This is a genomic window from Marinicauda pacifica (assembly GCF_004793635.1).
Classification (GTDB): Bacteria; Pseudomonadota; Alphaproteobacteria; order Caulobacterales; family Maricaulaceae; genus Marinicauda; species Marinicauda pacifica.
The window spans coordinates 338,589-566,970 of sequence record NZ_SRXV01000003.1 but is presented as its reverse complement, the minus strand read 5'-3'; the positions used below and the strand labels follow the sequence as shown (position 1 = coordinate 566,970).

Annotated in this window: 202 protein-coding genes, 2 tRNA genes and 2 pseudogenes (1 of these 206 running past the window's edge); 92 read left to right on the top strand and 114 right to left on the bottom strand. The window is 64.7% G+C overall.

What is annotated here, in order from left to right; translation table 11 throughout:
• The 3 genes from dapB to dnaK form a co-directional block, all read right to left on the bottom strand.
• Nucleotides 1-269: the beginning of a 4-hydroxy-tetrahydrodipicolinate reductase gene (dapB, locus tag E5162_RS12585; RefSeq protein WP_135945600.1), read on the bottom strand. The gene continues 559 nt to the left of window position 1, outside the view; only the first 269 of its 828 coding nucleotides appear in the window; it begins with the start codon at nt 267-269; the stop codon falls past the left edge of the window.
• A gap of 90 nt (nt 270-359) precedes the next feature.
• On the bottom strand, nt 360-1,538 hold the full coding sequence (dnaJ, locus tag E5162_RS12580; protein ID WP_135945599.1) for a molecular chaperone DnaJ: 1,179 nt from the start codon (nt 1,536-1,538) through the stop codon (nt 360-362).
• A gap of 152 nt (nt 1,539-1,690) precedes the next feature.
• Nucleotides 1,691-3,622 (bottom strand): molecular chaperone DnaK, encoded by a 1,932-nt coding sequence (dnaK, locus tag E5162_RS12575; RefSeq protein ID WP_135945598.1) that lies wholly within the window; start codon nt 3,620-3,622, stop codon nt 1,691-1,693.
• A 387-nt stretch (nt 3,623-4,009) separates the two neighbouring features.
• Between dnaK and E5162_RS12570 the strand changes: the two genes are divergently transcribed.
• The 4 genes from E5162_RS12570 to E5162_RS12555 all read left to right on the top strand — a co-directional run bounded on the left by E5162_RS12570 (nt 4,010) and on the right by E5162_RS12555 (nt 5,830).
• On the top strand, nt 4,010-4,372 hold the full coding sequence (locus tag E5162_RS12570) for a glycine zipper domain-containing protein (RefSeq protein WP_135945597.1): 363 nt from the start codon (nt 4,010-4,012) through the stop codon (nt 4,370-4,372).
• 89 nt (nt 4,373-4,461) lie between these two features.
• On the top strand, nt 4,462-5,076 hold the full coding sequence (locus E5162_RS12565) for an alpha-ketoglutarate-dependent dioxygenase AlkB (protein ID WP_135945596.1): 615 nt from the start codon (nt 4,462-4,464) through the stop codon (nt 5,074-5,076).
• Between the two features lie 83 nt (nt 5,077-5,159).
• Nucleotides 5,160-5,528 carry a YMGG-like glycine zipper-containing protein gene (locus E5162_RS12560; RefSeq protein ID WP_135945595.1) on the top strand — a complete coding sequence of 123 codons (369 nt, stop codon included), beginning with the start codon at nt 5,160-5,162 and terminating at the stop codon, nt 5,526-5,528.
• A gap of 107 nt (nt 5,529-5,635) precedes the next feature.
• The gene (locus E5162_RS12555; RefSeq protein ID WP_135945594.1) at nt 5,636-5,830 is read left to right on the top strand and encodes a YqaE/Pmp3 family membrane protein; all 195 of its coding nucleotides are present in this window, start codon (nt 5,636-5,638) and stop codon (nt 5,828-5,830) included.
• A gap of 85 nt (nt 5,831-5,915) precedes the next feature.
• Here E5162_RS12555 and grpE read toward each other — a convergent pair whose 3' ends face one another.
• The gene (gene grpE, locus E5162_RS12550) at nt 5,916-6,575 is read right to left on the bottom strand and encodes a nucleotide exchange factor GrpE (RefSeq protein ID WP_135945593.1); all 660 of its coding nucleotides are present in this window, start codon (nt 6,573-6,575) and stop codon (nt 5,916-5,918) included.
• A gap of 46 nt (nt 6,576-6,621) precedes the next feature.
• Nucleotides 6,622-7,689 carry a heat-inducible transcriptional repressor HrcA gene (gene hrcA / locus E5162_RS12545; protein ID WP_135945592.1) on the bottom strand — a complete coding sequence of 356 codons (1,068 nt, stop codon included), beginning with the start codon at nt 7,687-7,689 and terminating at the stop codon, nt 6,622-6,624.
• Between the two features lie 131 nt (nt 7,690-7,820).
• Here hrcA and rph point away from each other — a divergent pair, with 131 nt between their 5' ends.
• Nucleotides 7,821-8,534: a ribonuclease PH gene (rph, locus tag E5162_RS12540; RefSeq protein WP_135945591.1), complete on the top strand. Its 714-nt coding sequence runs from the start codon at nt 7,821-7,823 to the stop codon at nt 8,532-8,534.
• 7 nt (nt 8,535-8,541) lie between these two features.
• Here rph and E5162_RS12535 read toward each other — a convergent pair whose 3' ends face one another.
• The 3 genes from E5162_RS12535 to E5162_RS12525 form a co-directional block, all read right to left on the bottom strand.
• Nucleotides 8,542-9,723, bottom strand: coding sequence for an APC family permease (locus tag E5162_RS12535; protein WP_206751117.1), 1,182 nt, complete (start codon nt 9,721-9,723; stop codon nt 8,542-8,544).
• 106 nt (nt 9,724-9,829) lie between these two features.
• A complete protein-coding gene (locus tag E5162_RS12530; RefSeq protein WP_135945589.1) occupies nt 9,830-10,060 on the bottom strand; it encodes a helix-turn-helix domain-containing protein in 231 nt (76 codons plus the stop codon).
• A gap of 13 nt (nt 10,061-10,073) precedes the next feature.
• Nucleotides 10,074-10,634 (bottom strand): DUF2975 domain-containing protein, encoded by a 561-nt coding sequence (locus tag E5162_RS12525; RefSeq protein WP_233342183.1) that lies wholly within the window; start codon nt 10,632-10,634, stop codon nt 10,074-10,076.
• 450 nt (nt 10,635-11,084) lie between these two features.
• Between E5162_RS12525 and rdgB the strand changes: the two genes are divergently transcribed.
• Both rdgB and hemW read left to right on the top strand, forming a co-directional pair.
• The gene (gene rdgB / locus E5162_RS12520) at nt 11,085-11,708 is read left to right on the top strand and encodes an RdgB/HAM1 family non-canonical purine NTP pyrophosphatase (protein ID WP_135945588.1); all 624 of its coding nucleotides are present in this window, start codon (nt 11,085-11,087) and stop codon (nt 11,706-11,708) included.
• Complete coding sequence (hemW, locus tag E5162_RS12515; RefSeq protein WP_174235007.1) at nt 11,705-12,856, top strand: radical SAM family heme chaperone HemW; 1,152 nt, start codon at nt 11,705-11,707, stop codon at nt 12,854-12,856. Before rdgB ends, hemW begins: the two co-directional genes overlap by 4 nt.
• Here hemW and E5162_RS12510 read toward each other — a convergent pair.
• On the bottom strand, nt 12,853-14,238 hold the full coding sequence (locus E5162_RS12510) for a penicillin-binding protein activator (protein ID WP_135945587.1): 1,386 nt from the start codon (nt 14,236-14,238) through the stop codon (nt 12,853-12,855). The genes hemW and E5162_RS12510 overlap by 4 nt on opposite strands.
• Nucleotides 14,239-14,316: 78 nt before the next feature.
• On the opposite strand from E5162_RS12510, the gene E5162_RS12505 reads away from it, so the two are divergent.
• The 3 genes from E5162_RS12505 to E5162_RS12495 all read left to right on the top strand — a co-directional run bounded on the left by E5162_RS12505 (nt 14,317) and on the right by E5162_RS12495 (nt 17,198).
• Nucleotides 14,317-14,712, top strand: a complete 396-nt coding sequence (locus E5162_RS12505) for a YraN family protein (RefSeq protein WP_135945586.1) — start codon at nt 14,317-14,319, stop codon at nt 14,710-14,712.
• A 136-nt stretch (nt 14,713-14,848) separates the two neighbouring features.
• Entirely contained in the window at nt 14,849-15,448 is a 600-nt protein-coding gene (locus tag E5162_RS12500) for a BON domain-containing protein (RefSeq protein ID WP_233342184.1), read from the top strand.
• 211 nt (nt 15,449-15,659) lie between these two features.
• Nucleotides 15,660-17,198 carry a YifB family Mg chelatase-like AAA ATPase gene (locus E5162_RS12495; RefSeq protein WP_135945585.1) on the top strand — a complete coding sequence of 513 codons (1,539 nt, stop codon included), beginning with the start codon at nt 15,660-15,662 and terminating at the stop codon, nt 17,196-17,198.
• Nucleotides 17,199-17,246: 48 nt separating this feature from the next.
• Here E5162_RS12495 and E5162_RS12490 read toward each other — a convergent pair whose 3' ends face one another.
• Nucleotides 17,247-18,620: a M28 family metallopeptidase gene (locus E5162_RS12490; RefSeq protein ID WP_135945584.1), complete on the bottom strand. Its 1,374-nt coding sequence runs from the start codon at nt 18,618-18,620 to the stop codon at nt 17,247-17,249.
• 144 nt (nt 18,621-18,764) lie between these two features.
• Here E5162_RS12490 and E5162_RS12485 point away from each other — a divergent pair, with 144 nt between their 5' ends.
• Nucleotides 18,765-20,660, top strand: coding sequence for an ATP-binding protein (locus E5162_RS12485; RefSeq protein ID WP_135945583.1), 1,896 nt, complete (start codon nt 18,765-18,767; stop codon nt 20,658-20,660).
• A gap of 38 nt (nt 20,661-20,698) precedes the next feature.
• The gene (locus tag E5162_RS12480) at nt 20,699-22,108 is read left to right on the top strand and encodes an AmpG family muropeptide MFS transporter (RefSeq protein ID WP_135945582.1); all 1,410 of its coding nucleotides are present in this window, start codon (nt 20,699-20,701) and stop codon (nt 22,106-22,108) included.
• A 4-nt stretch (nt 22,109-22,112) separates the two neighbouring features.
• On the opposite strand, the gene E5162_RS12475 is transcribed toward E5162_RS12480, so the two are convergent.
• Nucleotides 22,113-24,425: an NADP-dependent malic enzyme gene (locus E5162_RS12475; protein WP_135945581.1), complete on the bottom strand. Its 2,313-nt coding sequence runs from the start codon at nt 24,423-24,425 to the stop codon at nt 22,113-22,115.
• Nucleotides 24,426-24,576: 151 nt separating this feature from the next.
• Here E5162_RS12475 and mutS point away from each other — a divergent pair, with 151 nt between their 5' ends.
• The 8 genes from mutS to E5162_RS12435 all read left to right on the top strand — a co-directional run bounded on the left by mutS (nt 24,577) and on the right by E5162_RS12435 (nt 34,730).
• Entirely contained in the window at nt 24,577-27,270 is a 2,694-nt protein-coding gene (gene mutS, locus E5162_RS12470) for a DNA mismatch repair protein MutS (protein ID WP_135945580.1), read from the top strand.
• A 33-nt stretch (nt 27,271-27,303) separates the two neighbouring features.
• Nucleotides 27,304-30,132, top strand: coding sequence for a [protein-PII] uridylyltransferase (locus tag E5162_RS12465; protein ID WP_135945579.1), 2,829 nt, complete (start codon nt 27,304-27,306; stop codon nt 30,130-30,132).
• A 3-nt stretch (nt 30,133-30,135) separates the two neighbouring features.
• A complete protein-coding gene (gene murJ / locus E5162_RS12460; RefSeq protein ID WP_135945578.1) occupies nt 30,136-31,728 on the top strand; it encodes a murein biosynthesis integral membrane protein MurJ in 1,593 nt (530 codons plus the stop codon).
• A gap of 78 nt (nt 31,729-31,806) precedes the next feature.
• A complete protein-coding gene (trpS, locus tag E5162_RS12455) occupies nt 31,807-32,844 on the top strand; it encodes a tryptophan--tRNA ligase (protein ID WP_135945577.1) in 1,038 nt (345 codons plus the stop codon).
• Between the two features lie 113 nt (nt 32,845-32,957).
• Complete coding sequence (locus tag E5162_RS12450; RefSeq protein WP_135945576.1) at nt 32,958-33,560, top strand: copper chaperone PCu(A)C; 603 nt, start codon at nt 32,958-32,960, stop codon at nt 33,558-33,560.
• 76 nt (nt 33,561-33,636) lie between these two features.
• Complete coding sequence (locus E5162_RS12445; RefSeq protein WP_135945575.1) at nt 33,637-34,254, top strand: hypothetical protein; 618 nt, start codon at nt 33,637-33,639, stop codon at nt 34,252-34,254.
• A gap of 9 nt (nt 34,255-34,263) precedes the next feature.
• Entirely contained in the window at nt 34,264-34,521 is a 258-nt protein-coding gene (locus E5162_RS15210) for an HNH endonuclease (protein ID WP_135945712.1), read from the top strand.
• A gap of 5 nt (nt 34,522-34,526) precedes the next feature.
• A complete protein-coding gene (locus E5162_RS12435; RefSeq protein WP_135945574.1) occupies nt 34,527-34,730 on the top strand; it encodes a hypothetical protein in 204 nt (67 codons plus the stop codon).
• On the opposite strand, the gene lepA is transcribed toward E5162_RS12435, so the two are convergent.
• Together lepA and E5162_RS12425 are read right to left on the bottom strand one after the other, a co-directional pair.
• Nucleotides 34,721-36,529: a translation elongation factor 4 gene (gene lepA, locus E5162_RS12430; protein ID WP_135945573.1), complete on the bottom strand. Its 1,809-nt coding sequence runs from the start codon at nt 36,527-36,529 to the stop codon at nt 34,721-34,723. The two genes, E5162_RS12435 and lepA, sit on opposite strands and share 10 nt — an antisense overlap.
• A gap of 81 nt (nt 36,530-36,610) precedes the next feature.
• The gene (locus E5162_RS12425) at nt 36,611-38,482 is read right to left on the bottom strand and encodes a monovalent cation:proton antiporter-2 (CPA2) family protein (RefSeq protein WP_135945572.1); all 1,872 of its coding nucleotides are present in this window, start codon (nt 38,480-38,482) and stop codon (nt 36,611-36,613) included.
• Between the two features lie 192 nt (nt 38,483-38,674).
• On the opposite strand from E5162_RS12425, the gene E5162_RS12420 reads away from it, so the two are divergent.
• Nucleotides 38,675-39,289, top strand: coding sequence for a DUF1134 domain-containing protein (locus E5162_RS12420; protein WP_135945571.1), 615 nt, complete (start codon nt 38,675-38,677; stop codon nt 39,287-39,289).
• Here E5162_RS12420 and E5162_RS12415 read toward each other — a convergent pair.
• The 5 genes from E5162_RS12415 to acs all read right to left on the bottom strand — a co-directional run bounded on the left by E5162_RS12415 (nt 39,286) and on the right by acs (nt 47,519).
• Nucleotides 39,286-40,614 carry an MFS transporter gene (locus tag E5162_RS12415; protein WP_135945570.1) on the bottom strand — a complete coding sequence of 443 codons (1,329 nt, stop codon included), beginning with the start codon at nt 40,612-40,614 and terminating at the stop codon, nt 39,286-39,288. The genes E5162_RS12420 and E5162_RS12415 overlap by 4 nt on opposite strands.
• A 33-nt stretch (nt 40,615-40,647) precedes the next feature.
• Entirely contained in the window at nt 40,648-43,044 is a 2,397-nt protein-coding gene (gene pheT / locus E5162_RS12410; protein WP_135945569.1) for a phenylalanine--tRNA ligase subunit beta, read from the bottom strand.
• A gap of 28 nt (nt 43,045-43,072) precedes the next feature.
• Nucleotides 43,073-43,714 (bottom strand): hypothetical protein, encoded by a 642-nt coding sequence (locus E5162_RS12405; protein WP_135945568.1) that lies wholly within the window; start codon nt 43,712-43,714, stop codon nt 43,073-43,075.
• Nucleotides 43,714-44,817, bottom strand: a complete 1,104-nt coding sequence (gene pheS, locus E5162_RS12400; RefSeq protein ID WP_135945567.1) for a phenylalanine--tRNA ligase subunit alpha — start codon at nt 44,815-44,817, stop codon at nt 43,714-43,716. Before pheS ends, E5162_RS12405 begins: the two co-directional genes overlap by 1 nt.
• Before the next feature lie 755 nt (nt 44,818-45,572).
• Complete coding sequence (gene acs / locus E5162_RS12395) at nt 45,573-47,519, bottom strand: acetate--CoA ligase (protein ID WP_135945566.1); 1,947 nt, start codon at nt 47,517-47,519, stop codon at nt 45,573-45,575.
• Between the two features lie 155 nt (nt 47,520-47,674).
• Here acs and E5162_RS12390 point away from each other — a divergent pair, with 155 nt between their 5' ends.
• The 4 genes from E5162_RS12390 to E5162_RS12375 all read left to right on the top strand — a co-directional run bounded on the left by E5162_RS12390 (nt 47,675) and on the right by E5162_RS12375 (nt 50,844).
• Complete coding sequence (locus tag E5162_RS12390) at nt 47,675-48,418, top strand: creatininase family protein (RefSeq protein ID WP_135945565.1); 744 nt, start codon at nt 47,675-47,677, stop codon at nt 48,416-48,418.
• 100 nt (nt 48,419-48,518) lie between these two features.
• The gene (locus tag E5162_RS12385) at nt 48,519-49,058 is read left to right on the top strand and encodes a hypothetical protein (RefSeq protein ID WP_135945564.1); all 540 of its coding nucleotides are present in this window, start codon (nt 48,519-48,521) and stop codon (nt 49,056-49,058) included.
• Nucleotides 49,059-49,142: 84 nt separating this feature from the next.
• A complete protein-coding gene (locus E5162_RS12380) occupies nt 49,143-50,468 on the top strand; it encodes a dicarboxylate/amino acid:cation symporter (RefSeq protein ID WP_135945563.1) in 1,326 nt (441 codons plus the stop codon).
• 58 nt (nt 50,469-50,526) lie between these two features.
• Nucleotides 50,527-50,844, top strand: a complete 318-nt coding sequence (locus tag E5162_RS12375; protein WP_135945562.1) for a hypothetical protein — start codon at nt 50,527-50,529, stop codon at nt 50,842-50,844.
• Nucleotides 50,845-50,874: 30 nt separating this feature from the next.
• Here the strand turns inward: E5162_RS12375 and E5162_RS12370 are convergent, their stop codons facing one another.
• Together E5162_RS12370 and gshB are read right to left on the bottom strand one after the other, a co-directional pair.
• Nucleotides 50,875-51,639 (bottom strand): hypothetical protein, encoded by a 765-nt coding sequence (locus tag E5162_RS12370; protein WP_135945561.1) that lies wholly within the window; start codon nt 51,637-51,639, stop codon nt 50,875-50,877.
• A gap of 5 nt (nt 51,640-51,644) precedes the next feature.
• Nucleotides 51,645-52,592, bottom strand: a complete 948-nt coding sequence (gene gshB / locus E5162_RS12365) for a glutathione synthase (protein WP_135945560.1) — start codon at nt 52,590-52,592, stop codon at nt 51,645-51,647.
• Between the two features lie 242 nt (nt 52,593-52,834).
• On the opposite strand from gshB, the gene E5162_RS12360 reads away from it, so the two are divergent.
• From E5162_RS12360 to E5162_RS12340, 5 genes are all read left to right on the top strand, one after another.
• Nucleotides 52,835-53,278, top strand: a complete 444-nt coding sequence (locus tag E5162_RS12360) for a very short patch repair endonuclease (protein WP_135945559.1) — start codon at nt 52,835-52,837, stop codon at nt 53,276-53,278.
• Between the two features lie 29 nt (nt 53,279-53,307).
• Complete coding sequence (locus E5162_RS12355) at nt 53,308-54,651, top strand: DNA cytosine methyltransferase (RefSeq protein ID WP_135945558.1); 1,344 nt, start codon at nt 53,308-53,310, stop codon at nt 54,649-54,651.
• Nucleotides 54,644-55,435, top strand: coding sequence for an endonuclease (locus E5162_RS12350; RefSeq protein ID WP_135945557.1), 792 nt, complete (start codon nt 54,644-54,646; stop codon nt 55,433-55,435). The genes E5162_RS12355 and E5162_RS12350 overlap by 8 nt, the downstream gene beginning before the upstream one ends.
• A 107-nt stretch (nt 55,436-55,542) precedes the next feature.
• Nucleotides 55,543-56,445 (top strand): SDR family oxidoreductase, encoded by a 903-nt coding sequence (locus tag E5162_RS12345; RefSeq protein WP_135945556.1) that lies wholly within the window; start codon nt 55,543-55,545, stop codon nt 56,443-56,445.
• Nucleotides 56,446-56,453: 8 nt separating this feature from the next.
• On the top strand, nt 56,454-56,702 hold the full coding sequence (locus tag E5162_RS12340; RefSeq protein WP_135945555.1) for a hypothetical protein: 249 nt from the start codon (nt 56,454-56,456) through the stop codon (nt 56,700-56,702).
• A 260-nt stretch (nt 56,703-56,962) separates the two neighbouring features.
• Here E5162_RS12340 and E5162_RS12335 read toward each other — a convergent pair whose 3' ends face one another.
• From E5162_RS12335 to E5162_RS12315, 5 genes are read right to left on the bottom strand one after another with little or no spacing between them, the layout of a single operon-like run.
• A complete protein-coding gene (locus E5162_RS12335) occupies nt 56,963-57,667 on the bottom strand; it encodes a TetR/AcrR family transcriptional regulator (RefSeq protein WP_206751116.1) in 705 nt (234 codons plus the stop codon).
• Between the two features lie 9 nt (nt 57,668-57,676).
• Nucleotides 57,677-58,435, bottom strand: a complete 759-nt coding sequence (fabG, locus tag E5162_RS12330; protein WP_135945553.1) for a 3-oxoacyl-ACP reductase FabG — start codon at nt 58,433-58,435, stop codon at nt 57,677-57,679.
• Nucleotides 58,432-60,120, bottom strand: coding sequence for a class I adenylate-forming enzyme family protein (locus tag E5162_RS12325; RefSeq protein ID WP_135945552.1), 1,689 nt, complete (start codon nt 60,118-60,120; stop codon nt 58,432-58,434). Before E5162_RS12325 ends, fabG begins: the two co-directional genes overlap by 4 nt.
• A gap of 39 nt (nt 60,121-60,159) precedes the next feature.
• Nucleotides 60,160-61,509: a spinster family MFS transporter gene (locus tag E5162_RS12320; RefSeq protein ID WP_135945551.1), complete on the bottom strand. Its 1,350-nt coding sequence runs from the start codon at nt 61,507-61,509 to the stop codon at nt 60,160-60,162.
• A complete protein-coding gene (locus tag E5162_RS12315; RefSeq protein ID WP_206751115.1) occupies nt 61,509-63,929 on the bottom strand; it encodes a TonB-dependent receptor in 2,421 nt (806 codons plus the stop codon). Before E5162_RS12315 ends, E5162_RS12320 begins: the two co-directional genes overlap by 1 nt.
• Before the next feature lie 215 nt (nt 63,930-64,144).
• On the opposite strand from E5162_RS12315, the gene E5162_RS12310 reads away from it, so the two are divergent.
• The 5 genes from E5162_RS12310 to E5162_RS12290 are packed head-to-tail and all read left to right on the top strand — an operon-like array spanning nt 64,145 to nt 67,529.
• Entirely contained in the window at nt 64,145-64,588 is a 444-nt protein-coding gene (locus E5162_RS12310; RefSeq protein ID WP_135945549.1) for a MaoC/PaaZ C-terminal domain-containing protein, read from the top strand.
• Nucleotides 64,585-65,121 carry a MaoC family dehydratase gene (locus E5162_RS12305; RefSeq protein ID WP_135945548.1) on the top strand — a complete coding sequence of 179 codons (537 nt, stop codon included), beginning with the start codon at nt 64,585-64,587 and terminating at the stop codon, nt 65,119-65,121. The genes E5162_RS12310 and E5162_RS12305 overlap by 4 nt, the downstream gene beginning before the upstream one ends.
• Nucleotides 65,122-65,131: 10 nt before the next feature.
• The gene (locus E5162_RS12300) at nt 65,132-65,560 is read left to right on the top strand and encodes a Zn-ribbon domain-containing OB-fold protein (protein ID WP_135945547.1); all 429 of its coding nucleotides are present in this window, start codon (nt 65,132-65,134) and stop codon (nt 65,558-65,560) included.
• The gene (locus E5162_RS12295; protein ID WP_135945546.1) at nt 65,557-66,747 is read left to right on the top strand and encodes a lipid-transfer protein; all 1,191 of its coding nucleotides are present in this window, start codon (nt 65,557-65,559) and stop codon (nt 66,745-66,747) included. The genes E5162_RS12300 and E5162_RS12295 overlap by 4 nt, the downstream gene beginning before the upstream one ends.
• The gene (locus E5162_RS12290; RefSeq protein WP_135945545.1) at nt 66,744-67,529 is read left to right on the top strand and encodes an enoyl-CoA hydratase/isomerase family protein; all 786 of its coding nucleotides are present in this window, start codon (nt 66,744-66,746) and stop codon (nt 67,527-67,529) included. Before E5162_RS12295 ends, E5162_RS12290 begins: the two co-directional genes overlap by 4 nt.
• Nucleotides 67,530-67,531: 2 nt before the next feature.
• On the opposite strand, the gene E5162_RS12285 is transcribed toward E5162_RS12290, so the two are convergent.
• From E5162_RS12285 to E5162_RS12270, 4 genes and pseudogenes are all read right to left on the bottom strand, one after another.
• Complete coding sequence (locus E5162_RS12285) at nt 67,532-68,443, bottom strand: alpha/beta hydrolase (RefSeq protein WP_135945544.1); 912 nt, start codon at nt 68,441-68,443, stop codon at nt 67,532-67,534.
• A complete protein-coding gene (locus E5162_RS12280) occupies nt 68,444-70,051 on the bottom strand; it encodes a flavin-containing monooxygenase (RefSeq protein WP_135945543.1) in 1,608 nt (535 codons plus the stop codon).
• A gap of 235 nt (nt 70,052-70,286) precedes the next feature.
• A pseudogene (locus tag E5162_RS15205) lies at nt 70,287-71,455 on the bottom strand (integrase core domain-containing protein).
• 684 nt (nt 71,456-72,139) lie between these two features.
• Nucleotides 72,140-72,961 (bottom strand): DUF2306 domain-containing protein, encoded by an 822-nt coding sequence (locus E5162_RS12270; RefSeq protein WP_135945542.1) that lies wholly within the window; start codon nt 72,959-72,961, stop codon nt 72,140-72,142.
• A gap of 63 nt (nt 72,962-73,024) precedes the next feature.
• Between E5162_RS12270 and E5162_RS12265 the strand changes: the two genes are divergently transcribed.
• The 3 genes and pseudogenes from E5162_RS12265 (at nt 73,025) to E5162_RS12250 (ending at nt 77,135) form a co-directional block, all read left to right on the top strand.
• Nucleotides 73,025-74,104: an AraC family transcriptional regulator gene (locus E5162_RS12265; protein ID WP_206751112.1), complete on the top strand. Its 1,080-nt coding sequence runs from the start codon at nt 73,025-73,027 to the stop codon at nt 74,102-74,104.
• A 230-nt stretch (nt 74,105-74,334) separates the two neighbouring features.
• Nucleotides 74,335-75,977, top strand: a pseudogene (locus E5162_RS15200) (3'-5' exonuclease); the annotation flags it as partial.
• 552 nt (nt 75,978-76,529) lie between these two features.
• Nucleotides 76,530-77,135 carry a hypothetical protein gene (locus E5162_RS12250; RefSeq protein WP_158291303.1) on the top strand — a complete coding sequence of 202 codons (606 nt, stop codon included), beginning with the start codon at nt 76,530-76,532 and terminating at the stop codon, nt 77,133-77,135.
• A 119-nt stretch (nt 77,136-77,254) separates the two neighbouring features.
• Here E5162_RS12250 and E5162_RS12245 read toward each other — a convergent pair whose 3' ends face one another.
• Entirely contained in the window at nt 77,255-77,791 is a 537-nt protein-coding gene (locus E5162_RS12245; RefSeq protein WP_135945540.1) for a DUF2293 domain-containing protein, read from the bottom strand.
• Between the two features lie 262 nt (nt 77,792-78,053).
• Entirely contained in the window at nt 78,054-78,473 is a 420-nt protein-coding gene (locus E5162_RS12240; protein WP_135945539.1) for a DUF6471 domain-containing protein, read from the bottom strand.
• A 120-nt stretch (nt 78,474-78,593) separates the two neighbouring features.
• On the opposite strand from E5162_RS12240, the gene E5162_RS12235 reads away from it, so the two are divergent.
• The 5 genes from E5162_RS12235 to E5162_RS12215 are packed head-to-tail and all read left to right on the top strand — an operon-like array spanning nt 78,594 to nt 84,770.
• Nucleotides 78,594-79,190 carry a hypothetical protein gene (locus E5162_RS12235; protein WP_135945538.1) on the top strand — a complete coding sequence of 199 codons (597 nt, stop codon included), beginning with the start codon at nt 78,594-78,596 and terminating at the stop codon, nt 79,188-79,190.
• A gap of 1 nt (nt 79,191) precedes the next feature.
• Entirely contained in the window at nt 79,192-79,914 is a 723-nt protein-coding gene (locus E5162_RS12230; RefSeq protein WP_158291302.1) for a TnsA endonuclease N-terminal domain-containing protein, read from the top strand.
• A complete protein-coding gene (locus tag E5162_RS12225) occupies nt 79,904-81,880 on the top strand; it encodes a DDE-type integrase/transposase/recombinase (protein ID WP_135945536.1) in 1,977 nt (658 codons plus the stop codon). Before E5162_RS12230 ends, E5162_RS12225 begins: the two co-directional genes overlap by 11 nt.
• Before the next feature lie 2 nt (nt 81,881-81,882).
• On the top strand, nt 81,883-82,821 hold the full coding sequence (locus E5162_RS12220) for an ATP-binding protein (protein WP_135945535.1): 939 nt from the start codon (nt 81,883-81,885) through the stop codon (nt 82,819-82,821).
• Nucleotides 82,818-84,770, top strand: a complete 1,953-nt coding sequence (locus E5162_RS12215; protein WP_135945534.1) for a hypothetical protein — start codon at nt 82,818-82,820, stop codon at nt 84,768-84,770. The genes E5162_RS12220 and E5162_RS12215 overlap by 4 nt, the downstream gene beginning before the upstream one ends.
• A 355-nt stretch (nt 84,771-85,125) precedes the next feature.
• On the opposite strand, the gene E5162_RS12210 is transcribed toward E5162_RS12215, so the two are convergent.
• Genes E5162_RS12210 through E5162_RS12200 form a run of 3 tightly spaced genes read right to left on the bottom strand, consistent with a single transcriptional unit; the run spans nt 85,126 to nt 89,931 of the window.
• Complete coding sequence (locus tag E5162_RS12210) at nt 85,126-86,355, bottom strand: DUF5677 domain-containing protein (protein ID WP_135945533.1); 1,230 nt, start codon at nt 86,353-86,355, stop codon at nt 85,126-85,128.
• Between the two features lie 46 nt (nt 86,356-86,401).
• Nucleotides 86,402-88,159 carry a UvrD-helicase domain-containing protein gene (locus E5162_RS12205; RefSeq protein WP_135945532.1) on the bottom strand — a complete coding sequence of 586 codons (1,758 nt, stop codon included), beginning with the start codon at nt 88,157-88,159 and terminating at the stop codon, nt 86,402-86,404.
• Nucleotides 88,150-89,931, bottom strand: a complete 1,782-nt coding sequence (locus E5162_RS12200) for an ATP-dependent nuclease (protein WP_135945531.1) — start codon at nt 89,929-89,931, stop codon at nt 88,150-88,152. Before E5162_RS12200 ends, E5162_RS12205 begins: the two co-directional genes overlap by 10 nt.
• A 753-nt stretch (nt 89,932-90,684) precedes the next feature.
• Here E5162_RS12200 and ffh point away from each other — a divergent pair.
• The 5 genes from ffh (at nt 90,685) to rplS (ending at nt 94,495) form a co-directional block, all read left to right on the top strand.
• Complete coding sequence (gene ffh, locus E5162_RS12195) at nt 90,685-92,223, top strand: signal recognition particle protein (RefSeq protein WP_135945530.1); 1,539 nt, start codon at nt 90,685-90,687, stop codon at nt 92,221-92,223.
• A 24-nt stretch (nt 92,224-92,247) separates the two neighbouring features.
• Nucleotides 92,248-92,742, top strand: a complete 495-nt coding sequence (rpsP, locus tag E5162_RS15195) for a 30S ribosomal protein S16 (RefSeq protein WP_135945529.1) — start codon at nt 92,248-92,250, stop codon at nt 92,740-92,742.
• Between the two features lie 120 nt (nt 92,743-92,862).
• The gene (rimM, locus tag E5162_RS12185) at nt 92,863-93,396 is read left to right on the top strand and encodes a ribosome maturation factor RimM (protein WP_135945528.1); all 534 of its coding nucleotides are present in this window, start codon (nt 92,863-92,865) and stop codon (nt 93,394-93,396) included.
• Nucleotides 93,393-94,097 carry a tRNA (guanosine(37)-N1)-methyltransferase TrmD gene (trmD, locus tag E5162_RS12180; RefSeq protein ID WP_135945527.1) on the top strand — a complete coding sequence of 235 codons (705 nt, stop codon included), beginning with the start codon at nt 93,393-93,395 and terminating at the stop codon, nt 94,095-94,097. The genes rimM and trmD overlap by 4 nt, the downstream gene beginning before the upstream one ends.
• On the top strand, nt 94,094-94,495 hold the full coding sequence (gene rplS / locus E5162_RS12175; protein ID WP_135945526.1) for a 50S ribosomal protein L19: 402 nt from the start codon (nt 94,094-94,096) through the stop codon (nt 94,493-94,495). The genes trmD and rplS overlap by 4 nt, the downstream gene beginning before the upstream one ends.
• Nucleotides 94,496-94,776: 281 nt before the next feature.
• On the opposite strand, the gene E5162_RS12170 is transcribed toward rplS, so the two are convergent.
• The 4 genes from E5162_RS12170 to lpdA form a co-directional block, all read right to left on the bottom strand.
• Nucleotides 94,777-95,943, bottom strand: coding sequence for a hypothetical protein (locus E5162_RS12170; RefSeq protein ID WP_135945525.1), 1,167 nt, complete (start codon nt 95,941-95,943; stop codon nt 94,777-94,779).
• An 86-nt stretch (nt 95,944-96,029) separates the two neighbouring features.
• Entirely contained in the window at nt 96,030-97,172 is a 1,143-nt protein-coding gene (locus E5162_RS12165; protein ID WP_135945524.1) for an acyl-CoA dehydrogenase family protein, read from the bottom strand.
• Nucleotides 97,173-97,324: 152 nt separating this feature from the next.
• The gene (locus E5162_RS12160; RefSeq protein WP_135945523.1) at nt 97,325-97,903 is read right to left on the bottom strand and encodes a GNAT family N-acetyltransferase; all 579 of its coding nucleotides are present in this window, start codon (nt 97,901-97,903) and stop codon (nt 97,325-97,327) included.
• Between the two features lie 95 nt (nt 97,904-97,998).
• Complete coding sequence (lpdA, locus tag E5162_RS12155) at nt 97,999-99,402, bottom strand: dihydrolipoyl dehydrogenase (protein WP_135945522.1); 1,404 nt, start codon at nt 99,400-99,402, stop codon at nt 97,999-98,001.
• Nucleotides 99,403-99,600: 198 nt separating this feature from the next.
• Here lpdA and E5162_RS12150 point away from each other — a divergent pair, with 198 nt between their 5' ends.
• Nucleotides 99,601-99,867 carry a hypothetical protein gene (locus tag E5162_RS12150; protein ID WP_135945521.1) on the top strand — a complete coding sequence of 89 codons (267 nt, stop codon included), beginning with the start codon at nt 99,601-99,603 and terminating at the stop codon, nt 99,865-99,867.
• Between the two features lie 15 nt (nt 99,868-99,882).
• On the opposite strand, the gene E5162_RS12145 is transcribed toward E5162_RS12150, so the two are convergent.
• The 10 genes from E5162_RS12145 to E5162_RS12100 all read right to left on the bottom strand — a co-directional run bounded on the left by E5162_RS12145 (nt 99,883) and on the right by E5162_RS12100 (nt 111,769).
• Entirely contained in the window at nt 99,883-100,335 is a 453-nt protein-coding gene (locus tag E5162_RS12145) for a hypothetical protein (RefSeq protein ID WP_135945520.1), read from the bottom strand.
• 118 nt (nt 100,336-100,453) lie between these two features.
• Nucleotides 100,454-102,004 carry a 2-oxoglutarate dehydrogenase complex dihydrolipoyllysine-residue succinyltransferase gene (gene odhB / locus E5162_RS12140; RefSeq protein WP_135945519.1) on the bottom strand — a complete coding sequence of 517 codons (1,551 nt, stop codon included), beginning with the start codon at nt 102,002-102,004 and terminating at the stop codon, nt 100,454-100,456.
• Nucleotides 102,005-102,042: 38 nt separating this feature from the next.
• Nucleotides 102,043-105,030, bottom strand: a complete 2,988-nt coding sequence (locus E5162_RS12135; protein ID WP_135945518.1) for a 2-oxoglutarate dehydrogenase E1 component — start codon at nt 105,028-105,030, stop codon at nt 102,043-102,045.
• Between the two features lie 118 nt (nt 105,031-105,148).
• Nucleotides 105,149-105,682: a GAF domain-containing protein gene (locus tag E5162_RS12130; protein ID WP_135945517.1), complete on the bottom strand. Its 534-nt coding sequence runs from the start codon at nt 105,680-105,682 to the stop codon at nt 105,149-105,151.
• 193 nt (nt 105,683-105,875) lie between these two features.
• On the bottom strand, nt 105,876-106,775 hold the full coding sequence (gene sucD / locus E5162_RS12125; RefSeq protein ID WP_135945516.1) for a succinate--CoA ligase subunit alpha: 900 nt from the start codon (nt 106,773-106,775) through the stop codon (nt 105,876-105,878).
• Nucleotides 106,776-106,780: 5 nt separating this feature from the next.
• A complete protein-coding gene (gene sucC, locus E5162_RS12120; RefSeq protein ID WP_135945515.1) occupies nt 106,781-107,977 on the bottom strand; it encodes an ADP-forming succinate--CoA ligase subunit beta in 1,197 nt (398 codons plus the stop codon).
• Between the two features lie 123 nt (nt 107,978-108,100).
• Nucleotides 108,101-108,421, bottom strand: a complete 321-nt coding sequence (locus tag E5162_RS12115) for a hypothetical protein (protein ID WP_135945514.1) — start codon at nt 108,419-108,421, stop codon at nt 108,101-108,103.
• Nucleotides 108,418-109,674 carry an MFS transporter gene (locus E5162_RS12110; protein ID WP_135945513.1) on the bottom strand — a complete coding sequence of 419 codons (1,257 nt, stop codon included), beginning with the start codon at nt 109,672-109,674 and terminating at the stop codon, nt 108,418-108,420. Before E5162_RS12110 ends, E5162_RS12115 begins: the two co-directional genes overlap by 4 nt.
• Nucleotides 109,675-109,783: 109 nt before the next feature.
• Nucleotides 109,784-110,317, bottom strand: a complete 534-nt coding sequence (locus tag E5162_RS12105; RefSeq protein ID WP_135945512.1) for a hypothetical protein — start codon at nt 110,315-110,317, stop codon at nt 109,784-109,786.
• A gap of 210 nt (nt 110,318-110,527) precedes the next feature.
• Nucleotides 110,528-111,769 (bottom strand): alkaline phosphatase D family protein, encoded by a 1,242-nt coding sequence (locus tag E5162_RS12100; protein ID WP_135945511.1) that lies wholly within the window; start codon nt 111,767-111,769, stop codon nt 110,528-110,530.
• A 341-nt stretch (nt 111,770-112,110) separates the two neighbouring features.
• Here E5162_RS12100 and E5162_RS12095 point away from each other — a divergent pair, with 341 nt between their 5' ends.
• Nucleotides 112,111-112,608, top strand: coding sequence for a TspO/MBR family protein (locus E5162_RS12095; RefSeq protein WP_135945510.1), 498 nt, complete (start codon nt 112,111-112,113; stop codon nt 112,606-112,608).
• On the opposite strand, the gene E5162_RS12090 is transcribed toward E5162_RS12095, so the two are convergent.
• Nucleotides 112,598-112,906 carry a hypothetical protein gene (locus E5162_RS12090; RefSeq protein WP_135945509.1) on the bottom strand — a complete coding sequence of 103 codons (309 nt, stop codon included), beginning with the start codon at nt 112,904-112,906 and terminating at the stop codon, nt 112,598-112,600. The genes E5162_RS12095 and E5162_RS12090 overlap by 11 nt on opposite strands.
• Nucleotides 112,907-113,149: 243 nt before the next feature.
• Here E5162_RS12090 and E5162_RS12085 point away from each other — a divergent pair, with 243 nt between their 5' ends.
• Nucleotides 113,150-113,362: a cold-shock protein gene (locus tag E5162_RS12085; RefSeq protein ID WP_135945508.1), complete on the top strand. Its 213-nt coding sequence runs from the start codon at nt 113,150-113,152 to the stop codon at nt 113,360-113,362.
• A 58-nt stretch (nt 113,363-113,420) separates the two neighbouring features.
• Here E5162_RS12085 and E5162_RS12080 read toward each other — a convergent pair whose 3' ends face one another.
• Both E5162_RS12080 and E5162_RS12075 read right to left on the bottom strand, forming a co-directional pair.
• On the bottom strand, nt 113,421-114,563 hold the full coding sequence (locus E5162_RS12080; RefSeq protein WP_135945507.1) for a serine hydrolase domain-containing protein: 1,143 nt from the start codon (nt 114,561-114,563) through the stop codon (nt 113,421-113,423).
• Between the two features lie 39 nt (nt 114,564-114,602).
• On the bottom strand, nt 114,603-116,180 hold the full coding sequence (locus tag E5162_RS12075; RefSeq protein WP_158291301.1) for a PfkB family carbohydrate kinase: 1,578 nt from the start codon (nt 116,178-116,180) through the stop codon (nt 114,603-114,605).
• Between the two features lie 30 nt (nt 116,181-116,210).
• On the opposite strand from E5162_RS12075, the gene E5162_RS12070 reads away from it, so the two are divergent.
• Nucleotides 116,211-117,095 carry an HpcH/HpaI aldolase/citrate lyase family protein gene (locus E5162_RS12070; protein WP_135945505.1) on the top strand — a complete coding sequence of 295 codons (885 nt, stop codon included), beginning with the start codon at nt 116,211-116,213 and terminating at the stop codon, nt 117,093-117,095.
• Entirely contained in the window at nt 117,092-117,454 is a 363-nt protein-coding gene (gene arsC / locus E5162_RS12065) for an arsenate reductase (glutaredoxin) (RefSeq protein ID WP_135945504.1), read from the top strand. Before E5162_RS12070 ends, arsC begins: the two co-directional genes overlap by 4 nt.
• Here the strand turns inward: arsC and E5162_RS12060 are convergent, their stop codons facing one another.
• The 6 genes from E5162_RS12060 to E5162_RS12035 all read right to left on the bottom strand — a co-directional run bounded on the left by E5162_RS12060 (nt 117,455) and on the right by E5162_RS12035 (nt 123,460).
• Nucleotides 117,455-118,156: an inner membrane-spanning protein YciB gene (locus tag E5162_RS12060; RefSeq protein WP_135945503.1), complete on the bottom strand. Its 702-nt coding sequence runs from the start codon at nt 118,154-118,156 to the stop codon at nt 117,455-117,457.
• 138 nt (nt 118,157-118,294) lie between these two features.
• On the bottom strand, nt 118,295-119,626 hold the full coding sequence (gene ftsY, locus E5162_RS12055) for a signal recognition particle-docking protein FtsY (RefSeq protein WP_135945502.1): 1,332 nt from the start codon (nt 119,624-119,626) through the stop codon (nt 118,295-118,297).
• A 14-nt stretch (nt 119,627-119,640) separates the two neighbouring features.
• Entirely contained in the window at nt 119,641-120,966 is a 1,326-nt protein-coding gene (mtaB, locus tag E5162_RS12050) for a tRNA (N(6)-L-threonylcarbamoyladenosine(37)-C(2))-methylthiotransferase MtaB (RefSeq protein ID WP_135945501.1), read from the bottom strand.
• Between the two features lie 159 nt (nt 120,967-121,125).
• On the bottom strand, nt 121,126-121,719 hold the full coding sequence (locus E5162_RS12045) for a DUF4166 domain-containing protein (RefSeq protein ID WP_135945500.1): 594 nt from the start codon (nt 121,717-121,719) through the stop codon (nt 121,126-121,128).
• Nucleotides 121,716-122,543 carry a diaminopimelate epimerase gene (dapF, locus tag E5162_RS12040; RefSeq protein WP_233342187.1) on the bottom strand — a complete coding sequence of 276 codons (828 nt, stop codon included), beginning with the start codon at nt 122,541-122,543 and terminating at the stop codon, nt 121,716-121,718. Before dapF ends, E5162_RS12045 begins: the two co-directional genes overlap by 4 nt.
• Nucleotides 122,540-123,460: a hydrogen peroxide-inducible genes activator gene (locus E5162_RS12035; RefSeq protein WP_135945499.1), complete on the bottom strand. Its 921-nt coding sequence runs from the start codon at nt 123,458-123,460 to the stop codon at nt 122,540-122,542. The genes dapF and E5162_RS12035 overlap by 4 nt, the downstream gene beginning before the upstream one ends.
• Before the next feature lie 153 nt (nt 123,461-123,613).
• Here E5162_RS12035 and E5162_RS12030 point away from each other — a divergent pair, with 153 nt between their 5' ends.
• The 3 genes from E5162_RS12030 to E5162_RS12020 all read left to right on the top strand — a co-directional run bounded on the left by E5162_RS12030 (nt 123,614) and on the right by E5162_RS12020 (nt 125,293).
• Nucleotides 123,614-124,165, top strand: coding sequence for a peroxiredoxin (locus tag E5162_RS12030; RefSeq protein ID WP_135945498.1), 552 nt, complete (start codon nt 123,614-123,616; stop codon nt 124,163-124,165).
• A 132-nt stretch (nt 124,166-124,297) separates the two neighbouring features.
• A complete protein-coding gene (gene ahpD, locus E5162_RS12025; protein ID WP_135945497.1) occupies nt 124,298-124,828 on the top strand; it encodes an alkylhydroperoxidase, AhpD family in 531 nt (176 codons plus the stop codon).
• Nucleotides 124,829-124,975: 147 nt separating this feature from the next.
• Entirely contained in the window at nt 124,976-125,293 is a 318-nt protein-coding gene (locus tag E5162_RS12020) for a protein kinase family protein (protein WP_158291300.1), read from the top strand.
• Nucleotides 125,294-125,346: 53 nt separating this feature from the next.
• On the opposite strand, the gene E5162_RS12015 is transcribed toward E5162_RS12020, so the two are convergent.
• The 11 genes from E5162_RS12015 to E5162_RS11965 all read right to left on the bottom strand — a co-directional run bounded on the left by E5162_RS12015 (nt 125,347) and on the right by E5162_RS11965 (nt 138,391).
• On the bottom strand, nt 125,347-126,618 hold the full coding sequence (locus tag E5162_RS12015) for an aminotransferase class V-fold PLP-dependent enzyme (protein ID WP_135945495.1): 1,272 nt from the start codon (nt 126,616-126,618) through the stop codon (nt 125,347-125,349).
• Between the two features lie 105 nt (nt 126,619-126,723).
• Nucleotides 126,724-129,132: a TonB-dependent receptor plug domain-containing protein gene (locus E5162_RS12010; protein WP_135945494.1), complete on the bottom strand. Its 2,409-nt coding sequence runs from the start codon at nt 129,130-129,132 to the stop codon at nt 126,724-126,726.
• 300 nt (nt 129,133-129,432) lie between these two features.
• Nucleotides 129,433-130,458: an aspartate-semialdehyde dehydrogenase gene (locus E5162_RS12005; RefSeq protein WP_135945493.1), complete on the bottom strand. Its 1,026-nt coding sequence runs from the start codon at nt 130,456-130,458 to the stop codon at nt 129,433-129,435.
• Between the two features lie 132 nt (nt 130,459-130,590).
• Nucleotides 130,591-131,559, bottom strand: a complete 969-nt coding sequence (gene mdh, locus E5162_RS12000) for a malate dehydrogenase (protein WP_135945492.1) — start codon at nt 131,557-131,559, stop codon at nt 130,591-130,593.
• Nucleotides 131,560-131,700: 141 nt separating this feature from the next.
• A complete protein-coding gene (locus tag E5162_RS11995; protein ID WP_135945491.1) occupies nt 131,701-132,267 on the bottom strand; it encodes a hypothetical protein in 567 nt (188 codons plus the stop codon).
• Between the two features lie 88 nt (nt 132,268-132,355).
• A complete protein-coding gene (locus tag E5162_RS11990; RefSeq protein WP_135945490.1) occupies nt 132,356-132,943 on the bottom strand; it encodes a hypothetical protein in 588 nt (195 codons plus the stop codon).
• A 76-nt stretch (nt 132,944-133,019) separates the two neighbouring features.
• Nucleotides 133,020-134,129 (bottom strand): cell division protein ZapE, encoded by a 1,110-nt coding sequence (gene zapE, locus E5162_RS11985; RefSeq protein WP_135945489.1) that lies wholly within the window; start codon nt 134,127-134,129, stop codon nt 133,020-133,022.
• A 159-nt stretch (nt 134,130-134,288) separates the two neighbouring features.
• Entirely contained in the window at nt 134,289-134,726 is a 438-nt protein-coding gene (locus tag E5162_RS11980; protein WP_135945488.1) for an acyl-CoA thioesterase, read from the bottom strand.
• Complete coding sequence (locus E5162_RS11975) at nt 134,723-135,865, bottom strand: iron-containing alcohol dehydrogenase (RefSeq protein WP_135945487.1); 1,143 nt, start codon at nt 135,863-135,865, stop codon at nt 134,723-134,725. Before E5162_RS11975 ends, E5162_RS11980 begins: the two co-directional genes overlap by 4 nt.
• A gap of 41 nt (nt 135,866-135,906) precedes the next feature.
• A complete protein-coding gene (locus E5162_RS11970; protein ID WP_158291299.1) occupies nt 135,907-136,617 on the bottom strand; it encodes a TetR/AcrR family transcriptional regulator in 711 nt (236 codons plus the stop codon).
• A gap of 274 nt (nt 136,618-136,891) precedes the next feature.
• Nucleotides 136,892-138,391 carry a CoA-acylating methylmalonate-semialdehyde dehydrogenase gene (locus tag E5162_RS11965; RefSeq protein WP_135945485.1) on the bottom strand — a complete coding sequence of 500 codons (1,500 nt, stop codon included), beginning with the start codon at nt 138,389-138,391 and terminating at the stop codon, nt 136,892-136,894.
• Nucleotides 138,392-139,008: 617 nt separating this feature from the next.
• Between E5162_RS11965 and E5162_RS11960 the strand changes: the two genes are divergently transcribed.
• Complete coding sequence (locus E5162_RS11960) at nt 139,009-142,494, top strand: autotransporter outer membrane beta-barrel domain-containing protein (RefSeq protein WP_158291298.1); 3,486 nt, start codon at nt 139,009-139,011, stop codon at nt 142,492-142,494.
• A gap of 122 nt (nt 142,495-142,616) precedes the next feature.
• Here the strand turns inward: E5162_RS11960 and E5162_RS11955 are convergent, their stop codons facing one another.
• The gene (locus tag E5162_RS11955) at nt 142,617-143,003 is read right to left on the bottom strand and encodes a hypothetical protein (RefSeq protein WP_135945483.1); all 387 of its coding nucleotides are present in this window, start codon (nt 143,001-143,003) and stop codon (nt 142,617-142,619) included.
• 92 nt (nt 143,004-143,095) lie between these two features.
• On the opposite strand from E5162_RS11955, the gene E5162_RS11950 reads away from it, so the two are divergent.
• The gene (locus tag E5162_RS11950) at nt 143,096-144,001 is read left to right on the top strand and encodes a 1-acyl-sn-glycerol-3-phosphate acyltransferase (RefSeq protein ID WP_135945482.1); all 906 of its coding nucleotides are present in this window, start codon (nt 143,096-143,098) and stop codon (nt 143,999-144,001) included.
• Nucleotides 144,002-144,048: 47 nt separating this feature from the next.
• Here E5162_RS11950 and E5162_RS11945 read toward each other — a convergent pair whose 3' ends face one another.
• From E5162_RS11945 to sdhC, 5 genes are all read right to left on the bottom strand, one after another.
• Nucleotides 144,049-144,657: a helix-turn-helix domain-containing protein gene (locus E5162_RS11945; RefSeq protein WP_135945481.1), complete on the bottom strand. Its 609-nt coding sequence runs from the start codon at nt 144,655-144,657 to the stop codon at nt 144,049-144,051.
• 229 nt (nt 144,658-144,886) lie between these two features.
• Nucleotides 144,887-145,666, bottom strand: a complete 780-nt coding sequence (locus E5162_RS11940; RefSeq protein WP_135945480.1) for a succinate dehydrogenase iron-sulfur subunit — start codon at nt 145,664-145,666, stop codon at nt 144,887-144,889.
• A gap of 27 nt (nt 145,667-145,693) precedes the next feature.
• On the bottom strand, nt 145,694-147,484 hold the full coding sequence (sdhA, locus tag E5162_RS11935; RefSeq protein ID WP_135945479.1) for a succinate dehydrogenase flavoprotein subunit: 1,791 nt from the start codon (nt 147,482-147,484) through the stop codon (nt 145,694-145,696).
• A 14-nt stretch (nt 147,485-147,498) separates the two neighbouring features.
• Nucleotides 147,499-147,873 (bottom strand): succinate dehydrogenase, hydrophobic membrane anchor protein, encoded by a 375-nt coding sequence (gene sdhD, locus E5162_RS11930; RefSeq protein WP_135945478.1) that lies wholly within the window; start codon nt 147,871-147,873, stop codon nt 147,499-147,501.
• Complete coding sequence (sdhC, locus tag E5162_RS11925) at nt 147,870-148,292, bottom strand: succinate dehydrogenase, cytochrome b556 subunit (RefSeq protein ID WP_135945477.1); 423 nt, start codon at nt 148,290-148,292, stop codon at nt 147,870-147,872. Before sdhC ends, sdhD begins: the two co-directional genes overlap by 4 nt.
• A 229-nt stretch (nt 148,293-148,521) precedes the next feature.
• Here sdhC and E5162_RS11920 point away from each other — a divergent pair, with 229 nt between their 5' ends.
• The gene (locus tag E5162_RS11920) at nt 148,522-149,391 is read left to right on the top strand and encodes an SDR family oxidoreductase (protein WP_135945476.1); all 870 of its coding nucleotides are present in this window, start codon (nt 148,522-148,524) and stop codon (nt 149,389-149,391) included.
• Between the two features lie 63 nt (nt 149,392-149,454).
• On the opposite strand, the gene E5162_RS11915 is transcribed toward E5162_RS11920, so the two are convergent.
• Nucleotides 149,455-150,849: an amidohydrolase family protein gene (locus tag E5162_RS11915; RefSeq protein ID WP_135945475.1), complete on the bottom strand. Its 1,395-nt coding sequence runs from the start codon at nt 150,847-150,849 to the stop codon at nt 149,455-149,457.
• Between the two features lie 166 nt (nt 150,850-151,015).
• On the opposite strand from E5162_RS11915, the gene E5162_RS11910 reads away from it, so the two are divergent.
• Nucleotides 151,016-152,791 (top strand): DUF885 domain-containing protein, encoded by a 1,776-nt coding sequence (locus E5162_RS11910; protein ID WP_135945474.1) that lies wholly within the window; start codon nt 151,016-151,018, stop codon nt 152,789-152,791.
• Between the two features lie 123 nt (nt 152,792-152,914).
• Here E5162_RS11910 and bioB read toward each other — a convergent pair whose 3' ends face one another.
• Nucleotides 152,915-153,928: a biotin synthase BioB gene (gene bioB, locus E5162_RS11905; protein WP_135945473.1), complete on the bottom strand. Its 1,014-nt coding sequence runs from the start codon at nt 153,926-153,928 to the stop codon at nt 152,915-152,917.
• 60 nt (nt 153,929-153,988) lie between these two features.
• Between bioB and E5162_RS11900 the strand changes: the two genes are divergently transcribed.
• Both E5162_RS11900 and E5162_RS11895 read left to right on the top strand, forming a co-directional pair.
• Nucleotides 153,989-154,390, top strand: coding sequence for a VanZ family protein (locus E5162_RS11900; protein WP_206751109.1), 402 nt, complete (start codon nt 153,989-153,991; stop codon nt 154,388-154,390).
• A complete protein-coding gene (locus tag E5162_RS11895) occupies nt 154,387-155,193 on the top strand; it encodes a heme-dependent oxidative N-demethylase subunit alpha family protein (RefSeq protein WP_135945472.1) in 807 nt (268 codons plus the stop codon). The genes E5162_RS11900 and E5162_RS11895 overlap by 4 nt, the downstream gene beginning before the upstream one ends.
• A 90-nt stretch (nt 155,194-155,283) precedes the next feature.
• On the opposite strand, the gene E5162_RS11890 is transcribed toward E5162_RS11895, so the two are convergent.
• The 7 genes from E5162_RS11890 to rpe form a co-directional block, all read right to left on the bottom strand.
• Nucleotides 155,284-156,978, bottom strand: a complete 1,695-nt coding sequence (locus E5162_RS11890; protein WP_135945471.1) for an alanine/glycine:cation symporter family protein — start codon at nt 156,976-156,978, stop codon at nt 155,284-155,286.
• Nucleotides 156,979-157,210: 232 nt separating this feature from the next.
• A complete protein-coding gene (locus E5162_RS11885; RefSeq protein ID WP_135945470.1) occupies nt 157,211-157,813 on the bottom strand; it encodes a molybdopterin-dependent oxidoreductase in 603 nt (200 codons plus the stop codon).
• A 32-nt stretch (nt 157,814-157,845) separates the two neighbouring features.
• A complete protein-coding gene (locus E5162_RS11880; RefSeq protein ID WP_158291297.1) occupies nt 157,846-158,688 on the bottom strand; it encodes a dienelactone hydrolase family protein in 843 nt (280 codons plus the stop codon).
• Nucleotides 158,689-158,711: 23 nt separating this feature from the next.
• Nucleotides 158,712-160,307: a bifunctional phosphoribosylaminoimidazolecarboxamide formyltransferase/IMP cyclohydrolase gene (purH, locus tag E5162_RS11875; RefSeq protein WP_135945468.1), complete on the bottom strand. Its 1,596-nt coding sequence runs from the start codon at nt 160,305-160,307 to the stop codon at nt 158,712-158,714.
• A 55-nt stretch (nt 160,308-160,362) separates the two neighbouring features.
• Nucleotides 160,363-162,297: a nucleoside-diphosphate sugar epimerase/dehydratase gene (locus E5162_RS11870; RefSeq protein ID WP_135945467.1), complete on the bottom strand. Its 1,935-nt coding sequence runs from the start codon at nt 162,295-162,297 to the stop codon at nt 160,363-160,365.
• An 8-nt stretch (nt 162,298-162,305) separates the two neighbouring features.
• Nucleotides 162,306-164,051, bottom strand: a complete 1,746-nt coding sequence (locus E5162_RS11865) for a heparinase II/III family protein (protein WP_135945466.1) — start codon at nt 164,049-164,051, stop codon at nt 162,306-162,308.
• 7 nt (nt 164,052-164,058) lie between these two features.
• Nucleotides 164,059-164,721: a ribulose-phosphate 3-epimerase gene (gene rpe / locus E5162_RS11860; protein WP_135945465.1), complete on the bottom strand. Its 663-nt coding sequence runs from the start codon at nt 164,719-164,721 to the stop codon at nt 164,059-164,061.
• 123 nt (nt 164,722-164,844) lie between these two features.
• On the opposite strand from rpe, the gene E5162_RS11855 reads away from it, so the two are divergent.
• Nucleotides 164,845-165,423, top strand: a complete 579-nt coding sequence (locus E5162_RS11855; RefSeq protein ID WP_135945464.1) for a hypothetical protein — start codon at nt 164,845-164,847, stop codon at nt 165,421-165,423.
• Here the strand turns inward: E5162_RS11855 and E5162_RS11850 are convergent.
• From E5162_RS11850 to rlmN, 3 genes are all read right to left on the bottom strand, one after another.
• Nucleotides 165,420-166,763 carry an RsmB/NOP family class I SAM-dependent RNA methyltransferase gene (locus tag E5162_RS11850; protein ID WP_135945463.1) on the bottom strand — a complete coding sequence of 448 codons (1,344 nt, stop codon included), beginning with the start codon at nt 166,761-166,763 and terminating at the stop codon, nt 165,420-165,422. The genes E5162_RS11855 and E5162_RS11850 overlap by 4 nt on opposite strands.
• An 84-nt stretch (nt 166,764-166,847) precedes the next feature.
• Nucleotides 166,848-167,192, bottom strand: a complete 345-nt coding sequence (locus tag E5162_RS11845) for a hypothetical protein (RefSeq protein WP_135945462.1) — start codon at nt 167,190-167,192, stop codon at nt 166,848-166,850.
• A gap of 91 nt (nt 167,193-167,283) precedes the next feature.
• Nucleotides 167,284-168,501: a dual-specificity RNA methyltransferase RlmN gene (rlmN, locus tag E5162_RS11840; RefSeq protein WP_135945461.1), complete on the bottom strand. Its 1,218-nt coding sequence runs from the start codon at nt 168,499-168,501 to the stop codon at nt 167,284-167,286.
• Nucleotides 168,502-168,538: 37 nt separating this feature from the next.
• Between rlmN and E5162_RS11835 the strand changes: the two genes are divergently transcribed.
• On the top strand, nt 168,539-169,402 hold the full coding sequence (locus E5162_RS11835; RefSeq protein ID WP_233342188.1) for a DUF6065 family protein: 864 nt from the start codon (nt 168,539-168,541) through the stop codon (nt 169,400-169,402).
• A 63-nt stretch (nt 169,403-169,465) separates the two neighbouring features.
• Here E5162_RS11835 and E5162_RS11830 read toward each other — a convergent pair whose 3' ends face one another.
• Nucleotides 169,466-169,969, bottom strand: a complete 504-nt coding sequence (locus tag E5162_RS11830; protein ID WP_135945460.1) for an invasion associated locus B family protein — start codon at nt 169,967-169,969, stop codon at nt 169,466-169,468.
• Between the two features lie 170 nt (nt 169,970-170,139).
• On the opposite strand from E5162_RS11830, the gene E5162_RS11825 reads away from it, so the two are divergent.
• The 3 genes from E5162_RS11825 to E5162_RS11815 all read left to right on the top strand — a co-directional run bounded on the left by E5162_RS11825 (nt 170,140) and on the right by E5162_RS11815 (nt 172,876).
• The gene (locus E5162_RS11825) at nt 170,140-170,721 is read left to right on the top strand and encodes a sigma-70 family RNA polymerase sigma factor (protein ID WP_233342189.1); all 582 of its coding nucleotides are present in this window, start codon (nt 170,140-170,142) and stop codon (nt 170,719-170,721) included.
• A gap of 116 nt (nt 170,722-170,837) precedes the next feature.
• Nucleotides 170,838-171,542 (top strand): ChrR family anti-sigma-E factor, encoded by a 705-nt coding sequence (locus E5162_RS11820; RefSeq protein WP_135945458.1) that lies wholly within the window; start codon nt 170,838-170,840, stop codon nt 171,540-171,542.
• Between the two features lie 65 nt (nt 171,543-171,607).
• Nucleotides 171,608-172,876: a UbiH/UbiF/VisC/COQ6 family ubiquinone biosynthesis hydroxylase gene (locus E5162_RS11815; protein ID WP_135945457.1), complete on the top strand. Its 1,269-nt coding sequence runs from the start codon at nt 171,608-171,610 to the stop codon at nt 172,874-172,876.
• A 114-nt stretch (nt 172,877-172,990) separates the two neighbouring features.
• On the opposite strand, the gene E5162_RS11810 is transcribed toward E5162_RS11815, so the two are convergent.
• The 4 genes from E5162_RS11810 to E5162_RS11795 form a co-directional block, all read right to left on the bottom strand.
• Nucleotides 172,991-173,245, bottom strand: coding sequence for a DUF1150 family protein (locus tag E5162_RS11810; protein ID WP_135945456.1), 255 nt, complete (start codon nt 173,243-173,245; stop codon nt 172,991-172,993).
• A gap of 123 nt (nt 173,246-173,368) precedes the next feature.
• Nucleotides 173,369-174,106, bottom strand: coding sequence for an SDR family oxidoreductase (locus E5162_RS11805; protein WP_135945455.1), 738 nt, complete (start codon nt 174,104-174,106; stop codon nt 173,369-173,371).
• A gap of 252 nt (nt 174,107-174,358) precedes the next feature.
• Nucleotides 174,359-174,434, bottom strand: a tRNA-Ala gene (locus E5162_RS11800).
• Nucleotides 174,435-174,570: 136 nt separating this feature from the next.
• Complete coding sequence (locus E5162_RS11795; protein ID WP_135945454.1) at nt 174,571-175,107, bottom strand: TIGR02300 family protein; 537 nt, start codon at nt 175,105-175,107, stop codon at nt 174,571-174,573.
• A 124-nt stretch (nt 175,108-175,231) separates the two neighbouring features.
• On the opposite strand from E5162_RS11795, the gene aroA reads away from it, so the two are divergent.
• The 3 genes from aroA (at nt 175,232) to E5162_RS11780 (ending at nt 179,058) form a co-directional block, all read left to right on the top strand.
• Complete coding sequence (aroA, locus tag E5162_RS11790; protein ID WP_233342190.1) at nt 175,232-176,557, top strand: 3-phosphoshikimate 1-carboxyvinyltransferase; 1,326 nt, start codon at nt 175,232-175,234, stop codon at nt 176,555-176,557.
• A 358-nt stretch (nt 176,558-176,915) separates the two neighbouring features.
• Nucleotides 176,916-178,616, top strand: coding sequence for a 30S ribosomal protein S1 (gene rpsA, locus E5162_RS11785; RefSeq protein ID WP_135945452.1), 1,701 nt, complete (start codon nt 176,916-176,918; stop codon nt 178,614-178,616).
• A 157-nt stretch (nt 178,617-178,773) separates the two neighbouring features.
• Entirely contained in the window at nt 178,774-179,058 is a 285-nt protein-coding gene (locus E5162_RS11780) for an integration host factor subunit beta (RefSeq protein WP_135945451.1), read from the top strand.
• A gap of 43 nt (nt 179,059-179,101) precedes the next feature.
• Here the strand turns inward: E5162_RS11780 and E5162_RS11775 are convergent, their stop codons facing one another.
• Nucleotides 179,102-179,593, bottom strand: a complete 492-nt coding sequence (locus tag E5162_RS11775) for a GFA family protein (protein ID WP_135945450.1) — start codon at nt 179,591-179,593, stop codon at nt 179,102-179,104.
• Between the two features lie 152 nt (nt 179,594-179,745).
• Here E5162_RS11775 and mscL point away from each other — a divergent pair, with 152 nt between their 5' ends.
• From mscL to E5162_RS11740, 7 genes are all read left to right on the top strand, one after another.
• Complete coding sequence (gene mscL, locus E5162_RS11770; protein WP_135945449.1) at nt 179,746-180,168, top strand: large conductance mechanosensitive channel protein MscL; 423 nt, start codon at nt 179,746-179,748, stop codon at nt 180,166-180,168.
• A gap of 64 nt (nt 180,169-180,232) precedes the next feature.
• Nucleotides 180,233-180,889 (top strand): phosphoribosylanthranilate isomerase, encoded by a 657-nt coding sequence (locus E5162_RS11765; protein ID WP_135945448.1) that lies wholly within the window; start codon nt 180,233-180,235, stop codon nt 180,887-180,889.
• The gene (gene trpB / locus E5162_RS11760) at nt 180,886-182,100 is read left to right on the top strand and encodes a tryptophan synthase subunit beta (RefSeq protein WP_135945447.1); all 1,215 of its coding nucleotides are present in this window, start codon (nt 180,886-180,888) and stop codon (nt 182,098-182,100) included. The genes E5162_RS11765 and trpB overlap by 4 nt, the downstream gene beginning before the upstream one ends.
• 2 nt (nt 182,101-182,102) lie before the next feature.
• A complete protein-coding gene (gene trpA / locus E5162_RS11755) occupies nt 182,103-182,894 on the top strand; it encodes a tryptophan synthase subunit alpha (RefSeq protein WP_135945446.1) in 792 nt (263 codons plus the stop codon).
• Between the two features lie 44 nt (nt 182,895-182,938).
• A complete protein-coding gene (accD, locus tag E5162_RS11750; protein WP_135945445.1) occupies nt 182,939-183,862 on the top strand; it encodes an acetyl-CoA carboxylase, carboxyltransferase subunit beta in 924 nt (307 codons plus the stop codon).
• Nucleotides 183,863-183,870: 8 nt separating this feature from the next.
• Complete coding sequence (locus E5162_RS11745) at nt 183,871-185,211, top strand: bifunctional folylpolyglutamate synthase/dihydrofolate synthase (protein ID WP_135945444.1); 1,341 nt, start codon at nt 183,871-183,873, stop codon at nt 185,209-185,211.
• Nucleotides 185,212-185,268: 57 nt separating this feature from the next.
• Complete coding sequence (locus tag E5162_RS11740; RefSeq protein WP_135945443.1) at nt 185,269-186,123, top strand: DUF305 domain-containing protein; 855 nt, start codon at nt 185,269-185,271, stop codon at nt 186,121-186,123.
• Between the two features lie 58 nt (nt 186,124-186,181).
• On the opposite strand, the gene E5162_RS11735 is transcribed toward E5162_RS11740, so the two are convergent.
• Both E5162_RS11735 and E5162_RS11730 read right to left on the bottom strand, forming a co-directional pair.
• Nucleotides 186,182-187,135 carry a tyrosine recombinase XerC gene (locus tag E5162_RS11735; protein WP_233342191.1) on the bottom strand — a complete coding sequence of 318 codons (954 nt, stop codon included), beginning with the start codon at nt 187,133-187,135 and terminating at the stop codon, nt 186,182-186,184.
• Entirely contained in the window at nt 187,110-187,748 is a 639-nt protein-coding gene (locus E5162_RS11730) for a DUF484 family protein (protein WP_135945441.1), read from the bottom strand. Before E5162_RS11730 ends, E5162_RS11735 begins: the two co-directional genes overlap by 26 nt.
• A gap of 144 nt (nt 187,749-187,892) precedes the next feature.
• On the opposite strand from E5162_RS11730, the gene E5162_RS11725 reads away from it, so the two are divergent.
• Nucleotides 187,893-190,073: a primosomal protein N' gene (locus E5162_RS11725; RefSeq protein WP_233342192.1), complete on the top strand. Its 2,181-nt coding sequence runs from the start codon at nt 187,893-187,895 to the stop codon at nt 190,071-190,073.
• Nucleotides 190,074-190,077: 4 nt separating this feature from the next.
• Here the strand turns inward: E5162_RS11725 and E5162_RS11720 are convergent, their stop codons facing one another.
• On the bottom strand, nt 190,078-191,214 hold the full coding sequence (locus tag E5162_RS11720) for an aspartyl protease family protein (protein ID WP_158291296.1): 1,137 nt from the start codon (nt 191,212-191,214) through the stop codon (nt 190,078-190,080).
• 266 nt (nt 191,215-191,480) lie between these two features.
• Between E5162_RS11720 and E5162_RS11715 the strand changes: the two genes are divergently transcribed.
• The 8 genes from E5162_RS11715 (at nt 191,481) to E5162_RS11685 (ending at nt 197,721) form a co-directional block, all read left to right on the top strand.
• Nucleotides 191,481-192,197: a TerC family protein gene (locus E5162_RS11715; RefSeq protein WP_135945438.1), complete on the top strand. Its 717-nt coding sequence runs from the start codon at nt 191,481-191,483 to the stop codon at nt 192,195-192,197.
• 218 nt (nt 192,198-192,415) lie between these two features.
• Nucleotides 192,416-192,976 carry a F0F1 ATP synthase subunit delta gene (locus tag E5162_RS11710; RefSeq protein WP_135945437.1) on the top strand — a complete coding sequence of 187 codons (561 nt, stop codon included), beginning with the start codon at nt 192,416-192,418 and terminating at the stop codon, nt 192,974-192,976.
• Between the two features lie 4 nt (nt 192,977-192,980).
• Nucleotides 192,981-194,513 carry a F0F1 ATP synthase subunit alpha gene (atpA, locus tag E5162_RS11705; RefSeq protein ID WP_135945436.1) on the top strand — a complete coding sequence of 511 codons (1,533 nt, stop codon included), beginning with the start codon at nt 192,981-192,983 and terminating at the stop codon, nt 194,511-194,513.
• A gap of 21 nt (nt 194,514-194,534) precedes the next feature.
• The gene (locus E5162_RS14770; RefSeq protein WP_158291295.1) at nt 194,535-194,678 is read left to right on the top strand and encodes a hypothetical protein; all 144 of its coding nucleotides are present in this window, start codon (nt 194,535-194,537) and stop codon (nt 194,676-194,678) included.
• 22 nt (nt 194,679-194,700) lie between these two features.
• Nucleotides 194,701-195,585 (top strand): F0F1 ATP synthase subunit gamma, encoded by an 885-nt coding sequence (locus E5162_RS11700; protein ID WP_135945435.1) that lies wholly within the window; start codon nt 194,701-194,703, stop codon nt 195,583-195,585.
• 66 nt (nt 195,586-195,651) lie between these two features.
• Complete coding sequence (gene atpD / locus E5162_RS11695; protein ID WP_135945434.1) at nt 195,652-197,091, top strand: F0F1 ATP synthase subunit beta; 1,440 nt, start codon at nt 195,652-195,654, stop codon at nt 197,089-197,091.
• Entirely contained in the window at nt 197,091-197,315 is a 225-nt protein-coding gene (locus E5162_RS11690; protein WP_135945433.1) for a glutathione S-transferase, read from the top strand. Before atpD ends, E5162_RS11690 begins: the two co-directional genes overlap by 1 nt.
• Nucleotides 197,316-197,319: 4 nt before the next feature.
• Complete coding sequence (locus E5162_RS11685) at nt 197,320-197,721, top strand: F0F1 ATP synthase subunit epsilon (protein ID WP_135945432.1); 402 nt, start codon at nt 197,320-197,322, stop codon at nt 197,719-197,721.
• 744 nt (nt 197,722-198,465) lie between these two features.
• On the opposite strand, the gene E5162_RS11680 is transcribed toward E5162_RS11685, so the two are convergent.
• The 14 genes from E5162_RS11680 to E5162_RS11615 form a co-directional block, all read right to left on the bottom strand.
• Entirely contained in the window at nt 198,466-198,960 is a 495-nt protein-coding gene (locus E5162_RS11680; RefSeq protein WP_135945431.1) for an RNA pyrophosphohydrolase, read from the bottom strand.
• Nucleotides 198,957-200,090 carry a divergent polysaccharide deacetylase family protein gene (locus E5162_RS11675; protein WP_135945430.1) on the bottom strand — a complete coding sequence of 378 codons (1,134 nt, stop codon included), beginning with the start codon at nt 200,088-200,090 and terminating at the stop codon, nt 198,957-198,959. The genes E5162_RS11680 and E5162_RS11675 overlap by 4 nt, the downstream gene beginning before the upstream one ends.
• Before the next feature lie 110 nt (nt 200,091-200,200).
• Nucleotides 200,201-201,502 carry a S41 family peptidase gene (locus E5162_RS11670; RefSeq protein WP_135945429.1) on the bottom strand — a complete coding sequence of 434 codons (1,302 nt, stop codon included), beginning with the start codon at nt 201,500-201,502 and terminating at the stop codon, nt 200,201-200,203.
• A gap of 41 nt (nt 201,503-201,543) precedes the next feature.
• Nucleotides 201,544-202,806: a murein hydrolase activator EnvC family protein gene (locus E5162_RS11665; protein ID WP_135945428.1), complete on the bottom strand. Its 1,263-nt coding sequence runs from the start codon at nt 202,804-202,806 to the stop codon at nt 201,544-201,546.
• Nucleotides 202,807-202,818: 12 nt separating this feature from the next.
• Nucleotides 202,819-203,289 (bottom strand): 23S rRNA (pseudouridine(1915)-N(3))-methyltransferase RlmH, encoded by a 471-nt coding sequence (locus tag E5162_RS11660; RefSeq protein ID WP_135945427.1) that lies wholly within the window; start codon nt 203,287-203,289, stop codon nt 202,819-202,821.
• 6 nt (nt 203,290-203,295) lie between these two features.
• Nucleotides 203,296-203,751 (bottom strand): ribosome silencing factor, encoded by a 456-nt coding sequence (rsfS, locus tag E5162_RS11655; RefSeq protein ID WP_233342194.1) that lies wholly within the window; start codon nt 203,749-203,751, stop codon nt 203,296-203,298.
• On the bottom strand, nt 203,748-204,746 hold the full coding sequence (gene egtD / locus E5162_RS11650) for an L-histidine N(alpha)-methyltransferase (protein WP_135945426.1): 999 nt from the start codon (nt 204,744-204,746) through the stop codon (nt 203,748-203,750). Before egtD ends, rsfS begins: the two co-directional genes overlap by 4 nt.
• 15 nt (nt 204,747-204,761) lie before the next feature.
• Nucleotides 204,762-205,382 carry a nicotinate-nucleotide adenylyltransferase gene (locus E5162_RS11645; protein WP_135945425.1) on the bottom strand — a complete coding sequence of 207 codons (621 nt, stop codon included), beginning with the start codon at nt 205,380-205,382 and terminating at the stop codon, nt 204,762-204,764.
• Nucleotides 205,379-206,620, bottom strand: a complete 1,242-nt coding sequence (locus E5162_RS11640) for a glutamate-5-semialdehyde dehydrogenase (RefSeq protein ID WP_135945706.1) — start codon at nt 206,618-206,620, stop codon at nt 205,379-205,381. The genes E5162_RS11645 and E5162_RS11640 overlap by 4 nt, the downstream gene beginning before the upstream one ends.
• A gap of 17 nt (nt 206,621-206,637) precedes the next feature.
• Nucleotides 206,638-207,804 carry a glutamate 5-kinase gene (gene proB / locus E5162_RS11635; protein ID WP_135945424.1) on the bottom strand — a complete coding sequence of 389 codons (1,167 nt, stop codon included), beginning with the start codon at nt 207,802-207,804 and terminating at the stop codon, nt 206,638-206,640.
• Entirely contained in the window at nt 207,801-208,841 is a 1,041-nt protein-coding gene (gene obgE / locus E5162_RS11630) for a GTPase ObgE (RefSeq protein WP_135945423.1), read from the bottom strand. Before obgE ends, proB begins: the two co-directional genes overlap by 4 nt.
• A gap of 36 nt (nt 208,842-208,877) precedes the next feature.
• A complete protein-coding gene (locus E5162_RS11625) occupies nt 208,878-209,417 on the bottom strand; it encodes a GNAT family N-acetyltransferase (RefSeq protein WP_135945422.1) in 540 nt (179 codons plus the stop codon).
• 139 nt (nt 209,418-209,556) lie between these two features.
• Complete coding sequence (gene rpmA, locus E5162_RS11620; protein ID WP_135945421.1) at nt 209,557-209,826, bottom strand: 50S ribosomal protein L27; 270 nt, start codon at nt 209,824-209,826, stop codon at nt 209,557-209,559.
• A 37-nt stretch (nt 209,827-209,863) separates the two neighbouring features.
• Entirely contained in the window at nt 209,864-210,532 is a 669-nt protein-coding gene (locus E5162_RS11615) for a 50S ribosomal protein L21 (protein WP_135945420.1), read from the bottom strand.
• A gap of 326 nt (nt 210,533-210,858) precedes the next feature.
• Between E5162_RS11615 and E5162_RS11610 the strand changes: the two genes are divergently transcribed.
• Nucleotides 210,859-210,948, top strand: a tRNA-Ser gene (locus tag E5162_RS11610).
• Between the two features lie 405 nt (nt 210,949-211,353).
• Entirely contained in the window at nt 211,354-212,355 is a 1,002-nt protein-coding gene (locus E5162_RS11605; RefSeq protein WP_135945419.1) for a hypothetical protein, read from the top strand.
• 469 nt (nt 212,356-212,824) lie between these two features.
• On the opposite strand, the gene E5162_RS11600 is transcribed toward E5162_RS11605, so the two are convergent.
• The 4 genes from E5162_RS11600 to E5162_RS11585 all read right to left on the bottom strand — a co-directional run bounded on the left by E5162_RS11600 (nt 212,825) and on the right by E5162_RS11585 (nt 219,827).
• Nucleotides 212,825-213,589, bottom strand: coding sequence for an SDR family NAD(P)-dependent oxidoreductase (locus E5162_RS11600; protein ID WP_135945418.1), 765 nt, complete (start codon nt 213,587-213,589; stop codon nt 212,825-212,827).
• Nucleotides 213,590-214,049: 460 nt separating this feature from the next.
• Nucleotides 214,050-216,251 (bottom strand): catalase/peroxidase HPI, encoded by a 2,202-nt coding sequence (gene katG / locus E5162_RS11595; RefSeq protein ID WP_371872251.1) that lies wholly within the window; start codon nt 216,249-216,251, stop codon nt 214,050-214,052.
• A 440-nt stretch (nt 216,252-216,691) separates the two neighbouring features.
• A complete protein-coding gene (locus E5162_RS11590) occupies nt 216,692-219,166 on the bottom strand; it encodes a zinc-dependent metalloprotease (RefSeq protein ID WP_135945416.1) in 2,475 nt (824 codons plus the stop codon).
• A gap of 85 nt (nt 219,167-219,251) precedes the next feature.
• Complete coding sequence (locus tag E5162_RS11585) at nt 219,252-219,827, bottom strand: TetR/AcrR family transcriptional regulator (RefSeq protein WP_135945415.1); 576 nt, start codon at nt 219,825-219,827, stop codon at nt 219,252-219,254.
• A gap of 126 nt (nt 219,828-219,953) precedes the next feature.
• Between E5162_RS11585 and E5162_RS11580 the strand changes: the two genes are divergently transcribed.
• Genes E5162_RS11580 through E5162_RS11570 form a run of 3 tightly spaced genes read left to right on the top strand, consistent with a single transcriptional unit; the run spans nt 219,954 to nt 225,852 of the window.
• A complete protein-coding gene (locus E5162_RS11580; RefSeq protein WP_135945414.1) occupies nt 219,954-221,144 on the top strand; it encodes an efflux RND transporter periplasmic adaptor subunit in 1,191 nt (396 codons plus the stop codon).
• 59 nt (nt 221,145-221,203) lie between these two features.
• Nucleotides 221,204-224,434 (top strand): efflux RND transporter permease subunit, encoded by a 3,231-nt coding sequence (locus E5162_RS11575; protein WP_135945413.1) that lies wholly within the window; start codon nt 221,204-221,206, stop codon nt 224,432-224,434.
• On the top strand, nt 224,431-225,852 hold the full coding sequence (locus tag E5162_RS11570; protein WP_135945412.1) for a TolC family protein: 1,422 nt from the start codon (nt 224,431-224,433) through the stop codon (nt 225,850-225,852). The genes E5162_RS11575 and E5162_RS11570 overlap by 4 nt, the downstream gene beginning before the upstream one ends.
• Nucleotides 225,853-225,933: 81 nt before the next feature.
• Here E5162_RS11570 and E5162_RS11565 read toward each other — a convergent pair whose 3' ends face one another.
• Nucleotides 225,934-227,703 carry a methyl-accepting chemotaxis protein gene (locus tag E5162_RS11565; protein WP_158291294.1) on the bottom strand — a complete coding sequence of 590 codons (1,770 nt, stop codon included), beginning with the start codon at nt 227,701-227,703 and terminating at the stop codon, nt 225,934-225,936.
• Nucleotides 227,704-227,950: 247 nt separating this feature from the next.
• Between E5162_RS11565 and E5162_RS11560 the strand changes: the two genes are divergently transcribed.
• The gene (locus E5162_RS11560; RefSeq protein WP_135945410.1) at nt 227,951-228,346 is read left to right on the top strand and encodes a hypothetical protein; all 396 of its coding nucleotides are present in this window, start codon (nt 227,951-227,953) and stop codon (nt 228,344-228,346) included.
• Nucleotides 228,347-228,382 lie beyond the last annotated feature (36 nt).

The following is a 228,382-nucleotide window of genomic DNA, read 5'->3' as shown; positions in this document are numbered from 1 at the left end:
GCGACGGCCGGCGCGACCCTGGCGGTGGACACGTCGATCACGACGTCAGCGTCCCGGCTGGCCTCCTCGACGCTGACCTGTGTGGCCAGTCCGAGATGGCCCTGGCCGGCAAGCTCTCCGAGATCGGCATCCAGATGGGCCGAGTCATGGCTGACGACGCCGCCTACCAGGGCGAGATCGGACCGCCGGATCACCTCGGCCAGGATCATCCGGCCCATCCGGCCAGACGCGCCGACGACGCAGATCTTCAATGCAGCGGTCTCGGCCATGGTGTCCGGCTCCGGTCAGCGACTCATATCCCGTTCCTGTCTATCGGAGCCTGACAGGTTTGAGAACGCCTCGGGCCGCTCCCGGCCGGATCAGGCGTTCGGGCGCGTGCCCTCGTCCTCGCCGGTGACGTCCTCCCAGAAGCGCCGGACCTTCTTGAAGAAGCCGTCGCTTTCCGGATTGCAGTCATGGCCGGAGAGCGAACAGAATTCCTGCAACAGCTCTTTCTGGCGGTCGGAGAGATTGCGCGGGGTCTCCACATAGAGTTCCACGAACATGTCGCCGCGCGCGCCGCCCGATTTCAGCCGGGCCATGCCCTTGCCGCGCATGCGCATGCGCATGCCGGTCTGAGAGCCGTCGGGGATGCGCATCTCGGTGCGTCCGCCATCGATCGTGGGCACCTCGATCGAGCCGCCCAATGCCGCCGCAGTCATGGGCACGGGCGCCCGGCAATACAGATTGGGTCCGTCGCGCTCGAAAATCTCGTGCGGGGCCACCGAGATAAAGATGTAGAGGTCGCCGCGCGGGCCTCCGCGCGCGCCCGCTTCGCCTTCGCCGGCGAGGCGGATACGCATGCCGTCCTCGACCCCGGCCGGAATTTCGACCTTCAATTCGCGGGTCTGGCGCACGCGCCCGACGCCGTCACATTCGCGGCAGGGCGTTTCGACATACTGACCGCGGCCGCCGCAGGTGGGGCAGGTCTGCTCCATGGTGAAGAAGCCTTGCTGGCGCCGGATACGTCCGGCACCGCCACACGTGTCGCAGCTGCTCACATCGGTGCCTGGCTCCGCGCCGTTGCCGTCGCAATGGCCGCAGGTGACGGTAGTGGGCACCTTGATGGCGGTATCCTTGCCGTGGAAAGCCTCTTCCAGGCTGATCTCCATGTCGTAGCGCAGATCCGACCCGCGCGCCGGGCCGGTGCGCCGCGAGCGGCGCCCGCCAGCGAAGGCGTCGCCGAAGACCTGCTCGAAAATATCGGCGAAATCGGCCGCGCCGGCACCAGCGAACCCGCCCGCGCCGAACGGACCCTGACCGCCGCCGCCATTCTGGAATGCGGCATGCCCCATCCGGTCATAGGCGGCACGCTTGTCCGCGTCGGACAGGATGGCGTAGGCCTCGCCCACTTCCTTGAACCTGGCCTCTGCCTCCTCATCGCCCGGATTGCGGTCCGGGTGGTATTGCATAGCCTGCTTGCGGTAGGCGCTCTTGATCGTCTTTGCGTCCGCGTCCTTCGCGACGCCGAGCACCTCATAATAATCGCGCTTGCTCATGAACCAGTCCGCATATCGTCTTGGTGAGCGGCGCGCCCGCCATCAGCCTTGCGCGCCTTGAAAAAAGGCCCCCGCCGCCTGCCCGGGCCGCCGTGGACGTTGCCGGGAGAAGGATCGGGGGCCCTTTCTGACTAGAAAGAGGGCCTGGGGTCTCAGGCGCTCTTTTTCTCGTCGCCGTCGTCGTCGTCCTTCACCTCGGTGAATTCGGCATCGACGACGTCTTCGCTTTCGCCGTCACCGGCATTCGCGTCTTCGCCCTCGCCGGAGCCACCTTCCTGCTGGGCGTACATCGCTTCGCCCAGCTTCATGGCGGCCTGCATCAGGGCCTGGGTCTTCTGCTGGATCGCCTCGGGCGTCGCGTTCTCGTCGTCCTTGACGTCCTTCAGCTCTTTCAGCGCATCCTCGATCGCCGATTTCTCGGCCGCACCGACCTTGTCGCCATACTCTTCGAGCTGTTTCTCAGTCTGGTGGACCAGCGCTTCGGCATTGTTCTTCGCGTCGACGAGCTCACGGCGCTTCTTGTCGGCCTCGGCATTGGCCTCGGCGTCCTTGACCATGGTCTCGATCTCGTCGTCGGACAGACCGCCAGAGGCCTGGATGCGGATCTGCTGCTCCTTGCCGGTGGCCTGGTCCTTGGCCGAGACATTGACGATGCCGTTGGCGTCGATGTCGAACGTGACCTCGATCTGCGGCATGCCGCGCGGGGCCGGCGGGATGCCCACCAGATCGAACTGGCCGAGCATCTTGTTGTCGGCAGCCATCTCGCGCTCGCCCTGGAAGACCCGGATGGTCACGGCCGTCTGGTTGTCGTCGGCCGTGGAGAAGGTCTGGGACTTCTTGGTCGGGATCGTCGTGTTGCGGTCGATGAGGCGCGTGAACACGCCGCCCAGGGTCTCGATGCCGAGCGAAAGCGGGGTCACGTCGAGCAGGAGGACGTCTTTCACGTCGCCCTGCAGAACGCCGGCCTGGATGGCGGCACCCATGGCGACCACTTCATCCGGGTTCACGCCCTTATGCGGCTCCTTGCCGAAGAAGGACTTCACCGCTTCCTGGACTTTCGGCATGCGGGTCATGCCGCCGACCAGAACGATGTCGTCGATCTCGCTGGCCGAGACGCCGGCATCCTTGAGCGCTGCCTTGCAGGGCTCGATCGTGCGCTTGATCAGGTCTTCGACGAGCGTTTCCAGCTTGGCGCGGCTCAGCTTGATGGCGAGGTGCTTGGGACCGGACGCATCGGCGGTGATGAAGGGCAGGTTCACCTCGTAGGAGGAGGCAGAAGACAATTCCTTCTTGGCCTTCTCCGCCTCTTCCTTGAGACGCTGGAGGGCCAGCTTGTCCTTGCGCAGGTCGATGCCTTGCTCTTTTTTGAACTCGTCCGCGAGATAATCGACGATGCGCAGGTCGAAGTCCTCGCCGCCGAGGAAGGTGTCGCCATTGGTGGCCTTCACCTCGAACACGCCGTCGCCGATCTCCAGGATGGAGACGTCGAACGTGCCGCCACCCAGGTCGTAGACCGCGATCGTCTTGTTGACGTCCTTGTCCAGACCGTAGGCAAGGGCAGCCGCGGTCGGTTCGTTGATGATGCGCAGGACTTCAAGGCCGGCAATCTTGCCGGCATCCTTGGTGGCCTGACGCTGGGCGTCGTTGAAATAGGCCGGCACGGTAATGACGGCTTTCTCGACCTTCTCGCCGAGATAGGCCTCGGCGGTTTCCTTCATCTTCTGCAGGGTGAAGGCGGAAATTTCCGAAGGCGCATATTTCTTGTCGCGGCCCTGGACCCAGGCGTCGCCGTTGGCGCCCTCCACAATGGCGTAAGGCACCATGTCCTTGTCTTTTTTCACCGTGGGGTCGCCCATCGCGCGGCCGATCAGGCGCTTGATGGCGAAGAAGGTGTAGTCCGGGTTGGTCACGGCCTGGCGTTTGGCCGGCTGGCCGATCAGGCGCTCGCCGTCCTCGGTGAAAGCGACGACGGAAGGAGTCGTGCGCATGCCTTCGGCGTTCTCGATCACCTTGGCCTGGCCGCCTTCCATCACGGCCACGCACGAGTTCGTGGTGCCGAGGTCGATGCCGATTACCTTGCTCATGAGTTCTGTTTCTCCCTTTAGCGGCGGGGTGGAGACGTTGGCCTAGCCCGAAGCGCTGAAGCCTGCGCCGACGACCACCCCCCTTGGTTTTGCTGCTCGTCAATTTTCAAAAAAACCGGATCACAGCCTGGGGAGGCCGAAATCCGCATGGCGTCACGCAACCGTGAACGCGGTGCGCTTTGAACAGCGATTTAGGAAGGCCGCGTAATACGTGCAAGGGCGCAGTGGAGAATCATCCCTGATGAAAGCGCGGGTATTGCATAGCGATGGGGCCCAATCGGGCCGGTCAAACGAAGCCTGCCCCAATCATGCCATGGATGATGTGAAGGATCGCAGCCTGCCGTCCGGGCGTTCGTTGCCGCGGATTGCGGTCAAAGGAGAGCTTTCATGCTGAAATATCTGGTAATTGCGGCCAGCGGCCTGGCCCTGACGGCCTGCGCGAACAATTCGGCTGTGCAAGGGGCCGGTCTCGGTGCCGCAGCCGGCGCCGCGGCCGGTGCCGTCATCGGCAATAATGTCGGATCGGGCGACGCGACGACCGGCGCGCTCATCGGTGGCGCGATCGGCGCGGCGGGCGGCGCCTATGCCGGCTGCCAGCGCGATGGCGGTTGCGGCTTCAATCAGAACAACCCCAACCAGTCCCAGCTGGTCTACGATCAGGCGACCGGGCGCTACTATTATACCGATCTCAGGACGGGCGACACCTACTGGGAAAACGGTACCCCGCGCACGCGCTACCGCCCGCGCTGACCCTGCCGATCGAGGGAGCCGCGCATGAATCGGCCCGGTCACAGGCTTCGGCCTTGATCGGGCCTCTTCATGCAGACATCTAGTTTGCCATGCAACGCGATGACGGATTCACGCTTCACAAGACCTATCTCGACCGGGACGCTCAGACCGGCCTGGTCGATGCGGTGCTGAGCCGGGTCGGCCGTTCCCCCCTCTACACGCCCTCCATGCCACGCAGCGGCAAGCCGATGAGCGTGCGGATGACCAATTTCGGCCCGCTGGGCTGGGTCACCGACAAGGCGCAGGGCTATCGCTACCAGACCACCCATCCGGTCACGCACGAGCCCTGGCCGGACATGCCGCAGGTCCTGATCGATATCTGGCAGGCGGTAGCCGGCTGGGAAGCGCTGCCACAGGCGTGCCTGGTCAACTGGTATGGGGAGGGGGCCCGGCTCGGACAGCATGTCGATGCAGACGAGGCGGCGCGCGATGCGCCGGTTGTGTCCATCTCGCTCGGCGATAGTGCGAAATTCCGCCTCGGCGGCCCTGCGCTGAAGGATGCCAGCACGTCCATGCGCCTGGATAGCGGGGATGTGGTGGTTCTGGCCGGCGCTTCGCGCCGCTTCCGGCACGGGGTGGACCGGATTCTCCCGGGCACGTCGAGCCTTCTTCCCGAGGACTGGCGGCCGGGCCGGCTCAACCTGACCCTGCGCCGGGTGAACTAGGTCTCAAAAATCGCGGCCGGGCGGAACGCCCTCTTGCTTCCTGCGTTCTTCTGGAACCAGACACAAGGAAGGGAGATGTTCCCATGCGAATTCTGACCATGACTGCCGTCGCCGTGACGGCCCTTGTCACTGCCGCTGCCTGCCAGACGAGCCAAGGCACGCAGCGCGGTGCGATGCAGGGTGCCCTCGGCGGTGCCGCCGTCGGGGCTGCCGCCGGGGCCATCAGCGGCGATGTCGGTGTTGCCGAAGGTGCCGCGATCGGCGCGGCCACCGGCGCAGCGGCGGGCGCCTATGTCGGCTGCTCGCGCGACAATGCCTGCCCGTGGAGCCGCAGCAACGACCAGCACTCGGAGCTGGTCTACGACCAGCGGTATGACCGGTATTACTACGAGAACTACCGGACCGGCTGCACCTATTGGCGTGACGGCACGGTGCGCTACTGCGACCGGTAACCCCGGCGCGACCCGTAGCGATCGATCCTGAACTGGAGCGCGGGAGGGGATCGGCCCTCTCGCGCTTCATACACCTTCCCCGATCCCATCAAACTGGAACCTGATCCATGGCAGATCCCAATACCGGCGGCGACTCGACCGGCGGCGACATTCTCCGCATCATTGTGGCCGTGCTGCTGCCCCCGCTCGGCGTCCTTCTCCAGGTCGGCCTGACGATGCATTTCTTCATCAATATCGTGCTGACGCTGCTGGGCTATATTCCCGGTATCATCCACGCGGTCTGGATCATCGCCCGGCGCTGACGCCGCGGCCGATCCGACGACACAGAAAAACGCCGCTTCGAGAGTTCGAAGCGGCGTTTTCGTGTCTGAAACTGGGAAAGGCTGTCTAGGCGCTGACGTCCACACCGCCATCGGGCGCTTCCGGTTTGTCGCCATCGGCTTGCGAGGAGGCTCCGCCCTCGGCAGGGCCGGCGCTGACGACGACCATGGCGGCGCGCAGCGTGCGTTCGCCGATGATGTAGCCGGGCTGCATGACGTGCGCGATCTTGCCCTTGGGCTGATCGGCCGGAATCTGGGCTGCGGCCTGGTGCCGGTTGGGATCGAGGGAGTCGCCGGGTTCGGGATCGATCCGCTTCACCCCGTGGCGCTCCAGCGTGGACAGAAGCCGGCGTTCGGTCATCTCCACGCCCTCGATCAGCGTCTTGACCGAGTCCGGCGCATCGGCGCGGGCATCGTCGGGCATGGCGGCGACGGCGCGTGACAGGTTGTCGGCGACGTCGAGCATGTCGCGGGCAAAGCCGGTGATCGCGTAATCGCGGGTATCCTTCACATCACGCTGGGCACGCTTGCGGGTGTTCTCCGCATCGGCGGCAGCGCGCAGGAGGCGGTTGCGCAGATCGTCCAGCTCGGCTTCGAGCTGTTCGACGCTTTTACCCGCGGGGCTGTCGGTCTCTGTCTCTTCAACGGCCTCGGCGGCCTCCGCCTCAAGCGCGTCGTCAGACAGATCCTCGGCCTCGGGTTCGGGTTTTTTGGACTCTTCGCTCATAGGTTCGCTCTTCTACATCAGCATGACTTGGATAAAAGGGTCGGGCTCAGCGGCCCTTGTCGAGAATCCGGCCGACCACGCGCGCTGTATAATCCACGAGCGGGATGACACGGGCATAGTTTAGCCGCGTCGGACCGATAACGCCCAGCGCGCCGAGGATCTTCTGATCCCGGTCGCGATAGGGGGCAACGATGACGCTGGAGCCGGACAGCGAGAACAGGGAGTTCTCCGATCCGATGAAGAGGCGCACGCCCTGGCCGTTGCGCGCCTCGTCCAGCAAGGCAAGCAGGTCTTCCTTGCGTTCGATGTCTTCGAAGAGAATGCGCACGCGCTCGAGGTCCTCGGCCGCGTCGAGATTCTCCAGAAGCCGCGCCTGACCTCGCACGATGAGCGTGCGGTCGGCCGCTCCGCCCCAGTCTGCGATGCCGCTTTCGACCAGGCTGGCGGCCGCGCTGTCGAGCTGGGCGCGCTTCTCGGCAATCTCGGAATTGATCTCGCTCAGCGCCTCGGACAGCGTACGTCCGCGCAGGCGCGCCGAGAGATAATTGCCCGCTTCGATCAAGGCGGCGGGCGGCAGGCCGGCAGGCGCGGTCATCAGCCGGTTCTCGACCGAGCCGTCCTCGTGAACCAGGACAGCGAGAACCTCGGTCGGAGACAGGGAAACAAATTCGACGTGACGCAGCGCCGCGTCCGATTTCGGCGAGGCGACAAGACCGGCCCCGCCTGCGAGGCCCGACAGCAGCGCCGAAGCTTCCGACAACACGTCGCCGGGGCGCCGGCCCGCGCCGCCTACCCGATCGTCTATTTCGCGGCGCTCGTCTTCACCGAGCTCGCCGACCTGCAACAACCCGTCCACGAACAGGCGCAGCCCGGCATGGGTGGGCATGCGCCCCGCCGAGGAATGCGGCGCGGTCAGCAGCCCGGCCGCGGCCAGGTCGGCCATGGTGTTGCGGATCGAGGCCGGAGACAGGGTGAACTGGCCCGTGCGCGAGAGCGTCCGGGAGCCGACCGGCTCGCCGGTATCGAGATACGTCTCGACGATCTCGCGGAAGATCTCGCGCGAGCGTTTGTCCAGTTCACTCAAGGAAGACGCAACGGGTGTGTCGATGCTCATGTCCGGACAGTTAGGAAGGGCAGCGGCCGGATGCAATTTTCCTGACGGCCGGCGCGCTTATCAAGCGGGAAAACTTCAGCTAGGAGTGGGCGTCAGACCCGAGAACCCTGCATATCAGAGAAAGCTGTCCCATGCGCCCTGAAAACCGAGCCGCCGACGCGCTGCGTCCTGTCCGCTTCGAGCTGGGCGCCAGCCCCTACGCGGAAGGGTCCTGCCTGTCCATCTTCGGCAATACGCGTGTCCTGTGCACGGCGAGCGTTGACGAGAGCACGCCGCCCTGGCTGCGCGGCAAGGGACGCGGCTGGGTGACCGCCGAGTACGCCATGCTGCCCCGGGCCACCCACCAGCGTACCCGGCGCGAGGTGACCGCCGGCAAGCCCTCGGGCCGCACCCAGGAAATCCAGCGCCTGATCGGGCGTTCGCTGCGCGCGGTCACCGATCTGTCCGCGCTGGGCGAGCGTCAGATCCTGATCGATTGCGACGTCCTGCAGGCCGATGGCGGAACGCGCACAGCGGCGATCACGGGTGCCTGGCTGGCCCTGAAGCAGGCCACGGCATGGCTCGTGGAAGAAGATGTGCTCAAATCCGACCCGGTCTTCGGCCAGCTTGCCGCGGTTTCGGCCGGTATCGTCGACGGGCAGGCGCGCCTCGATCTTGAATACGAGGAAGACCGCGTGGCCGAAGCGGACGCCAATTTCGTCCTGACCAACGATGGCGGTGTTGTGGAAATCCAGGCCACGGCCGAGGACCGGCCGATCACCAGCGAGCAATTTGCCGATGTCTTCTCTCTGGCCCGCAAGGGAATCGGCGAGTTGTGCCTGTTGCAGAGCCAGGCGCTGGGCTGAGAGCCTTTTAGCTGAACCAGAAGGCGATCTGGGCCAGGATCGCGCCCAGCGTGGAGAGCGCGCCGAGCAGCGGAATCCCGATCCAGATATCCGGGACCTCGTCGGGCTGGGAACGGCGTTTCAAGCCGATCAGGGCGCAATTGACGAGGAAGAAGACCGCGAGAATGATCAGGCTCGTGGCTTCGGCCAGATGCTGAAGGTCTACGAAGGCAGCCAGCAGGGCGACGATGGCAGTCAGGGTGACCGTCGCGATCAGCGGGGTCCGGCTGACCGGGTTCACACGGCCGAAGAAGCCGGGCGCCCCGCGCGCGTCGCGTCCGATATCCATCAGCAATCTGGAGGCGCCGATGATCTGGGTCAGCGCGCCGTTGACGATAACGAACAGGCTCGCGAGGCCGACCGGCCAGGCTGGCCAGCCCTCCCGTTCGACGGCGGCCACCAGAGGGGCGCGGGCCGAGGCGATCTCCTCGACCGGCCCGGCTCCGACAACTGCGATGGACACCAGCAAGTAGAACAGGAAGACGATTGCCAGGGCAATCAAGATGGCGCGCGGGAGCGTGCGTTCAACCTGTTTCACTTCCTCGGCTGTAAGGGCCATGTCCCCAAAGCCGATGAAGGAATAGATGGCCAGGAAAGCGCCGGAAAACAGACCGGTGAGCATGGCCGGGTTCGCGCCTGAGAGTTCACCGCCCAGGCGGGAGGGTATGGCCGTCAGTCCTTCGCGCGTGGCCCATATGACCGCGAGCAGCGTGACGATCCCGATCCCGGTCGTGACGGTCATGAACCAGGTGCTCGACCGCATCCCGGCCGCCCCGATGGCACCGATACCGGTCGCGACCAGCAGGGCGACGAGCCAGCCCGGGACATCCACGAAAATGCTGAGATATCCGACAAAGCCACTGGTGATCGTGGCGGCCGAAACCGTGTTGGCTGTCATCAGGAGCCAGCCGGTCATCGAGCCCAGATGCCGGTGGCGGAACGCGCGCTCGACATAGTCGGTCGGTCCGCCTGCCGTCGGGACACGCGCCGATATCTCGGCATAGGACAGGGCAGTAAGAAAGGCGACAGCGCCCGCGGCGAGGTAAGCCAGCGGGGCTAGTGTGCCGCTTTCACCGATAACCTCGCCGATGACGACGAAAATGCCGGCGCCAAGAATGGTGCCGACCCCGTACAGAACAAGACGGGGCAAGGTGATCGATCGCGAGAGCGACTCTGTCTCAGGTGCCGGTTCGGCCATACCGGGGCAATGCGAGTGGCGGCGAAAAGTTCACCGCACACGCCTGGTCGTGCCCGCGCTAACTTCGCTCTGCGTCCTCGTCCGGATCATCCACGAAGCTGAGAAGATCGCCGGGCTGGCAGTCGAGCTCCCGGCACAGCGCTTCAAGCGTGGAGAAGCGCACGGCCTTCGCCTTGCCGGTCTTGAGGATCGACAGGTTGGCCATGGTAATTCCGACCCGGTCGCACAGCTCTGTCAGCGACATCCGGCGCTCGAGAAGCATGCGGTCGAGGGAGACTTGAATGGGCATGTGCGCGCCTCCCCTAGATCGTCAGCTTCTGTTCTTCGCGAAGGCGGGTGCCTTCGCGGAAGACTTCGGACAGGACGAACAGGGCAAGCACGGCAAACCAGGCGCCCAGATTGACGCTGAATTCCGGCGTGAGACTGACCCCGCTCTCAACGGGCCTGCCGAAGAGCGTCAGGAGCAGTCCCAGAACGCCGTGCGCAGCGTAAGAGGTCAACTGGTAGGCCAGGATCGCCAACGCGATCGAGCGCAGATGGCCGGCGTTTTCCGGCACGAAGGGGTCACCCTGGACCAGCGTGTCCGCCACGTTGCGCAGCTTGTGAACGATGAAGGTGAGGGCAACGAGCCCGAAGATCGCGAACGGCAGGGCGACGACCACGCTCATCTGGAGCAGGTCGCGCAATTCGGGCGGAAGGCTCGGGCCGATGCCGGTCACGCCGTAAATGCCGACGGCAAAGATCAGCAGGGTGACAAGGCTGGCCACGCCCAGCGCCGCCCAGAGCAGATAGTAGAGAATGTCCAGCAGACGCTTGAGTATCGCGGCCAGCGATCCGGGGCCGAGTGTCTTCAGACGTGCCATACTCCCCGCTTCCTCATGTCCGTCCCGCGTGGGGTGGTAGTCTCATTGTGTCATATACGGCAAAAGCCGCGTCAGACCGACATCTTCTGACCTATCCTCCCGGGGAGAAAAGGACAAGCCGAAGACGCCGGTCCTGTGTGGCGCGCATCAGGCAACCATGGACGTCAGCGCAACGGCCATGCCGGCAAAGACGCCGCTCAGCAGCACGATGTTGACGAGCATGGCGGCGGTGTTGAAGCCGTTATTGGAAGAGGACCTGACCATATCTATGTCTCCTGTCTTAAGTTTGACCAACCGTTTGGCGTGTGACCCGGTCTTCGCGCCGGGGCTTTTCGCCGGTGAGCGAGGTGTTCCCCTCGTCTCGAAAACCTGTCTAGCAAACCCGTTATCGGTACGCAACAAAAAATTATCGAAAAACAATATAAATTTTTCGAAAGGTGATAAATCCCCATGACACGACCCTCTGTAAGCCCTTGTTTCGCGACCGCTCACACCTGGGTCATCGCCAGTCATAATGCGGGCAAGATCAAGGAGATAAGCGCGTTGATAGAGCCCTTCGGCCTGACCGCAATCGGCGCGGACGAGGCCGGTCTGCCCGAACCTGAAGAGACCGAAGACAGCTTTGAGGGCAATGCGCTTCTCAAGGCGCGAGCCGCCGCCAGGGTCTCCGGCAAGGTCGCCCTGGCAGACGATTCCGGGCTCGCGGTGGAGGCCCTGGACGGGGCACCAGGCATCTACTCGGCGCGCTGGGCGGGTGAGCCGCGCGATTTCTACCGCGCCATGGAAAAGGTCGAAGCCGAGCTTGAAAAGCGCGGGACGACGAACCGGAATGCGCGTTTCGTGTGCGCGCTCGCGCTCGTTCACCCTGATGGCGAGGAAGCGGTCTTCGTGGGGACGGTGGACGGGGCGCTGGTCTGGCCGCCGCGCGGGGATCGGGGTTTCGGCTATGACCCGGTCTTCGTTCCGGAAGGTCACACCGCCACGTTCGCCGAGATGGAGCCGGCGGCCAAGCATGCCATGTCTCACCGCGCGGATGCCTTCTCCCAGCTCGTCTCGGCGGTGTTCGCAGAGTGACGTCCGGACCCGACATCCCCCTTGGCCTCTACGTGCACTGGCCCTATTGCGCGCGGATCTGCCCGTATTGCGATTTCAATGTGTATCGCGATCGCGATCGCGATACCGCGCCGCTGCTGGACGCGATGCTGGCCGACCTGCAGGCCTGGCGCGAGCGGGTCGGGCCGCGTCCCCTGCGCAGCGTGCACTTCGGCGGGGGAACGCCGTCACTGATGGCGCCGGGCCAGATCGAAGCGATCCTGGAGGCGGCCGCGTCCCTGTGCGGCTTCGAGCCCGGTGCGGAGATCGGCCTGGAAGCGAACCCGGCCGAGATGGAGCGGTTCGAGGGGCTGGCCGGGGCGGGGATCGAGCGCCTCTCGCTCGGCGTGCAGGCGCTGGACGATGAGAGCCTGACGCGGCTCGGGCGCGATCATGGCGCCCGGCGGGCGCTTGAGGCGCTTGAGCGCGCCCAGGCGCTGTTTACCCGGGTCTCGATCGATCTGATCTATGCGCGTCAGGGCCAGTCGCTGGAGGACTGGTCTGCAGAACTGACGCGCGCCCTCGGCTTCGGGCTCGATCATCTCTCGCTCTATCAGCTGACGATCGAGCCGGGCACAGCGTTCGCGCGCAAGGTGGCGCGCGGTCAGCTTGTCCCGGCCGAGGACGATCTCGCAGCGCAGATGTACGAGCTGACGCAGAGCCTGACCGCAGCCCACGGGCTGGACGGATATGAAGTCTCCAATCATGCGCGTACCCAGGCCGACCGGTCGGCGCACAATACTCTGTACTGGACCGGGGCGGACTGGATCGGGATCGGACCGGGCGCGCATTCGCGTTACGGAGCCCCGGCGCTTGGCGGGCGTATCGGAGCGGCTGCAGAGCGCAGGCCGGAGGCCTATATCGCGGGCATCGCCGAAGGGCAGGCTCAGACGTTCGAGGCGCTGAGTGCACTTGAGGACGCGCAGGAACGCGTCCTGATGGGGCTGCGTCTGAAAGAGGGCCTGGACCTGGACCGGTTGCGGGCCCTGACCGGGCACGGGATTGACCGGCGCGCGGCTGAGGGCTTTGCCGAAGACGGCCTGGTCACGCTCGACGCCGGGCGGGTCACCCTGACACCGGCCGGACGGCTCTATGCGGACGGGATCGCGGCGGCGCTGGCGCCGGCCTAGAAGCTCTCGGCGGCGTCGATGTCGGTTGCCGGGCCGGCCGGGTCTTCGAGCACGCGTCCCTCGCCGAAATAGGCCGGAGCCGGTTCGAGGACCTCAAAGCCGCCACTGCGCACGGTGTAGACGGCGAGGCCGCGCTCGATCGTCCCGTCTTCGCGGAAGCGGAACAGCCCGTCGACGCCGAGGAAACCCTCTTCGCTCTCGATGGCGCTGGCCTGGAATCCCTGCGACCCCGAGGCCGCCATCAGGGCCGCGAGCGAGCCGGCATCGTAGCCGAGCCCGGCCAGGCGAGAGGGCGTGTTCTCGAACACGCGTTCAAAGGCGGCTTCAAACCGGGCGCGGGCCTGGGGGTCAGGTCCCGCAAACCAGCCATTGGCCAGTGCCGGTTCGCGCACCGTTGCGCTGTCATGCCACTGACCGGTTCCAACGAACTTGATGAGCAGCGGATCGATGTCCTGATAGACCAGAACCGGGGCGAGCGTACGCAGCCGGTCTCCGCTCTCGGGCAGCAGAATCACCTGGAATGGTGCCGTTTCGTCCGGCTCCCAGTTGCGTCCGCTGCGCTGGGCGGCTTCCTCCGCATCGAGAGGCTCGACCCCCATGCGGGCGAGCCGGGTTGCGGCTTCGTTCATCGCCTGGACGCCGCCGGAATAGACTTCCTCGGCCACCAGGCGCGCCCCGCCCGGCTGTTCGGCGATCGCATCGCGGTAGGCGGCGGCGACCGTCGTTCCGTACTCGTTGGCCGGGCCGATGACCGCATAGCGTGTCGTGCCGAGATCGGCGGTGTAGTTCACGATGCGGCGGACTTCCTCGCCCGGCGGGAAGCTGAGCAGATACACCCCGTCCCCGGCCACGGACAGCTCGGTGGAGAAGGCGATGACGGGCACGCTGCTCTCTCTCGCGACGGAGCCGACAGCCTCGACCGAATGGGAGAAGAGCGGACCCAGGATGAGCTGCGCGCCATCGGACAGGGCCGAACGCGCCGCCTCGCGCGCACCCTGCGCGGTTCCGCCGGTATCCTTGGGCAGGAGGAGCACATTCTCTCCGGCCCGTTCGAACAAAGCGAGCTCGGCGGCGCGCAGAATGCTGGTCGCTTCGCGCCGGGCCGCCTCATTGTCTGCCGAGAAGGGAAGCAGGATCGCAACGCGCGCGATATCGGCCTGCCCGCGCATGTGAACCGGCGTGAAGGCCGGGTCGGCGATCGGCACGGGCAGCGTCGCCGGTGGCGGTGCTTCGCCGATCACGGGGGAAGACGGCTGCGGCGAGACCGGCCCCCGCGGACCTTCCGGCGTGGTGGAGCAGGCGGCTATCGCGAGCAGCGCAACCAGTCCGGCCATCCAGCGGCTTGGCGAGAGGGCGCGCATGCGCGAGACTGTGGCAATCATGGTGACGCTCCGAAACCTTTTCCCCCGACGCCGGCAAGCTAGCCTTGCGCCCGCCCGCCCGCAACCTGTCAGGACGCTATGAGCGCGCGGCCTCGATCGCGCGAACGCGCCGAGCGCCGCGGGCGGAACGCCGAGCGGCTGGCCGCGCTGTGCCTTGTGCTGACGGGATGGAAAATCCTGGCGCGGCGGGCCCGCACGGCGGCCGGAGAAATCGATCTGATCGCACGCCGGGGCGCTGTTCTCGCCTTCATCGAGGTCAAGGCGCGCGCGAACGAACGCACCGCCGCCGAGGCGGTCACGCCGCGCCAGGCGGCGCGCCTGGTCCGGGCGGCGGCGCTCTGGCGTGCGCGCCAGACCGGACTCGCCACGCTGCAACCGCGGTTCGATGTGGTGCTGGTGGTGCCGCGCCGCTGGCCGCGGCACCTGAAGGGCGCGTTTTCAGCGGAGGGCGCGGATGCGATGCGCCTGGCCTGAACCGGGTTTGCACTCACGCGCCGGCGCCTTGCCTTACCTCTGCCCGATTGGACCGGTAGGTGAGGCTCAGTCTACCGGGGACCTGCGCCCAGAGCCGCCCCCGGCCCGCCAGAAGACAGAAGAGAAGAGGCATTAAATGTTGCGTGTCATCGCCGTAACCCTCAGCACCGCAATCCTGCTTGCCGGCTGCGCCGCGCTTCAGCCCGGCCGCTCGGTCGGCCGCAGCATCGACGATTTCAATGCCTCCACGCAGATCAAGTCGACCATGCTGCGCGCCGAGGGCTACGCGCTGAACGGCGTCGATCTCGAGGTAACCGAAGGCGTCGCGCTCCTGTCCGGCCGCGTGCCTCGGCCTGAGGACAAGGTCTATGCCGAATGCGTGACCTGGGCCTCTCCGGGAGTGCGGGACGTCGTCAACGAGGTGGTTGTGGGGACGAGCCAAGGTGCCGGCGCGGTCGCGCGCGACGCCTGGATCACGCAGCAGATTCGTGCACGCCTGGTCTCCGACGCGGATGTGCGCGCCGTGAACATGAATATCGAGACTCAGAACGGCACGGTCTATCTGCTCGGCTTTGCGCGGAGCGAAGGCGAACGCGATCGCGCCTCGCGTCATGCCTCTCTCGTCGACGGGGTGGAGCAGGTCGTCGTGCTGATGCGCGTGCCCGGCGAAGCGCCGGAACTCGGTCCGCGAGGCGCGCGCCGCGCGGAACTCTGCGACCTTGATCCGACAGGTTGACCGCCACTGCGGGCCGCTTTTACGGGCCGCAGTAAGCCTACACTTATCAACACCTTGGCGATTTATTTAAGAAGTTTCTTGACATCGAATCACTCTTCGTTCGTATAATGTTCTTGTTTTGATCGAAAGTTGCCCTCAGCTTGTGGAAAACATTCGACAACTTGGAGACTTTCCGAGCTCGTTCATCAATTGCGTTTAGCGGAGTAGGGTCATGACAGCGCGGACGTCTTCAGCCTCCTTTGAAGGCGCCGAAGCGCGCTGGATCGACGTGCAGGTCCAGATTGCCGGCGGTTTGCCGGCTTTCAACATTGTCGGTCTCGCCGACAAGGCGGTGGCTGAAAGCCGCGAGCGGGTGCGGGCCGCATTCGCCGCGATTGGCCTCGCCCTGCCCAGCCAGCGCGTCATCGTCAATCTGGCGCCTGCCGACCGGCCCAAGGAAGGCGCGCATTACGATCTGCCCGTCGCGATCGGCCTGATGGTCGCCATCGGGGTCCTGCCGCCCGAAGCCGGCCAGGAGTATCTCGCCATGGGCGAGCTCGGGCTGGACGGGTCGATTGCGCCGAGCCCGGGCGCGCTGCCTGCGGCGATGCTCGCCAGCGAACGCGAGTGCGGTTTCATCTGTGCCGAGGCAAGCGGGCCGGAAGCCGCGTGGGCGGGCGGCGATCTGCCCATCCTCGCGCCGCGCTCGCTGATCCAGCTCGTCAATCATTTCAAGGGCAATCAGGTGCTCGCCCGCCCCGCGCCGGGCGATCTGGTCGACGGTCCGGGCGTGAAGGACTTAAGGGATGTGCGCGGACAGGAGACGGCCAAGCGCGCGCTCGAAGTGGCTATGGCCGGAGGGCACAATCTGCTCATGGTCGGCCCGCCCGGCTCCGGCAAGTCGATGCTGGCCTCCCGCGCGCCGGGATTGCTGCCGCCACTGACAGCGGAGGAATTGCTGCAGGTCTCGATGATCCAGTCCGTGGCCGGCATGCTCGATCGCGGGGAGCTCAGCCGGACGCGGCCCTTCCGCAGCCCGCATCACTCCGCCTCGATGGCGGCCATGGTGGGGGGCGGAAGCCGGATCAGGCCTGGCGAAGCGTCGCTGGCCCATCATGGCGTGCTGTTTCTCGACGAGCTTCCCGAATTTCATCCCCAGGTCCTGGACTCGCTCCGGGAGCCGCTGGAAACCGGCGAAATCGCTATTGTGCGTGCCAATTCACGCGTCTGCTTTCCGGCGCGCTTCCAGCTCATCGCCGCGATGAATCCCTGCCGGTGCGGATGGGGCGGGGAGAATGGGCAGGCCTGCGCACGCGGGCCCAAATGCGCGCAATCCTATCAGGCCCGGGTGTCCGGCCCGATGATCGACCGGATCGATCTGCAGATCGATGTTCCACCGGTCACACCAGCCGACCTGGCATTGCCCCGGCCCGCCGAAGGCACGGCGGAATGTGCGGCCCGCGTTGCGCAAGCGCGCGAAACCCAAATGGCGCGCGGAAGCCTGAACGCCCATCTGGGCGGCGAACGCCTGGACCGGGTCTGCGCACCGGACGCACCCGGCGCCGCGCTGCTCGCTCAGGCCGCCGAAGCAATGGGTCTGACGGCGCGCAGCTATCACCGCATTCTGCGGACCGCGCGGACCATTGCCGATCTGGACGGCGCGGACGGCGTACGCCGCATCCATATTGCCGAGGCGCTCAGTGCGCGGCGCGCGAAGCCGGCCGGCCAGGCGATTTCTCGCCCGGCAGCACGGACCTCAGCCGGCTTCTAGGCTACCACCCTCCTGCCCTGCGCCGGCCCGGCGTCGCGGGCGGCCTGTTCAGTAGGCGCCGAAGCTGCCGGCGGCACCGGGGAAGACCACCGGGGTTTGCGATCCGTCCTCGGCGACGGCCGAAACGCCGAAGAAATAATTGTCGATGACGACATTCTCCAGCGTGTAGCTGGAGGTGCGGCCCACCCACCGGCTATGGGTCCATTGCGGCTGGTCGGTCAGGCGCCAGTGTACCCGGTAGCCAGCCAGATTGGCTGCGGCTTCACCCTCTGGCATGTCCCAGCTCAACGTGGTGTCCGGGCTGACCGCGCCTTCGACCTGCACGTTGGCCGGGATGGGCGGCGCCCCGGCGAGCAGGGCGAGCGTGGCCGCGTTGAGCGCCGTGGCCTTGGCGGCATAGTCGAAGTCCACGAAGTCGATCGTATCGCCGTAGTGCCGACCGTCTTCATTGCGCAGGTCCTGATGCTGCCGGTCATAATGTTCGTGGGTCTCCATCAGGCGGACCCCGGGAATGCCAACGGCGTTGAAGGGACGGTGGTGCCCACCGCGGCCAAACCGGTCGAGGCGGTAGACCATCATGACATCGAGATTGCGCACATACTGGTCGGCGACCCGGTCAATATAGCGCGCCAGGTTGCGCGACGCGGAATCCACCTCTCCGCCGGTAAAGCGGCGCCGGCGGGCTTCTTCCTCGGTCTCCGCCGCGCGGGTACCCTCGGAGAATACCCGGATGGTTGAGTTGTCGATCACGCCGTCAATGCCGGCGATATTGCCGATCATGTCGTTGTTGAGCACACCCTTGATGCGCCAGCCCTGCTCAAGCGCCCAGTCGGCAACGATCTCGCCGCCGAACAGACCCTGCTCTTCGCCAGCCAGCGCCGCGTAGACGATGGTGCCGGCAAATTCATGCTGGCTGAGTACGCGCGCGGCCTCGATCGCCCCCGCCACTCCGGACGCATTGTCATTGGCGCCGGGCGAGTCCGACTCGGCGTCCATCACGTCGCTGACGCGGCTGTCGATGTCCCCGCTCATCATGACCACACGGTCCGGATCGAGGGTGCCACGCTGGATGGCGAGAACCGAAACGACCTCGACCGGTTCGGGAAGGCGCGTTTCACCAGAAATCGTGTCGGAGACGTAGACGACCTCCAGGCAGCCGCCGCATTCGGCAGAGATGCGTTCGAACTCGTCATGAATCCAGCGCCGTGCGGCGCCGATGCCGCGTGTTGCGGACTCCGTCTGCGATGCGGTGTGCCGGGTCCCGAAGTCCACAAGCGTGCGGATGTCCGATTCTATGCGCCCGGCCGAAACCGAATCGACGATGTCGTAGACCGCCATCACCTCGCCCGGGGCCGGAGCCTCCTCCTGAGCGAGAGCGGGCATGGCGGCAAGCAAGCCAAGCGAGGCAGCAACGCGAATCATGTGAATCTTCCCCGGATCGTGTGAACGGTCGTCTTTGCGCCGGCATCATGTCGCAGTGACCCGACCCGTCAAGGCGGGTGCGTCCGGGGCCAGTCCCGACCGCATCCAAGATTCCTTAACGCGGCGCGCGCTAGAAGCTAGTCCATGACCCGTGATCGCCCACCCCATTGCGCGCCGGACTCCGAACCGCCCGCCGTGACGGACAGGACGGATCTGCGCGCCATCTTCGATTCGATGGGCGAGCTGGTCATGGTGCGCGACTGCTCGGGCCGGCTGACCGAGGTCAATCAGGCCTTTCTCGACGCCTTCGGCGGGGCGCGGCCGGACTGGACCGGACGCTGGTTCGCATCGGCGCTGGGATCTCAGAAACTCGGTGAATCGCGGCGTTACGATGTCGCGATGGCTACCCGGCGAGGGGAAGCCTGGATCGAATGGACCGAAACGCCCCTGGAGGGGGGTGGTACCGTGTCGGTGGGCCGCGATGTGACGCAGGAGCGCCGCGCCCGCGCTGCGCTAAGCGAAGCGGCCCGCGGAAAGTCGGTTTTCTTTGCAGCGATCACGCATGAATTGCGCACGCCGTTGTCCGGCGCACTCGGTGCAGCGCGCCTGCTACGCGATACCCGTCTCCAGCCGGACCAGGCCGCTTATCTCGATGCGGTGACCTCCAGCGCCGAGCATGCCCTCTCCCTCATCGACGATATCCTCGACCTCTCTAGACTTGAAGCAGGCCGCCTGGAGCTGCGCCAGGAGCCAGTCGATCTTCGTGCCCTGATCGAAGACCTGAGCGAAGTCCTCGCGACCCGCGCTGCCGAGAAAGATCTGAGTCTGGCGCATGCCATCGATCCGGATGTACCTGCGCGCATCACAGCCGACCCCGCCCGTCTCAAGCAGGTCCTGTTCAACCTGGCCGGCAACGCAGTGAAGTTTACCGAGACCGGCGGGGTCCTGATCCGCGCAGAGCGCGCCAACGACATGGTGCGCCTTTCGGTGACCGACACCGGCCCCGGGATTGCGCAGGAAGACCGGAACACCCTGTTCGAGCAGTTCGAACGGGGCGCCGCCGAACGCAGTCATGCGCCCGGGGCGGGCCTGGGCCTGGCCATGGTCAAGCGCCTGTCTGAAGCGATGGGCGGCGAGGTCGGCTTCACGTCCGAGCCCGGAAAGGGCTCTCACTTCTGGTTTGCCTTCCCGATTCTCGAGGAGGTGCCGGCCACGCTCGATCCCTGCCTGACGGGGCGCCACGTCTTCGTGGCGAGCCCATGCGCGATCCAGCGCCAGGCGATCGCCCTGCAGGCCACAGCGCTTGGCGCGCGCACCTCTCCGATTGCCGATCCGGACGCGATTGCAGACTGTCTCTCGCAGGCGAAAGGCGCCGCTGTTCTGGTGCTCGATGAAGCCTGGGCCGCGCACGCAGCAGCCCTGCGCGCCGCGCAGGACCCGATCCGGGTCCTCGCCCTGGCGCGACCGTCCACCAAGGACCAGTTTACGACCGACCAGCGGCCCGAGGGGATTGATGGCTGGCTTGTCGCCCCTGTTCGCGCCCGCTCGCTGGCCGAGTATGCCTGCCGCACGGCACCCTCAGCGCTGACCTCGGGGCGGCCCGGGCCGGTACCGCCCCCGCTTGCCGCGCCCCGACCCGACGGGCGGCTCGCCGGATACACGATCCTGGTTGCCGAGGACGATCCGGTAAACGGGTTGATCGGGGAACGCATCCTGGCGCGCCTGGGCGCTCGCCCGGTGCGGGTCGCAGACGGGCAGGCCGCCGTCGACGCGGTCAGCGAGCAGGTGTTCGACGCCGTCTTGCTGGACTTGCGCATGCCCAGGCTCGACGGCCGGGAGGCGGCACGCCGGATACGCGCGCTTCCCCATGGCCGGACGGTGCCGATCCTCGCTCTGACCGCCAATGCCACCGAAGCAGACCGGGCCGAGTGCCTGGACGCGGGCATGGACGAGTTCCTGTCCAAGCCGCTCGATCAGGAGCGCCTGTGCGATGCGCTTGCGCGCTTGTGCCCGCGGGAAAACCGGGCAAGGGTCGGCTGACCTGAAACCAGACGACACCGATCAGAGCAGGCAGCCGCATGGCCGAGACGCATCTTGACGCGACGGAACGGGACTGGAAGCAGACCGTGCGCGTCTACTTCACGCCAGTCATGCTCTCGATGCTGGTGCTGGGCTTCGCGTCCGGCCTGCCGCTCTACATGGTGTTCCAGAAGCTCAGCTTCTGGCTCCGCGATAGCGGTATCGAGCGCTCGACCATCGGTTTCTTCTACTGGGTCACGCTGTCCTATACGCTGAAATTTCTCTGGGCCCCGGTGATCGACCGCGTCCAGATTCCCGGCCTGCACAAGCTGCTGGGTCCGCGCCGCTCGTGGATCGTCACGGCGATTACCGGCACGGTGATCGCGCTTGTCATCATCTCGCAGACCGATCCGTCCGCCGGCCTCCTCCCGGTCGCCATCGGGGCGATCCTGCTGGCCTATTCGGGCGCGACGCTGGATGTGGCCATCGATGCCTGGCGCATCGAATCGGCGCCCAACGAGATGCAGGCGAACATGGCCGCGGCCTATTCGCTGGGCTACCGCGTTGCCTACATGACGTCCGGGCTGGGGCTTGCCATTGCCGGCTGGACGGACTGGAACTGGTCCTTCCTGGCGATGGCGTCGGCGATGGCGCTGTCGGCGGGGCTGGTCTTCCTCATGAAGGAGCCCGCCACCGGAGAGGCGCGCCGCGCCCTCTCGGGCAATTTCGCGGTGAAGGTGGGCAAGGCCGTCGTCGAGCCCTTCCGCCAAATGCTGGGCCGGCTCGGCCTGTGGTTCATCCCGGTTCTGGCGTTGGTTGCGATCTATCGCCTGTCCGACTTCACGATGGGCGTCATGGCCAGCCCGCTTTATTCCGACATCGGGTTCGCGAAGGAGATTGTCGGCGGGGTTCAGGGCGGACCCGGCCTCGTGGCGACGATTTTCGGCCTGTTCCTGGGGGGTGTGGCCGCGTTCCGCTTTGGCCTGATGAAGGCCTTGATCATCGGACTGGTCATCACCTTCGTGACCAATGGCGCCTATGCCTGGCTGGCGGCGACCGCCAATGCCGAGGATGTGTGGAAGCTCTCTATCGCAATCGTCGGCGATAATCTCGCTGGCGGCTTCGTGACGACCGTCTTCATCGCCTATCTGTCCAGCCTCGTGGACCCGGAGAACGCGGCGACGCAGTACGCGCTGCTCAGCTCCTTCTACGGCTTCTTCGCCAAATTCCTGTCCGGCTTCTCCGGTCTCTTGGCCGATGCGGTCGGCTATGTGGCGTTTTTCGCCATCACCGCCGCCTGGACCCTGCCCGCGGCGGCGCTGCTTGTGTTCGTCGTCACTTTGGGATCCAAAGCGGCGCGCGGTGAGCATCGCTTTGCCGAGCGGCGCACGGGAGACGCCCGCGCCGACAGCCCAGAGGCGGCCACGGGGCCGACCGGCGAACCGGCCGACCCGCCCGAGAAGGGCTAGCGCTTTACTCCGAGCCGGCCTGGCGGCGGGCGGCGGCCTCCTCGGCCGCGGCTTCGGCTGAGAGGTCATGGGCAGCCAGCACCGCCAGGGTGAGCAGGTCGGAAACCCCGGCGCCCAGGCGTGCAATCTGAACCGGCTTTTCCAGACCCAGGAGCATCGGTCCGAGCACGGTCGCGCCGCCTGCGGCCCTGAGCAGCTTGGTCGAGATCGAGGCGGAGTGGATGGCCGGCATAATCAGGATGTTGGCCGGACCGGACAGGCGCGAGAACGGGTAGATGCGCCGGTGGTCGGGGTCGAGGGCCACATCGGCGTTCATCTCGCCCTCGTATTCGAAATCCACCGAGCGCGCATCGAGAAGGCGGACCGCATCCTGGATCTTCTCCGCGCGATCGCCGGCCGGATTGCCGAATGTGGAATAGGACAGCATCGCCACGCGCGGCTCGACGCCGAAGCGGCGCGCGGCCGCCGCGGCTTCGCAGGCCATGTCGGCCAGTGCGTCTGCGGCCGGAAACTCGGTCACGTTGGTGTCGGCGATGAACAGGGTGCGGCCCTGGCTCAGCACAAGGCTCATTCCCATCACCCGCTCGCCGGCGCGCGGATCGAGCGCAAGCTGGACGTCGCTGAGCGCCTGCGCGTAGTTCCGCGTGGTGCCGGTGACCATGCCGTCAGCCTGGCCGCCCGCGACCATGCAGGCGGCAAAGACGTTGCGGTCGTTATTGACCAGGCGTTGCACGTCCCGCTTCAGGTAACCCCGGCGTTGCAGGCGCTTGTGAAGCCAGTCGGCATAGTCAGCATTGCGGTCGGACAGGCGGGCATTGACGATGCGGATCGCGTCCTCGGGTACGCCGACCAGGCGCATATTGGCCTTCGTGGTCTCTTCCCGGCCGATCAGGATGGCCTCGCCCAGCTCCTGGTTCTGGAAGGCGAAGGCGGCGCGGATCACGCTCGGCTCCTCGCCCTCCGCGAAGACGATGGTCTTCTTCGGCCGAGAGCGGACCTCGTCCTGGATCGATTGCAGGATGGCTGCCGTCGGATCGAGCCGGCGGGCCAGCGCGGCCTTGTAACCGGCCATGTCCGAAATCGGCTTGCGCGCCACGCCGCTATCGATTGCGGCCTGGGCGACGAAGGGCGGCACATAGCTGATCAGGCGGGGATCGAACGGGGCGGGGATGATGTAGTCGCGCCCGAAGGTGGGACGCGCGCCGTGATAGGCAGCGGCGACCTCGTCGGGGACGTCTTCGCGGGCGAGGGCGGCGAGCGCGCGGGCCGCGGCGATCTTCATCTCCTCGTTGATGGTGCGCGCGCGCACATCGAGCGCGCCCCGGAAGATATAGGGGAAGCCCAGCACGTTATTGACCTGGTTGGGATAATCGGAACGCCCGGTGGCCATGATGGCATCCGAGCGAGCCTCGCGCACTTCTTCGGGCGTGATCTCCGGATCGGGATTGGCCATGGCGAAGATGATCGGGTCGGCGGCCATGGACTTGACCATCTTCTTGTCCACCGCGCCCTTGACCGACAGGCCGATGAAGCAATCGGCGCCGTCGAGCGCCTCTTCCAGCGTGCGGGCCTGCGTGTCTGCTGCGTGAGCCGACTTCCACTGATTCATGCCGCCTTCGCGGCCTTTGTAGATGACACCCTTGGAGTCGCACAAAATCGCGTTCTGACCGCGCACGCCCATCGCCTTGAGAAGCTCGAGCACGGCGATACCCGCCGCGCCCGCACCGTTCACCACGACTTTGAGGTCTTCCAGATTGCGCCCGGTCAGCTCGCACGCATTGATGATGCCGGCGACCGAGATGATGGCCGTGCCATGCTGGTCATCGTGAAAGACCGGGATGTCGAGGTATTCGCGAAGTTTTTCCTCGATGATGAAGCAATCGGGCCCCTTGATGTCTTCAAGATTGATCCCGCCGAAGGTGCGCCCGAAACGGCGGACGCATTCGATGAAGGCCTCGGGGTCGTTTTCCTCGACCTCGATGTCCATCGCATCGACATCGGCAAAGCGCTTGAACAGGACCGCCTTGCCTTCCATCACCGGCTTGGAGGCCATTGCGCCAAGATCGCCGAGCCCCAGAATGGCGGTGCCGTTCGAGATCACGGCGACGAAATTGCCTTTTGACGTATAGTCGTAGACTGCATCTTCGTTCTCCGCGATGGCCCGGACCGGCGCGGCAACGCCCGGCGAATAGGCCAGGGACAGGTCGCGCTGGGTCGCCATCGGCTTGGTCGCGCGCAGAGCGATCTTCCCCGGTTCCGGATACCGGTGGAAGGACAGGGCTTCGTCGTCGTCGATCTTGGATTTGCGGTCGCTCATAGTGGCGGGCTCTTCTCAATAAAATGGGCGTTCAGATCACAGTTGCGCCGCAGCCTAACGCCTTCACCGGCGCGGGCAATGTGCCATCTCGCATGAAGCTGCGGGCATGCCCCTCTTGCCCGGCTCGCGGGCAGGATTAACGTGCGCGTCCATGAGCACGAGCGCCCCCTCTGATTCCATGATGGACCGCACCTTCCCGGACCCGGAAGGCGCGACGCCAATGATGGCCCAATTTCTCGACCTGCGAGCCCAGGCGCCGATGGATGCGCTGCTCTTCTACCGCATGGGGGATTTTTACGAACTCTTCTTCGACGATGCGGTGCGCGCTGCCGAGGCGCTTGATATCGCCCTGACCAAGCGAGGCGAGCACCAGGGCGAGAAGATCGCCATGTGCGGCGTTCCGGTGCACAACGCGCAGGCCTATCTGTCCCGCCTGATCAAGGCCGGTTTCAAGGTCGCGGTCGGCGAGCAGATGGAGGATCCCGCCGAAGCCAAGAAGCGCGGGTCAAAATCGGTCGTGCGCCGGGCGATCACGCGCATCGTCACGCCGGGCACGCTCACCGAGGACGATCTGCTCGATGCGCGCCAGGCCAACCGGATCGGGGCGCTGGCCCGGCTGGCGAACGGCGATATGGCGCTGGCCTGGGCGGATGTCTCCGAGGGCCTGTTCCAGTCCATCGCCCTGCCGGCCGACGCGCTGGAGGCCGAGCTGGCGGCGCTCAATCCGGCCGAAATCCTGGTCGCGGACGAAGACGCGAAGACGGTGTCTATCCTGTGCCCGGGATCGGCGGTCACTGCGCGGGCGCGCGCCAAGTTCGATCCCGCGTCCGGCGACAGGCGGCTCAGGCAACGCTTCGAGGTCCAGACGCTGGAATCCTTCGGCGATTTCAGCAAGGCGGAGCTCGCCGCGCTGGGCTGCCTGCTCGACTATCTCGAGCTGACCCAGGCCGGTGCGCCGGCCAAGCTGTCCGCGCCGGTTTCCATTGCCGCCGGCGCCGCCATGGCGATCGACCCGGCCGCGCGCGTGAGCCTGGAGATCGAACGCACGATGTCGGGCTCTCGCAAGGGGTCGCTGATCGACGCGATAGACGAGACGGTCACCGCCCCCGGTGCCCGCCTGCTGGCTGAGCGCCTGGCCCGCCCTGCGATGGACTTGAGCAGTATTCATGCGCGTCTTGATGCGGTGCAGTTCTTTCTCGATGCCCGAAATCTGCGCGAGAGCGTGCGGGCCAGGTTGAAGCGCGCGGGCGACCCGGCGCGAGCGCTCTCCCGGCTCTGCCTCGGGCGCGGCGGTCCGCGTGACGCCCTGCAGCTGGCGCGGGCCCTGCGCGAGGGCGAGCGGCTCAATGGCGATTTTTCCCAATCGCCGCTCTCGTCTCCACCCGACGCGGTCGCCCGGGCGCTGGAGGCGGTATCGCTGGCGGCACGCCCCGATCTCGCCGCCCTGGTTCAGGATGTCGAGTGGGCGATGATCGAAGAGCCGCCGCTCCTCGTGCGCGATGGCGGCTTTGTCCAGACGGGTTGGGCGCCGGATCTGGATGAATTGCGCAAGCTGCGCGACGACAGCCGGCGCATCGTGGCCGGCTTGCAGAAAACCTATGCCGACGAAAGCGGCGTCGCGGCCCTGAAAGTCAAGCACAACAACGTGCTGGGCTATTTTATCGAGGTGAGCGCGAAAAATGCCGACGCGCTGATGGGGCGCGAGCCTTTCATCCATCGCCAGACGCTGGCTAATGCGGTTCGCTTCTCCACTCCGGAACTCGGCGAGTTGGAGGCCAAGATCGCGTCGGCCGGCGACCGGGCCGTTGCACTCGAGCTTGAAATCTTCGAAGGGCTGAGAGACCGCCTGGAAGCCCTGAGCGGGCAGGTGCGCGACGCCGCCAGAGCTCTGGCCGAACTCGATCTGGCAAGCGCCAACGCGCAATGGGCCGAGCGGGCTGCTGCCACGCGGCCGGTCGTCGACGACAGCTGCGTCTTCGAGATCGAGGCCGGGCGCCACCCGGTCGTGGAAAATGCGCTGAGGCGCAATTCGGACGGCCGTTTCACGCCCAATACCTGCGCGCTCGACGGGGCGGGCAAGGCCCATGCCCGCTTGCTGCTGGTGACCGGCCCGAACATGGCGGGCAAGTCGACCTTCCTGCGCCAGAATGCGCTGATCGCGATCCTGGCGCAGGCTGGACTCTTCGTGCCGGCCGGTTCGGCCAGGATCGGCCTGGTCGACCGGCTGTTCTCGCGCGTCGGGGCTGCCGACGATCTGGCGCGCGGGCGGTCTACCTTCATGGCGGAGATGATCGAGACGGCCGCCATCCTGAACCAGGCCGGCCCGCGCGCCCTGGTGATCCTGGACGAGATCGGACGCGGAACCTCGACCTATGACGGCCTGTCGATTGCGTGGGCGGCGGTCGAGCATCTGCACGGCGTCAATCGCTGCCGCGCCCTGTTTGCGACGCACTATCACGAACTCACACGCCTGGCCGACGAGCTGGAAGCCTGTGGCAATGTCTCGCTCAAGGCCAAGGAATGGAAGGGCGAGCTCGTGTTTCTACACGAAGTCCAGCCCGGGCCCGCCGACCGATCCTACGGGGTGGAGGTCGCCAAGCGCGCCGGCCTGCCCAGGGCAGCGGTTGCCCGGGCGAAGGAGATCCTGAAGCGGCTGGAATCCGACGATGCGCCTGCTTCGGCGCTGGCCGATCTGCCGCTCTTCTCGGCCGCCGCGCCTGAGCCCGAGGCCCGGCCTAGCGAAGTCGAGGATCGGTTAAGGTCGATCGACCCGGACGGGCTGACGCCGCGCGAGGCGCATGAGCTGCTGTATGCGTTGAAAACACTCGCCGACAAGAGTGGCTGACGCTGCCCGGCAAGTCGCGTATGAGTCGGTGCCATGAGACCCTCTTCCCTGCCGGCCTCCCTTGACGGATTGAGACTGCGCGCCGAGCTCGCGGCGGCGACGCGGTCGGGCTGGGACACGTCCTCGGCCCGCCAGGCGGGCCTGGCCAAGCTGAAGAAATTCGTCGCCCGCGGCGAGGCCCATGCGCGCTCCTGTCTCGATGGCAAGACCGGGGGGCTGGAGGCCGCGCGGGTCCTGTCCAGCGTGATGAACGCCGTGGTCCGGGCTCTGTTCGACTCCATCGCGGTGGAAGTTCTGGCCGAAGGCGAGCCTTGCGAAGGGCTGACCGTGTGCGCTGTCGGCGGTTTCGGGGCGGGCGAGCTGGCGCCTCAATCGGATATCGATCTCCTCTTCCTGCTTGGCGAGCGTCCTCCGGCCGGCTATCAGCTCATCGTCGACCGGGTCGCCTACGCCATGTGGGACAGCGGGCTGACGGTGGGCGGCGGCGCCGTGCGCACGGTTGGCGAGACGATCGAACTGGCGGCCACCAATGTTGCCGAACGCACCGCCCTGCTCGACCTGCGCATTCTGGCTGGCGACGATCAACCCATCTCGGCCTTGAAGCAGCGCTTCGACATCAATGTACGCGGCGAGGAAGCCGCCGGCTTCGTCATGGCCAAGCTGGCCGAGCGCGATGCGCGCGTCGACAAGCAGGGCGATAGCCGCTACGCGGTCGAGCCCAACGTCAAGGACGGCAAGGGCGCGCTGCGCGATCTCCAGACCCTGCGCTGGCTGGCTCAGGTCCTGTACGGCAATGACGCGCTGGAACGCTGGGTGGCCAACGGGCTGCTCTCGGTACAGGACGTGGAGCGCTATCTCAGCGCAGAGGACTTCTTCTGGACGGTCCGCTTCCACATGCACGCCCTGACAGGGCGCAAGGATGACAGGCTGACCTTCGACCTGCAGCCTGAAGTTGCCGCGCGTATGGGATATCAGGATGCCGATCAGGTGCTCGCCGTTGAAAGCTTCATGCGCGACTATTTCCGCGCCGCGATTGATGTCGGTGCGCTGACGCGTCTGGTTTGTGCCAAGCTGGAAGCCGATGAACTCAAAGACCCGCCGGCGGGGATTGGCCGCTTCATGCCGGCCCACGGTGTGCAGGAAGCTGACGATGCGCTGACCGAGGCCGGATTCCGGATCCGGTCGGGACGGCTGGATTTTGCCAATGCGACGGCGATCGAGTCCGATCCGGTATTGATGTTGCGCCTGTTCGAGTTCGCGTCGGCCCGCCATCTCGACCTGCACCCCGACGCGGTCTCGGCGATCAGCCATTCGCTGCGCCATGTCGACGACGCCTTGCGCAATGATAGCCGGGCGGCGCGCGCTTTCTTCGCCGTGCTGCTGGAGGCCGACGACCCGCGCATCACTCTGCGCGCCATGACCGAGGCGGGCCTGCTGGGCGCTTTCATCCCCGAGTTCGGCGATATCGTCGCGCGCACCCAGTTCAACATGTATCATCGCTATACCGTGGACGAGCACACGCTGAATGCGCTGGGCTTCCTGCGCGAGATCGAACAGGGCAAGCATCCGGTCGAACATCCGCTGTCCACGCGCATCCTTCCCGAGATCAGCCACCGGCGCGCCCTGCACCTGGCCGTGCTGCTGCACGATACCGGCAAGGGCGCCGGGGATCAGTGCATCGAGGGCGAGGTGCGTGCCAAGGCGGCCTGTGCCCGCCTCGGCCTCGAGGACAAGGAGTGTGAACTGGTCTCCTGGCTGGTGCGCCACCATCTCGACATGAACGATGTCGCCCAGCGGCGCGACCTGTCCGATCCTCGCACCGTGCTCGATTTTGCCAGCCTGGTGGCGACACCCGAGCGGCTGCGCCTTCTGACAGTGCTGACCGTGGTGGATATTCGCGCGGTCGGACCCGGTGTCTGGAATGGCTGGAAGGCCCAGCTCCTGCGCGATCTGTATTCAGCCACCTCGGCGGTCCTGCGCGAAGGCAAATCGCCCGAAGAGGAAGAGGCGCGAGAGCGTCTGGCCGGGCGCGCCGACCGTGCGCGCCGCCTGTTCCGCGACCGCCTGGACCGGGTGGACCCGGCTTTTGCCGAGCGCTGGACGCAGGACCTGGACGATCCGTACTGGCTCGCCTTCAGCGAGTCCGACCGGCTGCGTCATGCCGCCTTCGTGCGCGCCGCCGCGCGCCGAAAGCAGGAGATTGCCTGCGGGGTGCGGATCGACAAGCGACGCTCCGCTGCCGAAGTGCTTGTGCTGGCTCCCGACCGGGACGGTCTCTTTGCCGACCTTGTCGGCGCGCTCGCGCTGAACGGCGCGAACGTCGTCGGCGCTCAGGTCACCACCACGGCAGGGGGCACTGCTTTCGACGTCTTTTATGTGCAGGAACCGGGCGGCAAACCCTTTGGCTGGTCGGATCATCACAGCCTGGACCGGCTGCGCGAGGCGGTTCGCCGGGCGGCGGGCGAAGGCCTGGACCAGACCGCGACGATCCCCGAACGCGCGGTCAAACGGCGTGAAGCTGCCTTCGCGGTCAGCCCCTATGTCCAGCTCGACACCGATGCTGCCGACAACGCGCTGGTGATCGAAGCGTCTGGCCGTGACCGGCCGCGCCTGCTGCACGATCTGGCGCGGGGACTGGCCGATATGGGCCTGTCGCTGCAGGCGGCCCGCATTGACGGCTATGGCGAGCGTGCCGTCGACAGTTTCTACGTGACCGATGGCGGCGAGAAGGTCACCGATCCCGACCGGCTGAAGGCCATTCGCGAGACCTTGATGGGCATATTGGCGGAGCCGGAGAATGCGGTCGCCGATCGCCATGCCGGGGACGGGCTGTCTCGTGCCCTGGCGAGTCCGGGACGATAATCGATGCGGCTTTTGCGCAATCTGGGCGTGGTGTCCGGTCTCACCCTCGCCTCGCGTCTTCTGGGCATGGTGCGCGAGATCTTCATGGCCGCGCGGCTCGGGGCAGGGCCTGTGGCCGACACCTTCTTTCAGGCGCTGACCATCCCGAACACCTTCCGGCGCGTGCTCGCCGAAGGGGCGTTCAATTCCGCCTTCGTGCCGCTCTACGCGCGCGAGCTTGAGGGTGAGGTTCCCAGCGAAGCCGACCGGTTCGCCTCGCAGGCCCTCTCCGTCCTGTTCACGGTCACCCTCATCCTCGTCATCGGCTTCCAGCTTGCCGCGCCCTGGCTGGCCTACATCTTCTTCCCCGGGCAGATTGGGGACCCGGACGGGCTGGCCTTTGCCGCGTTGCTGCTTCAGATCACCATGCCCTACCTGCTGACCATGTCGGTTACGGCCCTGGTCGGCGGCGCGCTCAATACCCATGGCCGGTTTGCCGCGGCGGCCGGCGCACCGCTCCTGTTCAACCTGGTCCTTATCGTCATTCTCGCGCTCGATTTTACCGAGGGACGCAGGCTGGCGATCTGGCTGTCGGTCGGCGTGACCGCATCTGGCGTCCTGCAGGCCGGCCTGCTCTGGGTTGTCGCACGCACGGCCGGGCTCACGATCACCCTGCGCATGCCAAAACTGACCCCGCAGGTCCGCCGGCTGATCCGCATCGGCATTCCCGGTGCATTTGCGGCCGGGGCGACGCAGATCAACGTCCTCGTGACGTCCTCGATCGCGACGCTGGAGGAAGGCGCGCGCTCCTACCTCAACTATGCAGAGCGTCTCTACCAGCTGCCGCTGGGGGTGATCGGTATCGCCATGGGGGTGGCGCTCCTGCCCAACCTTGCCCGGCGCGTGCGCTCTGGCGACGAGTCCGGCGGCCTGTTCGCGATGAACCGGGCGCTGGAGCTGTCGCTCGCCCTGACGCTTCCTGCCACGGTCGCCTTCCTGATCGTGCCCGGATTTCTCGTGGCGGGCCTGTACGAATGGGACGCGTTCACGCGCGCGGACACCAATGCCACGGCGCTCGCGCTGATGGCCTATGCTGCGGGGCTGCCCGCCTTCGTTCTGATCAAAGTACTCTCGCCGGGCTTCTTCGCGCGCGAGGACACGAAGACACCCATGCGGTTTGCGCTCGCCTCTGTGGCGCTCAACTTCGTGCTGGCGATCGCGCTCTTCTTCGGCGGGATGGGCTTTGTCGGGCTGGCCATCGCATCTAGCCTCGCAGGCTGGCTCAATACCGCGCTTCTTGCGCTGACGCTGCGCCGGCGCAAGCTCTTCCATATCGATGCCCGTCTGAAAGCGCGCCTGCCCCGCCTGCTCGGCGCGTCGCTGATCATGGGCCTTGCCGTCTGGACGCTGGCGACGACCCGGAGCGTCTGGGCTGCACCGGTCATTCAGCTGCTGGGCGCCGATCTGGGCAAGCTCGCCATACTCTTCATCGTGATTGCGGCGGGCGGTGTCGCCTATGCGGGCGCGTGCCTGCTCACCCGGGCGCTGCGCGTGTCGGAGATCAGGGAGGCGTTGCGCCCGCGCGCCGTGCCGGCCGATACCTCGCCGGAGCTGTAAGGCAGTGCGCGCTTGAGAGGCGCGTCCGGGAGGGCTATCACGCAGTCCGAGCCTTCCTCCAGACGAGAGCCAGTTTTCATGAGCGACGCGCCCCAGACCTATTCCGGTCCCGACCGTATCCTGTCCGGCATGCAGCCCACCGGCGGCCTGCATCTCGGCAATTATCTCGGGGCGCTGAAGAACTGGGTTCCAATGCAGGACACGGGCGCGGAGTGCTTTTTCTGCGCGGTCGACATGCACGCCATGACGGTCGAGTACGATCCCGCCGTGCTGCCCGACCGGGTGCGCGGGGTTGCCGCTGCCTATGTCGCGGCCGGGGTCGATCCGGAGCGCAGCGCGATCTTCGCCCAGTCCGCCGTGCCCGAGCATGCGGAGTTGAACTGGATTCTCCAGTGCGTGGCCCGCATGGGCTGGATGGAGCGCATGACCCAGTTCAAGGACAAGGCGGGCAAGGATTCCGAGCGCGCGAGCGTCGGCCTGTTCACCTATCCGGTGCTGATGGCGGCCGATATCCTGGTCTACAAGGCCACGCACGTGCCGGTCGGCGACGACCAGAAGCAGCATCTGGAGCTATCGCGCGACATCGCCGCGCGCTTCAACCGCGACTTCGGTGGCGGGGAGATCGTCTTCCCGCTGCCCGAACCGGTCATCCTGCCCACCGGGGCGCGTGTGATGTCGCTCAAAGACGGCACGAAGAAGATGTCGAAATCCGATCCGAGCGATAATGCGCGCATCAATCTTCACGACGATGCCGACACGATTGCGAAGAAGATCAAGAAGGCCAAGACCGATCCCGAGCCACTGCCCGAAACCGCGCAGGGTCTGGAGACCCGTCCGGAGGCGAAGAATCTGGTCGGGCTCTATGCCGCGCTGACCGGGACCAGCGTCGAGGCTGTGCTGGCCGAGTTCGGCGGCGAAGGCTTTGGCGCGTTCAAGCCGAAGCTGGCCGAGGCGGCGGTGAGCTATATCGCGCCGATCAGCGAGGAGTATGCGCGCCTGATCGGCGACAAGGCCGAGATTGACGCCATCCTGAAACGCGGTGCCGAGCGGGCGCGCGAGGCGGCCGTGCCGGTCGTGGCCGAGATTCGCGACCGGGTCGGCTACTGGCGCCCCTGAGCGTCCCGCGACGCTATGTCCGCGCCTGGCGCGCGGGGCAGGCCTCGCATTCGGTCCGGCCCGGGGCTAAACCGGGATCGCGACATCAATCCAATTTTAGCGGAGCTCTGCCCATGCGCGCCCTTCTCGCTGCTGCCTCCATCCTGGCTCTCCTGACGGCCTGCTCGCCCGAGGACCCCGCGAGCGGGGAGGCCCGGCCCGACGCGTCTGGCGCCGCGTCCGGGGATCATGACGCCATGGATCATGCGGCCATGGATCATGAGGGGGCGGGCGACGCCACCGGCATGGGCGCGTCCGCAGCCGCCGACCTCCTGACCGGCCCCCAATCGGTGACGGTCGAGGCAGACGGCCAGAGCGCCATGTTTGCCGGCACCTGGATTCGCACGCCGCCGCAGGGCCGCGACGTCGCGGCCGGCTATCTGGTCGTGCGCACGCAGAACCCGGACGCGATCGTTGAGGTCACCTCCCCCGATGCCGAGCGGGTTGAGCTTCACACGATGACGATGGACGATAATGTGATGCGCATGCGCCGGATCGACCGGCTCGAGACCGGTCCCGAGCCCGTCCGGCTCGCGCCCGGCAGCGATCACCTGATGATCTTCGGCCTGTCCGAAAGCGCCCGCACCAACGCCGCCGCTCGCCTGACACTCACCTTCGAAAGCGGCCTCGTTGCGGAGGAGCTCGTCTTCCCCATCGAAGACGCGATGCCGGAGTAGGGAGGGGTTTGGGCTTAAGCTCTAGACACCTCTGAAAATCCAGGTGAATTTGGGCCCTCAGGTTTTCGAGGGCGCATTGACTAAGATCGTTTTATCCCAACGTGCCGAGAGCGGCTATGACGACGTCCCCGGGGAACTTTATCATTTCCCACGCACCTATTTGCGTGTCGCACAATCAGCGGAAAGGGACGGTTGCCTCTTTTACGAACCGCGGCGAAGCGGAGGGCGGCTCGTCTATTGGGCTTCCGGCCGGATCGGACGAATTTACCCGGATACGAAAAGACCAGACCACTACTACGCGGAAATCGAAGAATTCCTGCCGTTCCCTGAACCGGTGAGCTTTCGTCGGGCCGATAACAAGTTCTGGGAATCGCGCCTTGCGACCGACGATGGATCACCTAATGCCGGCCTGACGCAACGCTCTGTACGTGAAATTCCGGAGGTAGATTTCGACCTTATCCTGAAAGCGGGGTATGCGCCGATCATCAAGGCCCAAGAGCAAGACCGGATGATACAACCACAATGGGGGGTAGCGGAAGATCAACTCGATTTCGAGCGTCCCGTCTTTGAACAAATTTCACACAGACCGTTCAGGGACCGAGTCTTCGCGTTGCAGGTCCGTGAGGCCTACGACGCACGTTGCGCGGTGACGGGATTGAAGATCATCAATGGCGGTGGGCGAGCTGAGATGTAAGCGGCCCATATCAAGCCGGTAAAAGATCGGGGCCCCGATTCCGTTAGGAATGGAGTTGCGCTATCGCGCACCGTACATTGGATGTTCGATAGAGGCTTGTTGAGTATCGACGACGACTTTCGTTTGCTGCAGGCGAAACCACTCCTTCCAGAAGGAGTTGACCGGCTCTTTCATCCGAGCGGCTATATCCATGTGCCAGACACCGCTCGCGACCAACCCAGTCGCGCGTTCCTGCGCTGGCACCGGGATAATTGCTACAAAGGATAGCTGCTATGGGCGAATCAGAAACTTGGTGCGCCAGCGTCAATCGGCTGTTCGTTCAGAGATACGCCATCGATATTCAAGACATTGGCTTTGACGACGAATATCTAGAGCGGTGCTACTCAAGCGGAGAAGCGGCCTCGGAATTCGTCGAGCGGATTGCTTCAAAATTCGACCTTGATCCGCGGACAGCCGGTTACCGCCCTCAATCCTGATCCATCTTGAGCGCCGCGAGGAAGGCCTCCTGGGGAATCTCCACCTTGCCGAACTGGCGCATCTTCTTCTTGCCGGCTTTCTGCTTGTCGAGAAGCTTGCGCTTGCGCGTGGCGTCGCCGCCATAGCATTTCGCGGTCACGTCCTTGCGCATGGCCGAGAGCGTCTCGCGCGCGATCACGCGGCCCCCGATGGCGGCCTGGATCGGAATCTTGAACATGTGGCGCGGGATGAGGTCCTTCAGCCGTTCGCACATGCCCCGGCCCCGCATCTCCGCGCGGCTGCGGTGGACGATCATGGAGAGGGCGTCGACGGGCTCGTCATTGACCAGAATGCTCATCTTCACCAGGTCGCCGACGCGGTGATCGATGAACTGGTAGTCGAAGCTGGCATAGCCCTTGGTGACCGATTTCAGCCGGTCGTAGAAGTCGAACACGACTTCGTTGAGCGGCAGCTCGTAGACCAGCATGGCGCGCGTGCCGGCATAGGTCAGCTCGCGCTGGATGCCGCGCCGGTCTTCGCACAGCTTCAGCACGCCGCCCAGATACTCGTCGGGCACCAGGATGGTGGCCTTGATCCAGGGCTCGGCAATGCTCTCGATCTTGACAGGATCGGGCATGTCGGCGGGATTGTGCAGGTCCACCTCGCTGCCATCCATCATCTGCATCTTGTAGATGACCGAGGGTGCGGTGGTGATCAGGTCGACATCGTATTCGCGTTCGAGCCGCTCGCGGATGACTTCCAGGTGAAGCAGCCCGAGGAAGCCGCAGCGGAAGCCGAAGCCGAGCGCGGCGCTGGTTTCCATCTCGAAGCTGAAGCTGGCATCGTTCAGGGCGAGGCGCTCGACTGCATCGCGCAGGTCTTCGAAGTCGGCCGCGTCAACCGGGAAGAGGCCGCAGAACACGACCGGGATGGCGGGCTTGAAGCCGGGCAGCATGGAGTCGGTCGGGCGGCGCTCTTCGGTGATCGTGTCACCCACGCGCGCGTCGCGCACCTGCTTGATCGAGGCGTTCAGGAAGCCGATCTCGCCGGGTCCCAGCGTGTCGGTTTCGGTCTTGGCGGGCGTGAACACGCCGACACCGTCCACGTTGTAGCTCGCGCTGGCGCCCATCAGGCGCACGCGCTGGCCCTTCCTCAGCGTCCCTTCGATGATGCGCACGAGGCAGATGACGCCGAGATAGGGGTCGTACCAGGAGTCCACCAGCAACGCCTTGAGCGGGGCGTCCGGATCGCCGGAGACGGGCGGGGGCAGCCGGGTCACGATAGCTTCGAGCACGTCCTCGATGCCGAACCCGGTCTTGGCCGAAATCTCGATCGCGTCATGGGCCTCGATACCGATCACGTCCTCGATCTGCTCCTTCACCCGGTTCGGCTCGGCGGCGGGAAGGTCGATCTTGTTCAGGACAGGCACGATTTCCAGATTGACATCGATCGCCTGATAGACGTTCGCCAGCGTCTGGGCTTCGACGCCCTGGGCGGCATCCACGACGAGCAGCGCGCCCTCGCAGGCATAGAGCGAGCGACTGACCTCGTAGGCGAAATCGACATGGCCCGGAGTGTCGATGAGGTTCAGCGCATAGGTCTCGCCATCCTTGGCGGTGTAGCTCAGGCGCACGGTCTGCGCCTTGATCGTGATGCCGCGCTCGCGCTCGAGATCCATATTGTCGAGCACTTGTTCCTTCATCTCGCGCTCGGTCAGCCCGCCCGTGACCTGGATCAGGCGGTCGGCCAGGGTAGACTTGCCGTGGTCAATGTGCGCGACGATGGAGAAGTTGCGGATGTATTTGGGATCGATGCTCATGGTCGGGCATATAACGATCCTGACGTGCCGCGCAAAGTGGCTTGTGAAGCGCGAGAAGCCAGCCGTGTCCGCGGGCGCAGTCTAGCGGTGCCTTTTGTCCGCCCGGTCAGCGCGGATGGAATCCATGTGCACGCGCAACTCGCCCTCCCACGCGCCCATGATTTCCTGCACGCGGGCGACATAGGCGCCGTTCTCGTGGGACGGCGTGTCCGGGTCGTACACCTCGGCCATGTGCAGCATGGCGCGCCGGTCCATCTCGTCGAAGGCCCGCGCCATCGACCGCGCATGGTCCGGGCCGATCCCCAGCGCCTCGTAGGCGGAGCGCCCCATGCGGATGGAGCTGTCATAGGTCTCGCGAATGATGTCGCGGCACCCGGCATTGTAGAGATCGAAGACGTGATCGCGGTCGAGCGCGCGCGCCATGACATGCACCCCGGGATAGGTCTGTACGACATAACGGACCAGCTGCGTGATCTGCGCCCGCCCGTCGATGGCCACGATCAGCAGCTTGGCCCGCTCGATCCCGGCGGCGGTCAGCAGGTCGGGCCGGGTGGCGTCGCCGAAATAGGCCTTGATGCCGAAGCTGCGCAGCACGTCGAGCTGTTTGGAGCTGTAGTCGACGACCGTGGCCTTGTAACCCGCCGCGCTGAGCATCCGGTCGATAATGCCGCCCATGCGTCCCCGCCCGGCGATGATGATGTCGTTGTCTTCCTCGATGTGGTCCTGTTCCCGCGCCTGAACCTTGGAAAAGCGTGGCGCGATCAGGCGGTCGTGGACGATGAAGAGCAACGGGGTGAGCAGCATGGAGATCGCGACAATGGCCGCAAGCTGGTCGCCGATCGCACCCGGGAAGATCTGGTTAGAACTTGCAAAGGACAGCAGGACAAAGCCGAATTCGCCCGCCTGTGCGAGGCCGAGCGCCATCAGCCAGCGGTCCGACCCTGTGACCTTGAACACGAAGCTGAGGGCCAGAAGGATGGCCGCCTTCAAGGCGATCAGGCCCAGCGCGGACCCGATCAGGATCGCGAATTGATCGGAGACCAGGGCAAAATCGATCCCGGCCCCGACCGTCATGAAGAACAGGCCCAGCAGCAGGCCACGGAACGGGTCGATGTCGGATTCCAGCTCGTGCCGGTATTCGCTGTTGGCCAGCACGACGCCGGCGATGAAGGTGCCGAGCGCGGGCGACAGCCCGACGAGCGACATCAAAAGGGCGATTCCGACCACGATGACGAGGGCGGCCGCGATGAAGAGCTCGCGCAGACGCGGCCGGGCGATGAAGCGGAAAAGCGGCCGGGTCAGCCAGCGCCCGATCAGGATCACCGCGCCGACGGCGGCGATGGTGACGAGGGCGGCCTGCCAGCCGCTGAGATGGTTGACCAGGCTCAGTCCCGACTCGTGGTCGACGCCCGACCCTGAGTCCGGGCCCGGAACCAGGCCGGGGACGGCCAGGAGGGGCATCAGCGCCAGCATCGGGATCACGGCGATGTCCTGGAAGAGCAGAACCGAGAAACTCGACTGGCCGCCCTCGCTTCGCATCAGCCCGCGCTCGTTCAAGGTCTGCAGGACGATCGCCGTCGAGGAGAGGGAGAGCACCAGTCCGGCGGCCAGCGCGATTGTCCAGGATTGCCCGAAGGCCATCACGATAGCGGTGACCGCCGCGGTCGTGAGGACCACCTGCAACCCGCCGAGGCCGAGCACCCGGTCGCGCAGCCGCCAGAGCCGGCGCGGTTCGAGCTCGAGTCCGACGAGGAAAAGCATCATCACGACGCCAAATTCTGCAAAATGCTGGATCGAGACGACGTCGACATGCAGGAGGCCGAGCAGCGGCGAGATCGCGATCCCTGCCAGCAGGTAGCCCAGGACGGACCCCAGACCGAACCGAGCCGCAAGGGGAACGGCGACCACACCCGCGAGCAGGAAGGTGAAGGCCAGCATCAAGAAGTCGGTCATGCCTTCACGTCCTCGCGCCCGGTCACAAGACCCGGTCAGTGTTGTCAGTTTTTCGCGGCGCCGCAATCATCGCCGCGGGGATCGAACAGCCATGACGCCGCGTTCTGCCCCGGTCTGGACAGCTCGCCCCGACACTGCCGCATTCGCGCATCAGTGTTTCCGGGACGATAAAAACAGGGAGTACGCAAAGCCATGGCTGGTTTTGTTAAAAGCATGACGATCGCCCTCGCTCTGGGCCTGCCGCTCAGCTCCGCCGCGTGTGCCTCTCAGCAGGAACGCGATCCCGGCTACGGTCAGCCGAGCGAGTACCAGGCCGAGATCGACACCTATTCGCGCGACGAGATTGTCGAGGCGACCGCGGACTTCTTCGGCGTCACGGCCGAAGCCGCAGCCAGTGCGCTTGAGCGTGTCTTCGTCGATCTCGGGCGTCCGGTCGGCTACATCGCCGGCGAGGAAGTGTCGGGCGCGATCGGTGTCGGCCTTCGCTACGGGGAAGGCTATCTGACCCTGAAGTCGGATGGCGAGCCCCAGAAGGTTTACTGGACGGGCCCGTCGGTCGGTTTCGATGCCGGCGGCAATGCCAGCCGGGTCTTCACCCTCGTCTACGATTTGCGTGATGTGGACCGGCTGTACCAGCGCTTCCCCGGAGTGGACGGTTCGGCCTATTTCGTGGCCGGGCTCGGCGTGAATTACCAGCGCGCCGATGACATCACGCTGGCTCCGATCCGCTCCGGCGTCGGCTTCCGGCTCGGTGCGAATGTGGGCTATCTCGCCTATTCGCGCGAGCGTAACTGGGTGCCGTTCTAACCCGAGACCGGCTTCAGGCGCAGCGACAGCAGGGCGGCAAGCAGGGCGCTGCCGCCCAGCACCCAGACAATGGCCTCGCCAAAGATCTGATAGATCAGCCCTGTCGCCGCCCCTGCTGCCAGCAGCAGCACCCCGATCGTGGTGTTGGAGACGGCGGTATAGGCCGCGCGCGTGTCCGTCGTACCCAGATCCACGATATAGGTCGAACGGCCCTGGCGCACGCCCTGGTGCGCGATCGAGAGAATGAAGACAGCCGCGATGTAGAGTTCGGCCCGGTCCGCCCAGGCCAGATTGAACGCGAGCGGACCCAGGACGATGAGGGCGGCCAGTGCGGCGACCAGGCCGCTGGCGATCATCACCCACCGGCTGGAGCGGTCGGCCAGCCGGCCCCAGACGGCTCCGCCCAGCGCGCTTGCGGCGGCGCTGGCAAAGAGAAATCCGCCCAGACCTGCGAGATCCGCCCCGGTCCGTGACTGGGCGATCGACACGTAGAACGGCGTCGCCAGCGCGGTTGCCAGAAAGGCGGTGCGGGCAATGACGAAGCGGCGAAACGGCGCGTCTGTCTTCAGGATCGACATCTGCCGGATGGCTTCGACCAGGCCATTGCGTCCGCCTTCGGTCGCGCCCGGACTCTCGGAAATCAACGCATAGGCGCCTGCAGCCAGGGCCCAGAGAAGCGCTGCGACTCCCAGAATCGCCGCGAAGAAAAGCGGACCCGGTTCCTCTGTATTCACCGCGATCAACGCGATGCCGAGCAGGCCCGCCGCGATCCCCGAAAGGCTGGATGCATAGCCGGAAACCGCGCCGCGCCGCGTCTTCGAGACGGTCTTGCCCAGCACATCCTTGTGCGTGACCGAGCAGATCGAACGCGAGATTGCGAACAGCGCCAGAAGGGCAAGGATCAGGACGCCGGCCCTGACGCCCTCGGCGCTCACGGCGACAAGCGCCATACCGGCCAGGCACAAGGCCTGGCCCAGTGAGCCTGCAGTCCAGAACAGCTTTCTGACCGGACGCTCGCGAATCCACCGCGCAATGAAGAGTTGCGGCAGCAGCGCAAGCGATTCCCGAATCGGCGCCAGAAAGCCGACGAAGACGGATGGCACGCCCAGAACCGAGAAGAGCCACGCCAGCATGATCTTGGGATCCATCAGCCGGTCGCCGGACTTGGTCAGCGAAAGGGCCAGAGACGCCATGACGAAATTGCGCGGCTGGTGCCGGCATTCGCTCTCGGGAATGTCCTTGCACACACGCGCGTCTTCATCCTCGTAGAGGAGGTTGTAGACAGGTTCTGCGGCCCGGTCGGCGGGGTGGGAGGGCTGGCTCATCGACGCACTCTCGTCCTGATTGCCGCGGCGGCGCTACCCGCGCAGGCGGGCGCCGACCTTCTCGCCTGCCTTGACGATCTTGTCCGCGACAGCGTCTATTTCCTTGTCGGTCAAGGTCTTCTCGCCGGGTTGAAGTACGACCTCCACGGCGAGCGAAACCTCGCCTTCCGGCACGCCCTTGCCGTCATAGCGGTCGAACAGCACGACGTCGCTGATGAGCGCCTTGTCGGCGCCTTTCAGCGCGCGCAACAGATCGGCTGCGGGCGCGTCCTGGTTGAGCAGGAAGGCGAAGTCGCGCCGGACCGGCATCAGACCTGAGGCGGCAAAGGGCGCACGGGCCTTGAGCGCTTTCTTCTTCGGGGACGGAATGGCGCCGAGGAAGACTTCGAACGCCAGGACCCGACCGTCGATATCGAGCGCTTTCAGGACCTTGGGATGGATCTCGCCGAACTCGGCCAGGATGTTCTTCGGCCCCAGGCGCAGCACGCCGGACCGGCCGGGATGCCACCAGTCGCGGGCCTCGGGGGCCGCCTGCAGATTCTCCACCGGCGCCCCGGCCCCTTCGAGCGCGGCAAGCGCGTCCGCCTTGGCGTCGAACACGTCGGGCAATGCGCCTCCGCGCCAGTCCCGCAAGGCGATGACGCGCCTTGCCCCGGCTGCGACCGTCTGCTGACCGGACGGCGTGTCGTCGAGATAGATCGGTCCGGCCTCGAAATAGCGCGGGTCCTCGATGCCCCGGTCCGCGCTCTTCTGAAGCGAGGTCAGGAGATGGACGAGCGCGCTCGGACGCATCACGTCGAGCTCTGAACTAATAGGATTTTCAAGGGTCAGCCCCTCGCCCGCCCCGCCGAACAGACCGGCCTGGCTGTGATGGCAGAAGGACCAGGTGATGGCTTCCTGGTAGCCACGCAGCGCGATCGCCCGGCGGGCATGGCGCACGCGGGTCTGCAGCTCGGTCGCGGGGGCCTCGAAGCGCTCGCCTTCCGGACGGCGGAAGGAGACGGTGGGAAGCGTGTCGTAGCCGGCAATGCGGGCGACTTCCTCGATCAGGTCGGCGGCCTGGGAGCAGTCGCGCCGCCAGCTCGGCGGGGTCACCTGCCAGGGCGTATTGGCCCGGTTCACCGTGAAGCCGAGGCGGTCGAGAATGTCTTCGATTTCAGACGCTTCCAGCTCGATTCCGAGCAGGCGTTTCACCCGCGCCGGGTCGAATTCGATCGCGTCGGGGCTGGCCGGAATATCGCCAGCGAGCACGATGTCGGACGGCTCGCCGCCGCATAGTTGCATGACCAGGCGGGTGGCCAGCTCCAGCCCGTCGACCACGAAGCCGGGATCGACACCGCGCTCGAAGCGGTATTTGGCATCGGACTCGATGCCGGTTTCGCGTGCTGTGACACGGGTAATGGCCGGATCGAACCAGGCGCTCTCGATGAAGACGTCGGTGGTGTCGTTCGTGCAGCCGGAATGCTCGCCGCCCATGATGCCGCCGAGGCCGAGCGCGCGGGTCTCATCGCCAATGACACAATGGTTTTCGGACGGGTCGTAGGTCTTGCCGTCGAGCGCCTCGAAGCGGTCGGCTTCGCCCTGACCGCGGCGGGCATGGATGGTCTGGCCGATCTTCGCGAGGTCGTAGACATGGAGCGGGCGGGCCCGGTCGTAGCTGAGATAATTGGTTATATCGACCAGGGCGTTGATCGGGCGCAATCCGATGGCCAGCAGGCGGTTCTGCAGCCAGGCCGGGGAGGGTCCGTTCTTCACGCCGCGCACCACACGGCCGGCAAAGACCGGGCAGGCTTCCGGCCAGTCGAGCGCAATGCCGACCGGGCTCTCGAACACGCCCTTGACCGGGTCGACCGTGGGGGTCGTCAGCGTGCCCAGACCGGCCGCGGCGAGGTCGCGCGCAATGCCGTGAACGCCAAGCCAGTCAGGGCGATTGGGGGTGACTTCAAAATCGATGACGGGGTCGTCCATGCCCAGCGCCTCGGCCGCCGGAGTGCCGACTTTCCAGTCGCCCTCAAGGTCGGCGATTCCGTCATGATCCTCGCCGGCGCCGAGCTCCTTGGTCGAGCAGAGCATGCCGTAGCTTTCGACTCCGCGGATCTTGCGCGGCTTCTTGTCGAGGGTGAAATCGAGGCCGGGAATATAGGCGCCGAGCGGTGCATAGATCGCTGTCATTCCGGCACGCGCATTGTGCGCGCCGCACACGATTTGCTGCGATCCGTCCACGGTCTCCACGGTGCAAACCCGTAGTTTGTCGGCATCTGGATGCGGCACCGCGGCGGTGACGTGCGCGACCGTGAAATCGGACAGCGCAGCGGCCGGATTGTCGATCTCCTCGATCTCGAGTCCGGCCATCGTCATGGCGTCGGCGAGCGCGTCGAGCGGCAGGTCGGTGTCGAGATGCTCTTTGAGCCAGGAAAGCGTGAATTTCATCGGTCGGGGTCCGCAAGCAGGTCGGGAATTACAGGTCGGTGGCGGGGACGGCGTCGCAGGCCGTCACTTCGGTCGGGGGCGCGGTGCTGGTGTCAGACGTCCAGCACTGGTCGAGGCTGGAGCAGTAGCACACCTCGACCGACCAGGCGTCCGACAGCATGCCGGTCCCGGTCGCGGTATCGAGGACCTCGCCATCCGGGGAGAAGTCCTCCGGCCGCGAGAAATGGAAGACGAAGGGCACGACGTCGTCGCCGGCGGCGAGAATGCGGCCCGCCCCCGTCTCGAACGAGAAGTCGGCTTCGCCGTCAATCCTGGACCGGAGGTCGGCCAGGTCGGGCACGATTTCGCCGCGATGACGCACGGTGATGCGCTCGATCAGGGCCGGGCCGACGCCGGCATTCTGGATGCGCAAACCGATGTCCAGACTGCCCCGGGCTGTATCGTAGAAGCCGTCGACCTGGAGGGCGGGCCAGACGCTGGCGCGCACTTCCTGACGCATCACGCGTCCCTGGTCCCAGCTCACATAGAGCGCCGCGACACCCACGACGATCGCGGTGATCGAGCCGATGGTCTCAAAGCGCAAGGAGCCGAACATGCCGTTGCGCGAGGTTTCGTCCCGCGCTTCGGGTGGCGAGGCGGGCTTTGTCTCAGCTGGGCTCTTCTCGTCCATCAGCTCAGCCCCGTCGCGAGATTGGCCTGCAGGAGCGGCGAGAAGCCGTAATGGGCGAGCCAGCGGCTATCCGGCTCGAAGAAGGGGCGCAGGTCCGGCATGCCGTATTTGAGCATGGCGAGACGGTCCACGCCCATGCCGAAGGCAAAGCCCTGATATTCGTCCGGGTCGAGGCCGCAGGACCTGATCACGTTGGGATGGACCATGCCGCAGCCGAGGATTTCCATCCATTTGTCGCCCGACCCGACCTTGACCGCATCGCCGACGCGCTCATAGCGCACGTCCATCTCTGCGGACGGCTCGGTGAAGGGGAAGTGGTGCGGGCGGAAGCGCGCCTCCACCGCATCGGTCTCGAAGAAGGCGGCGATGAAATCGATCAGGCAGCCTTTCAGGTGACCCATATGGGTCTCCTTGTCGATCACCAGCCCCTCGACCTGGTGGAACATCGGCGTGTGGGTCTGGTCCCAGTCGCAGCGATAGACCCGGCCCGGCGCGATGATGCGCAGCGGCGGCTTCTCGCTCATCATGGTGCGGATCTGGACCGGCGAGGTGTGGGTGCGCAGCACCTTGGGCGTCTCGCCCTCGCCTGCCTTCATGAAGAAGGTGTCGTGAGTGTCGCGCGCCGGGTGATCGGGCGGAAAGTTCAGCGCCGTGAAGTTATGAAAATCGTCCTCGACATCGGGGCCTTCGGCGACCGCGAAGCCCATGTCGGCGAAGATCACAGCGAGCTCTTCCATCACCTGCGCGACCGGGTGCAGCGAGCCTTTGGCCTCGCGCGCGGCCGGCATGGAGATGTCCACGCGCTCGGTGGCGAGCGCGGCGTCGAGCGCGGCGTCCTCCAATGCGGTCTTCCTGGCCTCGATGGCGGTGTTGAGCCGGTCCTTCAGCCCGTTCAGGGCAGGACCCATGACCTGGCGCTCTTCCGGGCTCATCTTGCCCAGCTCGCGCATTTTCAGGCTGACTTCGCCCTTCTTGCCCAGCGCGGAGACGCGGATATCGTCCAGCGTCTTCAGATCGCTAGCCGCCTCGATGTCTTTGGCGATACGCGCTTCGAGGGCGGCCAGGTCGGCCGGGGCCGTGTCGGAGGAAGATGGTGCGGTCATGGCGTGTCTTTCACAGGCAGGTCAGGCGATGACCGGTTCTTAGAGGACGCGGGCCAAGGAGTGAAGCGCCCGCGGCGGCTTTGTGACGGTGAGGGGTGCCACGCAATCCCTGTGCTCGGTGTCATGTCCGTCATCCCATGCGGCACTTGCCCTCCGATGCTTCGAGGCTCGCTGCGCTCGCGCCTCAGCATGAGGGGGAGTGGGTTGGAATCAACAATAGGGATTGAATCTGGATCAGTTCGATCTGGTGTCCCTACCGATGTCACCCTCCCCCTCACCCTGAGGTGCCCGGCTCTTTGCCGGGCCTCGAAGGGTCGGATGACGGGCGTTGGCGCCCTGTCCGCTCTGGATTCTAAGGTCTCGCTTTGCTCGCCCGGCCCGGAATGACGAAGGAGTGGGGTTTTTTGATAATCTCAAGCTTTCGTCATCCTGGACTTGATCCGGGATCCAGAGCGCGTGGAGCGGTGTCATCCGATGACGCCGCCCTGTCCTCCCCTGGGTCCTGACTTTCGTCAGGAAAGAGGGTTTTGGCTATCGGGGAAGCGCGTCATCCGACCCTTCGAGGCTCGCTTCGCTCGCACCTCAGGGTGAGGGGGATGGGCGACATCGGGTGAATGTCTTTATCCAACCCCCTCCCTCATGCTGAGGTGCCCGGCTTGCCGGGCCTCGAAGCATCGGATGGCGGGCGCGCACCGCTACCACGAGGCCCCGGATCGCCTTTGGCGTCCGGGGTTTCAGCATTTTCGATGTCGTCCTCACCCCATCTCGCGGCGGGTTTCGATCAGGCTGTCGACGACGTCGGGATCGGCGAGGGTGGAGGTGTCGCCGAGCTTGTCGAATTCGCCCTCGGCGATCTTGCGCAGGATGCGGCGCATGATCTTGCCCGAGCGGGTCTTGGGCAGAGACGGGGTGAAGTGGATCACGTCGGGCGTGGCGATGGCGCCGATCTCGCTGCGCACCTGGGCCTTGAGCGCGGCTTCGGTCTCCTCGGTGGGGACCAGGCCGGAATTGAGCGTGACGTAGCAATAGATGCCCTGGCCCTTGACCTCGTGCGGGTAGCCGACCACAGCCGCTTCCGCGACGAGGTCGTGGGCGACCAGCGCGCTTTCCACTTCCGCGGTGCCGAGCCGGTGGCCGGAAATATTCAGCACATCATCGACCCGGCCGGTAATCCACCAGTAGCCGTCCGCGTCCCGGCGGGCGCCGTCGCCGGTGAAATAGGTGCCGGGATAGGTGGCAAAATAGGTCTCGTAGAAGCGCTGGTGGTCGCCGTAGACGGTGCGCATCTGGCCCGGCCAGGAGCCGAGCAGGACCAGATTGCCTTCCTGTTCGCCCTCGTCGGGCAGGCGGTTGCCCTCATTGTCGACCAGGGCCGGCTGAATGCCGAACATGGGAAAGCTCGCCGCGCCCGGTTTCAGCGCATGGGCGCCGGGCAGGGCGGTGATGAGATGGCCGCCGGTCTCGGTCTGCCACCAGGTGTCGACGATGGGGCATCGGCCCTCGCCGACCACCTCGTGATACCAGCGCCAGGCCTCGGGATTGATCGGTTCGCCGACACTGCCCAAGAGGCGCAGCGAGGAGCGGTCGTGCTTCTTCACCGGCTCGTCGCCCTCGCGCATCAGGGCGCGGATGGCGGTCGGGGCGGTGTAGAGCGTGGTCACGCGGTGCTTGGCCACGACCCGCCAGAAGCGGTCCGGGCCCGGCCAGGTCGGCACGCCCTCGAACATCAGCGAGGTCGCACCGTTCGCGAGCGGGCCGTAGACGATATAGGTATGCCCGGTGACCCAGCCGACATCGGCGGTGCACCAGAAGACATCCTCCTCGCGATGGTCGAACGTGTAGTCGTGCGTCATCGCGGCCCAGACCATGTAGCCGCCGGTCGTATGCAGCACGCCCTTCGGCTTCCCGGTCGAACCCGAGGTGTAGAGGATGAAGAGCGGATCCTCGGCCTTCATCGGCTCGGCCTCGCAGCGCGCATCGACCTCGAGCGCCAGCTCGTGATGCCAGTGATCGCGCCCGGCAACGAAATCGACCTGCGCGCCGGTATGTTTCACGACCAGCACGCCGCGCACCTCGTGATTGGCCCGTTCGATGGCCCGGTCGACATTGTCCTTGAGGGGGATGCCCTTGCCGCCGCGCACGCCCTGGTCGGCGGTGATAACGAAGTCGGAGCCGCAATCGTCGATCCGCCCGGCAATGGCATCCGGCGAGAAGCCGCCGAACACGACCGAATGGACCGCACCGAGGCGCGCGCACGCCAGCATCGCATAGACCGCTTCGGGGATCATCGGCATGTGGATCGTGACGCGGTCGCCCTTCTTCACGCCGATCAGCTTGAGCTCGTTGGCGAAGCGGCAGACATGGTTGAAGAGCTGACGATAGGTGATGGCGTGGTGATAGGCCGGGTTGTCGCCCTCCCAGATCAGCGCGGTCTTGTTGCCGCGCGTTTCCAGATGCCGGTCGATGCAGTTCACGCAGGCATTGAGCACCCCGTCCTCGAACCAGCGAATGTGCAGATCGTCCTTGTCGAAGGAGACATCGGAGATTTTCGCCGGCGCCGCGATCCAGTCGAGGCGTCTGGCCTCGTCGGCCCAGAAGCCCTGCGGGTCCTGGATCGAGCGCTCATACATCTGCCGGTATGTGTCCGGCGTGATGCGGGCGTCGGAAAAGCTGTCGGGGATCTTCACGGTGTCGTTCGCCATGGCGCGGCTCTCCTGGCTCGGGTCGGTCTTCATCCCTCAGCATGGGTCAGGACAGGGGGCGCGCACAAGCGCCGGGCCGCTGAAAAGCCATCTTGCGCGGCGCGCCCGGCTGGTGTCCTGTCCGCCTTTCACGTGCACGGCATGAAAGGCAGATCATGCAACTTCACCAAGCCTCCTGGCCCGAAGTCGAGGCCTATCTCAAACGCTCCAAGGGTATCGTAATCCCCATCGGCTCGACCGAGCAGCACGGGCCGAACGGTCTGCTGGGCACCGATGCGATCTGTCCTGAAGTGATCGCGAAAGAGGCCGGCGACGAGGCGGGCTTCCTGGTCGGACCGACCTTCAATGTCGGGTCCGCCCAGCACCATTTGGCCTTTCCCGGCTCCATCACGCTGCGCCCGACCACGATGATCGCGGCGGTCAATGACTGGATCGATTCCCTGGTGCGCCACGGCTTTACCCGGATCTATTTCTTCAACGGGCATGGCGGCAATATCGCGCCGGTCAATGCCGCGTTTTCCGAAAGCTATTCGGCCTATTCGCTGGACGGGGAGGCCTGCCCCTATCAGCTGAAGCTGGAAAACTGGTTCACCCTGCCCGGCGTGCAGCCCCTGGTGCGCGAGCTGTTTCCCGAAGGCGAGGGCGGCCATGCCACGGCCTCGGAAGTCTCGGTGACCTATTACGCCTATCCCGAGGCGCAAAAGCAGGTGGAAATGAGCCCCAAGATCGCCCCGACCGGGCCGATCCGCGATGCCGCCGATTACCGGCGCCGCTTCCCGGACGGACGCATCGGCTCCGACCCCTCCCAGGCGACCCCGGAAAAGGGCGCAAAGCTGGTGGCGCAAGCGAAGCGGGCGATGATTGCCGACGTGAAGGCCTTTTTCGAAGGTCAGGCGTGACGTTTCCGCGACGCGGGGCGCTAGCGCTTGGCCCGGCGGTCCATCCTGTCGTAGAACCGGGCTGGACGTGTGCGGGCCACGAGATTCGGGAGTGAGTGCGATGAAGGCAGTTGGATTTTTGGTGACCGGCGTGGCGGCTCTGGCGCTCGCGGCGTGCGGCGGACAGGACGAGGCCACCCCGGCGGATACGCAGCCGGCCGGGGCGGGGACCGAAACCGCAGGCGAGGCGGAGAGCCCGACGCAGGCCCTGGTCGGCAATGGCGAGCTGGACCACGCCGCCGAGGATGCCTGCCGCGGCGAGGATGACGCGGCGGTGCTGGCCGCATTGCCGGACGGCGCGGCCTTCTCCAGCCGCGGACCGGACGGCATGGTGGTCGTGGCCTGCAAGCTGGACGGAGACGGGTCGGTCTACCGCGTCGACAGCACGGCGCTGGAGGGCGACATGCGCAGCACGTTCGACCTGGCAGCCGCCGAACACATGCGATTCGGCCTGCGCCCGAACGACGATCGCTCGGGCACCGGCGTCTACCGGATGCGCGACGGGCGCTTCTGCGCCATCCAGACCGAGCGCGAGATCAGCGAGCGCGTCTGCGAGGCCGCCGAGCAAGCCGCCGCTGGCGAGCCCACTGCGAACAACTAGGCGCGCCGTTTCACCGGCGATTGATTTTGGCCGCGCGGCGCTTAGGCTGCGCGGTCAAATCATGCGCGCGGGGAGGTGTGTCAGATGAAATGGTGGTTCGGAACCCAGCTCTGGAAGCGGGTGCTCGGCGCGCTGGTCCTGGGCGTGATCTTCGGTGCGGTCCTGGCCCAGATCATGGGCGGAACCGACGCGGCAGCCTGGCTTGAATCCTATGTGAAGCCGGTCGGCGATTTGTTCATCCGCCTGATCCGGATGCTGATCGTGCCGCTTATCCTGACCACGCTGGTGTCCGGTGTGGTCGCGCTCGGCGATCCGAAAAAGCTCGGCTCGATCGGGCTTAAGACGATCGCGCTCTATTTCACCACCACCATCTTCGCCAATGTCATCGGGATCCTCTACGGCATCGCCTTCCGGCCCGGCGCGGGCGTGGATCTGGGCAATGCCGAGGCGGTGCCGGTCTCGACCGAAGCGCCCTCGCTGACCGAACGCCTGCTCGCCATCGTGCCGGAAAATCCCGTCGCCTCGCTGGCCGACGGCGATGTGCTGGCCATCATCTTCTTTGCCATCCTGCTGGGCGTCGGCATCCTGCTGGCCGGGCGCGAAGGCAAGCTTATGGGCGATTTCTTCGGCAGCGCCGCCGACGTCATTCTGAAAGTCACCCACCTGGTCATGGAAATCGCGCCCTTCGGCGTCTTCGCGCTGGTCGCCCACACCGTGGCGCAGCAGGGGCTGGAGGCGCTGGCCGCCATCGCGATCCTGATCGCGGCGGTCTATCTGGGCCTCATCACCCATGCGGTCGTGGTCTATGGCGGGATCATCCGCTTCGTGCTGAACCTGCCGGTGATGAATTTCGTGCGCGGCATGATCGACGCCATCGCGGTCGCCTATTCCACCGCCAGCTCCAGCGCGACCCTGCCGGTGACGATCGCCAATGCGAGCGAAAACCTGGGCGTGAAGCGCTCCATCGCCGGCTCGGTCCTGCCCCTGGGCGCAACGATCAACATGGACGGCACCGCGCTGTACCTGGGCATACTGGCGCTGTTTACCGCGCAGGCCTTCGGCTACGACCTGACCTTCATGAACTATGTGATGATCGCGTTTACCGCGGCCATCGTGTCCATCGGGGCGGCCGGCATTCCCTCGGCCTCGATCTTCCTGCTGGCCATCGTGCTGGAGACATTCGGCGTCACGCCCGAACAGACGGCGATCATTGTCGGCTTCATCCTGCCGGTGGACCGGATCATGGACATGGCGCGCACCGCGCTGAACGTGACCGGGGACGCGACCGTGGCGACCGTGGTGGCCAAGTGGGAGGGCGAGCTGGACGAGGAGCTCTACCGCCATCCCGCCGACGTGCCCTACAAGCCGGAACCCGCGCCGCCGGAGGTCGCCAACGCCGACCGCGACTGATCCGGCGGGACCGGGCGCGCGTAGGACAGGGCAGTCAGAACCCCTGCCGGAGCGCCCCATGCCCCTTCTTCGTCTTCTGTCCGCTGCGGGCGGACTTCTTCTCGCCGGCCTGATCGTCTGGGCCATGATGACGGCGGGCCAGAGCCTGTCGGAAGCCATTGCCTGGCTGGTGTCCGGGCCGTGGGGCGTGGTGACGCTGGCCGACCTCTATCTCGGCTTTGCGCTTCTGGCCGTGCTGATCTGGATGCTGGAGCCGGACAAGCGCATCGCCCTGCTCTTCATCCTGCCGCTGCCGCTGCTCGGCAATGTGTGGGCAGCCGTGTGGGTCGCGCTGCGGCTGAAGGCCGTGGCGGGGCGGTTGCGGGGTGCTGACTGAGGCGCGCGCGTTAGCGCCAAAGCCGCGCGATCAGGCGAAGCCTGAGAACGCGGCGAGGCGGCGGTCGCGTTCCTTGGCCATTTCCGGATCGGCGACATTTTCGGCCAGGAACTGATCGACGCTCATGTGCAGGCCGAGCGCGTCGATGGCCATTTGCTGGGCTTCCCACTGACCGCCATAGGGGTGAGGGCCGTTCTCGTGCTCGAAGCCCTCGACCAGAAGCGGCATATGCCCGGCAAGCGAGCGGTAGGCGACCATCCCGGCGGGCACGCAGGCGGGCGCATCGGCCACGGTGACGTCGTGGTGGTCATAGGTCTCGCCCAGATTCTCCGTCCCGTTCATCACCTCGAACTCGTCCGGGCCGAGCAGGGTGGCATAGGCCTTCACCGAGGCGCCTTCATGCTCGGCAATCGTCGCGCCGATCGAGCCATAGGCGGCAAGATGCTTGCCGAAGGCGATGATGTGATCCGGCAGGGTCACGCGCAGCACCGGCACCACGACATTGTCCAGACGGCTCTGATACTTGCGGCGCAGCTGCACCGGCGCGGCATTGGACCCGACGGCGACGACGGCGTGGTAGTCGCCGCGCTCGAACACCTTGGCGCGCTCCTCCCCGATCAGGTCGCGCACCTTGGCCTCCTGATTGCGGTAATGCGCGCGCCAGTCGCCGAAGCGCTCCGCGCTTGTGTCGGTCAGGAGCAGGGTGTGGCCGTCCACGAAGAGGAAAGAGGATTGCGGACGGGCGAACGGATAGGCGAGCGCCCACTGCATGCGCAGATTCTGGTCCGAGATCATGAAGTCTACCCCGCGCGCTTGGTTTCGATCCAGTCGGCCAGCATGGCACTGACATCGATTCCCGAAAAGCGCCTGAGCTCCTGAATGCCAGTCGGCGAGGTCACGTTGATCTCGGTCAGGTAATTGCCGATCACGTCGATGCCCACGAAGACCAGGCCGCGCCGCTTCAGCTCCGGGCCGATCGCCGCGCAGATCTCCAGATCGCGCGGGGAGAGCTCGCTCGCCATCGCCTGCCCGCCGACATGCATGTTGGCGCGCACCTCGCCCTTGGCCGGGACGCGGTTGATCGCGCCGGCCGGCTCGCCATCGACCAGGATGACGCGCTTGTCGCCATTGGTGACGTCCGGCACGAAGGCCTGGGCCATCAGCGGATCGCGGCTGATCTGGGCGAACAGCTCCACCAGGGAGGCCAGATTCTCCGTACTCTCGCGCACGCGGAACACGCCCGCCCCGCCATTGCCGAAGAGCGGCTTGACCACGATGTCGCGCCCGTGCGCCTCGAAGAAGGCGCGGATGCGCTTTTCGCTGGAGGTGATGAGCGTCGGCGGCATCAGCCCCTCGAAATGGGTGACGAAGAGCTTTTCCGGCGCGTCGCGCACATGGCGCGGATCGTTGACCACCAGAACCTCGGGCTGGAGATGCTCCAGGATATGGGTCGAGGTGATGTAGCTCATGTCGAACGGCGGATCCTGGCGCAGGAAGACCACATCCATCGTGTGCAGGTCCAGCTCCTGTGGCGCTTCAAGCTCCACATGCTCGCCCTGCACGCGCTGGAGCCTTTTCACCTTCTGCGCCGAGGCGCTGACGCGCTGCCCGTTCAGCGCCAGGTCGCCCGGCCCGTAAACCCAGATCGCATGGCCGCGGGTAAAGCATTCGAGCGCAATGTCGAACGTGGAGTCGGCATTCACATTGACCCCGGTAATCGGGTCCATCTGGAAGGCAATGTTCAGCATGGGGCGGGTGTCTTTCGCGAGGCAGGGGTCACAAGGCGGTTGTGTGAGAGGTAGGCGATGATGACGCGCGAGGGAAGGTGGGGACGAAAAACGTCATGAGTACATAACAAGAACATATTGTTGACATGGGATATGCATGCGCCGATAAAGTCAGCGAGACTCCGTCAATGACCTTTCTGCTTAGCCGTGGTTGTGCGAGGGCTGAGGAAGCAGGAAAAGCCACAACCTGAAAGGACGGAGATTTGGTCGATACCCGGACGCCTGCACAGCGTCGCCGAATAATGCAGTCCGTTGCTAGCCAAAATACCGGCCCGGAGATGGTGGTTCGGCGCCTTCTTCATAGCCTCGGCTATCGGTACCGCCTTCATGATCGCCGGTTGCCTGGAACACCGGACATAGTCTTCAGGAAGAAAAAGAAGGCGATCTTTGTCCACGGATGTTTCTGGCACGCGCACGACTGCCCAAAGGGTAGGCCGCCACGTAGCCGAGAGGAATTCTGGCAAGAAAAGCGGAAGAAGAATACTGAGCGCGACGCTCGAAATATTGCAGAACTGGAAGTCGAGGGCTGGTCGGTTCTAGTGGTTTGGCAGTGCGAGACAAAAGATCGGCAAACGCTTTCGTCAAGGCTGACCGCCTTTGTGGATAACGCAGAAAATCCGATCGACGAGAGCGACTCGAGTCACTAGTGTCTGCACAGGAACGGAGGTGAAGTCTCGTGACAAATCGCAGACCAATCGGAATCGATCTGTTCGCCGGCGTGGGCGGATTGAGTTTGGGGTTTGAGCAGGCAGGTTTCGATGTCGCTGCCGCCGTCGAAATCGATCCCGTGCATTGTGCTGCGCACAAGTTCAACTTTCCCGACACGGCTGTCATTCCGCATTCGGTCCAAAACATCTCGGGCGCGGATATCCGTAAGGCAGCCGGGCTCGGAGAGCGCCGGGTGGATTGTGTTTTTGGCGGTGCGCCGTGCCAAGGATTCTCTCTCATCGGACATCGTGCCATCGACGATCCAAGAAATAGCTTGGTGAAAGATTTTGTCCGGATTGTCTCTGAGCTAGACGCTCGAAGCTTCGTTTTTGAAAATGTGAAAGGACTTACTGTCGGAAAGCACAAGCATTTCCTTGCAGAAGTCGTAGCCGAGTTCGAGGCGGCGGGGTATCGAGTCGTGACGCCGTGGAAGGTGCTCAATGCTGCGCACTACGGTACGCCGCAAAGCCGCGAACGCCTTATTCTCATGGGCGTAAAAAATGGGGAGAAACTCCCTGCCTACCCGGCGCCGAGCACCAACGTTGCTGGAAAAAAGAAGACCTTTGCCGACCTGCATTTCGGCCCTACGTGCCAAGATGCATTGGATGATCTTCCTGACGCGGATCAGTTCGCAGGATTGCTTTCGAGCGATTCCATTCGCGCGAACCTTCGAGACAATCCGAGCGAATATGCAGCGCAAATGCGATGCCTTTCCAACGACGCTTGGCAGCTTGGACGACCTCGCAATTGGGATCCGGCGACGTTGACTTCGAGCGCGCGAACGGGACACACCGAAATTTCTCGCCGCCGCTTCGAAGAGACTGGGGAAGGTAAGGTCGAGCCGGTAAGTCGCTTTTTCAAGCTCTCACGTTCTGGCGTCTCGAATACGCTAAGGGCCGGGACCGATGGGGCGAGAGGTGCCTTCACCAGCCCTCGTCCAATTCATTACGAGCATCCAAGATGCGTCACGGTCCGCGAGATGGCCCGTCTTCATGGGTTCCCCGATTGGTTCAGATTCAATGTCACGAAGTGGCACGGCGCCAGGCAAATCGGAAACGCGGTACCTCCCCCTCTTGCGCGAGCAGTCGCTGAGCAGGTCCGCATCGCTCTCGGCGAGGAGGTCGATGCCCCGACCGCCGCTCTGAATCTCGGCGATGAAGCATTGCTTTGGATGGACTTGACTCAGGCCGCGGCTCACTTCGGCGTGAAGGCGCCGCCCAGCCGCCGGAACATGAAGAGCGGTGCGAAAAAGCGGAAACAGGCCGATATCGAACGCGAGCGGCTCGAAGCGCAGAGAGCGGCTCATGGCTAAACGTAGGCAGAATCGATACGCACAGCTGATCGAACAAATATTCTTCGACCATTATGAGGATGGGCTGACGGATTTCGAGTTTGCACGCGAAGAGCTTGAAGAAGCCGCTCCCGCGCTTGGCTTCCAGTCGGTGAAAAATATCGGCGACGTCCCGTATTCCTTCCGCTACCGCCGCGCTCTCCCCGATACGATCCTTACTACCCAGCCGGAGGGACAAGAATGGATTATCGAGGGCGCCGGCCGAAGCCGTTACCGGTTCCGTCTGGTTAAAGAGACGCGGATCGTTCCACGTTCGGAATTGGTCAAAATCGACATCCCCGATTCAACGCCGGAAATGATCCGAGCTTATGCGCTGGACGATGAACAGGCACTGCTGGCGATCGTGCGATATAACCGTCTGATTGACACGTTCTTGGGCCTAACTACCTACAGTCTGCAAAACCACCTTCGCACCACAGTGAAGGATATCGGTCAAATCGAAATAGATGAACTTTACATAGGCCTGGACAAACGTGGATGCCATTACGTCATTCCGGTTCAGGCGAAGGGTGGGAAGGACCAGATTGGGGTCGTGCAAACGACCCAGGATATTCGTTTTGTCGAAGAGAAATTCAACGGCCTACGTTGCCGAGCGATCGCTGCTCAGTTTATGGAGGATGGTAACGTCGCGCTGTTCGAACTCACGCTGTCGGGCGATGAGATACAGGTCGTGGACGAGCGGCACTATAGACTTGTTCCGGCATCGGACCTCGACCAGAAAATGCTGCGGAACTACCAAGACTAGAGGCGGGCTTTCTCCGCCTCCCCATCTGCCACACCGCCCCCCCGGAACTCTCCCGGCTCTCGCCGGTTATCGCCATGTCCCCGACCGCGATGTGAAGAGAGACCGACATGGCCGATGACCGCTTTGATGCGAGCCTGCGCGATCCGCGTACGATGTATCCCGCGCCGCCGTTTCCGCGCCAGCCGCAGGACAAGCCGGGCTTTACCGAGGAGATGGAGCCGCGCCCCGACCATGGCGAGGAGAGCTATGTGGGCAACGGTCGGCTGAAAGGGCGCAAGGCGCTGATTACCGGCGGGGATTCCGGGATCGGGCGGGCCGTGGCCATTGCCTATGCGCGCGAGGGGGCCGAGGTCGCGATCAATTATCTCGACGCCGAGGAGGAGGATGCCGCCTCGCTCGCCCGCCTGATCGAGGACGAGGGCGGGACGATCCACCGCCTGCCGGGCGACCTGAAGGACAAGGCGTTCTGCCGCGCGCTGATCGAGCAGGCGCGCGAGGCGATGGGCGGGCTGGACATTCTGGTCGCCAATGCCGGCAAGCAGGTGCGTCAGCCGGGCATCGAAGAGATTTCCGACGAGCAGTTCGACGAGACGGTGCAGACGAATATCTATGCCCTGTTCTGGCTGACCAAGGCGGCCCTGAAGGTGATGCCGGCGGGCTCGGCCATCATTACCGTGACGTCCAACCAGGGCTTTTCGCCCGCCCCCTACCTGCTGGACTACGCCACCACCAAGTTTGCCATTCGCGGCTTCACCGAGGCGCTGGCCCAGGGCGCGATCGAACAGGGCGTCCGCGTGAACGGCATTGCGCCCGGCCCGTTCTGGACCCCGCTCCAGCCCTCGGGCGGGCAGACGCAGGACAAGGTGGAGGAATTCGGCAAGGGCACGCCGATGGGCCGGCCCGGCCAGCCGGCCGAGCTGGCGCCCGCCTTCGTCTATCTCGCTTCGCCGGAATCCAGCTATGTGTGCGGCGAGATCATCGGCATTACCGGCGGCAAGCCGATCAGCTGAGGCGCGCCATGCCCGTGATGGACGAACCGGCCTGCCTCTATCTCGTGCACTGGCACGGCACCAACTGCGAGCGGCCGCCGGGCGATGACGTGTTCGCGCTCGGCCCCGGCCTGTTCCTGATCCAGACCGGCGCGACGAGGTCGCAGGTCTATCACGCCATCAAGCGCGCCTGCGCGCCCGAGGCCCTGCTGGTCGCGCCGCTGGACGCCGCACCGAAATTCAAGGGCTATGAGAGCGGGGCGCTGACCTGGCTGTGAGATTTCAGAGCCTTTGATTCATTTTTTTCAGAAGGCGTGATTCACCCTTCCTAGACTGGGTTCCAGCAGCCGTGGTTTAATGCGCAAAGCGATGTGCTCCGAAGGCAGAGGTCGCAGGTCCGAATCCTGATGTAGGCGCGTCTCCGGTGCGCGACCTGCTAAGGCGTTGGATTAATTTGTTCCGGCTGAGAGCGTGTTGAACAGGGATGAGGACCCGGTCGGACAGACCGGTCAGCTTGGCTCAAGCGTTGAAGCGTCAATCAGTTCGCGCGCATCCCCGATATCATCATCTCGGCGTAGGTCTCCCCGATCTCCCTGGCGGAATGCTCGGCGGTGGCGGGGCGGAACCAACGATGGGTCCAGCCCACGACTCCCAGCATGCCGAACGCGATCACTTTCGGCGGACCGATATCGCGCAGACTGCCGTCGGCGTAGCCTTGCTCGATGATGTGGATGAAGGCGTTCTCGATCGTCCGGTTGATGTCGCGCATGTCCTTCGACCAGCCGGTCCGGCGATCGGAGACCTGGCTCAGATTTTCTCGTATATAGATGTAAAGCAGGGGGTAGTGTTCGCCGTAGGAGACCATGATCTCCACGATGAGCTTGCGCAGCTTGTCGGGCGGCGGCAGGTCGCTGGCGGCGATCTCCGCGGCCATGATCCTGTTGCGCTCGGCGACCGCGCGCAGGACCTCGTCGAACAGCTCCTCCTTGGAAGAAATGTAATAATAGATAGAGGCGCGATTGATCCCCAGCTCGGCCGCGACCGCGCTGATGCTCGCGCCCTGCAGCCCCAGCCGGTCGAACACGCGCACCGCCGCTTCGGCGATTTCCCGCCGACGCCGCTGATAGGTCGCGGAGCTTTCTTCGCGGGCGTTGCCGCGGCGCCTGCCCAGTCCGCTGGTTTCGTTGGTGTCGGGATCGGCCTTCATGGCGTCGTGCTTACCAAGCGTTGCGACAATCGCCAACTCCGCGGTTCAACCGCGGGGGCCGCCCGCCACGTAGAGCACTTGGCCGTTCACGAAGCCCGCGCGCGCGTCGGCGAAGAAGGACACCGCGTTCGCGATGTCCTCGGGCTCGCCCGGCCGACCCGCGGGAATGTCCTTGACCGCTTCGGCCACCATAGCGTCAAAGTCCATGCCCATGCGCTCGGCCACCCCTTCGGTCATGGCGGTCGCCACGAAGCCGGGCGCGACCGCGTTCGCGGTGATCCCGTTCCGGCCCAGCTCCAGAGCGAGCGCTCTGGTGAAGCCGATCAGACCGGCCTTCGCTGCGGCGTAATTGGCCTGGCCGAACGCGCCCAGCGCCGCGATGCTCGACAGGTTCACGATGCGGCCGTGTCCGGCCTGCTTCATCGCGCCCTGCACGGCCCGACACATCAGAAAGGCGCCGCACAAATTGACGTCCTGAACCAGCTGCCAGTCCTCAAGCGTCATTTTCGACAGTGTTTTCTCGCGGAGCACGCCGGCATTGTTCACCAGCACCGCGGGCGGGCCGAGCGCGTCTTGAACCTCGGCGGCCGCGCGCGCCACCGAGGCTTCGTCGGCGACGTTCACGGTGATCGCCTCGGCCCGCCGTCCGGCGGCCCGAACCGCCGCCGCGGTCTGCGCGCAGGCCTGCGAGTCGAGGTCCAGCAATGCGAGATCGCAGCCGTCCCGCGCGAGTCGTTCGGCGATGGCCGCGCCGATGCCGCGGGCGGCTCCGGTCACGATGGCGACGCGAGCGCGGGTGGTCATGACAGGTCCAGCCTTTCACAGGCTAGTTCGCTCAGCAGGAATTTGCGCGGCCGCCCCGAGGCGGTCAGCGGCACCTCCTCGGCTTTGATACTCAATATGTGGCGGGGCACTTTGAACCGGGCGAGGCGCTGTGCGCACCATTCGGTCAGGTCCGGCGCGTCCGGCGCCGCGCCGTGATTGGGAACGATGAAGGCAACGCCGACCTCGCCCATCCGGTCGTCGGGCACCGGTGCCACATGGGCCTGAGCGACGCCGGGGTGGGTCATCAGCACGTCTTCGATCTCCGAAGGGGTCACCTGTTCGCCGCCGCAGCGATAAGATTCCTTCACCCGGCCCACCAGCGTCAGATAGCCGTCCGCGTCAATCCGCCCCAGATCGCCGGTGTGGAGCCAGCCCTGCGCGTCGAACGCTTCAGCGGTGACTTCCGGCTTGTCGTAATAGCCGCTCGTGACGCCGGGCCCCTTGGCCATCAGCTCGCCGACCTCCCCCGCGGGAAGGACCGCGCCGGTGGACGGATCGACCACGCGGTAATCGACCAGGCGGCCGACGATCGAAGGGTCGCCCGCCGGACCGACGTCGCGCAGGCGGCCGTTGGTGGTCTTCAGCCTTTCCGTCGGATCATCGGGCCGCGTCACGGTGGTCGAGGCGGTGCACTCGCTCATGCCGTACCCGGTGGTGATCTCGATTCCGGCGAAGGCGTTCAGGATCCGGTCCCACAGACCCGGCGGCGTGCGACCGCCCGAAGACAGCATCGCGCGCAGCGAAGAGGTGTCGGTTTTCAGTTCGTCCAGCGCGTCGAGCACCGCCATGGTCATGGTCGGGATCAGCAGAAGGTCGCTGACCTTGTGCTGCTCGACCGCGCGCAGCGTCGCGGCGGCGTCGAATTTCAGATGGGGCACGATGGCCCCGCCAACGAAAATCGCGGCGAGCAGGCCTTCGACATACCCGTAGACATGGTTCATCGGCAGCGAGAACTGGATCCGCCGCCCGTCCTCGAAGGCGCGGGCGTAAGCGCTGCCGAACGCGGCTCGATTGAGCATGTCGTGGGTGAGCAGCACGCCCTTGGGAGGCCCGGTGGTGCCGGAAGTGTAAACAATGTCGGCCGGTCCGTGCGGGTCGACGGCGGGCAGGGCGCCGGGCTCGGCGTCCAGCTCGTCGAAGCGCGCCGCGCCGGGACGGCCTTCGCCTTCGCCGCGGAACACGGCGACCGAGCGCAGGTCGGGCAACGCTTCGCCGCCGCCGCCGGTTTCCCAGCCCGGCGCGAGTTCGTCGAGCATGGCGAGGTAGTCTAGGTCGCGGAACCGATCCATCGTCACCAGCATCGCAGCCCGGGACTGACGCAGGACATAGCCCAGCTCGTCGCGGCGGTTGAGAATGTTGACGGGGACCGCCACCGCGCCGACCGCGGACACCGCGTACTTCAGCGCGGCGAACGTCGGATAGTTGGCCATGACCAGCGCGACATGCTCGCCGGGCCGCACGCCCGCCTCGATCAGGCCGCCGGCGATGCGCCGGGCCCAATCGAGAACCTCGGCGTAGCTCCATGTACGCTCATCGGCGATCAGATAGGGCCGATCGGGAAATTCTTTCGCGATCCGCTCCAGCATTCCAAACAGGGTTCGCGCTTCCCATTGCGGGAAACGGGCGGTGAGAGCGGCTTGGCGGTCTGCGACGGTGGAGGCCATGGGCGGTGCGGTGTCTCGTGTTCTGCGTCCGGCGCTGGTTCAGGGATTGAGCGCTTCGTGATGGCGGCGATATTCGCTCCGGCCCCAACCGAAAGACAGCGCCGCGAACAATGTCGAGCCCGAAAGCGTAAGGCCCAGCGATAGTCCGAGAGCGGATTCGGAGCCGAACACGAAATCGTTCAGCAGGCCTGGCAGGAGCGGGCCGAGCGTCAGGCCGCCCAGATTGGCGATAAACAGGATCAGAGCCAAGGCCTGGCCCCGTACCTGGTTGGGCAGCACCATCTGCGAGGCCGCATAGCAGCTCCCAGCCGGCATCGCGAGCAGGAACACGCCCACCGCGAACGCGGCCACGGTGGCGGACGCGGACTCGCCCTGCGCCCAGACAAGGCCGACGAAGGCGGCGGTGCCGACCACCGAGCTGTAGCACGCCACGCGCAAGGCGCCGTCGCGATGGCCCCCGATCAGGCCCTGGTCGCTCAGTCGGCCGCCTGCGAGCATCCCCAAGCTGCCGCAAGTCAGCACGAGCACGCCCATGACCAGACCGGTCTGCTGAGGCGCCCAGTCGAAGGACCGCTGCAGGACCCCCGGCGACCAAAGCATGAAGGCGTAAAGGGCGATCGCCTGAAACATCAGTCCCAGAGCGATGGAGCCAACCGGCACCCAGCGCCTGCGCACCTCCACGATTGTGTCCGCGATGTTCAGGCGCGCCGCCGCGCCGTCCTGCGCCAGAAGCGCGCGCTTTCGAGGCGGCTCTTTCAGTGTCAGCACCCAAAGCGCCATCAAGAGGCCGGGAACGCCCACGATCAGGAAGGTCGCGCGCCATGACGCGATCTCGCCGAAGACGGGCAGGGTCAGCGTGGGGACTTGGGTGACGAGCTCGACGACCAGGCCGCCCACGAGCAGGGCTAGGCCCGACCCCAGATAGATGCCGACCCCATAAAAGCTCATCGCGCCGCCCAGCTTTTCATTGGGAAAGCTGTCGGAGATCATCGAAACGGCCGCGGGCGCCAGCGTGGCTTCGCCCACACCGACCCCCATGCGCGCCATGAACAGGCCGGGATAGCCACGCACCACCGCGCACAACGCGGTCATCAGCGACCAGAAAAACACGCCCGCCGCGATGATGTTGCGGCGGTTGAAACGGTCCACCAGCCGTCCCGCGGGCAGGCTGAGCACGCTGTAAAACAGCGCGAACGCCAGACCGCCCAGAAGTCCGACCTGGGTATCGGAGACGTTGAACTCCGCCTTGATGGGGCCGACGAGCAGGCTGAGGATCTGCCGATCGATGAAGGACAGCGTATAGCAGACCGTCAGCACGCCGGTGGTATACCAGGCGTAGCCCAGCCCGGGCCGAGCGGCGGGGGCGATGTCGGCGGCGCGCGCTGTCATCAGAACGTCTTGGTGAACTGCAGCGCCACTTCGCGGCCGCGCGACACGACGGCTCGCTGTTCGCCGATGGCGCCGGGCACGCTCGCGCCCCCGGTCCGGTCGGCGGCGTACTGAAGGTAGTACTCGTCGGTCAAATTTCGGCCGATCAGCTGAACCGTCCAGTCGCCGTCGCGCGGACTGAGATTCAGGCCCGCGTTCAATCGCCAGAAGCTCTCTTGCAGCGAGCTGGGCGCCATCGCCTCCGATGCGAAGTACTCGCCGCTGTAGAACGCGTCGCCGTTGATCGCCAGATCGAACGCGCCCACCGGCATATCGTAGGTGAACCCCGCGTTGCCAGCCCATTCCGGGGCGCGTGCGGGCGCGCGACCGTCGAAATCTTGCTGCAAGGTCAGCGCGGAGTCGTTCACGAATGAGCAGTTGGGCGGCGGAACGGCGGTGTCGCGCGTCGTGCCGGTGGGGAAGGCATAGCTGTAGCACTGCCCGGTGAAGTTCTGGAATTCGGCGTTCACGTAAGCGATCGCGCCGCGCAGACTCAGATTTTCTGTCGGGTTCCAGACGCCGTCGATCTCGATACCGCGCTGCCGCACGCTGCCTGCGTTGTTGATCGTGTAGGCCACGCGCGCGGGGTCATAAGTGTTCACCTGCAGATCGTCGAAATCATAGGCGAACACCGCCGCGTTCAGTTGAACGGTTCCGTCCAGGAAAACGCCCTTGGCGCCGGCTTCGAAGCCTTCGGCGGTTTCGGGACCGAACGCGACGTCCGTGAGCCGGGTGCCGGTCTGCATCGGGCTGGTCAGTCCGAAGCCGCCCGATTTGTAGCCGGTCTTGTAACCCACGAAGAAGGTGCGGTTCGAATCGGGCCGCCAGGTCAGCGTGATTTCAGGAGAGACGTTGTCGTCCTCGAACCGCCCCTGCAGCTCTCCCGGCGTGTCCGATCCGGGAAATTCGGTGTCCTGAGTGGCGAAACCGCCGACGCCGTACAGGTTCTCCTTGACGAAATCCTTGGTTTCGTGAGTCCAGCGGAGGCCGCCAGACAATTCGACCGTGTCGGTTATGTCCCAGATGCCCTGGGCGAAGACCGAGGCGGTGTCGCCTTCCTGCACGGCCAGGTCCTGGTAGGTGACGAAGCGCCCCGAAGCGGCGTTGTAGAAACCGTCGTTGAGCTTGGTGTCGTTGGTGGTGAACAGCTCGGTCGCCTGGAAATACGCGCCGACCATGAAGTTGAGCGGCCCCGCGAAATCCGAACTCAGTCGGAATTCCTGACTGACCTCTTCATTGGTCTGCAGGTTGTAGAAGGCGAGCTGGGAATATGTGGTCTGATCGAGCCCGGAAAGGAATTCATATTCGGAACGGTTGTAACCGGTCGTCGAAGCGAGCGTCAGATCGCCGAAACGCCAATTCAGGTCGAGAGCTCCGGTGACGATGTCGAGCTCGTCGTAGGGCGCGCCGTCGCCCCTGTAACCGCCCATGGTGCTGGCGACCGCGTCGGGAAGGTCGCCGATCGTGGTGTTGCGGTCCGCGCTGCACTCTCCGAACGGATCGGCGACACCGTAAACGCGCGGATTGGGGCCGGTGCACGGACCGATGTTCTGCGTGCCCACGCCAGGACCGCTGCCCTCGCCGGAACTGGCGAAAATTTTGAAATTCGCGTCGAAATTCTCGGTGAAGTCCGCGGTCACGGTCAATCGTCCCAGCAACTCCTCTTCGCCGGGACGGGAATTGGAAGCGCCGGGCAGTTGCGCCGCGCCGGCCGGTGCGCCTGAGGCGGGACTATAGAACGGATTACCTATCGGCTGCGCGGTGTTGCGGAGCCAGCCTTCCAGGTGGCGGTAGCGGACGGCCACACGCGCGGCGAAGATGTCGTTCAGCGGACCTGAGACCACGCCGTCCAGCGTCGCTTCGTCGCCGACGAATTCGTAGGAGCCACCGGCCTGGGCGTAAAACTCTTCGGTCGGGCCGGCCGATTGAATGGAAATCACGCCGGCAGGGCTGTTCTTGCCGAAGAACAGCGCCTGCGGGCCCTTCATGACCTCGACTTGCTGGAGATCGAAAAAGCCCGCCTGGGTGATGCGGCCGTCGCTGGTCTGGACGCCGTCGATCGCGACCGAGACCGCTTGCTCGAAACCGGTCTGGTTGGCGGGCGAGCTTATGCCGCGGATGGCGATCGAGCCGCCGCCGTTCGATTTGTAGGCGCCGACCACGACTGTGGGCGTCAGTTCGCCGATGGCCGACAGATCGTCGGCCCTGTTGCGGTCGAGCGCATCCTGATCAAGCACGCTGACCACGACGGGGACGCTGACCAGCGTCTCGGCGCGGCGGCGCGCGGTGACCGTGATGGTTTCGATCGGCGCCGCGGTGGTCTCTGGTCCTTGCTCGGACTCGGTCTCCTGCGCGGGCGCGGATGCTGCGGCGATCATCATGGCGCTGCCCGCGCTCGAGATCAGAAGCAGTGATTTGAAGACTGTCATATGGCCCTCCCCGACCTTCATGGGTCTCGCCGGCGGGGCCCGTCTGTGCGCGGGCCTCCGCAACGTTCTCAGGGGAGCGCCGACTCTGATTGATTGTCAATAGGGGTGTTGACAAAAATCAACATATTCGTTGATGTTTACGGCAAGGACTATGCGAGGGGACCCAAATGGACGCATCACTGGCGATCACGCCGGACACGCCGGTCGGCTTCCGGCTCGAAAGCCTGAAAAAGAAGGCCGCGATCCAGCTGATGGGTTCGCGCTTGTGGGGACGTTTCAACCCTAATCACTGGGATCCCGAATATGCGCGGAGCACGGGGTTGGAGGCGCCGATCCAGACCGGGGAGATGTCCTCCGCCTACATCGCGGAGATGTGCGTGAACCATTTCGGGGCGGACTTCTTCCGCGGGTCTCGCGTCGTATGCAAATACGTCGCCTCCACCTACGCCGGCGAAGTGATCACGACCCACGGCGAGGTGCGGGAGAAACAGCCCAAGGGCGCGGGTTTCCGCTTTATCGTGGATGTCTGGGCGGAAAACGAAACGAACGATAAGAAGACCGTCGGCTGGGTCGAAGTCGATGTCGGCGTCGAACGAAAGGCCCAGTCATGACCGGATCGGCGGACCAGCGTTCCGAGCTTAAGCCCATGAGCGGGCTGCAGCGGCGGCAAACCCGTGAATTCATCGAAGGACTGGCGTCTGAATCGCGTCCTTACTGGGACATGGTGGAAATCGGCGACGAACTCGCGCGCGAGCTTCACATCACGCCCGAGCTGGTGATCCTGTACGCGGACGGCGTGGAGGACTTCAATTGCTGGTACGAAGGCTGGCGCATGAATTCCTGGCGCGTCGAGGGCGAGAGCCCGTTCGGCGGGGCTATCGTTCCCCCGCTGCTGGTGTCGCACTTCGTGCTGTCGGTTCAGTTCGACGCGACGCGGCCGTTTTCGATCGGTTCGATCCACACCTTCCACGATTCACGGATCCTCGCGCCGATCCCGGTCGGCGCCACGGTGCGCATCGCGACCCGGGCGGTCGACAAGTTCGAAAAGCGCGGGCGCCGCTATGTGCGCCACGAGTGCGACGTGACCGATGTGAACGACGGCACGCAATATTTCCAAGAAATCCGGGACATTCTCTCGCTGTGAGGACGGCTTCATGACCGATACCGCCAAACCAGTCGTGCCGGAGGTTCTCGACCTCTCCGGGGACGCGGCGGCCTTGACCGGCTCGCGCTGCACCGCCTGCGGCGCGGTGTACTATCCGCGGGCCGCCGGCTGCCGCAATCCCGAGTGCGGTTCTGGCGCGCTGGAGCCCGAACCCATTGTGGGCTACGGCGTGCTTCACAGCTTCACGGTTCAGCGTTACCAGCCGCCTTCGTTGTTCGGCATGGATCCGTGGTCGCCCTACGCGATCGCCCTTGTCGATATGCCTCAAGGCGTCAGAGTGATGGGAATCGTCGCGGGCCGACACATGCAGGATCTCCAGATCGGCATGCGTCTGTCCCTGGCCAGCCAGGTGATCGCGCAGGACGGCGAGCAGCCGGTGGCCACCCACATGTTCGTCCCGGCGGACGATCGGTCATGAGGCCGGTCTACGTTCTTGGGGTCGGCGCCCACCCGTGGGGCAAATGGCCGGAAACCAGCCAGACCGCGCTCGCGCTGCACGCGATGGATCAAGCGTTCAAGACCTCCGATCTGGGCTGGCGAAACCTGCAGGGGCTCGTCGCGGCCAGTTCCCGGTTCGAAGGTGGCATGGGCTGGGGCCTTCACGCCAACGAAGTGGTTCAGGCCGCGTCCGAGCACGGGCTGGCCTGCGTGAATGTCGGGGGGGCCTGCGCGGCCGGCGCTGTGGCGTTCCACACCGCCCACATGATGATCGCAAGTGGCCAATACGATACCGTAGCGGCGCTGGGCGCGGAAAAAATGCCCAAGGGCTTCATCGCCCGCCCGCCCGGCGCGCCGGACGACCCTTCGGACGGCGATTACCTGCGTTGGACGACGATGGGAGCCACCAACCCAGCGTACTGGGCGATGGAGGCGCAGCGCCGGCTGCACGACTTCGGCGGCTCGCCGGACGCATACGCCGCCGCCGCCGCCCTGATGCGCGCGAACGGCGCGCGCAACCGGTATGCGCGGTTTCAGAAGGAGGTCACGCCCGACGAGGTCCAGGCCTCGGCCATGGTCAGCGATCCGCTCCATCTGTTCGAGATCTGCGCGGTCAGCGACGGCGCGGCGGCGGTCATTTTAGGGACCGAAGAGCAGGCGCGGCGCGCAGGCGGCCCCATGATCAAAATCGCGTCCAGCGCGGTCGCCACCGGCCAGTTCGGCGATCCCGCAGCGCGCATACCCGCGGTCGCCTCCACGCCGCGCGAGGGCGTGCCCCACACCAGCGAGGTCGTCGGCGCGGCGTGGCGCGCCTGGGACCTCGCCGGGATCGGGCCTGAGGACATCGACCTGATCGAACTCGCCGACAACACCGCTTGGCACGTCTTGGCCTGGCCTGAAATGCTTGGATTCCACCCGCCCGGCGAGAGCGACCGGCGGCTGGCCGAGGGCGCGTTCGCGATCGACGGCGCGCTGCCGGTCAATCCCAGCGGCGGCTTTCTGTCCTTCGGCGAAGCGACCACCGCCCAGGCTCTGATGCAGATCTGCGAGCTAAACTGGCAGCTGAAAGGCGAGGCCGGCCCGCGGCAGGTCCCTGATCCTAAGGTTGCGATGAGCGCGGTTCTGGGACTGGGCGCGAACGGTGCTTCGGTGGTGCTGCAGCGATGAGCGGCGCCGTCCGGATCGACGCACGCGGACCGGTCGCGATCTTGACGCTGGATCGGCCCGCGCGCGGCAACGCGATCGACGCCGAGATGGCGGACGCGATTCTGGACGCCGCGCTGACGGTGGGGTCCGACGACGCGGTTCGCGCGGTGGTTCTGACCGGCGCTGGCAAGGTGTTCTGCGTGGGCGGCGACGTGACCGCGTTCGGCGAGGCGGCTGACCGGTCGCCCGCGCTCGTGCGCCGTCTCACAGCGTCGCTGCACATGGCCGTCGCGCGGCTGGCGCGCATGGACAAACCCCTCGTAACCGCGATCAACGGCGCGGCGGCGGGGGCCGGGTTCGGTCTTTCGCTGTGGGGCGACGCGGCGCTGGCTGCGCGGTCGGCCCAATTCACCACCGCCTACGGCGCGATCGGCCTGACCCCGGACGCGGGCGCGAGCTGGCTGCTGCCGCGACTGGTCGGCCTGCGGCAGGCGCAGCGCCTAGCGCTCATGAATGAACGCATCACTGCGGGCCAAGCCGAGGCGATCGGCCTGGTGACGCGGGTGGTCGAGGACGCGGCGCTGATGGATGAAGCCCTCGCTGCGGCCGATCAGCTGGCCCGCGGCCCACGTCAGGCGTTCGCGGCCACGCGGGACCTGCTGCTGCAAGCGTCGGCGTCGACTTTGGAAAGCCATCTGGAAGCCGAGGCCCGCTTCATCGCCCGCGCCGCGGGTTCAGCCGAAGGCCTCGAAGGCGTCCGGGCCTTCATCGAACGCCGCGAGGCCGATTTCGCCGGGCTCTGATCTCAGCCGGAGAGTCTGTCGCGCAGATGGGAGGCCATCGCCGAGACGGCGTCTTGAGCCCGTGCCGCGCCGCCGGGCAAAGCGGCGAAGCCATGGATCATGTCGGGATAGTGCCGCGCGGCGACCGTCACGCCCGCCGCTTTCATCCGCTCGATCAGCTCAAGACCCTCATCGCGCAGCGGATCATGCCCGGCGGTGACGATCAGGCTGGGGGGCAGCTTCGACAGATCGGCGGACCGGAGATCGAAGCGTGGGTCCCTGTCGACGGCTTGATCGCCGCGATACGCCGACCAACACCAGTCCAGAAATTCGCCCGTCAGCATGCGCCCTTCGCCGAACGTGGCGTGAGATGCGCCGCCGCGCGAAGGGTCGACGAGGGGGTATAGAAGGGCCAGCCCGCGCAAGCCGTGATCGCCGGTCAGCGCGCTGGCGAGCGCCAGCTGCGCGCCGGCGCTGTCGCCGGCGAGCGCGACCGGCGCGCCGGGTCTTTCGCGGCAGAGCCAGTCGAGCGCGGCGAGACAATCGAGCAACGCGGCGGGGAAAGGCGCATCCGGCGCCAGGCGGTAATCGAGCGCAGCGACCCGACCTCCGCTCTCGATCGCCAATCTGCGGCAAAGCGCATCGTGGCTGTCCAGGCCACCGAATACGAAACCGCCGCCGTGCGCGAACAGTATGGTTCCCCGCGGAAGATTCCGGGTCGGGGTATATTCGCGAATAGCCAGCGCGCCGCCGGGGCCGTCGATGATGCGGTTCTCCACCAGGGGAAGCTCCGGGCGCGTCGCGCTCGCCAGGAAGCGGTTCGCCATGGCGCGCCACTCGTCCAGATCCGCCCGGCTGGACGGCGGCCGCAAATGAACGCGCCGGTCGGATAGCAAGCGGGCGAGCGCGGGGTCGAGCGGCGCGTCAGGCGGCATTCACCGCTCCCCCGCGCCCGTCATTTCAAATCCGTCATAGCCGCGCTCGGCGGTCTTTTCCAGAAGGCGGCGATAACCGCGCACGCCGCCGGAATAGGGCATGAAGACCTGAGGCTTTCCGGGCATCTCCGCCCCGACATAATAGGATGGGGTCTTCAGATAGAGGGTTTCGCGCGCGCGTTCATTCACATGCGCCACCCAGTCGGCCTGCGCCTGCTTAGTGGCTTCGATCCGGTCCAGGTCGTGGTCGCGCGCGTAGGTCAGCAGCGCTTCAAGCCAGTCGATCTGCTCCTCGCTGGACACGATGACGTTGCTCAGAAGCGACGGACTGCCTGGTCCGCCGATGAAGAACAGGTTGGGGAAGCCGTGAACGGCAATCCCCAGGTGGCTCGCCGGACCGCCGGCCCAGGCTTCAGAAAGCGTCCGCCCGCCGGTCCCGACCAGATCGATCTTCAGGATGGACCCGGTGAACACGTCAAAGCCGGTCGCATAGATCACGACGTCGAAGTCCATCGATTCCGCGGTCGTTTCGATGCCGGTTTCGGTGAAGCGCTCGATCGGCGTTTCGCGAATGTCGACCAGGCGGACATTGTCCCGGTTGAAGGTCTTGAAATATCCGCTGTCCACCGAAGGCCGCCGCGTGCCGAACGGAAAACCTTTGGGCAGCAGCTTGTCTCGCGTGCGGGGGTCCTCGACCTGCTCGGCGATTTTCCGGCATACGAATTCCGAAGCGATGGCGTTGGCGTCTTCGTCGAGCAGTATGTCTTTGTAAGTGAGCGAAAAGCCGAAACCCAGCCGGTTCCAGGCGGCCTCGAACGCACGTTCGCGTTCGTCGGCGTCGACCTCGGTCGCCGAGCGGGGATCGGGGATGAAGCCCAGACCGCTGGGGGAATTGCGCGCCTTTTCCCGCCGTTCGCGATAGGCGGCCTTCACCGCGCGGTCTTCTTCGTCGGAAACCGGCGCGTTCGCGGCGGGGACGGAATAATTGGCGGTGCGCTGGAACACGGCGAGATGGGCCGCTTGCTCGGCGATCACCGGCGTCATCTGCACCCCCGACGAGCCGGTGCCGATGATCGCCACGCGCTTGCCGTCCAGGTCCACTGGCTCTCGCGGCCAGCGTGCGCTGTAGATGACGCGGCCCTGATAATCGTCCTGGCCGGGATAGACCGTGTCCTTGGGGGTGGAGAGCTGGCCGACGGCCATGACCAGTCGGCGGGCGATCCAGCGTCGCCCGTCCTCGGCGTCGATCCGCCACGCGCACAACGCCTCCTCCCACTGGGCCTGTCGCACCCGGGTGTTCAGCTTAACATCGCGGCGAAGGTCGAACCGGTCGGCCACATGATTGATGTACCGCAGAATCTCGGGCTGCGTCGCATAGCGCTCGCTCCAGCGCCATTCCTGCTCCAGCTCTTCGGAAAACCGGTAGGAATAATCGAAGCTCTCAACGTCGCATCGCGCGCCGGGATACCGATTGAAATTCCAGACTCCGCCGATCTCGTCGGACGCTTCGAGCACGATGGTCGAATGCCCCTCGCAACGAAATCCATATAGCGCGCGAAGCCCTGCAAGGCCCGCTCCGATGACGATCACATCGACGTCTACGCTCATCACAAATCCTCCCGCGTCATGGTTTGCCACGAGGGCCGGAGAATCGTCAACACATACGTTGATAATTTGTGTGGGTTGCCATTATCGAGTGTGCCGCTGATTATGGATGCAGCATAATCTGGCTCGCCCAGCAACGGCCCCTCCCGAAAGGAACGGTTTTGAAGGGAGTGGCTTTTATGACAAAGTTCTCACCTTCTTCTTTCCCTGCGCGCCATTATTGGTGTGTCCAGCCCGGCTACATGGGTGACAACCTCGTGCCGAACTGGTTGTCGATGGTTTGCAACGTTTTTTGTTCCAGGTCGATATATCCCAGATCGTAGTGCATGAAGCTGACGAGCCAGATTGCCTCGTCGACTTCCTTGAGTCCCAGGCGCTGGCTGGCGAGCACGGTTGAGATGTTGATCTTCTTTCGCTGCATGCAGATTCGCCCGCAAGCGGTGACCAGCACGTCGCGATCGTGGAAGGGATAGTCGAGGTCCACGAGACCGCGATAGGGCCGGGTCGAGGGAGAATAGACCTCAACGGGCGTTTTCATGTCGAGCGCTTCGTGCGGGTGTTCGGTGTTGAACTCCTCGATGAAGGCGTCGAAGCGCGCTTGCTGCTGCAGCATGTTGGCGCCAACCGGGCGGGTGGCCTCCTTCTTCAGCGTCAGATACAGGCGTTCATGCCGGCCGTTCTGCTGGGGATGACCGGGCTTGATGCGTTCGACCGCGATGCCCAGGCGCAGCCACCAGACCGACAGGCGCGAGAGCCCGTAGAGTCCGTTGGGGCTGGCGAAGGGCACGCCATTGTCCGACCGGATGGCGGCGAGCAGGCCGCGTTCGTGGAAGAGGCGTTCGAAGGCGGGCAGGACCCTAGCCTCCTTGATGCTCTCCATGGCCTCGCAGGCCAGCACGAAGCGCGACGCATGATCGCTCACCGTCAGGGGATAACAATAGCGCCTGTCGGCGAGCTTGAACTCTCCCTTGAAGTCGACGGCCCACAGATCGTTGGGGGCGGCCCCGGCGCAGAGCGGCGCGCCCTAGGCCCTGGGGCGGCGCTTGCGGGCCTGCTTGACCAGGCCGTGGCGGTCGAGCACGGCGTGCACCGTGCTCCTGGCGGGGATGCGCACATCCCCGCCAGGAGCCGCGCCAGAAGCTCGCGTATCTTGCGCGCGCCCCACAGTGGGCTTCTCGCGCTTGGCGGCCACGATCATGCGCTCGACCGGCTCGGGCAGCTGGTTGGCATAGCGCACCGGCCGCACAGACCGTAAGCGCCTTCCTGCCTGTAACGCTCGTAGATCTTGTAGCCGGTCTTGCGCGAGATCCCGAAAGACCGGCAGACATCGCTCATGCGCTCGCCTTCGAGCAGACGGGCGACAAAACGCAGACGTTCGTCCATCACCGAACACTCCTTCCACGGCATCCACACCTCCAGCCCAAAAGCCGAAAGTGTTACCCATGTGTCCGGTACGTGGCGTCACCTATGTCTCGGGTCGGGCATTGGATGTCACAGAACGTTGGACAAAATCCAATATATTTGGATAGGGCTTACATTCCGACAGGCTCGGGGCTTCAGGCCGCGATCCATTGGCTTAAGGAATCTTCCTCTGCCCTATGCGCCCTGAAAAAGTAAGGGCGGCGTCGGGCTCAGGTCACGCCAAATTCGGCTGCTGAATCCCGGGAGCGGACTTTCGACAATCGGTCTCGCCGCAGGTCGAGCTCCCAATTCGAATGAGGGCATTCCGAGGCTCAGGTCAGCAGCCAGAGTAGGGCGCGCCGGGCGCGCCCGGTTAGCTTTAGCTTGCGCCGACAGCGCGCAGGTCTTGGTCTGCGCCTCACTCAGCGCTGACCATTTCCAGTGTTACGCCGAACACGAGCAGCCAGAACGCCAGCCACATTTCGCCCACCAAAGGTATCCGCGGACCACGACTTCGCTCAACAGCGCCGTCGCCGCGATGACCAGATAGGCGGCGCCGGCGAACCGGGCCCATAAAGAGTCGACATCTGGCAAACGCTTCTTCGACGCGCCAGCAACCCAAGAGAGGCGCCGGAAACGGTCCGCACCGTCGCACTTCCCGGAGATGATGGGGCATCCGGCGCAGGTCTATCACGCCGGCCGGGGCGCCCTTCGTTTCGGTATCCGGATCAGGACCTGCCAGACCACCAGAGCGATCAGCGGGAAGAGGACGGGGCCGTACTGCCACGGTGTGCCGATCATGAAGTCCGGCAGGAATTGCTGTTGGCCGAAGAAGAAGGAGGCGGCGGCGATGAAGAGCGATGTGCACATGCGCCAGAGATGGCGCGCGATCCGGGCGGTTCGGGACAGTTGCCGGCGCAGGATCAGGTGAACATCGCCCAGAACCGCAAAGCCGCCCACCACCATGAACAGGATGAAAGCCTGGGGCGGCGAGCCGTCGACCGTGCCGGAGGGATGGTTTGCGCCCTGGTAGGAGAAAAGAACGCCGGCCGCGACGATCAGCGCCGCAGCGACAAGCCCGGCGTACTCCGCTGCGCCGGCCGTCAGGTCGCTGCGCCTGGCGGCGCGCCAAGCGGTCAGGAGCAGATAGAGGGCGACGATGCCGGCGATGAAATTCGGTCGCTGCCCGCTCTCCAGAAACGGCGCGACGCCGGCTCCGATGGCGTAGGACACGAACATCGACAAGAAAAAGACCCGTCCGGCCAAGCGGTGGGTCGGCGCGCCCTTGCGCGACAGGATGGCGATTGTTCCGGAGGTCAGCCCGAGAGCGCCGCCGCCGATGTGAAGATAGAGCAGCGCATCGACGGCCAGTCTGGCGAGCAACGGAGCGTCGGCAGGCGCTTCCAGCCTGTCCGCCCACGCCGGCGCGCCAATACCGACCGACACGACCAGCAAGGCGATTAGGCCGAGCCCTGCAAAAACTTGCCCCCGCGCAAGCGAAATACTATTCATATTCGGCAGAACTCCCGTCACCCGCAACAGCGGGAAATCTAGGATGGCGATGCGGAATGCGCCATGACACGGCAGTCGGAAAACATGATCGAACGTAACGTCGCACCGCCGCCGGCCGGCGCGACGGTTGCGGCGGGCCTCGCCGCTTCGCTGGTCGATTTCGCCACCGGTCGTGGCGCCCAGCACACGGACCTTCTCGCCCGGGCGGAGCTCGACGAAACGCGTCTCGCCGATATCGACGGACGCGTGGATCTGGGCCGCTATCTCGTGCTGATCGACGCAGCTAGGCAGGTAACGGGCGATCCGGCGCTTGTGCTGCGCTGGGCCGAGGCGGTGGGGATGGCCGAAGTGTCGATCGTCGGTCTGATCATGGAAGCCTCCGCGACGATGGGAGAGGCCTTTGTCCAGATGCAGCGCTATGGCGGCCTCGCCATGGAGATCGACGCCCCGGCAAGCGGGCCGCGCTACGATCTGGTCCGGCGCGGCGGCGAATTGCGCATGGTCGAGCGCCCGATGCCCTTAGGAATCGTTCCCGCCCTGACGGAAAGCGCGTTCGCGCGACTGGTCTGTGGCCCGCGACGCTTCCTGGAACAGCCGCACGTGCTGGCCGTGCATCTGGCCTACGCGCCGCCCTCCTATCGCAGCGAGTACGACCGCATTTTCCGCTGCCCGGTTCACTTCAATGCGAGCTGCAACGCAATGACCCTCCATCCGGAGATACTCGGCTGGCGCGTGGCGCAATATCCGCACTACGCCTTCGGTGTACTGGCCGCGAAAGCCGATATCCTGCTCGCCGAACTGGAGGCATCGAAAACGGTGCGTGGGCAGGTCGAGGCGGCCCTGCTGCCAATTCTGCACGAAGGCGAGGCTGGCGCCGATCGGATCGCCGCGCAGCTGGGAATCAGCCGTCAGACCCTATTCCGGCGGCTGCAGCGCGAGGACACGAGTTTTCGCCAGGTGCTCGGCGATCTGCGGCAGCGGTTGGCGAGCGACTATCTGCGGGGCGGAAAAGTCTCGGTGAACGAGACGGCCTATCTGGTCGGCTTCTCAGATCCCGCCGCCTTCTCCCGGGCTTTCAAGCGCTGGACGGGACAGGGTCCGAAAGCCTTTCGGCGGCAGAACAAGGGCGGCAGCGCGGTCTAATCAGAAGTCATGACGCCGGGAGTGACCCAGCCCCTTGGTCCGGACCGATGACTTCTTGGTCCCCTCCTGCGCCAAATCAGACGTATACAAGGCAAGCGCATCCAACCCCTATCTGCGAAAATTCGCCATACTTCGGGCTGCTGCCAAGGCGGCACGTATGTGCCCTGACCTGAGCTCCTACAGCCCCGTTACCTACTCGTCTGAGCGCCAATCACAGCGCATAACCTGGTTATGAGGAAGCGCTGGAGCGACCGGGTATTCCGGTTGCCACGCAGGCGGGCAAAGGCTTTTTCCGTCAGCAAGAAGTGCAGGACCTGATCGCGCTGACCCGTGTTCTCGCTGATCGCCGCGACACGCTGGCACTCGGCGCGCTGCTGCGCGGCCCCCTCATTGGTGTCACCGAGGAGGAACTGGCTGACGTCGTGTGGCAGCTTCCGCACTCCGACGAGGAGTCCACACGAATTCCACGTCTCGACCTAGGTGCTGACCCCGCCACCATCGCAAATCCCCTCGTGCGCGAGACCTTGGATAAATTGCAGTCGCTTTATCGTAAAAGTAACAGCACAACGCCGCATGAATTACTCTCCCAAGCGGTAGATGTGCTGCGCGTCCGCCCACTCCTGCTCCAGCGTCATGGTCAGGCCGAGCGCTCGCTCGTCAATGTCGATCTATATCTCAGCCTGTCGATAGGGTACGCGGTGCGTGGCCTTCGCATCTTCGCCGAAACAATGACTGCTGCCTGGAACCAGGAGGAACGCGCAGTTGGAGGCCGTCCCGATGCACAGGAGGAAGCTGTTGCACTTTATACGATGCATGCAGCCAAGGGGCTCGAATGGCCGATCGTTATACCCGTGAATACGATGACCGGTGCTTTGGGACCGGACAATGCGATTGTCGGCCGCAAGACCGATACCTTCTATTGCAAGATCTTCGGCGTCGCCCCTGACGGTTATGAGACCGCCCGTAAAGCGGAGATTGACGAACTGGATCACGAGCGCGTCCGGCTCTGGTATGTCGCCGCCACGCGCGCTCGCGAACTTCTCGTCCTGCCTCGCCTCGATGCCAAGCCGTCGAAGTCCGCTTGGATTAGCCTCGTTGATCTGTCGCTCGCTGCGCTACCCAACCTGGATATCTCCCATCTGCCTGACGACATCGCGACGCCAGACACTGGAGGTGAAAATCTCCAAACTCGCACGGCTTTCGCCGCAGAAGCCGAAGCGATTGCTGCTCGGCAGACTCACCTGACCTAGCTTGCGCCCAGCCGCGATGAGAGTACCGCCGAGATGGTCCTGCAGGAGGAAGAGCCGAGCATCTGGGCAGGATCGTCCGACGAGCAGCTAGACGAATTGGAAGCCCCGGCCCCGGTTCAGGGGGGCGTGAGCGCGGGCTCATTCTGCACAAGCTCATGGAAGAGATACTGACCGGCGAAATCGACGAGGCGGAAGCGAGTCTCACCGAACGGGCAGCCGAACTAATCCACGCGGCCGGCCATTCCCCAGTCGCCGACCCATCGACTGGCTTATCTGCCGAGGAACTCGCGAGCTGCGTTCTCCGAACTTTGTCGCTGCCGGAGATCAAAGCCCTTCGGCCAGAGCTCTTGGCGGAGTTTCCGGTCTACACCGCCCGCACCGTTGACGGGAAAGAGAGCGTAACGGCCAGCGTCGCAGATGCTTTGACGCTGACGAAGGAGGGTCAGCCTCAGGCTGTCGTTGACTGGAAAAGCGATGTAGCTGCTGATGCTCAAACCATCGATCACTACCGCGCCCAGGTTCAAGCCAATATCGATACGACCGGTGCCGAGCGCGGATTAATTGTGATGATGGGCCAAGGTTCGGTGATCCATGTCCAACCGACGCACCTATCGCACGCTTAATATTGAGATTTCAAAATTGAGCTGCTGCCGGTTCAGTGGACAGCATTTTGAGCTTCCATGGCTCTCCTTTCGTACTTGATGGGGCTGAGATAGCCTAGCGTCGAGTGGCGGCGGCCCGGATTGTAAGAGCGCAGACGGGTTGGGTCAGCGGCGGCTCAGCCTCAGGCTCGCGGATTGGACCCCCAGCTCTCATTGCGGGTCTCAACGATGCCGTAATGATTGGTGAGCCAGTCGAGTAGCGCGGTCGTCATCTTGGCATCGCCGGAACACGCTGGGCAGTTTCTGGCCGCGTTCGCGGGCCCCAGAAGGGGCCGGAGCCGACATCGCATGGCGTTTGGGCCCCCAGACTCCAAGTCTGGTGCTCTATCCCCGGACCTCCAAACTCCAAGTCTGTGGGTTAGATAAGCGCGCGACGCGGCCCATCTACATTAGAGGCGATGAAATCACATATATGATTTTCTTGACAAAAAGGGGGATTCTTGATATATAGAAAGAATAATATCTCCGTGAAAATTTGTTTCACTTTAGCGCGCTCGTGGCGAAGCCTTGCGCGTGCTCCTTCTCAAGGATCTACAGCCGATGCTTTTGACTAATCTCACCTTCCCGGACGAAGGCGAAGCGACCGAACGTGTGAACGCGGCGCTGTTCAAGCCGATGCCAATGCGCCGTACCGACGGCTGGACGGCTGGCAAGCCGGTTCCCGTCGATGGGCTGGTCCCCGTAATCGCAGTGCAACCGGGTGGCATCTATCGCAATCTCGTTACTCTGCGGGGGCTGGGCAATCTCGACGGCGCCCATCATCTGGCGACCGAAGATCCGGCGCGGGAAAACCGGGCCATTATGCCGGTGAGGGGCTTCGAGGCGGAGGTGTCGACGCACCGGCACCCGGAAGCGCGCATCCGTGTCGAGGCGGCCAATGGCGAGATGATGTTTGTGACGGGAACTTTCTCTTACGCCCCGGGGGGAACTCGGCCGGAGCACTTCTTTCCTACTCTCGTCAAACCGGGAGATGACCTGGCGAGCTTCTCGACATGGGCTCCATTCCTCCTCGACCTCCATGAAGCGCAGGAGTGGCTGCGCCCCTCCCAGGAGCGGCGCACGCTCGTGCGTAGAGCACCATACGGGACGTTGAAGGTGAAGCTTCTTGAGACGGCCTGAGTGCAGGCCACAGGCAACGCCAAGGTTTGTCAGCGCGGTCAGCGAGTCTCGTCGACGTCGATAGTCCGACCCCGGTGATCAGGATCGAGGCGGCGGTTGTCAGATATCGTAGAGAGGTCTCAACCCTCTTCCATCTCCATAACCGGTAGATGGAGAAACTCGGCATCGTCGGGGTATCTGAAGATCGCGCTCGCTGACGTATCGTAGAGGTAGCGCTCTGCTTCCCTGAGTATCAGGTATACGATCGGCGGCAGAGACGGGTCTGCGTCGTCTATTGAGGCTGTAAGGGCATACAGGCCGCGATACTCTGCGAGATTGCGCGCGGTTTCCTCCTCCTGGAGCGCCAGAGGTAAGGGGCGATTATTTATTGTCGCCCAGCGCTTCAAACCGCCGTGGCGCCACCTCTGCTCAATATCACGCACCTCGGCGCCAATTGTCAGACGGGCTTCCTCCCACAAGAGGCCCAGCCCCATGAGCTTGTCGTAATCGGTGAGTTTGTGACGAATGCCATTGGTGACGGCTGTGACGCCTGCACAGTCGAGAGATTTCCAAGCACGTCCGGCCATGCGCTCCGCGGTCTTTATCCGACGCCCAAGAGGCGCGGCCGGATACATCAGTGCAAGATAGGTCAGCGATTGGAAATATGTCGGTCGCATGTCCACATGCTTCTCGAATTACGATTGAAGTCCAATTCGGAACAACGGTTGGTTCGCTTCTGTCATAGTCGAATCTCCGACGGCTAAGGATTGAGCCGCCGTGGCGTGACGCCATGTCCTTGGCTTCATGCGTCCCGGCTGCTCACTCGCTTGCGCTGAAGACCCATTTTTTTAGCCAATACCGAACTGCTAAGCGCGCAAAAGCACTGCGTCAGCGTTGTCCACCTGGAGCGCTCTATCACGTGCAGAAAATACCCTCGTGTTATTTCTTCCCAAGAAGAGGCCCAAACTCGGATTTCAAAAAATCCTTCGTCGTCTCTTGAACAATGTGACGCATCTCATCTTCATCCAAGTAGGCCTGATCTGCCCGTGGCTTACCGAGGGGCTCGATCCCGCGCTCCTTAAGTTTGTGGCGGTACAATTCTTGGGAGATGTAGTCGGGATACACCGCTTTGACCTCCATCGCCTCAAGGAGATAAACGAAAAAAGCCGCACTAAATGTGCCCCGGGCTACCTTGTTGCGTAGCGCGTGCTCATTGATGTCCACATTCAAAACACTCAGCCGCTCGCACAGCTCTTTATAGCTGATCTCTCGTGCGCCCATCTCGCGTCGGATGAGCTGCTTGACCCATTCCTGCGCGTACTCCTCAGCACTCTTCTCCGTAGCGCGTGCATCGGTCATTAACCGTATTTGCCCTCATTTTTGAGACTTATTGCCTCTTGACCCATCATTATCGATGCATCTATATAGCCAATAATGAGGCTAAGCATCGTTTTTGGCGGCAACCCGCAGGAGGAGATAATGGGCATCAAAATCGGGAATATCAACTCGTTTGCTGCCGAGCGTACGGCAGTGACACGCTCGCAGGAAAATGGCCGCGAGTTCGTCGAAACGCGGCGGGCATCCATCCCATTCGCGGAAGAAGGTCTTCTCCGGCCGTTCTGCGGATTGGCGGGCTACCAACCTCATCTGTTTCCTACACTCATCGTTGATGACGTCGATATTGATGGCTTTGTACGCGTCCAAGCAGCACTGGGACTTTGCGAGTTGTACGGTTGGGGCTTCGCTCTCAGCGGACAGACGTTGATTGCCCCGGGAAGGCGCGAGCTTCCTAGCATTGCTCGAACGGAACGCTCCCGGATCGAAGGGACTATCCGGTCTGTCTTCGCGGAAAAATCCAAACCTGTCGCCGACGACTTCGTCTGGGCCTTTTGTGACCCTTCGTTCGGCGCGTGGAACCTGGCGCGCCTCATCTTGTCCGGTGATCTCGCCCTTGAGACTTCGACTGGGTTCCACGAGCTCAGTCGGATCTATCCGCTCAGCCCTCGCTTTGAGCGCGCGCGCGTCGAAAAACCACTGCCGACTAAGGCTGGGTCGGTTGTTGTTGAGGCAGCCTGATTTGGAGCTCCTCGCGCGCCATATCGAATCCCGCGATCCCGCGATTCCGCCTGCGATCATGTCGCACTATCCCGATTACGCGCCGGTGCGGAAGCTCGTGACCGGGCGTCGGGCACAGCCCACTGGGCTCTTCCCCAGCGTCAAGAACGGGCGTGGGATGGAATACGAAAGTAGTGGTGAGCGCTTCGGCTTTTGGCAGGCGGAGGTGGAAACGCGCGTTCGCCACTATTTCGAGCAGCCTTTCACGCTCAAATGGATCGAAGCAGGTAAGCGGCGGGAGTACACGCCCGACCGCCTTGAAGAGCGCACGTCCGGCTGGACTGTCATCGAGATGAAGTATTCCGCGGAGAAAAAATTTGATGCGGATTACACCCAGAAGCTTGAAGTGGCCTCCGCGCTTCTTGCCAAAATTGGCATGAGGTTCGAGGTCGACACCGCCGAGCGCTTAAAAACTTCACCGGAGTTTCCTGCGATCGAAGAGATCGTTTACTCGGCCTCATTCGTCGTCGACCAGTTTGAGCGCGTCGAAGTCGCGGAATATCTGAAGCGCAGGGAAACGTCCTCTGTCGGCGAACTCGCCGAGCTTCTCGGTGGAGGCGTAGACGGACGCGCCCGGCTTCTCTCGTTGGTCCCCCGCCGGGTGATCGCACTCGAGCTCGACGGCGAGGTGAAGATTGACACCCCGGTTTCACTCGCGGAAGTGGGGCTTGGCTATGTGTCTTGAGCTGGGCCTTTCCGACGGCGGGAGTGTCTTCCTCGACGGGGCTGCCTTCTCGCTTCGCATCCTGGCAGACGAAGGCGAGGAAATGCGCTTCGAGCTGTCCAATGACAATGATGCAGCGATCCTCTCGAGCGCGCAGCTGAGACACGCGTATGCGGCGAGTGAGCTGAGCCTTTTCGATCCGCTCGCCCATCCGGCAGACCTCCAGCCGATCCATGCAAGCGTCAGCGTCGAGTCCGCGGACACGAACGCGATGATCCGGCTCTATTACTGCCAGGCATTCGACCGCAATCCGGTCAACCTCAGCGACAAAAAGCTCAAGAAGTTCATCGCGGACGTGGCTCCGGACTGTCCGATCCCCCACAAGCCGCGCTCTCCCGGGACGGTCCGGCGCTGGATCAGGACGCGCGGAGAGGCAGACAACCGCCAGCTTCGCTACATGCGGGACCGGCAGATGAAGGGGCCGCAAGGCCCGCGGCTTGATCCCGAAGTGGAAGCCCTGATCCAGGAGGGGGTGAGTGCTCACTACAAGGCGATGAAGCGCAAGATTTCGACTAGCGTGGAGCTCATTACGGCGCGAGTGATTGACCTCAATCGCAAGCGGATCGAAGCTGGCCTCTCCCCGCTTCCGATCCCCTCTGGAACCACCATCTGGCGTCGGATCACAGAGTCCCGCTCTCCGGAGAACGCCGCGACCAAGTGGGGGCGCCATATTTCTGAGGCCTCCTTCGATCCGCTTCTCGGCCGCCTCACGGCGACGAGACCTCTCGAAACGGTCGTCATCGATCATACGCAGCTCGACCTCCACCTGGTCGATGAGAAGACAGGGTGTGTTTGGGGCAGGCCGACTCTCTGTATCGCGATCGATGTCGCGACGCGCGCCATTCTCGGCTTCTGGCTCAGCGTGCGGGCACCGTCGATCGAGACCCTCACCGGTCTCTTGCGCGCCTGCGTTCGCCCGAAGGGCCACCTGCTCGAGCGTCATGGCGTGCACGGAGACTGGCCGATGTACGGTCTTCCCCTGACGCTTGTGATCGACAACGGCAAAGAGGGCGTCGGCCCCTCTTTCCGGACGTCATGCAAGCAACAGGCGATCGAGCCGAAAATCGCTCCCGTACGCAAGCCTGAGTACAAAGGTATCGTCGAGCGGCTTTTCCGAACGATCAATGAATTTGTCAGCGAACTCGCCGGCGGCGTCCCTGGAGGCCCCGAGCTTTCGCGCCGCCTGCGCTTCGATCCTTCAGGCGATGCAATTCTGACGCTGGACGATGCCGATGCAATTCTGACCGACTGGATCACGAACTACTACCATCACAGCCCTCATGCCGGCTTGGACAATGAGACACCGTATGCAGCATGGAAACGGCTGAGCTCAGAGTACGCTCTGCGTCGCGTCTACGATCTGGACCAGTTCGACAGCAGCTTCGGACGGCTGGTGCAGCGCAGACTCAGCCGCAAAGGCGTCGTGATAGAGGGTTTGATCTATACCGGCCTCGGCATTGACGGATTGCTCCGCGATCTTCTGCCCGAGCAGACAACAAAGAACCAGGTCGCCAATGCGGTCCGTGTCGCGGTCCGCGTAATGGACGACGATGTGGGCACCGTCCACGTATTCAATCCGAAGCGCCAGAAGTATGTGCCGCTGGAGTGCGAGGAGCGCTCATATAGCCGCTTCATGAACCGCGCTCTTCACAAAGAAATCCAGGCAGAACGCCGGATCGAGATGGACGTGTCAGGCAAGAAACTGGGGCTCGCGGAGGCCAAAGCGCGGATTCTTTCGAATGTCGAAGAGCGCCAGAAGTCAAACAAGCGGACCTTACGTCGTCAGGCAAGGGGCCTTCGGCCTCAGACTGAAATGCGGAGCGAGGACCGCAAGGCAAAGGGCCGCTCGTCTGCGAGTTCAAAAGCTGCGCCGGAGACCGAGCAGAAAAAACATAAGGTAGCGCTCAATTTCTTGGAGGATGGATAGCAATGAATGAGCTTGCAGTTTGCAAGGCGCGCGCCCTTCGGCAGCTGAGAGAGATCTTCGTAAACAATCCGAGGACTGACCGTGTTTGTACTGCGATTGACGATCTGATTGCGCGCAAGCAGGTAGGAGTCCCCGGGGATCACGGAAGCGTCCTGATCGTTGGACCCTCCCACTCCGGGAAGTCCAGAAGCATCAGCTATGCCATCAGGCGCTACAGTTCAGAGGGGGCGGAGCATCCGCCGATCCTTCACGTGACCCTTCCCGAGGACGTAAACCGGAAATCCCTCATTCTTGCGATGTTCGATGCAGCCGAAGACAGGGGATACTTTCGCGGTGACCGCCTTTCAGGGACTCACCACGATTTGCAAACCCGGATTCTCAGATTGCTCAAGCACGCGGGCATTCTCGCCGTTGTGCTCGATGAGTGCCATCACATTCGTTATGAGAAGAAAAACGATGCCGGACATACCGTCGGCGAAATGATCAAGCGCTTTCTGATCGAAGGTCCTTGCCCCATTATTCTCGCCGGCGTGGGCAATGACGCGAAGAAGCCTTACACGGAAAATCAACAGCTCATGAATCGGTCTTTGCCGTTCGTCGAGCTTGACCCCCTTGATTGGGAGGTGAGCGCGGACCGCGATTTCTACCAGGATTTTTTTGTCTCGTATCTCAAACAGGTGCACGCGCTCAACTTAACTGGCAACCTGGCCCTTTTGCAGAGTGAGGAGTTCGCGGAGGCTCTTTTTAGTGCCTGCGGAGGGATTATCGGTGTCGCGATCATTCTCTTCCAGAACGCAGTCATGAGAATGATTGAAGACGGGCGGCGGGACCTCAGCCTCCTCGATTTCAGTCGCGCGCATTCAGCGCTGGCTGTCACCGACGACCTCGATACCGAAAACAAGTTCCGGGAGCTCGTCGATGGCGGACTGGAATTCGCATGAGTGAAGTCGCGTTCAAGGAAAGCCTTGGTCGCTTGGCAGGCCAGCTTCAGATTTATCCCGACGAAGGCTTGCAGTCGTTTCTTTTCCGGTCGGGACTTCACAACGAGTTCCGTCAGATCGGATCCTTACGGAACGTCCTTGAAATTCAGGGCAAGACACTTCCGGCGAAGGAAGTCCTGGAAAGGGCCGCTTACGTGTTGGGCGTCTCTTCGCACGATCTTCGTCGTTGCGGACAATGGCGTAGTCAGGAAGAGGGTCGCAACGGATGGTATAATTGGTTCGGCACGCGCCTTCCCGAGACGATGGTGCGCACGCACTTTCGTCGGTTCTTGGTTGGGGCCGATGCTCCCGATTACACGCCTGCGACGTGGATGCTGGTGCCAGCCAGCCATTGTCCTCTGACATTCCAGAAGCTCTACTCAGCATGCCCGTCCTGTGGCCGCGAACTCCTCTGGAGCAACGCGCACGAATTGGATGAATGCCCCAGCTGCGAGACACAGTTTTCCTCGCTCGCGCCTGAGGTGCTTGAAGAAGATTTTCGTAGCCAGTATGCGGCCTCGTTCAGGATCGTTGATCCGGTTGAAAGTGTTAGGGCTGAAGCCCTTGAAAAACTGCCGAAACCGTTCTGCTCATGGGAAGCTGGCGATACCTTCTGTTCGCTCCTGAACTTCGCAGGCGCCGTAAGAGGTTTGGAGCGTGCCCAGGCGGGGACCGAGTACCCCTTTGCCGGCAGCCGGAGGTACACTTTTCTGGAAGCGCGCCATGTTGCGGCAGGATACGCCATCCTGTCCGATTGGGAGAGCAAGATATTCGATTTCTGCCTTGAATATCATCGCACCGTAGGGTCTCCGACCTACTGCCGCGGACTGAAACATCTGGAGAAGTATTTCAAAACCCCGCTCGCGACCGATGATCTCTGGTCGGTTATCGAGGATCAGTTTTCCCAGGCGATCAAGCAAAGCAAGATCGCACTCTATGCGCTGAAGGCATCTCCTGTGCCCTCGAAGGCGCGGGGTGACCTCATCTCATTAGGAGAGGCGCGGGAGGTCTTTCAGATCGACGACCGAACTCTGCAGCGCCTAGTGCCGAACGGAGGGTCCTTCCACGCGAAGAGCGACCCGACGGCTGGTCCGGTTCTTTTCAATGAAGCGCGGCTGACTAAGTCCGTTGCTGCCTACAAGGATTCGCAGACTTACGCTGTAGCCGCGCAAGGGCTGGGCATCCCGAGCTACGCAATATCCGCGTTGATCGTTGAGGGCCTGCTTGCACCCGAGCTCGATAGGGATGCGCTCCTCCTCGCGAATGAAGAGCCTCTCGTATGCGCTCGGTCCATGGAAGACCTGAAGAAATCGATTGCAGGGTCGAATGGACGCGGCGGGCGTTCGCTGGTGCCGCTCAAGGAGCTAATGACCTGGGTTGCCGATCCGCGCGCTTGGGCAGCTTTGACAGCCGCTCTGGTGGGGAATGAGCTCCGCGCAAAAGTCATCGACCCGGATCGCAAAACGCCGACTTTCCAGCGGCTCGGCCTCCCCAGACAGGAGTTTCTCGATTGGCTGGGGCAGAAAAAGAGCGTTTGGAGCGATCCGCCGCACGACTCTTTCGCACCCGCGACAAAATCAGACGCGGCTTATGTTCTTGATACGAATTCGAATGCGATCCGGGCCGCGATTATTCAGGGCGTGCTGTCGAATTCAGAGGGTGACCCCACCAAGATCGCCGTTTCGAGTCTCGTGAGCCTTGCAGCGTCTTGGGTGTCCACCAAAGTCGTCGCAGCCCTCTTGGAGCGCTCGTCACGAGAGTGGTTCGAGAGCTTCAGCTTAGAGGGTGTCACAGCATTGCCGCTTGCTGACCAGAGCGGCACGACTTTCACCACCTTGTTTGATCGCAACGAAGTCATCACCTACTGCGAGAGCCGCTGGCCTCGGAGGTGTCCGCTTCGGCTGATCTGAGGAAGCTAGGATCGAAAAGGGCTTCATTTTCGAATGACAGCCTGCACTGCTGCCGGTTTTGAGGACACCGAGTACGAGGTTCCTATAGTAGGCGGTGTAGATCGACACGTATTGCACGCCCGCAGCCTAAGCGACCCGACCTTCTTGTCTTCATCACACTGGAGATTATGCGCGTTCGTCAGGCGATCCGACCTGAAGACTGTAGGTTCAAATTTCACCTTTGGTCTCGAAAAGAACCTACTATGCCAAGGGCTCCGGCGGCTCATTCTTCGGTATCTTCAGAACCGTGACGGATTTGGATGCATTTTAATACCAATCCACCTACCCGCCAATGATCCTGATCGCATACACCTTCTCATCTAAAGTCTCTTCGCACTTTTTTTGCAGATCTTTCAAATTCTTGCTGACAATTTTTGTTCAGTTCCAGAATTGTCTTCATGATAACGAGAGCGTCTAGCGTCGGCGGCTTTGGTAGAAGCGTTAGCAGGATCTGGCCGTAGGCGATTGAGGTATCGATGCCAGGCTCCTCAAATCCGATGATGCTTGAGCCCATCACCAATCTTCCATCACCTCCATAAAGCCCGAGCGTCTGGCTAATCCCGCGAGCGCCCGCATGAACGTTCGCGGATGCCTGTTTGTAGAATGGTAGGCGAAAGTCCTGTTCTACAGCACGCTCCAGATCTGGAAAAATTGGCTTCTTTTTCCCAAGGTGTTCGCACGCCCAGCCATAAGGAGAAGCGAAGTCATTCCCAAACTCCGCAATGACTGTATCGAAGGCTTGTGACACGTTTTTCTGTTCGCGCTTACTAGGCGGCTTATACCCCATCTTTTCGTAAGACCTAATGTAGGCATCAAGGGCTCGCTTCGACTCAACAATGTCATGCGCCAGGTATCGCCTAGCGAGCTCGTTGTCGGCATCTTCGATCAAATTCGCAACGACCGCGATTTCATGAAGAGTTCGCCATCGCGCATTCGCACCGTCAGGAAACCCTGCCCAAATCAATGCGATCACCTCTTGGGTCACATTGGTCGCACGTACGGCTAGTTTATGTTGGACCTCGCACTTTTCTAAGTTGCGCTTTGCTCTAGAGCGCTGCGCGTTCTCTTGAGCCTCGCAGATCATCTCTTCACCGATACAGACCAGCATCTCAAGGTGAGCCAGGGCGTCGCCCCAATACGCCGCAGTATATTCCGCGTGTACGCTTTGCCGGGCTTGAATGTGGCTATCCTGGTCTGGCCAACGCTTCTTCAGCTCCCTGTAAAGTGAGCGCCCTGCCCGGTCGCTTTGCTCATCCATTAACTCGGGCAGCTGAGCTGCAAACTTGGAAGCTCTGTTGCTGATATCGTCAATATCGGCCTGGTTGATGGCGATGATCTTCGCGTCATCATTGCCGTCTGAAGGTTGGTTGGCGGTCTCTTTGCGATCTTCACCAGATAAAATTTTATCGCATAGAGATGCAATTGTCTCCGGGTCAGCTTCTTCTCCGATCTCTTCGAGCTTGCGCTCAATAAGCCCCTCAAGAAGGGTGCGAGGCACTTCCTGAATCAGCTCATCCACCTTCTTTTGAAGGTCATTCCCAAACATTATCCGGCCTCAGAACAATGAAAATTAGAAGAGCCGGTCATCTGAACTAGCACTTCTTCAAAATGAAAGTGATCTCAAGGCGGCGCGTTATCGCGACCAGCCGCTCGCTAATCACTTCGGGCACAGCAAGAGCGGCGATACGCTGACCTCGTGTAAGGCCGACATACAGGACGCGCTCAGGCTCTCCGATCTGCCCTCGCTCCAATCGCTCCACTAGCTCCTCGGCATTTCGTGGTGGAATGACGACACAGACAGCGGCAAACTGCTGGCCTTTGACACTGTGGATCGTGCTGACTGGGCATGAGGCGTTGTCTCGAATAATAAGCGCGCTCTTAAGATCAGATATGCCGTTCTCGCGCGGACGGTTGAGCAGTCTACTTCGTCCGCCATCAATTCGCGCCTCGAACACGGCTTTAACCCGAGCCAGCCACGCGCTTGGGTCTTCTGCCTCTTCCTCCTGCGGGCTGATCTCAGCGATAAGATCGACAACCGCGCCACGGTAATCAGAAAGCTCTACTTCATGCCGGACGAGGGCTTGATGAAAGCTCTCGTCCTCGTCAATCAAATCGAGGTACTCGAATAGCTGCCCGATGACCGCATCGATCGCGCTTACCTTGGTACGCCAATGGCGTTCAGCGGCGTTGTAAGCGGCGACATTGCTAGCCAGACGAACAGCAAAGCTTTTCTGCCTAGATCGGTCTATCGACCTCAAACCTACAGCCCGCCGCGCGGCGTTTTCTCGGTGCGCCAATACGGGCGCATCGAACGGCGAAAGGTCGGCAGCCTCCAGAATTTCAATGAACTTCTGACCAACTGAGGCCGGCACGGTATTGCGATATGGTCGGTAGCTGAGCACGTAGCCGCCGTCTACCTCGGCTTCTTTGGCGCAGAGTGCACCGATCTCATCATTCGGGGTGGGCTCTCGAAACAGGGAAGCCAAGCCGCTCACCCCGCTGACTGAGCGGAAATTGCCGGTCATCCTATGCCGGTCGCCTTCTCCGAAACGCTCTGCAAATCGGCGCAGCTCCGGCGCTGAACCATGGCGGAATCCGTAGATCGCTTGGTCGGAATCACCGATCACGGAAACTGGAAGGCCACGTTCACGCAACGATTGGATCACTCGCAGATCGGACGGATTACAGTCCTGCGCTTCATCGACGATCAACTCCGCAAACCGAGCAACCAACGCGCTTAGGATCGGGCGGAATGCGTCTGCCTCAATCCTTGCCTGCGCAAGCGACCTGGCGTCTTCGTAGTCGAGGTAGCCTGCTTGCTTGCGATTTCTCCAAACCGCAGAAGCGAACCCTTCATACTGAGCGGCATTTTGCACCTGAGCGACAAGTAGACGGTCATCTCCTAAAAGATCTGTTCGAAGGCGACCGGTATGGCGGTCAAAGAGCCGCAATGGGAAAGCCCGCATCGGCTTTCCCCCTCGCCGCCCCATCGTCGGCGAAATCAACTGATCACCAAGGTCAGGAACCAATCGGGCAGCGACACCCTGGTCTGTGCCGAAGGGCGCGATCAAGAACCGCCACAGAAAGCTGTCAAAGGTTCCAAGGAAGCTCGGAAATGGCGGGTAGTCGTGGCCGAAACGCTTTTCGATCTCGTCGACCGCCGCGTTGCTGAACGTAAGGATCGCCACGCCCCGGCGGGATGAAAGGTCGCTTAAGATGCGCTGCGCACGCTCGACCAGAACTCTTGTCTTCCCCGCCCCAGGACAAGCAGCTACGTAGACGGCGTTCGGACTCTGCACGATCCGGCGCTGGATCGCTGCAGCCTCTTCACGCTTATCGTCTAGCGACATGCCGCCTCAATAGCGCGGGTGAGATATTCAGGCGGCGCAAATGGATGCTCCTCAGCCCGATCCTCAATGAGAGCAGCAAGCTCCTGAGCGAAGTCGCCCTTTCTCGTGGATTTGAAGATCTCTCTGATCCTGGCCTTGTGGGCATCACTTTCGAGCGCAGCCATTTCATCCCATTTGACCTCGGAACGCTCGTGGAGTTTCAAATAGGCAGCTTTCATGATCGCTGCGTTTCCCGCCTCAAATAGATCAACCTCCAGCGTATCGGCGCTAAGCACCACTTCAAGCTGGTCGGCCGCATTCAGGTCATCCGCGAGCTTTTCATAGCTTGCTTTGCGTGTCGTCCCGGCTCCGGCATCTTCATCTGTGATCAAGATGACCTGATCGGCCAGTCGGACACCATCCGATCCTGAGAGCATCATTTTGATGTACGGCTCGAAATCGACCCCATCAATCGGCACAAAGGTCGAGCCTCGAAATTTTTTCTTCCGTATCTGCTCGGCTCTTATCCGGTCGGTTTTTTCCGGCTCGTCTACCTCAGACTCTTTTATCCGGGCGATGGCCTCTTCAAACATCCGATTGGCGATGACCGGTAGAAGTATGGCCTCGGCAATGCCTTCGACCAAGAGGCAGCGCCCCCCAAACAGAAGTGCGGCGCGTGTCACATCTAGGTAGCGATCAATCTTGCGGCGTTCTTTGGGGGTAAGATCGATCTTCGAAAGCGGCAGCGGTTTCGACTGTTTCCCTTGGCCAGCCTGCACTGTCCTCAACGCAATCAGGTTTGAAGAGGATGCCCATGACGTGAGGTTGGGCGAATGCGAAGCGACAATGACTTGAATCTTGCCGGCCGGCATGCCGGGAACCGTCTCAGCCGGCTTCTGCGCACGTTCCTGGAGGAAATCCAAGACCGACATCTGGAGATGCGGGTGAAGGTGCGCCTCAGGCTCTTCGACAAGGAATAGCGTGAGATCAGATTCCTGTGCCCGTTCAAGCTCGACTATGATTGTCGCCATGTACAGAAGGTTCGCGAAGCCTAAGCCAGAAAGAGCGATTTCACTCGCATCACCGTCAGCATCGCCAAGCCTGAATCGGAGATCGCGCGCAATATCGATTAATTGCTCGTTCTCGGAGAACCCAAGTTCCGCAGCCTGCTCCCTTACGCCGGAGGTGAGATCAGCAAGCTCCTTCGATACGGCCTCCTTGACTTGCCCCAAACCGGCATGGGTACCCGTCCGCTGCAGCGCACCTCGGAAAGCGTCATGGTCTGCGCTCGGGATGACATGGCGCAGCAACGCAAGCTTCCGCGTCGGATTCCCTGATGAGAGCGCGAACTGGGCGTCCCGCAGAGCTGGCAGGTAGACATGCCTGATCCGCTCGCGCGCGCCCTGCTCCGGCTGAGTATCATGAGCACCGCCGGTAAACCTGGGGCGTTTAGCGACACCCTCTTCGACCGTACATGTAAGCTTCAACTGAGCACTTGTTGCCGCCGGGTCAGAGAGTAGACTGATCAGGTCGCCCTGCTGCGCCGCAGAGAGGCCTGAAAATCTCCCTGCGATTGAGAAGCTCTTTTGATCAGTAAATCGATGGAGGTCTTCAAGCTCGCAATAGCGATCTACCCGGCCAGAGGCTGGAGGCGTTAGAAGGCGGATCGCCTCAATGACATTGCTCTTCCCGCCATTGTTTTCTCCGACCAAGACTGTGAGGTTTTCGTTCAGCGGAATTGTCGCTTTCGCAAACGACCGAAAATTCTCAATCTCTAATTTTTCCAGATACATACTGCGCCCCCACAATCTATTATTGCAATAATTGTCGTTTGAGAGCAACCAGCTCTATTTTGTAAACTGGCGACCGTGATTGGTGAAAAGCACAAATCCACATGAAGAACTCAGGGTAGTGACCAGAGCCCCGCGCCGCCCTCACTCATCATGATATTGCACGGCTAGGCAGCGGCGTGCATCGATCCAAGCTTTTTGGATTTTGTCCAATGTTCTCTGAGGTTCAACAAATCGATAGGGCCCCAGGGAGAGTCAAACCTCTGACCTCTGACCTCTGCCCTCGAAGGCACCGCTTTGCGCGTTGAACTACGGCTGCTCCAACCCAGCTTAGGAAGGGTGAATCACACTTTCTGAAAAATTTGAATCAAAGGCTCTGAAAACGCACACTGGCTGCGCGAACGGGGATGGGCGTAGATCCGCCCCGTGGAAAACTTGACTCGGCGGCGTGCCTCCCATATAGCCACCCGCTCACATCTGCAGGCGTATTGCGCTTGCCTTACCGGCACACGGAGCCCACCTGGCGGTGGGAGCACACTCCTGGAGGTCGGCGAGGTCCCCCGCTCGGCGAAGGCTCGCTCAGCGGGGCTCTTGGCGCGTGGGTTTTTGGATGGGCTGCCTCCGATCCTTCGAGGCCGGGCTGACGCCCGGCACCTCAGGATGAGGGAAGAGGATGGCAGAAACGGTAAGCCCTCATGCTGAGGTGCCCGCATAGCGGGCCTCGAAGCACGAGGGCGGGCAGAAGAGGCGGACTTTATGTTCGACGCGTTAAGCGAGAGGCTGACAGGGGTATTCGACCAGATTACCGGTCGCGGCTCGTTGTCTGAAAAGGATGTCGATGCGGCCCTGCGCGAAATCCGCGTGGCGCTGCTCGAGGCCGATGTCGCCCTGCCTGCGGTCAAGGATTTCGTCAAGCGCGTGCGCGAGAAGGCGGTCGGCGAGGATGTGATCCGCGCCGTGGCGCCCGGTCAGCAAGTCGTCAAGATCGTCCATGACGAGCTGGTTCACCTGCTCGGCGGCGAGGGCGAGCCGGAAGGCCTGCACCTGGAGGGCGAGCCCCCGGTCGCGATCCTGATGGCCGGCCTGCAGGGCTCGGGCAAGACGACGACGTCCGCCAAGCTCGCCAAGCGCATCACCGAGACCCAGCGCAAGAAGGTGCTGGTTGCCTCGCTCGACACCCGCCGCCCGGCGGCGATGGAGCAGCTCGCCCAGATGGCCGAGCGCGCCGGCGTCGCCTCCCTGCCCATCGTGAAGGGCCAGTCGGCGGTCGAGATCGCCAAGCGCGCGATGAGCGCGGGCCGGCTGCAGGGCTATGACGTGGTCATCCTGGATACGGCGGGGCGCACCTCGATCGACGAGGAGATGATGGGCGAGGCGGCCAAGATCGCCGAGATTGCCCGTCCGCGCGAAACCCTGCTGGTCGCCGACGCGCTGACCGGCCAGGACGCGGTGGAGACCGCGCGCCGCTTTGACGAGCGCCTGAAGCTGACCGGCCTGGTGCTGACACGGATGGACGGGGACGGGCGCGGCGGTGCCGCGCTGTCCATGCGCTGGGTCACCGGCCTGCCGATCAAGTTTCTCGGCACGTCTGAGAAGATTGACGGGCTGGACGCGTTCGACGCGAAACGCCTGGCGGGCCGGATTCTGGGGCGCGGCGACATCGTCTCGCTGGTGGAAAAAGCCTCCGCCGACGTTGACCAGGACAAGGCCGAAAAGCTCGCCAGGAAGATGGCGAAGGGCAAGTTCGACCTGGAAGACATGCGCGACCAGCTCAAACAGCTTCAGAAGATGGGCGGCCTGTCCGGGATCATGGGATTCCTGCCCGGCATGAACAAGGCGATGAAGGGCCAGATGGCCAGCGCCGGGTTCGACGACACGATGCTGAAACGCCAGGAGGCGATCATCCTGTCGATGACGCCGGCCGAGCGCGCCAAGCCGGACCTGATGAAGGCCAGCCGCAAGCGCCGCATCGCCAAGGGCGCGGGCGTCGAGGTGCCGGACGTCAACAAGCTTTTGAAAATGCACCGCCAGATGGCGGACATGATGAAGAAGATGGGCAAGAAGGGCGCCAAGGGCGGCATGCCGGGAATGCCGGGCATGCCCGGTGGCGGCAAGATGCCCCCCGGCTTCGACGATGCCACGGCCGATCTTCTGCAAGGACAAGCGCCGAAGGGCGCGAAAGGACTCCCCGGTCTGCCGGGCGGCGGGAGTTCAGGCAGTCTGCCCCCCGGATTCGGGGCAGGCGGGCCACTCGGGCCGGATGGCCTTCCGCTCGGCATGCCGAAAAAGAAATGATCTGACCTTAAAAGGACTTGAACTATGGCTGTTAAAATCCGTCTTTCCCGCGGTGGCGCGAAGAAGCGCCCCTACTACCGCATCGTCGTGGCCGATGCCCGCGATCCGCGCGATGGCCGCTTCATCGAGAAAATCGGCTCCTACAATCCGATGCTCCCCAAGGACAGCGAAGAGCGCGTCAAGATCGACACCGAGCGTGCGGCCGAATGGCTGAAGCACGGCGCGGTGCCGACCGATCGCGTGGCGCGCTTCCTGGCCGATGCCGGCCTGGTCGAGTGGAAGCACGGCGACAACCCGAAGAAGGGCACGCCGGGCGAGAAGGCCAAGGAGCGCGAAGCCGAGCGCGCCGAGAAGGAAGCGGCCAAGAAGGAAGCCGAGGAAGAAGCCAAGGCCGCGGCCGCAGCTCCGGCTGCCGAAGACGCGCCTGCCGAAGAGGCCGCTGCCGAAGCCCCGGCCGAAGAGGCCAAGGCTGACGAAGCGCCGGCCGAAGCCGAAACGTCCGAAGAGACCAAGTCGTAAGGCTTTTCGCCTTCGACCTGGCCGCCCTGCCCGCGACAGCGTGTGCGGGACGCGTGAATCGTGACCTCCCGGAGCCCTTCAAGGCTCCGGGATTTCGCCGTTAGAGGCTAGACTGTCTGCATGGCTGCCAAACCCGACCTCGTCGTTATCGGTGCCATCGCCGGCGCGCATGGCGTGCAGGGCGAGGCGAAAGTGCGCGCGTTCGGCGATCCGGCCATGCTGGCGAGCTACGGCCCCTTCCTGGACGAGACGGGCGAGGTCGTGTTCACGCCCCGGCGCGCGCGCCATTCGGGCGGGGAGACGGTGATCGTCGTGTTCGAGGAGGATACGACGCGCGAAGCCCTGCTGGCGATGAAGGGCACGCTGCTCTACGTGCCGCGCGCCGCGCTGCCCGAGCCGGACGAGGACGAGTTCTACTATTCCGACCTGGTCGGGCTGGCGGTGGAAGATGCCGGCGGCGCGCCGCTGGGTCAGGTCAAGGCGGTGCAGAATTTCGGCGCGGGCGATCTTCTGGAAATTACCGGGCCGGACGGCGTCTGGTATCTGCCCTTCACCAAGGAGGCGGTGCCCCATCTGGACCTGAAAGCCGGCAAGCTGGTCGCCAACCCGCCAGAGGCGGAGGCGGCGGAGGAGGCAGGGGACGGGGACGCATGACCTTCACTGCGACATGCCTGACCCTGTATCCGGAGGCCTTTCCCGGGGCGCTGGGAGTTTCACTGCTGGAAACTGCCAGAAAGAACGGCATTTGGGCGCTGGAGACGGTGGACATCCGGTCGTTTTCCCGTCATAAGCACGCCTCCGTTGACGACACGCCTGCTGGCGGCGGCCCTGGTATGGTGCTGCGCCCCGACGTGGCGGCGGCGGCGATCGACAGCGTCGAGCTCGGCTCGCGCCCGTTGATCTACATGACACCGCGCGGAAAACCGCTGACCCAGGCCCGGGTTCGGGAATGGGCGGGCGGTCCGGGCGTTGTCGTGTTCTGCGGACGTTTCGAAGGCCTCGACGAACGGGTCATCGAAGCCAGGCAGATGGAAGAGGTGAGTATCGGCGACGCCGTGCTGGCCGGCGGTGAAATTCCCGCGCAATACCTCATCGAGGCTTGCGTGAGACTGATCCCCGGCGTGCTCGGCAAGCTGGCCTCGACCGAAGACGAGAGTTTCGAGGGCGATTGTCTCGAATATCCTCACTACACCCGTCCGCGGGTCTGGGAGGGCCGGGACATCCCCGACGTGCTGCTTTCGGGCGACCACGCAAAGGTCGAACGCTGGCGGCGTGAGAAGAGTGAAGAGATAACGCAACGGCGCCGGCCGGATCTCTGGTCGAGATATCAGCGGCGTGATGGAGAAGAGCGATGAACCTGATCCAACAGCTCGAGCAGGAAGAAGCCTCCCGCGTGATGGGCGAAAAGACCCATCCCGATTTTTCCGCAGGCGATACCCTGTCGGTCAATGTGTGGATTCGTGAAGGCGAGCGCCAGCGTGTTCAGCGCTTCGACGGCGTGTGCATCGCCCGGTCCGGCTCCGGCCTGAACCAGAGCTTCACGGTCCGCAAGATTTCCTTCGGCGAAGGCGTCGAGCGGGTCTTCCAGCTCTACTCCCCGCTGATCGAGTCCATCGAGATCAAGAAAAAAGGCCATGTGCGCCGCGCCAAGCTGTACTATCTGCGCGATCGCCGCGGCAAGTCGGCCCGGATTTCCGAGCGTACGACCGGTCACGGTATCGAAGCGCGCCCGCCCAAGGGCAGCAAGTCCTAAGGCATTTGCGCGACCGACCCGATCAAGACGCCCGCCGGTTTTCCGGCGGGCGTTTTTCGTTGTGCCGGGGTGGCGTTCGGTAGAGGCGGTGAAGCCTTCCTCCTGCTCTTTCCCAGCGAATGCTGGGATCCCGGGATCGTGGGACACGACCGGGGATGGCGTCCGGGTCTCCGCACAGACGGACTCACACGCTGGAGGCGATGGCGCCCCACGCTCTCTGGGTCCTGACTTGCGTCAGGAAAGAGGAAGAGTCGGGAAAAGCGGGATCGGGGTGACGAGTGTCAGCCGGTGCGCAGGCGCTGGAAGGTGGCAAATTCGGCCCAGTCGACGCTGGCCGCGTCGTCCTCGCGCGCGATGGCGCTCGACAGGCTGGGGAGGAGCTGGCAGGCATCCTCGTGGGTGACCCGGCCCAGCCGGTTCTGGCGCTTCCAGTAGGTCCAGTAGGTGGTCAGGTGGGTCAGCGCGGCAACGTGATCGCCGATCGAGCGGAACAGGTCCGGTGCGCGCAGCAGCAGCGTGCACATCGATTGCGGCTCACCATCGCGCACGAAGCGCGCGACCGTTTCCAGATAGGTCATGCGCGCCTGTTTCAGCTCGTCCCAGCGCACGCGGATACAGTCGCGCATATTGATGATCGGCCGCTGGAGCGGGCGGTGGCGATAGACCCGGTCCTCGCGTTCCAGGGTCGCCAGGTCGGTCAGGAGCTGGGTCAGGCTGCGGGCGAGCGTGTCGGTCGACCACATGTAGTATAAAATGCCCTTCCAGCCGTAGACGCCCTCGTTGAACTCGGACTCCACCATGTGCAGCGCATAGCGCAACTGGTCGCGGGCCTGGCTCTCGGCTTCCTCGAACAGGACTTTCGCCAGGCGTTCTGACTTTTTCTGCGAGGTCTTGCCGCTCGTCGCCAGCTGGCCGATCTCGGCCATGTGGTCGAACACGAAGGCGCGCAGTTGCGGTTCGTCGTGGTGGTTGAGCGTCAGGAAGCGCGGGTCGATCTCGCGGCTGCCGAACTGGACCTTCAGCAGATAGGGGTCGAAGGAGGGGCTGCGCGACAGGATCTGCAGCGTCTCCATGTCGTCGATGAATTGTTCGTTCAGGGTCGGGTCGTCTTCCGGACCGTCGAGACGGCCCATGAACTCGACCAGCCGGGTTTCGAAATTGCCCGATTCCAGGAACATCCAGAACGCGCCGAGATTGAGGTCGTGGCGGTCGATCGGCAGGACCAGCTTGGTCACGATGGACCGGCGCGAATAGACGAAGCTTGCCTCGTGCCGGCGCAGATTGTGCTTGATGAGGAAGCAGCGATTGAGCCGGTCGTTGTGAAACAACGGCTTGGGTGACTCCTTCAGATCGGGAAAGCGCTGGTGCAAGCCGTACAGATCCAGCACCCGCGGCGAGCAGCCTCCGCGCACCAGGCGCTTGAGGTCATTGGGTTTCTGGATGAGCACGTGCGCCGCCCCGCTAGCCTGCCAAGGAGATCCAACCCTGTCAGAGAAGGGCTAAGGACGGCTTAGCAAAGGCGGTTAACGTGGCGCTAAAGGCTCATCTGCCGGAAGGCGAGGTCCTTCATGATCTCTTCGGAGCCCCCGCCGATCGCCATGACCTTGACCTCGCGATAGATGCGCTCGACCGCCTGGCCGCGCAGATAGCCCGCCCCGCCGAGAATCTGCATCGCCTGGCTGGCGCAGTATTCTGCGGTCTGGCTGGCGGTGAATTTCACCTTGGCGAGCTCGGCGGCCGGGATCTCGCCCTCGTTCAGAGTCCACGCGATGTGCAGGAGATAGGCATGGAGCGCGTCGATGCGCGCGCTCATATCCGCGATCTTGTGGCGGATGACCTGGTGGGAGATGAGGGGCTTGCCGAAGGTCTCGCGCTGTTTTGCCCATGCGACCGCGTCGTCAAAGCAGCGCCGCGCCATGCCGAGGCAGCCGGCCGCGAGGGCGAGACGCTCATAGTTGAAGTTATTCATGATGGCGAGCAGGCAGACACCCTCCTCGCCAAGCTGGCGGTGGGCGGGCACCTGCACGGCGTCAAAATGCAGGCTGGCCGTGTCCGAACTCCACCATCCCATTTTCCGGTCGAGCGCGGTTCGCGTGAAGCCGGGCGTGCCGGCCTCGACCAGAAAAAGCGAGATGCCGCCAAACCCCTCCCCGCCCGTGCGCGCGCCGACCACGAACCAGCGCGCCTTCATGCCGCCGGTGATGAAGGTCTTCTCCCCGTCCAGGATAAACGTGTCCCCGTCGCGCCGGGCGCTGGCCGTCAGGCGGGAGAGGTCCGATCCGCCTGAGGGCTCGGTCATCGCCAGCGCGCCGCCCTCGCGTCCGCTGACGATGCCGGGCAGGACTTCGGCCTTGATGGCGTCGCTCGCCAGCGCCGCGATCGGCCCGGTCATGATGTTGCGGGCGCCCAGAGAGGCATTCACGCCGCCCGGCGCGCCGTAGGCGAGCGCAATCCCGCTCTCGAGACGCATGAAGGCGTCATCGAATCCCAGGCCGCCATAGGCCTCGTCGATCCCGAAGCCGAACAGGCCCAGGGCGCCGGCTTTCTCATGCAGCTCCCAGGGAAAATCGCCGGCCTCGTCCCAGTCTTCGCCATGCGGCGCGATCTCGCGTTTCACGAAGCGTTCGACGCTATCGCGAAAGGCGGCGCGCTCGGGCGTCTCGAACGGGTTCTTCATCGGCGCTCCTCCTGATTTGCGAGGAGGTTAACCTCTCCGTTCGCGCCGTGTCAGCGCGAAATGCGCCGGTGCAACCGGGGCGCGCGTCCGCATGGCATCAAGGCATATGCACTCGGCGCGCGCGCCGCAGGCCGGTTCTAGCGCTGCGCGCGTCAGCCGGCTGACGCAGGAAGATCGAGGGCAAAGTCGCTGACGCGGCCCTCGCCGGTTTCACGCTCGCCCACAAGCGAGAAGCCGGCCTTTTCCAGCACGCGGCGGGCGGCATAGAGGTGGGTGAGGGTGGAGGCGGTCACCTTGCTCACACCGGGCTGAGCCTCCGCCCAGCTGAGCAGGCCCAGGACTGCCTCGGTGGCCAGGCCCTGCTCGCGGAAGCTGGGCAGCATGGAATAGCTGATCTCGATGCAGCCGTCCGCGCCGGGCGGACCGTGAAACCCGCCAATGCCGACCAGGCGCGGCTCCTGTCCGGGGCCCACATCCATGGTGAAGACCCAGCTATACCAGCCGGCAGTGTCCGGCCGGGATTCCAGATGCCCCGCCATCCAGTCCATGGTCTCGGCGGTCGTCAGCTCGGGCGGCCAGGAAGGCTCGTACTTCACGCCGAGCGCGGCGAAGAAGCCTTCGCGATCCTCGCTCTGAAGCCGGGCCAGATGGGGATCGAAGGCAATCAGGGTCAGCCGCCCGGTTTCGACAACCGGACCTGAAAACTGCGTCCCTGACGGGGAAACACCCATCGATGTCAGCCTTCCTCGCTGCCTCGCTCACCCGCCCGATCTAGGCGGATTTGCGTGCCCTGTAATCTAAAACTTATGTGTCGGCCGTGCAGGGCCTACATCTGCATGGCCCAGCCTTCGACCGCCATGGCCGCCTGACGCACCGCTTCCGACAGGGTCGGGTGGGCGTGACAGGTGCGCGCCACATCCTCGGATGCGGCCTTGAATTCCATCGCCAGGGCCAGCTCGGCGATCAGCTCGCCGCCATTCGGCCCGATGATATGGGCGCCCAGGATCTCGTCGGTCTTCGCGTCGGCGAGCACTTTCACGAACCCGTCCGTGGTGTGGTTGGTGCGCCCGCGCGAATTGGCCTGGAAGGGGAATTTGCCCACCTTGTAGTCGCGCCCGGCTTCCTTGAGCTGCTCCTCCGTCGCGCCCACACCGGCGATCTCGGGATAGGTGTAGACCACGGTCGGGATCGCATCGTAATTGACGTGCCCGGCCTTGCCCGCGATGAGCTCGGCGCAGGCCGTGCCCTCATCTTCGGCCTTGTGCGCCAGCATCGGCCCGGTCGTGGTGTCCCCGACGACCCAGATGTTGTCGACGCTGGTCCTGAAATGATCGTTGGCGATCACGCCGCGCTTGTCCGGCTCGATGCCGACATTCTCCAGGCCGAGGCCCTGGGTGTAGGGCCGCCGCCCGATGCAGACGATGACGATGTCGGCATCCATCGTCTGGGCATCGCCGCCATCGGCGGCCTCGGTGGACACTTTCAGCTTGGTCTTGAGCTTTTCGACGCCGGTGACCTTGCGGCTGAAGTGGAATTTCAGGCCCTGCTTCTCGAACAGCTTGCGCGCGGCCTTGGAGACTTCCTTGTCGAGACCGGGCAGGCAGTGATCGAGGAATTCGACGACCTCAACCTCGGCGCCGAGGCGCCGCCAGACCGAGCCGAGTTCCAGACCGATCACGCCGGCGCCGACCAGGACCAGCTTCTTGGGCACTTCCTTGAGTTCCAGCGCGCCGGTGGAGGAGACGATACGCTCCTCATCGATCTCGACACCCGGCAGGGGCGTCACTTCGGAGCCGGTCGCGATGACGATATTCTTCGTCTTCAGGATCTGGGTCTTGCCGTCGGCATCGGTCACCTCGACCTCGGTCTTCGACTTGATTTTGCCAGTGCCGGTAATGTGGTCGACCTTGTTCTTCTTCAGCAGGAACTTGACGCCGTCGGTGAGACCTTTCACCGCGTCGTCCTTCTGGGCCATCATCTGCTCGAGATTGAGCTTGAGCGCCTCGAATTCGATGCCATAGCCGGCAAAGTCCTTCTTCGCGCCCTCGTAGAGCTCGCTGGCGTGCAGGAGCGCCTTGGAGGGGATGCAGCCGACGTTCAGACAGGTTCCGCCCAGCGTTTCGCGCTTCTCGATGCAGGCCGTCTTCAGACCGAGCTGACCGGCGCGAATGGCGCAGTTATAGCCGCCGGGGCCGCCCCCGATGATCACGACGTCGTATTGATCGGCCATGAGTGAGATCCTTTGTCTGAGTGCGCGCTGGCGAGGAGCAGACCCTTCCGGAGACGCGCGAAATTGGCGTGTTGCAGCGCACCCTACTCCCGGCCTCGCGCGCGTCAACTCACCTGCGTGTCCAAGCGCGGGCGGAACGCAAGGCTGGTCCGGCGAGTTGTCAGATAGAAGGCCAAACCAGCAACAGGAGGCCTGCTCATGAGCCAACCCGTATCGCAAGCCCGCAAGAGCCTCTGGCGCGCCATTCTCATCGGCGGCGCAGGCGGGCTGGTCCTCGGCGCAATCGTGGGGGTCCTGATGGCCCTGATCCTGGGGCCCGTGTCGCTGACCGGCGCGATGGGTTCGCGCGCCATCCTCTTTCTCGCCTTCGAGGCCGGATTTGCCGGCGCGATCGTCGGTTCGCTCGTGGCGGCAATGTTCGAGCTCAGGTCCCGCTCACAGAAGCGTCCGCCGGCCGGGTCCTGACTGAAGGCGCGGGCGCTAGCGCAGTATCTTCTTCTGGCCGGCCCAGCGCGAGAACCACAACAGCCCCAGCAGCGACACGCCGATGAAAAGCGAGACGCCGAGCCCGGCCGCCCCCATCATCGCGTAGGCGCCGGTGAAGGCGTATTGGTAGATCAGATTCAGCAGGAAGAGGAAAAAGGCGAGACCGAAGAGCGGTTCCGCCCAGCGCTTGCGCACCAGGAGCCCGATGGAGGCGATGAAGGCGCTGAAAACGGCGATTGCCCAGATCGCCACGAACCAGCTCGGGAAACCGTAGAAATAGGCGAGCTGTTCCTCGCTGAAGCTGGACATATACGCGTCGACGCGAAACTGCGTCATCACATAGTCGACCACGCCCACTGCGTTCCAGAGCGCGGCCAGAATGGCGATGACCCAGAACCAGACCGGGGCCCTCGTGCGGCCTCCCGTATCGGTCGCTGCAAGTGACATGACGCGTCCTCCCCTGACGTTTTTTTATATTACGCGCAAAAAGGCTGTCGATTGGCAACAAAAAACGCGCCCGGCGAACCGGGCGCGTCTTTGATTGCGGGAAAGGGGCCTGCCCGGCCTAGATGTCGAGGATGAGCCGTTCGGGCTTCTCCAGGCTTTCCTTGACGCGGACCAGGAAGGTCACCGCTTCCTTGCCGTCCACGATGCGGTGATCGTAGGAGAGCGCCAGATACATCATCGGACGGATCTTCACCTCGCCATTGATGGCCATGGGGCGTTCCTGGATCTTGTGCATGCCCAGAATGCCGGACTGGGGCGCGTTCAGGATGGGCGAGCTCATCAGGGAGCCGTAGACCCCGCCATTGGAGATGGTGAAGGTCGCGCCCTGCATGTCGTCGATGGACAGCTTGCCGTCGCGCGCGCGCTTGCCGAGATCGATGATGTCCTTCTCGATCTGCGCGAGCGATTTGGTGTCGCAATCGCGCACGACCGGAACGACGAGGCCCTTGTCGGTGCCCACTGCGACGCCGACATCGTAATGGTTCTTGTAGATGATGTCGGTGCCGTCGATCTCGGCGTTGACGGCCGGGATGTCCTGCAGCGCGGTCACGCAGGCCTTCACGAAGAAGCTCATGAAGCCGAGCTTCACGCCGTGCTTGCTGGTGAAATCGTCCTGGACCTGTTTGCGCAGGGACATGATCGCGCTCATGTCCGCCTCGTTATAGGTCGTCAGCATCGCCGCGCTGTTCTGGGCTTCCTTAAGGCGCCGGGCGATGGTCTGGCGCAGGCGCGTCATCTTCACGCGCTCTTCGCGCTCACCGAGCTCGCGCGGCGCGGACGGCTTGCTTTCGCTCTTGGCCGGGGCGCTCGCGCCGCTTTCCAGCGCCTTGAGGGCGTCGCCCTTGGTCACGCGGCCATCCTTGCCCGAGCCTTCGACTTTGGAGAGGTCGAGATCGTTTTCCCGCGCGACGCGCTGGGCGGACGGCATCGCCTTGGCGTCGTCACCTGAAGGTTTCAACTTGGCCCTGGCCGGTTCCTTGTCCGCGGATTTGGCCTCGTCCTTCGATTTGGACTTCGATGCGCTACCGCCCGAGGCGCCGGCGCGGATCTTGGCGATCACCTGACCGGGCTCGACCGAATCGCCCTCGGAGACGAGGAGTTCCTCGATCTCGCCGGCTTCGGGAGACGGGACCTCGACGGCAACCTTGTCGGTCTCGATCTCGAGCAGGGTCTGGTCTTTCTCGACGGTGTCGCCGACCTTGACCGCCCATTCGCCGGCCGTCCCCTCGGAGACGCTTTCGCCCATCACCGGCACCTTGGCGTCGATCAGTTCGCCGGAGCCGGAAGCGCCGCCCTCGTCACCGGACGCCTTGGAGGCGCTGGCCTCCTTCTTGTCGTTGCCCTTGTCGCCTTTCGGCTGGGAGGCCTTGGCCTCGCCTGAGCCCAGTTCGCCGAGCTTGGCCCCGATCTCGACCGTCTCGCCTTCCTTGGCGGCGATGCTCGTCAGAGTGCCGTCGGCTTCGGCGCGCACTTCCACGGAGACCTTGTCGGTTTCGAGTTCGACGAGAATGTCGTCCTTCTTCACCGCATCGCCTTCGGAAATCTGCCACTCACCGACGGTGGCTTCGGATACGGATTCGCCAAGCTGGGGGACGGTAATATCGCTCATGGGCTTCTAGCTCGTCTTTCTTTCGCTATCGCGCGGGGCTATTTGCCAAGCGCGTCGTCGATGAGGGCTTTTTGCTGGGCCTGGTGTTTGGACAGGACGCCGGTGGCTGTCGAGGCGCTCGCCGCACGGCCAACATAGCGCGGACGCGACACCTTGTTGCCCGCCTTTTCCAGGCAGAACTCGATATAGGGTTCGACAAACGTCCAGGCGCCCATATTGCGCGGCTCTTCCTGGCACCAGACGATGTCGGCATTCTTGAACCGCTTCAGCTCGTCGATCAGCGACTTGGCCGGGAAGGGATAGAATTGCTCGACGCGCAACAGGTAGACATCGTCGATGTCGGTCTGTTCGCGCGCTTCGAGCAGATCGTAATAGACCTTGCCGGAGCACATCACGACGCGGCGGATCTTCTTGTCCTCGACCAGCCGGGTCTCGGTCCGCCCGGTCGCGACATCGTCGCGGCCCTCGCGCACCGCCGTGTCGGCATCGTCCCACAGCACGCGGTGGAAGGAGGAGCCCGGCCCGAACTCGAAGAGCGGGCTGACGCAGCGCTTGTGACGCAGAAGGCTCTTCGGCGTCATCATGACCAGCGGCTTGCGGAAGCCGCGGTGAATCTGGCGGCGCAGGATGTGGAAGTAGTTCGCCGGCGTGGAGCAGTTGGCAACCTGCATGTTGTCTTCGGCGCATTGCTGGAGGAAGCGCTCCAGGCGGGCCGAGGAGTGCTCGGGGCCCTGGCCTTCATACCCGTGCGGCAGCAGCATCACGAGGCCGGACATGCGCAGCCATTTGCGCTCACCCGAGGAGATGAACTGGTCGATGATGACCTGGGCGCCGTTGGTGAAGTCGCCGAACTGGGCTTCCCACATCACCAGCGTGTTCGGGGCCGACAGCGAGTAGCCGTATTCGAAGCCGAGCACGGCTTCTTCCGACAGCATGGTGTCGATCACCTCGTAGCGCGCCTGCTCTTCCTGCAGGTGGTTGAGCGGGGTGTATTTGGCTTCGGTGTCCTGGTCGATGACATGGGAATGGCGCTGGGAAAACGTCCCGCGTCCTGAATCCTGACCCGACAGGCGGACCGGGAAGCCCTCGGTGAGAAGCGTCCCGAAGGCGAGATGCTCGGCGGTCGCCCAGTCCAGGCCTTCGCCGGACTCGATCATCTTGCTGCGATTGTCGAGAACGCGCTTGAGCGTCTTGTGCACATTCACGTCGTCGGGGATCGTCGTCATGGACTTCCCGACCGACTTCAGCGTCTCGGTATCGACAGCCGTCTGACCGCGGCGCTCATCGTCCTCGGGCAGACCCAGACCGGACCAGACACCGTCCAGCCAGTCGGCCTTGGACGGGGTGTAATCCTTGCCCTTCTCGAACTCGGCATCGAGGAAATCCTCGAACTCCGAAATCCAGGCATCGATCTGGTCGGCCGAGATCAGGTCTTCCTTGACCAGGCGCTCGGCATATTGCTCGCGCGCGGACGGGTGGTCCTTGATCGCGTTGTACATCAGCGGCTGGGTAAAGGAGGGGTCGTCGCCCTCGTTGTGACCGAAGCGCCGGTAGCAGAACATGTCGATGACCACGTCCTTGCCGAAGAGCTGGCGATACTCGGTCGCGACCTTGGCGGCAAAGACCACCGCTTCGGGATCGTCTCCGTTGACGTGGAAGATCGGCGCCTGAACCATCAGGGCGACGTCGGACGGATAGGGCGAGGAGCGCGAATCCTTCGGGTCGGTGGTAAACCCGATCTGGTTGTTCACGATGAAGTGGATGGAACCGCCGGTGCGATGCCCCTTCAGGCCGGACAGGCCGAGGCATTCGGCCACGATGCCCTGGCCGGCAAAGGCCGCATCGCCGTGCAGCAGCAAGGGGAGAACGCGGCTGGCGGTATTGGAATCGTCCTCGGACTGACGCCGGTACTTGGCCTGCTTGGCGCGGACCTTGCCGAGCACGACCGGGTCGACCGCCTCAAGGTGGGAGGGGTTGGCCGTCAGCGAGAGGTGGACGGTATTGCCGTCAAACTCGCGGTCGGACGAGGAGCCGAGGTGATATTTCACGTCGCCGGAGGAATACTCCGCGCCGAGCGTATCGCCGCCCTGAAACTCGTTGAAAATGACGTGGTAGGGCTTGGCCATCACCGCGCCGAGCACGTTCAGGCGCCCGCGGTGCGGCATGCCGAGCACCATGTCGGTGACGCCGAGCGCGCCGCCGCGCTTGATGATCTGCTCCAGCGCCGGGACCATGGCCTCGCCGCCATCGATGCCGAAGCGCTTGGTGCCCGGATAGCGCTTGTGCAGGAAACGTTCGAAGGTTTCCGCCTCGACCAGCTTTCTGAGAATCGCGCGCTTGCCGTTCTTGGAGAAGGCGATCTCCTTGTCCGGCCCTTCGATGCGTTCCTGCAGCCAGGATTTCTCGTCCGGGTTGGAGATGTGCATGTACTCGACGGCGAACGTCCCGCAATAGGTGCGCTTGAGTACTTTGAGGATCTGCTTGACCGTCGCGCTTTCCAGGCCGAGATAGCCGGAGATGTAGATTTCGCGGTCCAGGTCGCCGGATTCGAATCCGTAAGTCTTCGGGTCGAGCTCGGGCTGGGTGCCGAAATTCGACAGGCGCAGCGGGTCGAGATCGGCCGCCAGATGTCCGCGCATCCGGTAGGCGCGGATCAGCATGATCGCGGAAATGGAATCCTTGACCGCCTGGCGGATCTGTTCGGGAGAGGCTTCGCCGCCGAGGCGCTCGCTGACCGCGTCGGGCAGGGCAGCCATCTCCGGTCCGATATCGCCCAGCGCGGAGACGAGCTCGCCATTGGCGGGACGCGGCCAGTCGCTGCGGCGCCATTTCGGCCCGGCCGCGGCGTGTCGCTGGTCCTCGCCATCGTCACCGACTTCTTCAAAGAAGGCGCGCCAGGAGTCCGGCACGGAGCCGGGGTCTTCGGCATGGCGTGCGGCCATCTGTTCGATGTAGGCGGCGTTTCCGCCGAATAGAAAGGAAGTTTCCAGGAAGGTCTGGTTCGTCACTGAACGTTCGTCTGGCATGGCGGCCCTTCAGGGCAATTGTAACCGCGCGGAGAGTGCGCCTTTGGTGGGTTTACCATCATCTATGCCGCATGCAACGCCGAGGGAAGACCATGATGTTCCAAAAGGTGTGCGATCTTCAGGCGAAGAGGGGTTCGCGGTCGCAATATAGGGTCAGTTCGCGCGCCGCTTCGCGCAGGAGATGGCCCTGGTGGTGAGCGGTGATCGCGGTCATGGCGTTCACCGCCAGGCATTCGAGCAGGGCGATTTCGCGCGCCTCGAACACCCGCGGCTGCGTGTCCATGACACACATCGCACCCAGTGCCAGACCCTCGTGATCGATGATGGGCGCGCCCGCATAGAAGCGCACGTTGGGGCTGCCCGTCACCAGCGGATGGTGCTTGAGCTTTGCGTGCTCGCGTAGGTCCGGCACCACCATTGTCTCCGCCGTGCTCACCGGAGTTTCGCACATCGCATGGGCGCGTGCCGTCTCCGTGACGTCGAGCCCTCGGATCGACTTGAACCATTGCCGGTCCTCGTCGAGCAGGGAAATGAACGCGATCGGCGCACCGAAGGCCAGCCGGGCCGTTTCGGTGAGGGTGTCGAACGAGGGATGCGGATCTGTGTCGAGAATACGGTAGGACCGCAATGCCTCCAGCCTCATCTTCTCCATGGAGACACTCCTTCACTGAACAAGTTCAATTTTGGCGGTCTAAGGCCTCCTGGCTTTCCAGTTTCTTAAGATAAAGCTTTGGTTTCCAGGCGAAGGTCAGTTGCGCGCAAAACGCCCCGGGCGCGAACGAAAAGGCCCCGGAGCCAGTGGGGCTCCGGGGCTTGATCCGATTTTCGAGTCGAGGCCCGGGAGCCTAGCCCTTCAGCAGCTCGCTCAGCGTCGTGCCGAGGCGTGCGGGGCTGTCGGCCACGGTGATTCCGGCCGACTTCATGGCCTCGATCTTGTCGTCGGCGCCGCCCTTGCCGCCGGCGACGATGGCGCCGGCATGGCCCATCGTGCGGCCCGGAGGCGCGGTGCGGCCGGCGATGAAGCCGACGGTCGGCTTCTTGCGGCCGCGCTTGGCCTCGTCTTTCAGGAATTGCGCGGCCTGCTCTTCGGCCGTGCCGCCGATCTCGCCGATCATGATGAGCGACTTGGTCTCGTCGTCGGCCAGGAACATCTCCAGCACGTCGATGAATTCGGTTCCCTTAACCGGGTCGCCGCCAATGCCCACGGCCGTGGTCTGGCCCAGGCCCTCATTGGTGGTCTGGAACACCGCTTCATAGGTCAGCGTGCCCGAGCGCGAGACGACGCCGACCGAGCCCTTCTTGAAGATGGACCCCGGCATGATGCCGATCTTGCACTCGTCCGGCGTCAGGACGCCGGGGCAGTTCGGGCCGAGAAGGCGCGAGCCGGAACCCTCGAGCTTGGCTTTCACGCGCACCATGTCGAGCACGGGAATGCCCTCGGTGATGCACACAATCAGGCCGATCTGCGCATCGATCGCCTCGATGATGGCGTCGGCGGCCCCGGCCGGCGGAACGTAGATCACGGACGCATCTGCGCCGGTCTTGTCCTTGCCTTCGGCGACGCTGGCAAAGATGGGCAGGTCGTGGCCCGCGCCGCTCCAGGTTTCGCCGCCCTTCTTCGGGTGCACGCCGCCCACCATCTTGGTGCCGGCATATTGCAGGGCCTGTTCGGTGTGGAAGGTGCCGGTCTTGCCGGTCAGACCCTGAACCAGGATCTTGGTGTCTTTGTTGACGAGTACGGACATGGCAATCAGCCCTTCTTCACAGCGTCGGTGATTTTCTTCGCGGCGTCGTCGAGATCGTCGGCGGACGTGATGTCCAGACCGCTCTCGTTCAGGATCTTCTTGCCCTTGTCGACATTGGTGCCTTCCAGGCGCACGACCAGGGGAACCTTCAGCCCGACTTCCTTCACCGCGGCGACCACGCCCTCGGCGATCACGTCGCAGCGCATGATGCCGCCGAAGATGTTGACCAGGATGCCCTGCACGTTCTTGTCGGCCGTGATGATCTTGAAGGCCGCGGTGACCTTCTCCTTGCTGGCGCCGCCGCCGACATCGAGGAAGTTGGCCGGCTCGCCGCCATACAGCTTGATGATGTCCATGGTCGCCATGGCAAGGCCCGCGCCGTTGACCATGCAGCCGATATTGCCGTCGAGGGCGATGTAGGCGAGGTCGTACTTGGACGCCTCGATCTCCTTGTCGTCCTCTTCGCTCATGTCGCGCAGCTCGCGCACGTCCTCGTGACGGAAGAGCGCATTGCCGTCGAAGCTGAGCTTGGCGTCGAGCACCCGCAGGCGGCCATTGTCCATGACGATCAGCGGGTTGATCTCCAGCATGCTCATATCCTTGGCCGTGAAGGCCTCGTAGAGCGAGCGGGCCAGATCGAGCATGTCGACGCGAGCCTGTTCGCCGAGCTCCAGCGCGTCGGCAATGGCGTTGGCGTCGTCATCGGTCACGCCGGTCAGCGGATCGATATCGATGGTGTGGATCTTTTCAGGGGTCTCGTCGGCGACCGACTCGATATCCATGCCGCCCTCGGTGGAGACGACGAAGGAGACCTGGCCGCTTTCGCGGTTGACCAGCAGGGACAGGTAAAGTTCGCGAGAAATGTCCGCGCCGTCCTCGATGTAGAGGCGGTTGACCTGCTTGCCGTCGGGGCCGGTCTGGTGCGTGACCAGCGTGTTGCCCAGCATCTCCTTGGCGTGGGCGACGACTTCGTCGACCGACTTGGCCAGGCGGACGCCGCCCTTGGCGTCCGGGCCGAGTTCCTTGAACTTGCCCTTGCCGCGGCCGCCGGCGTGAATCTGGGATTTGACGACCCAGAGCGGGCCGGGCAGTTGCTCCGCGGCCTTGCGGGCTTCGTCGACGGTGAAGGCGGGATGACCCTGGGCCACCGGCGCGCCGAAGCGAACCAGCAGAGCCTTGGCCTGATGCTCGTGAATATTCATGGAGTTCAATCTCTCGCAGTCGGTGAAGGCGAAAACGCGAGGGCCGGGATTTCCGGCCGGTGGGGGAGGCGATCGGGGGCGGTTATAACACCCGGCTTCGCAGGTGCAACGCGTGAGGCGCGGCTAAGGGCGAGATAACAGGGCGGTGACTGCGCCGGCGAGCCAGCCGAGCCCGGCTGACAGGCCCGCGACGAGCGGCAGGACCATGATCATCGTCGCCTGACCGCAATCGGCTCCGCCGGCGAGCTGGCACTCGGTCATGCGTGCGTCTGCCGTGCCGCTCAGCGCCAGGCTGATCAGCTGACCGGCCAGCAGCGGCAGGCCGGTCCCGATCAGGGCTGCCCCCATCCAGGTCAGCAGGCGCAGGCGCGCCAGACGGGCGCGGATGGCGATCGCGAGGCCTGCGCCGATCAGCGCAGGCAGGGCAATGTAGAGGGCGATCACGCCGCGCTCTCGCGTGAGGCGTCATGGGCATCGGGATGGGCATCGATCTCGGCCAGCTCGGCCGAGGTGGCCAGCAGGTTGATGAAGGGCTCGCGTTCGGCCTCCCTGACCGGCTTGCGTGCCCGGCTGCGCCAGAGCAGGACGGCGGTCAGCACGAAGCTGGCCCCGGCGGCAAACAGGAAGAGGCCGCGCCCTTCCAGCACGCTGCCATAGGCAAGCCCGGCCAGGATCGGGCCGACGATCGAGCCGAGCGCCCAGGTCACCAGAATGCCGGACGCGATGGCGGGAAGTTCCTCGGCGCGCGACCGGTCGGCCGCATGGGCGATGGAGATGCCGTAATAGGAGAGGCTGGCCCCGCCCCACAGTCCGGCCAGAGCGGCGCCGAGCCACAGTCCGGGGGTCACGAACACGGCCAGGATGGCGGCAAACAGGCCGGCGGTCGCGGCGGCCCCGGCCATGACCAGACGCCGGTCGACATGGTCGGAGAGCTTGCCTGCCGGCCACTGGACCAGAATCGACACGCCGTAGATGACAGCCATGACGAGCGCGGCCGACCCCGTGGTCGTGGTCGACAGGGTCTCGGCCCAGATCGGCACGAAACCCAGCACGCCGGTATTGATCACCCCGGCCCCGAACGCGGCAACGGCTGCGGCCGGTGCGATCGTGAGCAGGCGGAAGGGCGACACGCGGTTGCCGGCCGGCAGGGCCGGCTGGCCGCGGCGGGTCGCGGTGATCGGAATGAGCGCCAGCGCGAGAAAGATGCCGCCGAGCACGAAGCTCTCCAGCAGCTCGATCCCCGGCAGGGCGATCAGGAACGGTCCGAGGATGAGCCCCGCCCGGCCCAGGATCTGGTAGATCGAGATGACTCCGCCGCGCGCTTCGGAGGGCGTGGCGTCGGCCAGCCAGCTTTCGGCCACCGCGAAGATGCCCGCGGCACAGAAGCCGAAGCCGATACGTGCGATCAGCCACCAGATCATATCGCTGTTCAGGGCCAGCATCAGGGTGAGTGCGGCCGCGCCTCCGGCAAAGGCCGCGTAGGCGCGGATATGCCCGATCGACTGGATGACCAGCGGTGCAAGCAGGCCGCCGAACAGGAAGCCGATCGCGTAGCCGGCCACGACAAAACCGATCGAGAGCCCGCTCCAGCCCGCCGCGGCCATCGCCAGCGGCAGGGCCACGCCCAGCACGCCGACCGAAATCTGCAGCAGGACGGTCGCTCCCATGACTGTCGCGACATTGCGGTAAATTGTCATGGGTGCTCACCTCTCCCGGTTCGGATCTGCCGTTCGATCTTGCGGCATTCAGACCACGGTGTTGTGGCACACGCAAGGCAGGGCTGCCACGCCCGGCGATCCTTGCCGGTCAGTGAAACCGCGTCAGGCGCAGCGTCGCAAAGTCGATCGAGAGCGGCCCGCCGCCGCGTAGCAGCAGATAGAGGCCCAGAGCGGCAAGGATGAAGGCGCTGGTCCATGCCTCCGGCAGGATGAAGACCGCATACCAGAGCGCGCCGGCCAGCGTCAGAAATCCGGCAATGCGTGTCAGCAGGCCCGCAGCAAGCGCGAGCGCCACGAGAGAGACGGCTGCAAGGATCGCCGCGGCGGCAAATGCCTGGTCCCCGCCCCCCGGCAGCCAGTAGGACACGGCCGCGACGAAGCCCGGCTCCGGCAAGGCCCACGCCATGAGGTCGGTCCAGTCGCGCGGGGTCTGCGCGTTCGACCTTGCCCACCGCCATAGCAGCGCTGCCAGGGACAGGCGGATGGCAAGTCCTGTGATGGCATCGATGAGCGTGCCGCCCGGACGCGGCGGTGGCGGGCATGCCGGACCGTCCAGCGCAAACGCATCGCGTTCACCAGCATCTGTACGGAACAGGCGGTCGAAGCGTGTCTCGGTCTGCAAGAGTCCCCCACCCCCGTGGTTCATGCCGTCAGGCGTAATGCGGCCTCGACCGGAGTGACCTAAACGCCTGCGTTGTGCCGGCGCAATCTGAATCCGGTGCCGGGCCGGTCTTTCAGGTCCCGGGCGTGGCCGCCCGGTCACCATCCTGGTTGTGATTGCCGGTCCGTGTTCGGGGCCCGGCCGCGAGGCGGGGCAGCTTTTTGCGAAGTCCTAGTCGATGGCGAGTTCGCCGAGCGGGACGCTGACCGTGCGCACGGTCTCGCCATCGCTGCCGCGAATGTCCAGGCTCAGCGATCCGGCCTGCCAGTCGATCTCGATCATGCCGTAATTTTCCGGCGCGTACATGTCGCCGATACGGTGCGGGCCGGGCTCGTCATTCTCCGCGGCGAAGGCCAGGTTGAGCGAGGAGGAGGTGATTTCGTAGAGCGGGTAGGGCGCCACATCGTCCCGCACATAGAGACCGGAGGAATGGCGGTCGCCGGAGAGGATCACCACGCCGTTCGCGCCGGTCTCCCCGATCAGCGCGTACAGACGCTCGCGCTCGTGGGGCAGGGTGCGCCAGGCTTCCCAGCCATGCCCGTCGGCATGGACCTGAATGGAGGAGACCAGCAGACGCAGGTCGGCCGGCTTGCGCAATTCGGTTTCCAACCAGGCCCACTGGGTTTCGCCCAGCATGGTCTGGCTTTCGTCCTCGCTGGGGATGTAGCGTTCGCGGCCCGGCGCGCCGCGCTCGTCGGTCGGAGTCAGCTCGCCGCGGAAATAGCGCGTGTCGAGAAGGATGATCTGGACGCGCTGTCCCTCCGGTCCGAAGGTCTGCGCCGTGTAGATGCCCTCGCGCTGGCGCCGCGCATCGTCCTGCGGCACGCGCCAGAAGTCCTCGAACAGGGTTTCGGCAAAGCCTTTGTAGGGAAAGACCGCGCCGGCATCGTTGAGCCCGTAATCGTGATCGTCCCAGGTGGCCATCATGGGCACCGAGCTGCGCAGGCGCTGGAATTCGGGGCGGTTGGCGAGCATGTGATACGCCTCGCGCAGCTCCACCAGATCCGGGTTCCAGCTGTACGCGTCGCCGTAGACGTTGTCGCCGATATACATGAACAGCTCCGTGTCCTCGGCCGCGATCGTGTCCAGGATCGGAATTTCGCGCTCGGAGGTATTGCACGAGCCGAAGGCGATGCGGGTCAACGCCTGGTCCTGCGACGGGAGGGGCGGGCCTTCCGGCGCGATCGGGGCGATGTATTCAAGCTGGGCGTAATAGGGGGCAAGCGCCTCCACGACGGTGCGCGGGGGTGCGGCAGGTTCCGCGATGGCAGCGGCATCGAGATCGGCTCCGCCCTGGCTGGCGGGGGCCGCACTCCCGGCCTCGGCCTGACTGGCCTCCCTGGCGGCCGGATCGGCGCAGGCGGCAAGGCCGAGCGCAAGGGCGCAGGCGGAAAGGCTGAGGGTCAGGCGCATGATTTACTCCCCGGTACACGGTTCTGGCGGATATGTAGCCTTGATAACCAATCGATGCGACAGGCACGTGAAGAGCGCATGGCCCGATGATGACCCGTCCCTCAGCCGGTCACGTCTTCCTCGATATTGCGCGAGGCCGGCTGTTTCTAGCCGAAGCGCCGGACCTTGCTGGAAGCGCCGTATCGTCCGGCGCTGAGCCACGCAGGCTGCGGCCATCTGCGTCAAGTTTGCCGGACTGCCGTAACCTTGTCACACTTGCGGCGTTTAGTTTCACCTGTGGCGTCCGGCGGGCCGCCATATAGCCGAATGGCGGCAAACCGAACTGATCGAGAGGGCGTGTCTTGGCTGACATTTTCCACAAGCCGCGAGCCGGGGTGGCCCGGCTCATCGTCTATCTGGTGGTCTTTGTCGGTATTGCGCTCGCGCTGAATGCCTGGATTTTCTCCACGGGTGCGGCGCAGTGGTCGTCCACGCTGGAAAACCCGTCTTGGTCGCCGCCCGGCTATGCGGTCGGCGCTGTCTGGACGATTCTGTTTGCTCTCATGGCGCTCAGCCTCTGGCTGGTCGACCGCGCGGGCCAGCTCGAGGCGCGCGGTCCGGCCCGCGCCCTCGTCGTGCTGCAATACCTGATCAATATCAGCTGGACCTGGCTCTATTTCGGCCTGGAAAACGTGGCCAACGGCTTCTACGTCACCGTAATCGCCTTCTTCGTGGCGATCGGGGCGCTGATCGCGATCGGGCGGGCCAATCTCGTGGCGGCGCTGGTCTGGCTGCCGCTCAATCTCTGGCTCGGCTTTGCCCTCGCGCTGAGCTACGCAACCTGGCAGCTCAACGTCTGAGTCCGCGCCACAGTGCGGCGGCCAGGAAGACGCCGGCCAGAAGCCCGGCGATCCATTCCAGCAATGTCACGCCGAACAGGCCAGGCTCCAGCAGCCATGCGGTGCGCTCCGCGCCGGCCTCCCGCGAGGCCAGCTGCTGCAGGGTCTCGCTGCGAAACCCGACGGCGACGGCCAGGAAGACCAGCAAGGCGGCGCCGAAGCCGGCAAACTTGATCGAGGAGATCGCGCCATCGGCGTCGTTCCGTCGCATGCGCTGTTCGCGCATGCGTCTGAGCCGGTCGCGGCGTCTCTCGCTCATCGTGCTCTCCAGCGCGCGAAAACGCGCGCATTTCGCTTGTGAGGCCCCCGATTTTGGGGCATATTTGTCTCCGTACGGGCGGCCGATTGACTAAGGCCCGGCGGAAATACTGGACTACCGAAGTGGCAGGATGCCAGAGACTTCAGCTTTCCCCGACATGCAAGTCCGTTCTCCGCAACCGGGACGCCGGGCGGTGCATTTACTGTTTACCGGACGCGGTGTGACTGGGGAAAGGTTCCCGAAATGACCACTGGCACTGTGAAGTTCTTCAACACCCAGAAGGGCTTCGGCTTCATCACGCCGGACGATGGCGGCAAAGACGTGTTCGTTCACATAACTGCGGTGCAAGCCGCGGGCCTCGCCGGCCTGGATGACGGTCAGCGCGTGTCCTTCGAAACCGAGCCGGATCAGCGCGGCAAGGGGCCGAAGGCCGTGGACCTGCAGCTGGCCGACTAGGCACGCGTTCGCAGAGCTTCGCAAAAGGGCAGGACAGACATGTCCTGCCCTTTTCATGTCATTTGGCGTCGAGACAGCGATAGGCCGCGTCGATGAGGCGGATGGCGCGTTCGTCACCGACCAGGACCTCGCGCTGGCGATTCATGACATAGCTGCCCGAGACACCCCGGACCGGATCGGCGAAGGCGCACGATCCGCCAAAGCCGTAATGGCCCACCGCGCGTGGTTCGGGGCCGAAATGCCCGCTATCGCGGTTGATCATCACCCCGCTCGCAAATGACAGGTCGAAGGGCAGGACGCGGTCTTGACCCGAAGTCTGCTCGCGCAGGGCCTGAGCAATCGTTTCAGCCCCGACGAAGGCCTCGCCCAGCAGCTGCCCCTGGCAGGCGAAGGGACCCATCAGCGCGGCAAGCGCTCCGGCCGTGCCGTGCCCGTTGGCCGCAGGAAGTTCGGCCGACCGCCACACGGCGGTGCCGCGCCGGCCCGGCGAGGACCAGGGTTTGAGAAAGGCGGCCGCCTTGGCCGGGTTGGCGGCGCCCAGGAATGGCGGCTTGGGCGGCAGCATGTGTTCGGCGGCACGGCGATGCTCGCTTTCGGGCACGCCGATCATGAAGTCGAGACCGCGCGGGCCCGCAATCTCCTCCTTGAGAATGGCGCCGACGGTGCGGCCCTTCTCGTCGACCCGGCGCGCAATGGCATCGGCAATGACGCCAAAGGTGATCGGATGATAGCCCGACCCGTCGCCGGGCGCCCAGAGCGGCTCTGCCTCGGCGACGCGGCGCTCCATGGTCTCGCGGTCGAACCACTCGGAGGGATCCATCTCCTCGCTGATGCCCGGCACGCCGGACTGGTGCGACAGGGCTTCGGCCAGCGTCAGGCGGTCCTTGCCGTTCGCGCCGAAAGCCTCCCAGACCGCACTGACGCGCGTGGCGTAGTCGATCCGGCCCCGGTCGACGAGCCAGGCCATGACCAGGGCGGTGATCGCCTTGCCGGTGGAAAAGACCGGCACGATCGTGTCCGCGGTCCAGGGGCTGGATTTCTTGCGGTCCGCCCAGCCGGCATGAATGTCGACCAGGCTCTGCCCGTCACGCACGAGTGCGAACCCGGCGCCGAGCTCGTCGGTGGTCTCGAAGTTTTCTGCGAAAGCGTCGGCAACAGCTTCGAAGCCGCGCTCGACATGGCCTTTGATCTCGATGCTCATGAGAGCGAGTTAACCGCGCCGGGACCTCTGTTCAAGCGCTCAGGCGAAGATCGCCATGCGCAGGCCCGTGTCGTCGCGCGGCGGATCGGCCGGCAGGCAGAGTGCATTGCCTTCCGCGAGACGCACCGCCGCGAGGGCGCAGGCGGCCGCATCGAGCACGTCATCGGGGGCGGCGACCTTGTGCTTGAACGGGTGCGGCTCGAACAGGGCCGGGTCGAGCCCCTGATCGACCAGCACGTCCAACCGTTCGGCCCGGCCGCCCGGTGTGCGCTTGGCGTGAGCCATGGGCCGGCCGGCAAGCGTGGCGAAGATCAGCTCGGGATGGCTCTCGTGCAGACAGCCCTCCAGCGCCGGGCTCATGACGGCGTCGATCTCGCGCATCTTCGCAAACAGGTTGAAGCTCTGGCGTGACAGGCCCGGCCCGCCCGCCGCGCGGTTGAGGCGACTGGCCTCCTCGTGGCTTCGCGCGGGAAGAGCTGTGCGCAGGGGTGCGGCGAAGATCGAGCTGCGCCGTTGGCCCAAACGGGCGCGGGCCTCGCGCTCGCAGGCCCGGCCTCCCGGTCCGCTCGGCGCAGTTTCGAACCCGATCGGCATGTCCACCGCGATCACGTGCGCGTGCTCCGGCGCATTCAGGGCATCGGTAATCCCGGCATAGACGGACAGACGCGGCGCCTCGAGCCCGTTCAGGTCGATCATGACACCGACCCAGCCGGCCGGACAGCCGTCCAAACCCATGACCCAGGCGGGGCTCCGCGCGCCGAGGCGCGTCATGCGCACCGGTTCGAGGGACTGCGCGCCGGCCTCGCTGGCGGCCAGCACAAGATCGCTCGCGCCGGCCTGTACCGTGGCCTGTATGGCCGCGCGCGTGCGCTGCGTCGCGATGCGGGCGAGGGTTTTCAGCGGCGCACCATCCAGACGGGCACACAGCGCCTGAACCGCAAACAGGTCTCCCGTGCCATAAGGCACACGGTCGAGACGCCCGGTTTCGGCCAGCCAGGCGGCACCTGAAGAGCCGGCTTCGACCGCCAGCACGCCGAGCGCACCCGGCGAGCCAGGAACCGATGTCACCAGCGTATCGCGGCCGAGAGTTTGCGCGGCCTGCGCTGCATCCTCCGGCGAGGCGATGGGCGTGCCGGTCAGCCAGGCCAGCTCGAACGCATTGGGCGTGATCAGGTCGGCCAGCGGAAGGAGACGGTCGCGCAGCGCGCGTGCGGTAGCAGCCTCCACATAGAGTCCGCCGGCGGTGCCGTCCGGCGTTCCGTCGCCGCAGATCGGGTCCACCAGGACGAAGAGATGCGGGTTGTGCGCGCGCGCCTCCTCGATGAAGCGCGCCGAAGCCTCCACCTGGCCGGGGCTGGCAAAATAGCCGGTGAGTATCGCCTGCGCCGCGCGGTCGTGTCGCTCCGCCTTCAGCCCGTCCAGCGCGCCGGAAAACAGTGCGTCGGGGACGGCTCCTCCGCCCGGCGCGCCGCGCCCCGGGTGGCGTCCGAACACCACAGTGGGAACCAGTTCGGGCGTATGGCCGCGCCGCAGCAGGATTTCGCTCGTGACCGAGCCGCCCACACGGCTTCCGGCCACGTGGGAGGTGAGCAAAATCACCGGGGGGTTGCTGTCCAAGTCCATGATTGTCCTATAAACCTTCGACTCATGACTGACGAGACACCGGTTCTGAAACCTCACCGTTCCGTTCTGTTCGTGCCAGCCGACAAGCCGCGGGCCATCGAGAAGGCGTGCGGGCTGGATGCCGACGCCCTGATCCTCGATCTCGAGGACGCCGTGGGCGAAGAAGGCAAGGCCGGCGCGGCACGCAGCGCCCCGGCCTCGATCGCGCGCTGGCGCGAGGCGGGCAAGCGTGCGCTGCTGCGCGTGAACACGATCAATAATGCCGCCTTTGCCTGTGACACGGCCGCCGCCGCCGAGGCGCGGCCCGATGCGGTGGTCCTGCCCAAGGTCAATCGCGCCGAGACTCTCCTGAAGGCCCGGGCCGGCCTGCAGGCGGCCGGCTATGACGGGCCGGTCTGGGCGATGATCGAGGCGCCGGCCGCGCTGCTGAACATGCGCCTGATCGGGGAGACGGCGCAGGAAACGCGCCTGGAGGCGCTGCTGGCGGGCACCAACGACCTCACCGCCATCCTGCGCTGCAAGCTCGATCAGGAACGAAGCGCGATCCAGGCGCACCTGACCCAGATCGTGCTGGCCGCCCGGGCCTACGGCCTTCTGGCCATAGACGGTGTGTTCAACAATTTTCAGGACCGGGCCGGGTTCGAGTTCGAGGCGCGCGCCGGGCGCACGCTGGGCTTTGACGGCAAATCGCTGATCCATCCCTCGCAGATCGACGCGGCCAACCGGGCCTTTTCGCCGAGCGCGCAGGAACGCGAGTGGGCCCGCCGCGTTGTGGCGCTGTTCGACGAACCGGAGAATGCAGGAAGCGGCGCTATCGCGATGGACGGCCAGATGGTCGAGCGGCTGCATCTCGATGCAGCGCGCGCCATCCTCGCCGCCGCAACGGAAGATACGGGAGAGACCGGATGAGCATGCTGACCTACTGGCACAATCCCCGATGCACGAAGTCGCGCGAGGGTCTGGCGGTTCTGCGCGAAAAGGGTATCGAGCCGGATGTGCGCGAATACCTCAAGGACGTGCCGCACGCGGAGGAGCTGAAGGCGGTGGCGTCAAAGCTGGGCGTCGACAGCGCGCGCGAGATGATGCGCACCAAGGAAGACGCCTACAAGGCGAACAATCTCGCAGACGAGACCGATGAGGACCACCTGTTCGAAGCCATGGCCGACCATCCCAAGCTGATCGAGCGCCCGGTGCTGATCGGCGACGAGAAAGCCGCGATCGGCCGGCCGACAGAAAACCTGTTCGCGGCGCTGCCCTCGGGCCGCTAGCTAGGTCTCGCGCTCGCCGGCTTCGCCCGAGCCTTCGTCATCGTCGCCTTCGCCGGCCGGCTGGGCATATTTCAGCGTCAGCGGGACATTGGCCAGGACGAAGAGGAAGAAGAGCGGGTAGGTCCCCCAGAAGCGGAAATTGGCCCAGAAGGCTTCGGAAATTTCGAGGCCGTCGAACCAGCGGGCCTGCTCGCTGACCACGGTGTCGGTGATATGGCGCCACAGCACTTCGTTGAGCAGTGCCAGGAGCATGAAGAAGAGCGCCCAGCGCACGCCCAGAATGAACCAGGCGCGTTCCGGCATTTCGAAGATGGAGCCGAACAGCGCCTTCCAGACATTAAAGCCGAATGCGAAACTGCCCAGGATCGCGAACGCGAAGATCAGGTTGATAATGGTCGGCTTGATGTAGGCGAAGATCGGATCCTGGAGATAGATCGTCATGCCGCCGAACAGCGTCACGATGACGAAGGTGACGATCAGCATGGGCGGTGTGCGCTTCTGCACGACGATGGCCCAGGCCAGCGCGACGGCCGTCGCGAGCATGAACACGCCGGTGGCCCAGTAGATCGCGGCGTCCGTCAGACGGCCGGCGACATTGTAGGTGATCATGAAGATCGCAGCCGGGCCGACATCGACCAGAAGCTTGGAGCCCTGCCCCAGAGTCTTGGCGGAGTCCTTGGTCACGGTTTCGGCGTCGCTCATGCGGGAATGGCCTTTCGGGTCAGCTCGGTTGAAGCCTGCTTGCAACAATACGCGCCGAAAGGCCAGACGGATCGAACACGAGGCTCTGCCGCCTGTGTCCTGCGCAGCCGCTCTGGAGCTGCTTCGTCTCGCGCGTACTCAGCTTTCCAGCCCGGCCAGGGCCCGGGCGAAGGCGCGGGCATCGAAGGGCTGCAGATCGCTCTCGCCCTCGCCCACGCCGATATAGTGGATGGGTAGCTTGAAGCGCTCAGCCACCTGAACCAGGGCGCCCCCCTTCGCGGTGCCGTCCAGCTTGGTCATGATGACGCCGGTGATATTGGCCGCTTCCAGGAAGGCTTCGGCCTGGCTGATCGCGTTCGAGCCGACCGTGCCATCCAGCACCAGGATGACGTGATGGGGCGCGGTCTCGTCGACCTTGCGGATCACGCGCAGAACCTTGCGCAGCTCGTCCATCAGCTCGGTCTTGTTCTGCAGCCGGCCGGCCGTATCGATCAACACGCCGTCAAAGCCTTCGCGCCGGCCCTTCTCGACCGCATCGTAGGTGAGGCCGGCCGCATCCGCGCCGATTTCGCGCGACATGAAGTGCGCATTGGCGCCGCCGCGCTCGCTCCAGACCTGAAGCTGTTCGACAGCTGCCGCGCGGAAGGTGTCGCCTGCCACGTTGAGCACCTTGCCGCCCTCGCGCGTCATCTTCACGGCGATCTTGCCCAGCGTGGTTGTCTTGCCCGAGCCGTTCACGCCGACGAAGACGACCACACGCGGCGGCTCTCCGGACATGTCCAGTGGCTGTTCGTAGGGTTTGAGCGTCTCGGCCACGGTTTCGGCCAGGGCCTCGCGGACCTCAATATCGGTGACATCCTTGTCGAACTTGTCGCGGGCGAGGCGTGCGGTCACCCGGGCAGCCGTCACCGCGCCCAGATCGGCCGCGATCAGCAGGTCTTCCAGCTCCTCCAGCGCCTCGTCGTCCAGCTTGCGCCGGGTGAAGACGGAGGAGACAGACTCGCTCAGGCGGGAGGAGGACCGCTTCAGGCCGGAGGCCAGGCGCGAAAACAGGCCTTGGGAGGGCGCGCCGTCTGCGGTTTCCGGCGAACCAGGCTGGCTGGCGGTGTCCGGTAGGGGAGCCGCTTCCGGCAAGTCGGCGGTCTCGGGGGTGTCAGTGTTCTGTGCGGCGCCGTCCCTGGCGGCGTCGCCAGTGTTGGGCGGGGCACCGGCTTCAGGGTCGACCAGGCCGGCGGCTTCCGCCTCGATTTCCACCGGTTCTGCATCCCCGGCAGGGGCAGGCGGACTGCTCACCGGCTCCACGCCGGGCGCGTCGTCCGGTTCGCGCACGCTCTCTGATTCAGGGATGGCCTCCTGCGAGGCCACGTCTTCGGGCGGGGGGGCTGCGTTATCATCGGGCGGGGAGGAGTCGCTCCTGCCCGCCTCATCGTCCTTTTTCTTCTTGCCGAAGCCGAAGGAAAACCAGCTCATCGAGCCCTCTTTTCTTATGCGCTGACGCCGAGCGGATCGGCGGTCAGCGTATCGCCGGCCACGCCGGTCACACGCGCGCGCACCAGTGCGCCGGGACGCGCCGGGGTCTCGATCCGGGCCGGGGCGAAGTTCGCCGCCCGGCCCTGCTGGCCCCGTTCCATCACGAAGTCGAACTCGCGCCCGACCATGGCCTGAAGATGCCGGCCCAGCGCCTCCTCGCCCTTCGCGCGCAGGCGGGCAGCGCGATCCTTGATCGCGAGACCGTCAACCTGGGGCATGCGCGCCGCCGGCGTGCCGGGCCGCGGCGAGTAGGGGAAGACGTGCAGATAGGCCAGGTCGCATTCATCCACGAGACGGAGTGAGTTTTCGAACATGTCCTCGGTCTCGGTCGGGAAACCGGCAATGAGGTCCGCCCCGAACGCGATGCCGGGCCGCACGGCGCGCAGGCGGCGGGTGAGCGCAATCGCGTCCTCGCGCATGTGGCGGCGCTTCATGCGCTTCAGGATCATGTTGTCGCCGGCCTGGAGGGACAGGTGAAGATAGGGGCAGAGCCGCTCGTCCTCGGCGATCACCCGGAACAGGTCGTCGTCGATCTCGATGGCGTCGATGGAGGACAGGCGCAGGCGCTGCAGGTCCGGAACCTGCTTCAGGATGGCGCGCACCAGGCGGCCGAGCTTGGGGGCTCCGGGCAGGTCCTGACCCCAGCTGGTGACGTCCACCCCGGTCAGGACAATCTCGTTATGCCCTGTCTCCACGAGCCGGCGCACCTGTTCGACCACGTCTCCGGCCGGTGCCGAGCGCGCATTGCCGCGGCCATAAGGGATGACGCAGAAGGTGCAGCGGTGGTCGCACCCGGTCTGGACCTGGACGAAGGCGCGCGCGCGTCCCTCCAGCCCGTCGACCAGATGGTCGGCGACCTCGCGCACGGACATGATGTCCTCGACGCTGACGCGGTCGCCGGCACCGGAAACCTGGGCCTTGAAAGTTTCCGGGCGCAGCTTCTCGGCGTTACCGATGATGCGGTCGACCTCGGCCATCCGGCCGAACTGCGCGGGATCGATCTGGGCCGCACAGCCGGTGACGATCAACGTGGCGTCCGGGCGTTCGCGCTTCAGCTTGCGGATAGACTGGCGCGCCTGGCGCACGGCGTTGGAGGTAACCGCGCACGTGTTCACGATCACCGTGTCGGTCATCCCGGCTGCGCGCGCATGATCGCGCATGACTTCGCTCTCCCAGCTATTGAGCCGGCAGCCGAACGTCACGATCTCCACGCCATCTTCGCGCGGGGCCGTATCGGCACCGGGAGTGGCAGGGGACAGGTTTTCCACAGGGGTGGTCATGCGCGCGGAAAGTGGGGGAGCCAGCAGCAAGGGTCAAGCCAGGCTGTGCGTGTGCCGGCCCAGCGTGGCCTAACGGCCCCAGAAGCGCAGCGTGGATAGAAGCAGGATCACGATGATTTCCAGCCGGCGCGAGGGGCTTATACGCCTGCCCAGCGGCGATTACACCGGGCTTTTCATCTCGTCAGAGCGCGGCAGAACCGGGCCGGTGCCGGAAGGGCGCAAGCGGCCGCGATAACGCACCAGGCGGCCGAGACCAGGTAGGGCGACTTCCACCTCGAACAGGTGCTCGCCCGCGTCGGCACGCTCGCGCGCGTGCAGTATGGGGCGCAGGAATCCCGGCAGGGGGACGCCCATCACGGTCGCGTTTTCCTGATGGAAATCGAGCCCGTGCGGCCCGGCCTCAAGCCGCAGGGTGAAGACGACCGATCCCACCTGTTCGCGCAGCCGCATGCCGCGCGGTGTCGAGACCGCGCTTTGCCGGGTCTCGAAGACCGTGCCGCCATAGTCGCGAGTGATGATTTCGGTGTCGCCGTCCATGGAGACGCGGATCAGAGCCGGGACGCCCGCCCCGGACTGAGGCAGGCCCGCCCGGCCGGCGATCAGGGTGGCAAGCGGGTGCTCGGCACCCTCGATATCGGCCGTGCCTTCAAACACGGATACCGGGGCAGGGCTGTGAAGCTGGCGGGTCACTTCGGGAAGGCGCAGCCAGTCCTCGCCCAGCACGCGCTGGTATACCGGGGTGTGTCCGGTCATGACAGCAGGCCGCCAAGATCGACTTCGCCTTCCAGCTCGACCGGACCGGTCAGGTAGACATCGTCGTCCTCGGCCCAGCGTACGCCGAGCCGTCCGCCATCGACCTCCACCTCGGCGGCGCGGCCCAGTTTTCCCTGCCGATGCAGGGCCACCACCGCGGCGCACGCGCCGGTTCCACAGGCCTGTGTGAGACCGGCACCGCGCTCCCAGACGCGCAGACGAATCCGGTCGCTCCCGCGAATCTCGGCAAACCCGGCATTCACGCGCTGGGGAAACAGGATGTCGTGCTCGATCATCGGTCCGATCTGCGCGATCGGAATGGCCGAGACATCGCTGACGGTGAAGGTCACGTGGGGGTTGCCCATGGAGACCGCGCCGGGCCGGGTGAGGCGTCCGCCCCCGGGCAGGTGAACTTCGTAGTCCAGCGCTTCGGTATCCATATCCCGGGATAGCGGAATATTGCGCCAGGACAGGCGGGGGCGGCCCAGATTGACTTCGGCGCGCCCGTCTTCAAGGCGGCGCGCGGTCAGACGCCCGCCGCGCGACGACATCGAGAGTGTCTCGCCGCCATCCTGCTCGAAAAGGAGCCAGGCGGCGGCGCGGGCGCCATTGCCGCAGGCGCCGACCTCGCCGCCATCGGAGTTCCAGACCCTGAGCAAAGCCGTTTCGACCGGATGGGTCTCCAACGTCAGCAACTGGTCGAAAGCGTGGCGCGCATGGATCGCGGCGACCCGCTCGGCCGGCAGGCTGAGCGGAGCCGAGCGGCCGCGCGCGTCGATCAGAACAAAGGCGTTTCCGGCGCCGTTCATGGCATAGGATTTCATGCGGACAACGCCCTCTTGATCGCCTCGGCGAGCTGGCGCGCCTCTTCGGCGCGGGCGCTGCCCTTGCGCCAGGCCAGCCCGATGGCGCGCCCGGCGACGGGCGGGTCGAACGGACGCACGGCCAGGCCGAGATGGTCGGTCAGGCCAGCATCGATCGCCAGCCTGGGAAGCAGGGTCGCGCCGAGACCACTTTTGACCATCTGGACCAGCGTGTGAAGGCTGGTGGCGGCGAAGTCGGACCGCGAGACCTCGGCAGAGGGCCCGCCGGGCGTGGCCGCACAGATCGACAAGGCATGATCGCGCAGGCAATGGCCGTCTTCGAGAAGCAGCAGGGGCTCGTTGGCGAGCATGCTCGTCTTCAGCTTGTCATGCCGGGCCAGGGGATGGTCTGGATGGGCGGCGAACAGAAACTCGTCCTCCATCAGCGACATCGTCTCCACGCCCGCATCCTCGTAGGGCAGCGCGATCAGCGCAACGTCGAGACGGCGCTCCTTGACCGCATCCAGCAACCGGTGAGTGAGATCCTCGCGCAGGAAGAGCTCGAGCTTGGGAAACTGCATTCTCAGTGCGGGCAGGATTTTAGGCAGCAGGAAGGGCGCGATGGTGGGAATGACACCGAGCCGGAACGCGCCGCTCAAGGGTTCGCCGGCCGCACGCGTGGCGTGGACCAGGTCTTCGGCCTCGGTCAGCACGACGCGCGCGCGCTCGACCGCGGCTTCACCGGCCGGTGTCAGGGTTGCGCCCCGCGCTCCGCGCTCGACCAGAATGGCGCCCAGCGCCGATTCCAGCTCCTTGATGCCGGCCGACAATGTGGGCTGTGTCACGAAGGCGGCTTCCGCGGCCCGCGAGAAGCTGCCCTGGTCCGCCAAGCATACGAGAAAGCGGAGCTGGCGAAGGGTCGGAAGAATTGTACTCATGCGTATTGAGATAAACTATGGCTCATTAAGAAACAATCCATTGGATTAATAGCACGCAAGGCGCGATATATCTCGTTCAGCGGCTGGGGAACTCCCGGCTGGCCGTACATGTTGCGGTAGAGACCCCCGAACCGAGAAACAGGAGAGCATTCCATGCTGGGTATTGGCGACAAACTCCCCGAATTTGAAATCGTCGGCGTGAAGCCGAAGTTCAATCAACACGAAGAGAACGGCGAAAGCGCGTTCGAACCGATCACGCAGGACAGCTTTGAGGGCAAGTGGAAGATCATCTTCTTCTACCCGAAAGACTTTACCTTCGTCTGCCCGACCGAGATCGTGGCCTTTGCCAATCTCGCTGACGAGTTCGCCGACCGCGACGCGGTCGTGCTGGGCGGCTCCACCGATAACGAGTTCTGCAAACTCGCCTGGCGCCGTGAGCACCCGGATCTGAAATCGCTGGACATGTGGCAGTTCGCCGACACGACCGGCTCGCTGGTCGACAGCCTGGGCATCCGCTCGCCTGAAGGCGTGGCCTATCGCTACACCTACGTGGTCGACCCGCACGGCGAGATCCAGCACGTCTACGCGAACAACCTGAATGTCGGCCGGAATCCGGAAGACACGCTGCGCGTTCTCGACGCCCTGCAGACCGACGAACTCTGCCCGTGCAACCGCGCGGTCGGCGGCGACACGCTCGCAGCCTGACGCCAGCTTTGTTTTGTCCGGGACGGGGGCTCCCCCCTGGGTTCGCCCCAGGCCCCTGTCCCGGGCATCTTTCTCCGGCGGTACCGCGTCGGCACTCAACAATATTATCCCGAACCAGGGAGGACTCCCGTCATGAGCCTCGACGCTCTCAAATCGCGCCTGCCCGAGCACGCCAAGGACCTGAAACTGAACCTGTCCTCGCTCGCGCGCGAGACCCTTCTCGACGATCAGAAAAAATTCGGCACCTTCCTGGCCGCGGCCTATGCGGTGGGAGAGCCCGAAACCCTCAAGGCGATCGCGGCCGAGGTGGAGGACAAGCTGTCCGATGACGCGCGCACCGGCGCCAAGGCGGCCGCGTCCATCATGGGCATGAACAATGTCTATTACCGCTTCACCCACCTGGCCTCGACCAAGGAATACCGCACGCTGCCGGCCAAGCTGCGCATGAACGTGATCGCCAATCCCGGTGTGGACAAGGCCGATTTCGAGCTGTGGTCGCTGGCGGTGTCCGCCATCAATGGCTGCGGCATGTGCGTGGACAGCCACGAAGCCGAGCTGCGCAAGGCGGGCCTGACCTCCGAGCAGATCCAGGCGAGCGTGCGTATCGCGGCGGTCGTGAACGCGGTGGCTGCCGTCGTGCGTGCAGAAGACGCCTTGAACTAACTCTTTGTCTCACGCCCGCCGGAGTCCTGTCCCCATACCCCTCCGCGGACGTCCAGCGCCCGTCCGGCCCGTGTCCCCTCAGAGCGCGCCGGGCGGGCGTTTTTGACTTAACCTCTTTTTGTCCGTATCCTGAGGGCTATGGAAGAGGTGACCCCAATCAATAACGACAGGCACGGACCCCGACAACGTCAGGACGCCGGACGCGTCGCGCGCGCCTGGCGCTGGTTCTCCGGGCGGACCATCCGGAGGGCGGAGCGTTACCGCGACCTCGAATGGAGCGCGATCGTGCGCCATGGCGGCGCCGCGCTCGCGTTGATCCTCGTCTCGCGTCTGTTCCCGGCAGAAGGCTTCGCGCCGTTTGCCCTTGTCGCCGGAGCGATCTGGGCCGCGTTTCTTGTGCGTATCGTGCTGATCAAATGGGTCGACAAGGCGGTCAGAAACCGCCGCGCCCGGCGCGAAGGCTAGGTATCCTGCCTGCGGGCGCTGCGAACTTGTCCGCACCTCCATCATCGACATTGCTACGGAACCAGGCGCGGCAGGGCTTCGGCCAGTGCGCGCACATCGTCCGGAGATGTGAAAACGCCCGGCGTGACCCGCACGCAGGCGCCTGACGCGATCCCCGTGCGGTGGACCGTGAAGATGTTGTGCTCGTTCAGCAGACGCGCCGCCAGCGCGGCGTTCTCCTGTGCGCCCGTCTGCCCGGCCGCCCGGAAGGATGTGATGCCGGCGTGCAGCGACGTCTCTTCGGGGGTCAACACCTCGAAGCCTGCCTCGCGTGCCGGGCCTGTCCACAGGCTGCGCAGATAGCGCAGGCGCGCCGCCTTGCGCGCCGGGCCGATGGCCTCATGGACGTCGAGCGCGGCAGGGACGGACAGGATGGCGGCAAAATCGGTCGTGCCGGTATGGACGCGCGCGCCAATGTCCTGCGGACCGCGCGAGGGCTCGCCCATGAAGGGGTCGATGTCGGCAATGCGCGGCTTTCGCACATACATGAGGCCGACGCCCAGCGGCGCGCCGATCCATTTGTGAAGATTGAATCCGACGAAATCGGCATTGAGTTCCGCCACGGTGAAGTCGATCTGACCCCAGGAATGGGCGGCATCCACGATCACGTCGACACTGCGGCCCCGCGCCATTTCGCAGATCTCGGCGACCGGCAGCACCAGCCCGGTACGGTGGCTGAGATGGGTCACCAGCATCAGGCGGACATGCGGATTGGCGATCAGCGCCTGTTCATACGCATCGATCAGGCTCTGCCGCGTGGCCGGCTCGGGCAGCGCCATCGTCACCAGATCGGCCCCCCGGCGCTCGCGCAGCCAGGCCATCGCGGTCTGCATCGAGCCATAGTCGAGATCGGCGTAAAGCACGCCATCGCCTGGCGAGAGCCGGTTATATCCCCCGATCAGAGCCTGCAGCGCCTCGGTCGCATTGCGCGTGAGGACGATCTCGTCCGGCTCGCAGCCCAGCACGGCCGCGATCCTGGCCTGGACCGCCTGGGCGTCGGGCCAGAACTCGCGCCGGGCATAATAGGAATTGCGCCGGTTGACGGCCTCGACATGGGCGATGTGCGCCTCCAGCACCGGGCGCGCCATCATTCCCCAATTGCCGTGCTCGAGATGGATGACCTCGCCGGTCACATCGTAGAGCCCGGCGACCGCGCTCCAGAACGCTTCGTCCTGCGCGGCACGTTGGGCATCCTCGAAGGTGGAGGGAAGGGCACGGGCCGAGGCACCCAGGGCTACGCTGCCCGCGGCGGCGGTCAGCATGGAACGGCGGGTCAGGGATGGCATCGCGATCCGTCCTCTCATTCATAGAAAACCCGGCAGGGTAAGACCGGGCGGTTGGCGCGGGCGGGCCGTGCGAAAGGCATCGGCCCGCCCGAACCGGAGGCTGGCCTAGAAGCTCGCTTCCAGGCGCAGATAGTATTTGCCGCCATCGGTATCGTACGGGGCGTTGCGCGAATAGATCAGGCCGCGATTGGCCTGACGGCGCGATTCGTCGGGATAGGTGTCGAAGATATTCTCCGCCCCGACCCGGACCGCGAAGTTCTCGTTGATATCGGCGCGAAGGCCGAGATCGACGAAGACCTCGGAGCCGAAGGTCTGGAAGATCACGTCGGCGCTGTCGTCGGTATCTGTCCATTCGCCGTAGTAGCGCGCGCGGGCATTCAGCGTGAAACGCCCGAACATGTAGTCCGCCGTCAGCACGACATTGTGCTGGGGCAGGCCTTCCTCGAACACGGTGCGCGAGACGTCGTTGAACACGCCGCTGGCCGCTTCCCCGGTCACCTCGGTCTCGTTGTAGCTGTACGCCCCGGTCAGGCTCATCGCGCCCTGGCCGAGATCGAAGCCGTAGGTGGCGACCACGTCGATGCCGCGTGTGCGGGTGTCGAACTGGTTCTGGAAGAAGGAGACCTGGGTGATGCTCTCGCCGCCCGGGACGTTGAGCGCCGCCAGCTGCGCCCGCTCGGCATCGGTGAGGGTAAAGCTGCCCAGGGTCGAGAAGCGGTCGTCGACGTCGATCTGGTAGACGTCGACCGTCGCGGTCAGCCCGCTATCGTGCGAATAGGTCATCCCCAGCGAGTAGTTCTGGGAGGTCTCCGCGTCGAGCGGCCGGATCTGCGGGCCGTCCGCGCGCGCATTGATGATGTCGGCCACCGGGCCGGTCGGGCTGAACCGCCCGGACGTCACCAGGACGAGCGTGGTGGAGTTCAGGCCCTGAGAGGTACGTTCGGACTCGATCTGGCCCGGCGTCGGCGCCCGGAAGCCGGTCGAGACCGTGCCCCGGAAGGCGAGCGCGTCGGTAATAGCGAAACGGCCCGAAAGCTTGTAGTCCGTCGTCGAGCCGAACTCGGAGAAGTCCTCGTAGCGCAGGGCGCCGGCGACCGTCAGCCGTTCGGTGACCGGCAGCTCGACATCGACATAGCCGGCATAGCTGTCCTGGGAGAAGCTGCCCGCCTGCAGGTCCGAATAGCCGGGGAAGCCGTTCGAGCCGGACGGCAGGCCTTCGACGGCGAGCGGCCCGACCGCGTAGGAGGCTTCGTCACCAGCCTCGATTCCATAGGTCTCTTCGCGCGCCTCCAGGCCGAAGGCGATGCTGACCGGTGCTTCGAACCGGCCGGTATCCCAGCCGTAGACGAAGTCCAGATTGAAGTTGGTCTCTTCCTGGGCCAGGACGCCGGCATTGAAGCTGGTCGGGCTGTTCGAACCCAGCGAGGCGTTGATCGTGTTGTAGATGAAGTAGTCGATCTCGTTGCGGCCGCGGCCCGCGCTCAGATCCCACTCCAGACCGTCCAGCACTTCGCCGCGCAGGCCGGCCACGACTTCGTAGTCCTGGTCTTCCTGACCGAATTGCGGGCTGAAACCGGCCGGGAAAATCTGCGACAGGTCATAGTCCGGGTCGAGCGGCGTGGTCTGGTACGCGGTCGTGAAGGCCGGGTTGCGCCAGTTGAAGTCGCTTACGCCCTGGCCCTGGGCATAGGTTGCGTGGCTGTAGAATTCGATGGCGCTGGTGATCGGCGCGGCGGCGTTGAAGGCGAACTTGACGGCCTCGCGTTCGGGCTGGCCCCAGTTCTGAACCGGGTCGTCGACCTGGATGCCGGTTGCCTCTTCGAACGCGATGGCGTCAGGCCGCTGACGGCTGCGCGAGGTCGGCTCGGCAGTGGTGTATTCCAGCGTGGCGGTGGCAAAGCCGCCATCACCGAGCTCAAAGCCGAGCTGGGCGCCGAGCTGGTCCTGCTGTCCGTCGCCTTCGAAGTATTGCGAGGTCTGGGCGAAGGCCCGCAGACCCTCGGTCTCGTCCAGGATGATGTTGATGACACCGGCGATCGCGTCCGAGCCGTACTGGGCCGAGGCCCCGTCGCGAAGCACTTCGACACGGCTGATCGCGAAAGACGGCACCGTGGCCAGGTCTGCCGACTGCGCCCCGCGTCCGCCCAGCAGCGCGGCGCGGTGGCGGCGCTTGCCGTTGACCAGCACCAGCGTCTGATCCGGCGACAGGCTGCGCAGGCGCGCCGGGCGCACATAGATCGCACCGTCGGCCATGGGAAGACGCTGGACGGAGAAGGCCGGGTTCAACGCGGCAAGCGAATCCACCAGCTCGTCGGACACGACCGTGTCGATCGCGTCGGCCGTGATGACATCGACCGGCGCCAGGGACTCGATCGCGGTACGGCTCTGGCCGCGTGTCCCGGTGACGATGATCGTGTCCTCGACCGGACGGGTCTGGATTTCGGTATCCGTCTGGCCAAGTGCAGGTTGGGCCAGCGCGGCAAACGCCGTGCCGGCGAGAAGAATCGTGCGCATTGAGAATATCCCTCCTTAGACGCCGAACCGGTGCCGCCAGCGCGCGCCGAATGCGCGCGCCGTACATGTCCGTCCCCCGGATGCAGGGTTCGACACAGAGGGCCTTTAGGCAGCAGTGATGACGGTGAGCCGGCATTTCGAAGACGTCGCGATGAATAATTCATCACAGTGCGATGACGAAAAGCGCGGGAGGGGAAATTGTCGATTTATGATTGAAAAATATGTATTTATGTGAATTTTACATGATAGTTTCGATGGGTCCGGAGCTCATATAACTGCTCCGGACCCACCGCAGGTCGGTCAGGCTTTCAGGATGCCCTTGTTGAGGAGAACCTCCGCGATCTGCACGGCATTGAGTGCCGCGCCCTTGCGCAGATTGTCCGACACGATCCACATCGCCAGACCGTTCTCGACCGTGGGGTCGCTGCGAACCCGGCTGACGAAGGTGGCGAATTCGCCGACGCATTCGATCGGCGTGACGTACATCGGGTCGTCCTCGTCGGTGCGGTCGATCAGCATCAGGCCGGGCGCCTCGCGCAGGATGTCCCGGGCTTCTTCCGGAGAGAGTTCCTCCTCCAGCTCCAGGTGCGCTGCGACGCAGTGACCCACGAAAACGGGGACCCGCACGCAGGTGGAAAACAGCTTGATGGACGGATCGAGGATCTTCTTCGTCTCCACCGTCATTTTCCATTCTTCCTTCGTCGCGCCATCTTCCATGAAGACATCGATCTTCGGGATGACGTTGAAGGCGATCTGCTTGGGCAGGGCGTCCGGTTCGATAGGATCATTGACGTAGATGGCGCGCGTCTGGTGCCAGAGCTCGTCCATTGCCGCCTGACCGCCGCCCGACACCGCCTGATAGGTCGCGCAGGAGACACGCTTGATCCTCGCGCGGTCATGTATGGGCTTGAGCGCGACGACGGTCTGAATGGTCGAGCAATTCGGATTGGCGATGATTCCCTTCTTCGGCCGGGACTCGAGTGCGTCGGCATTCACCTCCGGCACGATCAGCGGCACGTCGGGGTCCATCCGCCAGGCGGAGCTGTTGTCGATCACGATGGCCCCGGCTTTGGCAATCTTTTGCGCTTCGGCGCGCGACACATCTCCGCCCGCGCTCATCAGGACAAGGTCGACCTTGGAGAAATCGAAGGTCGCGGCGTCTTTCACCTTGAGCGTCCGGTCGCCGTAGGACAGTTCGCGGCCGATCGACTTGCGCGTGGCCAGGGCGAAGACTTCCTCGGCCGGGAAGAGGCGCTCTTCCAGGATGGTCAGCATCTCCTTGCCGACCGCGCCGGTGGCGCCGTAAACCGCAATTTTCAAACCCATATCGTGTCTCCAATCCGCGCGCTTTGACCCGCTGCCGGGCGCGCGCTCTACCATGCAGGGACAACGTCCCATGAAAAACCCCCGGGGCGCCGGCCCCGGGGGTTGCAGCTGTAATGCTGTCAGCCAGAGGCGTTACGCGAGCGAGGAGTCGAGCTTCTTGCAGGCGGCCACGAGTTCCTTCACCGCGTCGACGGAGTGATCGAACATCTCCTGCTCGTCGCTGTTGAGCGAAATCTCGACAATCTTCTCCACGCCCTTCTCGCCGATGACGATCGGCACGCCGACATACATGTCGTTGACGCCGAACTGGCCGGTCAGATGGGCAGCGCACGGGAAGACGCGCTTCTTGTCGTGGAGGTAGGATTTGGCCATGGCGATGGCGCTCTCGGCCGGCGCGTAGAAGGCCGAACCGTTGCCGAGAAGCTTGACGATCTCGCCGCCGCCCTGACGGGTACGCTGAACGATCTCGTCGATCTTGGCCTGTGTCGACCAGCCCATCTTGATCAGATCGGGAACGGGAATGCCCGCAACGGTCGAATAGCGCGTCAGCGGCACCATCGTATCGCCGTGGCCGCCCATGACGAAGGCGGTCACGTCCTCGACCGACACACCGAACTCTTCGGCCAGGAACCAGCGGAAGCGCGCAGAATCCAGAACGCCGGCCATGCCGACGACTTTCTCCTGCGGCAGGCCGGAGAATTCGCGCAGAGCCCAGACCATGGCGTCCAGCGGGTTGGTGATACAGATCACGAACGCATTCGGCGCATGCTTGGCGATGCCTTCACCGACGGCCTTCATGACCTTCAGGTTGATCTCCACCAGGTCGTCGCGGCTCATGCCCGGCTTGCGCGGCACACCGGCGGTGACGATGCAGACGTCCGCGCCGGCAATCGGGGTGTAATCCTCGACCGAACCGCCGGTCAGGTGCGAGTCCATGCCGAAGACCGGGCTGGCCTGGCACAAGTCCAGTGCCTTGCCCTTGGCCGTTCCCTCGGCCAGGTCCATCAGGACGACATCGCCCAGTTCTTCGCGCGCCGCGATATGGGCGAGCGTGCCGCCGATCATGCCGGCGCCGATAAGGGCAATCTTCTTGCGAGCCATGGGGTTCTCCGTCTTGGGTTCTGCCGCGCGCACGCGCCATGCTGCACGCGCGAAGCTGTTCTGAGCGAAGGGATAAACCTCTCGCGCTCGAAGAGCAATCCGCTGCGCGCCGCTTTGGCGGGCTCGGGTTTTTGTCGTCGCCTAGTGGCCGAGCCAGTGCATGAACGAGACATTGCGCAGGCGCTCGCCGCCGATCTCCGCGCCGCCGATCAGCGCCGGCTCGTCGGCCTGCGGCTCCATGGAGTCGCCCTGGAGATGCTCCGCCTGGATTTGCCCGGACACCAACACCGAGCCCATCGGCGACTCGGCCGCGTAGAATTCGAAGCGGCCGTCTTCCATAATCAGCCGGTCGGGGCGGACCCGGATGCTGTCAGGGTAGTATTCCTGCCCCATGGCATTGATCTGCGGCTCGGCATCGTTGGGATAGGCTTCGATCCAGAGGGCGATATTCTCATAATCGCTATCGCCCGCGCGCCAGGCCTCGAACTCGAATTCGCGCGGCAGGACGAGCATATCGACAGTCCAGCCATTGGCAGAGAGCGTGGTCGAGGGCAGGTAGAAGCCGCTGGGATCCACGCTGATGGTCCAGACATAGTCGGCTTCGGCCTGTGCCTCGGCCGTATCGGCCTGCGCCGGCGGCGAATTGTCCTCTGCCTGCGAACAGGCGGCGGCAAAGGCCAGAATCGCCATCGTGGTCAGTATCTGCATGATTGTATCCTCCCTGCCGGTCCTTATAGGGCGGCCTGGGCGTGGCGTTAACCTTAAACCGGTCCGCGGGCCCGGGCTTCTGGCCCGCCTATTCGCCCGGGATTTGAACAAAGACGATTTCGCCGACGCGTTCGTTGCCGATCGATGTGTCTGCCCTCAGGGCTGCCGGGTCGTCCGTGGCCCGGCCCCGGCGCCCCGGCGTGTGGGCGTCGATCCGGCCGGACAGGACGACCTCTCCAATCGTGCCGTTGGCGCCGCGAAAGGCAAAACGGCCGGGGGCCAGGGTGAAGCTCTGAGCGTGGACACGGGTGCGCTCGCCCGCCATCTCCCGACCCGCCTCCCGACCCTGGGCGTTGGTGCGCGCGGGCCCGTCAGTGGCATGAAACTCGATCCAGAGCGGCACGGCGTACGGCTCGCTGCCCTGTGCGCGCCAGGCGTCGAACTCCTCGGGCATGCCGACGAAGACGTGGTCGATCCGCCAGCTCGCATTGTCGATTTCGATTGCGGGTCTGTAGAAGCCCGAGACGTCATAGCCCGGGGCCCAGCGGGCCGCGCCCGCGCTGTTCGTGCTGCCGGAGGATGCGGCAAATCCGGACGGCTGGACGGCGTGCGGATATTGCTGCGCGCAGGCTGAAAGCGTGACCGCCAGGCCGGCCGCGAGCCAGAGTCGTGTCATGGATGAGCCCCCCTCGTGCGACTGCGGAGCCCATGATGCCATTCGCCGGCTGGCCGCGCATCCCAAATCGCGCCCTTCAGGCGGTGCCGCTGTCGCTGCCCTCATCCTGACCCGGGTGACGGGCGGCAAGATAATCCTGGCTGCGCATCTCCATCAGGCGCGAGGCGGTGCGCTGGAATTCGAACGCACCATCGCCGGCGGGGTAAAGCGCGTCAGGCTCGGCCTCCGCGCTCATCACCAGCTTGGTCTTCATCTCGTAAAGCGCGTCGATCAGGGTCACGAAGCGGGCCGCCGCATCGCGCCCGCCGGCATCCAGCCGGGGCACGTGATCGATCATGATCGTGTCGAACGTCTCGGCAAGGCGAAGATAGTCTGCGGCCCCGAGCGGCTTCTCGCACAGCGTCGCGAAATCGAACCGGGCAACGCCGGCAGCTTCGGCTGGCACGTGCAGCTCGCGGCCCTGGATCGTCAGCGTGCAGCTCCTCGGCTCGGCCCCCATCGTCAGCCGGTCGAAGGCGGCATCCATCGCCGCATCGGCCTCCGGGCCCAGCGGCGCGTAATAGACCGGCGCGGCGCTCAACCGTTCGAGCCGGTAATCGCGCCCGGCATCGAGGCGCATCACGTCGAGTGTGTCCTTGATCATGCCGATGAAGGGCAGGAAGAGCTGGCGGTTGATCCCGTTCTTGTAGAGCTCGTCCGGGTGGCGGTTCGAGGTGGCCACGATCACCACGCCGGCTTCGAACAGGCCCTTGAACAGCCGGCCGAGGATCATCGCGTCGGCCACGTTGGTGACCTGGAACTCGTCGAAGCACAATAGCCGCGTCTCGTCGCCGACGGCTGCGGCGACGCGCGGCAGAGGATCGCGGTCGCGCCGCTCGCGTTCGGAGGCCAGCCGGGCATGGATGTCCTGCATGAAGGCATGAAAATGGACCCGCTTTTTCTTCTCCAAGGGTGCGGCCCGGAAGAAGAGATCCATCATCAGCGACTTGCCGGTCCCGACGCCGCCCCACAGATAAATCCCCCGCGGCGCCGGGTGGCTCTTGCGGAACAGGCTCTTGCGGGACTCGCGCCAGGTTTCGATCTCATCGGCGAGACCGGTCAACCGGCGAGCCACCTCGCGCTGGGCCGGATCGGCCTCGAGCCGGCCCTCCTCGATCGCGGTATCGAGTGCAGCGATGGGCGTCATGCGCCCGCCCCTTTCAGCACCCAGCCCAGCGCGGCGACCAGCAGCAGGCCGAAGGCGAGGGCCGCAGCCAGACTCAGGAGGACGGGGCGTTCGATGCGTCTCATGGGCGCAGCCATAGAGGCGGCACCGTCCGCAGCGCAAGAGGTGAGGTCCGCCGCCTCAAGCTGTCAGGCTCGCAAGGGTCTCGCGCCACGCTTCGGGGAGGGGTTTGGGACGGCGCGTGCCGCGATCGACGTAGACGTGGACGAAGAAGCCTTCGGCGATGGCCAAATCCTCTCCCGCCCTGAACAGCGCGATCTCATAACGCACTGAGCTGGTCCCGAGGCGCGCGACACGCAGGCCCGCCTCGAGCCGGTCGGGAAACGCAGCCGACGCGTGATAGCGGCACCCGGTTTCGACGACCAGGCCGATAGGATCGCCCGCCTCCACATCCAGCAAGCCCGCCGCAATCAGCCAGCGGTTTACGGCTGTATCGAAGAAGGCGTAATAGCTCACATTGTTTATGTGTCCGTATACGTCATTATCAGCCCATCGTGTCGCGATAGGCTCGAACGCGCGATAGGCCTCGCGCCGGGAGGGCGCGGCGCGTTCACTCACAGAATTTCCTCGTACATGGCGACAATGTCGTCATAGGTCATCTCGCGCGGATTGTTCGGCAGCAGGCGGTCGTTCGCCGCAACGTCCTCGGCCATGCGCGGCACATCGTTATGGCTGATGCCAAGCTGGGAGAGACGGCGCTCAATGCCCACGGCTTCGGCGATGCGTTCCATCTCGTCGATCAGGCCCGCCGATCCCGGCTTCAGACCAAGTTTCGCCGATATTTCCGTGTACTGATCTTCTGCCGCCGACGCATTGAATCGCAGGACCGGCGGCAGCACCACCGAGTTGGAGAGGCCGTGCGGAACATGAAAGATACCGCCAAGCGGATAGGCCATCGCGTGCACGCCGGCACACGGGGAATTGGAGAAGGCCTGGCCGGCCAGCATGGCGCCCAGCAGCATGTCGCCGCGCGCCTCGGTGTCGTTTCCGTCCGCGCACGCCCGCTCCAGTCCACGATGCAGGCGGTCCAGCGCGGTCAGCGCAAGCGCATCGGAGACCGGATTCTTGCTGCGCCGGTTGGTGAAGGCTTCGATCGCGTGGACCATGGCATCGATGCCGGTCGCCGCGGTGACGTGGCGCGGCAGGCCCCGCGTCAGCTCAGGGTCCAGGATCGCCATGTCCGCATAAAGCGCGCCCGACGCGATGCCGCGCTTGGAGGTCTCGCCCGTCGTGACCACGGCCACATTCGTGACTTCGGACCCGGTCCCGGCGGTCGTCGGGATGAGGATGAGCGGCGGACGCGTGGCGCTCACCTGCTCCACGCCGTACATGGTGGACAAGTCCTGCGCGCCGCGCAGCAGGACGGCGACGACTTTCGCGGTGTCCATCGGGCTGCCGCCGCCAAAGCCGATCACGGCCTCGGCGCCGAACCGGCGCCCGGCCTCCACCGCTTCGAGGATGACGGACTCCGGCGGGTCTGCGACCACGGAATCGAAGATTTCCACCTCGTAGCCGGCCGCCTTCAGCGCCTCGACCGGGCCATCGAGCAGGCCGGTCTTGCGCAACCCGGCATCGGTCAGCAGGAACAGCTTGCGTGCGGGCCCGGCAGCGGAGCCGATCAGGGCGTCAAGCCGCTTCGCAGCGCCAGCCTCGAACACGATGTGAGGCACGGTGCGGAAGGAAAAGGCTTTCGTCATGACAATCTACCCTGGCGCGTCGGGCGCGGTTTGCAATTGCGTCACGCGGTGCGCGCGAGGCGCTCACGCTTGGCATGGAGGGCCTCGCGGGTGACCGGTTCCTGCGCGTCCCAGCTCTCGTGAATGGCGCAAATCTCCGGCCGCGCCCCCGTGCACCAGACGCGCGCCAGCTGATCCATGGCCTTGGTTCGGTCCTGCGCGGTCTGGATCCGATAGACTAAGTCGCGCATGGCCACGCACACAAGCTTTCCGTAGAGGACCATGGCCAGATCGAACTCGGCGGCGCACAGCGGCCGGCTGGACAAGGGCTCCAGCCCGCAATCCAGGCGCAGGGCGGCGATGATGGGCTCAAGGAGCTCCGATCTCAGCTGGACCGGGCCGAAGAAGAAGGGTGCGCGGATACCGGCAAGTCCGGCGAACAGGGACAGACGCAGCCGCTCCTCGTCATAGCCGTTCAGAATCGCGGTCGAGACTTCGGTCAACCGATCCTCGAGCGAGCGGCTCGTATCCTCAAGGGTCTCGCGCGCGGGGAGGGTCACCACATCCGGCTCCTGCGCCAGAATAGCCTCGATGAGCGCGTCCTTGCTCTCGAAATACTTATAGAGAAGAGCTTGCGTGACGCCGAGTTCCGCGGCGATGTCGCGCGTACTCGCCGACAGGCCCTGCTGGGCGAAGATGCGGCGTGCGCCTTCAATAATGAGCGCGCGGCGCTGGCCGCGCTTGACCCGTTTTCGAGGTTTGTCGTCGTTCAAGGGAATAAAGACCTGCTCAAAACCGCTGCGCTTGAGGGTGCGCGTGCGACACACTAACAATAAAAGCAAGGCCGCCGGGCGCGTGGCCGATCTACCCGCAATGGTGCGGCGCCCGCACGTTTGCCGACTGGTTATAAAACTTTCTCACCTTTCGATGTGAAACGCAAAGCCCGCCGGGAGAATCTGCAAATCAACTGCAGATGGGCTGACGCAAAAGCGCCGGGGCCATGGGCGCCCGGCGCTTTGTCTCGTCTATGTCTGCAGGCGGGAAGCCCTACTGCATGGTCGGAATAATGAAGGCCTGGTCGGAGACTTCACCGCTCGGCCAGCGCTGGGTCACGGTCTTCACCTTGGTGAAGAATTTCACGCCTTCCGGTCCGTGCTGGTTGGTGTCGCCGAACGCCGAGCGCTTCCATCCGCCGAAGGTGTGATAGGCTACCGGTACCGGGATCGGCACGTTGATGCCGACCATGCCGACATTGACCTTGGAAGCGAATTCGCGCGCCGCCAGACCATTGCGGGTGAAGATTGCGACGCCATTGCCGTACTGGTGGTCGCTCGCGAGTTGCGCTGCTTCCTCGAGATCCTTCGAGCGCACGATCTGAAGGACCGGTCCAAAGATTTCTTCCTGATAGGTCTTCATCGTCGGGGTCACATGATCGAACAGGGACGGGCCGATGAAGAACCCGTTCTCGTGTCCTTGCAGCTCGAAGCCGCGACCGTCGATCAGAAGCTCGGCGCCTTCGTCAACGCCCATCTGGATGTAGTTCTCCACCTTCGTTCGATGAGCCGCGCTGACGACAGGCCCGTAGGCGGCGTCGGGGTCGGTGGACGTTCCCGGCTTCAGCTTCTCGATCTCGGGGATCAGCTTTTGCAGCAGGCGGTCGGCCGTGTCGTCACCGACCGGGACCGCCACGGGCAGCGCCATGCAGCGCTCCCCGGCCGAGCCGTAGGCGGATCCGACGAGATCCTGGACGACCTGGTCGAGGTCGGCGTCCGGCATGATGATGCCGTGGTTCTTCGCGCCGCCCATCGCCTGCACGCGCTTCCCGTTGGCGGTGCCGGTCGAGTAGACGTGATGGGCGATGTCGGAAGACCCCACGAAGCTGACGGCCTTGATGTCGGGGTGAGTCAGGATCGCGTCCACCGCGACCTTGTCGCCATGCACCACGTTCAATACCCCGTCGGGCAGGCCGGCTTCCTGCATCAATTCGGCCAGGCGCATCGGCACGCTCGGGTCTTTCTCGGAGGGTTTCAGGATGAAGGCGTTGCCGCACGCGATCGCCACGCCGAACATCCACATCGGAATCATGGCCGGGAAGTTGAACGGCGTGATGCCGGCCACCACGCCCAGCGGCTGGCGCATGGAATAGACATCGATGCCCGGACCGGCGCCTTCGGTGAATTCACCCTTGAGCACGTGCGGAATGCCGCAGGCAAACTCGATCACTTCCAGACCGCGCTGGACGTCGCCGCGCGCATCGGCGACGACCTTGCCATGCTCGCTGGCCAGAAGGCGTGCCAGCTCGTCCATGTTGTCCTCAAGCAGTTGCTTGAACTTGAACATGACCCGCGCGCGGCGCTGCGGATTGACCGCAGCCCAGGCCGGTTGCGCGGCTTCTGCCGCCTCGACCGCCTTGGCCAGCTCGGCTTCGGTAGCCAGCTGGACGCGGGCCTGCACCTCGCCGGAGTTGGGGTCGAAAATATCGCCCCAGCGTCCCGAATTGCCCTTGTAGGTCTGGCCATTGATGAAGTGATGGATCTCGCGGGTCATGGGGATCTCCTGGACAGGAATGCGGGGTTCGGGCGACATGCCCGGCAGAATATGGCGCGAGGGATAACCCCGGGCAGGCGGCTTGTCGAGGTGAAGGCTTTTGGGCGCAGACCGGCCTGCGGCACCGTCTCCGCCGTCTATTCCGGAACTGACATGAAGATTGGCCGAAGCGGTTGCACTCAACAGTTGCGATGAAATCGGAGCGCTCGTTGCGCTGGATGCGACATGTCCGGCGGGGGTGTGCGGGCGCCCGGGAAACGGCGTTTGCGGCCAGGCCGCGGGCCTACCTATCGAGGAGCCGACCCCTCGGTGAATCGCGCTCGGAAGAACCCGCTTCCGCTTGGCCAAAGGCGCCGGAATGCTCAATTATAACGGGGCTTCTCGCCTCTTTGTCGGCCCAGGCGCTGAGAACTCGAACAAGGCTATCCGCCGACGGCGATATGAGGCAAATCGGCAACATTTATTCACGTTCGAGACGAATACGCGTTTCCGCAGTCTGTCTAATTGCGAACTTGCCGATTTTCGGGATAGGTTACCTTTCTGTAACGCGAGATCGCCGAGGGGATAATCGCGTCGAGCGAGAAATAAGTCAGATCAATGACTGCCAGGGGAACATCATGAGCAAGACCTTTCGACTGAAGTCGTCGCTGTTCGCGGCCGCGTCTGCGGCTGCCGTCGCTGCGGCTATGACCGGCAGCGCGAACGCACTTCCTGTCCGTGACGATGTGGGCGTTGACGGTGCGGTGGATACCGACAACGTCTGGGGCGGCGTTGGCATGATGTGGAACCGCACGCCCAGCGGCACCTTCGTGTGTACCGGCCAGCTCATCAACCCGCGCACCGTCGTGTGGGCCGCCCACTGCGTGGACGGTATCGATCAGAGCCAGTTCGGCGGCAACCAGGCCGGCGGCGTGCCGATCGGCTTCGGCTTCCAGACCGACTCCCTGCCCGGCTATTTCGACTGGCGCGATCGCGGTCTCGCATCTGGCAACTGGTCGAGCAATACCGATCTCTCCTTCTTCAACGTGCTGCAGGTCCAGGCGCCATTCGACCTCGATGGCGAGTTCGAATTCCCGGGTGGCGACGTATCGCTGGCCACGCTGGACACTCCGGCAATCGGCCTGCCGACCTACGGCATGCTCTTCTCCCCGATCACGGAGTCGACCGCGGTCAGCATGGTCGGCTATGGTGGCACGGGCATCGGTTCGGGTGCCAACCAGGGCATTGACGGCAAACGCCGCGCCGGCACGAACATGCTGGACGGCCTGTTCAGCCAGACCGATTTTCTCGGCGCCGCCTTCGGCGTTGCCGGCTTCCGCGGCGGGTTCGGCCCGGTCGGCGATCAGTTGCTCTACAATCTCGATTTCGACCGCCCTGACCGTGACGGCACCTGTGCGCGCGGCGGCGCTGTCGGCGCCGAAGCGATCGTCGGGCCGAACGGCATCATCTGCGACACGACCGGCGACCTTGGCGACGGCTACACGCTCGATGGCACCTCGGTGATCCTGCCGAGCAACTCGATCGACTGGTATCCGGGCGAAGCTACCGAGCGCGAAGCCGGTACGCTGGGCGGCGATTCCGGCGGCGGCCTGTTTGTCGAGATTGGCGGCCGTCAGCTCGTGACCGGCGTGCTTTCGGGTGGCTGGGTCGCGGGCCTGGCCTCGCCGTCGAGCTCGATCTACGGCGATGTCTCCTATTACAATCCGCTCTTCCTGTTCCAGAACTGGATTGCCGAGCAGAACCCGTATGTCTACGTGACCGCGGCGGCCGGCGATGGCAACTGGTCGGACGGGTCTCACTGGACGCGGGCCCTTGATCCCAACTACCTCATCGTCAACGAAGACGGTGAGCTGGTGAATGGCATGCTCGAAAGCGCGCCGGAGACGCCGACCGACGCTGTGACTGCGGAAGGCCCGTATTTCGGGACGATCTTCGATACGACCGTCGACGGGTATCGCAATGACGAGCTGTTCGACGCTGCGGGCGACGCGTCCGCTTCGGCAGCGGCGCCGACCGGCGGTCGGTCCGTCTCGGGCTCGATCATGAATTTCGGCCCGGCTCAGGTCTCGTTCGACGATAACGGCAACGTTGTCGCGGCGCAGGCCGATGCTCCGGCGGCCGGCGATCTCTCCGTGTCTCGTGAAGCGATGGATACGGCCGCGGCCGCGCCCGCTTCGCCGCAAGCCTCCGCGCCGTCCTCGGGCTTTGCCATCGGCAGTTCCAACTTCGTGCCGAACAATGATTATGGCCTGTTCGGCGACTTTGATGGTGCCCTGAGCGGTGATATCGCGCGCTTCTACGACGTGACTCTTGCCGCGTCGGGCACGACGACGGTCGACATGAATGTCGAGATCGATCGTCTGAATATCGCCGGGGCGGGTGCCGACTTCCACCTGCAGAGCGGCTACTTCTTCTCCACGCTGATCGCGACCGATCACAGCGCGGGCCGTGCCCGGATCGATGGCGTGCTGATGGCCCGCGAATACATGAATACGGGCGGTGTGACCTACGGCAGCGGCCTGATCTCTACCCAGACCTACTGGAACGTGGCCGGGATGGTCACCGGCGGCGACCTGAACGCGATCGGCACGCTGGGTATCAGCGGCGACTATGTTCAGACCGCAGCCGGCATGGCTCTGTTCGATTGGGATGGAGAGCTTAGCGACACGCTCCTGATCAATGGCGATGCGTCTCTGGGCGGTCTTGCCGGCATCAACCCGCTGGCCGGGTATATCCCGACCTTCGGTGACCGCCAGACGGTGATCACCCATAGCGGTGAGCGTGTGGGCGAGTTCGACGGTACGGTCGAACTGCCGGGCGTTCTCTATCTCGCCCCGATCTACGGGGCCGGGTCGATCGACCTGGAAATCCGCGCGCAGAGCTTCTCGGCCGCGGCTGACCTGGAAGGATTTTCCGCCGGCGTCGGTGCCGCGCTCGATGCCTCGCGGGGCAGCAGCTACAATGCGCTTTCCGGCGTGTACCAGCCCATCGACCTTCTGGGCGGCGAGACGCTGTCGGCGGCACTCACCTCGCTGGCTCCGTCCGCATCGATCGTCTCGGCGCGCAGTGCAACGGCGCACGTCGACGCATTCCAGGGCGTGATCTCGTCGCGGTTCGCCGCCGAGAACGACACCCCGGGCTCGTCCATGGGCAGCAATGCGATGATGAACTTCAATGCGATGGGCCGCACCGGCGCCTCGCTTGATGCCGCGACGCTGGCCCTGCAGAACGCCCAGACGGGTGCTGCCGGCCCGCAATTCACCCAGCAGGGACGCACCAGCGTCTATGTCGGTGGCGGTACGATGAATGGCGATCTGCAAGCGAGCGTCGACAGCGAAGGTGGCTATGAAGGCGGCTTCGCGCTCGCCGGTGTCGACTACGCCGTGACGCCGCAATGGCGTGTTGGCGGTGCGGTCGGCATGGCCGACACCGAGGCCAGCCAGCAGTTCAGCGCTGCCCGGGCGACCACGGCGACGGAAACCACACAAGGCACGCTCTACGCGGCCTACGACTATCGCGTGTTCAGCTTTGCGGGCTATGCCGGATACGCCAATTCGGACATCGACCTGAACCGGTCGGCCCTGGTGGGCGGCGGTGCATCCGCCTCCTTCTCGGCCGAAACGATGACGGCCGGGCTGGAAGCGGCGGCGGATATCACCGGCCCGCATTCAGTCTTGCTGCGTCCGGCTGCTTCGCTGCGCTACGCCTCGACCGACGTGGATGGCTACACCGAGACCGGTGGGCCGGCTGCGCTGACCGTGGGTGACTACACCCAGGACAGCCTGGTGGGCCGCGTGGGCTTCAATCTTTCCGACGAGTTCGAGATCAAGGGCGCGATCTTCGAGCCTGCGATCTATGTCGGTCTGGCCCATGAGTTCAACGACGACGCCGAAGCCCTGACGGCCGGCTTCAACACCACGCCGGGCTCGGTCTTCGCCGTCAACAGCGGCATCGAACGCCAGGGCGGCTGGGGCGAAATCGCGGGCAGCCTGTTCGTCCACCTCTCCTCCAACTTCTCGGTCGGGGCGCTCTACGAGAAGACGTCCGGGCGCGATTATCTGGAGAGCGAAGTGATCGCCGGGTCCATCCGGGTCAGCTTCTAAGCTCCAGGCTTAATGTCTGAAACAAAGGCGCCGCCTGCATCCCGCAGGCGGCGCTTTTCTTTTGTGGCTGGCAAGGCTCGAAGCTCACGAGCTGCATCCGCTCGCACGCCCAGGGGGAGGCTTTAGCCGGGATGCAGGGCGATGCGCTCCCCGTCCGGCGTGACGCCTGCCCAGCTGCCGCCTTCCCCGCTCTCGCCGCTCCAGAGCGCCGCTCCGCCAAAGCCGGACAGCGTCAATCGCGTGCCCTCCTCCGACAGCGTCCACAAGCCGGTCTCGCTGAGCGGGAGCGCGCAGCCCGGCTGTGCCGCAGCAAGCCCGGACACCCTGTCCGGGCTGAGCCGGCTATCCTCCGGCCGCCGGGCCGGAGCCATCAGCACCAGGCGGCATTGCTCGGTTCCGCTCGACGCGACATAGCGCCCTTCGATCGCCGAGCCGGGCAGCTGAGACGAGAGCGAGACCAGGACGGAGGCGGTGGTGGAAACAAGCAGGTCGAGACTGAGATTTATCATGGCCGCGACAGTCACAGCCCGTGTCCGCCCTGGCAAGCACCGATCTTACCCCGCCTCTTGCACCGGCCGCAGTTTCGCGCACGATACAGGGCATGACAGTCGAATCCGGCGAGCCCTCCGCCGCTCCTCAAGCGGCCCCTCATATTGTCGACCAGCTTATCGAGGAACGCGCAGTCCGCCTGCGCAGGAGCCCTCTCTGGCCAATTGTGCGCTCCGCCTTCTATCCCGTTCTGGGCTATCGCCGCGCTGTTGAGGTGGCCGACGCGATTGCCGGTCTGAGCGGACCAGATGCCATGAACTGGGCACAGGATTTCCTGTCGATGCGGGTCGACCTGGACGGTCTGTCCCACGTGCCCGAGCACGGGGCGTGCGTGATCCTGGCCAACCACCCGGGCGGCATCGCCGATGGCATCGCGCTCTGGCAGGGCCTGCGCGCGCGCCGGCCGGACATGGCCTTTTTCGCCAATCTGGATGCGATCCGCGTCTGTCCGGGCCTGAGTGATCTGATTATTCCGGTCGAGTGGCGGGCGGGAGCCCGGTCGAGGGAGAAGACACGCGAGACGCTGCGCCAGGCCGTTACGGCCTTTCGCCAGGACCGCTGTATCGTGGTCTTCCCGGCCGGGCAGATGTCGCAATGGGACTGGCGGGCCCGCCGGCTCAAGGAGGCCGAATGGATGCCCACCGCGGTCGGCCTTGCAAAGAAATTCAATGCGCCGATCCTGCCGCTCGGCGTCGATCAGCGCATGAGCTGGATGTTCTACGGGCTGGGCCAGGTCAATGAGGAGCTCAAACACATGACCGTGTTTCACGAACTCCTGGCGAAGAAGCGCGCTCAATACAGGCTCGCCTTCGGACCGCCGCTCGATCCCAATGCGGATCTGCCGCGCGAGGAAGACGCGGCCACCGCGGCCATGCGTGCCCGCTCCGAACATCTGGCCGGTTGGGTGCCGCGGTCACCGGCCCGGGAGGGGGCCGAGACCCGTCCGGGCGACGAGTAACACCGCGCCGCGTCCGGCCTTATCGCCTTCAGGGTGCGCGAGCCGCGTCAGGCGATGACCACGTCCGCACCGGCATTCGACTGCAGCCAGCGTTTATAGTCGGTGCGGCTGACCTTGGTATGGGTGCTGTGGATATACCAGCGTCCCATATCGTCCCTGACGGGAAGATTGATCGCCTCGAAGCAAGCCTCCGCGTCCAGATCGCCCGCCGACCAGAGTATTCTGGCCCGGGCGATCGTTCCGTCGAACGCTCCCTCCGCATCGAGCTCCTCGACGAGCTTGTGTGAATCCGGAGCCAGCAGCGTCGTGACTGAAGTGCCTTCGGTGACGTGCTTGAATGCAGAGCTGGCCGCGCGAAGGGCGTCCGAGATCTCGACCACACGGATGTCGCCCTCATCCTTGCGAATGAGGCTCATCAGAGCCGTTGAATGCCGCACCGTAGCCCGCCAGTCGTCGAACAGGGGACGATTCTTGCGTTGGCGCAGAAGCGTCTTGATCCGGTCGGTCAGTTCATCGGAGGGGATCACGGCTCCGGCCTCGAGCCGGGAGACATAAGCCTGGCTGATATCGAGCAACCGGGCCAGGGCTTCCTGCTTGATCTGGGAGCGCATTCTGAATGCGCGCAGACGAAGTCCCCACTTTTCGCTGCTGGTCATGTATGTCCTTCGCGTAGCTAACGCGATTGAACTAGCGCGATAGGCTGGCAAAGTAAGAATTTTCGTATTCAGAATGCGGTTTAAGGCTGAAAACTGCGGAAAAACAATCTGCGTTTGTGGCGCCGACTTGCGCTGAGCGAATGCGGTCAGTGATGCAAGTGCATGAAAGAGCCCCCGCCGGACTCCGGCGGGGGCTCCAAATGCTTCCCAGGCTTCACGTCCTTGCGCTTCAGGCCTGGCGTTCGACCATCAATTCCTTGATCTTGCCGATCGCCTTGGCCGGGTTCAGGCCCTTCGGGCAGACCTGAGCGCAATTCATGATGGTGTGGCAGCGATACAGCTTGAACGGGTCTTCCAGATCATCCAGGCGCTCTCCGGTGGCTTCATCGCGGCTATCCGCGATCCAGCGATAGGCCTGCAGAAGCGCGGCCGGTCCCAGATACTTGTCCGAATTCCACCAGTAGGACGGACAGGAGGTCGAGCAGCAGGCGCACAGGATGCACTCGTAGAGACCGTCCAGCTGCTCGCGGTCTTCCTGGGATTGGCGCCATTCGCGCTCGGGACGCGGGGTTTCGGTCTGCAGGTAGGGCTTGATGCTGGCAAGCTGGGCGTAGAACTGCGTCAGGTCCGGGATGAGGTCCTTCACCACCGGCTGGTGGGGCAGGGGCGCGATCGTGATCTTGCCCTTGTACTCGTCGATGCCGGATGTGCACGCAATCGTGTTGCGCCCGCCGATATTCATCGAGCAGGAGCCGCAAATCCCTTCGCGGCAGGAACGGCGGAATGCCAGCGTCGCGTCAATCTTGTTCTTGATGTAGAACAGCGCGTCCAGGATCATCGGCCCGCAATCGTCCAGATCGACGTAATACGTGTCCCAGCGCGGCGGGCCGCCCGCATCGGGGTCGTAGCGGTAGACCTTGAACTCGCGCAGCTTGCCGGAGGTTTCCGGCTTCGGCCAGGTCTTGCCCGACTTGATCTGCGAGTTCTTGGGAAGGGTCAGTGCAACCATCGTGTCGTTCTTTCTTTTCCGCGCCGTCTAGTACACGCGCTTCTTCGGCTCGATGTAGTCGATCTCGTTCGACAGCGTGTAGGTGTGAACCGGCCGGTCATCCAGCTTGACCGTACCGTTCTCTCCGTCGAACCAGGCGAGCGTGTGCTTCATCCAGGTCTGGTCGTCGCGATCGGGATAGTCCTCGCGCGCATGTGCGCCCCGGCTCTCGGTGCGGTTGGCGGCCGAGTTCACGGTCACGGCGGCTTGCGCGATCAGATTGTCGAACTCCAGCGTCTCGACCAGATCGGTATTCCAGATCATGGACCGGTCGCTGACCTTCACGTCGGCCAGCGTCTTGTAGACGCCGGCGATCTTGTTCACGCCCTCGTCGAGCACGTCCTGGGTCCGGAACACCGCGCAGTTTTCCTGCATGGCGCGCTGCATGTTGTTGCGCAGCTCGGCGGTCGGCGTGCCTCCGTCGGCATGACGGAACTTGTCCAGGCGGTCGAGCGAGATCTGGCCGGCCTTGGTCGGAAGATTGGGCTGGCTTGCGCCCGCCTCGATCGTTTCGGCGCAGCGCAGGCCCGCGGCCCGGCCGAAGACCACGAGGTCGATCAGCGAGTTGGAGCCGAGACGATTGGCCCCGTGAACCGAGGCGCAGGCCGCCTCGCCGACAGCCATCAGGCCCGGCACAACCTGATCGGGGTCGCCCTTGGCCTTGGTCATCACCTCGCCGTGATAATTGGTCGGGATGCCGCCCATATTGTAGTGCACGGTGGGCAGGACCGGGATCGGTTCCTTCGTGACATCGACACCGGCGAAGATCTTCGCGCTTTCCGAAATGCCCGGCAGGCGCTGGTGCAGGATATCGGGATCCAGGTGCTCGAGGTGCAGGTGGATATGGTCGGAATTCTTGCCGACGCCGCGCCCTTCGCGGATCTCCACCGTCATCGCCCGGCTCACCACGTCGCGTGAGGCCAGATCCTTGGCGCTGGGCGCATAGCGCTCCATGAAGCGGTCGCCTTGCGAGTTGGTCAGATAGCCGCCTTCGCCCCGGGCGCCTTCGGTGATGAGGCAGCCCGCGCCATAGATGCCGGTCGGGTGGAACTGGACGAACTCCATGTCCTGGAGCGGCAGGCCGGCGCGCAGGACCATCGCATTGCCGTCACCGGTGCAGGTGTGGGCGGAGGTGGCCGAGAAATAGGCCCGGCCATAGCCGCCGGTCGCCAGGATGGTCTTCTGCGCGCGGAAGCGGTGCAGCGTGCCGTCATCCAGCTTCCACGCGGTAACACCGCGGCAATGACCCTCATCGTCCATGATGAGGTCCATCACGAAATACTCGATGAAGAACTCGGCCGATTGCTTCAAGGATTCCCCGTACAGGGTGTGCAGCATGGCGTGGCCGGTCCGGTCCGCCGCCGCGCAGGTGCGCTGAACCGGGCCTTCGCCGAAATTCTTGGTCATGCCGCCGAAAGCGCGCTGATAGATCTTGCCGTCTTCGGTGCGCGAGAAGGGGACGCCCCAGTGTTCCAGCTCGTAGACCGCACGCGGCGCATTCTTGGTCAGGTATTCGATCGCGTCCTGATCGCCCAGCCAGTCCGACCCCTTCACCGTGTCGTACATGTGCCAGCGCCAGTTATCCTCGCCCATATTGCCAAGCGAGGCGGCGATGCCGCCCTGTGCGGCGACAGTGTGAGAGCGCGTGGGGAAAACCTTGCTCAGGCAGGCCGTGCGAAGGCCCGCTTCGGCCGCGCCCAGCGTGGCGCGCAGGCCCGCGCCGCCGGCGCCGACAACAACGACGTCATACGTGTGATCGGTCCATTCGTAAGTGGCCATCGGCGTCGTAACTCCTATGCGGCGATCCGCAAAATTGAATACAGGGCGGCGATCCAGAGTGCGGCGCACAGCAGCGTGTTAAGCGCGAGCAGCGTCAGCTTGGAGGCCGGCTTATGGATGTAGTCCTCGATCACGACCTGGAGACCCAGGCGCATGTGATAGATTGCCGCAGTCAGGGTCGCGAGCGTCAGGATCGCGCCAAGCGGGCTGGAAAACAGCGCATAAATCGCGTCCAGACTGCCCGAGTTCAGCGCGACGGCGACCAGGAAGACCGGCAGAAGCAGGAAGAGTGCGATGGCCGACAGGCGTTGCCCGATGAAATGGCCGACGCCGGACTTGGCCGCGCCCAGACCGCGGACCTTGGAAATCGGGGTGCGGTAATCGGTCATTGTGCCACTCCCAGGGCGAGAACCCAGATCACGATGGCCGGGATGGGTGTGGCGATCATGACAAGCCAGGACACCCGATTGGCGACTTTCGGGTCGAAGCCGGCCCCGGCGTCCCACACCAGGTGACGCAGCCCGTTCAGCCAGTGATAGCTGTAGGAGAGGGTCAGCAGGAACATGACGATGCGCGTCACCCATCCCAGCGCGCCCTCGAACAGGAAGGCGATCGAGGCATAGCTCTCCGGTCCGCCCGACAGCACGATCAGGAACAAGGTGAGCGCGATCGCGCCGATATAGTTTCCGACCCCGCTGGCGCGGTGGAAGATCGAGGTCGCCATGGTGGCGTGCCAGCGCCAGATCTGAAGGTGCGGGGAGAGCGGCCTTTGGCCCTCCAGCGATGTATCGGAAGCTCTCGTGGACATGGGCAGTCGCCTTGCAATCTACACAGGCGGAAGCGCGCCTGGTCCGCGTTCCGCCGAAATACCGGAGCAGACAATAATCCGGACGAGTCGCAGGTCAACGCAAGCTCTAAGCCCTTGCGCAGCCTAGATTTGAGAATGCTTCGCGTTTGCTAGATCATGGAGCGACCTGGTGTTTGACGGAGGTCGCGGGCCACGCCACGCTCGCAAAAAAATCGGGGAGGAGCTTAACATGACAGAGTCTCGCAGCGTGGTGATTACCGGCGCATCGACCGGCATCGGCTACGCGACGGCCGCCGACCTTGCCGGCCGCGGCTGGCAGGTGTTTGCCGGAGTGCGCAAGCAGGAGGACGCCACGCGCCTCGCCGAAGCGCTGGGCGAGCGGATTGTCCCGCTGATCCTGGATGTCACCGATGCCGGCACGCTTCGCGACGGCGCGCGGGAGGTGGCGCAGCGCCTGGAGGGCCGCCCTCTGTCCGGCCTGGTCAACAATGCCGGGATTGCGGTCGCCGGGCCGATCCTGCATCTGCCCGAGGAGGAGATGACCCGCCAGCTCGACGTCAATGTGACCGGACCGTTGCGCACCGTGCAGGCTTTCGCCCCGCTTCTGGGCGCCAAGCGCGATCACGACGGGCCGGCCGGGCGGATCGTCAATATCTCATCGGTCGCGGGGTTCAGTGCCGCCCCGCTGATGGCGCCTTATTCCTGCTCCAAGCACGCGCTGGAGGCGTTTACCGAGAGTCTGCGGCGCGAGATGCTGATGTATGGCATCGAGGTGGTGGCCATCAATCCCGGGCCTATCGCCACGCCGATCTGGGACAAGGCCGAGCAGCTCGATCGCGAGCGCTATGCCGGAACCGACTATGTCGAGGCCATCGACCGGATTCTCAAATACATGCTCAAGCGGGGCCGGGACGGGCTTCCGCCCGAGCGGGTCGCCCGCGCGATCCACAAGGCGCTGACCGATCCGAAGCCGAAGCTGAATACCGTGATCACGCCGGAGCCCTTCACCCAGTGGCTGACCGGCCATTTGCCGCGCCGCAAGGTCGACCGGATGATCGCCAAGGGGCTCGGCCTGACGCCGCAAGTCCTCAAGCGCTAGCCATAAAAAGGGGCAGGCCGCATCGGCCTGCCCCTCCTGATAGGCTATCAACCAAGCAATCGCCTAGTCTTCGGCGAGCGGTCCGAGCGCGGCCTCGTTCACCTGGCCGCCTTCGACATACACCGTGCCGCCCTTCATCACGAGATCGACGTCCTGCAGCAGGCTGGGATAGGTCAGCAAGTCACCGTCCACCGCGATGATATCGGCGTACTGGCCTTCCTGAACGCGGCCCCACTGATCCTCCACGCCCATGAAGACGGACGGCCAGTAGCTTCCGGCGCGAATGGCATCCATCACCGGCACGCCGAGTTCGCGGGTCCAGATGTCGAACTCGTTCCAGGTCGACTGGCAGTGGAATTTCGTCGGGATGCCGGAATCGGTGCCGATCATCATGACCACGCCGGCCTCGCGCAGCTGCTCGAACTTGCGCTGCAGGGTCGGGCGGCGCAGCGGCGTGAGCTGCATATAGGTCAGCTGGTCGACATTCTGCAGCGAGGCCTCGATGTCCGCGATCGTGTCGTCTTCCAGGCCGCGATGCCAGCACGTGTCATCGAGCCGTTCCGGGTTGTCGCGCGTGCGCTCGTAATTCCACAGGCCTTCGATCGTGGGGGTCCAGAAAAGCGGACCGCCGCTGACCCGGCCCCGGGCGGTGCGTGCGACGAGCGCGTCCATCACATGGTCAGGATATTCCGGCGCGGTCGTCAGGCCGGTATGCTCGAAATTGTCCACGCCGATTTCGAGACCCAGAATGATCTCCTCGGGACGGTGGGAGTGACCGACCACGCGCAGTCCCCGGCTATGGGCCTCGTCCACGACGGCGCGCGCTTCCTCGCGCGTCATCTGGTCCTGGTCGACCATCTTGATCACATCGACCCCAGCATCGGCGAGGGTGCGCACATGGCGGCGCGCCTCGGCCACGCTGTCCACGCCCCAGCGATAATTGTCGGTGCCGGGATAGGGCTCGTGCTGGATGAAGGGGCCGGACACGAAGAGGCGCGGACCGGGCAGCTCGCCCGAATTGATGCGCTCGCGGATCGAGATGCTCTCTTCCAGTGGCGCGCCCAGATCGCGCGCCGTGGTGACCCCGGCCAGCAGGAGCTGGACCGCGGAGGCCGGCATGATCTCGTCTTCCATCCGGTCGGCATAGGTCGGGTGCCAGTGATCGTAGTCGGCATGGCCGTTCAGCATCAGGTGGGCATGCATCTCCCACATTCCGGGCAGGACGGTCATGGCCTCGGTGGAGATGACGTCGTAGCCGTCCGGCACGGCCAGCGTGTCCACCGTCCCGACTGCGGTAATGCGCTCGCCCTCGACCAGGATGACGCTGTTGTAAATGGGCGGCCCGCCATTTCCGTCGATCAGCGTTCCGCCGACAAGGGCCTGGCGCTCCTGGGCGGCCGCACCGGCCGCGCACAGGGCAGCGGTGCAGACCGCCACCAAAAATGCTTTAAGTTGCATAGATTTAGTCTCCCCGATATATCTTCGTGGAGCATAGACGTCATCGTGTGGTGACGTCAAAACCGGGCAGGTCTGGCCGCCGCGCCCGATTGCGTTAGAGTACCCCTCGAACAGACCCGGACATGGCCGCAGAGCGGTGTCTTGGGCCAGATCGGGGAGACGACACATGACGCACCGCCCATCTTTGTTGGCCGGCGTGCTGAGCGGGACGCTCGGCGCACTCTGTCTCGGCGGCCTGGCGCTGGCCCAGCCGGCCCAGGACTTCGAGCAGCTGGTTGAAGACTACGAAGCCTATAACGACAGCCGCGACATCATCGGCCGGGGCCGCAAGGGCGATCTGGAGGCTGCCGCCATGTGGCCGGACAGGTCCTTCGAGGCCATCACCGCGGACGATGAGCAGATGGAGGCGTTCCACGACCGCCTCGAGGACATCGACGAAACCGCGCTGGAAGGTCAGGACCGCGCCAGCTATGCGGTGCTCGACTATATCCTGTCCAACGCGGTCGCCCTGCCCGACGCCACCAGCGCGATGATGCCCTTCACCAATGATAGCGGCTTCCAGTCGATGGCGAGCTTCATTGCCATGTCGGAACGTCCGCGCACCGTCGAGCAGGCCGAGGCCTGGATTGCCCGTATCGAGGCCTTGCCGGCCCATCTTGCCCAGTACCGGGCCTGGCTCGAACGCGGCATGGAGCTCGGCTGGACACAACCCAGGGACATCCTGCCCGGCGTGGCCGATCAGCTGGATGCCCAGATCGCAGACGATCCAGCCGAAAGCGTCCTGTTCCAGCCGATCGCAAATCTGCCGGAGACGATTGGCGAGGAAGAGCGCGCGCGCCTGCGAGAGGCGGCTCTTGCCGCCATCGAAGAGGAGGCCATGCCCGCCTATCGCCAGCTGTCCGAATTCTTCCGCGAGGAATACATGCCCGCCGGGCGTGAGGAACTCGGGATCTCGAGCGTGCCGGGAGGACGCGAGTGGTACGAGAAGCTGGTGCGCTACCACACCACGCTCGACCAGACGCCTGAAGAGGTCCACCAGCGCGGCCAGGCCGAAGTCGCCCGCATCCGCGCCGAAATGGAAGAGGTGATTGCGGAGTCCGGGTTTGAGGGCAGCTTCGAGGAATTCCTCGATTTCCTGCGCACCGACGAGCAATTCTATGCCGAGACCGAGGAAGAGCTGCTGATGCACGCCGCTTGGCTGGCCAAGCAGGCGGACGATCAGATGCCGGCTTTCTTCAATCACCTGCCGCGCCTGCCCTATGGCGTGCGCCCGGTGCCGGCCTCCATCGCCCCGTCCTACACCACGGCGCGTTACTGGGGCGGCAGCCTGGAAGAGGGCCGCGCCGGCGGCTACATGGTCAACACCTACCAGCTCGACCAGCGCCCGCTCTACGAGCTGCCCGCGCTGACCCTGCACGAGGCCGTTCCGGGCCACCACCATCAGGTCGCGATCGCGCAGGAGCTGGACAACGTCCCCGAGTTCCGCCGTGAGAACTACATCACCGCCTTCGGTGAGGGCTGGGGGCTGTATTCCGAGCGCATCGGGCTCGACATGGGGATTTACGACACCCCGTACGAGCATTTCGGTCGCCTGACCTACGAGATGTGGCGTGCCTGCCGCCTGGTCGCGGACACCGGCATCCACTGGTATGGCTGGAGCCGGGATGAGGCCGAGGCCTGCTTCCTGGAAAACTCGGCCCTGTCGGAGCTGAATATCCGCAACGAGGTCAGCCGCTACATCTCCTGGCCCGGCCAGGCCCTGGCCTACAAGACGGGCGAATTGCTGATCCGCGAACTGCGCACCGACGCCGAGGAGGCGCTGGGCGAGAATTTCGATCTGGCCGAATTCCACGATGCCGTGCTGGAAGACGGCGCGCTGCCGCTGGCTTATCTTGAAGACAAGATGCGCACCTGGATCGAGGAACAGGCCCAGGAAGGCTAACCGCTGTTCATGGAGACCCCGGCCGGCCGGAAGGAGGGCCAGGGTCTCCTCGCGATGAGGCTCAGGAAATCCCGGATCGCGCGTGGCGCGTCCGGGATTTCAATGTGTGGCGGTGAGTGGCGTCTACTCCGCCGCGCGCGCCTTGGGCGCGCTCGGTGCGGCCTTGGGCTGAAGCCCCAGATCGCCGAACAGCGCATTGTCGAAGGCGGTGTCCGGGTTCGGGGTGGTCAGCAATTCCTCGCCGACGAAGATCGAGCCGGCCCCGGCCAGGAAGCAGAGCGCCTGCAATTCCTTGCTCATGCCTTCACGCCCGGCCGACAGGCGCACGACGGACCGCGGCATGACGATGCGGGAAGTCGCGATGGCGCGCACGAAGTCGATCCCGTCCAGAGGCTTCGAACCGGAGAGGGGCGTATTGTCGACATCGACGAGATGATTGATCGGCACGCTTTCAGGATGAGGGTCGAGCGCGGCAAGCTCGGCGATGAGCCCGATCCGGTCGCTCTTGTCTTCACCCATGCCCAGAATGCCGCCGCAGCACACGCTGATACCGGCCTTTCGCACGTAGGATAGTGTCTCGATCCGGTCATCCCACGTCCGGGTGGTGATGATTTTCTGATAGTATTCCGGCGAGGTATCCAGATTGTGGTTGTAGTAGTCGAGCCCGGCCTCGGCGAGCCTGTGGGCCTGGCGCTCTTCCAGCATACCCAGCGTCATGCAGGTCTCCAGACCCATTGCCTTCACGCCGGAAATCATGGCGCAGATCTTGTCCTCGTCGCGCGCCTTCAGCGAGCGCCAGGCCGCACCCATGCAGAAGCGCGTGGCGCCGCCCTGCCTTGCCCGTTCGGCCTTCTCGAGCACCGCATCGACCTCCATCAGCTTGGAGGCCTTCAGCCCGGTGTCGAAATGGGCCGATTGATTGCAATAGCCGCAATCCTCCGCGCAGCCGCCGGTCTTGATCGACAGAAGCTGGGATTTCTGCACCTCGTTGGCGCCGTGTCCCGCCTTGCGGTGAACGCTTTGTGCCGCGAATACCAGATCGTTGAAGGGAGCGTCGTGAACCGCTGAAACCTGGTCGCGGCTCCAGTCGAAGCGGGGCTCACAAAGCGTTTCGATATCGTCTAGAAGGGCGGTCATCTAACAAACTCTCCCCGAGGGCCGCGATCAAAGAGCGGCCAAACTAGAAAGGCCTGGCGGGTGTCACAAGACGGCGGCTCATCGAAAAACGCGCTGAGTGGGCTGAACCATCGCCGCGAATTGCGCCTCGCCTTCCTGCTTGTGCTGGTTCTCGTCACCGCGTTGGCGTTACGGCCGGGCGCGCCGGGGCACACCAGTATTCTTGGATGGGACAAGCTGGACCATATCAGCGCCTTTGGCGCGCTTGCCCTGCTCGCGCGCATGGGATGGCCCAAATGGCGCTGGGTCTACCCGGCGATCGCGCTTGCAGGCTACGGCCTCTTGATCGAACTGGTGCAGGCCAGCCCGCTGATTCATCGCACGGCTTCTGTCGCGGATCTGGTGGCCGATGCGATCGGCATCGCGCTGGGAATGGCCCTGGCGTTCGGGATCGAGCGCGTGCTGAGGCTGTTCAACCGATGAGGGCTGCGCCCTACGCGCCCTATCGTTCCGGGCCGCCCCGCTTTCAGGTGGCCCTGGCGCCGATTGCGCTGGACGACTGGCTGCAGCCGGATATCGAGGCTGCGACGCTGGACGCGCGCAGGCACTGGCTGAACCGGCCGGAGACCTGCTACCGCCGCGATGCGAACGCGGCGCAGAGCGAGACCGAAGCAGCCCGGCTGGTCATGGGCGCATCGGGTAGTCCGCCCCCTCACCGGAAGCTCTGCCTGATCGACGCCGCACGCCAGGTCAGCGACGATCTCGTGGTTCTGGACCGGGTGGACGAAGTCTGGACCGTGACATCACTCATTCTGACCAGCCCGACTTTCTTTTCCGTCGACCAGGCCTTTGGTGCGGGCCTTGGCGTCCTGCACGGCCCCGTCCCGGGCGGAGACAAGCTCTCGCACCGCATTGCGCGCATCTTCGACCATCTCCAGCCCGACACGGTGCTGGAGCGCTTTAACTGGACGCTTCAGCCGGGCGCCGACCGGTTCACACCCGACAGCGCGCCGCTGATCGAGCGGGCGAAATGCGCCGGGCCGGCCGATGCCGCGCGCCTGCTTCATTTGCGCGTCGAGCGCCAGACGATCCGGCGATTGCCCGACAGCGGAGGTGTCCTCTTCACGATCCGCGTGTCCATCGACCCGGTCGCCGCCATCGCATCCAGCGACCGGGCCGCCCTGGCTTCCGCCTGGCGCGGTATCAGTGAGCAGGGCCACCGCTACAAGCGGTGGGACGCGATCGATCCGCTGGCCAATACCCTGTTCGCGGAATGGGGTGTCTAGCGCGCCTCCTGTGTACCACACACCGATCGTCGCAAGAAAAAGCCCCGGCGGTTGCGCCGGGGCTTTTCAGACAGGTCCAGGCCGAAGCGATCAGGACTTCGGGTCGGGCGTGTCGTCGCTGGCGCTCGGCGCCGGAATGGGCGTTTCGCTCTCTCCCAGCTTGTGATCGCCCTTGTCGCCGGGGCGGGCTCCGTGCTGCTTGGCGATCGCGAAGATGGTGCCGGACAGCGCGAGGAGCGCAATCAGGTTGGGCGCGGCCATCATTCCGTTACCGATGGAGGCCACCGTCCAGGCGAGGTCGTTGGTCCAGACCGCCCCGATGAACACGACCACGCACCACATGATGCGGTAGGGGAAGATGAACTTCGTTCCGACCATGAATTCCAGCGCGCGCTCGCCGTAGAGCGCCCAGCCGAGAATGGTGGTGAAGGCGAAGACCATCAGACCGATGGTGACGATCCATTCCCCGCCCGGAAGCGCAGCTCCGAACGACTGTGCCGTCACGTCGGCGGCCGAGGCGATGCCCGATTGCCAGACCCGGTCGGTGTCGCCGAGAACGGTCGCGTCGGTCGCGGCCGCGATAGCCAGAGGATCGAGATCCACACCTGCCGCTTCGCAGGCCCGCAATGCGGCGGCGACCTGGGCGCCACCGTCTGCGATCGTCGCTTCGCGGCCCGACAGGTCCGATTGCGGAGCGGCGAGATAAAGCCCCGTGATCGTTCCGCCCTCGGGCGCCTGAAGCAGGCCCTGCGCTTCGCACTGGCCCAATGCGGCCCGGGCCGGATTGTACTGGAAATTGCCTGTTGCGGTGAGGATGACCAGCGCGGTCATCGTGCACACGACAATGGTGTCGATGAAGGGGCTCAGCATGGCAATCGAGCCCTGCCGGTGGGGATTTCGGGTCTGCGCGCTGGCGTGGGCAATCGCGGCCGAACCCAGACCGGCCTCGTTGGAGAAGCTGCCGCGATTGGCCCCTTCCCGGATCGCCGCGGCAAAGGCGGCGCCGATGAAGCCGCCGGCTGCGGCAGTGCCGGAGAAGGCTTCGGTGAAGATCGAGGCAAAGGCCGCAGGCACGGCCCCGAAATTGGTCGCCAGCACGGCGATGGAGCCCACGATGTAGGCCAGCGCCATGAAGGGGACCAGCACAGAGGCGACCCGGGCGATCGATTTCACCCCGCCCACGATGACGAAGAAGACCAGCAGCGCCAGGATGGCGCCGGTGACGACGACCGGAATGCCGATATTGGACTCAAACAGCGCGGCTACCGAATTGGATTGGACCAGGTTGCCGGTGCCGAACGCCGCGATGGCCGTGAACAGGGCAAAGAGCCAGGCCAGCCAGAGCCACTTCTTGCCGAGCCCGTTCTTGATGTAATACATCGGGCCGCCGACATGCTCGCCACGGTCGTCGACTTCGCGGTATTTCACCGCCAGGACGGCCTCGGAGTATTTCGTCGCCGATCCGACCAGCGCCGTCATCCACATCCAGAAGACGGCGCCAGGGCCGCCCAGGGTGATTGCCGTGGCGACGCCGGCGATGTTGCCGGTGCCGATCGTGGCTGAAAGCGCGGTGAACAATGCGGCCAGCGGGCTGATCTCGCCTTCGCTCTCATCCTCCTTGTTCGGCTTGGAGAACATCATCATGAACGCCGCCGGGAGGCGGTAGACCGGCATGAATTTCAGGCCGATCGTCAGGTACAGGCCCGTACCGAAAAGAAGCGCCACGAGGACCGGGCTCCAGACCCAGCCATCGACCGCTTCCAGAATCGATTGAAGTTTTTCCATCCGTTTCACGGACCCCCTTATGAACCCTTCAAGACACTAGGCGGGGGGTCTTCGGCACGGCAAGCGCTTTCTGGCTGCCAGGGATCGCGGATCGGGCGAGGCTTGGCCTCGCTCCGCGTCACGCCTGGCCGGCCCGTCTTGCGTGCGCCGCGCTCCCCCGCGTGCAACACATCCGGTGCGGACCTTAGCGCGATCGCGCCAGATTCAAAGCGTTCGCCTGCACCGGAATCTGTCAGTTGTCCGGGCCGGCAGTTCCGCTGGCGGCATCCGGAGCGACCGGGGTGATGGCAAAAACACCCCATGCCCACAAATCATCTTCCATATCGGCCAGCTCGCCGCGGTTCGACCGGGGCCAGACGAGCATGAGCGGGCCGAGCCCGCCTGTTGCCAGGGCGCGGCCGTCCGCCCTCATCGCCAGAATAGGCTCGTGCCGGTCGATCATGCGCGCATCGATCTCGGCCTCGTACCCGTCAAATCCGGTCAGGCGCACGCTTGTATCCGGCCGCACGCCAGCCTCGGCCAGGACGGCGGACAGGCGCGGTCCCTCGAACACCCGCGCCCGGCTGCCGGCTGGAAAGTCACTCTCGATCTGGCGCCAGCGCAGGCTGGCCAGGTCCTGCCGGGTGAAGGTGCGGGCGTCCTGGGTGGGAATCGAATAGGTGACATACAGCCCCTCCGCGTCCGGGGCCTCTTCGCCCGGTTCGGGCGCCTGGGCCACGATCAGCAGGACCGGGCCGTTCAGCTCGGGCGCCGGATCGCCCGGCCCGCATGCCGTCACGCTGCCCAGGGTCAGGGCCGACAGCAGGAGTGGTAGTAGTGGTAGTAGGAAGCGCATGGACGATTTTCCTTCACGAACCACGCCGCAGGCTAGCGCGGGGAGGCGTCTCCCGCCAAGGATTCGTTGAGCCAGGCCGCAAAGCGGGCATGGGCCTGCCGCGTCGCGTCCTCATCATACTCCATGCGCGGGTCGAAAGGCTGGTCGGGCGCGTCGAACGCATGGGTCAGGCCCTCATACAGCGTCCAGTCGATCGCCGCGCCGTGCTGGCCCTGACGCTCGAACACCTGTGCGCACGCATTCGGGTTCGCGATGCGGTCCTTCTCCACCAGCCAGGCCGTGACCGGAATGTCCGCCACGATCGGCTCGCGGTCTGCGCGTATGATCCAGCCACAATACGGGTAGACCAGCAGCACCCCGCGCACCCCCTCCAGAGGTACTGCCGGCAGGCGTTCCAGTCCGGGCGGCGCCGCTGCGTCCCGCGCGTAGCTCAGCGCATCGAGCAGGGTCCAGCCGCCATGGCTCCAGCCGGCGAGCGCGATCCGCTCGCCATCGATCCGCGGATCATTGCGGGCGATCTGGAGCGCGGAGAATACATCGCCGGCCCGCGCCTGACCGCGCATGCGCAATCCGGTGCAAACCAGCAGGCGCCCGGCCAGGCGTCCGATTCCGCGTGCGGCGTGCGAATCGACCACCAGCGCGGCCACGCCGGCCCGGTTGGCCGCATCCGCGTACTCGCTTTGCTGTTGGCGCACTCCGCCGCAGCCGGAGAACAGGATCACCGCGGGAACCGGTTCCTCCCCCTCCTCGGGCCAATAGAATTCGATATGAGGTTCCAGCCAGCCGGCCCGCTCCGCCCCGCTTTCGGGTGCGCGCATCAGGGCGCTGGCCAGCAGACCGGCGAGGCAGGCAAGGACTAACCGCGTACTCTGCAAGCGCCCCTGCATCCTCCCTCGACCTAATGGCGGAAGTGGCGCATGCCGGTGAAGACCATCGCCAGCCCGGCCTCGTTCGCCGCTGCGATGACTTCCTCGTCCCGGATCGATCCGCCCGGCTGGATGATTGCCGTGGCACCGGCTTCGATGGCGGTCTTCACCCCGTCTGCGAACGGGAAGAACGCATCCGACGCGCAGACAGAGCCTTCGGTCATCGGGGCCACCCAGTCATTCTCGCGTGCCGATTCCTCGGCCTTGCGCAAAGCCAGCCGCGCGGCTTCCAGTCGGCTGGTCTGGCCCATGCCGATCCCGGCGGTCGTGAGATCCTTGGCATAGACGATTGCATTCGATTTCACGTGCTTGACCACCGTCCAGGCAAACATCAGATCGGCGAGCTCGTCCTCGCTCGGAGCCCGTTCGGTTACCGTCTTGAGCGCGCTCTGCGCGATGCGGCCGCGGTCGCGCTCCTGAACGAGGAGCCCGCCGGCCACCGACTTGACCATCCAGCCCGGCTGGGTTGGGTCGGCCAGCTTTCCGGTCAGCATGACGCGGACATTCTTCTTGCCCGACAGGATATCGAGGGCGGCGTCCTCGGCAGCCGGGGCAATGACGACTTCACAGAAGATCTTCGCGATCCGGTCGGCGGTCTCGGCATCGATCCGGCGGTTGAGCGCGATGATGCCGCCGAACGCGCTGACGGGGTCGGCTGAGAACGCCTTCTCATATGCGTCGGCCAGCGTCTCGGCGGTCGCGACGCCACATGGATTGGCATGCTTGACGATAACCGCCGCGGCGCGCTCTTCGGGATTGAACTCGCTGACCAGCTCGAAGGCCGCGTCGGCATCGGCGAGATTGTTATAGGACAGTTCCTTGCCCTGGGCCTGGCGGGCGGATGCAACGCCGGGGCGCTTTTCCGGCGTGGCGTAGAGGGCCGCTTTCTGGTGGGGATTTTCCCCGTAGCGCAGGCTTTTCAGCAGAGGGCCGCCCTGGGTGAAGCAGGCTTGACTGGGCTCCTCCACCTCTTCGGCGAGACGCTGGGCGATCGCTGCGTCGTAGGCTGCGGTACGCGCAAACGCCTTGGCCGCCAGCTTGCGGCGCAAGTTCAAAGGAGTCTGCCCGTCATTGGCGTCCATGGCGGCAAGCACGCTGTCGAGATCTTCGCCGTCCACACAGACGCAGACATGGGCCTGGTTCTTGGCCGCGGCCCGGATCATCGCTGGGCCGCCGACATCGATCTTGGCGATGCACCCGGCCAGGTCGGTGCCGGAGGCGACGGCTTCCTCGAACGGATAGAGATTGACCATCAACAGATCGATCTGGGGAATGCCGTGTTCCTCCATCGAGGCGAGGTCGCCCTCCTGATCGCGCCGGGCCAGCAGCCCGCCGTGAATTCGCGGATGCAGGGTTTTTACCCTGCCGTCCATCATCTCCGGGTATTGCGTGATCTCAGAGGCGTCGCGCGCCTTCAGACCAGCTTCGGTCAGCGCCTTGAGCGTTCCTCCGGTGGAAATAAGTTCCACCCCGGCTTTGGACAGGCGCCGCGCGCGTTCGACCAGTCCGCTCTTGTCAGAGACAGAAATCAGGGCGCGCTTGACGGGGTAGAGATCGGTATCAGCCATGACGAGGGGCTCCGGGCCTTCAAGGACTGTTGGGGAAGCGCGCCTGATACCACTTCTAGCCGCGCGCCGAAAGCCGCCCGGCCAGCGACATCACGCCCTCCGGCAACCCCATTGCGACAATATCGTCGAGCGCCTTCAGAAGTACCGTGCGGTCACGTGAATCGGCCGCCTCGCTCAACGCCTCCAGGCTCTTGTTCAGAATCGCCATGTCGGTAATCGGGCCGCTGGCGCGCAAGACACCGGCCGTGGGTGAGGGCTCGAGCGTCTCGAAGGCATGGGCGAGATCCTCGTGCATTTTCTCGCCCGGACGCATTCCGATGAACTTTATCTCGATGTCCCGGCCGGGCTCCTTGCCTCTCAGCCGTATCAGCTGGCGGGCCAGACGCGCGATCGGCACGGGATCGCCCATGTCCAGCACGAAGAGCGAGCCCTGCGGGGCGAGCCCGTTGGCACATTGTGCCGCCGCATCGAGCACCAGCGAGGCCGCCTCCTCCACCGTCATGAAATAGCGCGTCATCTTTTCGTGGGTGACCGTGACCGGGCCGCCGCGTTCGATCTGGCGTTCGAACAGCGGAACGACGGAGCCGTTAGACGCCAGAACATTGCCGAAGCGGACCGCGCACAGGCGCGTCTCCGGGTTCTGTGCCGCGCGCGAGGCGATATAGATTTCGGCGCACCGCTTGCTGGCTCCCATGACCGAGAGCGGATCGACGGCCTTGTCGGTCGAGATCAGGACCAGGGCTTCGGCCTTCGCGTTGATCGCCGCCTCGGTCAGGGTCTGGGTGCCAATCACGTTGGTGCGGGCGGCTTCAAACGGATTGCTTTCGCTCAAAGGAACATGCTTGAGCGCCGCGGCGTGCAGCACGATCTGCGGACGTGTGGTTTCGAAGACATGGCGCATGGACGCCTTGTTGCGCACATCGACCAGCAGGCTCTGCCAGGGGAAATCGCGCGGCTCGGCGCGCAGCTCCATGTCGATTTCGTAAAGGTGGGATTCGGCACAGTCGACCAGGATCAGCTCAGCCGGCTCGGACTTGATGACGTGGCGCACCAACTCTCCGCCAATCGTTCCGCCTGCCCCGGTAACGAGCACGCGCTTGCCTGCCACGAGAGCCTGCGCGCCGGCTCGCGCGAGGGAGCGCGGCGGGCGCGAGAGCAGGTCGGCGGCTTCCACCTGAGTGAACGCCGCTGCGCCTTCTCCCCGGCGCGCACGCGTCAGGCTGGCGCCGGTCTTGCCGGCCACCTTGGCACACAGATTGACCAGGGCCGGATCAGCTTCGGGATCCGCGATCACGATACGCACGCTGGCAGCCGAGCCCTTGGCGAGCGTGACCGCGCGCTCCAGCTGATCGGTTCCGCCCAGGACCGGCACGCCTTGAAGGGCGCGCCCGGCCGTGTCGCCGCCGGTATCGATCACGGCGCGAAAGCGGAAGACCGGTCCCCCGGTGCGCCGGTATTGTTCGCGCAACACCTCGGCGACACGCTGAGTATTGCCGACCAGGACCGCAGGCGGCTGGTCCCGGCGTTCGAACCGGACGAGGGAGCGCAGATCGCCCGATGTCCAGGCGGCAACGAAGAGGCGCGGCAGGATCTGGGCCGCGGCCATCACCGGGACGGAGATCAGCAGGCTGGAGCGTGGGAAGTCATCCAGGCGCGTGGAGAGGAAGAAGATGGGCAGAAAGATAAGATGGGCTAGCAGGACGCCCTGCAGGACACGAACCACGTCGTTGACCGCGGTATAGCGCCAGATCGCCCGGTGCGCGCGCAGGCTCCAGAACACGGCCGCGCACACACCTGCGAAGATAATGCTGGCATACCACTCTATCGGACCGGGCGGCGTGCGGCCCGGCTCGAGCAGGTATCGCAGGGAAATACTGGCATACATGGCCGCGCCGCCGGCCAGCGTATCGAAGACCAGCACCAGCCAGGGCGTTGCGAGCCCGGCGGTCAGCCTTGCGCGGTCATTGGATGCCGATCGCCGTCTCCCCATGAATCCCCTCAACCTGCACTTCCCATCCGGCCAAGGCGCTGGAACGCCCAACGCACTCGGTTCGGAGGCCTGTCTCCGCCACCATAGGGCTCTGCGTCACCGGATACCACCAGTTGTGTGGTCCGTTCCGGCGGTGCGCCCGCAGCCAGGTAGACCGATCGCTCCAGACGGACCGTGCCGCCATCGGTGCGAAAGCGCCAGCCTTCCCCATTGGGCTGCACGAGAAGGGCGCTCAGCGCATCGCGCGAGAGCGAGGCGCGCACATCGGGATGCAGGTGAAAGCGGATCGCGAACGTATATCGTTCCTCCGGATTGTCAGGAGGACCGTCCCCGACCGGCCGGAAGAGCCCGTCCTCGCCGCGCAGATCGCCCCCGTCCGCAGCCAGGAATATCCGCCGGCGCAGGGACAGGCCGAAGCGCTTGCGATAGCCGTCATGGGTCGCTTCCAGCCAGATACCGAGGTCTTCCTCATTGCGCCGCGCCTTGACCGGGTCGGGCCCGTGAACCAGGCGCGGCCCGAGCAGGGCGCGTTTCCAGCCGGGTTGAAGCAGGCGGGCAGAGGAAGTTTCTTCCAGCGTTAGCACCGAATGGGCCGCTGTGGCGCGTACAGGCTCGCGCCACGAGCCTGGCTGCGCGTTCGACCAGCCGCAATTGACCACCAGCTTGCCGCCCGGGCTAGCCATCTCGAAGGCGAGCGCACTGGCGTGGCTTTCTGCGGCGTTGACTCCGCGCGGCGGGCTGGCCCCGTCCAGAATGATCTCGATGCCGCCGGCGCTTGCCTTGTGGTAGCCCGAATGCGGCGCGACATTGAAGCCGCGCTTGTCCAGCTTGACCAATGCCTTGGCCGCGTCCAGCGCGCGCAGATCGCCTTCCCCGCCACCGTGAAAGGCGGCCAGACCACCTTCCAGACGACAGAATGAGAGGAAAGGAGCGATCCGGTCGAGGGCTCGGCGTACCTCGTCGTCCAGCGTCACCCCTCGCCGGTCGGCCGCCTGGTCCAGACGGGCGAGAGCGATGAAGATCTCGCTCGCCGTTTCCGGATTGCGGCTGACATGCCCGCCATCTGGCAGAATCTGGGTCTTCAAGGCTGCCGCCAGCAGCGTGTCGGCCTCGCGCAGGATGCTGTCGCCGGGCTCAAGGCAAATCGCGGCAAGGCACAAGGTGATTGCGCCCTGCAGGCGTTCGCGGTCGCGCGCCATGAGGGGAAGGGCCCGGCGCAGTCTCCTGGCCATGCGCGAGGCGGCACTCAACCGGGCAGTAATCAGCGAGGGCTCGTCGCTCTCGAAAAGCAAATTGCCTGCCCATAGCCAGGCGTCCAGGCGCCGGGCGGTCACGGACGGGCTCCAGGCAAACCAGTTCCACTGACCGAACTGCTCAAGCCAGTCGTCCGTCAGGGTTCGTGCCATCAGTCCGGCTTCGGGATCTTCGACGCTGGACAGGTCCTTCAGCCAGTCGAACCCGTGCAGGCCGGCGGCGAAGCGGCGCGATGGCGCGGGACGCGCCCAGATGCTGTCGCCGGGCGCGACCTGCAACGTGTCGCCTGCCAGGGTAAATCGCCCCGCCAGGATCGCGGCACCGGCCGCCTTATTGCCGGAGGACAGGCGCTTGGGTTCGATGAGCAGCCGGTCCGGACTTTGACCCGACAGCACGGCCATGCGGTAAAGTGGCACCGCATTGGCAAAATCGGAGGCTTCGCGCCGGACGAGCCGGACCACGGCCCCTGCCATTTCGCCCGTCGTAATCTGTTCGCCCATAGCCGGGTTATTTGCCTCGCAGCGCGTCGATATTCGACTTGTAGCGGTCCGGTCCGTCCTTGAATACCGCTGATCCGGCCACCAGCGCATCCGCGCCCGCGGCCACGCAGCGTTTCGCCGTCTCTGGGTTCACCCCGCCATCGACTTCGATCAACGTCGCAAGGCCCCGCTTGTCGATGCGCGCTCTCAGGGTCTCGATCTTGCGCAGCTGATCGTCGATGAAGCTTTGCCCGCCAAAGCCGGGATTGACGCTCATGACCAGAACGAGGTCGAGCGAGTCCAGCACATAATCGATGATGTCCGGGCTGGTCGACGGGTTCAGGGCAGCCCCCGCCTTTGCGCCGGCGGCCTTGATGGTCTGGACCGTGCGGTGAAAATGCGGCCCTGCCTCGGGATGCGCCGTGATCTGGTTTGCGCCCGCGTCCACGAAGGCCTCGATGTAGGGATCGATGGGTGCGATCATGAGATGCACGTCGAAGGGCTTGTCCGACCAGGCCCGGATCGCCTTCACGACCGCCGGCCCGATGGTCAGGTTCGGCACAAAGTGACCGTCCATCACATCCACGTGAATCCAGTCGGCTCCCGCCTCGTCGATGGCTTTCACCTCTTCGCCCAGTCGGGCGAAGTCGGCGGACAGGATGGAGGGCGAAATCAGGGGGGTGTGGCTCATGAACGTCGAATATCAGCGCCCCCCGGGCAGGGCAAGCCGGTGCGCAGCCGATGCAGCGCTCTTACGTTTGTTAAACAGGTTCAGGTCTAGAGTGAGGGCTCTCTCTGTGCGCCGTGAGCCCGAATGCAAAAAGCGATTTCAAAATGGATCCGGGAGGTCCGTCAGGGCAACAGCACCCCTCAGGGCCTCCCCGAGGAAGTCGTCTTCCGTCAGAAGATCGGCCGCTGGGTCGAATTCAAGCGTCAGCATCTCTACTTTGCCCAAACGCTCAACAGTCTGATCAACGGGCATTCCAGCCAGCTCAATCTCATCAAGCATGCGATGCTGTGCCAGGCTGAAATCGAGGAGATGCGTCCAGCCGGGGCAGAGGCGCCGCAGGGTGATCTGAGCCTGGAGACCGTGTTCTGGCGCTTGCCCCTGCCGACCTTCAGTACGCTTTACCGGCTTGTAAACTCGCGCGCCTTCAGCGAGGAGGCCCTCGACATCCTGATCGAGGGACGCAACATCAAGATTACCGAGACGATTCTCGTGGCGGCTTCAGTTCGCATCGCCCCTTGCGATCACCTGTTTGCGCGTATCGCCGAGGACCGCAAGTTCGAGGGCGCCGACCGCGCCGGTCGTCATACGTCGGAAATCACCGGCCTGCACAACGACATCCTCAAATTCTACCGCTCTGCGCTGCGTGCCAACGGCGTGGTCTAGCCGGTCGGACGTAGCAGGCGCGCGATGTAGAACCCGTCGATGCCACCGACCTCGCGCCACATGTCAGGCCGGGTGCGAAGCGCCCCTTCCGCGTCGATTGCGTCTTCCAGGCCAGGGACTTCTTCCGGCCGGATGGGGTCAAGTCGTGCTTCGGGGTTGCGCTTCAGAAAACCGGCGATCTGCTTCTCGCCTTCCTGGGGTTCAAGCGAGCAGGTGCAATAGACCAGACGGCCTCCGGGACGGATCAGCTTGTAGGCTGCGGTCAGAAGGCTCGCCTGCACGGAAGCCAGGCTGGCAATGTCGGCCTGTGTCTTGGCCCAGGCTGCATCAGGGCGGCGCCGCAGCGTGCCGGTTGCACTGCATGGTGCGTCCAGCAGGGCACCGTCGAGGGGTTCGTCCGGCTGCCACTGGGCCGCATCGGCCGCCTCGACCGTCGCCGAAAGCCGGGTCCGTTCCAGATTGTCGTAGAGGGCCTTGAGCCGTTTCGGGGCGCGGTCGACCGCGAATGTCTGCGCGCCGCTGGCAGCAATCTGCAGGGTCTTTCCGCCCGGTGCGGCGCAAAGGTCCGCAATACGTTCGCCCGGTTGAGGCGCCAGAATTCGAACCGGCAAGGTCGCAGCTGCGTCCTGGATCCACCACCGGCCCTCTTCAAACCCCGGGATGCCGGTCGGGTCGCGCGTTTCGGACAGGCGGACCGTCCCGTTGGGCAGGCAGATCCCGTCAAGCTCGTCGGCCAGGGCTTCGGCCTCGCCCGGCACTTTGAGCGTCAGGTCCAGCGGCGGGTGAACCGATCGGGCCCGGGCCATCGCGCGCGCCGTCTTGACGCCATAGGCCTTTGACCAGGCGTCGGAGAGCCAGTCGGGCAGGTCGTGCAGCGGGTCCGCCGCCTCGAACGCCCCGCGGCCGCGCTCGGAAATCCGGCGCAGCACGGCATTGGCAAGCCCGGCAAAGCGTTCGCATTCCGCGTCGGCGCGCATCACGGTGACCCAGGCATCAACGACGGCATGGGGCGCGTTGTTGAGGACCATCAACTCCCCGGCGCCGCACACCAGCACGAGATGCGCGCGCAGCGCGCTGTCGGGCAGGGGCTTGTCCAGGAATGCGTTGAGGGCTGCCTCCAGCGCTCCCTTGCGCCGGACCGCAGCCGCGGCAATCGCACGGGCGAAGGCGCGATCGCGCGGTTCCAGCCGCTTGTGGTCCGGGTGACTCGCCAAGGCGTGATCCATGGGCGCGCCCTTGGTGAAGACGCCCATGACAGCATCCAGCGCGATGGCGCGCGGGCCCAGATTTCGAGTGTCGGGTTTGGTCTTGCCGCCGTCCGGCTTCGTCGTCTTGCTCATGACAGCGCCCTTACACGCAAACACCCGGCCTGTGAAAGCCGGGTGTCAGTTTTTCCGTCTGCGGGACGGATCACAAGGCTGGCGCTAAGTGCCGCGTTCGGCGGCACTGCGCTGGCCGCGCTTCTCGTCCGGGTTACGGTACTCGCCGCGCTGACCATCGTCGTTCTCGTCTTTCTTGGGCGTGTGCTGCTCTTCGCTCGCATGCACGCGTGTCTTCTGGCCCTCGACGCCGAGCTGTTGCTTGAGCTCGTCCTTGGTGCCGATACCCCGGGCAATGTCGCCGCCGGACCGGGATACGTCCGGGTTGCCGGCAGGGCGATCGCCGCGGGTTTCAGAGGTCTCGAGCTGCTCCTGGCGCGTTGTTGCGCCGGTGGTCTGGCGTGCCGTCTTTTCTTTGTCGAGGTCGGGTTTGGGGGTCGGACCGCTCATCGCTCGTCCTTTCCGTTTGCCTGTAGGGAGTGTCCCTGAAACAACGGAAATCGGGGAGGTCAGGTTCCGGCCGCCTGTGCGTTCGGCCCGATCAGGCCAGATTGGTACCTTCGCCATAGAGGTGCGTGTTGGCGGTAGAGTCCGGGCTGGCCTCCTGCGCGGCGCGCTCCAGCTTGAGGCGCTCGCTGGCACGCATCTTTTCAGAGTCGCTCTTCAGCTGGCCGCAGGCCGCCAGGATGTCCCGGCCGCGCGGCGTACGGATCGGGCTGGCATAGCCGGCCCGGTTCACGATCTCGGCGAAGGTCTCGATCTGGTCCCAGTCCGAGCACTCGTATCCGCTGCCCGGCCAGGGATTGAACGGGATCAGGTTGATCTTGGACGGAATACCCTTGAGCAGGCGCACGAGCTCGCGCGCCTCGGCCGGGGAATCATTGACCCCTTTCAGCATCACGTACTCGAAAGTCACGCGCTTCGAGTTTGACAGATCGGGATAGGCCCGGATCGCGTCCATCAGCTCGGCAAGGGGATAGCGCTTGTTGATCGGCACCAGCTCATCGCGCAAGGCATCGTTGGTCGCGTGCAGGCTGATGGCCAGCATGGCGCGGGTACGTTCGCCCAACTCGACGATCTTCGGGACGACCCCCGAGGTGGAGACCGTCATCCGGCGGCGTCCGATCGAGATGCCGTGGCTGTCCGCGATCACTTCGATCGCGTCGGAGACATGGTCGAGATTGTAGAGCGGCTCGCCCATGCCCATGAAGACGATATTGGTGATTTGCCGGTCCTCGTTGGAGGTCGGCCATTCGCCCAGATCGTCGCGCGCGATCATGACCTGGGTGATGATCTCGGCCGCGGTCAGATTGCGCACCAGCTTCTGGGTGCCGGTATGACAGAAGGTGCAGTTGAGTGTGCAGCCGACCTGACTGGATACGCACAGCGCACCGGAGCGGCCCACACCGGGGATGAATACGGTTTCCGCTTCCACGCCCGGGGCGAAGCGGATCAGGTATTTGCGCGTACCGTCATTGCTGAGCTGGCGCTCCACGATCTGCGGACGCGCCATCGTGAAACGCTCTTCCAGAGCGTTGCGCAGTGCCTTGGACACATTCGTCATCTCGTCGAACGACGTGACGCCGTAGTGATACACCCACCGCCACAATTGCTCGGCGCGCATCTTCGCCTTCCGCTCATCGACCAGACCGGTCTCGACAAGGGCGGCTTTGAGCTGCTCGAACGTCAGGCCGGCAAGGCTGGGCAGGCTGGCCGGGGCGGGACGTGCGGCGGCGGAGAGATCAAGGGTCGTCGTCATGGGGCGCGCATATAGGTGAAAAGCGGCAGGATTGCGAGTGGGCGTTGCGCAAGCCTGGTCGGCCAGGGTGCCGGACAGCGCTGCGCAGTGGCGCAGTCAGGGCTTGAAAAGCGTGGCGCAGCGGCTTCTTCTTCTCGACATGAAGCTGATCTGTCATCCCCTCACCGCCGAAGACCCGCCCATCCGGCCTGCCGACACGCGCCGGCAATGGATGGACGACACCCCGGAGAGTTTTGCCTACCGGTGTCTGCCGCTGGCTGTCGCTAACCAGCATGGCTGGGAAGTCTTCTCGACGACCGGCCTGACCGCGCGCTGGAATGGCGGAAACCGTGTCGAGGATGTCGAGATCACGCTCGATGACCCGATGCGGATGAACTATCCCGGCGTTGCCATGACCAATTTCGGTTCCGGCATCCTGACGTTCGAGATGGGCTTCCTGCTGCGTACCCCGCCGGGGTGGAATATCTGGGTGTCTGGGCCGGTCAATGCGCCCAAGGATGGCATTTGCGGCCTGTCCGGCGTCATCGAGACCGACTGGAGTCCGTACTCCTTCACCATGAATTGGCGGTTTACCCGGCCCGGCGAGGTCCGGTTCGAGAAGGACGAGGCGATCGCGCATCTCTTCCCGGTACGCCGGGACCTGTTCGAGCGTATCCAGACTGAGATCCGGCCGCTGCATACCGACAAGAAGACGGCAGACCAGATGGAGATCTGGCGCCAGAGCCGGTCCGATTTCTCCGGCCGGCTGAAAACCGGCGACAAGGCGGCGGCCGACGAAAAATGGCAGAAAGGCTATTATCGCGGCCTGATGCCGGACGGATCGAAAGGCCCGCCCGATCACAAGACGAAGGTCCGGCCAAAGCCGTTTGGACCCCCGACGTCCAAGCCCCCAAGGCGCTAGACGCGGCAAGTCTACGTCGGCCTGCCCGTTCCCGGACGTCCTGATCGCAGCGTTCGACGATCTCTAGTCGCAGAGAGCCTCGACCTGATCGAGCGCAGCAGTCACGCCGGACAGGGAGAATTCATAGGCCGTGGCCGTGCCGCGGGCCGACATGGCTTCGACCCGCATGGTGGCGCCGCGGCGCATGGCGTCGACCAGGCGCTGCTCGTCCCGCAAGTCCTCGATGAAGCCTTCGCGCTCGGAGACATACATCGTGAAGCTCGAGGAGCCGACACGCGCCAGAGGCGGCGTGTTGGGCTGCAGCGCGTAGCCGGCCAGGAAACTCGGCTGCTCTTCGGCCGCGTCCGAAGCCCAGGTCGACACAAGAAAATAGACATCGCCGTGATCCACGCTTCCCGGGCGGGAATCGGTCGGACGGCTCGTCGCATAACAAATCTGTGCATCGCCCTCGCCGCGCGTGAAGACGCGCCAGTCATTATGCTCGCCCTGGAAGGCCGGCTCCTGGGCTGCGGCGCCAGCGCTGCAAAGGAGGCTGATGAAGAGGGCGGACAAGGCGGTTCGACGCATGGGAGACTCCGTCTGGCGCAAGCAGGCTGGCGGGGCCGGCTGACGATCAGTGACGCCGGCATTCAAGTCGGTTAAACCGGTCGAGAGAGGCGAATTCAAGGCGTTCGTATTTGATTTTCCGGGCATAACCCGGTCTCATGATATTATCGCAAGATCGTACGGACCTGTCAGTGTCAGACGCAGCACCCAACCCGGCACCCGCGCCCGACCGCGCCCGGCTCAATTTCCTGGTCGAGGCGACTGCGCGTCAGGACCGCGACGCGTTCGCGGAGTTGTTTCAATTCTACGCGCCGCGGGTCAAGGGCTACCTGCTCAGGCTGAACGCCTCCGATGCCCTTGCCGAGGAACTGGCCCAGGAAGTCATGCTCACAGTCTGGCGCAAGGCGGGTCAGTTTGATCCCTCCCAGGCCTCGGCCTCGACCTGGATATTCCGGATCGCCCGCAATCGGCGCATCGATGCCGTGCGCCGCGCCGACAAGCCGGACCTGGACGGCGAGGATCCGCTGCTCGCGCCCTCCCAGCCGGAGAGCCCCGATGCGGCCGTCATTTCCAGCCAGTCCTCCAGCCGCGTTGCGCAGGCGATGGCCGGCCTGCCGGAAGAACAGATCGCACTGTTGCGGCTCGCCTTCTTTGAAGGCTTGTCCCACCGCGACATCGCGGAACGCGAGGGCGTGCCGCTGGGAACGGTCAAATCGCGTCTGCGGCTCGCCTTCGACAAGATGCGCAATATCCTTCAATCCAGCGAGCTTTGAGAGCCAGAGATGCGCGCCATGAATATTATTTGCAGCCGCGACTTGAAGCCTTGGCGCTGCGCACAATATCCGACGCCTTCGGATGCGTCCCTTTTCGGACAGACGGGCAAGACCTCATGACGAACCACCCGCTCGGTGATGAAATCTACATTGCGTACGCGGCCGGCGCCCTGTCCGCGCCGATGCGTCTGCTCGTCGAAACCCAGGCTGCCGTGCGCAACGAGGTACGCGAGGAATGCGAGCTTGCCGAGGCGGCCGCTGGCGCGCTTCTGGAGCAGATCCCGCCCGCCGGCCTGGAGCCGGGTGCGCTCGACCAGGTCTTTGCGGCGATCGACGCGGAGCGCGCCAGCCTGGGCGAGGCCGGTGCGATGCGGGCCGTCGGCAGCTCGGACGAACGCCGCGATGTGTCGGCCGCGAGCGCAGCCGGCCGCGCTATTGAAGAATTGCTGAGCCTTCCCGGAAGCGTGCGCGATCACGCGCTGGAGGTGGGCCAGTGGAACTTTGCCGGACCCGGCGTGCGCCGCATGGAGTTGATGCGCGACGGGTCTGCGAAGGCCGAGCTGATCCGGTTGGAGCCGGGGCGCGGCGTGCCCCGTCACGGACATGACTGCCGCGAATTCACCCTGGTCCTCACCGGGGCCTTTCATGACGGGTTGAACCGCTATGGTGCGGGGGAGCTGTGCACTGCCGATCCGAGCCTGGAGCACAAGCCGGTGGCTGAAGAAGGCGAAGTCTGCATCGCGCTGGCCGTTACCGATGGACCGCTCGCCTTTACCGGTCCGCTCGGCTGGGTGCAGCGCGCCATCGGGGCGCTGAGCTAGGCCGCTCGGACGCTTGCGGCATCGCGTCCCTTTTCTTGACCGGTGAACCGGCTAGGCTGGCAGCCATGAGCACTGAAGCGAAATTTTCCGGCGACAGCGTGATCGTGGGCGGTGGTATGGCCGGCCTCTCGCTGGCGATTGCCCTGCACAAGGCCGGGTTGAGGGTTGCCGTGGTCGACGCGGCGCCGCTCGACAGCGCGATGACCTCCGAGTTTGACGGGCGCGCCAGCGCTTTGGCCTATACCTCCTGGCGCATGCTGGACTCGATCGGCGTGGCCGAGCATCTGGCCCCTCATGCGCAGCGCATTGAGGATATCCTCGTGGTTGACGGGCGCCCGAATGACGGGCTCCGCCCCGGCGGTCCGGGCCGCGACAGCCTGCACTTTGATCGCCGCGAGATTCATTCCGGCGAGGATGGGGAGCCCCTCGGCTGGATGGCCGAGAACCGCTGGACTCGGGTCGCGCTTGCCCGGACTGCCGAAGCGTGCGGCCTGAGTGTGTTCGCGCCGGCGAAAGTCGACTCAATGAGCCGCCAAGGCGCCCGCGCTCGCGTCCATCTCGACGACGGATCCTGGCTGGAAGGCGCGGTCGTGATCGCGTGCGACGGAAAGTTTTCCCGCCTGCGCGAACAGGCCGGCATTCGTACCACGGGGCGCGAGTACGGCCAGAAGGCCCTTGTCGCAACGGTGGCGCACGCTTTGCCTCATGAGGGTGTGGCATACGAGTTCTTCATGCCCGCCGGCCCGTTTGCGATACTGCCGCTCCCGGACAACCGTTCCAGCCTGGTCTGGACCGAGAAGGCCGCCGCTGCCGATGCGCTCAGGGACATGGGCCCGGCCGGATTTCAGGAGGCGCTCGAAGCGCGTTTCGGCGATTTTCTGGGCGCGCTGACGCCGGAAGGTCCGCGCTGGACCTATCCGCTGGGCCTGAAGATGTCGGAGCGTTTCATTGATGACCGCCTGGCGCTGGTCGGCGACGCGGCCCGCGCCATCCATCCGATTGCCGGACAGGGCTTCAATCTTGGCCTGCGCGATGCGGCGGCGCTCGCCGACTGCCTTGTCGAGGCCAAGAGGGCCGGACTCGATCTCGGCTCACCTGCGGTGCTGGAAGGCTATGAGCGCTGGCGTAAGGGCGATTCGGCGCTGCTCGGGATCGGCACCGATTTCTTCAATCTGCTCTTTTCCAACGACCACGCCAGCGTCCGCGCCATGCGCGGCTTTGGCCTGGGGCTGGTCGACAAGATCGCGCCGGCCCGCCGGTTCTTCATGCGTCAGGCGGGCGGAGAGACCGGCGATTTGCCGGGCCTGCTCAAGGGCGAAGCGCTCAGCCTTTAGGTTCTGGCGGCGTTGCGCCTCCAGAAACGAAGACGCCCCCGGTCATTTCTGACCGGGGGCGCATTATCACGTTCTGCGGGGGGAGGGGTCGAACGTGATAAGATCGTCAAAGCCCTAGTGAACGCTGACAGGCTCCGCACCATGGTAGCGCGCGGCTGCGAACGCGTGGCTGCGGTCGGAGAACACGGCCATGCGCGTCCCGTCCTCGGTATGAACAGCGTACAGCGTATCGCTTTCGCCGATGCTGATCCCGTGCTCACGGATTTCCGTTTCATCAATGCCGGCGAGCACATCGGCGCCCGCGACCTCGCGCACGTAAACCAGCGGCGTCGTGTCTGTTTCGTTCAGAGCTTCCATTGTTTCGGCCATACTCAAGCAGCCTCTTCTTCGTCTTGACTGAACTATGAAGTGGGAAGCCTTTCCAACTCGTTCAAGAAGTTGCCCGCAGGAAACTGCACATGGACGCGGCTCTGCCCGGGATTCGCGCCGGCCCTACATTTCCTGGGCTGTCGGGCGGAACAGGATTTCATTGATGTCCACGTCGTCGGGCTGGCTGATCGCGAAAACCACAGCACGCGCGAAGCTCGATGCCGGGATTGCGGTATTCTCGTAGAGATCGTTCACGAAGCCTTTGACCCGGTCGGATTTGACCGACTGGGGCAGTTCACTTTCCACCGCGCCAGGCGAGAGGATGGTCGTGCGCAGCTTGTTGCCCTTCACTTCCTTGCGCAGGGATTCAGCGATGGCGCGCACGCCGAACTTGGTGGCGCAGTAGACCGCACCGGCCGGATTGACGACATGGCCGGCGACCGAGGACACAAACAGATTCTGTCCGCTCTGACGCTCGTTCATGTGCGGCAGGACCGCGCCGACGCCGTAGAGCACGCCCTTCAGGTTGACGTCGATGCACTGGTCCCATTCCTCGTGACGGTTTTCCGCCAGGGGCGCCAGTGGCATCACACCGGCATTGTGCAGCATGGCGTCGATCTGTCCGAATTGCTCGATCGCGCCCTTCACGAAGGCATCGACTTCCTCGCGCTTCGTGACGTCGACCTTGAATGCCGCCGCCTGATCGTCGCCCAGTTCTTCGACCAGGGCATCCAGACGGTCCTTGCGCCGGGCGCCCAGAGCGACCTTTGCGCCGGCCTTGACCAGGTGGCGGGCGGTCTCTGCGCCGAGGCCCGAGCTGGCGCCGGTTATGACGACGACTTTTCCTGCAACGTTTTCCATGGCGGTCGGGGTCCTTTATTCGCTTGAGACCGGGAGATTTGGCTGGCCAAAGGCACAACGCAAGAGAGCCGGTCAAATGTCCCCGGGCACGCGCATCGAATGCAGCGCGCAGCATGGCGAACAGAAGGAGGCGGAGAAGAAGCGAAGGACGATCAGAGCGCGGCCGCCGGGGGGGGGGGCTGGGGCGCGGCGGGCGCATATGCCCGGGCGCAGGGGCGACCGCGTCACGATGCTGCGATGTCAGAAAGACGGTGGTGGAGCCAGGCGGAATCGAACCGCCGACCTCTTGAATGCCATTCAAGCGCTCTCCCAACTGAGCTATGGCCCCTCACCGTATGGACAGAAGGGCTTGGGGGCCCGTCCGTCTGAGGAGCGCGGAAAATAGTCAGGGTCCGCGCCCGGATCAAGTGCGCAATGCGGCAGGTGGCAGTTGATCCACACCCGGCCGCATTGCGCGTTGATTCTTAAAGATGATCGTCGTCGTCATCGTCGTCGTCGTCGACGTCCAGGCCGATGTCGTCATCGTCCTCGTCGTCGAGCAGAATGTCGGCCGCCTCGTCGTCATCTTCTTCGAGATCGGCTTCTTCTTCAGAGAAGCTCTCGGCCAGCTCGTCGTCGGGCGACTTGGCCGCCTTGGCCGGCTTGGGCTCATCTTCCTCGTCGTCGTCGGCGATCTCGAGCGGTTCTTCATCCAGTTCGATCTCGTCGTCGTCATCCTCGTCGTCGTCTTCAAGATCGATTTCATCCTCGATCTCGTCGTCGTCTTCGTCCTCGTCGAGCTTGCGCTTTTTCTTCTTCTTCGCCTTGATCTCTTCGAGATCGTCTTCCTCGACCGCACGCTTGGCGGCCGCACGGCGCGGCTTTTTAGTCGCCGCAGCCGCAAGCTCGGGATCGTAGACTGCGCCGCATTTCGGGCAGACGATCGGGTCTTTCTTCAGGTCGTAGAACTTCGCGCCGCATTCGCCGCAGGCGCGCTTTTCACCAAGATCAGCTTTGGGCACGTGTTACCTCGTACTCTGGAAGTCGGCGCGCCTGTTGCCACGTTGTCCGCGCCCTGTCAAAACCCCTTTTCCACCTTATTCCGGCGGTTCACCATATCCCGTCATGACATCAGTGAATAATCCCTTGCCCCGACAAGAAATTTCCGGCCCCGCCACGGCGCGGCACAGTTCCCGACTCGCTGGCAGGCTCGACGCCGCTGCCGACAAGTCCTGTTCCCATCGTGCTGCGATCCTGGCCGGTCTGGCCGGGGGCGTCAGCCATATTGAGGGCATGCTGGAGAGCGAAGATGTGCTGGCCGCCCTGCGCGCGGTCGAGGCTCTTGGCGCCAGGGTAGAGCGCACCGGCCCGGGGCAGTGGACGATCGAGGGCGGGAAATGGCGCGATCCGGACGAGCCTCTGGACATGGGCAATTCAGGAACGGCTGCGCGTCTTCTGCTGGGCGCGGCCTCTCGCTTCTCCCTGACGGCGGTCTTCGTTGGCGATGCCAGCCTGTCGCGCCGGCCTATGGAGCGCGTGCTCGCTCCGCTGAAAGCCATGGGCGCCATGACCGGGGCGGCCCAGGGCGGCCGCTTGCCCGTACGGCTGACCGGCGGCAACCTCATCGCGATCGACTACACGCCGCCGGTCGCGTCCGCACAGGTGAAGAGCGCAGTCATGTTTGCCGCGCTCGGCGCGCGCGGGCAGACGGTGGTGCGTGAGCCGGTGCCCACGCGCAACCATACCGAAAACATGCTCCCGCTGTTTGGCGGCAATGTGAGTGTCGAGGCCGATCCGGCCGGACATGTGATCACGGTGCCGGGCGGCCAGTCCCTGACGGCCTGCGACCTGGCCATACCCGGCGACCCGTCATCGGCGGCGTTTGCCGTCGCGGCCGGACTGATCGCGCCGGAAAGCGAGCTGACCGTGGCGGGCGTGATGACCAATCCGGCCCGCTTCGGGCTGTACGACGTGCTGAAGGAAATGGGCGCCCACCTCGAATTCACCCCGGCCGGGTCACGCTGTGGCGAAACGCTGTGCGACATCACGGTGCGCACTTCGCAGCTGAAAGGTGTCGACGTCACCGCGCTACGCGCACCGTCCATGATCGACGAGTACCCGATCCTGGCCGTGCTGGCCGCCTTTGCCGAGGGCGAGACCCGCATGCGCGGGCTGGGCGAGCTGCGGGCCAAGGAAAGCGATCGCCTCAGCTCCACGGCTGCGCTGCTTGATGCCAATGGCGTGAAGGTGGAGATCGAGGGCGACGATCTGATCGTGACCGGGGTGGGCCTTGCCGGCGTGCCCGGGGGCGGCCGGGTGGAAACCCGCGACGATCACCGCCTGGCCATGGCCGGGCTGGTGCTGGGCCTGGGGGCCCAGGCTCCGGTGAGCGTGGACGAGACTGCGATGATCGCAACCAGCTATCCCGGCTTCTTTGACGATTTTTCCGCCATCGGCGCGAATATCGACTGACTCCGCGAGGCACGCATCTGGCTCTCGCCCCTTGTGCTGAAAGGCCATTTGGAGTAAGGACGCGCGCGCTTCGTCGTGCTGGCCCTGTCTGTCAGGTCCGGCAAGGACGAGCGCATCGCCGGGCACGGAGCCAGATCTTCCGCACTGCCCTCGCTGTTCAACCCCTTGACCCTCGACTTGTCAGGACCGGACGGCGAGCATGCCGGAGCCGGTTTGTCGTCGTGTCCATTGTGAGTTGAACCGTTCCGGCCGCGACACGGCCCACAAGTCCACTGCTTCGCGGGCCACCGCGGCAAGACCGCCGGATCCAACCGGCCGGCCGGAATAGAACGACCTTTAACGGAGCCATCTAGCCAATATGTCCGATACCCAGACGTCCAACCCGAGCCGCGGCGATTTCGCCGACATGCTCGAAGCCTCCCTTGCCAGCCGCGACCTCATGGAAGGTTCGGTTATCAAGGGCACCGTCACCGCCGTCGAAAACGATTTCGTGATCATCGATGTCGGTCTGAAAACCGAAGGCCGCGTGCAGCTGCGCGAATTTGCCGGCCCCGGCGCCGTCCTGCCCAAGACCGGCGACCAGGTCGACATCTATCTCGAGCGCATCGAAAACGCGATGGGCGAAGCGGTTCTCTCGCGCGACAAGGCACGCCGCGAGGAAGCCTGGGACCGTCTGGAAACGCAATACGAAACCAAAGAGCCCGTCGCCGGCGCCATCGTGGGCCGCGTCAAGGGCGGCTTCACCGTCGATCTCGGCGGTGCCTCGGCCTTCCTGCCGGGCAGCCAGGTCGACATCCGCCCCGTGCGCGATGTGACCCCGCTGATGAACAAGGAACAGCCGTTCGCGATTCTGAAAATGGACCGCCCGCGGGGCAATATCGTTGTCTCGCGCCGCGCCGTGCTTGAAGAGAGCCGCGCCGAACAGCGCGCCGAGCTCGTCGGCCAGCTGGCCGAGGGCGAAGTGCGCGAAGGCGTCGTGAAGAACATCACCGATTACGGTGCGTTCGTGGATCTCGGCGGCATTGATGGCCTGCTGCACGTCACCGACATGAGCTGGAGCCGCGTTGGCCATCCGAGCGAAGTCGTTGAAGTCGGCCAGACGGTCAACGTCCAGATCATCAAGATCAACAAGGAAACACAGCGTATCTCGCTCGGCATGAAGCAGCTTCAGGCCGATCCTTGGGAAGGCGTCGATGCCAAATATCCGGTGGGTGCCACCTTCACCGGCCGCGTCACGAACATCGCCGAATACGGTGCGTTCGTGGAGCTGGAACCCGGCGTCGAGGGCCTGGTTCACGTCTCCGAGATGTCCTGGACCAAGAAGAACATCCACCCGGGCAAGATCGTCTCCACTTCCCAGGAAGTCGAAGTCATGGTGCTCGACGTCGATGCGGACAAGCGCCGCATCTCGCTCGGCATCAAGCAGGTCCAGCGCAATCCCTGGGAAATCTTCGCTGAAACCCACCCGGCCGGCTCCGAAGTCGAGGGCGAGGTCAAGAACATCACCGAATTCGGTCTGTTCATCGGCGTCGACGAAGAGCTTGACGGCATGGTCCACCTGTCCGACCTGGACTGGGATCGCTCCGGCGAGGAAGCCATCCAGGACTACTCCAAGGGCGACATGGTTCGCGCCAAGATCCTCGACGTGGACGTCGAGAAAGAGCGCATCTCGCTCGGCATCAAGCAGCTGGCTGGCGATCCGCTGGAAGACGCCGGTGGCGTAGCCCGCGGTGCGACCGTGACCTGCACGGTGACCGAAGTGACCTCGGGCGGAATCGAAGTGACCTTCGGTGACGAGAACCCGGTCAAGGCCTTCATCCGCAAGTCCGACCTGTCGCGTGACCGCGCCGAGCAGCGCCCCGAGCGCTTCTCTGTCGGTGACAAGGTTGACGCTCGCGTCACCAATATCGACAAGGCAAGCCGCCGCATCTCCCTCTCGATCAAGGCGCTGGAAGTCGCCGAAGAGAAAGAGGCGGTCCAGCAATACGGTTCGGCAGACTCCGGGGCGTCGCTTGGCGATATCCTGGGCGCCGCGCTCAAGGATCAGACCAAGGAGTAATTCCGGGTCGAAATCTGCAAACAGGGCCCGCCTGTTTGAAATGGATGGCCGGAGCGTCGCGCTCCGGCCATTTTTTTAGCGATTCAGGCGGGTTACCGATTGACGGGCATTGCCCGTATTACCTAAGGTCAAAAGACTTTCAGCGGGGTATTTGAGAATGATCAAGTCCGAGCTCATCGCGAAATTGGCCGAAGCAAACCCGCATCTGTTCCAGCGAGACGTCGAGCGCGTCGTCAACACCGTGCTCGAGGAGATCACCCAGGCGCTTGAGAATGGCGACCGGGTGGAGCTGCGCGGCTTCGGGGCTTTCTCGGTGCGCAACCGCCCGCCTCGCCTCGGTCGCAATCCGCGCACCGGCGAAAGTGTCGAGGTCAAGGAAAAGCACGTGCCCTTCTTCAAAACGGGCAAGGAATTGCGCGAACGCGTCGACGGCAAGAAGTAGGGCGTTGCCGCGCAACCTCTCGCGCGGCCGCTAATCGAACCCGCTACTCGATCCAAAGCCCGCGCGATTTGTGCCAGTCCTCGATGGATTCCTGAGGAAAGCCCTCAAAGCAGTCATCGCCTTCGCCCTCTTGCGGGACGACCCAGCTCGCCTTGTATTTCAGCAATAGATGCACGCTCTCCGAAGGTTCGGGCAGGTCGGTGTCGATGGCCGATGCCATCGGATGGACCAGCTCCGGCCAGTTCGGGTCGGTCAGGTAGAGCGCGCTGGCGCATTTCGAGCAAAAATGACGCCGGCCGGAGCTGATCTCGCACGTGCCGTCCCGGTCGATCTCGGCGCGATAGATCGAGATATCGTTTTCGCCCTCGACCTTCAGCGTATCGGCGCGCCCCATGATGTTGATGGCGTAGCCTCCGCCTCCTGCTGTCTTGCGGCAGATCCGGCAATAGCAGCGCTGGTAGGGATAAGGCGTGTGGCTCTCCACGCTGAAACTCACCGCGCCGCAGCGGCAGCTGCCTTCAAGCGTCATCGTCATGGCCGTGCTCCTCTTTGCCTGGCGTCCGCCTCTTCAATGAGGCGCGCCGCGACCGCGTTCCGGAACCGGGCGGAAGCGGCCGGGAAATTTCAAGTGCGGGGCGGGGCGCCCGGGCCTATCCTGGTTGTGTCAAAGCTCGAAGGGATGCGCTGATGTTCAATGAATTCAAGAAGTTCGCGATGCGGGGGAATGTGGTCGATCTCGCGGTCGGCTTCGTTCTCGGCGGTGCATTCTCCACCATCGTGAAGTCCTTCGTGGATGACATCCTGATGCCGCCTCTGGGGCTTCTCCTCGGCGGCGTGGACTTTACCAATCTCTACGTCTCCCTCGACGGAGTGCGCTACGACTCCCTTGCGGCTGCACAGGAGGCCGGCGCCGCAACGCTCAATTACGGGCTCTTCATCAACGCGATCATCAGCTTTCTCCTGCTCGCCTTCGCGCTCTTCCTCCTGATCAAGGGGATGAACCGCATGACCGACAAGAAGAAGGACGATACGCCCGAGCAACCCCCGGCCAAGCCGCGCAACGAGGAATTGCTTGAGGAAATCCGCGATCTGCTCAAGGCCCGCAATTAATTAATCGGCCGGTCTGCCGCCGGGTAGTGGCCGAGCGCCTTCCTGGCGGCTATATCCCGGCCTCATGAGCATCGGTGTCAAAATCTGCGGGTTGAACTCGCCCGAGGCCGTCGTGGCCAGCGTGGATGCGGGCGCGGACTATCTCGGCTTCATCGTGTTCGAGAAAAGTCCGCGAGCCGTGACCGCCGCCGAGGCCGGCACGTATGCAAAGGGCAAGGGCTCGGCCAGCTCCGTCGCCGTGCTGGTCGACCCCGACGACGCGATGCTGGCGCGCGTGCTGACCGGCATGGCACCCGACTATATCCAGCTTCACGGTCAGGAGAGCCCGCAGCGCTGCCAGGATGCGCGGCACTATGCGCGGCGCGGCGTGTGGAAGGCCTTCGGCATAGCCTCCGCTGCCGATCTCCAGGCTGCCCGGCGCTATGAGGGCTATGTCGACGGCTTCGTCTTCGACGCCAAGCCTCCTGCAGGGGCCGACCGGCCCGGCGGCTGGGGCGCGGCCTATGACTGGTCGCTTCTGCACGATTTTGAAAGCGAGACGCCCTGGCTCCTGTCCGGCGGGCTGACGCCGGAAAATGTCGCCGAGGCCCTCGCACGCTCTGGCGCGCGCGGTGTCGATGTGGCATCCGGCGTTGAATCGGCGCCCGGGGTGAAGGACCTTGACGCCATACCGGCCTTTATCGGCGCGGCTCGCGCTGCATCAGGAACATCACGATCATGACCACCGCGCCCAACGCGTTTTCCAGCTATCCCGACGCTCGCGGCATGTTTGGCGAGTATGGCGGCCGCTTCGTCGCCGAAACCTTGATGCCGAACATCCTCGCGCTGGAGAAGGCCTATGCCGCCTATCGCGACAAGCCGGAATTCACCGAACCGTTCGAGGAGCTGTCGCGCGATTTCATCGGACGTCCGAGCCCGCTCTACTTTGCCGAGCGGCTGACAGAAGAGTTCGGCGGCGCGAAGATCTGGTTCAAGCGCGACGAGCTCAACCATACCGGCGCGCACAAGATCAATAACTGCCTGGGCCAGGTTCTTCTGGCCCGGCTCATGGGCAAGACGCGCATCATCGCCGAGACCGGGGCGGGCCAGCATGGCGTCGCGACCGCCACCGTGGCCGCGCGCTTCGGCATTCCGTGCGAGGTCTTCATGGGCGCGCACGACGTGGAGCGCCAGTCGCCGAACGTGTTCCGCATGAAGCTGCTGGGTGCCAAGGTCCACGCGGTGACCAGCGGCCGCGGCACGCTGAAAGATGCGATGAACGAGGCCCTACGCGACTGGGTGACCAACCCGGACGATACCTTCTACGTCATCGGGACGGTTGCCGGCCCGCATCCCTACCCGGCCATGGTGCGCGACTTCCAGAGCGTCATCGGACGCGAGGCGCGCGCCCAGATGCTCGGCCGGATCGGCCGGTTGCCCGACGCGGCGGTCGCCTGCATTGGCGGCGGCTCGAACGCGATGGGCCTGTTTCATCCCTTCCTGGAGGATGAGAGCGTGCGCCTGATCGGGGTCGAAGCCGCCGGCAAGGGCGTCGACACACCCGACCACGCAGCCAGCCTGAATGGCGGCAAGCCGGGCATCCTGCACGGCAACAAGACCTATCTCCTGCAGGACGATGACGGCCAGATCGTCGAGGGGCACTCTATCTCGGCGGGGCTGGACTATCCCGGCATCGGCCCCGAGCACGCCTTCCTTCATGACGTTGGCCGGGCCGAGTACCGTCATGCGACCGATGCCGAGGCGCTGGAAATGTTCCAGATCTGCTCCAAGCTCGAGGGCATTATCCCGGCACTCGAACCCGCCCATGCGCTGGCCCGGGTGCGAGACCTCGCCAAGGAGCTGGGCAAGGACGGCGTCATCCTGATGAATATGTGCGGCCGCGGCGACAAGGACGTCTTCTCCGTCGCCAAGGCGCTGGGTGTGGAGCTGTAGTCATGACCCGCCTCACTCCCACTTTCGATCGTCTGAAATCGGACGGCAAAGCCGGCTTCGTCGCCTATGTCATGGCCGGCGACCCGGATGCGGACACGACACTTGCCATGATGACGGGGCTTGCCGAAGCAGGCGCCGACGTCATCGAGCTGGGCGTGCCCTTCACCGATCCGATGGCCGACGGCCCGCCGATCCAGCGCGCGGCCCTGCGTGCGCTCGATGGCGGCATGACGCTGCGCGGCACGCTCGATCTGGTCCGGCGCTTTCGCGAAACCGATACCGGGACCCCCGTTGTGCTGATGGGATATGCGAACCCGTTCTACGCCTATGGCTTTGGCGCGTTTGCCGAAGCGGCATCGCAGGCGGGCGCGGATGGCGTGATCTGTGTCGACCTGCCGCCGGAAGAAGACACCGAGCTGCGTGAAGGCCTGAAGGCGCAGGGCCTGTCCCTGATCCGTCTGGCCACGCCCACTACCGACGATGCGCGCCTGCCGCGGGTGGTCGAGGATACGTCCGGCTTTGTCTATTACGTTTCCACGACCGGCGTGACGGGCAGCGGCGTTGGCGAGACCGCCGTGGTGTCCGGCGCGGTCGATCGCGTGCGAAAGGCAGCCAATTTGCCCGTCGCGGTCGGTTTTGGTGTAAAAACGCCGGAACGCGCCGCCGAAATCGCCCGGGTCGCCGATGCGGTCGTGGTCGGTTCGGCCATTGTCGATGCGCTCAACGCCTCGGGTGTGGACGGCGCGCTGAAGCTGGCGAAGACACTGGCTGACGCGGCCCACTCGGCGCGTTAGAAGTGAGGTTCGGTCCTCAAGGGCCGGCAGAACAAGGATCTGACATGAACTGGCTTTCCCGGATCACTCCGCCCGGCGTCTCCAAGATGTTCTCCAAGCGCGATACGCCGGAGAATCTGTGGATCAAATGCCCGGTCTCCGGTGAGATGGTCTTCCACAAGGATCTGGAATCCAGCTTCTACGTCACCCCGGCCGGCCACCACATGCGTATCGGCCCGGACCTGCGCTTCAAATACACGTTCGACGGTGACTGGGAGACGGTGGAATCGCCCCAGGTGGCGCGCGATCCGCTGAAGTTTCGCGATGACAAGCCCTATACCAGCCGTCTGACCGCCGCGCGCAAGAAGACCGGGCGCGACGACGCCATGGTGATCGGCGTGGGACGCGTGGACGGGGTGGATACCACCATCCTGGTTCAGGACTTCTCCTTCATGGGCGGCTCGCTCGGCATGGCGGCCGGGGAGGGCTTTCTGAAGGCGTGTGAAGTCGCGGTCGCGAAACGCACCCCGCTCATCGTGTTTACCGCCGCTGGCGGCGCGCGCATGCAGGAAGGCGCCTTGTCGCTGATGCAGATGCCGCGCACCACGCTGGGCGTGCAGATGCTCAAGGACGCGAAACTACCCTATATCGTCGTGCTGACCGACCCGACCACGGGCGGGGTCACGGCCTCCTACGCCATGCTCGGCGATATTCATATTGCCGAGCCGGGCGCGCTCATCGGCTTTGCCGGGCCGCGCGTCATCGAGCAGACGATCCGCGAGAAACTGCCGCCCGGCTTCCAGCGGGCCGAATACCTGCTGGAAAAGGGCATGGTGGACAAGGTGGTCGACCGCCGCGATCTTCCGCGCACGCTGGGCAATATCCTTCGCACCCTGCTCAAGCGTCCCGAACATCGCCCCGCCACTGGCGGCGTTCCCGCGGCGCGCGCGCCTGAAGCCCAGACGCAGCCAGCCCCCTCGCAGGGCTAGGCTCCACCGTGAACGATCAGGTCAGTCCCGGCGCGCCGGAAAGCATCGAGAACGCGCTTGAGCGCCTGGGCCGCCTGCATCCCAAGAAGATCGATCTCTCGCTCGACCGGATCGAGCGGTTGCTGCATGCGCTCGGCGATCCCCATCTCAGCCTGCCGCCCGTCATCCATATTGCCGGGACCAACGGGAAGGGCAGCACGGCCGCCTTCCTCAAGGCCATGTTCGAGGCCGCGGGCGAGCGTGTTCACGTCTACACCTCCCCGCACCTGGTACGCTTCAACGAGCGCATCACCCTGGCGGGCCAGGTCGTGGACGATGCGCGTCTGGCCGACGCCTTTGCCCGGTGCGAAGCGGCCAATGGCGATGCGCCCATCACCTTTTTCGAAGTGACGACGGCCGCCGCTTTCCTGTTGTTTTCCGAGACTCCGGCCGAGCGCCTGATCCTGGAAACCGGGCTCGGGGGGCGGGTGGATGCAACCAATGTGCTCATCGCGCCCGATGTGACCGTGCTGACCCCGGTCAGCCTCGATCACCGCGAATTTCTCGGGGACACGATCGAGGCGATCGCCGCGGAGAAGGCCGGCATCGTCAAGCGCAATCGTCCGGTCGTTGTCGGCCCGCAAATGCTCGAGGCCGAGCATGTCATCGTGTCTGTGGCCAACGCGATGGGCGCGCCCCTCTATCTGTGGGGGCAGGATTTCCGCGCCTATCCCGAACATGGCCGGCTGGTCTATGAGGAAGAGGAGCTGCTCTGGGATCTGCCCGCCCCTGGGCTGATCGGGTCCCACCAGATTGCCAATGCGGCCGTGGCGATCCGGGCCGCGCGCCTCGCCGGGCTCGACGAGGAAGCCGCGCGCGAAGGTCTGCCGAAAGCCCGCTGGCCGGCCCGGCTCCAACGCCTGACCGGCGGTCCGCTGCACCAGATTGCCGCGCGCCATGGCGCGGTCCTCTGGCTTGATGGCGGGCACAACCCGGCGGCTGCAGAAGTGCTGGCGGCAAGCCTTGGCGAACTGGAATCCGGCGAGGAGCGTCCGCTCGTGCTCATCTCGGCTTTCTCGATCAACAAGGATGCCGCGGCCTTCTTTGCCTATTTCGAGGGTCTGGCCAGCCGGGTGATCGCGGTCACCTTTGCCGGCGGGCGCGAGGGCGCCCAGAGCGCTCAATCGACCGCCGACGCTGCGCGGACAGCCGGCATTCCCGCCCAGACCGCGGCGGGCCTTGCCGAGGCGGTCCGCGATGCGTGCGAGGACTATGACCATCCGCGCATCCTGATCTGCGGCTCGCTCTACCTCGCCGGGGAAGTGCTCGCGCTTGGCACCGGCGAGACCGCGGTCCGCACGCCCGGCTAGGAACCGCAACGGCCTCCTCGCGTTTGTCGCTTCAGTTCAAGCGATGAGGGCTGGCTCATGTCGTACTGGCGTTTTGCCGCGATGATCGCGACCTCGACGGTCACGATGTTCGTGCTGATGTATCTCAATACCTTCGCGCTGGGTCATGTCGATTTCAGCGAAACGCGCGTCTACATGGCGATCGTGATGGGAGCGGCCATGGCCGCCATCATGCTCGGCTTCATGTGGAGCATGTACAAGAAGACCTCGCTCAATCTGGTAATCTTCGCCGGGTCGGCCGTGGTGTTCGCGCTGGCGCTTTTTCTCGTGCGCAGCCAGGTCACTGTCGGCCAGGTCAGCTATATGCGCGCAATGATCCCGCACCACTCGATCGCGATCATGACCAGTTCGCGCGCGGCGATTGCCGATCCGCGCGTTCGTGAGCTGGCCGACGGCATCATCGCCGCCCAGGAGCGCGAGATCGCGGAAATGTATTACCTGATCGATGACCTGGAAGGCGAGCGCGCCGGTTCCACGCAAGCCCCGCCCGAGGAGGCTGCGCCGATGGGCAGCTGGGCCGAGGCGCTGGAACGCCCGATGCTGCACAAGACCGATCCCGAAGGCCTGTCCGAACGCGATATCGCTGCGGCACTGCCCGGCGAAGCGGGCTGCCGCTTTTTCTATACGGCCACCGGCGAGCCGGTTCTCGTTACCCGGCCGGGCACCCCGGCCCGGGGCATCATCAAGCTGCGCGGCATGATCGTGCCCCTCTCCGCACAGGCCGGCGGCGACCTGGCTGACGGCGCGGTGATGAATGCCGACGGCGTGCAGGTCACCGTCACGCCGGTCGGCGGCCAGTCGGCCACGTTGATGCTGGAGCTCGAACAGGGTCGCACGATCGGCTATCGCGGCATCTACCGCTGCACCGGCTAGACCGGAAGCGGTCCGGTCCGGACTGGTAGTAGTCGTAGTAGGAGCCCGGTCCGGACTCTCACTGCCGGCCTTTTCTCGCCCTCGGGTGTGTCGCGGCATGGACCCGCATCAGGCCCTCCGCCTCGATCTCGGCGTAGACCTGCGTCGTGGACAGCGACGCATGGCCGAGCAATTCCTGGATCGCCCTGAGGTCACCTCCGCCCGCCAGCAAATGGGTCGCAAAGGCATGGCGCAACGCATGGGGCGTCGCGGTCGCAGCCAACCCCAGCCGGCTTCTCAGCGCCTGCATCATCGATTGGGCCGCGCGCGGCGTCATCGGTCCGCCGCGCACCGCGCGGAACAGTGCGTCATCCCGCTCCAGCTCGAACGGGCAAGCCTCGACATAGGCTTCCACCGCGTCGCGTACGGCCGGCAGGACTGGCACGATCCGCGTCTTTCCGCCCTTGCCTGTCATGCGCAGCACGTCGGGCAGGGGCGTGTCCGCTCCGGTCAGGGACAGCGCTTCAGATATGCGCAGGCCGGCCCCGTAGAGCAGGGTCAGCAGCGCGCTGTCGCGCCGTCGCACCCAGTCCGGCAGGTCGATGTTAGCTGCCGCGTCCGTGATCAGGTCGAGTGCGGCTGTCCGGCTGACCGGCCGGGGTGTGCGCCTCGGCGCCTTGGGCGCGTCGATCAGGGCAAGGCTCGCATTCTCTATGCCCCACCGGCGCCTCGCATAACCCAGGAAGGCGCGGACCGCCGAGAGCTGGCGCTGCAAGGTTCGCGGCCCGACGCCCTCGCCGCGGCGCGCCGCCAGAAAGGCGCGCCAGTCCCCCGGGCTCAGCCCGGCCAGTACTCTCAGGTCCGGCCGTTTGCCCAGATGACCGGTCAGGAAGCTGTCGAGCTGTTCCAGATCGCGGCCATAGGCCTCGACCGTGCGCGGGCTCAGCCGCCGCTCGCCGGACAGATGGTCGGCAAAGGCGCGCATTGCCTCGAAGAGGAGAACCCGGTCAGCCATCGCGCAAGAAAGAAACAAGCCGGCGTTCTATCACGCGGGCGAGGAAATGAAGCAGGTCGCTGCCCTGGTCCGGCGTGAAGGCCTGGTGGTCTCGCGCCGCCAGGCAGAGCACGCCTGTGCGTCCGCCAATGCTCAGCCGCACCATGGCCTCGGCCTGCTGACGGTTGGCTTGGGGGCCATAGAGTGCATCGGCAAATCGCCGGTCGACCGGGCCGAGACGTTCGCTGGATTCCCCCAGCAGAGAGCCGGCCAGGTCGGGCGCGGCGCCCAGGATGGACTCAGCGCTTTTCAGCGGAGCGTGGCCTTCGATGAAGACGCGGATCAGGTCGACATTCAGTGCCGCGGCCACCCGGCCGGCCAGCTTGCGATCGAGCGCAGCCAGGCTCTCCGCTTCCAGCAGGGCCAGCACGGCCGAATGGGTCTGGGCCTGGACGGCCAGATTGGCCTTGGCCAGAGAGATCAGCGCGTCGTTGGTGGCTTTCAGGCGGCGGATTTCGGCCTGCAGCTTGGCGCGCGCAGCCGCGTTGATGTCCACGACGCTCTCGGCTTTGAGCGCGTCGATGTCGGCCGGGTGCGGGCTGCTCGGCACAACGCGAAGATGGGACGGTTTGGAGGAATCAGTGTCAGACATCGTCACGCTCTTGGCTGGAAGCAAATCTGTCTCCTACATGTCAGCGCTCGCTTTTCGAATGCGTTAACTCTGGCGCATTGGATGCAGGGCTCTGATAGGCTCCCGGCCTGCCCTTCAACACTCTACTCCGGTTCACGGCACGTTTTGAGCGATCTATTCGGACCCAGGCCCTGTGCGGCCATTCTCTTTCCCCTCCCGCTCCCTGAGGCGTTCGACTACGCGATCCCGGAGGGCATGGAGCTGGAGCCGGGCGACCATGTTGCTGCCCCGCTGGGCGGGCGGATGGCGCAGGGCGTGGTCTGGGAGGTGAAGCCGGAATCCGGCGGACGCGCGTTGAAATCAATCGAGCACGCCATAGGCGGCCCGCGCCTGGGTGAAGGCACGAGGCGTTTCGTCGACTGGGCCGCGGGCTATCTTGTCGAACCGCCGGGTGTGATTCTGCGCCAGGTGCTGCGCAGCACCTCCGCGCTCAGGCCCTCGCCAGTGGAAACGGTCTACCGGCTGTCCGGCGCACAGCCCCAACGCCAGACCCCGGCCCGGCAAGCGGTGTTGGAGGCGGCGGCCGGGGAGGCGATGAGCGCTGCCGATCTGGCCCGCGCCGCGGGAGTGTCCGGATCGGTGGTCAAAGGCCTGGTCGACCTTGGAGTTCTGATCGGAGAGGACCGGCCGACCGATCCGCCTTTCGACGACCCGGATCCCTATCGCGAAGGCGTGGCTCTCAACCAGATCCAGGCCGACGCTGCCATTACCCTGCGCCGCCTCGTGTCAGCGGGTGGATTTCAATGCGCGTTGATCGACGGGGTGACGGGGTCGGGCAAGACCGAAGTCTATTTCGAGGCGATCGCCGAGCTTGTGCGCCGCGAACCGGAAGCCCAGATTCTCGTACTTCTGCCCGAGATCGCGCTGACGCAGTCGGTCATGGATCGCTTCGAGGCACGCTTCGGTGCGCGCCCTGCGCTGTGGCATTCCGACATCGGCCAGAAGGAACGACGCCGCGTCTGGCGCGAAGTGGCCAGCGGCCGGGCCCGGATCGTTGCCGGTGCGCGCTCAGCGCTCTTCCTGCCGTTCACGCGGCTGCGCTGCACGATCGTGGATGAGGAGCACGACCCGACCTACAAGCAGGACGAGGGCCTGACCTACCACGCACGCGACCTGGCGGTGGCGCGCGGCAAGCTGGAGGGCGCGCTGACCATACTGGCAAGCGCCACACCGTCCCTGGAAAGCCTCGTCAACGCTGAAGCAGGCCGCTACGTCCATATCCGCCTGCCGGGCCGGGCCGGTACCGCCCAGCTGCCCGAGATCGACACGATCGATCTGCGCGACTTCCCGCCTGAAAAGGGCAACTGGCTGTCGGAGCCGCTGATCGCCGAGATGGACCAGGTCTATGAAAAGGGTGAGCAGAGCCTGCTCTACCTCAACCGGCGCGGCTTTGCTCCGCTGGTTTTGTGCCGGGCGTGTGGTCACAAGATGAAGAGCCCGGAAACCGATCGCTGGCTCGTCGAGCACCGCTATACCGGCCGGCTGATCTGTCACACGACCGGATTTTCCATGCCCAAGCCCAAGGCGTGTCCCGAATGCGGTGCGCAGGACAGCCTGACCGGAGTCGGCCCCGGTGTGGAGCGGGTCGCCGAGGAGGCGCGCCACCGCTTCCCGGACGCCGTCGTGGAGGTCTTCTCGTCCGACACGACCCAGGGCGCCGACGCCGTACGCGCGCTTGTGGGACGGATGGAGCGCGGGGAGATCGACATCCTGGTGGGCACCCAGATTGCCGCGAAGGGGCACAACTTTCCCCGGCTGACGCTGGTCGGGGTGGTCGATGCCGATCTGGGCCTCGCCGGTGGAGATTTGCGCGCCGGGGAACGCACCTATCAGATGCTCGTCCAGGCCGCCGGCCGTGCAGGCCGCGCCGACCGGCCGGGCCGCGCCCTGTTGCAGACGCACCAGCCCGATCACGAGGCGATCCAGGCGCTCGTGGCGGGCGACCGCACGGCCTTCCTGGACGCCGAGCGGATGATGCGCGAAATGCTGAAACTGCCGCCCTATGGCCGGCTCGCGGCACTCATCCTGTCCGGCCCGGAGCCGGAGAGGCTGGAGAATTGCGCGCGCGAAGTTGCGGCTGCGGCGCCGCATGCGGAGGGGGTGGAGGTCTTCGGGCCTGCGGACGCTCCGCTGGCGGTTGTTCGCGGGCGCTGGCGCAAGCGCTTCCTGGTTCAGGCCGAACGCCGGGTGGACGTCTCGGCCTATATGCGCGCCTGGATGGCCCGCGTGAAAATCCCTGCGGCCATTCGCTCAAGCGTCGATATCGAGCCATACTCCTTCCTCTAGCCTGTCAACCTTCCACAGGCGGGATGGTGAGGGTCAGTCGCTCTCCATCGCGAAGGATCACGAACTCGCCGCCCTCGGCGCCGGAGAAGGACTGCGCCAGCCACAAGGCCTGGTCGCAGCGTTGCTCTGCGTCCGCGCCATCAAGCAGACGACCGTTGATCTCGATGACACGGTCGTGCAGCTGCAAGCCCGCCGCCTGCGCCGGGCTGGGTGTGAAAAGCTGCAATACGCGTCCGGCTCCCTCCTCATAGCCGACGGCGAAGCCTGCGTGCGCCCTGGGTGCTTCGGGGGCTTCGCGTGGCTCAAGCCGGAATTCACCGCCTGGATAGTCCAGCACCACGTGATACCGGTTCAGCATCCCGGCTCCGATCAGGCTGGGGGGTACGCTGCGGGTCGTCGCCGTGACCTCGCCGAGGCGCGTGCCTCCGATCTCGAAGCCCGTCAGGTCGAAGCGCGATAGCGCCTGCACCTCGCCGCGACCGCCGGCCGAGACTCCTTCGGAGCCTTGCCCCGTCATGCGGCTGCCGTCGACCATGAGTGCGCGCACCGGTCCGCTCTCGGCGACCGGGCGGAAGAGGGCGACCTCTTCAGCGCTTCCGGTATCGAACGGCGCGCGGTCGGTAACATCGCCCACCGCGTAATCTACGATCGGCATATGCGGATAGCCGAAATCGTGAAGCGGGGCGCTTACCGCCGTCTCACGCGTGCCGAGGGCCTCACCGTCCTCAGCCAGCGTAAGTTCGCCCTGCTCCACATCAATCCGCCAGGCGCTTCCCGGCAGGATTTCGGAGCCGATGACTCCGTCGCGCATGAAGCATGTGCCCATCTCCAGCGACCCGAAATCGAAGACCAGAACCGGCACGCCATGGAAGACTGTGTCGCCCAGCGCGAGCGTCTCAACCCGGGCCACGTCCATCGTCACGGCATTGCCATTCGCGTCGACACCGGTGTTTTGCCCGAGAACCTCCAGCTCAAGCGTGTCGGCAAAGCGGCGCGAAAGGATGGTGGGCGAGCCGGTGTCGAAGAGAAAGGTGCCGGACCTCCCGTCGACCGAGGCTTCGATAAAGAGTTTCTGCATGCGCCAGTCGAGCGGTATGCGCGTCGGCCCGCTTTCGCGCTCAATGTAGATTGGAGCGGACATTGCCGCCCGTAAATCCTCCGACTGGGCTGACGCGGCAGGCAGGCCTGACAAGAGAAAGACGAATACGAGACTCAGATTCGTGGCCATGGCGCATACCCGTGTTGGAAATGGTCTGCGCTCCAGGCTATCGCTAGGGAGCGCAATCTCTGAGTGAATAATCGTTAAATCTCCGGGAAAACTGCGCGTGCCCGACAACTCGATGGCCCTTGACCGAGTTAGGATAGGCAGACACCGTCCCCGCTCCTCAGATCGAAGTTCCTTTTTGCATGTTTGAACTCCTCTCCGATCCGGCCATCTGGGCCTCCTTCGTCACGCTGGCCTTTCTCGAGATCGTGCTGGGGATCGACAACATCATCTTCGTCGCAGTGATGGCTGACCGCCTACCGGAGAGTCAGCGCGCAATGGCTCGCCGGCTCGGCCTGCTGCTCGCGCTCGGCTTGCGCGTCGTGATGCTGATCGGCCTGGTGTGGATCGCCCAGCTGGAGCAGCTGGCCTTTACCCTGTTCGAGCTGGAGTTCAGCTGGCGCGATCTGGTGCTGCTGGCCGGGGGCGGCTTCCTGCTCGCCAAGGCCACAATAGAGATTCACCATGCGGTGGAGGGCGATGATGCCCAGGACACAGGGACCGTCGAGGCGGGCTTCACCATGACGGTGATGCAGATCGGGTTGATCGATATCGTTTTCTCGCTCGACAGCGTCATCACGGCAGTGGGCATGACTGACGTGATTGCGGTCATGATCGCAGCCGTGGTTCTCGCCATCGGGGTCATGATCCTGGCTGCGGAGACCGTGGCTGGCTTCATCAACCGTCACCCGACGACGAAGATGCTCGCGCTGTCCTTCCTCATTCTGGTCGGGGTGGCATTGATTGCCGACGGGCTCGGCTCTCACATTCCGCGCGGCTACCTCTATTTCGCGATCGCCTTCTCCCTGCTTGTGGAGACGCTCAACATTTTCGCGAAGAAGGCGCGCAAAAAGGCCTAGAACTCGGCGCGCAACGCAGAGATATGCACGCGGTATGGCTGGATATGGTTGCCGGGCAGGGACCCCTGTGCTAACTGAGCGCCGGACTGATCCGGGCACGGCGTGCAACGCCTGAATTTGGCTCAAAAAAGTTCAAAACATTCAGATGCTTGGTCGCGGTCCAATGCGACACCTTCAAAGCAAGCGTCAATCATGAGAAGCGAGCGGACCTGAAAACGGTGACCACCGGCGAGAACGCGATTACGGGCGAGGCGGGCAAGCGCTATGCGAAGGCCTTGTTCGAGCTGGCCCTCGAAGCCAAGTCGCTTGACGCGACCGAAGCGGACCTGACGACGCTCGGCGAGGCGTTTGCGCAGTCGTCCGAGCTGCGTCTTGTGGCCGCGAGCCCGCTCTACGGGCGCGATGACAAGGTGAACGCATTTTCGGCTCTGGCCGACAAGCTTGGTCTTGGCGATCTGACGAAGAATTTTGTGGCAGTCATGGCGCGCAATGCACGCGCCGGCGATCTGCCTGATGCGGTGCGGGCCTTCAAGCAGATGGCTGCCGAGCGCCGTGGTGCGACGACGGCTGATGTCGAAAGCGCTGACAAACTCACTGCCGCCCAGCTAAAAGAGCTGCAGGCGGCGTTGAAATCCGCCCTCGGTCGCGATGTCGAGGTGCGCGCGGAAGTGAACCCAGAACTGATTGGCGGGCTGGTCGTGAAGGTCGGCTCGCGCATGTTCGACTCCTCCCTTCGTACGAAGTTGGAGGGGATGCGAAACGCGATGAAAGAGGCTTGAGGCCATGGATATCCGGGCGGCGGAAATTTCCGCGATCCTCAAAGATCAAATCAAGAATTTCGGTGCCGAAGCGGAAGTCTCCGACGTCGGGACCGTTCTGTCGGTGGGTGACGGCATTGCCCGCATCCACGGCCTGGACGATGTGCGGGCCGGTGAACTCGTCGAGTTTCCGGGCGGCATCAAGGGCATGGCTCTGAACCTTGAGCGTGACAATGTCGGCGTCGTGATTTTCGGCGACGACCGCGGCATCAAGGAAGGCGACACCGTCAAGCGTCTGGGCTCCATCGTGGATGCCCCGGTCGGCAAGGGCCTGCTGGGCCGTGTCGTGAACGCGCTGGGCGAGTCGATCGACGGCAAGGGTCCGCTCAAGGACGTGGCGGAAAACCGCCGTGTCGACGTGAAGGCCCCGGGCATTCTGCCGCGTAAATCGGTGCACGAGCCGATGGCGACGGGCATCAAGGCGATCGACTCGATGATCCCCGTCGGCCGCGGCCAGCGCGAGCTGATCATTGGCGACCGCCAGACCGGCAAGTCGGCGATCTGTATCGACACGATCCTGAACCAGAAGCAGGTTCACGAAACCGGTGAAGAGAACGAGAAACTCTTCTGCATCTACGTCGCAATCGGTCAGAAGCGCTCGACCGTGGCCCAGGTCGTCAAGGCGCTGGAAGAAAACGGTGCGCTGGATTACACGATCGTCGTGGCCGCCACGGCGTCCGATCCGGCCCCGATGCAGTATCTCGCCCCTTTCACCGCATGTGCGATGGGCGAGTATTTCCGCGATAACGGCATGCACGCCCTGATCGTGTACGATGACCTGTCCAAGCAGGCTGTTGCGTATCGCCAGATGTCCCTGCTTCTGCGCCGCCCGCCGGGTCGCGAAGCCTATCCCGGCGACGTGTTCTACCTCCACTCCCGCCTGCTGGAGCGCGCTGCGAAGCTGAATGACGATCATGGTTCGGGTTCGCTGACGGCTCTGCCGATCATCGAGACCCAGGCCAATGACGTGTCGGCTTACATTCCGACCAACGTGATCTCGATCACCGACGGTCAGATCTTCCTGGAAACCGACCTGTTCTACCAGGGCATCCGCCCGGCCGTGAACGTCGGCCTCTCGGTCAGCCGCGTGGGGTCTGCGGCGCAGACCAAGGCGACCAAGGAAGCAGCCGGCAAGATCAAGGGTGAGTTGGCCCAGTATCGCGAGATGGCGGCCTTTGCCCAGTTCGGTTCCGATCTGGACGCGGCCACCCAGCGCCTGCTGGCTCGCGGCGAGCGCCTGACCGAGCTCCTCAAGCAGCCGCAATTCTCGCCGCTGTCTATGGAAGAGCAGGTCTGCGTGATGTACGCAGGCACGCGCGGCTTCCTGGACAAGCTGCCGGTCAAGGAGATCGGCCGCTACGAGGAAGAATTGCTGCGCCATCTTCATGCGGAAAAGGGCTCCCTGCTCGAGACCATCCGCAAGGAGAAGAAGCTCAGCGACGACACCCAGGCCGAACTGAAGGCGACGCTCGAAGCCTTCACCACTCACTTCGCGTAGACAAGACGGGAGACCGATCCCATGACCGGCGGCTTGAAGGGCTGGTTCGAAGACTTGAATGCCAAGGAGCGCTCCGCAGTGCTGACACTGGGAGCCTTCCTGTCCGCGGTACTTCTGTTCGCCGCCGGGATTCAGTTCGGACGCGCCCTCTCGGTCCTGGTCTAGGGATTGGCAGCAAGGAAAGCCCATGGCCTCCCTTAAGGAACTCAAAAACCGGATCACCTCGGTCAACTCGACCAAGAAGATCACCAAGGCCATGCAGATGGTCGCCGCAGCGAAGCTTCGCCGCGCGCAGGAGGCTGCCGAACTCGCGCGTCCCTACGCCGAGAAGATGAATGCGGTCGTTGCCAACCTGTCCAATTCGATGACCGGGCCGGATGCGCCGCGCATGCTGATCGGTACCGGCAAGTCGGAACGCTATCTGCTGGTCGTCGCCACCGCCGACCGCGGCCTGTGCGGCGGTTTCAACACGAATATCGTGCGGCGCGCGCGCGAGCGGATTTCCGAGCTCCTGCGCGAGGGCAAGTCGGTCGAGATCATCACGGTCGGCAAGAAGGGCTACGAGCAGCTCAAGCGCCTGTATGCGGACAAGATCGTGGAGCGGATCGAGCTGCGCGACGTCAAGAAGATCGACTCGGCCACAGCGGGTCGCATCGGAACGTCCATCCGCACGCGGTTCGAAGCCGGCGAATTCGACGTCTGCCAGATCATCAGCGCCGAGTTCGTCAACGTCATGACGCAGAAGCCGCAGACGCAGACGATCATTCCTGCGCGTGAAGCGATCGATGACAGCGTTCCGCGTCCCGACCTGAAGGGTGCGCTGTACGAGTATGAGCCGGACGAAGAAAGCATCCTCGAAGCCCTGCTGCCGCGCTATGTCGACACCGTCATCTTGAGCTCCCTGCTCGAGAACGCGGCCGGCGAGATGGGCGCGCGCATGGCCGCGATGGACAGCGCGACGCGCAATGCCGGCGAGCTGATCGACAAGCTGAATCTGGAATACAACCGCACCCGCCAGGCGAAGATCACGACCGAGCTGATCGAGATCATCGCGGGCGCCGAGGCGGTCTAGGACGAGTTACGAAGGTTTTTCCGGCGGACCCCGCCGGACAAGAGTTACGAGAGAGAGGCTAGGACGATGAGCAATCTCAAGGGCCGTATCGTGCAGGTGACCGGCGCCGTTGTGGACGTGGAGTTCGACGGAGGTCTTCCCGCGATCCTGAACGCGCTCGAGACCATGAACGGCGACCAGAAGCTGGTGCTGGAAGTGGCACAGCACCTCGGTCAGAACGCGGTCCGCACGATCGCGATGGATGCGACTGAAGGTCTGCAACGCGGCAGCGAAGTGATCGATAGCGGTACGCCGATCATGGTTCCGGTGGGTCCGGGCACGCTGGGCCGCATCATGAACGTGACCGGCCAGCCGATCGACGAGGCCGGCGCCATCAGCGCAAGCTCGACCGCGCCGATCCACCGCCCGGCTCCGGCCTTCGACGAACAGGCCACCGAGGCGGAGATCCTGCCGACCGGCATCAAGGTGGTCGACCTGCTCTGCCCCTACGCCAAGGGCGGCAAGATCGGCCTGTTCGGCGGCGCCGGCGTGGGCAAGACCGTGCTCATCCAGGAGCTGATCAACAATATCGCGAAGCTGTTCGGCGGCTATTCGGTGTTTGCCGGCGTCGGCGAGCGCACCCGGGAAGGTAACGACCTCTACTGGGAAATGATCGAATCCGGCGTGAACGTGAACCCGGCCGAAAATAACGGCTCGGCGGAAGGCTCGCGCTGCGCCCTGGTCTTCGGGCAGATGAACGAACCGCCGGGCGCGCGTGCTCGCGTCGCCCTGTCCGGCCTCGCCCAGGCGGAATATTTCCGCGACGAGGAAGGCAAGGACGTTCTGTTCTTCGTCGACAACATCTTCCGCTTCACGCAGGCCGGCGCCGAAGTGTCCGCGCTTCTCGGCCGCATCCCGTCCGCCGTGGGTTACCAGCCGACGCTGGCGACCGACATGGGCGCGCTGCAGGAACGCATCACTTCGACCAAGAAGGGTTCGATCACGTCCGTGCAGGCCGTGTACGTGCCGGCCGACGACCTGACCGACCCGGCCCCGGCCACCACCTTTGCCCACCTCGACGCGACGACGGTTCTGAACCGCTCCATCGCCGAAAAGGGCATCTATCCGGCCGTGGACCCGCTGGACTCCACCTCGCGCATTCTCGAGCCGCGCATCGTGGGCGAGGAGCACTACCGCACCGCGCGCCGCGTGCAGGAAATCCTTCAGCGCTACAAGGCGCTTCAGGACATCATCGCGATCCTGGGCATGGACGAGCTGTCCGAAGAGGACAAGATGGTCGTAGCCCGTGCCCGCAAGATCGAGCGCTTCCTGTCCCAGCCGTTCGACGTCGCCGAGGTGTTCACCGGTTCTCCGGGCATCCAGGTGCCGGTCGAAGACACGGTGAAGGGCTTCAAGGCGATCTGCGACGGCGAGTACGATCACCTTCCCGAACCGGCCTTCTACATGGTGGGTACTATCGAGGATGCGGTGAAGAAAGCCGAGCAACTCGCAGCGGACGCGGCGTAATGGCGGCGGGCGCTGGCGGATCTTCCGCGGCGCCCTCGCTCGCGGACTGCGTCAACGACGTGTGTCCGTGGTCCGGCGACAAGGTGAGCGCGGAGGCGCTCACCGTCTATCGCGGGACCGATGGAAAGACCCATGTCGTCGGGTTCTGCAATCCCGGCTGCAGGGACAAGTTCGAGGCGGCGGCGCGCTCATTCGACGCCGCGATCGCCGCTCAAAGGGACTAGAGCCATGGCTGACAAGCTTCAATTCGATCTGGTCGCGCCCGAGCAGCGCCTGTTCTCGGGTAAGGTCGAGATGGTGGTGGTGCCCGGCACCGAGGGCGATTTCGGCGTCCTGCCCGACCACGCGCCCTTCATGTCGACGATCCGTCCCGGTGCCATCTCGGTGCACGACGAGAATTCCGTGACGCGCACCTTCATCTATGGCGGCTTTGCCGAAGTCACTCCAGACGGGCTGACCATCCTGGCCGAGGAAGCCATCGCGCTGGCCGATGTCGACGCGACGCAGATCGAGAAGAAGCTCGGTGAAGCGCGCGAAGACCTCAAGGACTCCAGCGAGGAGGCCGAGCAGGCCGATGCGCAGGAACGCATCGACAAGTACGAATCCCTGCTGGCGGCGCTGGCGAACTAGCCGCCTCAGGCCCCTTGCTCAGATTCAAAACCCCGGCCTCGCGCCGGGGTTTTTCGTGCGTCACGCGTTTTTTGTTTGGAATGAACACAAAAAAGGTGCATCCAAAGCATGTATTGCTAGAAGGATAGCCGATGTTTGCTCCCCGGATTTTCGCCTTGGTCATCGCTCTTTATCTGACCGGTTGCAGCGCGACGACCGCCGGGGCCGCGCGGTCGGCCTATATATCGCCTGATCGTGGTGTGTCGGTTCAGGCCGTCATGCAAGGCTTGGTCGACGCGGTAAATTCATACTGTGCGCAATATGTTCTACTCGATCAGCCGATTGAGGCGACACAGCGGTCCCGGCGCTCCCTGTCGAGGCTCAGCCAGATTGAAAGCACGCCGCAGCGTCCCACACTGGTGGGAGGCCCTGGTCCTGTCTGGTCACTTAATGCGACCGGTGGAGCGGTTCAGATGGGCACGACAGAGAGCTCCTGTCAGGTGCAGGCCTATGGTCCGCCAGCCCGGCCGACGACCGAGGCGCTGACGCGCGTGCTTGCGATGTCGTGGGAGGGCGAGGTTTTCGCCGGAGAGCGGGACACCGAGCCTCGCGAGGCCCATCAGCGCGTTTTGATTTCCCACCACGAGAACCGTGCAGTCGTTACGATTCAGGCGAATGACCCTGGCGCAGCGGGGATGCTCTCCCGGTTCAGCACGATCTCGGTGTCAGTCGTGCGCAGTGAGGCAGCAGCCTTGGGGGCGGGCCTTAAGTCGGCACCTCAAACGCCCTGAACGTCTCCGCCACAGCGCGGTAAACGCCCCGTTTCCAGGGGATGACGCTGTCGACCGCCTCATCGAGGCCGGCCCAGCGGAAAGCGTCGAACTCCTGCGGTGGAACGGCGGTCAGGTCGAAATCGGCGTCGGTGCCCAGGAAGCGATAGCCGAACCAGAGCTGCTTCTGGCCGGCCCAGTTCTTCTTCTGCCGGGCCAGAACCTCAGGCGGGAAGTCGTAAGTCAGCCAATCCGGCGTCGAGCCAAGCAGCTCCACCTGTGCGGGCTGAATCCCCGTTTCTTCATACAGCTCACGCAGCGCTGCCGTCTCGCCGTCCTCGCCCTCGTCCATGCCCCCTTGGGGCCATTGCCAGACCCAGGGCGGCTCGGCGCCCTTGCGCCGGCCGAGCCAGCACAGCCCCTGCGTATTGAAGAGCACGACCCCGGCATTGGGCCGGTAGAGCTCGAGATCGACAGAGGGCGGCGTCACGATTCCGGATCGGCTTGCGCAGCCAGGCGCTGGCGCGCCACGAAGCTGGCCGGGGCCAGCTGGTATCCGCGCGCCGGCAGGCTGTTCGCCCACGCGGCAAGGTTCTCGATGGTCGACGGGTAGGGCGAGCCGAGACCCAGTGCGGTCCCGTTCTGAAGGCTCAGCGCCTCCAGTTCCAGCAGCCGGTTGTCGATCGCGCTCGCCTCCGGATTGGCATCGACCAGGCGGTCGACCAGGGCCAGCTGCGCTCCGCTCATCTCCTGCGCCGAAGCCAGCGCCGGGCGACGGCCGGATCCATCGTGAAACACGGTCAGTCCGCGTGTCTCAAGGACGGAAAAGACATGGCCCAGAGCCTCTGCATCGGCGCCGAGGCGCGCTCCGAGATAGTTGATGACGCCGGTATATCCGGCCGCTCGTGAGAGAAGCCAGTCCAGGCGCCGCGTATTCTCTGCCTCACTGGCGTCAGACAGCAAAGTATGCGGACCCGGGTCGTTGTTGGGATAGTCGAACGGCTCCATCGGCAGCTCGATCAGAACCTCGTGGCCGTCAGCACGGGCCCGGTCGACCCAGGCCTGAAGATCGCGCGCATAGGGCACGAAGGACAGCGTGACCTCACCCGGCAACGTCTCGATAGCCTCCAGCGTCAGAGCGCGGTTCAGGCCCAGCCCTCCGATGACGACCGCGATGGTCGGGGCGTCGAGATCGCCGTCGAACGCTTTGGCGTACGCTTGGTCCGGGCGTTGACCACTTGAGGCGATAATCGGCAGGGGCCCGCCGGGCCCCGGTTCGAACAGTCCGGCCAGCGGCGCCTCCGGGGTGACCGGCGCCGGTACCGGCGCGGCCTCCGGGGAGGGGTTCAGCGCGGCTTCGGCGTCCTCGACGCCCGGCAGCGCAACGTCCTCGTCCATGCCTTCTGAAAAAGCCGGTTCCTGCGGTTCGTCGGAGGGGATCTCTGCGCGCGCCAGTTCCACCGGGGCTTCTGGCAAGGGCGCGCGTGCGCCGATCGTCCGTGCCGGCTGCGTCCCCAGCAGCGCCAGCCCCCCGGCGAGCAGGGCGCAGACCAGCGCCGCACCGGCTCCGGCAAGGAGCGGCATACGCAAGGGAGAGGTGCGTTGAGGAAGCCTCGACATGTCGCGTGACCCGAACGGTAGCAGGAACTGGCGTTCAAAAGCAGCCGCGAGTGTGTCCCGGTCAGGGTAAAGAAACGTTAACGAAGCCGCCGGAACGGCTTCGTTTTCGCCTACTGCAACTGAGCCGACTGACGTTCCATCATCGAGATCAGGACCTCCTTGGCGCGATGGAGCTGGTAGTCCTCCTCCTCGGGCCAGTCTTCGGGCGGTTGCTCGATGTCCTCGAAGGCGATCTCCTCGCGCTCGGTGCCGTTTTCATTGATCAGCGCATTGCGCAGCGCGTCTTCGGTGAAGCGCAGCGGCGCATCGGGGTCCAGCTGCCGGGCGGACACAGGAATGTCCGGCTGGATGCCCGTGGCCTGGATGGACCGGCCCGCCGGCGTGTAGTAGCGAGCCGTGGTCAGACGCAGGGCTCCGTCACGCCCTCCGCGCAGCGGCACAATGGTCTGCATCGAGCCCTTGCCGAAGCTGGTCAGGCCCAGAACGGTCGCGCGCTCGCGGTCCTGCAGCGCGCCGGTCACGATTTCGGAGGCGCTGGCAGAGCCGTTATTGATGAGGACGACGATCGGCGCACCGTCGAGGATGTCGCCCGGCCGCGCATTGTAGCGCTGCGTGCTGCGCGGGTCTCGGCCGCGCGTGGACACGACCTCGCCGCCGTCCAGGAACAGGTCGGACAGGGTGACGGACTGGTCCAGAAGCCCACCGGGATTGGAGCGCATGTCCAGGATCAGGCCGGGCAGCGGACCGCCCATGGCATTCTCCATGTCTTCCAGCGCCTCCACGGCCCGCTCGGTCGTGTGCTCGTTGAAACCGGTCACGCGCAGATACGGGATCGTATCCTCTTCCTCGAGCCGGTAGCTGATGGGATTGATCTCGATGATCTCGCGCACCAGCGTCACATCGAAGGCGTCTTCGCCGTCGCGTCCGATCGTGATCGTGACGGGCTCGCCCTGCGGCCCGCGAATGCGTTCCACCGCCTCGGTCGGCGTCGCGCCGACCAGGGAATCGCCTTCGACCGCCAGGATCCGGTCACCCGTGACCAGTCCGGCCCGGTCGGCGGGCGTGTCGGCAAAGGGGGCGACGATGGTGATCAGATTGTCGCGCTGAGTGATTTCCATCCCCAACCCGCCATATTCGCCGGTCGTGGAGACCTGCATGTCTTCGAAATCGTCGGGGTTGAGATAGCTGGAATGCGGGTCGAGCGACGACAGCATGCCATTGATCGCGGACTCGATCAGTTCGGCCTTGTCCGGATCGACCACGTAATCGGACTCGATGCGGCTGAGCACGTCGCCGAACAGCTCGAGCTGGCGGAAGGTCTCTTCCCGGCGGTCTTCCCCTTCGGCGGAAACGGCAAGGGCCGCGGCACCGATGCCAAAGATGACGGCGGAGGCGAGAATGTGCAAACGCATGCGTCGTGTCCTGTGTCCTGCCGGGAAGACCGGTATCGGGTCTAACCCCTGCGAAATTCGGGCCGCAGCCAGTTTTCCGGATCCTCCGGCTGGTCTGTGCTGCGCAAGATACCAAAATAGACCCGCGGTGCGGGATTTTCACGGTCCGGTGTGGTTCCGATCGGCTCACCGGCAAGCACGGATTGTCCCTCTCTGGCATATAGGGCGGCCATGCCGCCAATTACCAGGGTGTACCCATCGGCGGTATTGATCAGCAGAACGCCTTCTAGCGCCTGGAAGTCTCCAGCGAAAACCACCACTCCGTCAAATGGCGCGACCACCTGAGCGCGAGGCCGGGTTTCGAACCAGATTCCGTCGCGGGCCTGTCCGTCGCGCCCCTCGGTACGAAAGCCTGTGACCAGCGGTCCGAAGGCGGGCGGGCGAAGCTGCCCGCGCGCGTCGCTGAACCGCATCCCCTCCACCTCGCCGCGCAGGGGACGCGCGGCGACCAGACTGCCAGCATCCATCGGTTCGGGGCGCAGGCGGGGCACCGGAATGCCCGTGTCGCTCCCGCCTGCAATCGGCGGGTCGGTTCGGCGAGGACTGAGGCGCGGTTCGGCCGCCGCGAAGCGCCTTATCTCCGAAAGCAGGTCTTCAAGTGTCTGTGCGCGCCCGGCGATCTCGGCAGCGCGGCGCGACAAATCCTCGGACTCGGCGCGCAGCCGCCGCTCCGCGTCGCGCCGTTCGGCGATCAGGGCCTCGACTTCCGCCCGCGTTTCGTCCAGCGCCTCGACCGCATCGTCCACCTGCGCACCTTGTGCAAGCAGGCGTTCGCGCAGGGTCTCCAGCTCGCGCAGACGGGTCCGCACCGCCTCGGCGCGCGCTTCCAGCTGCGGCGCGATATTGGCCAGTAATCCAGCGGCCCGCGCGGCCTCCGCGGCATCTTCGGGGTTCACGGCGAGGGCCGGGGGGGAGCCGGTTTCCATGCGCTGAAGGGCGCCCAGAACGCGAGAGAGGCTGGCGCGCTCCTGAACCAGCGCCGTTCTCAGCTCTGCCTCCTCCATTTCCAGCTCGGCCAGGCGGGCATCGGCCTCGCTTGCCGCGGCTTCGCGCACGCGCACCCGTTCGGCAGCGTCGATCAAGCGTTGCTGGAGCGTCGCGATCTCCTGGGCGATCGCATCGGCACGCGCCGCACGCTCGGCCGCGACCTCCTCGGCCTCGCGTGCCTCGCGTTGCAGGGCCTCGACCTCGGCCGGGTCGGGCAAGGCGGGCGACGTTCCGGCATCCTGGAGTATCAGGGCAAAGAATAGGGCGGCCAAGGTCACGCCGGTCAGGTCCTAGTCGCGATGGTAGGGCGTCCCGGCGAGAAGCGAGAAAGCCCGGAAAATCTGTTCGGCTACCATGACCCTGACCAGCTTGTGAGGCCAGACCATGGCACCAAACGACATCAGCTTTACGCCAGCCGGAAGCGTCTGCCGGTCCATCCCGTCCGCACCGCCGATCAGAAACACTCCATCGCGCACGCCATCGTCTCTGGCACGCTCGAGCTGGCTCGCAAACTGACGGGAGGTGAAGCCCTGTCCACGCTCGTCGAGCGCGATGACCAGGCAGCCGGGCGGTAAAGCGTCGACAAGAGCCGCGGTTTCCGCGGCCTTGCCGGAGAGCGCCCGGTTGTCGATTTCGCGCTCTTCCACGCTGCCGAAGCCGATCGGGCGGCCCACGCTATTGGCGCGGGCGATATAGTCATTGACGAGCGTGCGTTCAGGTCCCGCCTTGATGCGGGATATGGCTCGGATTTCCAGGCGCAAGAGGGTCTAGCTGAGGCTGTCGGGCGAGACCGACCACATCTTCTCAAGGTCGTAGAAGTCACGCACTTCCGGACGGAAGAGATGCACCACGACGTCGCCGGCATCGATCAGGACCCAGTCGCAGGTCTTCAGACCCTCGACCTTGGCCGAGCCGTGGCCTTCTTCCTTGAGCTTGCGGATGACATGATCGGCAATTGCACCCACGTGACGGTTCGACCGTCCGCTGGCGATGATCATGGTGTCGGTGACGGAGGATTTGCCGCTCAGGTCGATGGCCACGATATCTTCGGCCTTGTCGTCCTCGAGGGCGGCGACGATCAGCTCTTCAAGAGCCTCCGTGCTGGCATGGCCAGGTTGGGAGGATTCGACCGGGCTTTGACCGGGCGTGTCGGCCTTGCGGCCTTCGGTGTTGATGGACAGCGTGCGCTCCCTTGGGCAATTCAACAAAGGTGACTGTATCACGCTTTGCGCGATCGTTCGAGCCAGTGGATGGAAAAGGGCATGTCCTCGTGCACCCAGGCTTTCGCAGGCGCGAATCCGGCTTTTGCCGCCAGGTCCTGGAAGCCGGCAACCGTGAACTTGTGCGAGTTCTCGGTGTGAATGGTCTCGGTCTCGCGAATATTGAATCGCGACCCCGATACGCTGAACTCCATGTCCCGCCGGGCTTGAAGATACATTTCCACACGTGAGCGGAACGGGTTCCAGAAGGCGCGGTACTCGAACCCCTCCGGCTCCAGACTGCCCTCCAGCTCGCGATTGATGCGCGCCAGGAGATTATAGTTGAAGTCCGCCGTCGCCCCGCCCGCATCGTCGTAGGCGGCCTCCAGAACCGGCCCGGGTTTGCGAAGATCGACGCCGATGATCAGGATATCGCCGTCCCGCAGCCAGCTGCGCAGCGTCCTGAGCAGCTCCAGCGCGTCGGCGAGTTCGAAGTTTCCGATGGTCGAGCCGGGAAAGAAGACCAGCCGGCGGCCGGGCGGGACCGGCAGCGCGTCCAGGTCGATGTCCCGGGTAAAGTCGTGGCACACCGCCCCGATGGTCAGGTCTTCGTGATCGACGGCGACGGCCTCGCAGGCCGCGCGCACATGCTCGCCGGAAATGTCCATTCCGACATAGCCGGCCGGGCGGTCGAGCGCGTCTATCAGTTTGCGGATCTTCACGCTTGACCCGGCGCCCGGCTCCAGAATGACGGCGCCCGGGCCGGCCCGCTCGCTCAATTGCGGACCGATCCGGTCGAGCAGCTCCAGCTCGGTGCGCGTGACGTAATACTCGGGTGCCTCGGTGATGCGGTCGAAGATCGCGGAGCCGGTCTGATCGTAGAAGTATTTTGGCGGAATCGCCTTTTGCGGACGCGATAACCCTTCCAGGACATCCGAGCGGAAATCGGAGGCTGAGGGTTTCAGGTCGGCGAAGAAGGCGAGCGCGCCGCCCTCACCGGAAGGAGAAGTCTCGCTCATCGGGGCGGCTCGATCTCAGTTGCGGGTCGTCGCGCGCCTTGAAGAGACGCGAAGCGTGCTGGATGCGACGTCATATAAGGGAGCTGTCAGGTATGTCCAGCGGGGGGCTGACGAACTGGGGAGCGCATGGGCCTGGTGCTGGGAAAGCCTGTAGCGCGACAAGGCGACGGCCGCGCGCGACAGGCGCGCACGAAGCGCGTCAGGGGGGCGCGAGACCACGGCAATTGGCATCTTGTGCGCAATCGTCTGCCAGTCCTGCCAGCGGTGAAAGCTCCGCAGCGCATCGGCGCCCATGATCCAGACGAAGTTCACTCCGGGGTGGCGGCGCGTCAGATAGGTCGCCAGCTGGGCAGTCCGGTTGATTCCCAGCCGCGCCTCGATGTCGCTGACGACCATCCGCGGTGCGTTCGCCGCGGACCGGACCGCTTGCAAGCGGTCGCGGAAGTCGCCGGGTGCATGCGCCTTGTGCGGGTTCTGAGGTGAGACGATCCACCAGATCCGGTCGAGCCCGAGCCGGGTCAGGGCGGTGTCTGCGACATGAAGGTGGCCCTCATGGACGGGGTCAAACGACCCGCCGTAAAGGCCGACCTTCATGCCGGGCTTGAGAAGCTCGGAGCGCAGCGCGCCGAAACTCATCCGCGGATCTGACCTTGTCCGTACACGATGTACTTCATGGTGGTCAGCTGGGCTGCGCCCACCGGACCGCGCGCATGGAGACGTCCGGTGGCGATGCCGATCTCGCCGCCATAGCCGAATTCACCGCCATCGGAGAAGGCCGAGGAGGCATTGTGCATGATGACTGCCGCGTCGATCGCGGACGTCATCCGGTCAGCCGTCGCCTGGTCCTCGGTGACCACGACTTCGGTATGCCCGGAGCTGTGCTTGGCAATGTGCTTCAGCGCCGCCTCGGGGCCGTCGACCACGCGGATCGACAGGATCGCATCAAGATACTCGGTGTCCCAGTCTTCCTCGCTGGCCGGATTCATGCCGGGCACGATCTTGCGGGACGCTTCGTCTCCGCGCAGCTCGCAGCCCTTCTCCTTCAGCGCCTCGGCGATGCCGGGCAGCAGATCGCTGGCGCAGGCCTTGTCGATCAGCAGCGTCTCGGCCGCGTTGCATACGCCCGTGCGCCGCATCTTGGAGTCCAGAACGATATCCTTGGCCTTCTTCGGATCGGCCTTGGCGTCGACATAGACGTGGCAGACACCGTCCAGGTGGCTGAGGACCGGCACGTTCGCATGCTCGCGCACGTGGGAGATGAGCGGCTTGCCGCCGCGCGGAATGACCAGATCGGCCCCGCCTTCGTCCAGCGACAGGAGGGCGGTCACCCATTCACGGTTTGCGTCCGGCGGCGTCTGCACCGTGCCTTCGGGAAGGCCGGCCTCGACGAGCCCCGCCTTGACCGCCTTGATGATTTCGGTGGTGGTCCCGGAGGCTTCGCTGCCGCCGCGCAGGATCACGCCATTGCCGGCCCGCACGCACAGGGCGGCGGCGTCGGCAGCCACGTTCGGCCGGCTTTCGAAGATCACGCCGATGACGCCGAGGGGAATGGCGACCTCGGCGATCTCGATCCCGTTCGGACGGCTCCAGCGGCGTTTCTCAACGCCGACCGGATCGTCCTGCTCGGCAATCGCGGCCACGCCGTCAGCCACGCCGTTCAAACGGTCCTGGTCGAGTGTGAGGCGGTCAAGGAACGCCTTGTCGGCGCCCTTGGACCGGGCGGTTTCGACTTCCTTGGCGTTGGCTGCCAGAATGGCACCGGATGCACCCCGGATCGCCTCAGCCATGGCCTTCAGCGCGCGGGTGCGCCCGTCGGCGCCGGCAGCCTGGAGCGCGGCGGCTCCGGCGCGGGCCTCGGCGCACATCGCCGCCATTTCGGACATGAAATCGGTCAAGAGGAAGCTCCTTCAGATTGCTTGATTTTCGGCTCGTCCAGAACAAGGTCGGCCGCATGGACCAGCGCATAGCCGCGCTTGTAGCCCAGCGTCGCCTCGATTTCGTCGGATTGGATGCCGACCAGAGCCCGGCACTCGTCGCTGTCATAGCCGGGCAGGGCGGTCGCGAACTCGGTGCCGTCATGGCCCACGAGCCGGATCGCGTGCCCGCGTCCGAACCGGCCTTCGACATCGGTCAGTCCCGCGGCCAGCAACGAATGGCCCTGCTTGACGGCATCGGTCGCCCCCTCGTCGAGGAAGAGCTTGCCTTCATGGGCCAGCGAATTGGCGATCCAGACGCGTTTCGCGCTTTCCGGAGAGACCTCGGCCTGGAACCAGGTCGCCCGCCCGCCATTGAGCAGGTCGGTGATGGGCTGCTCGCAGTCGCCGCGTGCGATGACCGTCGAGCAGCCGGCCGCCATGGCCATTTCGGCTGCGGCGATCTTGGTGGCCATGCCGCCCGTGCCCGCCGTTTCGGCGCGCGTCGGCCCGGCCAGGTCGGAAATCTCCGCGGTCACTTCTTCGACGTAGGGAATATGCTCCGCATCCGGATTCGACGTCGGGTCCGCATCGTAGAGCCCGTCGACATCGGACAGGATGACCAGCAGATCGGCCGAGACGAGCTGTGCGACGCGGGCCGCAAGCCGGTCATTATCGCCATAGCGCAGCTTCTCGGTCGCGACGGTGTCGTTCTCGTTAACGACGGGCACCGCGCCAAGCGACAGGAGCGTCTCGAGCGTGTTGCGCGAGTTCAGCCAGCGCCGGCGGCTTTCCGTGTCGGAGGGCGAGAGCAGGGCTTGCGCGGCGTGGAAGCCGTGCTTGGAAAACTCCTGGTCCCACGCCTGGATGATGACCGGTTGCCCGGCCGCGGCGGCGGCCTGCTTCTCGTCGAGGCGCAGCTTCTGACCGGCGGGAAGATTCAGGCGCGGGCGGCCCAGCGCGACGGCGCCGGAGGAGACGAGCACGACCTCGACGCCGCGCTTGCGCAGTTCCGCGATTTCGCACCCCAGAGCATAGAAGCGGCCCACATGGGCCTGTCCGGTGCGCCAATCGATGAGTTGTGCGGAGCCAATCTTGATAACGATGCGGCGCGCGTCCCTCAGGATCGAGGCGTGATCGGTCATGGAGTCCAGCTGTCCTTGTCGGCTTCGGTTTCAGTATTCGAACGGCGGTTGGCTTCGACCGCCCTCCAGATTTCACCCAGGAGGGGCCGCACATTCTGTCCGGTCACGCCGGATACTGTATGTATAGGCGTTCCAATCTCAGATTCGAGGGTCTCGACGTGCGCTTTCAGCGTTTCTTCATCGACCGCATCGATCTTGTTGAGGACCACGATCTCCGGTTTTTCGCTCAGACCCGCGCCGTAGGCGTCGAGTTCGACGCGCACCGTACGGTAGGCGTCGAGCGGACTTTCCTCTGTCGCGTCAAGGAGATGGACAAGAGTCGCGCAGCGCTCGATATGGCCAAGGAAGCGATCGCCGATCCCGGCGCCTTCATGGGCCCCTTCAATGAGCCCCGGGATGTCGGCCAGCACGTAGCGTGAGCCCGCGCCCAGATCGACGACACCCAGATTGGGATGAAGCGTGGTGAACGGATAGGCGGCGATCTTGGGATTGGCCCGGCTGGCCGCGGCCAGGAAGGTCGACTTGCCCGCATTGGGCAGGCCCACCAGGCCGGCATCGGCAATCACCTTCAGACGCAGCCAGATCCAGCGTTCCTCGCCATCCTCGCCTGGCTGCGCGATGCGCGGCGCCTGGTGGGTGGAAGACTTGAAGAAGGCATTGCCCTTGCCGCCCCGGCCGCCGCGCGCCAGCAGGACGCGCTGACCGATCTCGGTGAGATCGGCGAGCACATGCTCGTTGTCCTCGTCCAAGATCTGAGTCCCGACCGGCAGCTTGAGCACCACGTCCTCGCCGGCCGCGCCACTGCGGTCCCGGCCCGCGCCGCCTTCGCCGCGCGGTGCCTTGTAGTGTTGCTGATAGCGGTAGTCGATCAGGGTGTTGAGCCCCTCGACCGCTTCGGCCCAGACATCGCCGCCCTTGCCGCCATCGCCACCATTGGGCCCGCCGTATTCGACGAAGGCCTCGCGCCGGAAGGAGACGGAGCCCGCTCCGCCATGGCCCGATTGCACGAAGACTTTTGCCTGATCGAGAAACTTCATTGAAAGCGTCCAATAGACCTCAGGGCGTCCCGGAGGTCAGAGAGTTAATACCAATCGCCGGTTCCAGGCCTTGCCCAGCCGGCCCATCGACCAGGCCAGATTGCGTTCGCCCGTCGGCGTGAAACCAAGTTTTTCCAGCACCCGGCCGGAGGCCGGATTGTCTTCGAGATAGTTCGCGACCAGCCGGGACACGCCCATCGTCCGGGCCTCCTCCAGCATCAATTGCGCGGCCCGCGTGGCGTGACCCTGGCGCCAATGGCTGCGGGCGAGCCAGTATCCCAGTTCCCAGGCGCCATCGGATCTCGGGTGAAGTCCGATTATGCCCGCCGGAGCCGCATCGCCGTCGAGTATCACCTTCAGGCGGTCGCCGCGGACCCGGGCTCTCGCTCGCATGCACAGGATATAGCCCTCGGCCGACAGCGCATGAAAAGGGGTCGGGATCGAGCCGCACATGCGCGCGACATCACAATGTCCGGCCTCTTTCGACAGAAATGCCGCGTCCTCCAGACGCACCTCACGTAAGTGCGTGCTCGGCCCTGTCAACGCCTGCGGCGTCAGAATCGTTTCGTCCGCCATTGTTTTCCCCGTGGCGGCGGGGGAGATCCGCGCTTAAGCAAAAGGGGAGACGGGCGACCCGTCTCCCCTTCGAAATCTGCTAACGGCTGATTTCCGGATCGCCCCCGTTTTGAAGCGGGCGATCGGTCATCCGTCGCCCTTATTCGGCCGCTTCGGCAAGCGACGCGACCGACACATATGTGCGGTTGTTCTTCTTCTTGGCGAAGGTCACGCGGCCTTCGCTCAGAGCGAAAAGCGTGTGGTCCTTGCCAATGCCGACATTGTCGCCGGGATAATACTTGGTCCCGCGCTGGCGCACGATGATGTTGCCCGGAATGACTTCCTGGCCGCCGAATTTCTTGACGCCGAGGCGCCGGCCTTCACTGTCGCGGCCGTTACGCGACGAACCGCCTGCCTTTTTGTGAGCCATGAGATGGCCTCCTTAAGTTTGCGTACGTGCCTGCAGCTTATTTGCCGGCGCGCTGTTTCGCCTCGTTGATCCAATCGCCCTTCTCGGCTTTCGCCTTCAGGCCGGGAATTTCGCCGTCCAGCTTGTCGAGGTCGGCTTCGGTCCAGTCCGCAACCTGCGCGTAGGACGTGATGCCGGCTTCGATCAGCTTGGTTTCCAGCGCCGGACCCACACCGGTCAGCGCCTTCAGGTCGTCGCCGGCGGCCGCCTTCTTGGAGTCGGCGGGAACCGGAGCGGATTTCTCGGCGGTCTTGGCCGATGCGCTCGGCTTGGCGGACTTTTCAGCCTTGGCCGGCTTGTCATCGGTCTTGGCCGTTTTGGGCTTCGCGCTCGCCTTGGTCTTGGGGGTGTCGCCCGGCGCCACGATCTCGGAGATCGAGACCACGGCATGCCACTGGCGGTGACCCTTGGTGCGGCGGTAATTCTGGCGGCGGCGCTTCTTGAAGATGATGATCTTCTTGCCGCGCTTGAGCTCTACCAGCTCGCCCATGACCTGGGCGCCCTCGACGAGCGGGCTGCCCACCGTGACGCCCTTGTCGCCGGCCAGCATCAGAACTTCGCCGAAGGACACGATGTCGCCAGCTTCGCCGTCGAGCTTCTCAATGACCAGCTGATCGCCTTCCGCGACCTTGTATTGTTTGCCGCCGGTTTTGATGACCGCGTACATGATTTCTACCTTTCTGAACGATCCCGTCGGAGGCAGAATAGGCTGCGCCCGCGAGGTCCTTTTTCTTCGCCGCTTGTTGATCAAGGCCGGCGTTGTCAAACACGACGCGGCCCGTACCTGTCCGGCACGGGCGCGTGAGAGCGGGCATATAGACTCATCGGCCCGGCCGCGTCAATCGCTCATGACCTGTCCTGACAGGCGCGGGCGGTAGCGCCGGACACGGGTGCGGGTGACGTCACTGACAATTGTCTGACTCGTGCTGACCTGTTTGCGGCGCTTCACTCTTGATTTTAACGCGAGCCTCAGCCAAAACGCCCGCTCCCCGCGGAGAGGTGCCGGAGTGGTCGAACGGGGCGGTCTCGAAAACCGTTGAGCGCGCAAGCGTTCCGAGGGTTCGAATCCCTCCCTCTCCGCCATTGCTTTTTATTTTAACAATAAAAAACAATAAACTAACGCCACCAGAGGGGCGTGCGCCCTAATACTTGCCCTAATTTCTGCCATCCTTAGGGTGCATGATTATGGTCGGCTTGATTGATCCGGGGACATGATTGTGGTCGGCTTGATTGATCCGGGGAACGGATTAGGCCTCACGGCTTGTTAATGCTACGGCGGCAGGCTAAGAAAAGTAGGCAAAAGGGAGACTGCGATGACGGCCCTTACGAAACTGCACCAAGGTACTTCCTTTAAGCGCGGTCGGCGCTCGACGGGCTCCGTGGTTAAACAGGTGAAATCTTACAAGGTAATCACCCGGACCATGAAGGATGGTGCAGTCCGCTTTGTGGTGAAGCAGGCCCGTAAAAAAGAAACCGCTAAGTAGAAAAATGGAAATAACCGCGTCGTTATTTGCATTTATTTTGTTGATAGTGCCTGGAATTGCTGCAGTTCAAGTATTTTTTACGGCCCAACGTCTATCTGTCGTATACTCAGATACGGCATTCGAAAAGACCATTGCCGCAGTTCTCGTGGCGCCGGTGTTTCATGGCGCCTCTTTGGGCCTGCTCGTCGCCATCCAAAATATTTTCTGGTGGAATTTGCCAAATGACTATGTTTTCCGTCTTGTAACCGGAGCCTACGCAAACGTATCTGGATTCTTTTTCGTGGATGGCCGCGGTTTCGGAATGTCCGATGCTGCGTGGTTTCTTTCATATTTTGTATTTTCCATCGCAACCGCTTCCCTCCTGTCATTTATCGTTACAAAGCTATCAATCCATCAAGGGGGCGCACCGGGTTTCCGCCAAGGAATCTACAAAATAGTAAACCATTTCCTCAAAACGGGTGTGGTGGCCTCTGTAATTACAGAACTGTCTTCAAACGGCGAATATCTGCTTCTATACAAAGGCACTGTCGACAAGGTGGCTTTCACCAAGAACGGGGATATTCGGTTTATTTATCTTGCCGAGCCCAGCCGCTCGAAACTGAAATTAGGGCATTCTACTCCGAACGCCGGTGCCGGTGATAGAAAAGCGGAGACTTCAAGAGAATTTTTCGACGAGCATCTGATTGGCGAGTCGATGCAAATTAAGGTAGAGGATTTGGCCTCTCAAGGTGACGTCTCATTTCCCGAAGATCTAGATGTGTTCGTCCAAGGATTGAATGAGGGACTGTTCACCGGACGGCTCTTAATTGATGGGGCACATGTGAAGAATATATACTTTCATCGCGGTTTGACCCCAAGTCAGCCGCTAAAGGAAAAAATTGTAAGAGCGCTGCCCTTCCTGTTTCCAGATTCGCGCTTACGGCTAGGTGCTAGCACTTATACCTATTCAGAAGTATCGGAAGGCCCATCCGATTCGCGTTCCTCGGCTCCGGTTCTGAGACATTAGGGGCACCCCTCCCGGAAAGCTCTTTTCAGTCCGTTTATGGGGGGTCACGTCTAGGGGAACGAATTCGCTTGGTTAGCGCGCTGCCTAGCTCCATATTCATCCTCAGGAAGCTCCGCTCATCCGGGGCCAAGTTATTTTCTGATTGGTGGATCGGAAAAATTCATCCCAGCGCCGATACCCGATCGGGGGCGCGCCAGATAATGGGATTGCCCTCCCGCCTACGCCTTCTCCCAGAAACGGGGACACACACGTGTATTCCACGCCGCGCGGGAGGTACCCGAAAGGTGCCGGAGTGGTCGAACCCTCCCTCTCCGCCATGGTCTTTGGACCGGGCAGGTCTCCCTCGGGGCTTCGATTTCCTGAACAGTGCGGTCTTTGCTCCAGACCTGGTCCGGAAAATGCCCGTTCAGTTCGATACGCGCCGGTCTCTGCCGCTCGCGCGGGAGGATGCGCTGCGTGTTGCGGAATTCTACAGAATCTGGCCGTCGTCGATCGAGAAAGCCGAGCCCGTGATCTGCCGCGCCGGATCTCCGGCCAGCATCATCAACACGGCGTCCAGCGCGTCAGCATCGATCAGCCGGCGCCGGGGCAGACGGCTGATCTGCTTCTGGCCGCCTTCGGTCTTGAACCAGGCCGAATTAATCTCGGTTTCGATATAGCCCGGGCAGATCGCGTTGACCGCGATGAGGTCGCGCGCCCATTCGCGCGCGAGACTCTTGGTGAGCGAGACGACGGCGGCCTTGAACGCGCAGTAGACCGACAGGGCGGGAAGCTGGGTGAATGCGGCAATCGAGGCGATATTGATGATGCGCGCTTGGCCGGCCTTGGCCGATCCGTTCGCAAGCATCAGGCGGGCGGCCTCTCGCGCACCGAAGAAGACGCCGCGCACATTGACCGCGAAGGTCTGATCGAACTGCTCGCTCGTCATGTCCAGCGCCATGCCGTCGCCGCTGACGCCTGCATTGTTGATCATGATGGAGAGCGGACCGAGCCGGGCTTCAGCCTTCTCAAGTGCCGGCCGGATGGAGTCCGTGTCCGCGACATCCAGCGGGCAGGCCATGGCCCGGCCCCCGCGCGATTCAATGTCCTCGACCAGCTTGTCCAGCCGGTCGGTTCGCCGGGCCAGCAGAGCGACCGAGACCCCCGCTTCGCTGAGCTTCAGCGCAAAGCGGTGGCCCAGCCCGCTCGATGCGCCGGTGATCGCGGCCACGCGTCCGTTCAAACTGGCATCCATGTCGTTCAACTTCCCCGTTTTTTATCTATAGCCGGGCCGAGCCCGTATCATTGCGGCAATATATTCTGAATCGTATGGATACCGGCCTGCCGGCGTCAATCGTGGCTGGGCGGGTTTTCCCCGATGATCGGGCGGTGTTGAAAGTTCCGGCGCCGCTTGACCGCGCTCTTCCCGAGCTTGGGGCTCCGGCCACCGCGCCGCTCATATAATCCCCGCTGGCCTCTCGCGCCCTCACACTGCGCGGGCTCTTTCTCAATTGTTCGGATCCTGGCGCATCCCTCGGCAGAATGAGAGGCGTGGTAGTAGTAGGAGTCGCTCTTTCGGCGTTCTCGATTCTCACGGCCCGTCCCGAAATCCGCGAGGCACGGACCGCAGCCTTCGCCAGAAGATGACTATGCCAAAAGAAAAGGGCCGCGCCGAAGCGCAGCCCTTTTCTTCCCATCCTTGACGGGTCGGGCGCCTAGCTCCGGTCGATGTCGAAGCGGTCGGCGTTCATGACCTGCGTCCAGGCCTCGACGAAGTCGTTCACGAAACGCTCTTCGCCGTCTTCATAGGCGTAGACTTCGGCCACGGCCCGCAATTCCGCGTTCGATCCGTAGACCAGGTCGACCTCGGTTGCGGTCCACTTTACCTCGCCGGTATCCCGGTCGATGCCCTCGAACACGTACTCGGCATCGGTCGGGCGCCACTGGGTGGACAGGTCGAGCAGGTTGACGAAGAAGTCGTTCGTCAGCTGGCCAGGCGTATCGGTGAACACGCCGTGCGCGGCTCCGTCCGTGTTCGCGTCGAGCGCCCGCATCCCGCCGACGAGGACCGTCATTTCCGGCACGGTCAGCGACAGCGTGTCGGCGCGTTCCACCATCAGCTCGGACGGGCTGCGCGGCGCGTCCTCGCTGTAATAGTTGCGGAACGGATCGGCGGCCGGTTCCAGATACTCGAAGGAGTCCGGATCGGTCTGCTCCTGGCTGGCATCGGTCCGGCCCGGCGTGAACGGAACCTCGATGTCGTGACCGGCATCGGCGGCGGCCTTCTCGATGGCGGCCGCGCCGCCCAGGACGATCAGGTCGGCCAGCGAGACGCGGACATCGCCGGATTGGCTGTCGTTGAAGTCGCTTTGAATGCCTTCCAGCGTGGAGAGGACCTGTTCGAGTTCGTCCGGATCGTTGACCTCCCAGCTATTCTGGGGATCGAGACGGATGCGCGCGCCGTTCGCGCCGCCGCGCATGTCGGTATCGCGGAAGCTCGACGCCGAGGCCCAGGCGGTCCGCACCAGCTGCGGCACGGTCAGGCCGGAATCGAGGATTTCAGCCTTGAGCGCGTCGATCTCGCTCTCGCCGATCATCGCATAGTCAGCTTGCGGCACCGGATCCTGCCAGATCAGGGACACATCCGGCACGTCGCTGCCGAGATAGCGCGCCTGCGGGCCCATATCGCGGTGGGTCAGCTTGAACCAGGCGCGCGCGAAGGCGTCCTCGAATTGCTCCGGGTTGTCGCGGAAGCGCATGGCGATCTCGCGGAAGCCGGGGTCTTCCTTCAGCGACAGGTCGGTCGTGAACATGATCGGCTGGTGGAAGACGCCCTCCTCGTGCGCATCGGGCACGAATTGCGTGTTCTCACGGTCGGCCGGCACCCATTGCACCGCGCCGGCCGGGCTTTCTTCCTGCACCCATTCGAAGCGGAACAGATTGTCGAGATACTGGTGGGTCCATTGCGCCGGGCTGGAGGTCCACGCGCCTTCAAGGCCGCTGGTCACGGTATCGGCGCCATTGCCGGTGCCGCACTCATTATTCCAGCCGAGGCCCTGGTCCTCGACGCCGTTTGCCGCCGGCTCCGCGCCGACGCACTCATTGGGATCGTGCGCGCCATGGGCCTTGCCGAAGGTGTGGCCGCCGGCGATCAGCGCGACGATTTCCTCGTCATTCATCGCCATGTTGCCGAAGGTTTCGCGAATGCGCGCCGCGGCCGAAACCGGATCGTGGTTCGCGTTCGGTCCTTCCGGGTTGACGTAGATCAGGCCCATCTGCGAGGCCGCGAGCGGGCGTTCGAGCTCGCCGTCGCCGTGGAAGCGCTGGGATGCCATCATCTCCGCTTCCGGACCCCAGTAGACCAGCTCGGCCTGCCAGTCGTCCTCGCGTCCGCCGGCGAAGCCGAGCGTTTCGAAGCCCATGTCCTCCATGGCGACCGTACCGGCCAGCACCATCAGGTCGGCCCAGGAGATCGACGCGCCGTATTTCTGCTTGATCGGCCAGAGCAGGCGGCGTGCCTTGTCCAGATTGGCATTGTCCGGCCAGCTGTTCAGGGGCTCGAAGCGCTGCTGGCCGCCACCGGCCCCGCCGCGCCCGTCATGGGTGCGGTACGTGCCCGCGCTATGCCAGGCCATGCGGATGAAGAAGGGGCCGTAGTGGCCGTAGTCGGCCGGCCACCAGTCCTGCGAGGTCGTCATCGCCTCGCGCAGATCGGCCTTCACCGCCTGCAGGTCCAGGCTTTCGAAGGCCTCGGCATAGTCAAAGTCCGCGCCCAGTGGATTTGAGCGCGTGGTCTCGTTCTGGCGAAGCTGGGTGAGGTCGAGCTGGTCGGGCCACCAGAAGCTGTTCGGGCGGGCTTCGCCCTGGGCCAGCTCCTGATTCATCGACTGGCTGGCGCCGGAGTCGACTTCGGTCATTTCGGCGACTTCAGCCTCGCCGTTGCGTTCCTGAGCCGACGCGCGGGCGCTGCTTGCGCCCGGATCGGAACATCCGGCGGCCGTCAGCGCGAAGCCCGCGACCGACGCGAAAAGAAGGGATTTATGATCGATTTTCATGGGTGTTTTCCTCATCAGACGAGTGGAATGCGCGTCTCGCGCAGGCCAGACATGGTCCGGTACGCCGGACCCGTTAGGCGACTTGCCGAAGCTCAAGGCCTGAAGCACTCGGAGGGGGATCGACCAAACCGGAATTTTATTTTTTACAGCCCTGAGTTTAAGTTAGCGCGCGTTATAGCTATCGGTCAAAGCAATTGGTTCTATGAGAGTGATAGGCGGTGTCTATGGCTGCTCTTGTCCCAGACAAAAGGCGGGCGCCGCGTTCGCGGGCCCGCCTTTCTCGTCCAGCCTGACGGCCAGTGTCAGTGCTGCAGGATGTCCGCGCTGTCGCAGTGGAAGCAGGACTGGGCACCGATCGGGCTTCCCGGAGGAATATCCGTGGCCGGCACGGTGACGGTCCGGCCTTCGTCGATGGCGGTCAGGCCGGACTCGATCATCGCGGTCAGCGCCAGGCGCTGGGAGGACCGGCCCGGGCCGCGCCGGTCCAGCGTGTCTTCCAGACGGGTGAGCCGGCTGCGCGCCAGTGCGGCTGCCATCGGCGTGTCGGAGGCTGCGGTGCGAAGAAGCCCGGCGACGTATTCGCGCTGCACCGCCTCGCGCACGGGGACGAGCCGGCCGGCTTCTCCGCGCGGGACTTCGAACAGGACCGCTTCGACGTCATCGAACACATCTTCTGCAGAAAGCTGGCCCGGATCGCGGGCCGCTTGCCCATCCATGCGCGCAATCCGCGCCGGGTCGAGCATGGCCGTCAGGGTGATCCGCGCCGCCGCGGCCGCAGCGTCTGCCCGGCTGAAGGCCGGATACTGCCCGCTCTCGAACTGCTCGCGCCGCTCGATCGGATCGTAGTCGGCGAAGGGGGAGGGTACGAGCAGGCCGAGCGTGTCATCGGAAATATCCAGCCGCGCCGGGTCAAGGGTCAGCAGAAGGGCGTCGAGCGCCTCGCGCTGGGCCTCGGCCGGAAACGGTGTCATCGCTCCGGCGCCGGAACCGGCCAGCGCATAGGCGAAATTCACTCCGCCCAGAGCCTTGGCCACTGCCTCCACCTGGTAGCGGTGGTAGAGATAGATGGGCGGAAACACGTCTCGCAGCGCACTCAGCGGCTGACCTGCGTCGATCCGGTCGCGTCCGAACCGGGCGAGGGCGGCTTCGCGCACGCGCAGCGTCTCACGCAGCATGGCGGCCGGGTCGGAACCGTTGTCCCACAGATTGGCATAAGGGTGGCCGGTGCTGTTACTGCGCGCATGCGCGTCCGAGATGAATAGAAGCCCGGCCTCGTGGGCGCGGTCCAGCGCGTCCTGCGGCCTCCGGGCACTTTGCGGATCGGCATAGAGCCAGGTGATCGCCAGCCTGTCCCATTCGCCGATGCCGGTATCGTAGGCCTGGCTCGTATCGAACCGGCCCGTCTCGTGGAGCGTGATCAGCGGAGCGGGATAATCCATCACCGAGGCCCGGTCGTTCACGCTGGCAGCAAAATTGTGCATCAGCCCGAGCGTATGGCCGATTTCGTGCGCGGAAAGCTGGCGCACTCGGTCCAGGGCCAGCTCCAGCGGGTCGTCGGCCTGGCCGGTGCCGGTCGCGGCGCGGCCCAGCAGGCCTTCGAAGATCATCCGGTCCTGGCGCACGCGCTGGCTGCCCAGAATGACATGGCCCTTCAGGATCTCGCCGGTCCTGGGGTCGTAGACCGAGGCGCCGTAGGACCAGCCGCGCGTCTGGCGGTGAACCCACTGGATCACGTTGTATCGCGCGTCGAGCGGATGGACCCCCTCGGGCAGAAGCTCGACCCGGAATGCGTCCTCGAATCCGGCATCGGCGAACGCATCCGCCCACCAGTTGCCACCCTCGATCAGCGCGTCGCGGATAATGGGCGGCGCGCCCCGGTCGACATAATAGACAATCGGCTCCGTCACCGGGCCCGACGATGCGTTCGGATCAGCACGATCGAGCCGGTGGCGCATCGCGAAGCCCTGCCGGATCGGCGCGTCGAGCGGGGCCGCCATGTCGTAAACCGCCATTTCGAACGCGCCCGAACGCGGATCGGCCAGGCGCGGCGTATAGCCAGGCTCGGGCAGGGCGAGGAAGGAATGGTGCACGGTCAAGGTTACGTCGTGCGGGGAGGGGGCGGTCGCCGCCACCTCGGGTCCCGGTTCGCCGGCGCTCAGTGTCAGCAGGGCGTCGATCTCGATATTGCGCGGGAAGGCAAGGGCGCTTTCGAACAGCGCCGTACTCCGGGCGGCATCGATCGAAAATTCGCCCTGACCGGTGTCAGACAGCTGTTGCGCCGCACCGATCGGGTCGCGTTCGAGAAACCCGGACAGGTCGATCAAGACCTGTCCGTCGCGCTCGGCCACGATGTCGGTCTGCCAGATGATGGAGCGGGCGAACGAATCGCGCGTCGCCGCAGCTTCGTCCGGACCCGCGCCGATCGCGCGGTAGAGCGTGTTCTCGAACTCGGCAAAGATCGCGTCGCCGACGCGGGTAAAAGCAAGGATGGACGAACCGGTCCCCAGGCCTCGGTCCAGGCCGACCGGATTGGACCCCAGCCCGGAGGTCAGGCGCGCCGTGTAGATGACACGGTCCAGCGTGCCGTCTTCGCCCTCGCTCAGCTCGGCCAGGATGCGCCCCTCGTCGGCATCGACATAGAGCGGGATCAACCCGTCTTGGCGCTCGAGTCCGGCAATCTCGTCTTCGAAGCTCGTAGCCGTGTCATCCTGGGCCCGGGCCGCGGATACTGCGAACGCGATCCAGAATCCGGCCAATATCAATGCGATGCGTGCCATGCCGCTCCCCCTCGCCTGCAAGTCTCAGACTTGTTTAATCACACCACGCTAGCGGCGGCTCGCGGCCGGGAAAAGGCCTGCCGGATTAAAAAGGCTTCAGGCTGTCTTCCAGCATGGCGGCGATACGCTCGATCAGCGCTTCGCGCGGCACCGCGGAAAGGCGGTCGTCCCCGTTCAGCGTCCGGCTGACCGCCAGCCCGAGGCAGGTGGTGCCGAACAGCTGGGCGCGCAGTTCGGCATGGGGCCCGCCGATCAGTTCGGCGACCGGATCGTGAAAGCGCTTCTTGATCGAGGCGCGCACCATATCCCCGGCCGTGGTGGACGAGGCGGAATTCAGCATGATCATCAGATCAAGGATTTTGGAGTCTTTCTTCGCGTTATCCAGCAACATCTCGGCGGCACGGCGCGCCAGGCCCTCGCGCCCGGCCTCGAACATGTCCATCTTGCTTTCGGCCGATCCCAGAACGGTCGCGAACAATTCTTCCTTCGAGCCGAAATAGCGGCAGATCAACGCGGAATCGACGCCGGCGCTCGCCGCGATGTCCCGGATTCCGACATTATCGTAGTTGTCGCGCGCGAATTTCGCGCGTGCGCTTTCCAGAATCCGCGTCCTCGTCGCAGTCGAATTACGGGTCCGAGTGGTCTGGCTTTCGGCGTTCATCACAAAATGTCCATTATCTTGTCATCAGCCGTTGACAACGCTGTGTCAGAGGAGCAGATGTGTCATCCGCCGATGACATTCACAAAAAAACACTAAACGGTTTTCATTTGAAAGGTAGTCCTCCCCATGCCTTTTCGTACAGTTGCGATGTTCGCGCTCCTCGCCGTGAGCGCGCTGATTTCCGCGTGCACACAGGGAAATGCTGCGTCTGAACAGGCGCCTCCCGCACCGACCGTCCAGGTCTCGGAGCCCGTTCAACGCGAGATCGCGGACTGGGACGAGTTCACCGGGCGCTTCGAGTCGCCTCAGCAAGTGGGCATCCGCGCTCGCGTGAGCGGGTATCTGGAAGAGGTCCATGTCGAGGATGGAGCGACCGTTGAAGCCGGTCAGCTCCTCTTCACGCTCGACCAGCGGCCCTATGAGGCGGCCTATGCGGCCGCTCAGGGCCGCGCCGAGCAAGCCCGCGCCCAGCTTCAACAGGCGCGCGCGGACCTCGGCCGTGCAGAGCAATTGCGGGACGCCGATGCCATTTCGCAGGAAGAGCTCGAGCAGGCCCGTACCGCTTCGATTACGGCCCGTGCGGCGCTGGCCGCGGCACAGGCCGACGCCGATGCTGCCGCACTGGATCTGGAGTATACGCAGATCCGCTCGCCGATCGCCGGCCAGCTGTCTGCGCGTCAAGCCGATCCCGGCGACCTGGTTCAGGGCGGATTGGCGTCCGGCGAGCCCCTGATAACGGTCGTTCAGACCGACCCGCTCCATTTCCCGTTCTATGCCTCGGAATCGATCTTCCTGCGCTACCAGCGCCAGGAGGGCACGGGTCTGGGTGCGCCGGTCGAGGTTCGGCTGCAGGACGAGTCCGAATTCAGCCTGTCAGGCGAGATCGGCTTCGTGGACAACGCCGTCCAACCGGGCACAGGCGCGATCTTGATGCGGGCCGAGTTCGATAACGAGAACGGTCTGATCCGGCCCGGAATGCTGGGCACAATACGAGTACGCGGCTCCAGTCCGTACCAGGCCATGCTCGTGCCGCGCACCGCGATCTCCAGCGATGCGACCCGCCGCTTCGTCTTCGTGGTGGATTCAGAAGGGGTGGCCAATTCCAAGCCCGTGACCCTGGGTGCGGTGGTCTCCAATCTTCAGGTGGTCCACGGCCTCTCCCCGGACGACCGTGTGGTCGTCGGCGGGCTTCAGGGGCTAAGGCCCGGCACGCCGGTCCAAGTCCAGCCCGGCGAGATCGCCCTGCAATCTGCGTCCACCGCAGAGCGTTCGAACCTTCAGCCGCGACCGGCAGGAAGTGCCCGCGTCGTCGACTGACGGCACGCCGCCTGCCTGCTTTCGCCGTTTTCATGATTTCATGACCGGAAAGACCGCTCATGCGCTTTACGCATTTCTTTATCGAACGGCCGATCTTCTCCCTGGTGATCGCCGTCTTCATCACGCTGATGGGCGCGTTCGCCTACCCCTCGCTCCCTCTGTCGCAATACCCCGAGATCGCGCCGCCGACCATTTCGGTCCAGGCGAGCTATCCCGGCGCGACCGCTGAGGACCTCGCCGAGCAGGTTGCCGCCCCGCTCGAACAGGAAATCAATGGCGTGGAGGGGATGATCTATCTGACCTCCTCGGCCACCGAGTCCGGCCAGGTCGCCATCACCGTGACGTTCGCGCCGGGCACCGATCTGGATACCGCCCAGGTGCTGGTCCAGAACCGGGTCAATCGCGCCGAGCCGCGCCTGCCTGAACAGGTCCGCCAGCGCGGCGTTCAGGTAAACCAGGAATCCGGCGGCTTCCTGCTCATCGTCGCCCTGACCTCGACGGACGGCTCGCTGGATACCGCCTTCCTCGGCAATTACGCCAGCTCGACCATGCGCGATCAGCTGCTGCGCATCGAGGGCGTCGGCAACGTGCAGGTCTTTGGCGGCGGCAATTATTCGATGCGCGTCTGGATCGATCCGGACCGGGCCGCGGCCAACGACATGACCGCCGGCGACGTGATTGCCGCCTTGCGCAGCCAGAACATCCAGGCGGCGGCCGGCAGTATCGGCCAGCCGCCCTTCGACCAGGCCGATGCGCCCGAGTTCCAGCAGGCCATCCAGGTGCAGGGCCGCCTGATCGAGCCCGACGAATTCGGCGATGTCGTCGTGAAGCGCGGCGAGGACGGCCAGATTACCCGCCTGCGCGATGTCGCCCGGATCGAGCTGGGCGCCGAGGATCACACGATCAGCGGCTATTTCGGTGGCGAGCCCGGGGTTGGCATGGCGATCATCCAGCAACCCGGCGCCAACGCCCTGAATGCGGCAAGTGCAGTGCTCGATGAGGTCGAACGCGCCTCGGCCGATTTCCCCGCCGGCATGGGCTACATGATCCCCTACAATCCGACGGAGTTCGTCGCGGCCTCGGTGGAATCCGTCCAGCGCACGCTGATCGAGGCGGTTTTCCTCGTGGTGCTCGTGATCGTCATCTTCCTGCAGAACTGGCGCGCGGCTTTCATCCCGATCATCGCCATTCCGGTGTCGATCGTCGGCGTGTTCGCGGTCCAGCTCGCGCTTGGATTCTCCATCAATTCGCTGTCTCTCTTCGCCCTTGTTCTGGCCGTCGGCATCGTCGTCGACGACGCCATCATCGTGGTGGAAAACGCCGAGCGCCTGATCCGTGAGGGCCATTCGCCCCGCAAAGCCGCTCACAAATCGATGAGCGAGGTCAGCGGTGCGCTGGTAGCCATGACGCTCGTGCTGGTGTCGGTCTTCGTGCCGACTGCCTTCGTGGCCGGCATTCCGGGCATTTTCTACCGTCAGTTTGCCGTGGCGATCTCAACCGCCGCGATCATCTCGCTCGTGATCTCGCTGACCCTCTCGCCGGCCCTGTGCGCCCTTCTGCTCAAGCCGCACACGCAAAGCTCGACCGGGCCGCGGTGGCTCGCGCCGCTCCGTTTCGGGGCGCGCAAGTTCAACGAGGGGTTCGACTGGCTGTCCAATGCCTATGGCCTGCTTACCGCGCGCCTGGTGCGCATGGTCGTGATCATGCTCGTGGCCTATGCCGGCCTTCTGGCCATCACCGGCTGGCGCCTGACCGACACGCCGACCGGCTTCATTCCCGAGCAGGATCAGGGCTTCCTGATCGGCGTGATCCAGCTGCCGCCCGGTGCGTCCCTCGACCGGACGGACACTGTCATTCGTGCCGCCCAGGACACCCTGCTCCAGACCGAAGGCGTGAGCACGACGGCGGCCTTTGCTGGACTGGACGGGGCCAGCTTCTCGCCGGCGTCGAACGCGGGCACGATCTTCATTCGTCTCGATCCGTTCGAGGAGCGGGAAGGCAATCACGCCCTGTCGGCCACGGCCCTGAGCGGTCAGCTGACCGGCACGATCAACCAGGCGATCCCCGAAGGCGGAGCCTTCATCATCGCGCCCCCGCCCGTCCAGGGCCTGGGCAATGGCGGCGGCTTCAAGATGATGATCCAGGGCCTGGAGGGGCAGAGCTTTGCCGAGCTTCAGGGCGCCGCCTACGCGATGATGGGCGCGGCCGGGCAGAATCCGAACGTGACCCAGGTCTTCACCACCTTCAACACCAACTCTCCGCGCATTCGCGTCGATGTCGACCGCAACCGGGCCTTCCAGCTCGGCGTGGAGCCGGCCGATGTCTACGAGACGCTGGGCGCGTATATGGGCTCGTCCTACGTCAACGACTTCAACTATCAGGGCCGGACCTCGCGCGTCATCGCCCAGGCCGACGCGGAATACCGCGACGATGCGGAGGACATCGCCCAGCTTCGCGTGCGGTCGGCGACCGGCGCCATGGTTCCGATTTCCGCCATTGCCGACATCGTCCAGGATTCCGGGCCGATCCGGGTTGTGCGCCACAACCTCTTCCCCGCGATCGAGCTTCAGGGCTCGACCCCGGCAGGGGTTTCGACAGGCCAGGCTCTGGCCGCGATGGAGGCGATGGCCGATCAGGTCCTGCCACCGGGCATCGGCTATGAATGGACCGAGATCGCCTATCAGCAGAAGGCAGCCGGCAATTCGGGCCTGCTCATCTTTGCCATGGCCGTTGTCTTCGTCTTCCTGGTCCTGGCCGCCCAGTACGAGGCCTTCACCCTGCCGTGGGCGGTGATCTTCATCGTGCCCATGTGCGTTCTCGCCGCGATGCTCGGGATCAACCTTCTCGGGCTGGACAACAACATCCTGACCCAGGTCGGCCTCGTCGTGCTGATCGCGCTTGCCGCAAAGAACGCCATCCTTCTGGTGGAGTTTGCCAAGCAGGCCGAGGAGCGCAACCGACAAGGCCCGCATCAGGCGGCCGTGGAAGGGGCCCGCATCCGCTTGCGGCCCATCCTGATGACCTCGTTCGCCTTCATCCTGGGTGTCACGCCGCTCGCCTTCGCCCACGGGGCGGGCGCGGAAATGCGCGAGGCAATCGGTGTCGCGGTCTTCTCCGGCATGCTCGGCGTGACCTTCTTCGGCCTCATCTTCACCCCGGTATTCTACGTGATCGGGCGCTGGATCTCCGACCGTCTTCCCCGGCCCGCCGAGGCGCCGGGCGAGGATCATGAGGACGAAACCGGCGCACCCTTGAACCCGTCCGCGTCCACGCAAGGAGGACAGTCATGATCCTGCGTTCAATCCTCCTCGCCGCCGCATCGGCGGTCACGCTTTCGGGCTGCCTGACCGCGCCCGAGCCGCCGCAGAGCGAGCTTTCCCTGGCGGAGCGTGCACCCCTGGTCAGCGCGGGCGGGTCGCGCTTTGTCGAGGCCGAACCGGTCGAGCTGTGGTGGCAGCTTTATGAGAGCGAGGCGCTCGACACGCTGGTACGCACTGCGCTGGAGCGCAACCGCACGCTGGCCGAGGTCTCTGCCGAACTCGAACAGGTTCGCGCCAGCCTGGGCGAAGCGCGATCGGCCCGTCTGCCGTCGACGACGACCAGTGCCGAGGCCGGGTATGCGCGGCAGCCGGTGGAGCCTTCAGGCTATGTGGAGGGCGACCGGTACAGCGTCGGCTTCGACACACGCTGGCAGCTCGATCTGTTCGGACGCGTGCGCAACGCCGTCGCCGCCGCGCGCCAGGACGTGCTTGCCGCCGAGGCCGCCTATGATGCGGCCGCCATCCTGGTCGCTGGCGAGACCGCACGCGCCTGGGCGGACTATTGCGCCAGCGACCGCCTGGTCGCGGTGGCCCGGAATAATGTCGAGATCGCCGGCCGGTCGCTTGATCTGACCGAGCGTCTCTACGATGCCGGGCGCGGCCTTCGCCTCGATGTCGTCCAGGCGCAGAGCCGTCTTGAAACCGCGCGTGCCGATCTGCCCTCCTTCCGGGCCTCGCGGGACTCCGCCGTTTTCCGGCTGGCCACCCTGACCGGGCGGACCCCGGCGCAGATGCAGGCCGAGATTCCCGAATGCGAGGGCGTTCCGCGCCTGGAGGGGCCGATTGCGGTCGGCGATGCCGCCAGCCTGCTGGCCCGTCGGCCCGATGTGCGCCAGACCGAGCATGCGCTTGAAGGCGCGGCGGCGCGTGTCGGCGTCGCGACGGCGGAGCTCTACCCGTCCGTGTCGCTGGGCGGCTCGATCGCCAGCACCGCGCTGGACGCCGGTAATCTGGGCAATGACGACACGCTGACGATTTCGGCCGGCCCGCTGATCTCCTGGAGCTTTCCCAACATCGCCGCGACCCGGGCGCGTATCCGCCAGGCCGAGGCCGGCGCCGATGCCGCTCTGGCCCGCTTCGACCAGAGCGTGCTCAACGCGCTGCAGGAGACCGAGACGGCCCTGACGCGCTATGCTGCCGAACGCGAACGGCGAAACTCGCTCGAGGTCGCGCGCGACGCTGCGGCCGAAGCGGCCCGACTGTCGCGCATCCGCTACGAGGCCGGGGCGGAGAGCTTCCTGACCGTGCTGGATAGCGAGCGCACGTTTGCTGATGCGCAGACCGCGCTCGCCCGGTCCGACGCGACCGCTGCCAGCGCCGAGGTGGACGTCTTCATCGCGCTCGGCGGAGCCTGGCCGCGTACGCGCGACGCAGACAGCGAGCGCTAGCCCGCAGCAAAAAAGGCGCGCGAGGCTCTGATGCCCCGCGCGCCTTGTGCCTGCCGGCATCTGGATTAACGGCCGAGACGATCAGGCGGCCCTCAGTCCCGGTTTCTTCAGCGGAAGGATATCGGCGCCTCGATCCTCATCCTCGCCGGTGTCATCGTCATCCTTTTGCGCTTCGCGCAGGAAGTCGGCGATCTGGTTGCGGATGCCCGCGGACCGCTCGGCGACGCTCTGCGCCGTGGCGCTGACCTGAGTGGCGGCGCTGGAGGTGGATTCCGACGCTTCGGTCAGGCCCGAAATCGAGGCCGAGACTGCCTCTGAGCCGGATGCGGCTTCGTTGACATTGCGGCTGATCTCGGTCGTCGCGGCTACCTGCTCCTCAGCCGCAGCGGCCACGGCCGTGGAGACCTCGTTGACCTCGGCCACTACCGTGTCGATCTCGCGCACCGCCTCGGCGGCCTCCGCCGTTCGGCTCTGGATCGCTGCAATCTTGGCCGTTACCTCGCCGGTGGCCTTCTCGGTCTGTTCGGCGAGCAGGCGCACTTCACTTGCAACCACCGCAAAGCCCTTGCCAGCCTCTCCGGCGCGGGCCGCCTCGATTGTGGCGTTCAGCGCCAGCAGCTTGGTCTGCTCGGTGACCGTGGAGATGAGGTCGAGTACGGCGCCGATCTCGCTCGACGAGGTTTCAAGATCGGAGATGCCCGCCATGGCCTCGGCGACCTTCTTCGCCGCCCGGTCTGCAATCTGGGACGTACGCCCGATCTGGTGGCCCACTTCCTTGATCGAGCTGGTCAACTCCTCCGTGGCCGAGGCGACCATCTGGATGTTCGAGCTGGTCTGCTCGGTAGACGCGGAGACGCTGGCACTCTCGCTGGCCGTCTGTTCGGCGGTTGCGGCCATGGAGCTGGCTGTGGCGCGCAATTCCTCCGAAGCGGACGCCAGCGCGGCCACGCTTTCACCGATCTGATCCTCGAATTCGGCGGTCAGTTTTTCCAGGGCCTCGGCCTGTTCCAGCTTGCGGCGGGACTCCCGCTCGCGCCGGGCACGCAGTCTGGCCTGTTCGCGCATATTGGCCTGGAAGATCTCCAGGGCGCTGTTCAGGGCCCCGACCTCGTCCTTGCGATCGGTCTCGGAGATCGCGGTGTCCAGATCGCCTCCCGCGAGGGCCTGGACCCGGCCAATCGCTCGTTTGAGCGGCTGGGCCACGGCCTGGCGCCCGATCAATGCCCCGATGACCAGGCCCCCAATCACGGCGGCCAGTGCGCCGAGGATCAGCGTGATGCGGGTGGTGTCGGCCAGGGCGGCGGCTGCCTCGCTCTCGGTCGTCGCACGCGTATCGAACGCTGCAATCAGGCTAACCACCTCTTCGCGCAGGCTGGCGGCATTGGCGCGCGAGGTGCGGGCTAGAGCGATCAGCTCCTGTTCGGCGCCGGTCCGGTCGATCGAAGTGATCGCATCTGCGGCTGTCACCACCGCTTCCAGCGAGCCGCGATAGGTGTCCAGCTGCCGCTCGATGGAGGTGAGCCGGGCATCGATCTCGTCGGAGGACATGGCGCGTAGCGCATCAAGATTGGCGACCAGCGCTGATCGCGTGGCGGCGATATCCTGCTCGATTTCGCCGGAGCGTGCGGGGTCGGCGGCCAGGCGAAATTCGGCCCGGCTCAGCTCCAGAACATGCTTCTCCAGCTCTGCGCCCAGTAGTGCGGCATCGCCGGCGGCATCTACCTCGTCAACAGCGTGACGCAATGACGTAGCGCCATAAACACCCAGCCCGCCGAGCGCAGCGGCACCCGCGCTCATCAAGGCGACGATGACGAGGACCTTGCCCATCACCGGTAAATTGGAAAGCTGCATCCTCGTATCTCCTGAGTGATATATACAGTCAGTGAACATATTTACTTGATGAGTTAAGGCGGCCTTACACGATTGAATAAAATATGTGATTTCGTCTCGAGTTATGCCGATTATGCGTGTCAAGGGTTGACCGCCGCGGCTCGAGGGGGCGGGCGAGCGGGTGCAACCCTGAAGGGTTCGTGAAACGAAACGCCCTCCCGGGGAGTTGTTCTGGCCAGTTGCCCAGGCGCACAATGGACCGGCAAGCATGGCGCTTCACGATTGGCGTGTTCTCGACGTTGCCACCTTCTTCGGCCAGGTCAGGCAAGACGCGGCGACCTCGGAACAGGTCGACGCAGTCAAACAGATTGCCGCGCTGATCCGCGAGGACACCATTCACCGAATTGCGCTCGACATGGACCATGCCCGGACCGGCTCTACCCAGACCGGTCATATCCCGGACGGTGTCGAAATCGACGCAAGCGGCCTCGCCCGGGAGATGGTGGACGCGGGCCTGACCCGTTTCGCGCTTGTTCACCGTCAGGAGGTGGAACCCTGGTGGCGGGACCTGATTGTCGCGGTCAGCGATCTCGGCGTTTCGACGGGTGAATTTGCACGGGTCAGTGAGGCCGAGCGCTGGCTACAGGCGGATCGACCCCCTTGAGGATGGCGTCGTGGTGCCTCTTGTCTGGAACCGCGG

Excerpts from the sequence above, each read along its gene's own strand:
- E5162_RS12290 (WP_135945545.1), top strand. The coding sequence starts at position 66,744 with ATGAGCGGCGCCGTCCGGATCGACGCACGCGGACCGGTCGCGATCTTG.
- E5162_RS11890 (WP_135945471.1), bottom strand. The coding sequence starts at position 156,978 with ATGGAAAAACTTCAATCGATTCTGGAAGCGGTCGATGGCTGGGTCTGG.
- E5162_RS11765 (WP_135945448.1), top strand. The coding sequence starts at position 180,233 with ATGAGCATCGGTGTCAAAATCTGCGGGTTGAACTCGCCCGAGGCCGTC.
- E5162_RS11715 (WP_135945438.1), top strand. The coding sequence starts at position 191,481 with ATGTTTGAACTCCTCTCCGATCCGGCCATCTGGGCCTCCTTCGTCACG.
- sdhA (WP_135945479.1), bottom strand. The coding sequence starts at position 147,484 with ATGGCCACTTACGAATGGACCGATCACACGTATGACGTCGTTGTTGTC.
- E5162_RS11570 (WP_135945412.1), top strand. The coding sequence starts at position 224,431 with ATGATCCTGCGTTCAATCCTCCTCGCCGCCGCATCGGCGGTCACGCTT.
- E5162_RS11625 (WP_135945422.1), bottom strand. The coding sequence starts at position 209,417 with ATGGCGGACGAAACGATTCTGACGCCGCAGGCGTTGACAGGGCCGAGC.
- E5162_RS12505 (WP_135945586.1), top strand. The coding sequence starts at position 14,317 with ATGAGCGCGCGGCCTCGATCGCGCGAACGCGCCGAGCGCCGCGGGCGG.
- E5162_RS12435 (WP_135945574.1), top strand. The coding sequence starts at position 34,527 with ATGGGCGAATCAGAAACTTGGTGCGCCAGCGTCAATCGGCTGTTCGTT.
- rph (WP_135945591.1), top strand. The coding sequence starts at position 7,821 with ATGCGCCCTGAAAACCGAGCCGCCGACGCGCTGCGTCCTGTCCGCTTC.
- E5162_RS12285 (WP_135945544.1), bottom strand. The coding sequence starts at position 68,443 with ATGCCGCCTGACGCGCCGCTCGACCCCGCGCTCGCCCGCTTGCTATCC.
- E5162_RS11720 (WP_158291296.1), bottom strand. The coding sequence starts at position 191,214 with ATGTCCGCTCCAATCTACATTGAGCGCGAAAGCGGGCCGACGCGCATA.
- E5162_RS12350 (WP_135945557.1), top strand. The coding sequence starts at position 54,644 with ATGGCTAAACGTAGGCAGAATCGATACGCACAGCTGATCGAACAAATA.
- E5162_RS11960 (WP_158291298.1), top strand. The coding sequence starts at position 139,009 with ATGAGCAAGACCTTTCGACTGAAGTCGTCGCTGTTCGCGGCCGCGTCT.
- E5162_RS11740 (WP_135945443.1), top strand. The coding sequence starts at position 185,269 with ATGTCGTACTGGCGTTTTGCCGCGATGATCGCGACCTCGACGGTCACG.
- E5162_RS11820 (WP_135945458.1), top strand. The coding sequence starts at position 170,838 with ATGACGAACCACCCGCTCGGTGATGAAATCTACATTGCGTACGCGGCC.
- E5162_RS12295 (WP_135945546.1), top strand. The coding sequence starts at position 65,557 with ATGAGGCCGGTCTACGTTCTTGGGGTCGGCGCCCACCCGTGGGGCAAA.
- trpS (WP_135945577.1), top strand. The coding sequence starts at position 31,807 with ATGAGCGACGCGCCCCAGACCTATTCCGGTCCCGACCGTATCCTGTCC.
- sdhC (WP_135945477.1), bottom strand. The coding sequence starts at position 148,292 with ATGTCCACGAGAGCTTCCGATACATCGCTGGAGGGCCAAAGGCCGCTC.
- E5162_RS12555 (WP_135945594.1), top strand. The coding sequence starts at position 5,636 with ATGGCAGATCCCAATACCGGCGGCGACTCGACCGGCGGCGACATTCTC.
- E5162_RS12370 (WP_135945561.1), bottom strand. The coding sequence starts at position 51,639 with ATGATCTCGGACCAGAATCTGCGCATGCAGTGGGCGCTCGCCTATCCG.
- E5162_RS12310 (WP_135945549.1), top strand. The coding sequence starts at position 64,145 with ATGGACGCATCACTGGCGATCACGCCGGACACGCCGGTCGGCTTCCGG.
- E5162_RS11830 (WP_135945460.1), bottom strand. The coding sequence starts at position 169,969 with ATGCGTCGAACCGCCTTGTCCGCCCTCTTCATCAGCCTCCTTTGCAGC.
- E5162_RS12485 (WP_135945583.1), top strand. The coding sequence starts at position 18,765 with ATGACCCGTGATCGCCCACCCCATTGCGCGCCGGACTCCGAACCGCCC.
- E5162_RS12560 (WP_135945595.1), top strand. The coding sequence starts at position 5,160 with ATGCGAATTCTGACCATGACTGCCGTCGCCGTGACGGCCCTTGTCACT.
- trpB (WP_135945447.1), top strand. The coding sequence starts at position 180,886 with ATGACCACCGCGCCCAACGCGTTTTCCAGCTATCCCGACGCTCGCGGC.
- E5162_RS12035 (WP_135945499.1), bottom strand. The coding sequence starts at position 123,460 with ATGAGTACAATTCTTCCGACCCTTCGCCAGCTCCGCTTTCTCGTATGC.
- E5162_RS11560 (WP_135945410.1), top strand. The coding sequence starts at position 227,951 with ATGGCGCTTCACGATTGGCGTGTTCTCGACGTTGCCACCTTCTTCGGC.
- arsC (WP_135945504.1), top strand. The coding sequence starts at position 117,092 with ATGAGCATGCTGACCTACTGGCACAATCCCCGATGCACGAAGTCGCGC.
- rdgB (WP_135945588.1), top strand. The coding sequence starts at position 11,085 with ATGACACGACCCTCTGTAAGCCCTTGTTTCGCGACCGCTCACACCTGG.
- E5162_RS12405 (WP_135945568.1), bottom strand. The coding sequence starts at position 43,714 with ATGGACGAGAAGAGCCCAGCTGAGACAAAGCCCGCCTCGCCACCCGAA.
- E5162_RS12420 (WP_135945571.1), top strand. The coding sequence starts at position 38,675 with ATGGCTGGTTTTGTTAAAAGCATGACGATCGCCCTCGCTCTGGGCCTG.
- E5162_RS12045 (WP_135945500.1), bottom strand. The coding sequence starts at position 121,719 with ATGACCGGACACACCCCGGTATACCAGCGCGTGCTGGGCGAGGACTGG.
- dnaJ (WP_135945599.1), bottom strand. The coding sequence starts at position 1,538 with ATGAGCAAGCGCGATTATTATGAGGTGCTCGGCGTCGCGAAGGACGCG.
- dnaK (WP_135945598.1), bottom strand. The coding sequence starts at position 3,622 with ATGAGCAAGGTAATCGGCATCGACCTCGGCACCACGAACTCGTGCGTG.
- E5162_RS12495 (WP_135945585.1), top strand. The coding sequence starts at position 15,660 with ATGACAGCGCGGACGTCTTCAGCCTCCTTTGAAGGCGCCGAAGCGCGC.
- E5162_RS12085 (WP_135945508.1), top strand. The coding sequence starts at position 113,150 with ATGACCACTGGCACTGTGAAGTTCTTCAACACCCAGAAGGGCTTCGGC.
- acs (WP_135945566.1), bottom strand. The coding sequence starts at position 47,519 with ATGGCGAACGACACCGTGAAGATCCCCGACAGCTTTTCCGACGCCCGC.
- E5162_RS11920 (WP_135945476.1), top strand. The coding sequence starts at position 148,522 with ATGACAGAGTCTCGCAGCGTGGTGATTACCGGCGCATCGACCGGCATC.
- E5162_RS12235 (WP_135945538.1), top strand. The coding sequence starts at position 78,594 with ATGGGCATCAAAATCGGGAATATCAACTCGTTTGCTGCCGAGCGTACG.
- E5162_RS11600 (WP_135945418.1), bottom strand. The coding sequence starts at position 213,589 with ATGGATGCCAGTTTGAACGGACGCGTGGCCGCGATCACCGGCGCATCG.
- E5162_RS11885 (WP_135945470.1), bottom strand. The coding sequence starts at position 157,813 with ATGCGCTTCCTACTACCACTACTACCACTCCTGCTGTCGGCCCTGACC.
- E5162_RS12215 (WP_135945534.1), top strand. The coding sequence starts at position 82,818 with ATGAGTGAAGTCGCGTTCAAGGAAAGCCTTGGTCGCTTGGCAGGCCAG.
- E5162_RS11580 (WP_135945414.1), top strand. The coding sequence starts at position 219,954 with ATGCCTTTTCGTACAGTTGCGATGTTCGCGCTCCTCGCCGTGAGCGCG.
- E5162_RS12450 (WP_135945576.1), top strand. The coding sequence starts at position 32,958 with ATGCGCGCCCTTCTCGCTGCTGCCTCCATCCTGGCTCTCCTGACGGCC.
- rimM (WP_135945528.1), top strand. The coding sequence starts at position 92,863 with ATGGCTGCCAAACCCGACCTCGTCGTTATCGGTGCCATCGCCGGCGCG.
- rplS (WP_135945526.1), top strand. The coding sequence starts at position 94,094 with ATGAACCTGATCCAACAGCTCGAGCAGGAAGAAGCCTCCCGCGTGATG.
- E5162_RS12415 (WP_135945570.1), bottom strand. The coding sequence starts at position 40,614 with ATGAGCCAGCCCTCCCACCCCGCCGACCGGGCCGCAGAACCTGTCTAC.
- mutS (WP_135945580.1), top strand. The coding sequence starts at position 24,577 with ATGAGCACGAGCGCCCCCTCTGATTCCATGATGGACCGCACCTTCCCG.
- purH (WP_135945468.1), bottom strand. The coding sequence starts at position 160,307 with ATGGCTGATACCGATCTCTACCCCGTCAAGCGCGCCCTGATTTCTGTC.
- E5162_RS12060 (WP_135945503.1), bottom strand. The coding sequence starts at position 118,156 with ATGAGCGACGCCGAAACCGTGACCAAGGACTCCGCCAAGACTCTGGGG.
- E5162_RS12090 (WP_135945509.1), bottom strand. The coding sequence starts at position 112,906 with ATGAGCGAGAGACGCCGCGACCGGCTCAGACGCATGCGCGAACAGCGC.
- E5162_RS11955 (WP_135945483.1), bottom strand. The coding sequence starts at position 143,003 with ATGATAAATCTCAGTCTCGACCTGCTTGTTTCCACCACCGCCTCCGTC.
- E5162_RS12270 (WP_135945542.1), bottom strand. The coding sequence starts at position 72,961 with ATGAATAGTATTTCGCTTGCGCGGGGGCAAGTTTTTGCAGGGCTCGGC.
- trpA (WP_135945446.1), top strand. The coding sequence starts at position 182,103 with ATGACCCGCCTCACTCCCACTTTCGATCGTCTGAAATCGGACGGCAAA.
- E5162_RS12525 (WP_233342183.1), bottom strand. The coding sequence starts at position 10,634 with ATGGCACGTCTGAAGACACTCGGCCCCGGATCGCTGGCCGCGATACTC.
- odhB (WP_135945519.1), bottom strand. The coding sequence starts at position 102,004 with ATGAGCGATATTACCGTCCCCCAGCTTGGCGAATCCGTATCCGAAGCC.
- E5162_RS12165 (WP_135945524.1), bottom strand. The coding sequence starts at position 97,172 with ATGAAGAACCCGTTCGAGACGCCCGAGCGCGCCGCCTTTCGCGATAGC.
- E5162_RS12305 (WP_135945548.1), top strand. The coding sequence starts at position 64,585 with ATGACCGGATCGGCGGACCAGCGTTCCGAGCTTAAGCCCATGAGCGGG.
- atpA (WP_135945436.1), top strand. The coding sequence starts at position 192,981 with ATGGATATCCGGGCGGCGGAAATTTCCGCGATCCTCAAAGATCAAATC.
- E5162_RS12380 (WP_135945563.1), top strand. The coding sequence starts at position 49,143 with ATGAAATGGTGGTTCGGAACCCAGCTCTGGAAGCGGGTGCTCGGCGCG.
- E5162_RS12135 (WP_135945518.1), bottom strand. The coding sequence starts at position 105,030 with ATGCCAGACGAACGTTCAGTGACGAACCAGACCTTCCTGGAAACTTCC.
- E5162_RS12315 (WP_206751115.1), bottom strand. The coding sequence starts at position 63,929 with ATGATGATCGCCGCAGCATCCGCGCCCGCGCAGGAGACCGAGTCCGAG.
- E5162_RS11605 (WP_135945419.1), top strand. The coding sequence starts at position 211,354 with ATGGAAATAACCGCGTCGTTATTTGCATTTATTTTGTTGATAGTGCCT.
- dapF (WP_233342187.1), bottom strand. The coding sequence starts at position 122,543 with ATGAAATCCTATGCCATGAACGGCGCCGGAAACGCCTTTGTTCTGATC.
- E5162_RS12010 (WP_135945494.1), bottom strand. The coding sequence starts at position 129,132 with ATGCGCACGATTCTTCTCGCCGGCACGGCGTTTGCCGCGCTGGCCCAA.
- E5162_RS12015 (WP_135945495.1), bottom strand. The coding sequence starts at position 126,618 with ATGCCATCCCTGACCCGCCGTTCCATGCTGACCGCCGCCGCGGGCAGC.
- atpD (WP_135945434.1), top strand. The coding sequence starts at position 195,652 with ATGAGCAATCTCAAGGGCCGTATCGTGCAGGTGACCGGCGCCGTTGTG.
- E5162_RS11675 (WP_135945430.1), bottom strand. The coding sequence starts at position 200,090 with ATGTCGAGGCTTCCTCAACGCACCTCTCCCTTGCGTATGCCGCTCCTT.
- katG (WP_371872251.1), bottom strand. The coding sequence starts at position 216,251 with ATGACCGAAGTCGACTCCGGCGCCAGCCAGTCGATGAATCAGGAGCTG.
- accD (WP_135945445.1), top strand. The coding sequence starts at position 182,939 with ATGAACTGGCTTTCCCGGATCACTCCGCCCGGCGTCTCCAAGATGTTC.
- rpmA (WP_135945421.1), bottom strand. The coding sequence starts at position 209,826 with ATGGCTCACAAAAAGGCAGGCGGTTCGTCGCGTAACGGCCGCGACAGT.
- E5162_RS11995 (WP_135945491.1), bottom strand. The coding sequence starts at position 132,267 with ATGCAGATACTGACCACGATGGCGATTCTGGCCTTTGCCGCCGCCTGT.
- E5162_RS11775 (WP_135945450.1), bottom strand. The coding sequence starts at position 179,593 with ATGACGATGACGCTTGAAGGCAGCTGCCGCTGCGGCGCGGTGAGTTTC.
- E5162_RS12005 (WP_135945493.1), bottom strand. The coding sequence starts at position 130,458 with ATGGGTTTGAAAATTGCGGTTTACGGCGCCACCGGCGCGGTCGGCAAG.
- E5162_RS12500 (WP_233342184.1), top strand. The coding sequence starts at position 14,849 with ATGTTGCGTGTCATCGCCGTAACCCTCAGCACCGCAATCCTGCTTGCC.
- lepA (WP_135945573.1), bottom strand. The coding sequence starts at position 36,529 with ATGAGCATCGATCCCAAATACATCCGCAACTTCTCCATCGTCGCGCAC.
- E5162_RS11565 (WP_158291294.1), bottom strand. The coding sequence starts at position 227,703 with ATGCAGCTTTCCAATTTACCGGTGATGGGCAAGGTCCTCGTCATCGTC.
- E5162_RS12475 (WP_135945581.1), bottom strand. The coding sequence starts at position 24,425 with ATGAGCGACCGCAAATCCAAGATCGACGACGACGAAGCCCTGTCCTTC.
- mdh (WP_135945492.1), bottom strand. The coding sequence starts at position 131,559 with ATGGCTCGCAAGAAGATTGCCCTTATCGGCGCCGGCATGATCGGCGGC.
- E5162_RS12225 (WP_135945536.1), top strand. The coding sequence starts at position 79,904 with ATGTGTCTTGAGCTGGGCCTTTCCGACGGCGGGAGTGTCTTCCTCGAC.
- E5162_RS12160 (WP_135945523.1), bottom strand. The coding sequence starts at position 97,903 with ATGGGTGTTTCCCCGTCAGGGACGCAGTTTTCAGGTCCGGTTGTCGAA.
- fabG (WP_135945553.1), bottom strand. The coding sequence starts at position 58,435 with ATGACCACCCGCGCTCGCGTCGCCATCGTGACCGGAGCCGCCCGCGGC.
- lpdA (WP_135945522.1), bottom strand. The coding sequence starts at position 99,402 with ATGGCCGATCAATACGACGTCGTGATCATCGGGGGCGGCCCCGGCGGC.
- gshB (WP_135945560.1), bottom strand. The coding sequence starts at position 52,592 with ATGCTGAACATTGCCTTCCAGATGGACCCGATTACCGGGGTCAATGTG.
- E5162_RS11965 (WP_135945485.1), bottom strand. The coding sequence starts at position 138,391 with ATGACCCGCGAGATCCATCACTTCATCAATGGCCAGACCTACAAGGGC.
- E5162_RS12080 (WP_135945507.1), bottom strand. The coding sequence starts at position 114,563 with ATGAGCATCGAGATCAAAGGCCATGTCGAGCGCGGCTTCGAAGCTGTT.
- E5162_RS12200 (WP_135945531.1), bottom strand. The coding sequence starts at position 89,931 with ATGTATCTGGAAAAATTAGAGATTGAGAATTTTCGGTCGTTTGCGAAA.
- E5162_RS11810 (WP_135945456.1), bottom strand. The coding sequence starts at position 173,245 with ATGGCCGAAACAATGGAAGCTCTGAACGAAACAGACACGACGCCGCTG.
- E5162_RS11855 (WP_135945464.1), top strand. The coding sequence starts at position 164,845 with ATGCAAAAAGCGATTTCAAAATGGATCCGGGAGGTCCGTCAGGGCAAC.
- E5162_RS11780 (WP_135945451.1), top strand. The coding sequence starts at position 178,774 with ATGATCAAGTCCGAGCTCATCGCGAAATTGGCCGAAGCAAACCCGCAT.
- murJ (WP_135945578.1), top strand. The coding sequence starts at position 30,136 with ATGCGGCTTTTGCGCAATCTGGGCGTGGTGTCCGGTCTCACCCTCGCC.
- E5162_RS11845 (WP_135945462.1), bottom strand. The coding sequence starts at position 167,192 with ATGAGCGGTCCGACCCCCAAACCCGACCTCGACAAAGAAAAGACGGCA.
- rpe (WP_135945465.1), bottom strand. The coding sequence starts at position 164,721 with ATGAGCCACACCCCCCTGATTTCGCCCTCCATCCTGTCCGCCGACTTC.
- E5162_RS11690 (WP_135945433.1), top strand. The coding sequence starts at position 197,091 with ATGGCGGCGGGCGCTGGCGGATCTTCCGCGGCGCCCTCGCTCGCGGAC.
- E5162_RS12145 (WP_135945520.1), bottom strand. The coding sequence starts at position 100,335 with ATGTCACTTGCAGCGACCGATACGGGAGGCCGCACGAGGGCCCCGGTC.
- mscL (WP_135945449.1), top strand. The coding sequence starts at position 179,746 with ATGTTCAATGAATTCAAGAAGTTCGCGATGCGGGGGAATGTGGTCGAT.
- E5162_RS11865 (WP_135945466.1), bottom strand. The coding sequence starts at position 164,051 with ATGGGCGAACAGATTACGACGGGCGAAATGGCAGGGGCCGTGGTCCGG.
- E5162_RS11950 (WP_135945482.1), top strand. The coding sequence starts at position 143,096 with ATGACAGTCGAATCCGGCGAGCCCTCCGCCGCTCCTCAAGCGGCCCCT.
- pheT (WP_135945569.1), bottom strand. The coding sequence starts at position 43,044 with ATGAAATTCACGCTTTCCTGGCTCAAAGAGCATCTCGACACCGACCTG.
- egtD (WP_135945426.1), bottom strand. The coding sequence starts at position 204,746 with ATGAGCGAGACTTCTCCTTCCGGTGAGGGCGGCGCGCTCGCCTTCTTC.
- E5162_RS11615 (WP_135945420.1), bottom strand. The coding sequence starts at position 210,532 with ATGTACGCGGTCATCAAAACCGGCGGCAAACAATACAAGGTCGCGGAA.
- E5162_RS12385 (WP_135945564.1), top strand. The coding sequence starts at position 48,519 with ATGAAGGCAGTTGGATTTTTGGTGACCGGCGTGGCGGCTCTGGCGCTC.
- E5162_RS12390 (WP_135945565.1), top strand. The coding sequence starts at position 47,675 with ATGCAACTTCACCAAGCCTCCTGGCCCGAAGTCGAGGCCTATCTCAAA.
- E5162_RS12530 (WP_135945589.1), bottom strand. The coding sequence starts at position 10,060 with ATGCCCATTCAAGTCTCCCTCGACCGCATGCTTCTCGAGCGCCGGATG.
- E5162_RS12425 (WP_135945572.1), bottom strand. The coding sequence starts at position 38,482 with ATGACCGACTTCTTGATGCTGGCCTTCACCTTCCTGCTCGCGGGTGTG.
- E5162_RS12510 (WP_135945587.1), bottom strand. The coding sequence starts at position 14,238 with ATGATTGCCACAGTCTCGCGCATGCGCGCCCTCTCGCCAAGCCGCTGG.
- E5162_RS12150 (WP_135945521.1), top strand. The coding sequence starts at position 99,601 with ATGAGCCAACCCGTATCGCAAGCCCGCAAGAGCCTCTGGCGCGCCATT.
- E5162_RS12100 (WP_135945511.1), bottom strand. The coding sequence starts at position 111,769 with ATGCGCCTGACCCTCAGCCTTTCCGCCTGCGCCCTTGCGCTCGGCCTT.
- E5162_RS11975 (WP_135945487.1), bottom strand. The coding sequence starts at position 135,865 with ATGACGAAAGCCTTTTCCTTCCGCACCGTGCCTCACATCGTGTTCGAG.
- ftsY (WP_135945502.1), bottom strand. The coding sequence starts at position 119,626 with ATGAGCTGGTTTTCCTTCGGCTTCGGCAAGAAGAAAAAGGACGATGAG.
- bioB (WP_135945473.1), bottom strand. The coding sequence starts at position 153,928 with ATGACCGCCCTTCTAGACGATATCGAAACGCTTTGTGAGCCCCGCTTC.
- E5162_RS12110 (WP_135945513.1), bottom strand. The coding sequence starts at position 109,674 with ATGACAATTTACCGCAATGTCGCGACAGTCATGGGAGCGACCGTCCTG.
- E5162_RS11640 (WP_135945706.1), bottom strand. The coding sequence starts at position 206,620 with ATGGCGGCGATGTGCGCCGAGGCCCGCGCCGGAGCCGCCGCGCTCCAG.
- grpE (WP_135945593.1), bottom strand. The coding sequence starts at position 6,575 with ATGAGCGAAGAGTCCAAAAAACCCGAACCCGAGGCCGAGGATCTGTCT.
- E5162_RS12220 (WP_135945535.1), top strand. The coding sequence starts at position 81,883 with ATGAATGAGCTTGCAGTTTGCAAGGCGCGCGCCCTTCGGCAGCTGAGA.
- E5162_RS12245 (WP_135945540.1), bottom strand. The coding sequence starts at position 77,791 with ATGCGACCGACATATTTCCAATCGCTGACCTATCTTGCACTGATGTAT.
- E5162_RS12300 (WP_135945547.1), top strand. The coding sequence starts at position 65,132 with ATGACCGATACCGCCAAACCAGTCGTGCCGGAGGTTCTCGACCTCTCC.
- E5162_RS11805 (WP_135945455.1), bottom strand. The coding sequence starts at position 174,106 with ATGGAAAACGTTGCAGGAAAAGTCGTCGTCATAACCGGCGCCAGCTCG.
- sucC (WP_135945515.1), bottom strand. The coding sequence starts at position 107,977 with ATGAATATTCACGAGCATCAGGCCAAGGCTCTGCTGGTTCGCTTCGGC.
- E5162_RS11910 (WP_135945474.1), top strand. The coding sequence starts at position 151,016 with ATGACGCACCGCCCATCTTTGTTGGCCGGCGTGCTGAGCGGGACGCTC.
- pheS (WP_135945567.1), bottom strand. The coding sequence starts at position 44,817 with ATGACCGCACCATCTTCCTCCGACACGGCCCCGGCCGACCTGGCCGCC.
- E5162_RS11815 (WP_135945457.1), top strand. The coding sequence starts at position 171,608 with ATGAGCACTGAAGCGAAATTTTCCGGCGACAGCGTGATCGTGGGCGGT.
- E5162_RS11685 (WP_135945432.1), top strand. The coding sequence starts at position 197,320 with ATGGCTGACAAGCTTCAATTCGATCTGGTCGCGCCCGAGCAGCGCCTG.
- E5162_RS12345 (WP_135945556.1), top strand. The coding sequence starts at position 55,543 with ATGGCCGATGACCGCTTTGATGCGAGCCTGCGCGATCCGCGTACGATG.
- E5162_RS11645 (WP_135945425.1), bottom strand. The coding sequence starts at position 205,382 with ATGAGTTTCGGCGCGCTGCGCTCCGAGCTTCTCAAGCCCGGCATGAAG.
- E5162_RS11895 (WP_135945472.1), top strand. The coding sequence starts at position 154,387 with ATGAGGGCTGCGCCCTACGCGCCCTATCGTTCCGGGCCGCCCCGCTTT.
- sdhD (WP_135945478.1), bottom strand. The coding sequence starts at position 147,873 with ATGACCGATTACCGCACCCCGATTTCCAAGGTCCGCGGTCTGGGCGCG.
- E5162_RS11590 (WP_135945416.1), bottom strand. The coding sequence starts at position 219,166 with ATGGCACGCATCGCATTGATATTGGCCGGATTCTGGATCGCGTTCGCA.
- zapE (WP_135945489.1), bottom strand. The coding sequence starts at position 134,129 with ATGACGCCCATCGCTGCACTCGATACCGCGATCGAGGAGGGCCGGCTC.
- obgE (WP_135945423.1), bottom strand. The coding sequence starts at position 208,841 with ATGAAGTTTCTCGATCAGGCAAAAGTCTTCGTGCAATCGGGCCATGGC.
- E5162_RS12570 (WP_135945597.1), top strand. The coding sequence starts at position 4,010 with ATGCTGAAATATCTGGTAATTGCGGCCAGCGGCCTGGCCCTGACGGCC.
- E5162_RS11915 (WP_135945475.1), bottom strand. The coding sequence starts at position 150,849 with ATGCAACTTAAAGCATTTTTGGTGGCGGTCTGCACCGCTGCCCTGTGC.
- E5162_RS11585 (WP_135945415.1), bottom strand. The coding sequence starts at position 219,827 with ATGAACGCCGAAAGCCAGACCACTCGGACCCGTAATTCGACTGCGACG.
- E5162_RS14770 (WP_158291295.1), top strand. The coding sequence starts at position 194,535 with ATGACCGGCGGCTTGAAGGGCTGGTTCGAAGACTTGAATGCCAAGGAG.
- E5162_RS12210 (WP_135945533.1), bottom strand. The coding sequence starts at position 86,355 with ATGTTTGGGAATGACCTTCAAAAGAAGGTGGATGAGCTGATTCAGGAA.
- E5162_RS11670 (WP_135945429.1), bottom strand. The coding sequence starts at position 201,502 with ATGCGTTTGCACATTCTCGCCTCCGCCGTCATCTTTGGCATCGGTGCC.
- E5162_RS12320 (WP_135945551.1), bottom strand. The coding sequence starts at position 61,509 with ATGACAGCGCGCGCCGCCGACATCGCCCCCGCCGCTCGGCCCGGGCTG.
- rpsP (WP_135945529.1), top strand. The coding sequence starts at position 92,248 with ATGGCTGTTAAAATCCGTCTTTCCCGCGGTGGCGCGAAGAAGCGCCCC.
- E5162_RS12130 (WP_135945517.1), bottom strand. The coding sequence starts at position 105,682 with ATGGAGAAGATGAGGCTGGAGGCATTGCGGTCCTACCGTATTCTCGAC.
- ffh (WP_135945530.1), top strand. The coding sequence starts at position 90,685 with ATGTTCGACGCGTTAAGCGAGAGGCTGACAGGGGTATTCGACCAGATT.
- E5162_RS12070 (WP_135945505.1), top strand. The coding sequence starts at position 116,211 with ATGACTGACGAGACACCGGTTCTGAAACCTCACCGTTCCGTTCTGTTC.
- E5162_RS12325 (WP_135945552.1), bottom strand. The coding sequence starts at position 60,120 with ATGGCCTCCACCGTCGCAGACCGCCAAGCCGCTCTCACCGCCCGTTTC.
- E5162_RS12030 (WP_135945498.1), top strand. The coding sequence starts at position 123,614 with ATGCTGGGTATTGGCGACAAACTCCCCGAATTTGAAATCGTCGGCGTG.
- hrcA (WP_135945592.1), bottom strand. The coding sequence starts at position 7,689 with ATGAGCATCGACACACCCGTTGCGTCTTCCTTGAGTGAACTGGACAAA.
- E5162_RS12265 (WP_206751112.1), top strand. The coding sequence starts at position 73,025 with ATGACACGGCAGTCGGAAAACATGATCGAACGTAACGTCGCACCGCCG.
- E5162_RS11700 (WP_135945435.1), top strand. The coding sequence starts at position 194,701 with ATGGCCTCCCTTAAGGAACTCAAAAACCGGATCACCTCGGTCAACTCG.
- trmD (WP_135945527.1), top strand. The coding sequence starts at position 93,393 with ATGACCTTCACTGCGACATGCCTGACCCTGTATCCGGAGGCCTTTCCC.
- E5162_RS12565 (WP_135945596.1), top strand. The coding sequence starts at position 4,462 with ATGCAACGCGATGACGGATTCACGCTTCACAAGACCTATCTCGACCGG.
- E5162_RS12375 (WP_135945562.1), top strand. The coding sequence starts at position 50,527 with ATGCCCCTTCTTCGTCTTCTGTCCGCTGCGGGCGGACTTCTTCTCGCC.
- E5162_RS12205 (WP_135945532.1), bottom strand. The coding sequence starts at position 88,159 with ATGTCGCTAGACGATAAGCGTGAAGAGGCTGCAGCGATCCAGCGCCGG.
- E5162_RS12490 (WP_135945584.1), bottom strand. The coding sequence starts at position 18,620 with ATGATTCGCGTTGCTGCCTCGCTTGGCTTGCTTGCCGCCATGCCCGCT.
- E5162_RS12480 (WP_135945582.1), top strand. The coding sequence starts at position 20,699 with ATGGCCGAGACGCATCTTGACGCGACGGAACGGGACTGGAAGCAGACC.
- rlmN (WP_135945461.1), bottom strand. The coding sequence starts at position 168,501 with ATGACGACGACCCTTGATCTCTCCGCCGCCGCACGTCCCGCCCCGGCC.
- sucD (WP_135945516.1), bottom strand. The coding sequence starts at position 106,775 with ATGTCCGTACTCGTCAACAAAGACACCAAGATCCTGGTTCAGGGTCTG.
- E5162_RS12280 (WP_135945543.1), bottom strand. The coding sequence starts at position 70,051 with ATGAGCGTAGACGTCGATGTGATCGTCATCGGAGCGGGCCTTGCAGGG.
- E5162_RS11990 (WP_135945490.1), bottom strand. The coding sequence starts at position 132,943 with ATGACACGACTCTGGCTCGCGGCCGGCCTGGCGGTCACGCTTTCAGCC.
- E5162_RS11730 (WP_135945441.1), bottom strand. The coding sequence starts at position 187,748 with ATGTCTGACACTGATTCCTCCAAACCGTCCCATCTTCGCGTTGTGCCG.
- mtaB (WP_135945501.1), bottom strand. The coding sequence starts at position 120,966 with ATGACCACCCCTGTGGAAAACCTGTCCCCTGCCACTCCCGGTGCCGAT.
- E5162_RS11945 (WP_135945481.1), bottom strand. The coding sequence starts at position 144,657 with ATGACCAGCAGCGAAAAGTGGGGACTTCGTCTGCGCGCATTCAGAATG.
- E5162_RS11850 (WP_135945463.1), bottom strand. The coding sequence starts at position 166,763 with ATGAGCAAGACGACGAAGCCGGACGGCGGCAAGACCAAACCCGACACT.
- rpsA (WP_135945452.1), top strand. The coding sequence starts at position 176,916 with ATGTCCGATACCCAGACGTCCAACCCGAGCCGCGGCGATTTCGCCGAC.
- E5162_RS11870 (WP_135945467.1), bottom strand. The coding sequence starts at position 162,297 with ATGGGGAGACGGCGATCGGCATCCAATGACCGCGCAAGGCTGACCGCC.
- ahpD (WP_135945497.1), top strand. The coding sequence starts at position 124,298 with ATGAGCCTCGACGCTCTCAAATCGCGCCTGCCCGAGCACGCCAAGGAC.
- E5162_RS11575 (WP_135945413.1), top strand. The coding sequence starts at position 221,204 with ATGCGCTTTACGCATTTCTTTATCGAACGGCCGATCTTCTCCCTGGTG.
- E5162_RS11940 (WP_135945480.1), bottom strand. The coding sequence starts at position 145,666 with ATGGTTGCACTGACCCTTCCCAAGAACTCGCAGATCAAGTCGGGCAAG.
- E5162_RS12340 (WP_135945555.1), top strand. The coding sequence starts at position 56,454 with ATGCCCGTGATGGACGAACCGGCCTGCCTCTATCTCGTGCACTGGCAC.
- E5162_RS12465 (WP_135945579.1), top strand. The coding sequence starts at position 27,304 with ATGAGACCCTCTTCCCTGCCGGCCTCCCTTGACGGATTGAGACTGCGC.
- proB (WP_135945424.1), bottom strand. The coding sequence starts at position 207,804 with ATGACCGATCACGCCTCGATCCTGAGGGACGCGCGCCGCATCGTTATC.
- E5162_RS12240 (WP_135945539.1), bottom strand. The coding sequence starts at position 78,473 with ATGACCGATGCACGCGCTACGGAGAAGAGTGCTGAGGAGTACGCGCAG.